Annotated in this window: 199 protein-coding genes and 5 pseudogenes (1 of these 204 cut by a window edge); 84 read left to right on the forward strand and 120 right to left on the reverse strand. The window is 63.8% G+C overall.

Annotated features, from left to right (window positions below):
• Positions 1-404: 404 nt before the first annotated feature.
• Positions 405-1,178 carry a hypothetical protein gene (locus ASF09_RS04610; protein ID WP_060525150.1) on the forward strand — a complete coding sequence of 258 codons (774 nt, stop codon included), beginning with the start codon at positions 405-407 and terminating at the stop codon, positions 1,176-1,178.
• 134 nt (positions 1,179-1,312) lie between these two features.
• Here ASF09_RS04610 and ASF09_RS04615 read toward each other — a convergent pair whose 3' ends face one another.
• A complete protein-coding gene (locus tag ASF09_RS04615) occupies positions 1,313-2,992 on the reverse strand; it encodes a recombinase family protein (RefSeq protein ID WP_060525151.1) in 1,680 nt (559 codons plus the stop codon).
• A gap of 3 nt (positions 2,993-2,995) precedes the next feature.
• Positions 2,996-3,142 (reverse strand): hypothetical protein, encoded by a 147-nt coding sequence (locus ASF09_RS20145; RefSeq protein ID WP_156359215.1) that lies wholly within the window; start codon positions 3,140-3,142, stop codon positions 2,996-2,998.
• Positions 3,143-3,212: 70 nt separating this feature from the next.
• Between ASF09_RS20145 and ASF09_RS04620 the strand changes: the two genes are divergently transcribed.
• Positions 3,213-3,794 carry a helix-turn-helix transcriptional regulator gene (locus ASF09_RS04620; RefSeq protein WP_162237229.1) on the forward strand — a complete coding sequence of 194 codons (582 nt, stop codon included), beginning with the start codon at positions 3,213-3,215 and terminating at the stop codon, positions 3,792-3,794.
• 863 nt (positions 3,795-4,657) lie between these two features.
• On the opposite strand, the gene ASF09_RS04625 is transcribed toward ASF09_RS04620, so the two are convergent.
• Together ASF09_RS04625 and ASF09_RS04630 are read right to left on the reverse strand one after the other, a co-directional pair.
• On the reverse strand, positions 4,658-4,972 hold the full coding sequence (locus ASF09_RS04625; protein ID WP_060525153.1) for a hypothetical protein: 315 nt from the start codon (positions 4,970-4,972) through the stop codon (positions 4,658-4,660).
• Between the two features lie 306 nt (positions 4,973-5,278).
• The gene (locus tag ASF09_RS04630) at positions 5,279-5,992 is read right to left on the reverse strand and encodes a GGDEF domain-containing protein (RefSeq protein ID WP_156359216.1); all 714 of its coding nucleotides are present in this window, start codon (positions 5,990-5,992) and stop codon (positions 5,279-5,281) included.
• A 923-nt stretch (positions 5,993-6,915) separates the two neighbouring features.
• On the opposite strand from ASF09_RS04630, the gene ASF09_RS04635 reads away from it, so the two are divergent.
• The 3 genes from ASF09_RS04635 to ASF09_RS04645 all read left to right on the forward strand — a co-directional run bounded on the left by ASF09_RS04635 (position 6,916) and on the right by ASF09_RS04645 (position 11,672).
• Positions 6,916-7,527: a hypothetical protein gene (locus tag ASF09_RS04635; RefSeq protein WP_060525155.1), complete on the forward strand. Its 612-nt coding sequence runs from the start codon at positions 6,916-6,918 to the stop codon at positions 7,525-7,527.
• Entirely contained in the window at positions 7,524-8,945 is a 1,422-nt protein-coding gene (locus ASF09_RS04640; RefSeq protein ID WP_060525156.1) for a hypothetical protein, read from the forward strand. The genes ASF09_RS04635 and ASF09_RS04640 overlap by 4 nt, the downstream gene beginning before the upstream one ends.
• A 705-nt stretch (positions 8,946-9,650) precedes the next feature.
• Entirely contained in the window at positions 9,651-11,672 is a 2,022-nt protein-coding gene (locus ASF09_RS04645) for a putative bifunctional diguanylate cyclase/phosphodiesterase (protein ID WP_082444080.1), read from the forward strand.
• 177 nt (positions 11,673-11,849) lie between these two features.
• On the opposite strand, the gene ASF09_RS04650 is transcribed toward ASF09_RS04645, so the two are convergent.
• The 10 genes from ASF09_RS04650 to ASF09_RS04695 all read right to left on the reverse strand — a co-directional run bounded on the left by ASF09_RS04650 (position 11,850) and on the right by ASF09_RS04695 (position 23,535).
• Positions 11,850-13,397 carry a GMC family oxidoreductase gene (locus ASF09_RS04650; protein WP_235529619.1) on the reverse strand — a complete coding sequence of 516 codons (1,548 nt, stop codon included), beginning with the start codon at positions 13,395-13,397 and terminating at the stop codon, positions 11,850-11,852.
• Positions 13,394-14,737: an alpha/beta hydrolase gene (locus tag ASF09_RS04655; protein ID WP_200912520.1), complete on the reverse strand. Its 1,344-nt coding sequence runs from the start codon at positions 14,735-14,737 to the stop codon at positions 13,394-13,396. The genes ASF09_RS04650 and ASF09_RS04655 overlap by 4 nt, the downstream gene beginning before the upstream one ends.
• Positions 14,722-16,233 carry an FAD-dependent oxidoreductase gene (locus ASF09_RS04660; protein WP_060525157.1) on the reverse strand — a complete coding sequence of 504 codons (1,512 nt, stop codon included), beginning with the start codon at positions 16,231-16,233 and terminating at the stop codon, positions 14,722-14,724. The genes ASF09_RS04655 and ASF09_RS04660 overlap by 16 nt, the downstream gene beginning before the upstream one ends.
• 347 nt (positions 16,234-16,580) lie before the next feature.
• Complete coding sequence (locus ASF09_RS04665) at positions 16,581-17,456, reverse strand: SDR family oxidoreductase (protein ID WP_056476130.1); 876 nt, start codon at positions 17,454-17,456, stop codon at positions 16,581-16,583.
• Between the two features lie 90 nt (positions 17,457-17,546).
• On the reverse strand, positions 17,547-18,428 hold the full coding sequence (locus tag ASF09_RS04670; protein ID WP_060525158.1) for an MBL fold metallo-hydrolase: 882 nt from the start codon (positions 18,426-18,428) through the stop codon (positions 17,547-17,549).
• Positions 18,429-18,565: 137 nt separating this feature from the next.
• Positions 18,566-18,916, reverse strand: coding sequence for a response regulator (locus tag ASF09_RS04675; protein ID WP_060525159.1), 351 nt, complete (start codon positions 18,914-18,916; stop codon positions 18,566-18,568).
• Between the two features lie 91 nt (positions 18,917-19,007).
• A complete protein-coding gene (locus ASF09_RS04680; protein WP_060525160.1) occupies positions 19,008-20,498 on the reverse strand; it encodes an HWE histidine kinase domain-containing protein in 1,491 nt (496 codons plus the stop codon).
• Between the two features lie 118 nt (positions 20,499-20,616).
• The gene (locus ASF09_RS04685) at positions 20,617-21,081 is read right to left on the reverse strand and encodes a response regulator (protein ID WP_060525161.1); all 465 of its coding nucleotides are present in this window, start codon (positions 21,079-21,081) and stop codon (positions 20,617-20,619) included.
• Positions 21,081-22,181, reverse strand: coding sequence for a histidine kinase dimerization/phosphoacceptor domain -containing protein (locus ASF09_RS04690; protein ID WP_060525162.1), 1,101 nt, complete (start codon positions 22,179-22,181; stop codon positions 21,081-21,083). The genes ASF09_RS04685 and ASF09_RS04690 overlap by 1 nt, the downstream gene beginning before the upstream one ends.
• 250 nt (positions 22,182-22,431) lie before the next feature.
• Positions 22,432-23,535 carry an aldo/keto reductase gene (locus ASF09_RS04695; RefSeq protein ID WP_060525163.1) on the reverse strand — a complete coding sequence of 368 codons (1,104 nt, stop codon included), beginning with the start codon at positions 23,533-23,535 and terminating at the stop codon, positions 22,432-22,434.
• 98 nt (positions 23,536-23,633) lie between these two features.
• Here ASF09_RS04695 and ASF09_RS04700 point away from each other — a divergent pair, with 98 nt between their 5' ends.
• A complete protein-coding gene (locus tag ASF09_RS04700; RefSeq protein ID WP_060525164.1) occupies positions 23,634-24,521 on the forward strand; it encodes a LysR family transcriptional regulator in 888 nt (295 codons plus the stop codon).
• Positions 24,522-24,664: 143 nt separating this feature from the next.
• Here the strand turns inward: ASF09_RS04700 and ASF09_RS04705 are convergent, their stop codons facing one another.
• Both ASF09_RS04705 and ASF09_RS04710 read right to left on the reverse strand, forming a co-directional pair.
• Positions 24,665-26,407: a class I SAM-dependent methyltransferase gene (locus tag ASF09_RS04705; RefSeq protein WP_060525165.1), complete on the reverse strand. Its 1,743-nt coding sequence runs from the start codon at positions 26,405-26,407 to the stop codon at positions 24,665-24,667.
• The gene (locus ASF09_RS04710) at positions 26,404-27,318 is read right to left on the reverse strand and encodes an HNH endonuclease (RefSeq protein WP_060525166.1); all 915 of its coding nucleotides are present in this window, start codon (positions 27,316-27,318) and stop codon (positions 26,404-26,406) included. The genes ASF09_RS04705 and ASF09_RS04710 overlap by 4 nt, the downstream gene beginning before the upstream one ends.
• A gap of 277 nt (positions 27,319-27,595) precedes the next feature.
• Here ASF09_RS04710 and ASF09_RS04715 point away from each other — a divergent pair, with 277 nt between their 5' ends.
• Positions 27,596-28,816, forward strand: a complete 1,221-nt coding sequence (locus tag ASF09_RS04715) for an MFS transporter (protein WP_060525167.1) — start codon at positions 27,596-27,598, stop codon at positions 28,814-28,816.
• On the opposite strand, the pseudogene ASF09_RS20875 reads toward ASF09_RS04715, so the two are convergent.
• From ASF09_RS20875 to ASF09_RS04725, 3 genes and pseudogenes are all read right to left on the reverse strand, one after another.
• Positions 28,813-29,274 (reverse strand): annotated as a pseudogene (locus tag ASF09_RS20875) (glycoside hydrolase family 16 protein); the annotation flags it as partial. The gene ASF09_RS04715 and the pseudogene ASF09_RS20875 overlap by 4 nt on opposite strands.
• A gap of 21 nt (positions 29,275-29,295) precedes the next feature.
• Positions 29,296-29,631: a glycoside hydrolase family 16 protein gene (locus tag ASF09_RS20880; RefSeq protein WP_235529621.1), complete on the reverse strand. Its 336-nt coding sequence runs from the start codon at positions 29,629-29,631 to the stop codon at positions 29,296-29,298.
• A gap of 16 nt (positions 29,632-29,647) precedes the next feature.
• Positions 29,648-31,402, reverse strand: coding sequence for a hypothetical protein (locus ASF09_RS04725; protein ID WP_060525168.1), 1,755 nt, complete (start codon positions 31,400-31,402; stop codon positions 29,648-29,650).
• 205 nt (positions 31,403-31,607) lie between these two features.
• Between ASF09_RS04725 and ASF09_RS04730 the strand changes: the two genes are divergently transcribed.
• A complete protein-coding gene (locus tag ASF09_RS04730) occupies positions 31,608-32,291 on the forward strand; it encodes a DUF6445 family protein (RefSeq protein ID WP_060525169.1) in 684 nt (227 codons plus the stop codon).
• Between the two features lie 58 nt (positions 32,292-32,349).
• Here the strand turns inward: ASF09_RS04730 and ASF09_RS04735 are convergent, their stop codons facing one another.
• On the reverse strand, positions 32,350-34,599 hold the full coding sequence (locus ASF09_RS04735) for a beta-glucosidase (protein ID WP_060525170.1): 2,250 nt from the start codon (positions 34,597-34,599) through the stop codon (positions 32,350-32,352).
• A 272-nt stretch (positions 34,600-34,871) separates the two neighbouring features.
• On the opposite strand from ASF09_RS04735, the gene ASF09_RS04740 reads away from it, so the two are divergent.
• The 10 genes from ASF09_RS04740 (at position 34,872) to ASF09_RS04780 (ending at position 46,556) form a co-directional block, all read left to right on the forward strand.
• Complete coding sequence (locus ASF09_RS04740) at positions 34,872-37,895, forward strand: TonB-dependent receptor (RefSeq protein ID WP_200912521.1); 3,024 nt, start codon at positions 34,872-34,874, stop codon at positions 37,893-37,895.
• A gap of 108 nt (positions 37,896-38,003) precedes the next feature.
• The gene (locus ASF09_RS20150) at positions 38,004-38,240 is read left to right on the forward strand and encodes a hypothetical protein (protein ID WP_156359217.1); all 237 of its coding nucleotides are present in this window, start codon (positions 38,004-38,006) and stop codon (positions 38,238-38,240) included.
• Positions 38,241-38,458: 218 nt separating this feature from the next.
• A complete protein-coding gene (locus tag ASF09_RS04745) occupies positions 38,459-39,181 on the forward strand; it encodes a SapC family protein (protein WP_060525172.1) in 723 nt (240 codons plus the stop codon).
• The gene (locus ASF09_RS04750; RefSeq protein WP_060525173.1) at positions 39,174-40,205 is read left to right on the forward strand and encodes a cupin-like domain-containing protein; all 1,032 of its coding nucleotides are present in this window, start codon (positions 39,174-39,176) and stop codon (positions 40,203-40,205) included. The genes ASF09_RS04745 and ASF09_RS04750 overlap by 8 nt, the downstream gene beginning before the upstream one ends.
• Positions 40,202-41,680 (forward strand): tryptophan halogenase family protein, encoded by a 1,479-nt coding sequence (locus ASF09_RS04755; RefSeq protein WP_060525174.1) that lies wholly within the window; start codon positions 40,202-40,204, stop codon positions 41,678-41,680. Before ASF09_RS04750 ends, ASF09_RS04755 begins: the two co-directional genes overlap by 4 nt.
• 4 nt (positions 41,681-41,684) lie before the next feature.
• A complete protein-coding gene (locus ASF09_RS04760; RefSeq protein WP_235529624.1) occupies positions 41,685-42,770 on the forward strand; it encodes a LacI family DNA-binding transcriptional regulator in 1,086 nt (361 codons plus the stop codon).
• Positions 42,771-43,157: 387 nt separating this feature from the next.
• Positions 43,158-43,625 carry a DcrB-related protein gene (locus ASF09_RS04765; RefSeq protein WP_060525176.1) on the forward strand — a complete coding sequence of 156 codons (468 nt, stop codon included), beginning with the start codon at positions 43,158-43,160 and terminating at the stop codon, positions 43,623-43,625.
• 2 nt (positions 43,626-43,627) lie between these two features.
• The gene (locus ASF09_RS04770) at positions 43,628-44,956 is read left to right on the forward strand and encodes a PAAR domain-containing protein (RefSeq protein ID WP_060525177.1); all 1,329 of its coding nucleotides are present in this window, start codon (positions 43,628-43,630) and stop codon (positions 44,954-44,956) included.
• A complete protein-coding gene (locus ASF09_RS04775) occupies positions 44,953-45,654 on the forward strand; it encodes a hypothetical protein (protein WP_060525178.1) in 702 nt (233 codons plus the stop codon). The genes ASF09_RS04770 and ASF09_RS04775 overlap by 4 nt, the downstream gene beginning before the upstream one ends.
• 194 nt (positions 45,655-45,848) lie before the next feature.
• Positions 45,849-46,556: a hypothetical protein gene (locus tag ASF09_RS04780; RefSeq protein WP_060525179.1), complete on the forward strand. Its 708-nt coding sequence runs from the start codon at positions 45,849-45,851 to the stop codon at positions 46,554-46,556.
• Positions 46,557-46,910: 354 nt separating this feature from the next.
• Here ASF09_RS04780 and ASF09_RS20155 read toward each other — a convergent pair whose 3' ends face one another.
• Positions 46,911-47,966 (reverse strand): hypothetical protein, encoded by a 1,056-nt coding sequence (locus tag ASF09_RS20155; protein WP_156359218.1) that lies wholly within the window; start codon positions 47,964-47,966, stop codon positions 46,911-46,913.
• Positions 47,967-48,221: 255 nt separating this feature from the next.
• Here ASF09_RS20155 and ASF09_RS20160 point away from each other — a divergent pair, with 255 nt between their 5' ends.
• Complete coding sequence (locus tag ASF09_RS20160; protein ID WP_156359219.1) at positions 48,222-49,079, forward strand: hypothetical protein; 858 nt, start codon at positions 48,222-48,224, stop codon at positions 49,077-49,079.
• 67 nt (positions 49,080-49,146) lie between these two features.
• On the opposite strand, the pseudogene ASF09_RS21190 reads toward ASF09_RS20160, so the two are convergent.
• Positions 49,147-49,545: pseudogene (locus tag ASF09_RS21190) on the reverse strand (GFA family protein).
• A 190-nt stretch (positions 49,546-49,735) separates the two neighbouring features.
• On the opposite strand from ASF09_RS21190, the gene ASF09_RS04800 reads away from it, so the two are divergent.
• From ASF09_RS04800 to ASF09_RS04815, 4 genes are all read left to right on the forward strand, one after another.
• Positions 49,736-50,017: a hypothetical protein gene (locus tag ASF09_RS04800; protein ID WP_156359220.1), complete on the forward strand. Its 282-nt coding sequence runs from the start codon at positions 49,736-49,738 to the stop codon at positions 50,015-50,017.
• 446 nt (positions 50,018-50,463) lie between these two features.
• Positions 50,464-51,474: a hypothetical protein gene (locus ASF09_RS04805; protein ID WP_060525184.1), complete on the forward strand. Its 1,011-nt coding sequence runs from the start codon at positions 50,464-50,466 to the stop codon at positions 51,472-51,474.
• On the forward strand, positions 51,471-52,196 hold the full coding sequence (locus tag ASF09_RS04810) for an ATP-binding cassette domain-containing protein (RefSeq protein ID WP_060525185.1): 726 nt from the start codon (positions 51,471-51,473) through the stop codon (positions 52,194-52,196). The genes ASF09_RS04805 and ASF09_RS04810 overlap by 4 nt, the downstream gene beginning before the upstream one ends.
• Positions 52,197-52,328: 132 nt before the next feature.
• Positions 52,329-52,658 carry a hypothetical protein gene (locus ASF09_RS04815; protein WP_156359221.1) on the forward strand — a complete coding sequence of 110 codons (330 nt, stop codon included), beginning with the start codon at positions 52,329-52,331 and terminating at the stop codon, positions 52,656-52,658.
• 744 nt (positions 52,659-53,402) lie between these two features.
• On the opposite strand, the gene ASF09_RS04820 is transcribed toward ASF09_RS04815, so the two are convergent.
• The 4 genes from ASF09_RS04820 to tatB all read right to left on the reverse strand — a co-directional run bounded on the left by ASF09_RS04820 (position 53,403) and on the right by tatB (position 57,299).
• Positions 53,403-54,296 (reverse strand): DUF5694 domain-containing protein, encoded by an 894-nt coding sequence (locus ASF09_RS04820; RefSeq protein ID WP_327196546.1) that lies wholly within the window; start codon positions 54,294-54,296, stop codon positions 53,403-53,405.
• A gap of 390 nt (positions 54,297-54,686) precedes the next feature.
• Positions 54,687-56,021, reverse strand: coding sequence for a M1 family aminopeptidase (locus ASF09_RS04825; RefSeq protein ID WP_235529625.1), 1,335 nt, complete (start codon positions 56,019-56,021; stop codon positions 54,687-54,689).
• 37 nt (positions 56,022-56,058) lie between these two features.
• Positions 56,059-56,835 (reverse strand): twin-arginine translocase subunit TatC, encoded by a 777-nt coding sequence (gene tatC, locus ASF09_RS04830; protein ID WP_235529628.1) that lies wholly within the window; start codon positions 56,833-56,835, stop codon positions 56,059-56,061.
• Positions 56,832-57,299, reverse strand: coding sequence for a Sec-independent protein translocase protein TatB (tatB, locus tag ASF09_RS04835; RefSeq protein WP_060525189.1), 468 nt, complete (start codon positions 57,297-57,299; stop codon positions 56,832-56,834). Before tatB ends, tatC begins: the two co-directional genes overlap by 4 nt.
• 582 nt (positions 57,300-57,881) lie before the next feature.
• Here tatB and ASF09_RS21195 point away from each other — a divergent pair.
• From ASF09_RS21195 to ASF09_RS20175, 12 genes are all read left to right on the forward strand, one after another.
• Entirely contained in the window at positions 57,882-58,703 is an 822-nt protein-coding gene (locus ASF09_RS21195) for a helix-turn-helix domain-containing protein (protein WP_162237230.1), read from the forward strand.
• 11 nt (positions 58,704-58,714) lie between these two features.
• Entirely contained in the window at positions 58,715-59,737 is a 1,023-nt protein-coding gene (locus tag ASF09_RS04845; protein ID WP_060525191.1) for a serine hydrolase domain-containing protein, read from the forward strand.
• Positions 59,738-59,940: 203 nt separating this feature from the next.
• Complete coding sequence (locus ASF09_RS04850) at positions 59,941-61,020, forward strand: AraC family transcriptional regulator (RefSeq protein WP_162237231.1); 1,080 nt, start codon at positions 59,941-59,943, stop codon at positions 61,018-61,020.
• A gap of 90 nt (positions 61,021-61,110) precedes the next feature.
• Complete coding sequence (locus ASF09_RS04855) at positions 61,111-62,544, forward strand: S41 family peptidase (RefSeq protein WP_060525193.1); 1,434 nt, start codon at positions 61,111-61,113, stop codon at positions 62,542-62,544.
• A gap of 271 nt (positions 62,545-62,815) precedes the next feature.
• Positions 62,816-63,319: a MucR family transcriptional regulator gene (locus ASF09_RS04860; RefSeq protein ID WP_060525194.1), complete on the forward strand. Its 504-nt coding sequence runs from the start codon at positions 62,816-62,818 to the stop codon at positions 63,317-63,319.
• Between the two features lie 469 nt (positions 63,320-63,788).
• Positions 63,789-64,364 carry a manganese efflux pump MntP gene (locus ASF09_RS04865; RefSeq protein ID WP_060525195.1) on the forward strand — a complete coding sequence of 192 codons (576 nt, stop codon included), beginning with the start codon at positions 63,789-63,791 and terminating at the stop codon, positions 64,362-64,364.
• Positions 64,365-64,389: 25 nt separating this feature from the next.
• Complete coding sequence (locus ASF09_RS04870; RefSeq protein WP_060525196.1) at positions 64,390-64,968, forward strand: cytochrome b; 579 nt, start codon at positions 64,390-64,392, stop codon at positions 64,966-64,968.
• Positions 64,965-65,873: a cation diffusion facilitator family transporter gene (locus ASF09_RS04875; RefSeq protein ID WP_235529630.1), complete on the forward strand. Its 909-nt coding sequence runs from the start codon at positions 64,965-64,967 to the stop codon at positions 65,871-65,873. Before ASF09_RS04870 ends, ASF09_RS04875 begins: the two co-directional genes overlap by 4 nt.
• Before the next feature lie 589 nt (positions 65,874-66,462).
• Positions 66,463-66,630 carry a hypothetical protein gene (locus tag ASF09_RS20170; protein WP_156359222.1) on the forward strand — a complete coding sequence of 56 codons (168 nt, stop codon included), beginning with the start codon at positions 66,463-66,465 and terminating at the stop codon, positions 66,628-66,630.
• 52 nt (positions 66,631-66,682) lie between these two features.
• The gene (locus tag ASF09_RS04880; protein WP_443024971.1) at positions 66,683-68,377 is read left to right on the forward strand and encodes an ABC transporter permease; all 1,695 of its coding nucleotides are present in this window, start codon (positions 66,683-66,685) and stop codon (positions 68,375-68,377) included.
• A 14-nt stretch (positions 68,378-68,391) separates the two neighbouring features.
• Positions 68,392-69,693: an ABC transporter ATP-binding protein gene (locus tag ASF09_RS04885; RefSeq protein ID WP_060525198.1), complete on the forward strand. Its 1,302-nt coding sequence runs from the start codon at positions 68,392-68,394 to the stop codon at positions 69,691-69,693.
• A 150-nt stretch (positions 69,694-69,843) separates the two neighbouring features.
• Positions 69,844-70,308 carry a hypothetical protein gene (locus ASF09_RS20175; protein WP_156359223.1) on the forward strand — a complete coding sequence of 155 codons (465 nt, stop codon included), beginning with the start codon at positions 69,844-69,846 and terminating at the stop codon, positions 70,306-70,308.
• A gap of 1,574 nt (positions 70,309-71,882) precedes the next feature.
• Here the strand turns inward: ASF09_RS20175 and ASF09_RS04890 are convergent.
• The 10 genes from ASF09_RS04890 to ASF09_RS04935 all read right to left on the reverse strand — a co-directional run bounded on the left by ASF09_RS04890 (position 71,883) and on the right by ASF09_RS04935 (position 80,145).
• The gene (locus ASF09_RS04890; protein WP_060525199.1) at positions 71,883-72,578 is read right to left on the reverse strand and encodes a YoaK family protein; all 696 of its coding nucleotides are present in this window, start codon (positions 72,576-72,578) and stop codon (positions 71,883-71,885) included.
• A 45-nt stretch (positions 72,579-72,623) separates the two neighbouring features.
• Positions 72,624-73,976, reverse strand: coding sequence for an alginate export family protein (locus ASF09_RS04895; protein ID WP_060525662.1), 1,353 nt, complete (start codon positions 73,974-73,976; stop codon positions 72,624-72,626).
• A gap of 1 nt (position 73,977) precedes the next feature.
• The gene (locus ASF09_RS04900) at positions 73,978-74,406 is read right to left on the reverse strand and encodes a DoxX family protein (protein WP_060525200.1); all 429 of its coding nucleotides are present in this window, start codon (positions 74,404-74,406) and stop codon (positions 73,978-73,980) included.
• The gene (locus ASF09_RS04905; RefSeq protein ID WP_060525201.1) at positions 74,403-75,302 is read right to left on the reverse strand and encodes a hypothetical protein; all 900 of its coding nucleotides are present in this window, start codon (positions 75,300-75,302) and stop codon (positions 74,403-74,405) included. The genes ASF09_RS04900 and ASF09_RS04905 overlap by 4 nt, the downstream gene beginning before the upstream one ends.
• A 20-nt stretch (positions 75,303-75,322) precedes the next feature.
• Positions 75,323-77,167: an amidohydrolase gene (locus tag ASF09_RS04910; RefSeq protein ID WP_060525663.1), complete on the reverse strand. Its 1,845-nt coding sequence runs from the start codon at positions 77,165-77,167 to the stop codon at positions 75,323-75,325.
• A gap of 77 nt (positions 77,168-77,244) precedes the next feature.
• On the reverse strand, positions 77,245-77,496 hold the full coding sequence (locus ASF09_RS04915) for a XapX domain-containing protein (RefSeq protein ID WP_060525202.1): 252 nt from the start codon (positions 77,494-77,496) through the stop codon (positions 77,245-77,247).
• 4 nt (positions 77,497-77,500) lie between these two features.
• The gene (locus tag ASF09_RS04920; protein ID WP_060525203.1) at positions 77,501-78,160 is read right to left on the reverse strand and encodes a hydrolase; all 660 of its coding nucleotides are present in this window, start codon (positions 78,158-78,160) and stop codon (positions 77,501-77,503) included.
• Between the two features lie 27 nt (positions 78,161-78,187).
• Complete coding sequence (locus tag ASF09_RS19655; RefSeq protein WP_082444085.1) at positions 78,188-78,718, reverse strand: helix-turn-helix domain-containing protein; 531 nt, start codon at positions 78,716-78,718, stop codon at positions 78,188-78,190.
• A gap of 117 nt (positions 78,719-78,835) precedes the next feature.
• Positions 78,836-79,438, reverse strand: coding sequence for a response regulator (locus ASF09_RS04930; protein ID WP_060525204.1), 603 nt, complete (start codon positions 79,436-79,438; stop codon positions 78,836-78,838).
• A 104-nt stretch (positions 79,439-79,542) separates the two neighbouring features.
• The gene (locus tag ASF09_RS04935) at positions 79,543-80,145 is read right to left on the reverse strand and encodes a M17 family peptidase N-terminal domain-containing protein (protein ID WP_060525205.1); all 603 of its coding nucleotides are present in this window, start codon (positions 80,143-80,145) and stop codon (positions 79,543-79,545) included.
• 142 nt (positions 80,146-80,287) lie between these two features.
• Here ASF09_RS04935 and ASF09_RS04940 point away from each other — a divergent pair, with 142 nt between their 5' ends.
• Entirely contained in the window at positions 80,288-83,374 is a 3,087-nt protein-coding gene (locus ASF09_RS04940) for a sensor histidine kinase (RefSeq protein WP_235529632.1), read from the forward strand.
• A gap of 46 nt (positions 83,375-83,420) precedes the next feature.
• On the opposite strand, the gene ASF09_RS04945 is transcribed toward ASF09_RS04940, so the two are convergent.
• Both ASF09_RS04945 and ASF09_RS04950 read right to left on the reverse strand, forming a co-directional pair.
• On the reverse strand, positions 83,421-84,263 hold the full coding sequence (locus ASF09_RS04945) for an alpha/beta fold hydrolase (protein ID WP_060525206.1): 843 nt from the start codon (positions 84,261-84,263) through the stop codon (positions 83,421-83,423).
• A gap of 166 nt (positions 84,264-84,429) precedes the next feature.
• A complete protein-coding gene (locus tag ASF09_RS04950; RefSeq protein WP_060525207.1) occupies positions 84,430-85,212 on the reverse strand; it encodes an alpha/beta fold hydrolase in 783 nt (260 codons plus the stop codon).
• 185 nt (positions 85,213-85,397) lie between these two features.
• Here ASF09_RS04950 and ASF09_RS04955 point away from each other — a divergent pair, with 185 nt between their 5' ends.
• Positions 85,398-85,994: a TMEM175 family protein gene (locus tag ASF09_RS04955; RefSeq protein ID WP_235529636.1), complete on the forward strand. Its 597-nt coding sequence runs from the start codon at positions 85,398-85,400 to the stop codon at positions 85,992-85,994.
• Between the two features lie 9 nt (positions 85,995-86,003).
• On the opposite strand, the gene ASF09_RS04960 is transcribed toward ASF09_RS04955, so the two are convergent.
• Positions 86,004-86,915 carry a LysR family transcriptional regulator gene (locus tag ASF09_RS04960; protein ID WP_060525209.1) on the reverse strand — a complete coding sequence of 304 codons (912 nt, stop codon included), beginning with the start codon at positions 86,913-86,915 and terminating at the stop codon, positions 86,004-86,006.
• 113 nt (positions 86,916-87,028) lie between these two features.
• On the opposite strand from ASF09_RS04960, the gene ASF09_RS04965 reads away from it, so the two are divergent.
• Complete coding sequence (locus ASF09_RS04965; RefSeq protein ID WP_060525210.1) at positions 87,029-87,805, forward strand: SDR family NAD(P)-dependent oxidoreductase; 777 nt, start codon at positions 87,029-87,031, stop codon at positions 87,803-87,805.
• A 284-nt stretch (positions 87,806-88,089) separates the two neighbouring features.
• On the opposite strand, the gene ASF09_RS04970 is transcribed toward ASF09_RS04965, so the two are convergent.
• Genes ASF09_RS04970 through ASF09_RS04980 form a run of 3 tightly spaced genes read right to left on the reverse strand, consistent with a single transcriptional unit; the run spans position 88,090 to position 89,583 of the window.
• Entirely contained in the window at positions 88,090-88,554 is a 465-nt protein-coding gene (locus ASF09_RS04970; RefSeq protein ID WP_056025067.1) for a nuclear transport factor 2 family protein, read from the reverse strand.
• Between the two features lie 13 nt (positions 88,555-88,567).
• Complete coding sequence (locus ASF09_RS04975) at positions 88,568-88,978, reverse strand: VOC family protein (protein WP_056025071.1); 411 nt, start codon at positions 88,976-88,978, stop codon at positions 88,568-88,570.
• Complete coding sequence (locus ASF09_RS04980) at positions 88,975-89,583, reverse strand: pyridoxamine 5'-phosphate oxidase family protein (protein WP_060525211.1); 609 nt, start codon at positions 89,581-89,583, stop codon at positions 88,975-88,977. Before ASF09_RS04980 ends, ASF09_RS04975 begins: the two co-directional genes overlap by 4 nt.
• 76 nt (positions 89,584-89,659) lie before the next feature.
• Here ASF09_RS04980 and ASF09_RS04985 point away from each other — a divergent pair, with 76 nt between their 5' ends.
• The 4 genes from ASF09_RS04985 (at position 89,660) to ASF09_RS05000 (ending at position 93,633) form a co-directional block, all read left to right on the forward strand.
• Positions 89,660-90,553, forward strand: coding sequence for a LysR family transcriptional regulator (locus ASF09_RS04985; protein ID WP_056025076.1), 894 nt, complete (start codon positions 89,660-89,662; stop codon positions 90,551-90,553).
• A 307-nt stretch (positions 90,554-90,860) separates the two neighbouring features.
• The gene (locus ASF09_RS04990; protein ID WP_056025079.1) at positions 90,861-91,949 is read left to right on the forward strand and encodes an NAD(P)H-dependent flavin oxidoreductase; all 1,089 of its coding nucleotides are present in this window, start codon (positions 90,861-90,863) and stop codon (positions 91,947-91,949) included.
• Between the two features lie 357 nt (positions 91,950-92,306).
• Positions 92,307-92,768 (forward strand): VOC family protein, encoded by a 462-nt coding sequence (locus ASF09_RS04995; protein WP_082441320.1) that lies wholly within the window; start codon positions 92,307-92,309, stop codon positions 92,766-92,768.
• Between the two features lie 667 nt (positions 92,769-93,435).
• A complete protein-coding gene (locus tag ASF09_RS05000) occupies positions 93,436-93,633 on the forward strand; it encodes a hypothetical protein (protein ID WP_060525212.1) in 198 nt (65 codons plus the stop codon).
• 91 nt (positions 93,634-93,724) lie between these two features.
• Here the strand turns inward: ASF09_RS05000 and ASF09_RS05005 are convergent, their stop codons facing one another.
• The 6 genes from ASF09_RS05005 to ASF09_RS05020 all read right to left on the reverse strand — a co-directional run bounded on the left by ASF09_RS05005 (position 93,725) and on the right by ASF09_RS05020 (position 99,015).
• Positions 93,725-94,132: a DUF1493 family protein gene (locus tag ASF09_RS05005; protein WP_156359224.1), complete on the reverse strand. Its 408-nt coding sequence runs from the start codon at positions 94,130-94,132 to the stop codon at positions 93,725-93,727.
• Positions 94,133-94,264: 132 nt separating this feature from the next.
• Entirely contained in the window at positions 94,265-94,702 is a 438-nt protein-coding gene (locus tag ASF09_RS20180; protein ID WP_156359225.1) for a hypothetical protein, read from the reverse strand.
• A gap of 1,002 nt (positions 94,703-95,704) precedes the next feature.
• Complete coding sequence (locus ASF09_RS20640) at positions 95,705-95,842, reverse strand: hypothetical protein (protein WP_200912522.1); 138 nt, start codon at positions 95,840-95,842, stop codon at positions 95,705-95,707.
• Positions 95,843-95,953: 111 nt separating this feature from the next.
• Positions 95,954-96,652: an OmpA family protein gene (locus ASF09_RS05010; RefSeq protein ID WP_200912523.1), complete on the reverse strand. Its 699-nt coding sequence runs from the start codon at positions 96,650-96,652 to the stop codon at positions 95,954-95,956.
• 23 nt (positions 96,653-96,675) lie between these two features.
• The gene (locus ASF09_RS05015; RefSeq protein ID WP_060525215.1) at positions 96,676-97,230 is read right to left on the reverse strand and encodes a hypothetical protein; all 555 of its coding nucleotides are present in this window, start codon (positions 97,228-97,230) and stop codon (positions 96,676-96,678) included.
• A 543-nt stretch (positions 97,231-97,773) separates the two neighbouring features.
• Entirely contained in the window at positions 97,774-99,015 is a 1,242-nt protein-coding gene (locus ASF09_RS05020) for an MFS transporter (protein ID WP_060525216.1), read from the reverse strand.
• Positions 99,016-99,029: 14 nt separating this feature from the next.
• On the opposite strand from ASF09_RS05020, the pseudogene ASF09_RS05025 reads away from it, so the two are divergent.
• A pseudogene (locus ASF09_RS05025) lies at positions 99,030-99,914 on the forward strand (chloride channel protein); the annotation flags it as partial.
• On the opposite strand, the gene cobA reads toward ASF09_RS05025, so the two are convergent.
• The 9 genes from cobA to ASF09_RS05070 all read right to left on the reverse strand — a co-directional run bounded on the left by cobA (position 99,859) and on the right by ASF09_RS05070 (position 114,453).
• On the reverse strand, positions 99,859-100,701 hold the full coding sequence (gene cobA / locus ASF09_RS05030) for a uroporphyrinogen-III C-methyltransferase (protein ID WP_082444089.1): 843 nt from the start codon (positions 100,699-100,701) through the stop codon (positions 99,859-99,861). The pseudogene ASF09_RS05025 and the gene cobA overlap by 56 nt on opposite strands.
• Positions 100,691-103,333 carry a nitrate reductase gene (locus ASF09_RS05035; RefSeq protein WP_060525217.1) on the reverse strand — a complete coding sequence of 881 codons (2,643 nt, stop codon included), beginning with the start codon at positions 103,331-103,333 and terminating at the stop codon, positions 100,691-100,693. Before ASF09_RS05035 ends, cobA begins: the two co-directional genes overlap by 11 nt.
• Positions 103,334-103,467: 134 nt before the next feature.
• On the reverse strand, positions 103,468-103,806 hold the full coding sequence (nirD, locus tag ASF09_RS05040) for a nitrite reductase small subunit NirD (RefSeq protein WP_175518279.1): 339 nt from the start codon (positions 103,804-103,806) through the stop codon (positions 103,468-103,470).
• Positions 103,803-106,304: a nitrite reductase large subunit NirB gene (nirB, locus tag ASF09_RS05045; protein WP_060525218.1), complete on the reverse strand. Its 2,502-nt coding sequence runs from the start codon at positions 106,302-106,304 to the stop codon at positions 103,803-103,805. The genes nirD and nirB overlap by 4 nt, the downstream gene beginning before the upstream one ends.
• Positions 106,305-106,342: 38 nt before the next feature.
• Positions 106,343-107,725 (reverse strand): MFS transporter, encoded by a 1,383-nt coding sequence (locus tag ASF09_RS05050; RefSeq protein WP_060525219.1) that lies wholly within the window; start codon positions 107,723-107,725, stop codon positions 106,343-106,345.
• Positions 107,726-108,108: 383 nt separating this feature from the next.
• A complete protein-coding gene (locus ASF09_RS05055; protein ID WP_060525220.1) occupies positions 108,109-109,323 on the reverse strand; it encodes a CmpA/NrtA family ABC transporter substrate-binding protein in 1,215 nt (404 codons plus the stop codon).
• Complete coding sequence (locus ASF09_RS05060; protein ID WP_060525221.1) at positions 109,323-109,901, reverse strand: ANTAR domain-containing response regulator; 579 nt, start codon at positions 109,899-109,901, stop codon at positions 109,323-109,325. Before ASF09_RS05060 ends, ASF09_RS05055 begins: the two co-directional genes overlap by 1 nt.
• A 449-nt stretch (positions 109,902-110,350) precedes the next feature.
• Complete coding sequence (locus tag ASF09_RS05065; protein WP_235529637.1) at positions 110,351-113,413, reverse strand: TonB-dependent receptor; 3,063 nt, start codon at positions 113,411-113,413, stop codon at positions 110,351-110,353.
• The gene (locus ASF09_RS05070; protein WP_056049811.1) at positions 113,410-114,453 is read right to left on the reverse strand and encodes a LacI family DNA-binding transcriptional regulator; all 1,044 of its coding nucleotides are present in this window, start codon (positions 114,451-114,453) and stop codon (positions 113,410-113,412) included. Before ASF09_RS05070 ends, ASF09_RS05065 begins: the two co-directional genes overlap by 4 nt.
• Positions 114,454-114,620: 167 nt before the next feature.
• Here ASF09_RS05070 and ASF09_RS05075 point away from each other — a divergent pair, with 167 nt between their 5' ends.
• Positions 114,621-116,915: a glycoside hydrolase family 3 N-terminal domain-containing protein gene (locus ASF09_RS05075; RefSeq protein WP_060525222.1), complete on the forward strand. Its 2,295-nt coding sequence runs from the start codon at positions 114,621-114,623 to the stop codon at positions 116,913-116,915.
• On the opposite strand, the gene ASF09_RS05080 is transcribed toward ASF09_RS05075, so the two are convergent.
• Together ASF09_RS05080 and ASF09_RS05085 are read right to left on the reverse strand one after the other, a co-directional pair.
• Positions 116,902-118,230 carry an MFS transporter gene (locus ASF09_RS05080; RefSeq protein ID WP_235529638.1) on the reverse strand — a complete coding sequence of 443 codons (1,329 nt, stop codon included), beginning with the start codon at positions 118,228-118,230 and terminating at the stop codon, positions 116,902-116,904. The genes ASF09_RS05075 and ASF09_RS05080 overlap by 14 nt on opposite strands.
• A 279-nt stretch (positions 118,231-118,509) precedes the next feature.
• Positions 118,510-118,929, reverse strand: a complete 420-nt coding sequence (locus tag ASF09_RS05085; RefSeq protein ID WP_156359226.1) for a hypothetical protein — start codon at positions 118,927-118,929, stop codon at positions 118,510-118,512.
• Between the two features lie 298 nt (positions 118,930-119,227).
• Between ASF09_RS05085 and ASF09_RS20190 the strand changes: the two genes are divergently transcribed.
• The 4 genes from ASF09_RS20190 to ASF09_RS05100 all read left to right on the forward strand — a co-directional run bounded on the left by ASF09_RS20190 (position 119,228) and on the right by ASF09_RS05100 (position 128,045).
• Entirely contained in the window at positions 119,228-119,437 is a 210-nt protein-coding gene (locus ASF09_RS20190; protein ID WP_147453101.1) for a hypothetical protein, read from the forward strand.
• A 124-nt stretch (positions 119,438-119,561) separates the two neighbouring features.
• Positions 119,562-121,661: a beta-galactosidase gene (locus ASF09_RS05090; RefSeq protein ID WP_235529639.1), complete on the forward strand. Its 2,100-nt coding sequence runs from the start codon at positions 119,562-119,564 to the stop codon at positions 121,659-121,661.
• Between the two features lie 39 nt (positions 121,662-121,700).
• Positions 121,701-124,367, forward strand: a complete 2,667-nt coding sequence (locus tag ASF09_RS05095; protein WP_082444090.1) for a glycoside hydrolase family 31 protein — start codon at positions 121,701-121,703, stop codon at positions 124,365-124,367.
• A gap of 396 nt (positions 124,368-124,763) precedes the next feature.
• Positions 124,764-128,045: a family 43 glycosylhydrolase gene (locus ASF09_RS05100; protein ID WP_060525226.1), complete on the forward strand. Its 3,282-nt coding sequence runs from the start codon at positions 124,764-124,766 to the stop codon at positions 128,043-128,045.
• 572 nt (positions 128,046-128,617) lie between these two features.
• On the opposite strand, the gene ASF09_RS05105 is transcribed toward ASF09_RS05100, so the two are convergent.
• Positions 128,618-129,088, reverse strand: a complete 471-nt coding sequence (locus ASF09_RS05105; RefSeq protein WP_060525227.1) for a group I truncated hemoglobin — start codon at positions 129,086-129,088, stop codon at positions 128,618-128,620.
• A 12-nt stretch (positions 129,089-129,100) separates the two neighbouring features.
• Positions 129,101-129,985 carry a DUF3034 family protein gene (locus tag ASF09_RS05110; RefSeq protein ID WP_156359227.1) on the reverse strand — a complete coding sequence of 295 codons (885 nt, stop codon included), beginning with the start codon at positions 129,983-129,985 and terminating at the stop codon, positions 129,101-129,103.
• Positions 129,986-130,123: 138 nt separating this feature from the next.
• Here ASF09_RS05110 and ASF09_RS05115 point away from each other — a divergent pair, with 138 nt between their 5' ends.
• Positions 130,124-130,723, forward strand: a complete 600-nt coding sequence (locus ASF09_RS05115) for a methylamine utilization protein (RefSeq protein ID WP_235529642.1) — start codon at positions 130,124-130,126, stop codon at positions 130,721-130,723.
• Positions 130,723-133,062, forward strand: coding sequence for a putative bifunctional diguanylate cyclase/phosphodiesterase (locus tag ASF09_RS05120; protein ID WP_082444092.1), 2,340 nt, complete (start codon positions 130,723-130,725; stop codon positions 133,060-133,062). Before ASF09_RS05115 ends, ASF09_RS05120 begins: the two co-directional genes overlap by 1 nt.
• Here the strand turns inward: ASF09_RS05120 and ASF09_RS05125 are convergent.
• The 5 genes from ASF09_RS05125 to ASF09_RS05145 all read right to left on the reverse strand — a co-directional run bounded on the left by ASF09_RS05125 (position 133,046) and on the right by ASF09_RS05145 (position 137,498).
• Positions 133,046-133,240 (reverse strand): hypothetical protein, encoded by a 195-nt coding sequence (locus tag ASF09_RS05125; RefSeq protein ID WP_060525228.1) that lies wholly within the window; start codon positions 133,238-133,240, stop codon positions 133,046-133,048. The genes ASF09_RS05120 and ASF09_RS05125 overlap by 17 nt on opposite strands.
• A 205-nt stretch (positions 133,241-133,445) precedes the next feature.
• On the reverse strand, positions 133,446-133,835 hold the full coding sequence (locus ASF09_RS05130; RefSeq protein WP_060525229.1) for a hypothetical protein: 390 nt from the start codon (positions 133,833-133,835) through the stop codon (positions 133,446-133,448).
• A 193-nt stretch (positions 133,836-134,028) separates the two neighbouring features.
• Positions 134,029-134,589 (reverse strand): hypothetical protein, encoded by a 561-nt coding sequence (locus tag ASF09_RS05135; RefSeq protein WP_060525230.1) that lies wholly within the window; start codon positions 134,587-134,589, stop codon positions 134,029-134,031.
• Between the two features lie 71 nt (positions 134,590-134,660).
• Positions 134,661-134,933 carry a PadR family transcriptional regulator gene (locus tag ASF09_RS05140; RefSeq protein ID WP_082444093.1) on the reverse strand — a complete coding sequence of 91 codons (273 nt, stop codon included), beginning with the start codon at positions 134,931-134,933 and terminating at the stop codon, positions 134,661-134,663.
• Between the two features lie 312 nt (positions 134,934-135,245).
• Positions 135,246-137,498 carry a TonB-dependent receptor gene (locus tag ASF09_RS05145; protein WP_060525232.1) on the reverse strand — a complete coding sequence of 751 codons (2,253 nt, stop codon included), beginning with the start codon at positions 137,496-137,498 and terminating at the stop codon, positions 135,246-135,248.
• Between the two features lie 470 nt (positions 137,499-137,968).
• Here ASF09_RS05145 and ASF09_RS05150 point away from each other — a divergent pair, with 470 nt between their 5' ends.
• From ASF09_RS05150 to ASF09_RS20895, 8 genes and pseudogenes are all read left to right on the forward strand, one after another.
• Complete coding sequence (locus tag ASF09_RS05150; protein WP_060525233.1) at positions 137,969-138,928, forward strand: aldo/keto reductase; 960 nt, start codon at positions 137,969-137,971, stop codon at positions 138,926-138,928.
• A gap of 47 nt (positions 138,929-138,975) precedes the next feature.
• Complete coding sequence (locus tag ASF09_RS05155) at positions 138,976-139,953, forward strand: TauD/TfdA dioxygenase family protein (RefSeq protein WP_060525234.1); 978 nt, start codon at positions 138,976-138,978, stop codon at positions 139,951-139,953.
• Positions 139,953-141,056, forward strand: coding sequence for an ABC transporter substrate-binding protein (locus tag ASF09_RS05160; RefSeq protein WP_060525235.1), 1,104 nt, complete (start codon positions 139,953-139,955; stop codon positions 141,054-141,056). The genes ASF09_RS05155 and ASF09_RS05160 overlap by 1 nt, the downstream gene beginning before the upstream one ends.
• Positions 141,057-141,064: 8 nt before the next feature.
• The gene (locus ASF09_RS05165; protein ID WP_082444095.1) at positions 141,065-141,967 is read left to right on the forward strand and encodes an ABC transporter permease; all 903 of its coding nucleotides are present in this window, start codon (positions 141,065-141,067) and stop codon (positions 141,965-141,967) included.
• A complete protein-coding gene (locus tag ASF09_RS05170; RefSeq protein ID WP_060525236.1) occupies positions 141,964-142,704 on the forward strand; it encodes an ABC transporter ATP-binding protein in 741 nt (246 codons plus the stop codon). The genes ASF09_RS05165 and ASF09_RS05170 overlap by 4 nt, the downstream gene beginning before the upstream one ends.
• Positions 142,701-144,086, forward strand: a complete 1,386-nt coding sequence (locus ASF09_RS05175) for an LLM class flavin-dependent oxidoreductase (protein WP_060525237.1) — start codon at positions 142,701-142,703, stop codon at positions 144,084-144,086. Before ASF09_RS05170 ends, ASF09_RS05175 begins: the two co-directional genes overlap by 4 nt.
• Positions 144,083-144,577: pseudogene (locus tag ASF09_RS20890) on the forward strand (nitroreductase family protein); the annotation flags it as partial. The gene ASF09_RS05175 and the pseudogene ASF09_RS20890, both read left to right, overlap by 4 nt.
• Positions 144,578-144,669: 92 nt before the next feature.
• A complete protein-coding gene (locus ASF09_RS20895; protein WP_235529741.1) occupies positions 144,670-144,897 on the forward strand; it encodes a hypothetical protein in 228 nt (75 codons plus the stop codon).
• A gap of 9 nt (positions 144,898-144,906) precedes the next feature.
• Here the strand turns inward: ASF09_RS20895 and ASF09_RS05185 are convergent, their stop codons facing one another.
• The 12 genes from ASF09_RS05185 to ASF09_RS05230 form a co-directional block, all read right to left on the reverse strand.
• Entirely contained in the window at positions 144,907-145,503 is a 597-nt protein-coding gene (locus ASF09_RS05185; RefSeq protein WP_060525238.1) for an alpha/beta hydrolase, read from the reverse strand.
• Positions 145,504-145,696: 193 nt separating this feature from the next.
• Complete coding sequence (locus ASF09_RS20900; RefSeq protein ID WP_235529643.1) at positions 145,697-145,831, reverse strand: dipeptidase; 135 nt, start codon at positions 145,829-145,831, stop codon at positions 145,697-145,699.
• 96 nt (positions 145,832-145,927) lie between these two features.
• Positions 145,928-148,243, reverse strand: coding sequence for a glycosyltransferase family 4 protein (locus ASF09_RS05190; protein ID WP_082444096.1), 2,316 nt, complete (start codon positions 148,241-148,243; stop codon positions 145,928-145,930).
• Positions 148,240-149,340, reverse strand: a complete 1,101-nt coding sequence (locus ASF09_RS20645) for a zinc-dependent alcohol dehydrogenase (protein WP_200912524.1) — start codon at positions 149,338-149,340, stop codon at positions 148,240-148,242. The genes ASF09_RS05190 and ASF09_RS20645 overlap by 4 nt, the downstream gene beginning before the upstream one ends.
• Positions 149,333-151,396 (reverse strand): glycosyltransferase, encoded by a 2,064-nt coding sequence (locus ASF09_RS20650; protein WP_200912525.1) that lies wholly within the window; start codon positions 151,394-151,396, stop codon positions 149,333-149,335. The genes ASF09_RS20645 and ASF09_RS20650 overlap by 8 nt, the downstream gene beginning before the upstream one ends.
• On the reverse strand, positions 151,393-153,594 hold the full coding sequence (gene glf / locus ASF09_RS05200; RefSeq protein WP_156359264.1) for a UDP-galactopyranose mutase: 2,202 nt from the start codon (positions 153,592-153,594) through the stop codon (positions 151,393-151,395). Before glf ends, ASF09_RS20650 begins: the two co-directional genes overlap by 4 nt.
• 198 nt (positions 153,595-153,792) lie before the next feature.
• On the reverse strand, positions 153,793-154,953 hold the full coding sequence (locus ASF09_RS05205; RefSeq protein WP_235529644.1) for a glycosyltransferase family 4 protein: 1,161 nt from the start codon (positions 154,951-154,953) through the stop codon (positions 153,793-153,795).
• 88 nt (positions 154,954-155,041) lie between these two features.
• Complete coding sequence (locus ASF09_RS05210; protein ID WP_060525240.1) at positions 155,042-155,827, reverse strand: SDR family NAD(P)-dependent oxidoreductase; 786 nt, start codon at positions 155,825-155,827, stop codon at positions 155,042-155,044.
• Positions 155,828-155,954: 127 nt separating this feature from the next.
• Entirely contained in the window at positions 155,955-157,133 is a 1,179-nt protein-coding gene (locus ASF09_RS05215; protein ID WP_060525241.1) for a zinc-dependent alcohol dehydrogenase, read from the reverse strand.
• Positions 157,133-157,711: an SRPBCC family protein gene (locus ASF09_RS05220; RefSeq protein WP_060525242.1), complete on the reverse strand. Its 579-nt coding sequence runs from the start codon at positions 157,709-157,711 to the stop codon at positions 157,133-157,135. Before ASF09_RS05220 ends, ASF09_RS05215 begins: the two co-directional genes overlap by 1 nt.
• A gap of 53 nt (positions 157,712-157,764) precedes the next feature.
• Positions 157,765-158,250 (reverse strand): DUF4142 domain-containing protein, encoded by a 486-nt coding sequence (locus ASF09_RS05225; RefSeq protein WP_082444097.1) that lies wholly within the window; start codon positions 158,248-158,250, stop codon positions 157,765-157,767.
• Positions 158,251-158,275: 25 nt separating this feature from the next.
• Positions 158,276-159,364, reverse strand: a complete 1,089-nt coding sequence (locus ASF09_RS05230) for an alpha/beta hydrolase (protein WP_060525243.1) — start codon at positions 159,362-159,364, stop codon at positions 158,276-158,278.
• A 235-nt stretch (positions 159,365-159,599) separates the two neighbouring features.
• Between ASF09_RS05230 and ASF09_RS05235 the strand changes: the two genes are divergently transcribed.
• From ASF09_RS05235 to ASF09_RS05250, 4 genes are read left to right on the forward strand one after another with little or no spacing between them, the layout of a single operon-like run.
• Positions 159,600-160,484, forward strand: a complete 885-nt coding sequence (locus ASF09_RS05235; RefSeq protein WP_060525244.1) for a ubiquinol oxidase subunit II — start codon at positions 159,600-159,602, stop codon at positions 160,482-160,484.
• Positions 160,481-162,580: a cbb3-type cytochrome c oxidase subunit I gene (locus ASF09_RS05240; protein ID WP_082444098.1), complete on the forward strand. Its 2,100-nt coding sequence runs from the start codon at positions 160,481-160,483 to the stop codon at positions 162,578-162,580. Before ASF09_RS05235 ends, ASF09_RS05240 begins: the two co-directional genes overlap by 4 nt.
• The gene (locus ASF09_RS05245; protein ID WP_060525245.1) at positions 162,577-163,203 is read left to right on the forward strand and encodes a cytochrome c oxidase subunit 3; all 627 of its coding nucleotides are present in this window, start codon (positions 162,577-162,579) and stop codon (positions 163,201-163,203) included. The genes ASF09_RS05240 and ASF09_RS05245 overlap by 4 nt, the downstream gene beginning before the upstream one ends.
• Positions 163,200-163,505: a cytochrome o ubiquinol oxidase subunit IV gene (locus ASF09_RS05250; protein WP_060525246.1), complete on the forward strand. Its 306-nt coding sequence runs from the start codon at positions 163,200-163,202 to the stop codon at positions 163,503-163,505. Before ASF09_RS05245 ends, ASF09_RS05250 begins: the two co-directional genes overlap by 4 nt.
• A 61-nt stretch (positions 163,506-163,566) precedes the next feature.
• Here ASF09_RS05250 and ASF09_RS05255 read toward each other — a convergent pair whose 3' ends face one another.
• The 5 genes from ASF09_RS05255 to ASF09_RS05275 all read right to left on the reverse strand — a co-directional run bounded on the left by ASF09_RS05255 (position 163,567) and on the right by ASF09_RS05275 (position 167,587).
• Positions 163,567-164,754: a DUF2252 family protein gene (locus ASF09_RS05255; RefSeq protein WP_060525247.1), complete on the reverse strand. Its 1,188-nt coding sequence runs from the start codon at positions 164,752-164,754 to the stop codon at positions 163,567-163,569.
• Positions 164,755-164,940: 186 nt separating this feature from the next.
• Entirely contained in the window at positions 164,941-165,234 is a 294-nt protein-coding gene (locus ASF09_RS05260; protein ID WP_060525248.1) for a hypothetical protein, read from the reverse strand.
• A gap of 54 nt (positions 165,235-165,288) precedes the next feature.
• On the reverse strand, positions 165,289-165,792 hold the full coding sequence (locus ASF09_RS05265) for a ferritin-like domain-containing protein (RefSeq protein WP_060525249.1): 504 nt from the start codon (positions 165,790-165,792) through the stop codon (positions 165,289-165,291).
• 84 nt (positions 165,793-165,876) lie between these two features.
• Positions 165,877-166,335, reverse strand: coding sequence for a hypothetical protein (locus ASF09_RS20655; protein ID WP_200912526.1), 459 nt, complete (start codon positions 166,333-166,335; stop codon positions 165,877-165,879).
• Positions 166,336-166,414: 79 nt separating this feature from the next.
• Positions 166,415-167,587 (reverse strand): zinc-dependent alcohol dehydrogenase, encoded by a 1,173-nt coding sequence (locus ASF09_RS05275; RefSeq protein ID WP_060525250.1) that lies wholly within the window; start codon positions 167,585-167,587, stop codon positions 166,415-166,417.
• Positions 167,588-167,650: 63 nt separating this feature from the next.
• On the opposite strand from ASF09_RS05275, the gene ASF09_RS20195 reads away from it, so the two are divergent.
• The 8 genes from ASF09_RS20195 to ASF09_RS05310 all read left to right on the forward strand — a co-directional run bounded on the left by ASF09_RS20195 (position 167,651) and on the right by ASF09_RS05310 (position 174,915).
• Positions 167,651-167,920 carry a hypothetical protein gene (locus tag ASF09_RS20195; protein ID WP_156359228.1) on the forward strand — a complete coding sequence of 90 codons (270 nt, stop codon included), beginning with the start codon at positions 167,651-167,653 and terminating at the stop codon, positions 167,918-167,920.
• A gap of 213 nt (positions 167,921-168,133) precedes the next feature.
• A complete protein-coding gene (locus tag ASF09_RS05280; RefSeq protein WP_060525251.1) occupies positions 168,134-168,799 on the forward strand; it encodes an HAD family hydrolase in 666 nt (221 codons plus the stop codon).
• A gap of 5 nt (positions 168,800-168,804) precedes the next feature.
• Positions 168,805-169,818 (forward strand): SDR family oxidoreductase, encoded by a 1,014-nt coding sequence (locus tag ASF09_RS05285; RefSeq protein ID WP_060525252.1) that lies wholly within the window; start codon positions 168,805-168,807, stop codon positions 169,816-169,818.
• Between the two features lie 259 nt (positions 169,819-170,077).
• The gene (locus ASF09_RS05290) at positions 170,078-170,917 is read left to right on the forward strand and encodes an RMD1 family protein (RefSeq protein WP_056049717.1); all 840 of its coding nucleotides are present in this window, start codon (positions 170,078-170,080) and stop codon (positions 170,915-170,917) included.
• Between the two features lie 203 nt (positions 170,918-171,120).
• Positions 171,121-171,576 carry a DUF4126 family protein gene (locus tag ASF09_RS05295; protein ID WP_200912527.1) on the forward strand — a complete coding sequence of 152 codons (456 nt, stop codon included), beginning with the start codon at positions 171,121-171,123 and terminating at the stop codon, positions 171,574-171,576.
• Complete coding sequence (locus ASF09_RS05300; protein WP_060525254.1) at positions 171,576-172,958, forward strand: FAD-containing oxidoreductase; 1,383 nt, start codon at positions 171,576-171,578, stop codon at positions 172,956-172,958. Before ASF09_RS05295 ends, ASF09_RS05300 begins: the two co-directional genes overlap by 1 nt.
• Positions 172,955-174,610, forward strand: coding sequence for an FAD-dependent oxidoreductase (locus ASF09_RS05305; RefSeq protein ID WP_060525255.1), 1,656 nt, complete (start codon positions 172,955-172,957; stop codon positions 174,608-174,610). Before ASF09_RS05300 ends, ASF09_RS05305 begins: the two co-directional genes overlap by 4 nt.
• Positions 174,610-174,915, forward strand: coding sequence for a UBP-type zinc finger domain-containing protein (locus ASF09_RS05310; protein ID WP_060525256.1), 306 nt, complete (start codon positions 174,610-174,612; stop codon positions 174,913-174,915). The genes ASF09_RS05305 and ASF09_RS05310 overlap by 1 nt, the downstream gene beginning before the upstream one ends.
• Here ASF09_RS05310 and ASF09_RS05315 read toward each other — a convergent pair.
• Both ASF09_RS05315 and ASF09_RS05320 read right to left on the reverse strand, forming a co-directional pair.
• Positions 174,906-176,128: pseudogene (locus ASF09_RS05315) on the reverse strand (MFS transporter). The gene ASF09_RS05310 and the pseudogene ASF09_RS05315 sit on opposite strands and share 10 nt — an antisense overlap.
• Before the next feature lie 10 nt (positions 176,129-176,138).
• Positions 176,139-177,173, reverse strand: a complete 1,035-nt coding sequence (locus ASF09_RS05320) for an aldo/keto reductase (protein ID WP_060525257.1) — start codon at positions 177,171-177,173, stop codon at positions 176,139-176,141.
• 87 nt (positions 177,174-177,260) lie between these two features.
• Between ASF09_RS05320 and ASF09_RS05325 the strand changes: the two genes are divergently transcribed.
• Positions 177,261-178,181, forward strand: coding sequence for a LysR family transcriptional regulator (locus tag ASF09_RS05325; protein WP_060525258.1), 921 nt, complete (start codon positions 177,261-177,263; stop codon positions 178,179-178,181).
• Positions 178,182-178,381: 200 nt separating this feature from the next.
• Here ASF09_RS05325 and ASF09_RS05330 read toward each other — a convergent pair whose 3' ends face one another.
• The 3 genes from ASF09_RS05330 to ASF09_RS05340 all read right to left on the reverse strand — a co-directional run bounded on the left by ASF09_RS05330 (position 178,382) and on the right by ASF09_RS05340 (position 180,391).
• Positions 178,382-178,954 carry a helix-turn-helix domain-containing protein gene (locus tag ASF09_RS05330; protein ID WP_060525259.1) on the reverse strand — a complete coding sequence of 191 codons (573 nt, stop codon included), beginning with the start codon at positions 178,952-178,954 and terminating at the stop codon, positions 178,382-178,384.
• A gap of 115 nt (positions 178,955-179,069) precedes the next feature.
• Positions 179,070-179,759 carry a response regulator transcription factor gene (locus tag ASF09_RS05335; RefSeq protein WP_082444147.1) on the reverse strand — a complete coding sequence of 230 codons (690 nt, stop codon included), beginning with the start codon at positions 179,757-179,759 and terminating at the stop codon, positions 179,070-179,072.
• Between the two features lie 17 nt (positions 179,760-179,776).
• On the reverse strand, positions 179,777-180,391 hold the full coding sequence (locus tag ASF09_RS05340) for a M17 family peptidase N-terminal domain-containing protein (protein WP_060525261.1): 615 nt from the start codon (positions 180,389-180,391) through the stop codon (positions 179,777-179,779).
• 289 nt (positions 180,392-180,680) lie between these two features.
• Between ASF09_RS05340 and ASF09_RS05345 the strand changes: the two genes are divergently transcribed.
• A complete protein-coding gene (locus ASF09_RS05345; RefSeq protein WP_235529646.1) occupies positions 180,681-183,605 on the forward strand; it encodes a sensor histidine kinase in 2,925 nt (974 codons plus the stop codon).
• Between the two features lie 44 nt (positions 183,606-183,649).
• On the opposite strand, the gene ASF09_RS05350 is transcribed toward ASF09_RS05345, so the two are convergent.
• Positions 183,650-184,492 (reverse strand): alpha/beta fold hydrolase, encoded by an 843-nt coding sequence (locus tag ASF09_RS05350; protein ID WP_060525262.1) that lies wholly within the window; start codon positions 184,490-184,492, stop codon positions 183,650-183,652.
• A gap of 179 nt (positions 184,493-184,671) precedes the next feature.
• Positions 184,672-185,454, reverse strand: coding sequence for an alpha/beta fold hydrolase (locus ASF09_RS05355; protein WP_060525263.1), 783 nt, complete (start codon positions 185,452-185,454; stop codon positions 184,672-184,674).
• A 179-nt stretch (positions 185,455-185,633) separates the two neighbouring features.
• Between ASF09_RS05355 and ASF09_RS05360 the strand changes: the two genes are divergently transcribed.
• Positions 185,634-186,236 carry a TMEM175 family protein gene (locus tag ASF09_RS05360; protein WP_235529649.1) on the forward strand — a complete coding sequence of 201 codons (603 nt, stop codon included), beginning with the start codon at positions 185,634-185,636 and terminating at the stop codon, positions 186,234-186,236.
• Between the two features lie 39 nt (positions 186,237-186,275).
• Here ASF09_RS05360 and ASF09_RS05365 read toward each other — a convergent pair whose 3' ends face one another.
• Positions 186,276-186,872 (reverse strand): TetR/AcrR family transcriptional regulator, encoded by a 597-nt coding sequence (locus ASF09_RS05365; protein ID WP_060525264.1) that lies wholly within the window; start codon positions 186,870-186,872, stop codon positions 186,276-186,278.
• A gap of 105 nt (positions 186,873-186,977) precedes the next feature.
• On the opposite strand from ASF09_RS05365, the gene ASF09_RS05370 reads away from it, so the two are divergent.
• The 4 genes from ASF09_RS05370 to ASF09_RS20570 all read left to right on the forward strand — a co-directional run bounded on the left by ASF09_RS05370 (position 186,978) and on the right by ASF09_RS20570 (position 190,528).
• On the forward strand, positions 186,978-188,180 hold the full coding sequence (locus ASF09_RS05370) for an MFS transporter (protein WP_235529651.1): 1,203 nt from the start codon (positions 186,978-186,980) through the stop codon (positions 188,178-188,180).
• A 34-nt stretch (positions 188,181-188,214) separates the two neighbouring features.
• On the forward strand, positions 188,215-189,228 hold the full coding sequence (locus tag ASF09_RS05375; RefSeq protein ID WP_060525266.1) for a zinc-dependent alcohol dehydrogenase family protein: 1,014 nt from the start codon (positions 188,215-188,217) through the stop codon (positions 189,226-189,228).
• 927 nt (positions 189,229-190,155) lie between these two features.
• Positions 190,156-190,296, forward strand: a complete 141-nt coding sequence (locus ASF09_RS20905) for a hypothetical protein (RefSeq protein ID WP_235529652.1) — start codon at positions 190,156-190,158, stop codon at positions 190,294-190,296.
• A gap of 7 nt (positions 190,297-190,303) precedes the next feature.
• A complete protein-coding gene (locus ASF09_RS20570; protein WP_060525269.1) occupies positions 190,304-190,528 on the forward strand; it encodes a hypothetical protein in 225 nt (74 codons plus the stop codon).
• A 132-nt stretch (positions 190,529-190,660) separates the two neighbouring features.
• Here ASF09_RS20570 and ASF09_RS05400 read toward each other — a convergent pair whose 3' ends face one another.
• The 4 genes from ASF09_RS05400 to ASF09_RS05415 form a co-directional block, all read right to left on the reverse strand.
• A complete protein-coding gene (locus ASF09_RS05400) occupies positions 190,661-192,166 on the reverse strand; it encodes a tryptophan halogenase family protein (protein WP_060525270.1) in 1,506 nt (501 codons plus the stop codon).
• A 9-nt stretch (positions 192,167-192,175) separates the two neighbouring features.
• Complete coding sequence (locus ASF09_RS05405; RefSeq protein ID WP_060525271.1) at positions 192,176-193,195, reverse strand: cupin-like domain-containing protein; 1,020 nt, start codon at positions 193,193-193,195, stop codon at positions 192,176-192,178.
• A 14-nt stretch (positions 193,196-193,209) separates the two neighbouring features.
• Complete coding sequence (locus tag ASF09_RS05410) at positions 193,210-193,929, reverse strand: SapC family protein (RefSeq protein WP_060525272.1); 720 nt, start codon at positions 193,927-193,929, stop codon at positions 193,210-193,212.
• 131 nt (positions 193,930-194,060) lie between these two features.
• Positions 194,061-197,255, reverse strand: coding sequence for a TonB-dependent receptor (locus ASF09_RS05415; RefSeq protein ID WP_082444100.1), 3,195 nt, complete (start codon positions 197,253-197,255; stop codon positions 194,061-194,063).
• A gap of 693 nt (positions 197,256-197,948) precedes the next feature.
• Between ASF09_RS05415 and ASF09_RS05420 the strand changes: the two genes are divergently transcribed.
• On the forward strand, positions 197,949-198,326 hold the full coding sequence (locus tag ASF09_RS05420; RefSeq protein WP_060525273.1) for a hypothetical protein: 378 nt from the start codon (positions 197,949-197,951) through the stop codon (positions 198,324-198,326).
• A gap of 44 nt (positions 198,327-198,370) precedes the next feature.
• Here ASF09_RS05420 and ASF09_RS05425 read toward each other — a convergent pair whose 3' ends face one another.
• On the reverse strand, positions 198,371-199,120 hold the full coding sequence (locus tag ASF09_RS05425; RefSeq protein WP_060525274.1) for a ferredoxin reductase: 750 nt from the start codon (positions 199,118-199,120) through the stop codon (positions 198,371-198,373).
• Positions 199,113-199,736 carry a sulfite oxidase-like oxidoreductase gene (locus tag ASF09_RS05430; RefSeq protein WP_235529653.1) on the reverse strand — a complete coding sequence of 208 codons (624 nt, stop codon included), beginning with the start codon at positions 199,734-199,736 and terminating at the stop codon, positions 199,113-199,115. Before ASF09_RS05430 ends, ASF09_RS05425 begins: the two co-directional genes overlap by 8 nt.
• A gap of 608 nt (positions 199,737-200,344) precedes the next feature.
• Here ASF09_RS05430 and ASF09_RS19665 point away from each other — a divergent pair.
• Together ASF09_RS19665 and ASF09_RS05435 are read left to right on the forward strand one after the other, a co-directional pair.
• Positions 200,345-200,488 carry a heme-binding protein gene (locus ASF09_RS19665; protein WP_235529658.1) on the forward strand — a complete coding sequence of 48 codons (144 nt, stop codon included), beginning with the start codon at positions 200,345-200,347 and terminating at the stop codon, positions 200,486-200,488.
• A 45-nt stretch (positions 200,489-200,533) separates the two neighbouring features.
• Positions 200,534-201,004 (forward strand): TlpA family protein disulfide reductase, encoded by a 471-nt coding sequence (locus tag ASF09_RS05435; protein ID WP_060525276.1) that lies wholly within the window; start codon positions 200,534-200,536, stop codon positions 201,002-201,004.
• A 63-nt stretch (positions 201,005-201,067) separates the two neighbouring features.
• On the opposite strand, the gene ASF09_RS05440 is transcribed toward ASF09_RS05435, so the two are convergent.
• The 11 genes from ASF09_RS05440 to ASF09_RS05490 form a co-directional block, all read right to left on the reverse strand.
• On the reverse strand, positions 201,068-201,358 hold the full coding sequence (locus ASF09_RS05440; protein WP_060525277.1) for a DUF2218 domain-containing protein: 291 nt from the start codon (positions 201,356-201,358) through the stop codon (positions 201,068-201,070).
• 82 nt (positions 201,359-201,440) lie between these two features.
• On the reverse strand, positions 201,441-201,878 hold the full coding sequence (locus ASF09_RS05445; protein WP_235529660.1) for a RidA family protein: 438 nt from the start codon (positions 201,876-201,878) through the stop codon (positions 201,441-201,443).
• 25 nt (positions 201,879-201,903) lie between these two features.
• The gene (locus ASF09_RS05450) at positions 201,904-202,353 is read right to left on the reverse strand and encodes a hypothetical protein (RefSeq protein WP_060525278.1); all 450 of its coding nucleotides are present in this window, start codon (positions 202,351-202,353) and stop codon (positions 201,904-201,906) included.
• Between the two features lie 61 nt (positions 202,354-202,414).
• Positions 202,415-202,987, reverse strand: coding sequence for a hypothetical protein (locus ASF09_RS05455; protein WP_060525279.1), 573 nt, complete (start codon positions 202,985-202,987; stop codon positions 202,415-202,417).
• Positions 202,984-203,952 (reverse strand): magnesium and cobalt transport protein CorA, encoded by a 969-nt coding sequence (locus ASF09_RS05460; RefSeq protein ID WP_060525280.1) that lies wholly within the window; start codon positions 203,950-203,952, stop codon positions 202,984-202,986. Before ASF09_RS05460 ends, ASF09_RS05455 begins: the two co-directional genes overlap by 4 nt.
• Positions 203,949-204,653 (reverse strand): glutathione S-transferase N-terminal domain-containing protein, encoded by a 705-nt coding sequence (locus ASF09_RS05465; protein WP_060525281.1) that lies wholly within the window; start codon positions 204,651-204,653, stop codon positions 203,949-203,951. The genes ASF09_RS05460 and ASF09_RS05465 overlap by 4 nt, the downstream gene beginning before the upstream one ends.
• Before the next feature lie 68 nt (positions 204,654-204,721).
• Positions 204,722-205,261, reverse strand: a complete 540-nt coding sequence (gene msrA, locus ASF09_RS05470) for a peptide-methionine (S)-S-oxide reductase MsrA (protein ID WP_060525282.1) — start codon at positions 205,259-205,261, stop codon at positions 204,722-204,724.
• A gap of 1 nt (position 205,262) precedes the next feature.
• Positions 205,263-205,706 (reverse strand): peptide-methionine (R)-S-oxide reductase MsrB, encoded by a 444-nt coding sequence (msrB, locus tag ASF09_RS05475; protein ID WP_060525283.1) that lies wholly within the window; start codon positions 205,704-205,706, stop codon positions 205,263-205,265.
• Between the two features lie 149 nt (positions 205,707-205,855).
• On the reverse strand, positions 205,856-206,698 hold the full coding sequence (locus ASF09_RS05480; protein WP_235529662.1) for a LysR family transcriptional regulator: 843 nt from the start codon (positions 206,696-206,698) through the stop codon (positions 205,856-205,858).
• 202 nt (positions 206,699-206,900) lie between these two features.
• Positions 206,901-207,746 carry an NmrA family NAD(P)-binding protein gene (locus ASF09_RS05485; RefSeq protein WP_060525285.1) on the reverse strand — a complete coding sequence of 282 codons (846 nt, stop codon included), beginning with the start codon at positions 207,744-207,746 and terminating at the stop codon, positions 206,901-206,903.
• Positions 207,739-208,194 (reverse strand): nuclear transport factor 2 family protein, encoded by a 456-nt coding sequence (locus ASF09_RS05490; protein WP_235529664.1) that lies wholly within the window; start codon positions 208,192-208,194, stop codon positions 207,739-207,741. The genes ASF09_RS05485 and ASF09_RS05490 overlap by 8 nt, the downstream gene beginning before the upstream one ends.
• A 57-nt stretch (positions 208,195-208,251) precedes the next feature.
• Here ASF09_RS05490 and ASF09_RS05495 point away from each other — a divergent pair, with 57 nt between their 5' ends.
• A complete protein-coding gene (locus tag ASF09_RS05495; RefSeq protein WP_060525286.1) occupies positions 208,252-208,887 on the forward strand; it encodes a TetR/AcrR family transcriptional regulator in 636 nt (211 codons plus the stop codon).
• Positions 208,888-208,934: 47 nt separating this feature from the next.
• Here ASF09_RS05495 and ASF09_RS05500 read toward each other — a convergent pair whose 3' ends face one another.
• On the reverse strand, positions 208,935-209,429 hold the full coding sequence (locus ASF09_RS05500; protein WP_156359231.1) for a MarR family winged helix-turn-helix transcriptional regulator: 495 nt from the start codon (positions 209,427-209,429) through the stop codon (positions 208,935-208,937).
• 85 nt (positions 209,430-209,514) lie between these two features.
• On the opposite strand from ASF09_RS05500, the gene ASF09_RS05505 reads away from it, so the two are divergent.
• Positions 209,515-210,276 (forward strand): peroxiredoxin-like family protein, encoded by a 762-nt coding sequence (locus ASF09_RS05505; RefSeq protein WP_082444101.1) that lies wholly within the window; start codon positions 209,515-209,517, stop codon positions 210,274-210,276.
• 67 nt (positions 210,277-210,343) lie between these two features.
• On the opposite strand, the gene ASF09_RS05510 is transcribed toward ASF09_RS05505, so the two are convergent.
• The 8 genes from ASF09_RS05510 to ASF09_RS05540 form a co-directional block, all read right to left on the reverse strand.
• Complete coding sequence (locus tag ASF09_RS05510) at positions 210,344-211,219, reverse strand: LysR family transcriptional regulator (protein ID WP_162237232.1); 876 nt, start codon at positions 211,217-211,219, stop codon at positions 210,344-210,346.
• Between the two features lie 138 nt (positions 211,220-211,357).
• Positions 211,358-211,846 (reverse strand): YkgB family protein, encoded by a 489-nt coding sequence (locus tag ASF09_RS05515; RefSeq protein WP_060525290.1) that lies wholly within the window; start codon positions 211,844-211,846, stop codon positions 211,358-211,360.
• A 70-nt stretch (positions 211,847-211,916) separates the two neighbouring features.
• Positions 211,917-212,909, reverse strand: coding sequence for an MBL fold metallo-hydrolase (locus tag ASF09_RS05520; protein WP_060525291.1), 993 nt, complete (start codon positions 212,907-212,909; stop codon positions 211,917-211,919).
• On the reverse strand, positions 212,906-213,103 hold the full coding sequence (locus tag ASF09_RS20200) for a hypothetical protein (RefSeq protein WP_156359232.1): 198 nt from the start codon (positions 213,101-213,103) through the stop codon (positions 212,906-212,908). Before ASF09_RS20200 ends, ASF09_RS05520 begins: the two co-directional genes overlap by 4 nt.
• A 208-nt stretch (positions 213,104-213,311) precedes the next feature.
• Entirely contained in the window at positions 213,312-215,009 is a 1,698-nt protein-coding gene (locus ASF09_RS05525; RefSeq protein ID WP_060525292.1) for an alpha-L-fucosidase, read from the reverse strand.
• A gap of 34 nt (positions 215,010-215,043) precedes the next feature.
• Positions 215,044-216,204, reverse strand: coding sequence for an acyltransferase family protein (locus tag ASF09_RS05530; RefSeq protein WP_060525293.1), 1,161 nt, complete (start codon positions 216,202-216,204; stop codon positions 215,044-215,046).
• On the reverse strand, positions 216,201-218,477 hold the full coding sequence (locus tag ASF09_RS05535; protein ID WP_060525294.1) for an alpha-N-acetylglucosaminidase: 2,277 nt from the start codon (positions 218,475-218,477) through the stop codon (positions 216,201-216,203). Before ASF09_RS05535 ends, ASF09_RS05530 begins: the two co-directional genes overlap by 4 nt.
• Before the next feature lie 33 nt (positions 218,478-218,510).
• Positions 218,511-221,336 carry a TonB-dependent receptor gene (locus tag ASF09_RS05540; RefSeq protein WP_060525295.1) on the reverse strand — a complete coding sequence of 942 codons (2,826 nt, stop codon included), beginning with the start codon at positions 221,334-221,336 and terminating at the stop codon, positions 218,511-218,513.
• Positions 221,337-222,283: 947 nt separating this feature from the next.
• Here ASF09_RS05540 and nagA point away from each other — a divergent pair.
• A complete protein-coding gene (gene nagA, locus ASF09_RS05545; RefSeq protein WP_060525678.1) occupies positions 222,284-223,438 on the forward strand; it encodes an N-acetylglucosamine-6-phosphate deacetylase in 1,155 nt (384 codons plus the stop codon).
• Positions 223,439-223,494: 56 nt separating this feature from the next.
• Here the strand turns inward: nagA and ASF09_RS05550 are convergent, their stop codons facing one another.
• Together ASF09_RS05550 and galA are read right to left on the reverse strand one after the other, a co-directional pair.
• Positions 223,495-224,256 carry a GntR family transcriptional regulator gene (locus tag ASF09_RS05550; RefSeq protein ID WP_060525296.1) on the reverse strand — a complete coding sequence of 254 codons (762 nt, stop codon included), beginning with the start codon at positions 224,254-224,256 and terminating at the stop codon, positions 223,495-223,497.
• Positions 224,257-224,334: 78 nt separating this feature from the next.
• Entirely contained in the window at positions 224,335-227,223 is a 2,889-nt protein-coding gene (gene galA / locus ASF09_RS05555) for a beta-galactosidase GalA (protein WP_060525297.1), read from the reverse strand.
• A 328-nt stretch (positions 227,224-227,551) separates the two neighbouring features.
• On the opposite strand from galA, the gene ASF09_RS05560 reads away from it, so the two are divergent.
• The gene (locus ASF09_RS05560) at positions 227,552-229,681 is read left to right on the forward strand and encodes a TonB-dependent siderophore receptor (RefSeq protein ID WP_060525298.1); all 2,130 of its coding nucleotides are present in this window, start codon (positions 227,552-227,554) and stop codon (positions 229,679-229,681) included.
• A 21-nt stretch (positions 229,682-229,702) separates the two neighbouring features.
• On the opposite strand, the gene ASF09_RS05565 is transcribed toward ASF09_RS05560, so the two are convergent.
• A protein-coding gene (locus tag ASF09_RS05565; protein WP_060525299.1) for a glycoside hydrolase family 32 protein crosses the window boundary here: on the reverse strand, positions 229,703-230,686 show its 3' portion. Its footprint extends 663 nt past the window's final position; only the last 984 of its 1,647 coding nucleotides appear in the window; its start codon lies beyond the right edge, outside the window; it ends in the stop codon at positions 229,703-229,705.

Below are 230,686 nucleotides of genomic sequence, written 5' to 3' on the forward strand. Positions count from 1 at the left end.
GACAACCAGAACAACGCCATCTACCGCCTCCATCGTCACACACTCTGTGAATCAGGAAGCTCCATTCAGATCAATAGACTGATTGGGTTTGAGCCCTAGAGTTTCGTCCTGTCGTGTCGACTCACGTGCCGGAATTCCCGTCGCCAAATTGGATGTGCGGTCGAGCTATTAGCGCTTGCCATTGCGTCGTCATCAGTATGGGTGAACGATCCGTTTGGGACTACTTCATTTTCTCGCTGCCTCTTTGCATCATGCTGGCGGGAGGTGGGATACTCCTATCCCGCTCTGAGCACGTCCGCTAACGCCCAGTTGCAGTCGTTCGCGGTTGTGCACGACCTTCCTAAAACCGGTCGCTACAGCTATCGCAATGAAGGGATTGTGCCCCCCTTTTGGACAAACCCCGGATGCGGAAAAATATTCTGCACTTTGGCCGCAACAAGCCCGATGGTCGCATCGGTTTTGTTTACGTGCCCTACAGCGAAACTGGACCCATGAGCCGAGCGCAGCCGGGACAGATAGTGCGTGTCGAGGGGCGTGGGCCACCATGGATCGTCGTTGATGAAGTGCCCGCGTCGATCATCCTCGCAAAGTGGCCAGGTACCCTTTGGAGAGCTAAGATCGTCGAAGCCGCAACGGTTGACGACCAGCGCAGTAGGGGGGGACCTCCGCTGCCTTATGCGCGGTACACCCGTCGTATATCCGTCGAGATTCTCGAAAGGGAAGACCTGTCGGCGCTCTTCGGCGAGCATGGACAAGCGGTTCTGATGGTTTTGGACCGTGCGGCCGCCCTGACACGTGACCAAGCCATTCGATTGCCATCTGCCCGACATCCAGATGCGCCGGACGCGTATGACCGAACCTTTCGCCGCTGGGGCAACGCCGAAGGGATTTGCGAAGGCTATGACGAGAATCTCGATGGCACGTTGAAAATCGGTTCGATGCCCGCTGGATCACCAATCAACGAAGGATTGAGTCTGATCCATCTCACCGTCTTCCACAGGGCAAAGACCGTCGATGGGGCAAACGCCACATCCATCGACAAAGAAGGGGATGAGGACCTTGTTGAGCCTTGGGCTGGCGCAGGGGCCATGCTCTTGGACGCGGGACTTGCACTCGGTGCGCCAAACTTTGTCACAGCTGAAGATCGAGACATTCTCCTCGCTGGATGGCCAGCGTAAAAACGTCGGCCGCTTTAGACTTTGAGTTCCGAAAAGCAGCCGGACCGTTCTCCTTCCCAACCCGGTCGTTCCCGCTACGCGGTCGCTGGCGGGGAGGCGCATTGGGCGACCACATTAGTTGGGCGATCAACAGCCTACGCCTTCGCAACGATTAATGTATGATGTTGGCCAGATCCTGTCCCCGCAACCACCGATATAGAACTACAATCGCCGCCCTCACGGGCGGCGTTGTCGTTTGTGGCGAAGGCCAACAAGTCGGATACCCTCGCCACCACTTCCGCCTCCGGACCGCCCGGCTCGTCGGGAAAGATTGTCACGCTCTCGATGAGCGTCGAAAGCACCGCCGCTGCCTCGGTCCGGATCGACGCGTCGTCCAGTGATTGACGGAGCGAGGCGACCTTGCTCCGAAACTGCTCGACGAGTACCGGATGCGGCAAGAGGATCGCGGTAGGCTTGCTATCATTTCGAGCGCCTGCGCGCGTCTCCAGTCGCACCTTCTCGGCCTCGCGCTCGGCGATCATCGCCCGCAGCGCCGGGCTGGCGAGGCCGGCCAGCAGGTTCTGGTACAAATTATCGAGTTCGGTGGTGACCTGCTTCAAGCGCTGTTGCGCAGCGTCATGCTGGCCCGTGTCTTGGCGTGTCAGTTGCTGCAGTTCACGCTCGAACTCTTCTATGAACACGCGCACATTCTCGTCGGTCAGCAGATGCTCCTGGAGGATCGCCAGCGTCGCGGTCTCCAGTGGACCTTTGCGTACCGACACGCGGTTTCCGCACGTGCCGCGCTCCTTCTGCCCCGCGCAGCGGTAATAGTCCTTGCCGCTGATCGTGTAATTCGCACCGCAGCAGCTGCAGCGGATAAGGCCGGAGAGCAGATGCCGCGCGCGGTTCTGGCCGGCCGGCGAGGCTGCCTGTGGCGCACGCTTGCGGCGCTCGATCTCGGCGTGCGCCGCGTCGAACAGCGCGTCGTCAACGATGCGTAGCTCTGGCACCGCCACCTCGACCCATTCCCCACGATCGCGGAGCCGGTAGCGGCGTTCGCGCTTCTCGCTGTCCGGGTTCTTCCGCCATTGCCGGCGGCCCCAAACCAGCCGACCCGCGTAGAGCGGGTTGTTAAGGATGCCGACCAGCTTGGCTGGGTCACCGCGGATCGTCGAGGCGTTCCACTGCCCGCCACGCGGGCCGGGCACCCCTTCCTCGTTCAGGCGTGTAGCGATCTGAATGGAGGACAGCCCTGCGGCAAACCACGCGAAGATACGGCGGACCACCGCCGCCTGGCCTTGCTCGATCTCCAGCAACCCGCGCTGGGCCTCGCCCTTAGCATCGAGTCGGACCATGCGCTTGTAGCCATAGGCTCGACCTCCCGCGAAGCGCCCCGCGAGTACCGCGGCCTCCATGCCGCGTAGCGTCTTGTCAACCAGATGCTTGAGGAAGATCGAGCCGAGTAGGCCAGCGACGGCAAATTTGATCTCGTCGACATGTCCTTCGCTCACGGTGTGCAGTTGGACCCGGTGGTAGGCGAGCTTCTTGCCCAGCCAGGCCACGTCCTCGGCATCGCGCGCCAGCCGGTCGAGCGCCTCGCACACGATGATGTCGATCTCGCCCGCTTCCACCGCGCGCAGCAGCTGCCGGAGCCCGGGACGGTCACGCCGGTACCCCGACAATTCCGGGTCGAGCCACGTCGCTGTCACCGTGCCGCCAAGATAGCCGACCAGCGGCGCGCAGGACGCGACCTGATCGGCACTCGACGACGCCGACTGCATGGCGGTCGAGTGCCTGCCATAAAGTGCGATGCGGCGGTGCGTGGTCGTGAGCATGGCTTATTGTTTCACAGCTTTTGCCGCACGGGAATCCTGCATGCGCGCATGATGTTCGGCCGCTGCCTGTCGTGCCAGCAGGCGTACAAGCTCGGCGAACGCGTCTTGCGCATCGACAGGTTGTGCCAATATGATCCGGGCGACGGTCATGGCGACGTTTTGGGACGGCCGTCACGGCGCGTGCACGAAATTTACATACAGTCGCCATCATTGGTCTTTCATGAAGACGGAACGTCCCCCCGCCCGGATGCGACTGCCAGAAGGCTTCAGCCACCTGCGCGCCGACCTGGGGCAGATCCTCAAGGATCATCGTATGGGCGTTAAGGGCGTCGTGGGGCCGATCAGCCAGGACGCACTTGCCCTCAGCGTCGGGATTACGCGCGTGGCTTTGTCGCGGATCGAAAACGGACACACCTGGCCGCAGGGCTCCACGCTCGACCGGATCATGGAGCAGCTGGAGCTTGATTGGCCGCAGGTGGCGATCGCCGGTGACAGTGGCCGTCCAGCGCTCTTGTTCGACGGTAGCCTTCAAGGCACGCGTATGTATCAGCTTTGTCAGCGCCTGCGCGTAGAACGTAAATCGCTCGGCTGGTCCTTAGCCGAGCTTTCGCGGCGATCCGGCGTGTCCGCTTCCCAGCTTTCGCGCATCGAGCGAGCGCAGGGCGGAAGGTCAGGTGTCTTCACATGGCACCCGGGTGATCTCAACGTGCGGCCCGGGCACCGTCGCGTCGTCTTCGGTAATCCTGTGCTTGCCGACCTCGCCGCTGGCAGATTTGATTATGGGCCTGACCGAGAAAGCTGAGGCGCGTCAAGGCGTAGGTTTGTAACGGCGCGCGACTAACGTTATCAGGCGATGCGGAACGTCTGCATTTCTGGTGGATAGCGGCCCGGCCGCTTTCGGGCGGCGAATGTTGCAAGCAGCCGTTCGTTCATTTGATAGGGCAGGGGCCGAATTGGCCGATCTTGGTGGACTTTCGGGTCGCGGTCGGAGATAAAACGGACGTTTGTTCATGCGGCAGGGCGCGGGGGCGTGAACGCCCGTGTTGGACCGAAGCCGAGTTCGCCGCTTTCGGGGGGCTATCGGCGTAAGCTAACGTTCGTTCGGTTGAGCCAAAGTCGCTGTTCATGCCAATAGCCGTCGCAGCGTTCGGCTATCCTTCTCACGAGCTAATACCCTTGGCTAAAGGCGAGCGCTTAGGGTCTCATCCCCCCCCCCGGCCGGAACTGACCCGTTGTAACCAGATGTTTAGGGTGAGCGGCTATCCCCGGACTATGGCCGATCGATCATCAAAACCCGAATATCCGTCGTGGCGGGCAGAGGACGGACGTAAGGCCGTCCGGATAGCCGTAGATTGGTCGGCAACTGTCACAGCAGACAAGTTTGATACCCAAGCCGTGCGGATCAGTGACTGCACGCAATTGGGTTGTCGGATTGAGACCCGCTTGGCGGTTTCGGTTGGCACGTTCGTGGACGTTGCCATCCCGAATTTCGCCGATGTACCGGGCTGGGTTGCTTGGAGCAGTCCGGAAGCTATCGGAATTGACTTCTGCCATCCCCTCCCAAATCGCGTTCTCGAGTATATCGTAGAACGAAATGAGGCGATCTGACGGACAGGAAACGCCTGGCTTAGGCAAGAAAGGGGCCACAAAAGCCCCATCAGGCGATCAACCCCACCGCCCTCTCTTGGTCAGCGGCACCGATGGACTGACGTGGGCCCGCGGGACTTCGTCCATACTCAGGATAGGAGCGGGCAGATCCTCACGCGTAGCGTAGAGCCGACGCAGAATTATCGCGAGGTCCTCCTCCGTCAGCCCTGATGCGGGATCGATCACCAGTCCTTCAGGCATCGGCTCGACCCAAGCAGCGAGGCGATTGCACGCCGCGCCGAGTTCAGGATCTGCGCAATCATCAAAATCTGCCATGCCATGAGCATATTCCGGCTCCGCTGATTCGAGCAAGCTGAGCATGAACCAGCTCATCCCCCTTCATTGTCGGCATAGACTTGCAGAACGAGCTCGAAGCTCGCCAGCGCCTGCCGTGCCAGCGCTTCGACACGGTTCATAATTATTGCAGGGGTGTTGCGAGGATATCGTCGACTGCTAAGGCGACCCGGCGCCAATTCTCAGCTCCATCGCCCGAGGATAAAATATCTCCAAGGGATCTCAGCACATATCGTGCAGAATCGCTTCCATGAGTTGCGACGATTTCGCCTGCCTTCAGCCAAGCCTCGCGATCGGTCATATTTGCCCTCATCAAGAGCACCATTTCAGCTAAGAGCGCAGCAATTACGCCTCAACCTGTCCTAGCCCCTTTATCGTCGCTCGATACAATTTAGCCCGAGCCTGTATCAGAGCTGCAGCTTGGTCGGCGCCCTGTCCCACGACGATGCCGGCCGAGCCGGTCACCATTCCGATCCACTCCCCGCTTCCGCGCAATTTTAGGCGCCTGGTCGCGAATGCTGCAAGGACCTCCTCTGCAAGTAAGCGGGCGTTCGCCAGCGCGACATCGGTAACCACGATCATGAACTCGTTGCCGGTCCAACGGATGATCTCTTCGTTTTTCAAAACCTGCCGCAGGTTGGCGACGAATGCGCTTAGCACATTGTCACCTACAGGGTGACCGAAACGTTCGTTGATATTGCTGAGATCAGCGACGCTGAATATCATCATGACGTACGCACGATTCTGTTCGCCGAGCCGCGCAAAAAGAGGACGAGCCCCTTCGGAGGTCAATGCCTGCGTAGCTGTATCGCGTGTAGGATCTAAGCGTTGCTCGCTTAGCGATCCCAAATTGGCCTGTAGTTTAGCTACATCTCTGCGCAGATCGGCGAGTTCACGTTCAGCGTCGGTCAGTCGTGCCACTAGGGCGTTTGAATCTGGCCAGTCTTGGACCTCCACCGCCATGGCCGTGACGTCATCACTTAGGGATTTTGTCAGTAATTGCGCATCCGATGTCAATGATCCCAACTGGGTCGCATGGCTCTGGACAGCGTCTTCCATGCGCGCCGCGGTCCCGGATTGTATTGCTAAGAAGCACTGACTTAATTCGTTTAGAGACCTCGGCGTCAGCCTCAGTCCGCCATCCGTGTCAAGCGCTACAGCCCGCGCTAATGGCCCGTCTAGGTCGCTGACAACCTCTAGAGCGAACGCGTAGTTGGCCGTCGTGGGCTGAAGGTGGTGGGATTCCAGAAACGCCAAGGCAGCGTGTGCAGTACCAAATACATCTGACACTATTAATTACGCCTCTCTGTTGGCCATATCGACTTAACGCTGTATGATGCGGCATGTTGCATATTTGGCATCATAGATACGTTAAAACAACTGACCTGGATAAAGAGGAGCCAGAGGTCGGTTAGGAAGTCTGCGAGTGACCTTGAGCTCTTGATTGTCGAAATAGCTCCGCTAGGCTCTGAAAGCTCTGGGCCGAGGAGTATACGATGGGAAAGTTTATGATGCTGCCGGTGGCAACCATATTAATGGCTTCGGGTGCGGCGGCTCATCAAACTGCGCCTACCACGCCCCCTTCTGTCGTGGCAGCTGCCAAGCCGGTGACTGCGGAAAAGCCGATCTGTCGATGTGAAGAGACTACCGGATCGCGCTTTTTCTAAAAGGGTCTGCCATACCAAGGCGGAGTGGAACGCGATGGCCGCAGATGGTGTCGCAGCCCTGGAGGCAAGTCGGCGTCCACACTAATGAGTTGGTGAGGTCCGTATCGATGCCTGGGGCCCCCATCCTCAATCACTATAAAAGGGGCATTCAAAGGGGTATGATTGTAGCGGTAGAACAGCTTCTCAACCGTGCAATGATGTTTTTTAGCCGGTGCTACAGGCGCTCGTTGGCGCGAAACGGGGGGAATGGAAACCGGCCGGCCCTGCTGCAGCGATGTTGCTGGCAAATTCTGGCTGCAACCCTAACGTCCGCCGATGCTCATTCTCTACGCCCTGATGCTCGCCGCGATGCTCCAGCAGACCGCCGCGGAGACCGACCCGGCTGATGTCTCCGAGATCGATGCCGTTAGCTGCCGCCTGGACGTTCCCGGTTACATGCGCTTCGCCATGGCGATCGATGGCGAGGAGCAGCTCGCGCGGACGCGGGGATGGAAGAAGATCGCCTCGCCCAATTCGTTCATCGCCGAATATGACCTGCCGAAGCCGATTACCGTCGCGGGGTCATACAGCACGCGCCGGATCGCCTTTACCGGCGATGCCATCCTCGCGGTGCTCGACGTCGCGGACCCCGCCATCGTGGCGCGTGCCGAAAAGATCGACAACAGCATGTCGGCTCAGCCGATGATCGACGCGATGGTCGCCTCGGGTAAGGTGACCCGCGCCCAGGCGGAAGCCAAGTTCCCCTTTCGCAAGTTCCTGGGCGAGCGGATCATGACCGACGTCACCGAACCCGCGGGCAAGGACGGCTATGGCAGCCACATGGTAGTCGCCCGAACGATCTCCAACGTCACCACGCACCCCGGCAAGACACTCTACGGCTGCGCATATCGGTTCGATATGCTGGACAAGGATGGGACATCGCTGTGAGACGGAATTGGTACCGCGCGATCGTCGTCTCGCTGGCACTGGTCGCGCCGCTGCCGGCGTATGCGCAACCCTCCGGCATGGACAGCTTCATCGGCACGCTGTCGATCGAGCGAGGCGAGGTCATCCTCACCCGGTGCGATCTGGCGGCGTCGCGCTACCTGCTGCGCGACGTGCCGGGAGCTCAGGTGGTCGCCCGCTATCGCAAGGATGGTCGGCGCGCGTCTGCCGATGTGATGGGCAGCTATAGCAAGGAGGGTGATCGTAACGTCCTGACCGTTGCCGAGTTTCTTGACTATCAACCGGGCAAGTCGTGTCACCTGAGCGACGCACTGGATGCGCTCACTCCTGCCGATGCCCCCTCGACGCAGGGCACGCCTGCCGACGCGCGTGCCAACGGCGGCCACGCTACACCTGCCGTGCTCGTTGGCCATTATTACCTCATGGGTGTGATGGAGACCGGATCCGAGCTGTTGCTGCGGCCAGACGGCCAATTCGACTGGGCGTTGAGTTACGGTGCGCTGGACCAGGAGGCGCAGGGCATGTGGCACGTCGAGCGCGACGAGGTCGTGCTCGTGGCGTCCGCACCAAGCGCGCAGAAGCCGCTCTTCTCCTACTTGTCCACCGCGCCGTGGGATGAGGAGACCGAAAACGAACGTCGGCGGTACCAGCGCAGCGAGATCGAGGCCACGATCCGCGCCCGCTGCCCGATCTTCCCCGAACCATTTGTTTCCGCGACGCCTCTGACGACCGCCGACAATGCCCCCGCGCCGTCCACGACAATCCTTCAACAGCGCGCCGCCACGGCATTGCGCGCTGCGAACGTTGCCAGGACGAATGCGGAGCTCCTGGCTGCTCGACTGATGTCAGATGGTCCGTCGACCGGGGCAGAGCCAGCTGCCCCGCAGGTGCGACAGGCATTGTCCGATTGGCAGGATGCGCGCGCGCTGGCGATCGAGGCCGCACGTGCGGCAGGCTTGCCGGAACCCACGCTAGCCGATCCGACGCTGCCCGCGGCGTGCACCATGTCGCCAGCCGACGCGGCCGAAAGCGGTACCGCGCGAACCTCCCCGGGCGTGGCGATCAGGATCTTCGATCCCGCGTCGGACCAGCCCGCGCGCAACCTCCCCGTCACGCTGCACTTTGCGAATGGCACTAAGGAGAAGCTGGTCACCGGCAGGAGCGGCTTTGCGTTCGCCCCGCGCGGCGCAACGAAGGCCGTCAGCCTTACCATTCACACCGAGGCGCCGATTGCGAGTGACATGACGATCACCTTCGCACCGCTGCAACACGGGATCGTCCGGATCGGCTTTGATCGGCAGCAACTAATGGCGCGGCCGTTCGACACGTTGCGCCTGCGCATCGCGGGTACCGCGCTGTTTATCGAGGGCGCCAAGGGACGGTACGAGCGCCAGCCGTAGAGCAAAATGGCGATGAATTGACCCGCGCCTAGCTCGGTTCGTGCTGAGCCTGTCGAAGTACCGTTTTCCTATGCTGCTGCGGCGAAGAGAAGGGCATGGCTTCGACAGCATAGGCGCGAACGGCTCATCGTAATATCATCATGCTCTAAGCGGTTCTCCGACCACGTTGCATTACCGTCATCGCCCTTCGGGCGCCCGCTTTGCGGCGGGCCGCTTTCAACACAGTACAGCGTTGCTCGTCGATGCTTCAGCATCGCGCCCTCCTCCCGCCTCGTACCGTGCCGAAATCGCCTCCGTGCCAGTGATCCAACCTGATCGGAAATCGCTCTAACTGTTGAATTGACAACCGAACGACCGTGACACCGGGAACAGTCGGCTTTCGACCGGTCCCATCCTAAAAGCGCCTGGTATCAAAGCTCCGATGTCGGCCACTGCGGATCACATGAGCGAACGACCGGTTTCGGGAAGGCGTCGGTGCCAACTACATAACGAGGATTGGACGTATTTAACTTCAAAAAAGTACCCATCGGGGCGGAGGTCAGATCAATTAACGTTCGTTATTTCGGGGAGATCTGAAATGATCGGCCAGTTCCATTTTGCGTCAAACTGCGAAGGCTACCTGGCGGAAAAAGCTTCGGTCCGCGTTCGTTCTCAACATTTTATGAACCCTTTGTTGCTAATGAAGGTCGTTAAGGGACCGAAAAAATGTTCGAGTGGCTACCTGAATTCAGATTGCGCCGAATGCCGGCGTCGGACACGTTTCTTCTTGAGCAATATGCCGCGTTGCGCCGCCAGATTCCCTTAATGTACGGGCTGATGTTCATCAACGTCCTGTTTCTCGGCATAGAGTCTTTTCGTGACGTACCATTCGGGATGAGTTTTGGTATACCGATCCTGTTATCGGTTGCGATTGCTGCGCGCGCGCTTCTCTGGGTCCGACGCAGATCGATTATCGCGCAACCTGACCAGATTCGGCGCTATCTTCGCGGCACTATCATCACGGCTACACTTTTGAGCCTAGTTTTCGGAACGTGGGGGTCGTTGCTGTTTTCTGAAGCTGAACCCATCCGCAGCGTATCAATTTCGCTCTACGTGTTTGTAGGAGCGATTAGTTGTTGCTTCTGTCTGCAAGCACTTCCGAGTGCCGGCTATATGGTCTTGCTGTTCGGCGTGATGCCTGTCACGACTCGTCTGTTTATAGCGTCGGATTGGTCGCTGTTCAGTGTTGGCGCAAATTTCCTGATCGTCGCCATACTGATATTGCGGACATTGGCTACGAACCACGCAGGCTTCAGGCAAGTGCTACAGTCTCGCGCTGACATGCTGGTCGAGCAACAGCGCGCGCAAGCCGCAGAGCTTGCGGCGCAGAAAATGGCCTACGAAGATGTGCTGACTGGCCTAGCAAACAGGCGTGCGCTTACCGAGCATCTTGATGGATTTCTCTATCACAGTGCGCCGCGGAGTCAGATGTATCTTTTCATGATCGATCTGGACTTGTTCAAGGGCGTGAACGATGCGTACGGGCATGGTGCTGGAGACCAACTTTTAGTTGCAGTTGCGACGCGGCTTCGCATGCTCGTGATCCCTACCGGTAATGTCTACCGACTTGGTGGCGACGAGTTTGCCGTCACGTTCCAGCTTGATGGTGACGGCATCGGTCCCGCGAACGTCATGGCGGATAAGCTCGTCCGTGAAATGGCTGCATCGTTTCCGATCGACCGGTTCTTCCACCATATCAGCGCTAGCATCGGGATCTCCTGTTTCCCTACCGATGCCGCGAGCCGTGAAGCGTTGATGCAGCACGCGGACATCGCCTTGTATGAGGCAAAATCGGGTGGTCGTTCGCAACATCGCTTTTACAAGCCGGTCATGGGAGAGGCGCTGGTGGCTCGCGCTGTGCTTGAGCGTGAGATCCGCGTGGATTTTGGTACAGAGGCCTTCCGTCCATATTATCAACCGATCGTAGATCTGGCGTCTGGCAATATCGTTGGTTTCGAAATGCTTGCTCGGTGGAACCGCGCCGACGGCATTATGGTTGAGCCCGGTCGCTTCATCCCGATTATTGAGGAGTGCGGGCTGATCGATGAGCTCATGTTGCAACTCCTCGAACGGGCGTGCCTTGACGCCAATAAATGGCCGTCCGAACTGACTATCGCGATAAACCTATCACCGATCCAGTTTCGCGACCCGTGGCTGTCGGAAAAGATATTGGCAGTGCTAACACGGCAGGGCTTCCCGGCGCGCCGTATTTGCCTCGAAATCACCGAAAACGCCCTCATTTCTGATCCTGCTTCGGCCCAGCGGATCATCGAGTCGTTGAAGAACCAGGGAATTTCTCTTGCTCTGGACGACTTCGGCACCGGGTTTTCGTCTATTCAGCATCTCCGGATGCTGCCTTTCGACAAACTTAAGATCGACCGTTCGTTCGTTTCCAACGTCGATACCGATAGCGCCGCTCACCGTATGGTTTCGGCGATCATTCGGTTGGCAGAAAGCTTAGAACTACGTGTGGTCGCTGAAGGCGTCGAAAACGCCTCCGTGCGTGATATCCTGCGCGAGCTCGGCTGCCAGGAAGCGCAAGGGTACCTGTTAGGCATGCCGTTGAGTGCAAGCGAGACCGATGAAATACTCAATCACAGGAGGGGCTTGGCCTTAGCGATATCTGACAAGCGCGAGTTTAGTAAGCACGCCTTACGAGGGCCCAAATTAACATGGATAGATGTTTGAAGCCGGTAGGCGGAGCGCTTTTTAACAGTCGATGATGGATCACGGCATGCGCGAAGCAGGTTGCCGGCTCCCGCTGGTGCCGCCCCCCGTTTTGTCAATATGAACGACCGGCAAAAGTTGGGACGACTGGCGAGCGCGTTGAACGACCGATTGTGGGTCCTGCCGTACTCGCCATCCTCAACCGCTCCCGAGTATCCGATCCGCGGTACGCAGGCTCAGCGCCATGATCGTCAGCGCGGGGTTGGCGCCGAGTGAGCTCGGGAAGACCGAATTGTCACAGATCCACAGATTGTCGATCGCGAAGCTGCGGCCCCACGGATTGACGACCGCGGTATCGCCGCTCTCGCCCATCCGGCAGGTGCCGATGGTATGCGCGGCGCGCGGCAGGGTGACGATGTCGTGGGCGCCCGCCGCCTGCCAGATCGCGGTCATCGTCGCGATCGCGTGTTTGTCGATCGCCTGCTCGTTGGCGCCATAGCCGAACGTCACCCGCGCCTTGGGGATGCCGAACGCGTCGGTTTCGTCAGCAAGCACCAGTCGGTTGTCGTCGCTTGGCAGGCATTCGCCGTTGATACCGATGCCGGCCAAATGGAGGTATTTGTCCATCACGTCGACCAGCTCCTGGCCCCAGCGCCCGCCGCCGCGCGCGAACGACGTCGCCAGCGTGACGGGCTGAACGCCGAGGCTCTGCATAAGGTAGCCGCCCGCGAAATCGGCACCGTCTGGGCGCAGCATGTCCTCACTGATCAGCGACGAGGGATAGCCGCGGTTGCAGCGCATCTCGGCATCGAATCGACCCCAGACCTGCGTCGCGACATGCGCCATGAAGTTGCGGCCGACCTGACCGCTCGCATTCCCGATCCCCATGTGGAGCAGCAGGCGCGGGGTCTCGACGCCGCCTGCGCTGAGCACGACCGCGGCGCACCGCTGACGGTGCTCCTGCCGGCCGTTGCGGTAGACTACCGCGACGATCCGGCCGGCGGCGTCGCGCTCGACCCCGGTCATCCGGCAGCCGGGGCGGATCTCGGCGCCGGCGGCGACCGCGAGCGGGAGATAGGTGGTATCCATCGACGCCTTCGCGCCGTTGCGGCACCCCTGATGGCAAGCGCCGCAATTGACGCAGGCCTGACGCAACCCGCCGCCTTCCTGCCGCCAGTCGCGCGAGACCAGCGCAGCGGGGGCGTCGGTCGCGGTGATGCCTACCGCGGCGCACCCCGCCGCCATCGCATCGGCGGGCGCATTGCGCTTGACCGCGGGCAGTTGATAGCGGCGGGCCGCGTCCCACGGGTAATCGGCGGGGCCCGAAACGCCAATGAACGCCTCGACCTGTTCGATGTAGCGGATCAGCTCGGCGTGCTCGATCGGCCAGTCTTCTCCTTGGCCGGTCAGCGTCTTTAGGCGCAGATCGCGCGGATCGGGACGAGGGCAGAACGCGCCCCAGTGCAGCGTCGACCCGCCAACGCCGGTGCCGCTGTTGTTGCCGCCGAACGCCTGCGGCATTGCGCCGTCGCTCAGCCGCTCGTCGATCCAGTAGATGTCGCTCGCCGCGAGTTCATCCGGCGTGTGCCGTTGGGGTTCGCCGTTGGGGCCGGCTTCGAGCGCGACCACCTTCAGCCCGGCCTTGGCGAGGCGGGCCAGCAACGGTGCGCCGCCGGCACCGGTGCCGATCACCACGACATCGACGACATCGGTCTCGGCATAGGCGCGCATCTGGTCAAGGTTCATCGTGCGGGCTCCCAGCCTTCGCGTTCGTCGGCGGCGGTCAGCGCATAGCCCTGCTTGCGGACGCCATCGCCACCAATGGCAAAGCCGTCATAGCCGACCCGCGCCATCGTTGCCGGATGCGCGAGCCACAACCGCACGGCGTCGGCGCGAACGTCCTCGAACCACAAGGTCATTTGCTCGGGGGTAAGCGGGGTCTTGGCGGACCAGTCGGCGGCTTCGATCGTGTGGAGCAGGGCGTCGCGGTCTTCACCAGCGAGTTTGGCGAAAGCCCCGTTCGCAAGTGTGTCGAGCGTGTCGAGCCCTGCGCGATAGGCGTCGGCGTCGACGGGAAGCGCGGCGAACCGCCAGCCATCGCCTTCGCCGCCCGCGAGTTGCGTGTCGATCCGCGCGGCGAGGTCGATGCCGTGCTGCGGGATCACGCGGTCGACGAGCGCGCGCAGGGTTTCGAGTTGCTTCGCCGACACGATCTTGGGTTGATAGTCGGGGTCGTCTGCGATCGCGCGTTCGGCCAGCGTCGCGCGGGTGCGCGCGCTCACGCGGTCGGAGGCGATCAGGCGTTCATAGTCGGCGGGGATGCTCGCTGCACCGACGGCGTGCGCGTGATCGCGGATCAGGTGGGCGACGCTGTCCGGCTGTTCGAACGGGAGAAGATGCGCGGCGCCGGCGATGCTCTGGAACCGGGCGTGGGTATAATGCGGCACGTTGAGCTTGCGCTGGTTCGCCTCGCCCAGATCGCCGTCTTCGGCGCCGGCGATGATCACGGCAGGGGTGTTGAGCGTGCCGACCTGATCCGACCAGTCCTCGCGATAGCCCTGTTCGAGCCATGCTCGCCATGCCTGGGGATTGGCGCGCTGAACGTCGGCGACGGCGGCGTCATAGACAGCAGGCGGCAGCGGGGCGGCGATGTTCTGGTCGACGAAGTCGCGGGCGTCTTCGATACCGACTGGGCCCTGCTTCACCCAGTCGATCATCGTCGTGCGGCGTTCGTCGTCGATCGGCTCGGGCGAGGGGGGCGACGCGGCCATAAGCACTACGCCGGCCAGCCCGGAGAGGCGTCCCGCTTCTGATCGCTGCGCGAGAATCGTCGCGATCTTGCCGCCCATGCTGTGGCCGACGAGCATCCATCGGTCCGCGTTTTCCGCGCGGATCTGTTCGGCGATGGTGTCGGCCATCTCCTCCACCGTGAACCCGGTCGCGTCGGACGCATCGCCGAAGCCGTTCAGGTCGAGCGGTCGGCAGTCGAACGCGCCGAGTCGCGCGATCACCGCGTCCCACGACCGGGCGCTGCCGCCCAGCGCATGCAGGAAGAACAGCGTCGGGCGCATCACGCCGCGTCCCATGCGGCCTCCTTTTTGAGCGCGATCTCGTCGTGGTTGCCGCAGGTCATCACGGCCTGCTCCTTGCCGTCCTCCTTCAGGAAGACTGCGAAGTCGCCAGCGGCCACATCGCCTTCGATGCGGCGGTCGTCGGGTTTGGCTACGTGACCAACATAATGGAGGCTGGTGTCATACTGCCCGGTCCAGAAGAACGGTGTGTCGCCATAGCCGCCGGTGACTGCGCCGAGCAGCGAGCGCGCCAGCCATTGGCCCTGCCGTTGCGCATGGACCCAGTGCTCGACGCGGATCGGGTGGCCGAGCCTTGGGTCGGCATAGCTCGCGATATCGCCGATCGCGTAGATACCGTCGGCCGAGGTCCGTAACTGCGCATCGACCGAGACGCCGCCGCCAGCGTCCTTTTCTGCGATCTTCAGCCCTGCCGCCTTGGCGAGGTCGATCCGTGGTTCGACACCGACGCCGACCACGAGCAAGTCGCCTTCGATAGCCGTGCCATCGTCGAGCATCGCGGTGTGGCCGTCGTACTGCGCGAGTTCGCAGTCGAGGTGGAAGGTCACGCCCTTCTCCTCGTGGAGCGCCTGCACGAACTTACCGACTTCCGGCCCTGCGACCTTGGCGAGCGGTACGCTGTCCCTGGCGATCACCGTCACCGAAAGCCCGGCTTGGGTAAGCGATGCGGCGGCCTCGAGCCCGATGAAGCTCGCGCCCAGCACGATCGCGCGCTTCGCGTCCTTTGCCGCGGCTTTGACTGCGTCAGCGTCGGCAAGCGTGCGCAGCACGAACACGTTATCCGCGGCCTTCACGGTGTCCGGCGTGACCGGCGTCGCGCCGGTGGCGAGGATGAGAACGTCGTAGGGGACGCGGTCTTGGTCGGCGGTGACGACAGCGTGACCTTCTACGTCGATCGACGCGACAGCAACGCCGGTCCGGACGTTCGGCGCAGGACCGCGACCCAGGCCGGGTTCGGGGAGTGCGGTATCGTCCCGCTCGGCATCGCCTGCGAGATAGTCCTTCGAAACCGCGGTCCGGTCATAGGGCGCATCGGCGTCGTCGGACAGGATCGTGACGTCGCCGCCGAGACCCGAGCGTGCGAGCATGTCGGCGCAGGCGTGCCCCGCCGCACCGCCGCCGACGATGACGACCTTGCCGATCGACCGGGTCGACGGGGTGGCCCGCGTCTGCTCCTCCTTGCCGGTAATGGTGACGACGCCGTCCTTCTCGACCACGGTGAACGTGTCGAGCGGCGCGAACGCAGGGGCGGCGACAGCCTCGCCGTCACTGAGCGAAAAGCGCGCGTGGTGCCACGGGCAGCGCACTGTCCCGTCGATCACGAGGCCGGTTTCCAGCGGTGCGCCCTGATGGGTGCATTTGCCAGCGAACGCGCAGACCTTGCCGCGATGCCGGACCAGAATAACGTCCTCGCTGCCGAATGATCCCGCGACCGGTTTGTCGTCGTGCAGGTCCGCTGCGGGCATGCCCTTGCCGAGATCGATCGTTGCCATGTTCCAAATCTCCCAAATTCCGGAGTGAACGATGCAAATCGACATCCGGTGCCGTGGAAATTCGTTCTCGGTGAGCAGCTTCGACTGCAAAAGTGCTTTGCATCAACGATTACCAAGCTCGCCAAGTAAGATGATTCGCGCTCGGAAACCGTCTGCTACAACAATCGTGCTTAGAACCGCTTCTGGGCCTGCTAGCTGGGGCAAGCGGATCACCGACCCCTCTGCTCTGGTAATAGCGGCTGACGCTGGCCCAATCGTGGCGTCCTGAAAGCCTTGGTGCACCATAGATCCTATGGCCACCTCAGCTGACTGCGGACGTGCAGCCGGCTGAGGTTTAGCCATCAGAATCAGGAAATTGGAACCCCGCCGGTCACGGCCACGACATTACCGGACATGTAGCTCCCCTCCGCCGACGCGAGCATCACATAGGCGGAAGCGAGTTCGCCTGGCTGTCCAGCGCGGCCGAGCGGCGTGTTCTGGCCGAGCGTTTCCAGTTCCTCCGGTGACTTGGCGATCGGCTGGATTGGCGTCCAGATCGGGCCTGGCGCCACCGCGTTTACGCGAATGCCTTCGCCGGATAGAAGGTTGGACAGGCCCACCGTCAGGCTAGAGATAGCGCCCTTGGTTGCTGCGTAGACAATCATGTTCTTGCCAGCGACCTTTGCCTGTTCGCTGGTCGTGTTGATGATCGCCGAACCCGGCTTCATGTGCGGCGCTGCTGCCTTGGCCAAACGGATCATGGCAAAGACGTTAGCGGCGAACGCGGCCTGCATCTCGTCGTCGTCGATGCTATCAAGGCCCTCGTTCATTGTCTGAGCGGCAGCGTTGTTGACGAGCACATCGATGCCACCGAGTTCCGCGATCGTACGCTCAACCAGGGTTATGCAGTGATCCCGGTCGCGAAGATCGCCCGGAAGCAAAACACAACGTTGCCCCGCCTTTTCTACCCACGTCAGTGTCTCTTCGGCGTCGGCTTGCTCGTCGGCAAGGTAGGAGATCGCAACGTCGGCTCCCTCACGGGCATAAGCAATCGCCACTGCCCGGCCGATACCGGAGTCCCCTCCGGTTATCAGCGCCACCTTGCCCTTCAGCAGGCCCTTGCCGACGTAGCTCTCCTCGCCGTGATCGGGTTTGGTTCGCATCCTCGCCGTCAAACCGGGTCTTGGCTGCCGCGGCTCATCAGGAAAACTTGTCGGCTGGCTGGTACGCGGATCGTCGGTCATAGCGGTTCCTGCTAGTGGCTATCAGCAGCAAACGGCTCAGGAGGAATAACGTGCCGGGCGGCCGCACGTGACGACGGCATCCCGTCGGTGTCAGCGTTTCACCGGTTGCCAGCGATAAGCAGTGCCGGCCTTGACGATCTGGCCGAGCCCTGGGAACGGAAAATGCGGGCTGAACACATGTTCGCCGCTCGCTGCCAACTTGGCCAGCTCGGCCGTCCGCCGCTGGCGCCCCTGCTCGCCGTCGGTGTCGTAGCCGATGATCCATTCGGGCCTGGCGAGAGACACGATAGCGCTATGAGCAGTGTCGCCCATGTCGAGTAGCTTCTGGCTGTCTGACGTGATTTCGTAGCCGCTATGGCCGGGCGTGTGCCCCGCCAGCGGGACCGCGCGGATACCCGGGATCACGGCCGCGCCAGGATCAAACGGCATGACCTTCGGCGTGATCGTCGCGACTAGCGCGGCATTGTCGGGCTGGCTCTGCATGAACGCCCATTCGGCGCGCGTCATACGGATCGTCGCGTTGGGAAACGCCAGTTTGCCGTCGGCGCTCGACAGGCCGCCGACATGATCGCCGTGCGAATGCGTGATGAGGACGTCAGTAATGTCCGCCGGCGATACTTTGGCGAGCGCCAGGCTCTGCATCAGGACGCCACCAACCTTGGGGCCCAGGCCAGTGTCGATAAGGACCATACGTCCCGGCATGCGGACAAGCAGCGCATCGACACCGAGCGATAGCGCGTCGGTTGGCGCGCCTGCTTTCCGCAATATATCCGCGACAGCTGCCGGGCCTTCCTTCTTGCCGAACACGCTGCCGTCGTTCGGAACGCGGTTGATCATGTCCCGCAAGGCCACAGTACGCATCGAGCCGATGCTGAACGGCACCGCCGCAGGCGCGATCGGCACTGGCTTTGCCAGCACCGTCGCCCCCAAGAATACGGCAACTCCGAGCGCGGCTATCGAACGAAGGGTCATCTACATTCCCATGATGATTGTTGGATATCGTAAGGAACGTGGCGGGTTCAGTGACTTGAGACAACTTGATGAAGTACCCGGTCTTACCGGTAAGGCCGATGGGGCTACTGCTTCACTGACCGTCGGCGATTGCTGTCTCAGGCGGGCGCCAGGCTTTGGAACGCCGCGATAAGAGCCTGTTCGTTGATTGGCTTGTCGAGAACAACCATCGATGGCCAACTTACGTGGCATGCCTCGCGCGTGCCAGTCACGAAGATCACGGGCGTCGGCCCATGCTCCAAGATGATGGCTTCCACCGCGGCAGGGCCGGTACCGGCTGAGAGATTGACGTCGGACATTATGATCGAAGGAGGCCGCAATCTGGCGGCATCGATTGCCTCCTCTTGAGAGGCAGCCTGATCGAAGGATGTGCCGCCAGCCCGTTCGATCAGCTGGATGATGTGATCGGCGATGAGGAAATCATCCTCGATGACGAGCACATGGCACATATGACAAATCCCGATAAGCTGAGCTTTTAACCATTGTGCTCACGCAATGGGCCCGCCACGGCGTTAATAAATGTCAGACAAGGTTGAAAGCCTAGATCGGCGCTTCGATCACGAAGCGAATACCCTCAGGCAGATATTGGATCTCCGCCTTGCCGCGGATGTGGCGTGACAAGACGCGCTCAATCATTCGCGTACCAAATCCAATACGTGTTGGCGTTGCAACGATAGGACCATCCTGCTCCGTCCAGGAGAAGGTAAGCCGGCGTTCCGTTGCATTGCCGTTTAGGTCCCAGCGTATGGTCACCTGGCCCTCCGGTACCGAAAGGGCGCCATATTTGATCGCATTGGTCGCCAGCTCGTGCAGCGCCATCGACAACGCAAGTGTCACTTCCGGGGTCAGCCGTATCGTCGGGCCGACAGCGGAAAAACGTCGACCGTTGCTGTCCATGAACGGCGCGAGCACCCGCTCGACGATCTCACCGATCGCCGCGCCTTCGATCTCGTCCTTGAGCAGCAGTTCGTGGGCAGACGCTAGGCTGGCGATGCGGCCCGATACCGCATCCCGAGCCTCAGCGAGGGACGCAGCATCGCGTAGCGTCTGACTGACAACGGCACTGACTGTCGCAAGCGTGTTTTTCACGCGGTGTGTCAGTTCATGGGCCAGAACCGAACGTTGCTCCTCGGCGAATTTGCGCGCTGAAACATTGCTCGAAAAGCCCGAAACCGCCAACGGAGTGCCATCCGCACGGCGCTGCAGCGAGCCTTGGGAATGGATCCAGCGTTGCTCGCCTTCAGGCGTCAATATACGGTATTCGACGTTATACCGCGTGCCATGCTCGACAGCGCTGTTCAGCGAGTTCGTGAGGAGGTCTCGATCCTCTGGATGGACGCATGCCAACATACTTTCTATCGACAACTTTTCGCCGACAGGCCGGCCAAAGTTCGTCAGGCAACTTGGCGAGTAGCTGAGCCGCCATTCTGGCAGGTCGATGGTCCAAGTGCCCAGTCCGCCAGCATCGAGCGCAAGTGCCAGGCGGGCCTCTCGTTCGGCTAGCGCAACTTCGCGCTTCGCAAGCTCGGCACTCAGCGTGTCGCGGTCGCGTTCCAACTGCAACAGCCCGTGCCGCTCGATCGTGACATCGAGCTGGGATGCCACGAAGTAGCGTAGGCTGCCGGTCGCGTCATGCACGGGCGCGACCATGAGGCGGTTCCAGAACGGCGTGCCATCACGACGGTGATTCAGGAGGTCGATATCGATCGGCTTACGGAGAGCAATTGCGTCCTTCATGCGTTGGACGTCGGCCTGATCGGTCAACGGTCCCTGCATGAAACGGCAGTTCCGGCCAACGACCTCGACTGCCGAGAACCCCGTCAGAGCCTCGAACGCACGATTGACGTAAACCAGCGGGTTGTCCGGTAGCGTTGGATCGCTGACGACCATCGGCGTAATGCAGTGATCGAACGCCGCAACGAAGGGGTCATGTTCGTTGAGGCGGGACGCAAAGGCGTCGACAGCCTCGCGTACGACACCTGAGGCATCGTACGGTCGAATAGGCGAAGGTGGGAGTGGCTGACGGTCCAAAGCGGGAACGTCCTAGCGGTAAGACGTTGATGGATCAACGTAATCGAATTTATGTATAACTTCTGTCATCTGTCATCCCACTTCGTGAGGCCGTGGATTGTCGCTTATCACCCGGAAATCAGGGACTGGTCTGGGACCACTCTGCGGCAAACGCGGGCGCAGCAATGAAGCTCGCTGGCTGCGGGGATACGGGCGGTGGATCGCAGACACCCTCTTCGATGTAGCGCATTGCGGACATCAGACCATTCCGGGAGAAGGGCTTGGGTATGACGCCATGGCCACCGGCAAAGTCGGCTGGGATCTTGAGCGGGTTTGCAGTGACGAAGACGACTATCGCGCCCGCCCATCGCTTCCTGATCAACGCGCAGACATCTAGGCCGCTGGTGCCTTTCGCAAGCTGTATGTCAACAAAAGCCAGGTCCGGATGGAGATCGCTTGCCAGGTCTTCAACTTCGTAGAGAGACGCGGCCTCGCCGACGACACGGTGACCGGCGTCTTCGATCATCGCTTCAATATCCATCGCCAAAAGAGCTTCGTCCTCGACGATCAGCACATTCAACGGCGGTTGGGCACGTGCATTCATTAATCGTCCACCGGGAATGAGAGAGATACACGAACACCGGGGGCGGCGTCAGACCACACGACGTCGGCCCTGACTTGCTTGGCGAGGCGGGAAATAAGCATTTTGCCAATGCCGTCCGGCTGAACGTCATTGCTGGCAATCCCATGCCCATCATCGGTGATTTCGATCAGGGCATTATTGCCTTCTAGGGCGGTGCGGACGGAAATCGTACCGGCTCGCTCGTCGGCAAATGCATGCTTGGTGGCGTTGGTCGCTATTTCGTTGAGGATCAACCCAAGCGATGCCGCCTTACTGGACGGCACCTCTATTTGCGAAATTTTCGAAACAAGCTTGATGTCGTCGCGTCGGCTGGCACCAACGACGTCGCTGATTAGATTTTCGGTAAACGCCCCGACATCGAACCGGGTGACGTCGTCCGACTGATAAAGACGGCGATGCACTGTCGCCAGCGCATCAACCCGTTCGAGCATGGTTTCAAGTTTTGATGAAACGGCCGGGTCTGATATGCTACGCGCCTGCAAACGCAGAAGCGAACCGATCATCGTAAGATTGTTCTTTACGCGATGGTCGACTTCGTGAAGCAGCAGAGTTTTCGCATCTAGCGCGGCCTCGAGGTCTGACGTGCGCGCCTCGACCTCCTGTTCGACCAATAACTTTTGCTTTGAAATTATAGTCTGCGCTTTGACACGGTCAGTAACATCAAGCTGGGAGGCGAAGAAGAATACAACCTTGCCGGCGTCATTGCGTACAGGGCTCAGGTACAACGCGTTCCAGAACGCAGATCCATCCTTTCGATAGTTTAGAAGGTCCACGGCAATGTCGGTCTGGGCGTCGATTGCCTGACGCACCTTAGTCACTTGCTCTCGGTCAGTGTCGGGCCCCTGCAGGAAGCGGCAGTTACGGCCGATGATTTCACTTCGGTCATAACCCGACAGCGTTTGAAAGGCTTCGTTACAGAAGACGATCGGGTTATCGGTCTGCGCGGGGTCCGTAATGACCATAGGCATTCGGGTAGCCCGAACAGCCGCGGCAAAAGGGTCCGCTCGTCCGTGCTCGTAATCGAGTGCTTCCGTCAGATGCCAATCGTCCCGCTGCTTCATCACGCCTCCGTGGAGCGTGCCGACCAGCCGAACTCCGTGCCGGGACTAAATCGTTTTGATCGTTTTCCGTTCCGCTGAGAGATCGAGTTCGTCTCACTCAGGCATGACCATTGGGCGGCATGGCTTGCGCGTACAAAGCCTCTTTGAGATCGAAAATCTGCGCCCCGTCTGCAGGCTGGAAGCTGAACGAATGGCAGACATGGGGAAAGCGGAAATGGCTCGTGAGTGTCCGCCTGTGGGTCAGCCTGACTTAGCTACGAACATCGGCACCCCCGAACACGACCTGATTTCGCACTGTCGGCTCGAACAGGCCGTAAAGGAATGGCTGGTTGCCGCTGCTCGCATCGTCGAGCGCGGCGCGCTGCTCCGGCGGCAGATGCAGATCGAGCGCCGCAACGTTGTCAGTGACCTGTTCGGCTCGGCTCACGCCCATCAAGGTGGATGCGACGCCAGGTCGGCCGACTACCCACGCCAGGGCAACACGCGCGGGCGTCTCACCAAGCTCTCCGGCGACGCGCTTGAGCACGTCGAGAATTCGCCAGTTCCGGTCGGTGAACAGCGTGTCCCCAAACGGGTTGTCGCCGTCGAGCCGCTTGTCATCCTGGGGCCGCGTCGTTGCCGTCGTATCGCCGCGATTGGGGACGCCACCCTGCCGCCGCGGCGCTGCCTCAACCGCGGCGCGATCATATTTCCCGGTCAGCAGCCCGTAGGCGAGGGGGCTCCACGGCACGAACCCCAACCCGGCCGATAGCGCGAGCGGGACATGCTCGTTCTCCACGCTACGCTCGACCAACGAATAGAAATACTGGAGCCCGATCGGCCCTGCATGTCCCTGCATCCGTGCCAGCGTCGCGAGCTCGGCGACATACCAGGCCGGCGTGTTGGACATGCCCCAATAGCGGATCTTGCCCGCCGCGATGAGGGCGGTCATCGTCCGCAGCACTTCCTCGGCCGGGGTAATCCCGTCCCACACATGCACCCAGTAGAGATCGATGAAATCCGTCCGAAGGCGGCGCAGAGAACCGTCGACCGCGGCCAGGATGTGCCGGGCGCCGTTGCCACCGGCATGAAAGCCGCGCCCGGTCGCAAAGCCGGATTTGGTCGCGATCACGGTCCGGTCGCGGAGAGAGCGTTCGGCAACGAAGGCGCCGACCATTTCCTCTGATCGTCCACCGGCATAGACGTCGGCCGTATCGATGAAATTGCCCCCGAGTTCGGTGTAGCGATCGAACACCGCGCGGCTGCCGGCTTCGTCCAGCCCCCAGCGCGGCGTGCCGAAGGTCATGGTCCCGAGCGTCAGAGGGCTGACGAGGAGACCGGAGCGGCCAAGCGAGCGATAGGTTTCGAGGGTCATCAAAAAGCGTCCTGCACTGTGTCCAGTCCAAGATGGACGCAAAGACGCCGGAGGATTAGACGGGCTGTGGCGCATGGGTCGCTGAAGGATATTCAGCAATGGATCGCGATCTTTGGTCCGGACTCGCGGTGTTCGCAGCGATCGTTGAGGCGGGCAGCTTCGCGCGGGCGGCAACGCGTCTCGGCCTGTCGGCATCCGCGCTGAGCCATGCGATGCGATCGCTCGAAACGAAGATCGGCGTCCGCCTGCTCGACCGGACGACCCGCTCGCTCGCGCCGACTCCGGCGGGCGAAGCCCTGCTACTCCGTCTGAAACCAGCGATCGAGTCGGTGGAAACCGCGTTGGGCGACCTGGACGGCGATCGCGGGAAGCCGGTCGGGCGCATCCGCGTCAGTGCGCATCGTCCTGCCGCGCTTTATGCGATCTTGCCCCGCCTTGCCGATTTTGCGCGCACCTATCCTGCGGTGGCTGTCGAGCTTGTCGTCGAGGACGGCCTCGTCGATATCGTCGCCGATCGGTTCGACTGCGGTGTGCGGCATGCGATGACGCTGCAGGCGGACATGATCTCGGTCCCCATCAGCGGTCCTGTTCCCCTCGTCTATGTCGCCTCGCCGATCTACCTCGCCGATCGCGTCCCGCCCGCCGCGCCGGACGATCTCGAGGCGCACCGTTGCCTGTGTTACCGGCACACCTCGTCGGGGATCGTGCACCGCTGGGAATTCGAACGCGACGGGCGTGCGTTCGAGCGCACCATCCTTGGAGACTTCGTCACGAACGACGTCGACGTGATGCGCGACGCCGCGGTGGCCGGGCTCGGTATCGCTTGTCTGCCGATACCGCACGCGGAGCGGCAACTGGCCCATGGGACGCTCGTCGAGGTGCTTGCCGGTTGGGCGCCGACCCTGCCGCCAAACCACCTCTATTATCCAAGCCGGCGTCAGCCGACTGTTGCGTTCCGAGCCTTTGTCGACGCGATGCGCGTCTAGTCCCGGCGTCGGGCGAGGCTGTCATGAGCGCCGATCGTATCTACGGTCGGTAAGGCCGCCCTATAACAGCCGCATCGACTATGAATGAACGTCTGGAATTCGGAAGCCGGAAGACGGGCTCGAATGTCGCTTTTTGGGTCGAGTCAGGTCAATGCGTTCGCAGGTGTCCACTGCGGCACCTGCTGGTCCTGCCATAGTCGCAGGCGTCGCCAGTCCAGCGCATCGTAGACAGCTGTGGTCCCTACAGCATCGTTTAGTGGCAGTGCCGCAGCGGCCTCACGCAGAAAACGAGGTCGAAGCGCGTCATCCTCCAGATAGGCTGCCTCCCACCAGCCGATGATGCGATCTCGCGCATTTGCCATTGCAGCGGCCGATGGTAGGCGGTCGCGCTTCTCGTGCTGATTAACTCGGGTGTGCGCCGGCATCAGGTTCCACAGATCCCCGCATGGCCAAACCGACCATGGCAGGCAGTGGTCGATGTCGAAGCTGTTCGGCTTGAGGGGGCGTCCCGTCCAGACGCACTCGATCGACTGCCCGCGACCGAGCAGCCGCTGGACCACGTCGCGACCAAGAGCGGTGGTGCGAACCGGCTCTACCCACGCCAGGGCGGCTTCTGCAGCGCCGGGCGCGACCGCCAGACCCATACGGTCGGCATAGACGCGGATGAGGCGGGACCATTCAGCGACCAGCATGGGTTCGATCCAGGACCCAAACCGCGACATAGCCCGCCACAGGTGGCCCGGCACCTCGATCAAACCCCAGCCGCGCAGTGTCTCAAGGTCGAGCACGGTTGCGGATGCACCGCCCCGCCGCCCGCGGCTGACGCCGAACACCTGCATGTCACTGTTGGGATAGCGGGTGAAGGTTGCCGGCATCTTGGCGATTGTGTGAGCAGCCCGGGACAGCGCGGAAGCGATGGCGTTGGCCTGCTCGCGGGCGAAGACGGCACCAACCCGTAGCTCGACGGGTGCCGTGCCGAGCGCGAGCAGTGCTTCAAACCCGTCCTTGGCAAAGCCCAGTCGCTCGATGCCGACATTACCCGGCATCTGCGGGAGCTTCGCCCGAACCAGGGGCAGGTACATTCTTAGCCAGTTTAGCGCGACCAAGCCCAGCGGCACTTCGACTGCATCGCGGCCATCGGGTGCTGGCGTAGCTGCGGCAGACGCATACTCGGCGATGCGTGCCACGGCGCGGAGCAGCGCCAGCTTGTAGGTGGACGACTTCTCGTCGGACAGGACGATCCCGCGCACCAGTGGGAGCGCGCCGGTGCCGTCATCGGGCATGCGGAGCGCTATAACGTCCCATGTCACACCGGCGCGTCCGCCCTGATCGCTGGAGGCCGCAACCCGTAACACCTCCAGCCCGTACGCCCGGGCCAGTCCCTCGATCTCGGCGGTTGAGGTCGGATGCATCTGCATAACGGACGGGGCGGGACCATGGCGCAGCGTCATCACCAGAATGCCGCCCGGCTTCAACAGCGTGGCGAGTTTGCGGAAGGCACGGGGCCGATCGGCGGGCGCGACGTGCTGCCAGACGGCTGACAGCAGCACGAGATCGTAGGCAAGCCCAAGCCCATGGACATGGTCGAGTGAGGGCAGGGTATCGTTCACCCACCTTACGCCGTAGTTCCTATGCTTCTCGGCTGCGATCCGGCGCATGCCTGCAGCAGGCTCGGCCGCCACAACCTCGTAGCCGCGTGAGGTCAGCCAGGCCGCGTCACGTCCTGTGCCGGCGCCAACGTCGAGCGCCAGCTTGCTGTCGCTGCCGTCCGGAATGACCGGCAAAACCTGAGCCAGCATATGCTCGGATGATACCGCCTCATACCGCTCGGCTAGCATGTCGGCTTGGCCGTCATAGGCAGCAACGACGTCTAAATAACTGTTCAAGCGTCGAGACCCGCGAAACGGGCACGGTGCCGGGCGACATAGTCGGGGCGCGGGTGGAGCCGTGGATCGACCGGCAGGCGAACGCGCTCGCCCGGTTGTGGGAACAGCCGAATGAGCTCGGACGGCACCTTGTTGTGCGACACCAGCAGCCGGCACTCATCGTCGAGGCTGATGAGGTGACGGTCGAACAACCAGTGCGCGGTCGCGGACAGAGCAATGCCGTTCTGCACGACGTCCGGCCCGCCATCGGCCACGCTCCAGATATGCGCGGCCTGAGCTTCCGCCTTTCCACCGCCATTGACCATACGCAGCCCCGTCACGGCGCAACGGTTGTCACATGCGTCGATCACATGGCCGCGGAAGGCGGCGCTGCGCACCTTGCGGTTGACCAGTAGCTGCGCCACGCGCCGCTCGTCGGGCGGTGAGGCCAGCAATGCGGCCGTGGAGGCGTCGATGTGGCGGGGATCGAGTTCAAGCCGGATCGCGTGTTCGGGCGATAGCGTGTCGACCAACCCGGCGTTCACGATGGCAGCAAAGTCAGCATCATCAATGGCGCGAACCGATCGACCGCGTAGCGTGCGACCAGCGATGGCGGGGTTATCCAGCTCGCGCAGCATACGCTCAAGAAACCGGCCGTCCGGATCGCGATATGGCACGGGACGATCGAACTCGATGAAGTCGCTGATGCGGGCGTAGAAGAGCGTGCGGTCGGCGGGATCGGGATCGATGCTGTGCATTAGGCCGGCCGCCACATAGGCCTTGCGCCCACCCGCCGAGCCAGTTTCGCGGTAAATGATCCAATCACCGACGCATGCCTCGGCTGCGCGCAGGTAGATGCGTGGGAAATGGTACCGCTCCGCGATCATGTCGTCGTAGCGCGATGCACCGCTGATTTCGAACACACCCTTCATGCCAGGATCGTGACGCGGTTCTCGGGTTGGAGCAACCTTGCTAACAACGTTCAACGGTCAGCAGTCAGCGATCGTGGAACTTGCTGCTGCTGAACGAACGGCCGCTTTCGGGGAGTCCAGATGCGGCTTCGAACGTCCGGTTCTGGGTCCTTGGCGACGCGCGTCCGGCAGATTTCCGCCCACTAGCGTAGTATAATATTGGAATCGCTTCGTTCATTGCAACGCAGATGATTACAGCCAATTGCTTGCCCAGATGTCGATATCCTAGAGCTTAACGATGCCCCGCCGATCCGCTTTTCTAAATACGGCTCACACCACCGATCGCCGTTCGACGGGCTTCCTGCTGACCTTAGCGTTAGCCTATATCGGTGGTGTCGTCGGTTACCTGCCGTTACTGACGCTGTTGCTGCCCATGGAGGTCGACGCAGTCGGGGGGGTGGGGCGACTCGGAGTCCTCGCTGCGATCGTTGTCTCAGGTGGGTTAGCGGCCAGCCTTTCCAACATCGCGTTCGGCTGGCTTAGCGATCGATCGGTGACACGCGGCGGCGGGCGGAGGACGTGGCTTGGCACCGGGGTTGCTGCTACGGCGCTGTCCTACGTTGCGATCTTTATGGCGACGTCCTCCACAGGCCTGATCCTGGCCGTTGCGGTCTTCCAGATTGCGGTGAACGCGCTCCTCGCGCCGTTGCTGGCGATCATGGCAGACGAAGTGCCCGATGCGCAGAAGGGCGTGGCGGGAGGATTGCTGGCGATGGCGAACCCGGTCGCATCGGCACTTGCAGCGGCGCTGATGGCGACCGCCGTGCTCAGCGACGCCGGGCGGTTGGCGATGGTTCCGGTTGTGATGGTCGCCTGTACGATCCCTCTGCTCCTAACGCGCGCTCAGCCCGTGACGAGGTATGATACGACGGCGCCGACCAGGGCTGTCATCCACCGCGATCTTGCCCTGGCGTGGATCGCGCGCCTGTTAGTCCAGGTTGCCGGCAGCGCATTGTTCGTCTATCTCTTCTACTACCTTGAAAGCGTAGCACCGACCGTCGCGCCGACGGCGATCGCGTCGCGGATGGGGGCGGTAATGATCGTCGCGTACACCGTGCCGCTGCCGCTTGCTGTACTGGCCGGTCGGTTGGTGGATCGTTCGGGTCGTACCAAAACGTTCTTGTTCGTTGCCGCGATCGTGGCCGCGGTCGGACTAGTGGGGATGGCAGCCGCCTACGACTTCACTAGCGGTGCGTTCTGTTTCTGTGTCTACACTACAGGCGCTGCAGTCTTCCTCGCGCTTCATGCGTCGTTCGCCATGCAGCTGCTGCCAGACCCTCGTCACCGCGGGCGCGATCTGGGGGTTCTGAACCTTACCAACACATTGCCGGGGTTGCTCGGGCCAGCGCTGACTTGGTCGCTCGCGACCCCGAGGGACTTTCATGCGGTCCTGCTCGTCCTAGCCGCGCTGACGCTGTGCGGCGGGCTGATCATCCTCGCGACACGCGGCCGACGCTAGCGGGGACGCCAGTAGCGGACGTAATCCACCGTCATCCGCTGCGGAAAGGAGCCATCCTCGATCCCCTTCTGGCCACCCCAGTCGCCGCCGACTGCGAGGTTCAGGATCACGTCGTAGGGACGCGTGAACGGCCATGCCGCCTTGCCGCCGGGCTGGTCGTTGGCGACGCGCATGATCGCATGGCCATCGACGCCGATCGTGATTACACCGGCGCGCCAATCGAGTTGATAGCGATGATAGGCGGTGCATGCCGTCGCGATCCGCGTCTGTGCGCCGCGCTGCGTACCCTTGACGTGATTGAAGGCGCCACTGTGGACCGTTGCGTGAACGATGCCGGCATCCCAGCCGACCATCTCCACCACGTCGATCTCGCCTTCGTCCGGCCATGTGCCGCCGGACGGGAGCAGCCAAATTGCCGGCCAGCTGCCTCGACCGCAGGGCAGTTTCGCGCGGACCTCGTAAAAGCCATAGCCACGTGGTTAGCGCGAGACGAGCTTGGCCGACGTATAGCCCTGACCACCCCAATCGGCGAACTGCGCCTTGTTCAGCGTCTCGCGGCGTGCCTCGATCACCAGCGCGCCGCGCTCGATCCGGGCGTTCTCGGCGCGGTCCTTGGCGTAATATTGACGCTCGTGATTGTACCAGCCTTCGGCATTACGCGAGACGTCGAAGCGCCATTTGGTCTGGTCGATCGCCTTGCCGTCGAACTCGTCGGCGAAGCTCGGCTTGCCTTTGGGCGTGGGCATCGGTCCGCTCACGCTGTAATTGGTCGCACCCAAAGTGGCAGCTTGCGCCGCTAATATCAGCAGGATCATCGATTGCTCCGAGTGCTCATGGATAGCGGACGAACGTCTGGCGGACGGCACCCGTTCGCGCTGCAGCGCCTGCGTCGTTGACCAGATGCGCGATCGTCCCCTGGCCGGTGCCGAGCGAGATGGTTGTGATGCTTGCGAAGCGAACGCCCGGTCGGCGTGGTGCCTCGATCGCGCTCTCCAGTACGATCGTCGGATCGGCGGTGAAGTTGGCGTAGATCCCCAGCCCGGTCGCGTCATGCGCCGTGACGGTATCGACGACCTTGTACGCGGCCCAGCCTCGCGTCGTGCCCGCCATATACGCGCGCTGGCTGGGCGGATCGTAGGGGAGCTCGCACTGGTAGAAATTGGTCCGGCCGCGCTCGCCGTTCCACGTCACCTGGTATTTCTGAAAATGCTCGACGAACAGACCGTGGAGGGTGACGTCGTCGCCATTGACGACCAGGCCCTGGTCGGCGGTGCTCTCGGTCCAGCCGACATGGACGCGGCCGGTCTCGCGATCGCCGTGGTCGGCGCGCCAGATCCAGAGATGATCGCCGATCACATTGTGGCTGTTAATTTCCAGGCAGGTCTGCACCTTGCCGACGGTCGCGCCGCCGACACGGAAGAACAGGTCGGCGATCAGGGTTGGGTTGCGGCTGTGATCGCGCCTAGCGCCGCGCGGGCCGACCTGGACGAGGGTCGGCGTTTCGATCGGTCCGGCGTCGATCAGCAGTCCGGCGATTGCGACACCCGGAACATCCGCGACGACGATCGCGGCCGAGCCGTTTTCTGCAAGTAGCGTCGCCAGCCCTAGGCCCAATACGACCGTGCCGGCATGGTCGATCCGCAGGGGGGCGCGTATACGGTAGATGCCGGGAGTGAGCAGAAGGTGCTTACCCGCCGCCAGTGCCCCGTTGATCGTGGTGATCGGCGTATCGGGGTGGGCGATGAGGAACCGTGACAGTGGAATCGACGACCCCGCAGCTGCATCCTTGGTCCAGCTCGTGTCCTGGGAATCGCGGCGGACGGCGGGAACGAAGACCGCCCAGCTGCCTGTCGGCGTGACGTGCAGGAAGGGTTTCTCGCGGACCACCGATACGGAGGGCAGGCTGGTGTAGGGCGGCTCGGGGAAGCTCGTCGCCGGGGCGCCCTCGACGCCGGCGAACATCATGTTCCAGTTCGATCCGTGCCACCGGCCGATATGACTGTTGCGGGTGAACCATTGCTGCTGCGTGCCGGACCGCACCGTCCCGTCGATCCGGCAATCCGCCATGAACCCGCCACTGGACCAGCCGCCATCGTCGAGCGCCAAGTCACCTTGCAGGTGGACGCGGCGATAGGGTGCGGCCTGCGACACCGCCCAGCGATCAGCGCCGTCGGCTGGCCGTACCGCCAGATTCTCGACGCCGCGCCAGAAATTGACGAGCGCCATGCCCTTCGCCCAATCGGCTTCGGCATGGACATGCCCGTCGATGACGACGTCGCCCGGCAGGCGCCCGAGCCCGGCGACCTGGGTGAAGAAACCGACGTTCACATCAGCTGCGTAACGGCCCGGCCTGAACAGGATCGCGTGGCGCGCATCGGTGAAGTGGGCGCGCTCCTGCGCGGCGAAGATGGCGTCGAGCCGTGCCTGGACTTGGTCGCGGGGCATCGAAGAATCGACGACGAAGACGTTGGGGCCGAAGTCCGGCGGGGCGGCGACTTTCGCGGCGGCAGCGTTCGGTAACGCTGCGGCGAGGCCCGTAACTGCCAGTCCTTCCAAAACGGATCGGCGCGTCGGATCAGGCTTCAAGCTCGGCCTCCCTTCCTTTTGCCCCGACCCTGTCGCCGCATCGCGCGGCCCGTTTCGGTAGCGACGAACGGACTAGGCCAAGCATCGGTGCACCTCAATGCCCTCATTCGACTGCGGCCTCTCGCGGTGCGCATCGGCTTGGTGAAGAACGGCCGCGCGCGCTACACGGCGCAGGTACGGGGACTTCGCTTGCAGGACAAACACGATGATCGAACCGGTATTCACGTTGCACTGCGTCGGACGCGAGGCGCAGCCGGTGGTGGTGATCGACGGGTTCGCAGTCGACCCCGATGCGTTGCGTACCGCTGCGCTGCGGGTGCCGTTCGAGCCTGCCGCGCACCATTATCCGGGGATCCGGGGTGCGCTTCCCAAAACCTATGTCGACCGGCAGTCCGCGGTGCTGGCGAAGATCCTCGGGCCGATGTTCGGACGGACGGGCGCGGTGGACGTGATCGATGCGAGCTTCTCGATCGTGACCACGCCCCCCGGCGACCTCAATGTCCGCCAGCGCCTGCCGCATTGCGATGCGTTCGGTGCGGACAGGATCGCGCTGGTCCATTACCTGTCGCTGGACGACGGCGACGGCACCGCATTCTTCCGCCATCGATCGACCGGGTTCGAGACCGTGGACGAGGACCGCGCCCCCATCTTCTTCGGACAGCTCGAAGCCGAGATGCGCCTGGGGAGTGTACCGCCGCCTGCCTATGTCTTCGACGACACGCCGTTGTTCGAGCGAACGTTGACGGTGGAGGCGCGTTACAACCGCGCGCTCGTCTATCCGAGCTATCTGTTGCACAGCGGCGCGATCAGGCCGGATGCCGTACTCTCGGCCGATCCCGCCAGAGGGCGGCTGACGGTCACCGCGTTCCTGTCGGTCGGCGGGGCGTAGCGTCCGGTCGCCCCGCACCGATTCCCGCGTCACCGGCGCGACGCGGAGGGAGAGATCGTCAAGGCTTCATCGTCGCAGCCCTGACCGTCGCGGTCGATACGATGCTGCGGTCGCTCGCGTTGCGAGCGAGGGCCACGCGGTACCGACCGCCGGCGACGCGCCAGCCAGGCAGCTTGGTGTCGTAGTCCGCGAGGATGCGCGGTTCGGCGACGAGCGTCACATGGGTCGATTGGCCGGGTTTCAGCGTCACCCGCCGGAACCCGGCAAGCCGCATCGGCGCGTTTGAGCCTTCGCGCGTCACGTACATCTGCGGCACGTCGGCACCCGCAATGCGGCCGGTGTTGACGACATCAAAGCTGATGCTGAGCGTGGCGCCTCCGGTGACGACCGGGTTGCGGTAGGCGAAGCCGGTGTAGCTGAGGCCGTGACCGAACGGGAACAGCGGCTTGGCACGGGTCTTCTCGTACCAGCGATAGCCGACGTCGGCGCCCTCAACATAGTCCGCCGGAAAGCTCGGCAGCTGATGCTCGCTGGCATGGCCTGGATCGGCGGCGGCCTGTGCCTCGGCTGTACTCAGCCTGTCCAGCCCGACCGGCGCGGATCGAGGCGCCTGCGACGTGGCGGCCGGGAAGGTGATCGGCAACCGGCCGGAGGGATTGACGCGTCCGGTCAGGATGTTGGCGATCGCCGGTCCGCCGCGCTGGCCGGGATACCAGGCCTGCACGACCGCGGATACCGCCGACAGCCATGGCATCAATACCGGGCCACCCGTTTCCATCACGGCCACGGTCCTAGGCTGTGCCGCCGCGACCGCCGCGATCAGATCGTCCTGATGCTCGGGCAGCGAGAGGTCGGCGACGTCCTGCGCCTCGGTGGTCCACTGCGTCGCGAAGATGATCGCGATGTCCGCGGCCCTGGCGGCGGCGGCCGCAGCAGCTGGATCACGACCGTCGATCCAGGTGACCTTTGCCTGCGGCATCGCGGCGCGGATCGCCAAAAGTGGCGAGGACGCGTGCCATGTGACGCGCGCGAACGACATCGCGGCGCCGCTCGTCAGGGGAATCTCGACGGGAGCGCCACCGACCGACCGCACCTGGCTCGAACCGCCGCCCGACAATACGCCGACATCGGCACGTCCACCGATCAGCACGACGCGCTTGGCGGTACGGGCGAGCGGCAAGACATTGCCCTCGTTCTTAAGCAGCACGATGCCGGCTTCAGCCGCACGCTGCGCAACCTCGGCATGCGCCGCATACGGGATAGCCTGTGCCACGCCCGCCGGCGCGTCATAGGCGCCGGTCTCGATCAGCCCGGTCAGGTAGCGCGTCACCATGTCGTCGAGGCGTGCCATGGGTACGCGGCCTGCCTGGACATCGGCCTTGAGCGCATCGGCGAAGTAGATCTGGCGGTCCAGCTCCTGGCCCGATTCCTGATCGAGCCCGGCATTGGCGGCCTTTGCGGTCGAATGCACCGCCCCCCAATCGCTCATCACCCAACCGCGATAGCCCCAGTCGCGCTTCAGCACGTCGTTCAGCAGGTGCGCGTTCTCGCACGCCCAGTCGCCGTTTACCTTGTTGTAGGCGCACATGACCGAGCCCGGCTTGCCGGTCTCGATCGCGATCTCGAACGCCAGCAGGTCGCTCATCCGCAGCGCCGCCTCGCCGATCCGCGCGTCGACCACGGTCCGCCCGGTCTCCTGCGAGTTGAGCGCGAAATGCTTGACCGTCGAGACGATCCGGTTCGACTGGACACCGGCAATGTGCGCGCCCGCCATCGTGCCGGACAGCAACGGATCCTCGCCGAGATATTCGAAGTTACGCCCGTTCCAGGGATCGCGCGTCAGGTTGACGCCGCCCGCAAGCAGCACGTCGAAGCGCTTGGCACGGGCCTCGGCGCCGATCATCGCGCCGCCTGCGCGGGCGATCGCCGGATCGAACGTCGCCGCGGTGGCGAGACTGGAGGGCAGGGCGGTCGCCACATCGCCCTTGCGCTGCTCGATCTGGTTGGCGACGCCGAGCGAGGCATCACTCTCGCGGATCAGCGGAATGCCGAGACGTGGAATGCCGTCTATATGACCCGCCGACGGGATCAGTTCGTTCGGCGTCTTGCCCTTTGCTAGCGGCGGGAAAAGGCCGTGAACGAGCGCCATCTTCTCGTCGAGCGTCATTTTCGCGACGATCGCGACAGCGCGCTGCCGTGCGTCCCGGACGGTGGCCCGCGGGGCTGCATCGGGGGCGGATGTGGCCCGTGCGAATGCCGTACTGCCTATGCCGCATAGAAGTGTTGCGCCGAGCAACATGCCGCCCATCGTTTTTGCCATTTCGGATCCTCCCTGATGTCCAGTCGCGTCAAGACCCCGGTTCATACCGGTCGCTGACGCCTGCGTGGCCAAACAGCACATCTGGAGAACGTTCACAACCTTGCGATCCCAGCGTGTTGCAGGCTTGACAAGATTTCGACTTTGGAAGAGGGGAACGTTCTCAAACAAGACGGCGCGGGGGAAACTGCGCCGACACAGGGAGGATGATGATGGGGCGCTCCAGCACCCGTTTGGCTACGCGACTCGCTCTTGGCGGCTCAATGCTCGCGCTCATGGGCTTTCCGATGATCGCCGCAGCGCAGGATACGTCTTCGACCATGGGTAATACCGGTCCGTCGACGATCCACGACAGTCCTGCGACCACCGACGCGACGAAAACGCAGAGCACGGGCGTAGCTGATGGTACCGATGCGAGCGGTGGCGAGATCGTCGTTACCGGTATCCGCGCGAGCCTTCGCAAGTCGATCGATCTGAAGCGCGATGCGCAGGGTATCGTCGATGCGATCTCGGCCGAGGATATCGGCAAGTTCCCCGATACCAACCTTGCCGAATCGCTGCAGCGCATCACCGGCGTGTCGATCGACCGTTCGAACGGCGAAGGGCAGTTCGTCACCGTCCGTGGCTTCGGTCCCGAGTACAACCTTGTTACGCTGAACGGTCGCCAACTCGCGACCTCGATCATCGGCGACGGTAACAGCGCGCCGGTGTCGCGCTCGTTCGACTTCGCCAATCTCGCCTCCGAGGGCGTCGCAGCGCTCGAAGTTTATAAATCGGGTCGCGCGAGCGTGCCTTCGGGCGGCATCGGTTCAACCATCAACATCCGTACACCGCGACCGTTCGACAAGATGGGCCTGCGCGGCTCGCTGTCAGCGCGCGGCGTGATGGACACTTCGCAAAACGGCAAGAACGACATCACGCCGGAAGTGTCGGGGATCATCTCGGACACGTTCGCCGACAACCGGATTGGTGTTCTGCTGCTCGGGTCATTCCAGGAACGTCACTTCAGCGCGAACCAAGCCAATATTGGTTTCCGAGACGGCTATCTTGGATCGGAAAACAACTGGGGTTCGCTCGCCCAGCCTGGCGATCCGCGCGCGGCCAACATCACCAACCGGCCGGATGCGACCGACGTCTACCAAGTGCCGCAGAACGGCGGCTACGACGTCGTCAACGGCAAGCGTCAGCGTATTAACGGCCAAGCGGTGCTGCAGTTCAAGCCGACCGACTCGCTTACCGCTACGGTCGACTATACCTACTCACGCAACACCATCGACATCCGCGATAACAGCGTGGGCATCTGGTACAATCACAACGACACTTCGAGCGCTTGGACCGACGGTCCCGTCGCCGGTCCTGTCTTTTATACGGAGCGGTTCGGCGCAGGCGAAACCAAGGATCTCGCCTATTCGGCTTCGCAGACCTCGGCGCGCAGCGAGAACAAGGCACTAGGCGGCAATCTCACCTGGAAAGCACCGGGTGGCGTCACCATGGTGCTCGACGTCAATCATTCGACCGCGACATCGAAGCCTAACAATCCGTACGGCAACAGCAATTCGGTTGGCACCGCCGTGTTCGGTATCCAGAATCAGACAATCAACTTCGAACACGAGTTGCCCGTCATCTCGTTCAACAATTATGCCGGGATTGATCCGCTCAACGCGGCAAACATAGTCCCGACCGGCAACGCATTCCGCAATTCCTACTTCCGCGACGAGATCAACCAGGTCCAAGTCAAGGGACATTACGACCATGACGGCGGTTTCCTCGACAGCCTCGACTGGGGCGTTCAATATACCGACAACAAGGTGCGCTCAGCGTACAGCGTGCTGCAGAACGATACCTGGGGCGGCACTGGTGGTGACAGCGCGGCGCAGCGTGCGGCGGCCGCAGCGTTGCTGCCAGATAGCCTGTTCAATCTCACCAGTATCCCGGACAAGTTCAAGGGACTTAGCGGCGCCAACGACCCGAACATCATCAAGTCGTTCTACACATTCGACCTTCCAAGCGTCGTCAAGTTGCTCGACCAGGCGTACAACATCTGCGGCGGCAACGGCCAGTGCCTGATCCCGTACACGACGGACTCGCGAGTGCGCGAAAAGACTATTGCGCCGTATTTCCAGTTCAATGGTAAGTTCGAGGTGGCGTCGGTGCCGGGCCACATCATCGGTGGCATCCGTTACGAGACGACCAACGTCACCGCGTCCGCGCTCGTGCCAACCCCGTCCGGCGCCCGCCAGAACTCGCAGAACGAGTTCAACATCCTTTTCTCGGGCACTGGGTTCACGTCATTCCGAGGGCAATACCAGAACTGGCTTCCTTCGGTCGACTTCGACATCGAACCGCTGGAAAGCGTGAAGCTGCGTGCATCATATAGCCACACGATCACACGTGCGGACTATGGGAGCCTCCAGGGTGGCCAGCGACTCGACACGCTGTTTCGCGTGGGCGGTGGCACCGGATCGGTCGGCAACCCGAACCTAATCCCGTACAAGTCGAAGAACATCGATCTGTCGGCGGAATGGTATTACGGCAACGAGAGCTACATCTCGGTCGGCTATTTCCACAAGAACGTCGCGAACTACATCGGCAACACGGTCGTTAACACCAACATTGCCGGCATCACCTCGCCGACGACGACGTTCAACGGCGTGACGCAGAACGGCCCGCGCTATCAGGCGGCGCTCAATGCATTGGGTGCGAACGCGACCTTTGCACAGATCCGCGATTATATCGGCACCAACTTCCCAGGTGGCGTCGTCAACGGCACGATCATTGCGCAGCCCAACGACCCGTCCGTGAATTTCGTCATCCAGACGCCGTTCAACAGCGACCAGACCGCCAATGTCGACGGCTTCGAGTTCGCGATCCAGCATAATTTCTGGCAGACGGGCTTCGGGACAATCCTCAACTATACTATCGTCAACGGCAACCGGAACTATGACAACCGACTGCCGGCGAGCGTTTCGCAGTTCGCGATCACGGGGCTTTCAGACAGCGCCAACGCGGTACTGTTCTATGACAAAAACGGCCTTCAGGCGCGGGTCGCCTACAACTATCGCAAGGGGTATCTTGCGGGTGCCGGCGTGAACCCGACGTATATCAATACCTACGGACAATTCGACGTCAGCGCGAGCTATGCGATCACCAAGAACATCGGGATTTTCGTGGAGGGCATCAATGTCAACAGCGAGGATCGCGGCGGTCATCTGCGTTCGGACAACAACATCACGTTCGTGACGAAGCAGGACCCGCGCTACTCGGCGGGCGCGCGGATCACCTTCTAGGATCCGTGAGGAAGGCCATTCTCGCGTTCGAGGATGGCCTTTCGCGCATTCGACCGGCAAAGAGACGTCGAACACAGCCCGGCAAGGGCATCGGATAGGACGGGCCATGTGGATACGGCCATCTCTCATGTCGTTGTTGGCGGCGGTGGTACCGCGGGCTGGCTTAATGCCTGGCAGATCGCCGTAGCCGCACGGCCGGCGGCGGCGCTTTCGATCACGGTGACCGTGGTGGATTTGCTCAACGAATCGACGGTCGGCGTGGGCAACCCGGTATACGTTGCCCGTGACGCTGGATCGCATCGGCTTAGACATCGGCGAGGCCGAATTCTTGCTCGTCTGCACTGATTTTTTCTATGGCGTACGAAATGTTCCGGTCGCGAGTTAACTATATATTCTGTACGGCATGGGCGGGCACCTTCCCGAGGCGGAACCTTTGAAGCCGGGTACGTCGCTGGGATCGCGCAGCCTACGCGCGGTCGGACCAGCCCGCTTCCTAAGTTCAACGCGTATCTCGACGCTTGCCGGATGACCTATCGACCGACCGCTCTGGAGCAGCTTTCCTGATGGCCAACCACGTTATCCTCACCAGCGAGGAGCACCGTACGCTACGCATTTCCACGGCGCGCAGCGCTCAGCTGGGCGATGCGGTAATGTCGTCGCTTGTCGTGCCGAACGAATTTCGCCGAGTGCAGAACGACTATCCGATCCTGTTTCGGCTCACCCCGCAGCGCGATCGGTTCCAGGCGTTGGCGATGTTTGGGTTCGAACCGGGCGAGAATCTGTTCCTCGACGGCAATCGCTGGGACGCGCCCTATCGCCCCCTTGCGATGCAGATCCAGCCCTTCCTGATCGGTCACCCTGCCGTCGAAGGCGGTGACAAGCAGATCCATATCGATCTCGACAGTCCACGCGTCGCGACCGACTGTGAGAGCGTGCGCGTGTTCGACGACCTCGGGCGTCCGACACCGTACCTGGAAGCGGTCGCCGAGCAGATGGGCGAACTTGACGCTGGCTGGCAGCAGACCGATGGCTTCTTTGCAGCGCTGACCCGCTATGATCTGCTTGAACCGCTAACGCTTGAGATCACTCTGGACGACGGCTCGACCAACCGGCTGGTTGGCTATCACGGCATCGCGGAGGAACGTCTTCACCAACTCGACGCGGGCGTGCTTGCCGCGTTGCATGCAGACGGTCACCTGCTGCCGGTGTTCATGGCGATGGCCTCTCTTGCGAACGTGACCAAACTGATCGCGCGTAAGAACCAGCAGGTCGCAGCGCATGGCTGAGGCCGATCCTAACATCTTTGCAGAGCTCACGCAGGTGCCGGAGATCAAAGTCGTGAATCCGGCTGATCTTGACGCACGGCTGCGGGATGCGACGACGCCGTTCGTCGTCCGCGGGCTGGTCAAGGACTGGCCGCTCGTCGCAGCAGGCTGCCGATCTTCGCGCGACGCCCGCGCGTATCTGCTGCAGCATCACCGCGATCTCGCCTTCACTGTCTCGGTCGGCGAGCAGGGCAGCGACGGGCGGCTGTTCTACGATGCAGCGATGGCGATGAACTTTCGCACGCTGCGCGCATCGTTGCCCGACATCTTTCAGCGGATTGAATCGATCGAGGGGCAGGCGGGTGCACCACCGGTTTATCTTGCGTCGATCGACATGCACCAGTTCTTCGCCGGGCTGTACGAAGCGAACCACGTCGATCTCTGCGACCGGACCTGCCTCGCAAGCATCTGGATCGGCACTAAGACGCGGATCGCGGCGCATAACGACCTGCCCAACAATCTCGCCTGTGTGGCGGCGGGGCGGCGGCGATTCACATTGTTCCCGCGAGAACAGTTCCGCAACTTGTATCTGGGGCCAATCGATAACACGCCGGCCGGACGCGCGATCAGCATGGTCGATTTTCACGCGCCCGATCTGGAGCGCCATCCGCGTTTCCCCGATGCTTTGGCGCACGCGCAGGTCACCGAATTGGAGGCGGGCGATGCACTCTACATACCCGCAATGTGGTGGCACCATGTCGAGGGGCTGGCGGACTTCAATATCCTGGTGAATTACTGGTGGCGCGAGACGCCGCGCTGGTTGGGCTCGCCACAGCATGCGCTCAACCATGCGCTGCTTGCGATCCGCGACCTGCCCGAGGACGAGAAGGCGCATTGGCGCGATCTGTTCGACTATTACGTGTTCGCCAACACCGACGGCGTGACCGCCCATATCCCTAAGGAGGGTCGCAGCGTTCTGGCCCCGCTTGATCCGGAAAGCGCAGGGCGCCTCCGTGCGTTCTTACTCAGGAATCTCAGCCAATGACCATCACACCACGTCGGATCGTCGTTGCGGGAGGCGGCACCGCAGGCTGGATGGCCGCCGCCGCGATCGCACGGACAATGGGCGGCACGGCGGCGGTGACGCTTATCGAATCCGATGCGATCGGCACCGTCGGCGTCGGCGAGTCCACCATCCCGCCGCTCGTCACCTATAATCGGTTGCTTGGGATCGGCGAGGCCGACTTCATGCGAGCGACGCAGGCGACGTTCAAGCTCGGCATCCTGTTCGACGGCTGGAAGAACGGCAGCGATCGCTATTTCCACTCGTTCGGAACCACGGGTAAGGACCATTGGTCCGCGGGCTTCCAGCATTTCTGGCTGAACGGTCGGACGCGCGGCCATGACCAGTCCTACGACGCCTATTGTCTGGAACTTGCCGCGGCAATGGACGGCAAGTTCGCGCACCTGCCTGACGAGGGCATGAACTATGCGTATCAGCTCGATTCGACGCTCTACGGGAAGTTCCTGCGGGGGATGGCTGAGGCTGACGGCACGACCCGCATCGAGGGGCGTATCGCGCGTGTCGAACTCAATGCTGAAAGCGGCGACGTGGCGGCGCTTCATCTCGAGTCCGGAGCCGTCGTCGAGGGCGATCTGTTCCTCGACTGCACGGGCTTCCGCGCGCTGCTGATCGAGCAGGCGCTGCATGCCGGTTTCGACGACTGGACGCACTGGCTGCCCTGCGACTCCGCCATCGCGGTGCAGACCGAGAACGTCCGCCCGCCGGTGCCCTACACGCGCGCAATGGCGCATGATGCGGGCTGGCAATGGCGTATCCCGCTCCAGCACCGCACCGGCAACGGTATCGTCTGGTGTAGCCGCTATCTGGACCGCGACGCGGCACTCGAACGGCTCCTCGGCAACCTTGAGGGCGAGGTGCTGACCGAGCCCAATCACATCCGCTTCGTGACCGGTGCACGGCGTCGGCAGTGGCATCGCAACGTGATCGCGATCGGCCTCTCGGGCGGGTTCATGGAGCCGCTCGAGTCGACGAGCATTCACCTTATCCAGCGTGCGATCCTGCGGTTGATCCGGATGATGCCGCAGGGGGCGATCTCGCCGCGCGACGTCGCCGAGTTCAACGACCAGCAGTTCGCCGACATGGAGCAGATCCGCGATTTCCTGATCCTGCACTACAAGGCGACCGACCGGCGCGGCTCGCCATTCTGGCGGCAGTGTGCGGCGATGCCGATCCCCGACAGCCTGGCGCAGAAGATCGAGCTGTTCCGCGAAACCGGCCGCGTGTTCCGCCGCAACGAGGAACTGTTCGCGGAAAACAGCTGGGTTCAGGTAATGATGGGGCAGGGCATCGTTCCGCGCGCGCATCATCCGATCGCTGACAAGCTGGGCGACGAGGAACTGACCCGCTTCCTATCGACGCTGAGGGAAAATGTCTTGCGGACCGTTGCGGGATTGCCCCGCCACGCCGACTATGTCGCGCACTACTGTGGCGGCTGACGGCGTGGCACGTCGACGACAGGCCGTGACGATCCGTCACGTCGCGGCGGATGCAGGCGTGTCGCTGCAGACCGTCAGTCGCGTGATCAACCGGGAGACGGGTGTCCGGCCTAAGATGATCGCGCGGGTGCAAGCGGCTATCGACCGCCTTGGCTATGTACCGTCGATTGCAGCACAACGAATGCGCGGGTCACGCTCCTACCTGATCGTCGCTCTCAACGACCGGGAGCGGACGATCGCGGACTGGCAAGCACGTCAGGGAACCGACTGGATCGACCAGATGCTGCTCGGCAGCATGCTGACCTGCGCCGAACACGGCTATCGGATGATCGTCGAACTGGTCGATACCCACAGCGACCATGTCGTCCGCGAACTGATGGCGGCGATCGCCGCACTCCAGCCTGACGGCGTGCTGCTCACCCCGCCGCATTCGGAAAACCCGTTGATCATCCGGCTGCTCGAGGCGCAGCATATCAGCTTCGCGCGGATCGGCTCGGTGCATGAGGGTGCGGGCTTTGCGCTGACAATGGATGACGAGCGCGCCGCTCGCCTCGCAACCGAGCATCTGCTTGAGTTGGGCCACCAGCGGATCGGTTTTATCGCGGGTCCGACCGACTATGCGTTAAGCGACTGGCGCGTGACCGGTTGGCGGGAGGCGATGGCGACGGCGGGGCTCGACGTCGAAGGCCTGCTCGCGCGTGGCGATTTCGGTTACGCGTCGGGACGTGCGGCGGCGATCGCGCTGTTCGATACGGCCGATCCACCGACCTCGATCATCGCCAGCAACGACCAAATGGCGCTTGCCACGCTAGAAACCTGCCGCGAGCGGGGAATTGCTATCCCAGACGATCTGTCGCTCGTCAGTTTCGACAACACGCCGATCGTGCGATTTACGCACCCGCCACTGACCGCAATCGATCAGCCGATTGCGGAAGTGGCCGCACGAGCGGTGGAGCTAATAATAGCGGACATTACCGGTGCGGCGGTACCGGAACAACCGATCGTTATTCCAGCGAAACTCGTGCTTCGCCAATCGACCGCTCGATGCCAATCAGCATCTGAAGCTAATGAACCCCTGATCGAATATTGAGATGAACGAACGGCCGGTTTTGAGATGGCTGACGACGGCTTTAAGCGGCCGTAATTGGGTCCTCAGGACATCGCTGCTCGCTGTCGCAAATGTGCATCGTATCCGCTTCTTTTCAGAACGGACATTTGCGACAGTCCGATGATCGCATTTTGGTCAGCCGTCGGCACGGTCACAGCTGTCGCGAAACTTAGGACATGCGCGACAAGGCCATGGCGGCTCACCCCAAATCGACATTCAGAATCATTGTACCGCTCCTAAGGAAACAGCCGATCGTTCAGCCGTGCTATGCTATTGCGTTTGAGCAAAATCGCGCAGGAGCCTTGGGGTATCGGGTTGTGTCCGACGTGGTGATCCGCAACAAGAGCGGTAGTCGAAAGGGAGTGGCGGATGGCGGACGATGCGGTTTACGACGTCAACGAGGGGACGTTGCCGCTCGACGTCCCAGGAACTTGGGAAGATCAGACGATCCACGTGCTGCGCCTTCCGGGCGACGGTCGGGCGACGGCGAGTCTGGTCATTACACGCGAGATCCTACCGGTAGGCATGGAGGTAGGTGGCTACATGCAGTCGGAGATCGTCCGGTTGCAGGCCACATTGCCAGGTTTTGAGCTGCACGGTCGAGTGCCGGTAGCGTGGGTAGACGTGACCGGAGAGGCGCTGCTCACGCGCTGGCAATCGTCAGAAGGGCAGATGGACCAAATTCTTACATGTCGGCGAACGCATGGGCGGCGGTTACTGATATTCACGGCGACACATCCCACACCGTTTCCGACGCCAGCCTATGACGCGCTGATGGCAGCGATTGCGGGGTTCGTACCGCGCGAGCGGCTGGCACCAGAAGCTACTGCCCGCTAGCAATGAGCGACGAACCGACCCCGCCAGCCGCCCGGCTCCATGACCCGGTGGCGCACAGCCATGCGTTAGGCGGGTTTGTAGCAGGTGCACTGGTCGGGCTGGCAGCGGCGGCGGGCGTCGCGATCGTCGTCGGCATGGCGGCAACCGCGATCGCAGCGGAGGTCGCGACGGCAGGGTTGGCGACGCCGCTGGTTGCAGGCGTAGCCGTGACGGTCGGCGAGTTCGCGATCAACGCGGTGGTCGGCGGCAAGCTCATGGGGCTAGCAGAGGATGCGGGCGAGGCGCTGGGTTCGTCGTCGATGGGCGCGCCTTCGGGCGAGATCAGCCAAGGCTCACCGAATGTCTTCATCAACGGACTACCCGCCGCGCGGGCGACCGATCTCGAAAGCTGCGACGCGGGTAAGATCGCGCAAGGGTCGGCCACGGTGTTCATCAACGGTCTGCACGCAGCGCGCATGGGCGACAAGGTGTCGTGCGGCGCAGTGATTGTCGGCGGATCGGGCACCGTGTTCATCGGTGGCGGCACGGTCACGGTGTTGCCGATCCAGTCTGAGGTGCCCGAATGGGCCCGATGGGCGGCGGTGGTGGTCGGGATACTGCCCGCGCTTGGCGGCGCAGCACGTGCGATCGGGCCGGCGCTTGCCGAAGTCGAGGCAACCGGATTGGTTCGCGCGGCGCAGACTGGCGTCAAGGCGCTCGGACGGCAGATGGAGGCGCGGGCGGGGGGGGCAAGGCCATCACGTCCCTTCCAGAACGAGCCGATGGTCCCGCCCAAGGCTCAGGTGAAAACTTCCGATTTCGAAGCGAAGCGGCCAGGCGGATTGGATATGAACAATCTTTCGCCCGCTGACGATATGGCTCAACGTCGTCTCGCACGGGGCGGGTGGGATGGCGACACGCAGAAACAGGTTTTGAACTCCGGCGACGGCTTCGGCGCGGTCGACGGCAGGTCGGGGGACAACATGTACGGCTTCAGCTCCAAGGGTTTCGACAAGACGGCCGACAGCCCCTATTGGATGGACGAGTCGACCTATCGCTACATGCAATCGCGTTATCAGGATCCCGCGACGGGTACGTTCAATAGCGCCGGCATCAAGAACGAGCTGGCGCTGCCGTGCTACAATCGGGCCGATGCGGTTTACCGCGGCCAGTTGACGCAGGATCAGACGATGGTCGCATCGACGATCAATCCTGCCACCGAAAGCGTTACTTACATTGGCAGGGATGGCGTGGAACTGACCAAGTTCGAGCGGACGATGGCGGGGGGCGGCATCCAGATCGCGCCTGCCAAAGGTTCAGTCGGCAATATCGAGGAGTATTTTGGACCATGATCGAGATCACACCGGCCATCATGGGACCTGGCATAGAGGAAGAATATGCCGACGCATTGGCGGCGATCGGGGACCTGCGCCGCGCACTGGGCGACCGGCCGCTGACCAACGACACGCCCGACGGGCGCGTGCTGCTGGAAGTCGCGTGGATCGAACAGGAGATCGGCCGTCGGCGGTTACCGATCCCGGTCGAAGCGAGCTACGCTGGAACGATCTACTATCTGGTCGGCTCGCACGAGCTTTTGCATGTTCCGGGGGTTCTGAACCCCGCTGGGATCACGGACGCTCTGGGTCGTCTTTATCGAGTGTTGCAAGGTATCGGCCTAGTCAAACCGCGCCATGTGCCGGTGCTGATCGCGATGATCGACGACCTGTGTGCCGATGCCGACACCGTTCGCGACCGGCTTAACGCCCAGGAACAAGAAGTGATCGACGATATCAGGGCGCAAGGCGTGCTGCTGAAGCGCGGCGAATGGCCCCCGCACCGGCGGCCACAAGATCAGTTTTTCCGTTATGACACGCCCAATCTTGACAGCCTGGTTATGAATTTCGGTAATCGCGTTCGCGGGATCTCCTTTCCGCTCTTTGATGGGTGGCGCCCTTATCCCGCGAAGAAGCCACCGCTGGCCGCACCCGTTCCGGGGCTTTCGCAGAAGGCACCGCCCTTGCCGCCGGAACTAGAAGGCAAACTTCCTTAAAGTCCGCGGTTGCCGGATCAACCAAATGGCAGCGCCAGCGCCGAACGCGCTGAACGAGGCGGCCATTAAAGGCGTGAGGGAGATTTTTCGGCTATTGCCTAGCCGACCGTGGCAAAGCCGATCGAAGTCTCGATGATCGGAGCACATCGCGCTCTCAAAGGTTCAGTCGGCAATATATTGGAGTATTTTGGACCATGATCGAGATCACGCCGGCCATCATGGGACCTGGCATCGAGGAAGAATATGCCGACGCATTGGCAGCGATCGCGGACCTGCGTCGCGCGCTGGGCGACCGGCAGCTGACCAACGACACGCCCGACGGGCGCGTGCTGCTTGAAGTCGGGTGGATCGAACAGGAGATCCGTCGCCAGCGGTTACCGATCCCGGTCGATGCGAGCTACGCCGGAACGATCTACTATCTGGTCGGCTCGAACGAGCTTCTGCATGTATCGGGTGTTCTGGACCCTGCTGGGATCAAGAACGCCCTGGGTCGTCTTTATCGAGTGTTGCAAGGTATCGGCCTAGTCAAACCGCGCCATGTGCCGGTGCTGATCGCGATGATCGACGATCTGTGTGGTGATGCCGACAAGGTTCGCGACCGGCTTAACGCCGAAGAACGAGAAGTGATCGACGACATCAGGGCACAAGGCGTACTGCTGAAGCGTGGCGAATGGCCCCCGTATCGGCAACCACAGGATCGCTTTTTCCGATACGAGGCACCGAACCTCAACTCTCTTGACCTGAACTTTGGCAACCGCGCAGCTGGTATCTCTGCATCGTTATTCGATGGCTGGCGCCCTTATCCCTCCAAGAAGCCACCGCTGGCCGCACCCGTTCCAGGCCTTTACAGAAGGCACCGCCCTTGCCGGCGGAACTTGACGGCAGACTTCCCTAAGCTTTGAGATAGCCGGTTCGACCGAGCGGCCTTCCCTACCCAGTCGAGCGCGTCAGCCAGTTATGCAATTACATCTGTCCAGATCCGCATCTTCACTAAGCTGTTGATGCGACCAATTAGGCGCTGCCCGCCAGAAACAGCCGGACCGCTTTACGCCCACGTTCGGCCATCCGGCTGTCGCAAAAGTGGGGACATTAGAAACGTCCGAAACTCAGGAGATTTGCGACAGGAACGGAGGCCTTCGGCGGGTCAACCGCCTATCTGCGCCGGTATCCAACCAGCCAATCGGAGCAATATCGAAACATGAACGAGCGTCCGGTTTCAAGCGGCGCCACGCGCTGCGTGAACGTCCACTTGTGGGTCAATCTGCATGGCTCCCACCGACGGCGATAACTCCATCCTGATATGCGGGCCGTGCCCTAATCGCGATCGTACCGCGATCGGCATCATAAAGAACGTCATAGGCAAAATACGTGAGGAGACCCGATCGGATCCGCATGCCTTCCACTCGCGGATCGGCGACGGCATTGAACCTTGATGCCTGCATCCTGCGGCCCACGGTGAAACGGACGCCCATTGCCTCCGTATCAGCGCTGCCACCGAAAGTTAGCCGAGCAGCCGTGCCCTCGGTCCAGCCGTTATCGGCATGGTGGTTGACGAGTTCGATTCCCGGGGCGCCGCTATCGATCAATGTCGGCGCGCAGACGGGCTTTCCGTCGTTGCGCTGTAAACACGCACGCACTGCGTCATTCGATCGCGTTCGACGCGCGTCCGCCAAAAGAAGTGGCGTAAAACCGACGATCTGTTGCTCGCTCGGATTGAGGATTAGTCTCCCGATAGGCGTCTCGCCTGGCCTGGGTAGTTCGACGATCCACCGGTGGGCGCCAATCTCTCGAAATGGGTTTGGCAAGTCGGCGCTTGCCAAACCAACACCGAGTATGGCGCGAAACCCCTCGCCGGCGAGGCCATTGCCCTGAATACCGAACTGGCGGCGATCGACGTGTGAAGCAGGGCAATCGGGACGAGCAGCACTGCATCCGATTGCATGAATATCTTGCCAGCGAGCGCTTTCGTGGAGGTCACCGACCGAAACTTCTGTGCGGACCACGGGGCCCTCAAGGGTGGTGCCGACGCCATAGCCGTATCTTTGTACCGGTCCAACTTCCTTCGTGGTGGCAGAATCTATAACGCCTGGGAGTACGCGCAGCCCAACCGAGCCGGTATCGAGACCGGCGTCGATCGGATGCCCATCGACTTTGATCGTTATCGCGTAGCGTCGCGTCCCGTCAGACAGATCGACCTCGCGGATGGGAACCTGAACGGGAGCCGATTGGGTTTGGGCACCGCCCGGAAGAGCTGCAACCTGGGTGCCGACTGCAAGGCAAATCATGACGAGCGATGTTTTATGTCGAATCATGGGGCGATCCTTTGCGCTGTATCGTCCTTCTATCAGCAATCACGACGTAAGCGATCGTGCCGGCAGCGGCAGAGCTAAGGTGTGCGGCTCCCCGTACGTGAGCATCGGGGGCGTGAATCAGACTGCATGAATGAGCGTATAGACAGGGATAGCCGGGGAGGGCGCCGAACGAACGTATCTGGTTGTGCCGGGCAAAAAGTGCGTGATACCGTTGTTGCGCCTCCTGATATGAATGCTCGATCGACGAGGGAGGCTATGCTGGAGATGATCCCGTCATCGTTTACCAACGAAGTGGCGACACGTAACAACAGGAGTCGAGCCATGGTCAAAACGTGTGCCACGGCCGCCTTCCTGTTTGGTTTGGCCACCGCGAGCGGTGCGGACGGCGCCGACCGATCAATAGCTACTGTCGCGCTTTCCGGCCCTTTTGCCACGCAGACGCCGTGGCGCTTGACGGTGACGCAAAGCGGGCATGCCGGTGTATCCGGCACCGGAGATCCCGAACCTGGCGTGGTTATGCCGTGCCTCTGGCATGCGGGTTCTTTGACCTGCGATCCCGCCCTAAACGTTCGCCTTGACCCCAATAAGCAGATGAGTGACTTCGACCAACCGCATTACCTGCGTATGGCGCGCGTCGCGTATCGACAGGCGGGCGATCGGGAGCCGCTGCTGATTGTCGTTCTGGCCAGCATTCACGCGGGTAACGGTGGTCAACTCGTCGGCACCCAGGCTCTTGCCTATCACCGAGATACCGACCGTTTCGTTCGTCTGTTTACGCATAGCACCGGCACCAACAACAATCAGGAGGTACGCTTCATCCAAGCGGGGCTGCTGCGCGGCGCCTTCGTCACAGTCGAGCCGACCACCGACGCGCCTTTCGGCTACTGGGTCACAGTCGCACGATCGAGCGACCCGACTGCGCCGTACCGTACCGTGCTGCGCTATCGCAGCGCGACAGGCTATAACGACGGCAACGCGCTGCCGGTGATCGATTCAGAAATGCCGCAAATACTGCAGCGCCTTTCGTTGTGGCGACCCGGGCAGCCGCTGCCGCTACCAGCGTCTGGCTGCTCGAAACCGACGCTCAAGAACGGCGCGTTGTGGTGTATGTAATCATCAGTCGCCGAACAGCACTTCCAGCCTGCTCACTTTCTCGATCAACGATCGAAAAACGGGAAAGCTATCCTCTACCCTTTGGTAAGTGCTGCACATCGCCGGGCACCACGATCCAATGGTGCATCGTCTGCTCCCATACCGATCGAACGGGTGATCGCAGAGCAGCATCGGGGATCGTCCCGACCGCGACGCCTATCAAATCTGGGTGCTTGCCGGCGCGCGCATAGACGGTAGAACCGCATGTCGCGCAGAAGAACGTCTCGAACGTATTACCCTCACTGGTGGGCCGCTCTTAGCATCACGCGTCTCCAACGATGGTCAGTTGATCAGCGGGATAGAAGGCCATCAACCCTCAACGCGATCCGGTGCGCCGTTGGCAGGCGATGCAATGACATGGCACCACGACGGAGTTGGGGCCGGGAAGTTCAACCTTTAGCTGACCGCACTGGCACTCTGCTTTCATGAACGTCTCCGTCGAAAGACGATAGAAGCATTCAGCTTTCCCCACAAACAAGCTCTGGCGCCGTTTGACCGGTTTCCTTCCGGGACCGAAAACTTTAAAACGGCCATTCCGCTTCCGCCCGTTACCGCCGATTGGGAAATGCCCTGCATTGCTTGATAGTGAACGTTCGTTTTGCCGATTGGATGACTTTATGAAACAGTATTTCAATGAGCGTTGGTTCAAGATTACCTCGCCCAATCCTTTCGTCACTTTTGTCGTTGTCGGTCGAGATCAGCTCGGCTGGAAGATGGATGTCCACGGTTCAAGTGATCAAGCATGGCCAAATGGCGACACTTACCAAGATACTTTTGACGAGCTTGTTCCGTTCCTCGCCGGATATGTCGATGCTTCGAGTCTATGGTCGGACTTTGATACGGGCGAGACGCTGCACGTGTGGGACGCGCTATTGGGCGTGAACGGCCGAATCAAATAGCTGCTATGAGGCCGATCGTCGGCCTGTCATTCGAGGTATGAAGCGTGCGGTCAGCGCGCCTACCAGTATTGCACCGAGAATGATGCAATCGTGCCGATTTAACGGCCATGCACTCCAACCAAAGGCAAACGCCATACTGAGCCCCATCAGGCTGCCGATGGCAATATGAATGGTCCGTCGGTTTGACGCGCGCATCGTTGTCCTCCTTGCCGAGGGCGATCAATGCCTATGGCGAGGATCGACATACTCCGAATGATCTGACGTGCTTTACTGGTCATTTTTAGCAAGCGATGATTTTTGGAACCGCCGGGATGTATAGCCGGCATTCTAGCCGATTCGGAAGTATACAGTATTGAGAGGGCACACCTTAGCCACCTCGCACAACCGGCTTACGGAGTTCGACCCGCTAACATTCGACCCGAAAGGCGAAAAGCGAAGTGAGTTTGATGGCTGACGAACGACCAGGGCCAGGCGCACGCCTGTTCCGCTACGATCAGCGTATCGCAACCAACGCAACGCGAGCTACTTTTTCGGGTTGGCACGACCGTGTGATCGCGGCGACGATGCTGTTGTTCGCTTTGGCGGCTGCGCGGTCATGGCTCTTGGATCACGCGTGGCGGGTCGCGGCGTGGGCCGCTTTAGGGTTCGGCGTGCTGATCGGCCTGACAGCCGGCCGTCAAATCACGACGCGGCTTGCGTTTCACACCTACGACGGACCTTTGGCGGCTGATGCGTTGTGTCCAGCGACCCGCAACTGTTACCTGATCGCATGGCATGCGATCGGCCTGACTCTACTGGTAATCACAACGGTAATCGCCCGCCCGACCCTGTTGATCGCCAGTCTGCCCGGGTACCTGATCGGTGCGCTAGTAGCGCACGGAACGGCCGGCGTCTCCCTAGCCGGCCTTGTCGCAGGCCAGGCCGGTTGCGCACGGACGCTCCGATCATGGGTCCAGCGACCGCGTGTCGGGATCGTCGCTGCCGCCACATTGCTTCTGTTTCTCGCGTTTACGGCTCGATACCTTCGGGATGACGCCCTGATGGTGGTCGCCGGTATCGAGGCCGCCATATTGGCGTTGGCGCTGACCATCGTCGATGTCGGCAGCGTCCGTTTCCAGACGATCGCAGGGTGGGGCGCATGGCGCATCATCGGTCGGCAGGCGCGCGGCGCGATGCTCTTCGTCGGTATAGCGGCACCAATCTGCGTCTTGGCATTCGGACCCGCCCTCGCTGCCTTAGTCGCGACAGTCTCCCTCGGGGCGCTGCTGCTGATGGCACTGCGAATCCTGGCCTATCGCATCCACGGCAAGGGCTTTGCCGATTTTATCGTTTCCATCCTGACGGGACTGCTCGTTCTTACGGCGTTCGCCATGCCCATCGTCCTGCCATTCGTCGGCATCGCCATCTTATGGCAGTTGCAGCGCCGCGCGGCGGCAAAGACTTGGTTGCTCGCATGACTCCGATCATCGATCTTACTGCCGTATCGGTCGACCGCGCGGGCGAGCGCGTCATCCACAACGTTGACCTCAAGATCACTGCGGGATCTTGGTTCGGCCTGATCGGGGCAAACGGATCGGGCAAGACCAGCCTGCTCCGGGCACTGGCAGGGCGATTGCCTTTCGCCAGCGGATCATGCCGCATCGATGGCGAGGAGCTGATCGCGGATCGACCGGCCCGTGCGACCTACTTCGGTTTTTCGCCCCCAGCGGACATGTTACCCGACTCTTTGCGCGGACGCGAGGTGCTGGAACTGGTCGGCGGAGACATCGAGACGGTCTGGTCTCGCTTAGGCCCACTGCACACAGCACTTGGATTGGACGCCTTGCTCGACCGTTGGATCGGCGATTGCTCAGCAGGTATGCGGCAGCGGATGGCGATCGCCCTAGCGTTCGCGCAAGGGCATACGCGGGTGATACTGGACGAGCCGTTCAACTGGCTCGATCCTGTTGCCGACTTCGATCTCCGCCAATCGTTGCGCGCGATGGTCGACAACGGACTGACGCTGATGACCGCCCTTCACGACCTCGGAACACTCGCGGTCGCCTGCGACGCCGGCATCATGCTTGCCAGTGGCAACGTGGCAATGGAACTCGACAGCCGCTTGCTCAAAATTGCCGCTCAAAATCCACAGGCGTTCGAACGTCAGACAATCGACCGGTTGAGGTCAGCAGCGCTATAGCCCGCCAGCGCGACCAACCGCACTCACCCAATTCATCGCCAGCGCATCAATTCTTGTTTCTCGATTTTGGTTGGAAGGAACCTGTTCGAAACGCCCGATAGCGGACATATTTGAGGCGTGTTACATCGATGCATGACCAACGATGAGGCACCCGTCAGCACAAACGGTTCATTGCGACTTGAAGGTTTAGGCTGCGCGGGAGCTATCGCTGTCGCCAACATATTACCGATGAGTCTCATTGCTTACACGTTTGCGATGATGACATACTCGAACGCTGAGCAGGAACGCTGGTATCGCGGTGGCTCGCTAGCGTTTCTAATTTTTGGCGCGATCTTCCCAATGTGTTGGTTGATACTGATGAGGCGGGGGTATTGGGGCAACGTCAAAGCTATTATTGCCTGGATGCTTTTCGCCATGCTAGCGTTCATTGGTTATGTGCTCATGTCCGGCGGTGGCATTTAACGATAACTCTTTTCCGATCGGGGGTGGCCGGCTGTCCCGTTCAACGTTCCTAATCGGGAAAGCTGCGCAAAGCCGTTATGCGGGAAAGCGGCGCTTCCGCCGTCGCCGCACTTTCTGCCGTTCGTCGCGCTTAATGGCATTGCCATTAGCGGCCGTTTCGTGAGTTTTGCATCATGAACATTCGATCGGGTGATAAACCGAAAGCACCACCTCTTTTATAAATGACCATGTTCGAAGCTTTCTATCGGGATCATGAACATATGACCGCTTTCGAGCCGCGCTGAGGGAACAATAAACAGCCAAGATTGGGCGTTCTGGTACAATCCCCAATTCTTGCGAGGGATCGCATTTCGGGAACGCGGGCGTCAAATTTCGTGCGCCTCGGTATGATAGGACCGCCCGAATTTTAGTGCGGGCCAATGGCCATATTTCTGAAGCGATAACAGTCTCTATTATCGCCCACCATTTTAACGTCCGTCACCCGCTCGGCTGGGTCGGTCGTCACCAACAATGTGCAGGGATGTTGGTCATCGGTAGATTTCCACGTGTATCTGTTTCCTCCTGTAAAGGGCTCTTTATAATCGGGTTGGCCGTAGCGCTGCTCTAGGCTTGCTAGCGGTTTTCCTTTCAAAGATAAGTTACGGGCCATATTGCCGGCCAAACATCCGGTCAGGCCTAAGGAACATGCCGCCACAATGATTACACGATTCATAAATCGTCTCCGGTAAAATCAACCGCGTCTATTTATCTCAAAACGTTTTCAGCATCCGCCAAGCGAACATCGTGCATCTGATTTAGGTATGCTTCATAATAGCCCTTGTGTGACGCGCCGACGATGGCGAGCATCCGGGTGCCTGGGTAACGCCCCAGCACGTCACGAATGTTTGCAACCATGCGAAGATTCCGCGTTTCCCAATAACCGACATAGTTTCGGCCGAATTGCTGCGGTGATGGCTCCACGAGCGCGGCACCAAAATCTGCGTGGAAGGCGAGCATTGGCAAGGTCGGAGCGTTTAGCGCACGGTACATCTTCAATACGCCGTCTGGCTTGGCCAGCCCCGCATCAAGCCGGGCATCTACGATTTGCCGTTCGTGGGCAGAGGGGTTGTTCCACGCCTTGGCAATCGCGTCACCGTACGCCTTCCGCTCAGCCGGATCGGGACCATCTGCGGTATCGGCCGAATGATCGTCTACACTCCAAACGCGTTCCAGCCCCAAGCGCGCAGCTAGTACGGCGCCGATCAAGGTAGACTCGTTCCGCGCGCTACCGAACTTCGTCAGCGCGGTGACCAGATCATCGTTCAGACCATCGCCAGCGTGACGCTCTGCCTGTGGCAGCCGCAACCACTGGACCAGCGCCGAGTTGCGTTCTCCAGCGGCCATGAAGATGGCGGCGAGATGCCGACGATCTGTCGCCTTCGGCGAAGCTGGCCAAGCGGCGAGAAGCCGTTCCGCTTCTGCGTTGGCTGCGGGCACATCCAATCCCGTCGCTCGGCCTGCTACGGTCGGATCGGCACAATAAGTCTGCACGGTTTCCGCATAACGGGAGGGGTTGCGACGAAGGGCATCACATTGGAGGCCGGACATATCCTCCGTCGCAATAGCGGTGGGGTGCCATGTCGCCAGCCGATCGAGCAACGGAACAAGCATAGGGGGCTTGAAGTCCGCGGACGCCCCGGACAGGTGGGTCGAGCCTAAGACTAGCACGTCGTTAGGATGAATCGCAGGCGGCCCCTTCAAGGTTTCGGGTCGAAATGCGGGTTGGTAGCCCTGCCCTTGAGCGGGTGAGATAGCTGCCAGAAACGCAATGCCAACGGCCAAAACAATACGCATACGACCTCCGAAACCAGTATGTCGGCCGGTGTATCGAGCACCTACGACCGAGCGATCCTTTCAATTCCATCACGCTCATGCCGGATGGTGTTATGCCGTGATAATACACTGCCACGCATCTGTCTAGCTGGACCGCGGAGGGACCGTGGCCGCCTTTCTCGCAAACGATGCTATTTCGAGAATGACTGCGAGGCCTTAGCGGTTAAGCGAAGCTGCCGGATCATCACCGAACACCCATTCGACGAACAGCGGATACAAGTCCCGACCGCTCGCCGTCTCCATCGCCCGCTCCAAATCAATGCTGGTGACCGTGCCGCCCGCATGGTCACGGGTGTAGCGACGGAGGCCCGACCAGAACGCGGCATCGCCGAGCGTGATCCGCAGCTGCGCCATGAATAGCGCGCCCTTGCTGTAGTGGATCGCGCGCCTGACGCCCAATGTCGGGTAGCTGCCATTCCAAGCCAGCGGCTTGTCGAAGCCGGTCGCCTGCACCTTTTTGAGCCGGCTCCTCGCTACATTGAGTTCGGCGTCGTAGGCAACGCGGCCGTAGCGGTGCTCCTTCCACGCGGCCGTCATGAAGGTCGTGATACCCTCGTTCAGCCAGAAGTCCTTGAGCGTCTCGCACGTGATGAGATTGCCCCACCATTGATGGGTAAGTTCGTGCACGATGGCCCAATCCTCCGACGGATCATTTGACTTCGTCGGCAACGCATTGGTGCCGAGGACGGAGTATGTCGCTGCCTCCTGCGCCTCCTCGCCTTCGACCAGAAGCTGGCTGTAGTCGGCGACGGGAAGCGGCACTCCGGCCTTGGTGGAGAGAAAGGCGACCATCTCTCGTGTCCTTGCCAAGCGTTGTTTCAGCTCGCCCGCGTCGGCAATATCGCTCAGGTAGGTAAGCCTTTTTGATCCGGCCCGTTCGCTGACCCGCGTGAAACGACCGACTGCAAAGCCGTAAAGATAGGCCGAGTAGGGCCGGGACGCTTTCCAGCTATGGATCTCGCTGCCGACCGGTCCCGTTCGCCGCGCGATCATGCTACCGACCGACAGGCTGGTCATCCCGGCCGGGACACGCAGATCGAGCGAGAAGGCCGCCTTCTCGCCAAACTTGTTCTGGGAACAGACCATCCAGTCGCACGCGAAATAGCTGGTGTAGAGCGTTGTCGCCGAGCCGGCGAACCCACGTGCGGGGCGTCCATGATAGGACAATTGCAGCTTCACGGTGCGTCCGCGCCGAAGCGGCCGGGGCAGGTCAAAGCCGAGCACATCGTCTTCCACGGTGTGAGCGAGCGTCACGCCATCGAGAGCCGCACTGTCGATGGCGAGAGCGTTGGCGGAGAAGTTCAAGCGCCGGACGCCATCCATCGTTGCTCGCAGCGTGATCGCCTCTTGCCCTGCGACGGTCCTGTTCTGGATGTCAGGGGTAAGCGCTAGCCTGTAGCTTGCCACTTCGAATCCATCGCCAGGCCTGTTGGCGGCGAGCGCAGGGTTGCACAGCACCCCCAGAGGCGTCCCGGCTAACAACGGCACCATCAACATTCCGCGGATCACTGACGCCTCTTATCGGCTATTATCCGTTTGCGGCGCGCTGTCCGGCACGTGCACGACGATGTTCGATGAGACGAATACCGATGATCGCTGCCTCGTAGAGAACAGCTAGAGTGATCGCGATCAGCAACAGCGATCCGGCATCGGGCGGAGATATTACGAGTGTGATCGCGAACGCGCCAACGATCGCGTAGCGCCGAGCGCTGATTAGCTGTCTACGGTTCACGATTTCGGCATGTTCCAGCAGCATGATTAATACCGGCACCAGGAACGCGAGACCGAAAGCGAACAGGAAGCGCGTGGCAAAAATGAAGTATTTGCCAATTTCCGGGAGCGGCACTTGCTGCACATCACCACTTACACTCGGTAAGGCGATAAGCAAATGCAGCATCATTGGGATAGCTAGGAAATAAGCCGTCGCTACCCCAATAAGAAATAACGTTGGCGTAGCCAAGGAGAAGGGGAGAAGCGCCCTGCGTTCCTTACGGCGCTCCTGTGAGCCAACGAGATACCACGATTGGATAGCGAAAATCGGGAGCAAGACCATCACCGCCGAGAAGAATGCAACCTTGTCCCGCACAAAGAAGGCATCGAACACCTGTGGGTAGCTGATCGACTTTTGGCCGGCGCGCATCAGCGGCTGGATAAGAAACGAAAATATGTCATCCGCAAAATACCGGCACACAAAGAAGGCGACTGGAAACGCCGCGATGCAGACTAGCACCATTCGGCCGGGCTCCAGCAGAGGACCGAGCGGCGGGACGCGCGAATTGTTAGGTTGGTTGACTGTCTCGCTCACGACGGTGCCTTGCTATTGCTCGCGAAGTTCCCCGCGTCGGTGTCAGTGGAAGGCGCCGGAGCGACCTGCGGCTTTTCAACCATCACCGGCTGGTGCTGAACAGCGTCGTCATTCGCTAGATCGGCATCACGGAACGTTGCCTGTTCCGGTGCGTGATAAGCGCCTGTTGCGTTATCGGTCACCTCGGGGGCGTTACCCGGCGAAGACGTCTCGGGTGACGGCACGGCGGGCGAGTGTTCACGCATGATACGGGCATTCTCCGCCGCCCACTTTTTTTCCATTTCTGCCAACTCGGACTCGCGCACCATTTCATCAAAACCGGCGCGGAATTGTCGGCCGACCCCTCGGGCGCGTCCGACCCAGTACCCTACAACACGCATCGCTTTAGGGAGATCTTTAGGACCAATCACGATCAGCGCGACGAAGGCGATCATGAGCAATTCGGAGGAGTCGATGCCGAACATCTAACTTTGAGCCAATGCGGTTGATCCCAAAGAGAAAACTAATAGAGCCAATCGTCCGGGTTATCTACCGCATGTTGCTTCGAGGCTAAATCCGCTGGATCAAGCCGCCCAACGGTTTTCGATCCAAGCTGTCTGCTCCCCTTCCCGAAAGGGATCGAATTTCGAGAACGTTCGGGTTTGAGAGGAGAGCGGCCATTTGAGCGACCTTCGGCTGCCGCTACCAGAGGATATGATCGGTAATCACGCCGAACCTGACCAGAAAGCCCAGCGCCGCGCCTATCATCAGTAGGATCACGTACACGGCAATGGCTCGCGTCCGGCTTCGACGGTCCGTCTGGTAGCTCATTTTCGATCGCCTCTTAGCTGACCCTGCTGCCAACGTGAACGATACAACAAACGTCCGCAATCGGGCGTTCTTGTCCGATCCGACTTTCTCCCGAGGGATCGAGATTTGGGAACGCCGGAAGTTTCCCGGAGGTGTCCCGCTCGCAGAAATGAGAAGCAACGCGTGCCGATCGGCGTTGGCTGGCGCGATAGTCAAGGTTGGTGCAAACGCCACCTATGGTTCTCAGGCGGGGAAGAATGGATTTCTGGGGCAGCGGCCCAGAGGGTCGGCAGGCCGGGGGCTTCAGCTTCCATGCCCTGACCGCAAACGCACCCGAGGAGGAAGTTCGGCGACACAGTCATGATGAAGCGCATTTCGTCTTGGTGCTCGCTGGCGGCTACATGTCATCAGCAAACGATGCCCCGCTGGTGTCTGATACGCCGGTTCTGATCTACAATCCGCCCGGCACAACACATCAGGACCGGTTCCACGGCGGCAGGGGCCGCTTCCTCGCCATATCAGGCGGGACAGGTTCCGAGGCTGCGGCGCTCTGCTTGCGCGATCCCTATGCGTATCGACTTGCCCATGACATTGCGCACCAGATCGATACGGCGACGTCGTTCAGGCTGGAAGCCTGCACCCTGCAACTTCATGGCCTTGTGCTGCCGCTCTCGTCTGACGAGCCGCGAAAGGCGGACCATCCTCCGTGCTGGCTCGGCCGTGCGGTCGAGATGATATTCACCAGCGACGATCCTGATATTTCCGTTGCCAAGGTCGCATCGGATGCCAGGGTTCATCCTGTCCATCTTGCCCGCGTGTTCCAACGCTTTCTCCGGTGTTCGCCCGGTGAATATCTGCGCGGCCACCGGTTGGAACGAGCGGCAGCGATGCTCGGAAAGGGTGTCGCTTCGCTTGCTGATGTCGCGCAATCGGCCGGCTTTGTCGATCAGGCTCATCTGGCCCGAAACTTTCGGAGCCGCCTCGACACCACTCCGACACAGTGGCGTAACTCACGGCATGTTGCGCGGATACAAGACACGGACGCCGCCTTACGGCAGGAACCGGGTTCGTCCCTCTAGGAACCCGGTCGATGGTATCAGTCAAAGCTTTCACTATCGCGGTATGCGCTGTCGTATTGTCCGCTGCGGCCCCTGCGCCGCCTATCGATCCCGCCATAGCCAAAGCTCTTGCCGCCTTCGAGCATGACGAACACCCCGATCTGCGTGGGATCGTCGTACTTCGCGACGGGCGCGTGGTCGCGGAGCGCTATTACAATGGCGAAAAGGCGAGCACCCTTCACGACATCCGTTCGGCCGGGAAGAGCATCACCGCCTTGCTCGTCGGCATAGCGATCGACCGGGGCAAGATTCAAGGAGTGGCCGATACTGTTGCCACCTATTGGCCCGAGGCCAAGGGCAGCGCGATAGGAGACGTGACCATCACGGATGTCCTGACGATGCGTTCAGGGCTGGCCGCGTTCGATGAGGATGTCGCATCGCCGGGCAACGAGGACAAGCTCGATGCAGCTCCTGATCCACTGGTATTCTTGCGTTCTATCCCCCGCGCCGATCCACCCGGGTCGCGATATCGCTACAACTCAGTCACCGCCTATACCGCCGGGGTCGTCGTCGCGAAGGCAGCCGGGCAATCAATGGCTGATTTCGCACGGGCTTCGCTGTTCTTGCCGCTGGGTATCCGTCGCTGGGAGTGGGCGTCGGATGCCGCTGGCTACACCAAAGGCCAAGGCAACCTGTCTTTGACGACACGTGATTTCGCGACGATCGGGGAGATGGTGCGGGGGGAAGGCCTGTATCGGGGCCGCCGCATCGTCAGCGCGGAATGGATACGGAACGCGCTTGCTCCGAAAGTCGGCATTGCCGACAGCGATCCTTACGCTGAGGGCTATGGCTATTTCTGGTATTCGAAGGTTCAGCAGATCAATGGCAAACCGGTCCCGGTTTCCTTCGCGTCGGGCAACGGCGGTAACAAGATCTATGTGATTCCGAGCCACCATATGGTCGTTGCTGTCACGTCCAGCGCTTACGGCCGTGGCTACGGCCAGCGGCGATCGGAAGCGATCCTGAAGGCCATCCTTGCAACGGACCGCCCGTAGCAAGCTGCCTACGCCCGGCCGAGTTGATTTGGCGAATCCGTTCCGCGCTTCCCGAAAAGGATCGGCAAAAGAGAAAATGTCGGCGTTCTCGCAACCTGCCCAGCCTCGTATTTCGCGAACCCTGACGCCTGCGCCTATCCACCTCGATCACCCATTGACGTTGTCGGTGGGGCGGGGCTCATGGTCATATGAGCATCGGTCCCATGTCCCTCATCCTCGGTCTGTTCGAGGCACAAATGCTTGTGCTGGCGGCTGCCATCATCGGGCAGGGCGGGATGGCGCGACGCTCTCTCGGAGCGTTGCTGATCGTCCTGTGCGGCGTGCTGACGCCGTTCACTATCGGCTATGCAGGTTTCTACGATCGATGGCCGTGGCTTTCGTTCGCGCCTTTCGCCGTTCCTCTGGCGATGGGGCCATTGCTCTACGCGCACCTGAACGCCCTGATCTTCGATCGCCCGATACCCCGTTGGCACGCCGCGTTACCGGTGGCTCAGTTCGCTTATCAGGCTGTCGCTTTCTGCCTGCCGCTTGATCTGCGCGGCGCGTTCGACCGACAGGTGCAACGCCCCTGGCTTGATCCAATCCTGGCGGCGCTGCTGCTCGCGTCGATGGTCGGATATGCCGTTGCAGCCCTGCGTGAGCTGCGCCGGCATCAAGGCTGGCTCGTGGCGCGCCGATCCGACCTCGCCGCGGCAAGGCGCGTGCGGGCCGTGCTGATCGCCTACGCCGCGATCGTGACGGTGCGGACGGGATACCTGATCGCTGAGGCGTTGATCGCGCCGCTCTCTTACTTCGATATGTTCGGTTTCTACGTCGTGCTGGCAGTCGTCGGCAATTACTTGGCGATCGAGGGCTGGCGGCAGGCCGACGCCCGACCGCAGCCGATCGTGGAACCGATCGAGCGCGACTGGCGGCCGATCGCGGCCGGGTGGATGGACCGGATCGAAGCGCATGGATGGTGGCGCGATCCGGACCTCGATCTTGCCGAGCTGGCCCGCAAGGTGGGGACCAACACCGCCTATCTGTCCCGCGGCCTCAACGAGGGGCTGGGGCTGGGGTTCGCCGAAGCGATCAACGGGCTGCGCGTCGAGCATGTCGCCGCCCGCCTGCGGAACGGCACCGATGGCGATATCCTGACGCTCGCGATCGATGCCGGCTTCGGATCGAAGGCGACCTTCAACCGCGTCTTCAAGGAGCGGTTCGGCGTCACGCCTTCGACCTATCGTCGCGTCTCAACCGACAAAATTGACGCGGAACGCCCGGATTTGCAGCGCACCACCTGACCGGCATCGGCATTGGATCGGGGCACATCCGCTCGGAGCAAGACCATGATACATCTCGATCGCCGGCACCTTCTCACGGGAGCGTCGGGCTTGGTCGCAACCGCCTTTCTGTCCGCTCCCGCCAAGGCGAGCGATACGCTGCTGTCACCTGCGGCGATGCGATCAGATATCGCCATCCTGTGCGACGCCTATGCCAGCCTGCATCCCGGCCTCTATCGCTATCTGACCCAGGCGAACTTCCAGCGCGAGCGCCAGCGCCTCGATCGCTTCGCCGCGACGCCCCATACGCTGGGAGACTTCTACCTGGCGCTGTCGGCTTTCACGGCCAGCATCCGGTGCGGTCACAGCTTTCCCAACCCCGCCAACCAGACTCCGGCCGTCGCGTCGGCGCTGTTCGACAAGCCTGATCGCTTACCGTTCGCCTTCAAATGGCTGGACCGGCGCATGATCGTCACCGCCGATCTCGGCAGCGGCCATCATCTGCCGATCGGAAGCGAGGTCATCGCGATCGATGGTATCAGCGCACACGACATGCTGGCGAAGATGCTCCCCTATGCCCGCACGGACGGCAGCAACGATGCGCGCAAAGTGGCCGACCTCGGCATACCCGGCGATGCCGATCAGCCGACATTCGACGTGCTACGGGCGCTGCTGTTCCCATCGTCCGCCCCCTCGGCCCGTGTCGTGGTGCGGATCGCCGGCAGAGCCGAGACGATCGCTTGCCCCTTAATGACGGCCGCAGCGCGCAACGGGGCGTTGCGCCATCCCTCCAAGGATTCCCCCTATGGCTGGACGTTCGAGGTGCGCGGCCAGGTCGGCATCCTGACCATGCCGACCTGGGCGGTTTTCCATGAGAAATGGGATTGGCAGGGCTTCATCGAAGCCAGTCTGGACACCACGGTCGATCGCCAGCTCTCGGGCATCGTCATCGACGTGCGTGACAATGGGGGAGGGCTTGATTGCGGGGCGGCGATCATCGCCCGCCTGATCGATGCGCCGCTGCCCGCCGACAGCTATTCCCGCCATGTACGCTACCGCAAGATACCCGATCGGCTGGCCCCTTACCTCAAGACCTGGGATCCCAGTTTCAAGGATTGGGGAGCGTCGGCGATTGGTCCCGACGCGGCCGGCTTCTACACTCTGACCCGTCCCGGCGACGCCTCCGACACCGACACTATCCAGCCCAAGGGTCGCCGGTTCGCCGGCAGGGTCGCCGTTCTAGTTGGCCCGAAGAACGCTTCGGCCACCTTCGGCTTCGCAGGCCTCATGCAGCGTCAGCGGTTGGGAACGCTGGTTGGCGAGCAGACCGGTGGCAACCGCCGTGGCATTAACGGCGGTGCCTTTTTCTTCATCGGGTTGCCGGCATCAGGCGTCGAGGTCGATCTGCCCCTGATCGCCTATTGGCCTGAGACGCAGCAGCCGGATGCTGGAATCATGCCCGATATCACCGTGTCGGCCCGGATTGCCGACATTCAAGTTGAACGGGATACCGCGCTGACGCGGGCGATCGTCGTGGTAAGTTGAACGATCAGCCTTCTCGATTGGGATGGCTTATTGAGAAGAAATTGCGCTTACGGGTTAACCTTTTCGCCCAACGGACAATGCTTGAGTCCGTTCAGCGCGGCGAGCCATTTCGTCCCATCGTTCAGCAGATCGAAGCGCTCGATCCCGAACATTAGGTAATACGGTGGTACTTGCCTCTAGGCGTTCCGCGGCCGCACGCTCCCTTAACAATTTTGCGTCGTCCGCCATGGTGTCTTTAGTATACAGGTTCGCCAGCTACATGGAGCCCCTTATGTCTGATGATACCTACCAGCCCAACGCTGTCGAACTCGCTACCGAGTTGACGATCGCCTGGCTGAGCAACCCAAATACCCGCACGTCTGCCGATGACGTTCCAGCATTTCTTTCGCAGATGCACGCTAGCGTTCAGTCGCTTGTTGGCGGTTCGCAGACATCGGAATCTCCTGTCGAAGAGCCCAAAGAATATGTCGGTGCGGTAACTGCCCGAAAGTCTCTTGCCAGCCCCGATCACATCATCAGCATGATCGATGGCAAATCGTACAAGACGCTGCGGCGTCACCTCGCGACCAACGGCATGACGCCAGCGGAGTACCGCGAGCGCTATAACCTGAAGGCTGATTATCCGATGGTTGCAGCAACATATTCGGAAAGCCGTCGCGCGATGGCGAAAAAGATCGGCCTTGGTCGCAAACCGGGTCAGGCAAACGCTGCCAAGGCGTTGGCTCCAAAACCAGCGCCGCGTAAGCGCAAGGCTGACGACGCCGCAGCCGAATAAGGTTGGGGCTGGCCTCCGAAGGTGGAGGCCGGCCACTCCGCTGCCAGATCCCATTCCCAATCAACGATGGTGTTTCGGGAATAGCGATACGTTCTCGAATTCCATGTTTTGCCGAAAACGAGAATGCGGACTGAGGCGATTTTGGCAATTTGCCGAAAGGCTAGACGGCATATCAGGCGGAGTCTCAGTCGCTCACTCCACAAAGTGACCTGCTCGATCAATGCGACCAAATCGATCGCATTTAGAGTATTGCCTGTACCCTGCCTCCCAGATATTGGGGCCTCACTCTTGGGGAGTAGCTACCCGCTGTATGCGGGGCCATCGTCAACATCCTTGGATCGCTCCCATGAGCAATCCGTGGCGATGGCAGCAGGTCGAATTACCTGCCCAGCGAGACCAACGATGCACCGCCTCTCCCGTGGCCAGAGGTGAATCGCATCGTTAGGTCGACGGCCCTGGGACGATTTCAATGACTGGTCTGCTTACACTTGGCGCCCTCGGTGCCAGCCTGTCCGTGGATGCCTTCGCTGCGGCGGTGGGCAAGGGTGCCGCCAGCAAACGCAATCGCTGGAGGGACGCCCTGCGCGTCGGCGCAATCTTTGGATTTTTCGAAGCGGTCACCCCGGCAATCGGCTGGGCAATCGGTCTAGCCCTCAGCACCTGGATCGCAGCCGTCGATCACTGGATCGCGTTCTTCCTGCTGTTGGGCGTCGGAGGTCACATGATCCATGCGGCGACGAAGGCATCCAGTGGAGACGCTAGCGCCGCGCCGCGTGCGGACGCGAACAGCCTGGTCCGGCTGATCGTCACGGCGCTGGCTACGAGTATCGATGCCACTGCGGTTGGTGTCAGTCTGGCCGTCATGCAGGTCAACATCCTCACGGCCTGTCTGGTCATTGGCGGCGTCACGACCGTCGTCGCCACTCTGGGTGTCATGCTGGGCAGGCACGCCGGCAGCTACATCGGCCGCTACGCCGAGATACTTGGTGGCGTAGCGTTGATTGTGATTGGCGGCTCGATCCTGTTCCAGCATCTGACTGCCTAACCACACACGATCGGGGAGTGCTGCCATGACCGACACGCACAACGGCATTACGCGCTACAACAACGGCGCTATCGCGTTCCACTGGATCATCGCCGCACTGGTCGTTGCGCAGATCTATGTCGGCTGGACCTTTGCAGATATGGAACGCGGCGATCTGCGGACCGAATGGTTCAACTGGCATAAGACGCTCGGCTTCGCGATCCTGTTGCTGAGCATCGGTCGTCTAGGGTGGCGCATAGCCAATCCTCCGCCACCTCTGCCCGCTGAGACGCCGCGGTCGGAAGTGGTGCTGGCGCGGATCAACCACATTTTGTTCTATGTGATCCTGATCGGCCTGCCGCTCACCGGCTGGATGTATCTCTCGACCGGCAAGCCGTCCCTGACCAGCGCGACCACGCCGCTCATCGGCGGCCTCGCATGGCCCTTCATTCCTGGGCTTCCCCGCGCGGCGCATGGCAGTTTCGAGCAGGCGCACATTGTTCTGGTCTGGCTGACCTATGCCTTGTTGATCCTGCACGTCGGCGCGGCGCTCAAGCATCAGTTTATTGATCGAAGCCGCATAGCCGGCCGTATGCCGCCCTTCGGCGTCAGGAAATCACGGTGAGCGAACAGACCGCGAAACCGACCAACATCCTCAAGCTGGCGGCCGGTAGCATCGCTGTCAGCCTGGTGGTCCTCGGCCTCAAATATCTTGCCTATGCCCTCACGGGAAGCGTCGCGCTCTATTCAGACGCGATCGAGAGCATCATCAATGTCGTAACCGCCATTGCCGCGTTCTTCGCGATCCGGATCAGCCTGCGCCCGGCGGATGCCGACCATCCCTATGGGCATTCCAAGGCTGAGTATTTCTCGGCCGTCCTTGAAGGCGTGCTGATCCTCGTCGCCTCGCTTGCCATTCTGCGCGAGGCCTATGGTGCGTTCCTCAATCCGCATGCCCTTCAGGCTCCAGCGCTCGGCCTTGCCGTTAGCGCTGCGGCGACAGCGTTGAACGGGGCATGGAGCTGGCTTCTGATCACAACGGGGCGCAAGCGCCGTTCGCCAGCGCTGATTGCAGACGGCAAGCATTTGTTGACGGACGTCGTTACGTCCGGCGGGGTGATCGTCGGCGTTCTGCTGGTCGCACTGACCGGCTGGGAAATCCTCGATCCGATCCTTGCCGCACTCGTCGCGCTCAATATCCTCTGGTCGGGATGGAGCCTTATCAAGGAGAGCATCGGGGGCTTGATGGACACGGCCCTTCCAACAGATGAACTTGCCGCGGTTCAGGCGACGATCAACGCGAACATGGCAGGCGCGCTTGAAGCGCATGATCTGCGCTCGCGCCACGCTGGCCGGATGACGTTCATCGACTTTCACCTGGTGGTCGATGGCGCCATGACCGTCGATACCTCACACGCTATCTGCGACCGTATCGAGGCGGCCCTGAAGGCCGATCATCCCGACAGCATCATCTCGATCCACGTTGAGCCCGAGGCCAAGCGCAAGCATGGCGCGATGGCGATTGCCTGAGCAATGCACGCGCTCGGAATCCTCCTGCTGACAGTGTCGGGACTGACACCCGCCCTCCTGGTCGGATGGCTTGATCCCAAGTCCCGTCGACGTCGTGTTCGGGCTAATCGCGCGAATGCTGAAAAAGTCGCCGGTGGCAACGCATTTGAGAGACGTTCGCGCTTGAGCACAACCGATCCAGGTGTATGGGCGACAAGGTCGGCCAGAAACCCGGACCGACTCCGAAAACAGGATGAGAATGCCTCGATCTAGTCCCTCAGCCGGCGACGCAGACTGTAGAAGCTTCGGCTTTCTGCGTCTTCAATCGTCAAGCCTGGGTCCGATTGGGTCGCTATCGGCAGCAACGACGCTGACCTGACGCGATCTCCATCGGGCTCGTACACATACCCGATGGAGGTCTTATGACCGCACCAATGCCGTGCGCCTTTGAGCGTGCCGAACGACTGAACGAAGTTGTCGCCGCGTTCCCACTTCAAAGCGGGCGTGTGATCCGCTCATTTGCACTAGCCTGTCCCTCGAAACGATGCAGCCCATCCGCCGACTACGCGGCCGCGTAGCGGCTCGATCACTGACGTTTCGGGAATACCACATGACGATTGCACTGATTGCTGCGGCCTTTGGCTGCACCCTGATTGCCGCGCCTGTCCGTCACAGGATCGATGTAACCATCTACGCTCAGCAGATTACTGATCCCGGATACGATCGCGATCGTGGCGCTGCCAACGTGCTCGCAATGCTCCTGCGAGGAGCTGGTTGAGATGGACCGGCTCGCATTTCTTGGGTTCTCGCCGCGCCGCCTCAAGGTCGGCATGGGCTGGTCCGATCTAGCCGTGTTCGCGATCCTCCTCGCTGTTGCGGTTGGCGCCGTGTCGGGAGTGCGCGACGCCGTCGAGCCGCTCGCTCGTCTGCGTGTCGAGCCGATCGTGCTCGACCCTTGGGCACTGCCGCAATACGCACTGCTGACGACGTTGCGGCTGTTCGCGGCACTGGCCGCATCGTTTGTTTTCACGATCGTAGCAGCGACCGCCGCGGCCAAAAGCCGGCGCGCTGAACTCGTCATCATCCCAGCACTCGATATCCTCCAATCGGTCCCAGTGCTGGGCTTCATGACCTTCACCGTCACCGCCTTCATGGGCCTGTTCCCTGGAAGCCGGGTGGGCGTCGAATGTGCGGCGATCTTTGCGATCTTCACCAGCCAGGCCTGGAACATGGCGTTCAGCCTCTACCAATCGCTGCGCCAGGTGCCCGGTGATCTGGACGAGGTGGCACGAGGCTTCGGGCTATCGCCACTGCGCAAACTACTGCGCGTCGAGCTGCCCTTCGCAGCGCCCGGACTCATCTGGAACGCGATGATGTCGATGTCGGGCGGCTGGTTCTTTGTCGTCGCCTCCGAAGCTATCAGCGTCGGACACACGCAAATCATGCTGCCGGGCATCGGTTCTTGGTTGGCGGTTGCGATCGATCGTCGCGATCTCGGCGCCGTCGCTATGGCGGTAGCGGCGATGGCTGTAGTGATCCTGTTATACGATCAGCTCGTTTTCCGTCCGGTCATTGCCTGGGCCGATCGGTTCCGTGTCGAGCAGACGGCTAGTAGCAATCCGCCGAAATCCTGGGTGTTCGATCTGTTTCGACGCGCCCGGCTACTGCCATCGTTGACGGCACCGCTGCGCGCTGCGGCAGCGCTTGTCTACGTAGTCGAACCAGCACCCCGTCCAATGATCCAGCGCCGACAATTTGCGCCAACGGTCGGCGCAGAGCGTTCGGTTACACTCCGCATCTGGACGATCCTGGTGGTGATCGCGGCGCTGGCTGCGGCAGCCTATGCCGTACGGTTTCTCGGGGCTACGCTGACGCTGGACGACGCCTGGACAGCGTTGCGTTTCGGCTTGCTGACGTTGTTGCGGGTCATCGTCCTTATCGCGGTCGCAAGCTTGATCTGGGTGCCGATCGGAGTCTGGATCGGCCTGCGCCCCGTCTGGACCGCCCGCGTCCAGCCGGTCGCACAATTCCTGGCGGCGTTCCCCGCCAACGTCCTGTTTCCGATCGCTGTCGTCGCAATCGTCCACTTCCACGCCAACCCCGATATCTGGCTATCACCGCTGATGGTGCTCGGTACGCAGTGGTACATCCTGTTCAACGTCATCGCGGGTGCCAGCGCGATCCCCAATGATCTACGCGAGGCGCATTCCATGTTCGGCGTCCGCGGATGGCTGTGGTGGCGACGCCTGATCCTGCCGGGCATATTCCCGTATTACATCACCGGCGCGCTGACCGCTTCGGGTGGATCGTGGAACGCCAGCATCGTCGCCGAGGCCGTGTCCTGGGGCAGTACGCATCTACGTGCGCGGGGGCTCGGCAGCTATATCGCGGACGCGACCGCGGCCGGGGACGGGCCGAAAGTCCTGTTGGGGATCATGGTCATGTCGGTGTTTGTCATCGCCATCAACCGCCTGCTGTTCCGCCCACTTTACAAGATTTCCGAACGCCGCCTGCGGCTGTCATGAGGGAACCATCGGCCATGATCATCACCAACAAACCAATCGTCGTCACCATCGAACGGCTGAGCCACAGCTATGGCGGTGCCGAAGGTGGCCCTCCGATCCTCCAGGATGTGGCGCTCGACGTGCGCGAAGGCGAGGTCGTCGGGCTTCTCGGTCGATCCGGTTCGGGCAAGTCCACGCTGCTGCGCTCGATCGCGGGGCTGGTCGAGCCGAGTGAGGGCGAACTGACATTCGTGCCGGATGCCAACGGCAAGCCGCGATCGGTGTCGATGGTGTTCCAGTCGTTCGCGCTGATGCCGTGGCTGACAGTCCTGCAGAACGTGGAGCTTGGCCTCGAGGCGCAGCGTGTGCCGGCGGAGGAGCGCCGTCGGCGCGCTATCGCCGCCATCGACCTGATCGGTCTGGACGGGTTTGAGAACGCCTTTCCCAAGGAGCTGTCAGGCGGAATGCGCCAGCGCGTCGGCCTGGCGCGAGCGCTGGTGGTGGAGCCGTCACTGCTGCTGATGGACGAACCGTTCTCGGCGCTGGACGTGCTGACGGCGGAAACGCTGCGCACCGATCTGCTCGATCTGTGGGGAGAGGACAAGCTCGGCATCGCCTCGATCCTGATCGTGACGCATAATATTGAAGAGGCCGTGCTGATGTGCGACCGCATCCTCGTCCTGTCCTCTAATCCAGGGCGGATCGCGGCTGAGTTCCGCGTCGATCTGCCACAGCCGCGCGACCGTCTCGATCCGCATTTCCGTGACCTGGTCGAACAGATCTATGCCCGGATGACCCAGCGCGCGCCTGCCTCCGTGACGAACCCGGAATCCCTGGTTGAGCACGGGATGGACCGGCCATTGCCCGACGTGTCGGTGAACAGCTTGGCCGGGCTCATCGAGGAGGTCGAGGCGGCACCCTTCTCTGGCCGGGCACCGCTGTCGGCTTTGGCGGATACGTTGCAGCTTGAAATCGACGACCTGTTCCCGATCATCGAAACGTTGCAACTCTTGCAGTTCATTGATGTGAACGATGGCGACGCCGTACTAACCAAACGGGGGGCAGCCTTCGCTCAGGAAACGGTCGACCAGCGCAAAGCCAACTTCCGTCGCACGCTCGAAACGCATGTCCGGCTAGCCAGTCATATTCGCAAGGTGCTGGATGAGCGCCGTTCGCACCAAGCCCCTGCCAGACGGTTCCGCGACGAACTGGAAGACCACATGTCTCCCGATTTCGCAGCGACCACGCTGCGCGCTGTCACGGAATGGGGCCGCTATGCCGAGCTATTCGCGTTCGACGATGACGAGGATCAGTTTACTCTAGAAGACCCCGCCTGACCCACACGGTTTCCCACAAAGGAACGTCGATCGAGAAGGCCGGCGCGTTCTCAAAAGGATCCCTTTTGAGAAGGGCAAGAACGCCCAAAACCAGCCACTTAAGCCGTTGCGAGGCTTGCCCGATAACAGCCGTTCCGACAGGTTAATTACATGAAGGTTCTGCTCCCCCTGGCGTTGCTGACTATCGGTGCATCGCCCGTCGACCATCCCCGCACTTATCTACTGTCAATCGGACGAATCCCGCTCATGGATACGGAAAGCATTAGCGCTTTCGCGATTAAGACGTGGGGCGTTCAATTTCGATCGATCTGCCGCATCCCAAGCGGCTGGCGAATCAAAGCCGGGAGCAGCGCCACCCCGAGTGGTGGCCTCAAAGGCAATGGAAGCCAGGGATCCACGTGGTTCAATAAGGGCAGTCCCAGCGACCTTCGCGCATTTGTGCTCGTCACCCTCTCGGCGCCGGTGCAACGTGCGGACATTGGGCCTTCTGGCAGCGGTATTCCTGCTACGTTCAAGGGCGCCGCAACGATCAGCACGGACGACGGCGATGTTCAGCGCACGCTCTCGTACCGAAACGTCACTCTGGCACCAGCAAACCGCTGCCCGAACAGCTGACTTCTGTTTCCGCCCATCAACGGACACTCGATTGCGTGAGGCATGCGCCCTTCGGCTTCATCCGCGAGTAGACCACCTCATCCGCCTGTCGAGAGAACGCATAGAACTTACCACTAAATTCGCTTAGGTGCCGAAGGTATCGTGGTTCGCTGTAATGCTCAGGTAGCAGTGGAAGCGACGTTCCATAGGGGGATGCCACGAACGCAAACTGGCCGCCTGTCGTTCGATTTAGGATAATCTTCGCTTTCGTATAAATCGAGTACCCTTGCTTCTCCGCTCTCACTTCATAACCTGTCGGACTAATACCAGAGTTATCGAATGAAATCGATTTTGCATCGATAAGTAGGCGGGGGGCTACTTTGCTCGCGTAGCAGCCATATACGTAGCGAGGTTCAATGGGCTCTGGCCGATAACACAGCTTCAAAAGGAGTAACATCGCCAGCACAGGAGTGAATATTATAGCCCACCCGATTAGCTTATCCCGCATACTAATCGTTGCGAAAAAGTCGTAATCTCGCCCTTCTGGCTTTTGCATCGTTGTCCACTTTTCGTAACCCGCTCGCGCAAGGTCGCACAACTCCGGGGCAGCGAATACCCTTCCCGATCGGTGCAAAAATCAAAGTTTTGCATCATGACACTGGTCAGCTCACGCCCAGAGAGATCCTTACAGGCGATGATACGCGCTATATCATGCGCTGATGCGACCGGTCCCAACCACCTTCAATCACGTCTCACTGAAGCAACCTTTGCCCTGGCTCGTGGCTGGCGGGCTGTTCCTGTTTGCGGTGCTATTCATCGTACCTAGACACGTCCCTGCTAATGATCCTGCCCCATCGCGGCTCGCTTTTAATGGCTCCACGTCAAAGTCCATTGAATGGGTCGAGATGTGCTTGGGAAAGGATTGGGGCAGCCGCTTGCCACTGCGTCACCGGGAGGTACCAAAGGCACCGAAGCCGATCGTGCGACTGGATAATCCTGTCCGCCACTTCGTGATTGACGTTATCGATGAGGGTTCGGGGCGTGTCATAAAGGGCTACTCGCGCAAGGGAGAGCCATTTAGCAAACGAGAGCATGAGGCGTTGGATGGCTGTCTGACCGGCGGCGCCTTCGCTCTAGGCGATCCGCGGAATAGGGACGGTAGCTTACCACCGCTTCCGCGACGTGATGCGAAACTCACGGATTTGGCATCAGCCCGAAATGGGCAGGAAACCGAGGGCCCCGGCGATTCAAAAGACTGATGCATCTGGCACCCGCTCATAGGTCGTTTTTCTGGGGTGTGGCCTCCAAAGCGGAATGTCCGCTTTCCTTCCCTTGCAAGCCGTCGCGGCAATGGATCGTCCGCCAAGCACTACCGCTCAGTCCGATGAACGAACGGCTAAAGCTGGGAGGCGGGAAAGGACACCTGAATGTCTGGATGTGGGTCAATCAAGGCCAGTGTGATCTGGGGGCGTGATGTATAAACCTCGTCGTCATCTGCATTCGTGATGCGCGTGCGAGATTGGCACTGCTCGAACGCGTCCAGCAGTGAAGCGCCTATCACACCATTTGCAAAATGCTGCTTCGACATAACGTCATCAGGTCGAAGATACTGCTTCCAGACGATAGGCGAAGGCCAGCGTTCCGAACAACACGACGGCCCCGGCGAGGGCGAGTGGCGCGTAGAGACCGACATGCACTAGCAGTCCCGCGCCCAGCGCCGCGCCGGCAAAGATCGCGATGACGGCGCCCACGCGTCGCCTCCAGTTCGTGCCCGTTCCACCGGCGGCGCGTGAGTCTGCGCTGAGCCCCGTCAGCGTCAAGGTGAGCACCGTCGTCGTAAGATCCGCCACCTTGAGTTGCCGGATCGTGGCGTTGCGATAGCCCATCGCGATGCCTGTGAGGCCGATGATCAGGTAGAGCCGCGCCTCAGGCGATTGGGTGGCCACGTCGAACCCCACCGCCGATATCGCGGCGGCCCAGAGCAGCGCCGTTTCCACGACGGCCGATGTCAGGAGCCAGCGTCGTTCCGATCCTCCTGCATGGACCTTGCCGGTCCGTCCCCCGACGAGCGCGCCGATCATGAAGCTTGCCAGCGCTGCCACGAAGGGCAGGATCTTGAATCCCGGCGCGCCCGATGCCGCAAAGCCCAAGAACACGATGTTCCCGGTCATGTTGGCCGTGAAGACCTTGCCGAGACCGAGCACGCTGGCCGCGTCGACGAGGCCGGTCGTGACGGAAAGCAGGAGTAGCAGCGGGACGCGGGGGTCGTAGGGTGTAGCGGTGGTGGCCATGTCGATCTCCAGGATCCGTGTTCGTGCGAGGAAGATGAGGTTTGGTCAGAACCGGAAATTGCTCTCGAGGCCGAGCATGCCGATCGTCCGGCCGGAGCCCGTGTCTTCGAGGAAGCGCCCGGCGTCGAAGACGGATAGGGATGTCGAGAGTTCGAGTTCCGGCGTTGCCTGCCAGGCCAAGGTCGCCTCGATCTCCTTGCCGATGAAGCGTGCCCTGGACGTGCCCGGCGCGCGCAGGAGATTGCCGGGAACGTCGTAGACGCCGTCGGCACGCGCGTATCGCCAGTAGGCCATGCCGCTGATGCTGGCGGAGACGTCCGGCGTTACGGTCATCGCCACACGCGGGTTCACGCTGACGATGTTCGACGGGCCGACTGGCGACAGCTCGCCGAAATATTTGCCTTTTGGAAACATGGCATTGAATGTGCCGAGCGTGCGGTCGCCGCTGCGGCGGTCACCGCTGACGATATTGAACCGCATGACGGCATCCGGTGCAAATGGGGCGTTGGGGAAGGTTCTTCCGACTTCTGTACCGAGCGTCCATGCACCGATCCTATTGCCGGCGAAGCGGCCGAACTGCGCGACGCCCTCGATATTCCAGTGCCAGTCGCCGGCGGTTCCGAACGACCGCGCGCCGACGCTGTGACGCAGTTCGCGCCCGGTGCGTCCGCCGAACGCGGCGAGGGCATTGCGGTAACCGAGATAATAGATGTCGAGACCGGGAAGCGTGGCGTAGGCGCTCCAGAGCGACTTGCTGTGGGAGCGCGTGTCGTCGAACGACTTCGGACCTGGCTGTACCGGACGCACCGCCAGCAAGCTGACGGTTGCCGCCCCGATCCGAACGATGCCCCGCGCGCCGTCGAAAGCCAGCGGTACGTTCGGGCCGTAACGCGTGCCGACGAGGCGTTCGGTGCCGAGCGAGAGCATCTGCCGGCCGCCGCGCAATGTCACCGGGCCAATCTCGACATCCGCAAAGCCCTGGAGCAGGTCCACACGCGTCTGATCGACAGGGCTGGCGGAGGGCGCGATGCCTGCCGCATAGGCGACGATCGGCTGGACGAACGCGCGCGCTTTTCCGATATGCAGGTCGGCGTAGGGGACGACGCGCGCCCAGAGGTATCCGTCGTCGGGCGCGTAAGCGTCGCCCCAAAGATTATCGTGGTACTTCTCGTTGCGCAGGCGGAATTCGACTCCGGTGGTCAGATAGGCGTCGTCCGCGATCGGGATGTATTTGAACGGGCCCGTCCAATGGTCCTTCCGTTCGGCTGGATCTACGAGCTTCGTCCAATCCTCGTCGTAGCGCGTGATGGTCAGCGTCGGCGGCTGCCACGCCTCGGTCTGCGCTGCCGCCGGGGCAGCCGACGCCAACCCCAGCAGCAGGAGGCACCGGCGGGAGATTTCAGGCACGTCTCGCGTCCAGCTCCGTGACCATGGCTGCGAGGACGAACCCGCCGATCAGGCCGAGATGCTCGAAGAAGGTGTTGGTGGCCATGAAACGTTCCTGGCCGGCAGGCATCGCCCAGAACGCGTTGGCGGTGATGGCGGCGAACAGCGTGAAGACGCCAAGCATGCCTGCGCCGAGCCAGACGAGCCGACCCGACAGGATCAGCAGTGGGCCGACGATTTCGATCGCGATCGTCAGCGCCGCCCATACGGCGGGCGGGTGCATGCCGAAATGCGCCTGTTCGGCGACCGCGGCGGTCCAGTCGCTCGCCTTCACGATTCCGCCGAGCAGATACGCCCCGACGAGCGCAAGGCGGGCAAGGAATCCCGTCCAGCGCCAGTCGAGAATGGCCTCGACCAAACGCGGTGCGCGCGCCGCGGTCATCGTGCGATCGGCGAATGGATCTCAGCGATGTAGCCGCCGGGGAAGCGAACGATCGCCGATTGCCGGTCGCCCTCGGTATGTGGCTCGACCAGCGTTTCGACGCCGAGCGCTTTTGCCTTGGCCAGCGTGGCTTGAAGGCTGCCCACCTCATAGCCGGTCACGTCGCGGCCATAGGGCCATGGGAGCTGGTTGTCGGATACCATTACGGTCGTCTTGCCGTAACCGGATGCGACGCGGATACGGCGATAGTGCGTGCCGGGCCTGCCGATGTCGCTGCCATCCGCCGCCTTGTCGTCGGCAACGACCTTGCCGTGGGCGAAGCCGGCCCAGCTCTTCACGAAGGCGTCCGCGGCATCGGGCGTCAGGTAGACGCGGTTTTCGGGAACGGTGGTCAGCGCCGGATAGTTCGGCTTGGCGGTGTGCCAGTAGATCTGCATGCCGACTCCGCCCGGCCATTGGACGACAGCATCGCGCCCGATGGGATCGGGGAACGTCGTTATGGTGCGGGTCGCGCCGTGCTTGACCGCCGACGCGACGGCCGCGTCGATGTCGGTGACGAGATAGCCGTTGCGCTCGCTGCCGAACGGGAACGGGATTGGCGTGGTGAAGCCGAATACCGAGATCGATCCGGCGGGGGTCAGGACGAGTTGGGAGAGGGTCTTGCTGGTCGTCGGCGTGACCTGGAATGCACCCTTTTTCGTGGCTGTGCCGCCGAACGTCGCGGTCAGGCTGGCGACGAAGCGGTCGAAGTCCTCCGGCGCGACGTAGACATGGGTCGTGTCGTATTGCGGGCCGACCGAATAGTCGGCGGATGTCGGCGCTTCGCGGGCGAGGCCGGGCGCGGAGGGCGACAGGCCGAGCAGGGCTACGGCGATGAGTAGGTTCGTTCGTGTCATTCTCAGTCTCCCCATCATGATCAGACCGCCCAGCAGCCACAGCCGAACGCACCCCAGAAACTCTGGACGTCCGCCACGGGGACGTCGCGGCCGAGTGCTGCGGCATGGTCGTGGCCGTGGACCGAGCATCCGCTCGCGCAGCCGCACGCAGCGGCAAGTTTCACCGAGGCTTCAGGCGTGCGGTGGTAGCCGCCGAACGTCGCGACCGGGGACCAGTCGGGCATTGGCTTCGGCAGCGAGGGCGCAAGCGGGGCGTAGTCGCCTTCGCCGAACACCACTTTGCCGCCGAGCAATGTCAGGACGGAGCGCAGATGCGGGATGTCGGTCTCGGGAACGGTCAGGTAATCGTCCGACAGTACCGCGAGATCAGCGAGCTGCCCGACCTTGATCCGGCCCTTCTTGCCGACCTCGTTCGAGAACCAGGTGTTCTCGTGCGTCCACATCGCCAGCGCTTTCTCGCGGCTGACGCGGTTGGCACCGGGATAGAGACCGAGACCGCCGACGGTCCTGCCGGTCACCAGCCAGTTGAGTGACACCCAAGGATTGTAGCTGGCCACCCGCGTCGCGTCGGTGCCGGCGCCGACATGGATCCCGGCGGCGAGCATCTTCGCGATCGGCGGCGTCCGCTCGGCGGCCTTGGCACCGTAGCGTTCGACGAAATACTCGCCCTGGTACGCCATGCGGTGCTGGACCGCGATGCCACCGCCGAGCGCTGCGATCCGGTCGATGTTACGGTCGGTGATCGTCTCGGCGTGGTCGAAGAACCAGTTGATCCCGTCGAACGGAATGTCCTTCGCGACCTTCTCGTACACGTCGAGCGCGCGGCCGATCGTCTGGTCGTAAGTCGCGTGAAGGCGCCACGGCCATTTATGCTCGGCGAGCAGGCGGATGACGGGTTCGAGGTCGTCTTCCATGCTGGCCGGCATATCTGGGCGCTCGACGCGAAAATCCTCGAAGTCGGCGGCGGAATAGACCAGCATCTCGCCGGCGCCGTTGTGCCGGTACGTGTCGTCGCCTTGGCCCGGCGTGACCTGCTTCACCCAGCCCTGGAAGTCGGCGAGTTCCTCTTTCGGCTTCTGCGTGAAGAGGTTGTAGCTGATGCGCAGCGTCAACTGGTCGTCGGCGTGCAGCTTCTCGATGATCGCATAGTCGTCGGGATAGTTCTGGAAGCCGCCCCCGGCATCGATGACCCCGGTGACGCCGAGCGAGTTCATTTCGCGCATGAAGTGGCGGGTGGAGTTGAGCTGATACTCCGGCGGGAGCTTCGGTCCCTTGGCGAGCGTCGAATAGAGGATCGTCGCATTGGGCTGCGCGAGCAGCAGCCCGGTCGGGTTGCCCGCCGCATCGCGGACGATCTCGCCGCCCGGCGGGTTGGGCGTGGCCTTGCGGTAGCCGACCACGCGCAAGGCTGCGGCGTTGAGGAGCGCGCGGTCGTAGAGGTGGAGGATGAACACCGGCGTATCGGGCGCGACGGCGTTCAGTTCGGCGATCGTCGGCAGGCGCTTCTCGGCGAACTGGTGCTCGGTGAAGCCGCCGACGACGCGCACCCATTGCGGGGCGGGGGTGTTGTCGACCTGTCGCTTGAGCATCGCCATCGCGTCGGCGAGGCTCGGTACGCCATCCCAGCGGAGTTCGAGGTTATAGTTCAGCCCGCCGCGGATGATGTGCACGTGGCTGTCGATCAGCCCGGGAATGACCCGCCGTCCGCCCGCGTCGATCACGGTCGCTTGCGGCGCGGCGGCGCGAACCTCCTGCTCGGAGCCGACCACGAGGAACGTGCCGTCGCGGATCGCGATCGCCTGCGCTTCGGGGTTCTCGCGGTCGAGCGTCGTCACTTTCGCGTTGACGAGGATCAGGTCGGACATGGTCGGTCTCCGGTTTCCGGCTAGCAGCGGGGCCAGCGTCGCCGCCGCCCCGCCGAGGATGGTCGTGCGGCGGTCAATCACGCCGCATCGTCGTGGCGATGGCCGGGCAGCATCCCGAACACATGGTCGGTACACGCCGCCCGGATCGCCGCGGCCTTGTCGCGGCTCGCCCACAGGCTTTTCGCGAGCGGCACCGCCTGCTCGCCGAGCAATATCCCGGCGAGCCCGATCAGCGCGATCGTCGGCGGGGCCGGCGACCGCACCTTCAGCAACGCATAGATCACGCCGACGAACAGGCCGGCAGCGAGCGAGATCAGGTACGGCCGCACCGGATCAGTGCCCGCCTTCGGACGCGCCGAACATCGTCTTGGCGTAGGTGATCCCGAGCCCGTAGGCGCCGGCGAATTTCCGCGCGACGCCGGTGACCGCATCGTAGGTTTCGGTCCGCGCCCAGTCGCGCTGCAGTTCGAGAAGATACTGAACCGAGGTCATCGGCACCGCGCCAAGCTGGATCATCCGCTGCACCGCGCGCTCATGCGCCTCGACCGAAACGTCGCCGCAAGCGTCGCTGATAAAAAACGCCTCGAAGCCCTGGTCGATCGCCGATGCGACCGGTCCGACGATGCAGACGCCCGTCCAAAGCCCGGCGAACACGATCCGCGTCTTGCCGATCCGGTTGACCTCGTCGATCACCGCGGCGTCCTCCCAGGTGTTCATTGAGGTGCGGTCGAGCAGCGGCTCGCCGGGGAACGCGTCGGTGATCTCGCTGAACATCGGCCCCGAAAAGCTGTCGACCGCGACCGTCGTCAGGATCGTCGGCACGTCGAACACCGCTGCGGCATGGCTGATGAGGGCAGCATTGTTGCGCAGCAATTCGGTCGCGATCGACTTGGTGGCAAACGCCATCTGCGACTGGAAATCGATCATTACCAGCGTGTGATCGGTCGGCGAAATCAAGGACGCGCCGGGCGTGGCGGTGGCAGTAATGGTCATGATAGTCTCCCGTTGGAAAAAGGTCGGTCAGCGCGCCTGCCAGGTGCGGCGCCAGATCAGCGGGGTCGCACCGACCACGCGGCGGAACAGCCGGGTCAGGTGCGCCTGGTCGGTGAGCCCGCAGGCGTAGGCGATGTGGCTGAGCGTATCGTCGGTCTGCAGCATCAGCGTCTGCGCGCGGCGGACGCGCTGGCGGATCAGGAAGGCGTGCGGCGTCTCGCCCGTCGACACCTTGAACGCACGGCAGAAATGCCCGGTACTGAGCCGCGCGACCTCGGCGAGTGCGTCGACCCCGATCGTCGCGCCGAGATACGCATCGATATGTTGGACAACGTTGCGCAATTGCCACGCCGCTAGCCCACCTTTGACGGGCTTGGCCTTCAACGGCGAGCCGCTGGTGCCATCGTCGGCAAACATCGCCGCGAGCCGCTCCAGATAATGCCGCGCAACCTGCGGATTGTGATCGAGCGTGCTGACCGCATTCGCGACCAGGCTGGCGGCCACCGTCGGCACGAACCCGCGTGGCAGTGCGGGCGCGGGAGGAAGAATATGCAGCATCGCCTGGGTCTCCGTCGCAGTCTGTACGAAGGAGCATAGGGGATGCGGATCGATCGCCTGCGCCCCGGCCGGGGTGGCGTGCGCCCCCTCTTTAGAGGCAGGTGATGTCGCCTCGGATCAGAGCGCGATGATCCCGCGCTTGGCGGCGATCGTCACTGCGTGCGTGCGATCCGAGGCGCCGAGTTTCGCGAAGATCAGCTTCATATGGCCCTTTACCGTCTCCTCCGAGACGGCCAGCTTGGCGGCGATCTGCTTGTTCGAATTGCCCGACGCCGCCAGCGACAGCACGCCGATCTCGCGCTCGGTCAGCGCATCCTCGATCACGTGGAAGGCGATGCTCGACGCCACCTGCGCATTCAGGTGCTTGCCGCCGGCATAGACCGAGCGGATCGTGTCGAGCAGTTCCTTGCGCAGCGTGTTCTTCAGCAGATAGCCGGCCGCCCCCGCGCGGAGCGCGCGCAACGCCTGCGCATCGCCCGAATAGGTGGTCAGCACGACGATCCGCGCGTGCGGCCAGTTGCTGCGCATCGCCGCGATCGTATCGACGCCGCCGATCCCCGGCATCTGTAGATCCATGAGGACGATGTCGGGGAGGTGCGTCGGGTAGAGCGCGAGCGCCTGTTCGCCGGACTCGGCCTCCGCGACCACCGCCAGATCCTCCTGCGTTTCGATCACAGCCTTCACCCCTTCGCGCAGGAACGGATGATCGTCGACGATCATGATCCGGATCCGGGGGGAGGGCGGCAATGCGGGCTCTCGGGCTGGCGGGTAGGTGAGTGGCGACCCTGCGCCGCGACTGGCGGACATGGCAAGCGGCCGCTGCGTCAAGGCACGGCGAGCCGGTCGAAGCTGGCACGAAAGACCTCGGCCATTGTCTCGAACCGCCCGGCGCCGACGCAGAACACCCAGCGTGACAGCATCCGGGCGGGGGCGTCGGACAGTGCGTCGAACAGCCCGGCGAGCATCGCGTCGGGCGTGCCGGCCAGACTGTCCGGATCGAGGCCGCTGTCGAGCAGGCTCGGCGCGAACGCCGCCGACACCGCCTCAATGCGGATCGTTTCTCGCGCCGCGGTCGACACCGCCTGCCGCATCGTCGCGGGCGTCCATGCCGCAGGATCGCCGAGTCCGATCGCGAGCACGGTGGTCGCGTGGATCGGTCGTGCGGGGGCCGACAAGGTCAGCACGTTGCCCGTTTCTGCGCGAAAAATGCCGTCGGCGCGCAACCGGGTGATCGCGCCGCCCAGGGCCGTGTCGAGATTGCCCAGTCCGCCGCCCGGGCGCGTCCGGCCGATCTCGTGCGCGAAGACGCCCGCGCTGGCGACCATTACCTCGACGCTCACCGCATCGCGCGGCGCAACGTCGATGCGGACACCGCGCCAGGTGCCGATCGTCGCCGCGTCGTCGGTCCGACCGTCTATCGGCGGCATCCTGTTCTCCCGTCGATCCGGTGCGGACCTATGTCATTGATATCACGAGCTCGGCGCAGGATCGTGGACAGGGCTGACCCAATTTGGACAATCGTGACATTTGCGCCCACGCGTCTCAGCCAGCAGCGCGACCAAATATCGTATGACCCGACGTAATGCGATCGAGCCTTGCATTTGTTCGTTGCGCGAGCGCAACGTCGATCATCATCAGCTCTGCTTGGGTATCGTCCGCTTGATCGCGCAAACCAGTCTTCTACGCCTTGAGCGCGGCAGAGCGATCGCCCGTGACCTGTTGCGCGTCCTGTTCGGTATCCTGTGCTGTTTCATGGTGATCGGCCGCGCCGCCGCACTCGAGCCAACGCGGGGCATCGCGCAGATGCGCCATTCGCGCTGGACGCTGGGCGACGGTGCCCCCGGCAACATTCGTGCGATCGTGCAGGGACGCGATGGCTATCTGTGGCTCGGGACCGCGACGGGGCTGTACCGGTTCGACGGCATCGTTTTCGAGCGGGTCGTCCCCGTCGACCAGGATCGCTATCGCTCGCCGCAGGTCACCGCACTGCTCGCGGCGCGCAATGGCGACATCTGGGTAGGGTACGACTTTGGCGGTATCTCCGTCGTTCGCGGCGGCGTGCTGAAGGATGCGAACCCCTGGGCACCGAACGGCGGCGTGAACAGCATCGTCGAGGGGCAGGACGGCGCAATCTGGGTTGCGGGCGATTCGATGGGGAAGCTGGTTCTCAGTCGGCTGTTCGCGGGCAAATGGACGGCGTTCGGCGCCGGGCGCGGTGTCCCCGACAGCGAGACGGGCGATATCCTGAGTACGCCGGGAGGCATCTACCTGTCGCTCATGCCGCGGATGCTTCGCCTCAAACCGGGGAGCGATCGCTTCGAGGATACCGGGATAGCGATCACGGGCGCGACGTCGCTCGCGCAGGACCGTCACGGCATCGTTTGGCGGCGCACCGGTACGCAGATACTGCCGCTCGATCGCACCGCGCGCGCGTATCGGACCGGCACCGCCACCACCCCCTATGTCGTCGAGCGCATGATCTTCGACCATGACGGCAATCTTTGGATCGCAGGTCAGGATTCGGGGCTCGGTCGACTGTCCGCGGCCGCGTTTCAGCCCGCTTCGGCAACCGGCCGGGTCGAGCTGTTCACCGAAAAGCAGGGCCTGACCGCTGCCTTGACGACCGCGCTTCTCGAGGATCGCGAGGGCAATATCTGGGTCGGGACGGAATCCGGGCTCGACCGGTTCGCGCCTAGCAACATCGCTCAGCCTGCGCAGACCGAGGCGATCGTGTCCGGCTTCGCGGGCAGCGCGTCCTCGCGCAATCTGTTTGTTGCAGGGCTTTCCGGCATATACCGGATCGGTCGCTCCGGGGTGCCCGTGCTCGTCTTTCCGCAACCCGACATCGGCGTGTTGTGCGGCGACGATCGGCGGCTGTTGGTGGTCGGCATGCAGGGGAAATACCTGCTCGATCTGGATCCCGCGGGTAGCCTCGCCAAGGTGACGCCGGTCCTCGGGCCGATGTCGATCACCTGCACGATGGATAAGGCGGGCGTCTTCTGGGCCGGTTTCGAACAGATCTACCGCCTGGTCGGACGCCAGTTGCAACCGGTCGCCAAGCCAAGCGGTACGCCCGCCGGATCGATCCACCGCGTCCGGTCGGACGGGGCGGGGGGCGTCCTGTTCGGACGGATCGGGCAAGGCGTGTCCCGCCTGCGCGATGGTGTCGAAACGCTGCTGTGGCGCAGCAAGGATCAGGTGACGGGCAGGACCGCGACATGGGTGCCGACCGATCGCGGACTTCTCATCGTCGGTGATCAGGGTCTCGCGCGGTACGATGGAAAGCGTCTCCAGTCGCTGCGCGACCGGACCTATCCGTTTCTCGCCGGACTGACCGGGCTGCTCCAGACGGGGGACGGATCGACCTGGACGATCGGCGCGGATGGCATCGTCCGGATGCCGACGTCGTCTGTGGAGGCCGCGTTCGCGCATCCCGGTGCGCCGATCCCCTTCGAGCGTTTCGGGTATCAGGAAGATTTCCGGGCGCGCTCGAACATGGTCGAGGCGAACGATGTCGCGCAGGATGCCGCGGGGCGGCTGTGGTTCGCGACCAACAAGGGGCTGGCGATGATCGACCCGCGGCATCTGTCGCGAAACCGATTGCCGCCGACCGTGCAGATCCGCTCGCTCGATGCCGGTGGGGCGGCGCAGACCCCCCGTGATCAGGCGATCGCGTTTCCCGCCGGTACCGATCATGTCCGGATCGCCTACACCGCGCTCAGTCTCACCAATGCGACCGCGAACCGGTTCCGCTACCGGATCGAGGGGATCGACCGCGACTGGATCGACGCCGGCACTGCGCGCGAGGCGCTGTATACCAACCTCGGTCCGGGCACATACCGGTTCCAGGTCATCGCCGCCAACAACGACGGCGTCTGGAACCGCGAGGGCGCCACGCTGACGTTCACGATCGCGCCGCGGTTCTACCAGACCTATGCGTTCATGGTGGTGTGCATCGTGGGTGCACTGATCCTGATATGGCTGCTCTATCGCCGCCGCGTCCGCGCGATCGCCGACCGCACGCGTGGCCGCTTCGAGGTCCAGCTGGCGGAGCGCGAGCGGATCGCCCGCGAACTCCACGATACGTTGCTGCAAGGGTTTCAGGGGCTGATGCTGCGCTTCCAGTCGGTGGTCGAACTGCTGCCGCGTGGCGACCGCGCCCGCACGAGCCTCGAAACCGTGCTGGAGCGAGCCGACGACGTGCTGCTCGACGGCCGCGACCGGGTCCGCTCCCTGCGCGAAACCATGGAGCCGGTGGCGCTGCCCGCTTTGCTGTCCGCAATCGCCGAGGACGTCGTCCTACCGCCGCTGACGTGGAATGTGGAGGTTGTCGGCATCCAGCAACCCGTCTGCGCGCCGGTCGCGGACGAGGTCGCGCAGATCGTCCGCGAAGCGCTCGCCAACGCAGTGCGTCATGCACGCGCGAGCCGGCTGGTCGTCGCGATCCGATCGACCTCCGACAAGCTCATCGTCAGCGTGTCGGACGACGGTATCGGCCTCCCGCCCGACGTTCGCGAGGCGGGGCATCGACCCGGCCATTATGGCCTGATCGGCATGCGCGAGCGCGCCGTCGCGCTAGGCGGGACCCTGGCGATGCACGCCGAAACCGGCACCGAGATCAAAGTGACGATCCCGGCGCGCGTCGCCTATCGCTGAGCGAGAGAGCGACGACCGCCACCCTCCCGCCAGAGTCATCGTGCGATCACCCCTTCACGAATGCGAGCAGGTCCGGATTGATGACGTCGGCGTGCGTCGTCAGCATGCCGTGCGGATACCCCTTGTAGATCTTCAGCGTGGCGTTCTTCAGCAGCTTGGCCTGCAGCACCGCCGCGTTTTCGTACGGCACGATCTGGTCGTCATCGCCCTGCAGGACGAGCGTCGGCACGGTGATCGCCTTCAAATCCGCAGTCTGGTCGGTCTCGGAGAACGCCTTGATCCCGTCGTAATGCGCGAGCGCACCGCCCATCATGCCCTGGCGCCACCAATTGTCGACGATTCCCTGCGAGAGCTTTTCGGTCGGGCGGTTAAAGCCGTAGAACGGCCCCGAGGCCAGATCGAGATAGAATTGTGCGCGGTTGTCGGCGAGCGCCTTGCGCAGGCCATCGAACACCGACATCGGCAAGCCGCCCGGATTGCTCGCGGTCTTGAGCATCATCGGCGGCACCGCGCTGATCAGCACCATCTTGGCGACGCGGCCCTGTGGCTGGCCGAATTTCGCGACATAGCGCGCGACTTCGCCGCCGCCAGTCGAGTGGCCGATATGTACCGCATTCCTGAGGTCGAGATGCTCTGCCATGGCGGAGGCATCGGCGGCATAATGATCCATGTCGTTGCCGGTATCGGCCTGCGACGATCGGCCATGCCCGCGGCGATCATGCGCGACGACGCGGTAGCCCTCGGCGAGGAAGTACAGCATCTGCGTGTCCCAGTCGTCCGACGACAGCGGCCAGCCATGATGGAACACGATCGGCTGCGCGGCCTTCGGACCCCAGTCCTTGTAGAAGATGTCGATGCCGTCCTTGGTCTTGATGAAACCGCTGCTCATTCTCGGTACTCCGTCTGGGTTGGGAAGGGGGGAGGCGAACACCGTCGCCGGGAGCAAGCTCGCCGCCGCTGCGGTTGCGGCGGCGATGACGACGGCTCGCCGGGAAAGTTCGTGCATCATGTCTGGCATCGGAATGTCCTGATCGTTTCCGGGTATGGCATCGCGGCTATTGCGCGGCGGCGGCCTCTTCGATGAGCGCGGCGACGGCCTTCGGATTTGACGTCATCACGACATGCGAAGCGCCGGCGATGACGACGGTCTTCCTCGACCCCGCGCGCTTGGCCATGTACGCCTGCACGGCGGGCGGAATGTTCAGGTCGGCGCTGCCGTAGATGAACCAGGACGGGATCGTCTTCCACGACGGCGTCACCGCCTTCTCGTTGAGCGCCGCCTCGGCGACCGGGCGCTGCGTCGCGGCCATCAGCGCGGCTTGCGCGGCGGGGACGTCCGCGGCGAACTGGTGCGCGAACTTGTCGCGCTGGATGTAGAGATCCTTGGTCCCGTCGGGCAGCACGACCGGCGTCGCCAGCGCGGCGCCCAGCGTGGCACCGGGAAACTTGCCGGTCAGTTCGATCGCGCTCTCGCCGGTATCGGGTGCGAACGCTGCAACATAGACCAGCGCCTTGACGTTGCCCGCTTGCGCCGCCGCTTCGGTGATGACGGGCCCGCCATAGGAATGCCCGACAAGCACCACCGGCGTCGTCACCGCGTTCACCACACCCGCGACCGACGCAGCATCGCTCGCCACGCCGCGCAACGGGTTCGACGCGGCGATCACGGTATAGCCGTCCGCGCGCAGCCGCTCGATCACGCCGTTCCACGACCCGGACTCCGCAAACGCGCCGTGCACGAGCACGATCGTCGGTCGCGGCGTCTGCTGGGCGTCCGCGCTGGCCAAAGGAGCGAGCATCGTCGTGACCGTCGCAAGGCAAGCGATCCAGATTTTCATGTGCGTAGCTCCCAAAAGGCAGGCGTCCGCTCGTCAATGCGCGCCGACCCTGCGCTATTATTGTCGAACCGAAACGAAATTTGCGGATAACCGACATATTCCGTCGCGGGCGACCACCGCCGCCGGGACTTCCGGAAATTGCGCGGCTACGCTTCCCCGACAATCATCATCGGCACGGAGCAAACATGAGCGGACGTCGAATGGGGCCGGGACGGCTGGAGGCGTTCACCGACGGCGTCGTCGCGATCATCATCACGATCATGGTGCTGGAACTGAAGGTCCCCGAAACCGGCGATCTCCACGGTCTGGTGGGTGCCGCGCCGCTCCTGCTCGCCTATCTGCTGAGCTTCGTGAACGTCGGGCTCTACTGGAACAATCACCACCACATGTTCCACGCGGTCGATCGGATCGACGGGCGGGTGTTGTGGGCGAACCTGTTCCTGCTGTTCTGGCTCAGCCTGGTGCCTTTCGTGATCCGCTGGCTCGACGAAAGCCAGTTCGCGGCCGGCGCCACCGCCGCCTACGGGATCGTCCTCGGGCTGGCCGCGATCGGCTATACGCTGACCGAGCGCGCGATCATCGCCTGCAACGGAAAGACCTCCGCGGTCGCCCGCGCGATCGGCTCGGACTGGAAGGGCTGGGGCAGCATTGCGCTCTATACGCTGGCGGTGCCGCTGGCGTTCGTCAGCCGCTGGATCGCGATCGGGCTGTACGTATCCGTCATCGCGCTGTGGCTGATTCCGGACCGCCGGATCATCCGCGTGCTCGACGCCGCCGACTGACGCGCACGCTCAGCCGCCTGAGGCCTGTACGAACGCGCGCAGGCGGGGAACCGCGAAATCGAGGAAGGCGCGCACCCGGCGTGGCAGTTCGCGCGCGCCGACCGACAGCGCGTGGACGCTTTCGCTGTCGCCGGCAGACGGGCCTGGAAGAACTTCGACCAGGCGACCCGCGGCCAGGTCGGCGCGGACATGGAAGTCGGCGAGCCGCGCCAGACCGACGCCGGCGATCGCCATGCGGCGGACCGTCTCGCCGTTGTTGGCGATCAGCGATCCCCTGACGGCGCGCTCGACGATCCGTCCCCCGTCCGCGATCGGCCACGACGTGATCGTCCGGCGGAAGTTGAAGCCCAAACAGTCGTGGTCGGCAAGATCCGCGAAATCGACCGGAACGCCGCGGCGTGCGAGATAGTCCGGCGATGCGACGATGACACGGCGTGCAGTCCCGAGCTTGTGTGCGGTCAGCGACGAGTCGGACAGCGTGCCGATCCGAAACGCGATGTCGGTCCGATCGAGATAGAGGTCGACGATATCGTCCGACAGCGACAGATCGACGACGATATTGGGGTAGAGCTGCCAGAACGCGGGCAGCAACGGCTCGATCGCGAGCGTACCGAACCCGACCGATGCCGTGATCCGCACCGTACCGCCGGGGCTAGCGGCCCCTTGCATCAACTGGCTGTCGAGGTCGTCCAGGTCCGCCAGCAGCATCTGGCTGCGCTCGTAGTAAAGCTGTCCCTCAGCGGTCAAAGACAGTCGCCGCGTCGATCGCTCGATCAGCCGCACCCCGATTCGCGCTTCGATCCGCGCGATCAGCTTGCTCACCGTCGACGGCGTCATCAGCAACGCCCGCGCAGCCTCGGAAAAGCTGCCGGTGTCCACCACTCGCAGGAAGACCTGCATCTCGCCCGCACGGTTATCCATCGGCCACCTGTGAAATTGCTTCACGGGTAAAGCGCCAAGCCGCGCGATTATCAAGCGCAGGCACCGGTCCTACCTGGAGTTTGACGGATATTGAACCAATCGAGGACATTCGCATGGACCTGAAACTTCGCGGCAAGAGCGCCCTCGTCACCGGATCGACCGCTGGCATCGGACTTGAGATCGCCCGCCAGCTCGCCGCCGAGGGTGCGGACGTCATCATCTGCGGTCGTGACCAGGCCAAGCTCGATGCCGCTGCCGCCGATATCGGTGCCGCGCGCGCCATTCTCGCCGATGCGGCGACGGCCGAGGGCGCAGCGGCGCTCGTCGCAGCAGTGCCGGCGGTCGACATCCTCGTGAACAACCTCGGCATCTACGAATCCAAACCATTCGCCGACATCACCGACGACGACTGGCGCCGCTTTTTCGAGGTCAACGTGTTGTCCGGCGCGCGGCTCGCACGGGCCTATTTCCCCGGCATGCTCGCGCGCGACTGGGGGCGGATCATCTTCATCTCGAGCGAATCCGCCGTGCTGATCCCGCCCGATATGATCCACTACGGCACGACCAAGACCGCCCAGCTTGCCATCTCGCGCGGGCTCGCGGCGCTGACCAAAGGCACCAACGTCACGGTCAATACGGTGATGCCGGGCACCACGCGGTCCGAGGGTATCGTGAGCTTCCTCAAGAGCGTGGCAAGCGATGCCTCGCAATCGGACGCCGAGATCGAACGCGAATTCTTCAGCCGGGACCGCCCGACCTCGCTGATCCAGCGGATGATCGAGCCGGAAGAGGTCGCTAGCATGGTCGCCTATGTCGCAAGCCCGGTGGCTGCGGCAACCAACGGTGCCGCGTTGCGCGTTGATGGCGGGATCACGCCAACGATTGTGTAGCGAAGACCTGACCCATCGAACTTGATTCAGCGCGCATCAGAGCGGTTTCTTGTTTGCAGAATATGAACGAATGGCACAAGTTGGGCGCTAGCTAAGTAGGTGCGAACGTCCGGGTTTGGGTCCTCCCAGCAACTGAGCGGTCGATGACAGCATTATTCAGCGTCAGCGGCTTCCTGACAGGCGCCGCCTTCCAGTTTTCTGTCGGGCTCTCAGTGTCGGGAACCCACCCACACTCTGGCCGACGGCGCATCAACCAAGACCGGTAGGAAAACAACGGCTTGAAGCTACAGCCCAAGTTCCTCCAGCCCCGGATGATCCTCGGGCCGTGGCCCGAGCGGCCAGTGGAACAGTCGCCCCTTTTCGGAAATCGGAACGTCGTTAATGCTCGCCATCCGGCGCGCCATCAGGCCATCGAGCGTGAATTTCCAATTCTCATTGCCGTAGGAGCGATGCCACGCGCCGGCATCGTCATGCCACTCATAGGCGAAGCGCACGGCAATTCGATCGCCGTCATGCGCCCACAGGCCCTTGATAAGCCGATACTCGTGCTCGCGACGCCACTTTGCGGTTAGGAAGGTGACGATAGAATCCCGCCCCCGAAGGAAATCAGACCGGTTTCGCCACTGGCTGTCCTCGGTATAGGCGAGCGCGACCCGCGCTGGATCGCGGCTGTTCCAGCCGTCCTCGGCGGCGCGGACCTTTAGCGACGCAGTCTCATGGGTGAAGGGAGGGAGGGGCAGTCGTGGCATCGAACGGATCCTTTCAGTCAAAGGGCGTGGCAAACTCCAGACGGATCCCGCCCGGAATGAGGATCAGGAAGTGGCGCGCCGTTGATCCGGGACGGATGGCGCCCGGCGCTGCGTCGACCACGACTTCTGGATGCGCCGTCACGGCGGCCCACGCCGCTGCCAGTGCAGCATCGTCGGCGACCGAGAGCGAGAGATGATGGAGACCGATATTGGCGCGCCGGTCAAAGGCGCGGGCCGTCACGGGGTCGGCCGCGCGCCACAAGGTCAGCAGGATTGTGCCGTCCGATACGAAGATAGCAGGATAGTCGGGCACGCCGCCTACTTCATCGAATCCGAGCGTGTCGCAGAAGAAGGCGCGTGCCTGATCGAGGTTGGGCACGGTTAGCCCGACATGGTGGACGCCGCGTGTGAGTTTGCTGGTCATGATGCTGCCCGTTCAAGTTGAGCGATGTGGGCTCGAAGCACCGCAATCTCGTCAATGAGCGGCTGGGAAGTGCGGCGCACTTCCGCCTCGGTGAAACGCGGCGTGATATGCTGCGGGCAGTTCCAGTCGAACCCGACGACATCGATCAGAAAGCCACGCTCCGGCTCGGCCGCGAAGCCGGACGGCATGAGCGCTGCGATGACGGCGGGGTCTTTGCTCACGTGGGCATGGCCGATGATCTTGAGGCGCCGGCGGTTCGGATAGTCCATTAAGAACAGCGCAACCCGGTCGTCGGCCGCAATATGCGCGACGGAGAGATATTGTCGATTGCCGCGAAAGTCGGCGAACCCGAAACAATTGCCCCCGAGGTGTCGGACGAAGCCGGTTGCCCCGCCGCGATGCTGGACATAGGGCCAGCCATTTTCGGACGTGCTCGCCAGGTAAAAGCTGTCGCGGGCGGCGATGAACGCAAGTTCTTTGGCCGTAATCCGGTCGACCGTCTCCGCGCCGGCTTCCATGCGTGCGTAGGACGCTCGCGACCCCGCTGCTTCTTGCAGCGCGCGAGCGCGTGGTCCGAAAAGGGTGTGGAGATATGCCTGCGCCATGGCCACGAGGATGGCGAGTTGCCCGCGATGTGATAATTCGCAATTACTGATACGGACTATTGCGATACGGGGAATAATGGACCGCTTCGAGAGCCTTTCCGTCTTTGTCGCGGTGGCAGAGCAGCGCGGCTTCGCGGCTGCGGCGCGCGTCCTCAATCTGTCGCCTCCTGCCGTGACCCGTGCGGTCGCGGCGCTGGAGCGGCATCTGGGCGTGACGCTGTTCCACCGCTCGACGCGAGCGGTGTCCCTGACGGACGACGGGGCAAGCCTGCTCGATCGGGCGCGGCGCATACTCGCGGACATTCGCGAGGCGGAGCAGATCGCCATGGGCGGTCGCTCGGTTCCCCGGGGGCAGCTCTACGTAACTGCGCCGGTCATATTCGGGCGGCTGCATGTGTTGCCGGTCATCAGCGCGCTGCTGGCCAGCCACACCGGCCTCAACGCGCGCATGATGCTGCTCGATCGTAATGTCCGCATCGTCGAGGAGGGTGTCGATGTGGCGGTGCGGATCGGGACGCTGGCGGACAGCACGCTGCGCACCGTGACGATCGGTTCGGTCCGTCAGACCATCGTGGCAAGCCCGGGCTATCTTGCCGAACATGGCTTGCCCATCGATCATGGCGACCTGGCCCAGCATCGGTGTATCATGGGTAGCGGTGTGCGCGCCGGCACCCGATGGTCGTTTGGCGCGCGCGGCGAGAGGCTGTTGGAAATCGTCCCCCGCCTGACCGTCAACGGCATCGATGCGATCCTCGCTGCTGCGGAAGCAGGCGTCGGCCTTGCCAATGTACTGAGTTACCAGTCGGCCGCGCATATCGCGAGCGGGCGACTCATTGAGGTTTTGGCCGATCATGCTCCGTCCGCCATGCCGGTAAGCCTGCTCTATGATCCCGGTCGAGCCGCTATGCCCGCGGTCAGGGTGTTCATCGATGCGATGCGGGAACAGGGGCGGCGGGGCGTGTGGTCCTGACCGGGACCGCCGGACAAGCTATTTCGCGGCGAAGGCTCGGCAGATTTCCATTTCAGCATTCCTCCCGGTGAAGGCTCAAACGCAGGCCGGCGGCGTTCCGGCGGCGTTCGCCCATTGATCGCGGCGTCGCCGGCGCCTGAACGAACTGCAAATGTGTGGATGGGCGAGAGCGGTTCGGCAATGTCGCTTTCTGGGTCGGAGCGGTTGAAGGGCAGACGATCCGCACCTAGCCCACCTGGCGCCATTCACTTAATGCGCTGGCGTAGTCATAAGCGGACAATTGTTCATAACCGGATCCGGCGTAGGTATGTCTCTCATCGATCGGTTTGAACTCTCGGTGCCCTTGATCCAGGCGCCGATGGCAGGCGTCGCCACACCTTCGCTGGCGGCAGCGGTATCCGAGGCGGGAGCCTTGGGATCGATCGGAGTAGGCGCGACCGACGCCGCCGGCGCACGGGCGATGATCGAGGAGGTGCGCAGCAGCACGACCCGCGCGTTCAACGTCAACGTCTTCGTCCACGCTGGCCCAAAGGCCGATCTGTCGCGGGAAGCGCAATGGCTGGATTGGCTTGCCCCGCTGTTCGCCGAGTACGGCGCACAACCCCCGACGGCACTCATGACCATCTACAAGAGCTTCGCAGATGATCCCGACATGGTGGCGGTACTGCTCGACCTCGCGCCGCCAGTGGTTAGCTTCCACTTCGGGTTGCCGTCCGCCGACGTGCTCTCGGCGTTGCGAGCGCGTGGTATCTATCTCATGGCGACCGCAACCAGCCTCAACGAAGCACACGCGATCGAGGCCGCCGGGATCGATGCGGTGGTCGCGCAAGGGATCGAGGCTGGCGGGCATCGGGGTGTCTTCGACCCCATCGCGCCTGACGACGCGCTCGGCGTATTCGCGCTGACCCGGCTCCTGGTGCGCAAGAACAACCTACCAATCATCGCTGCTGGCGGGATAATGGACGGCGCCGGCATCGCCGCGGCGCTCGACCTGGGCGCATCGGCAGCGCAACTGGGAACTGCCTTTGTCGCGTGCCCGGAGTCGGCCGCAGACGATGCATACCGGGCGGCCCTCACCGGTGAGGGCGCTTACCACACCGTCCTCACTTCGCTAATTTCTGGTCGACCCGCGCGTGCGCTGGCCAACCGGTTCACGGCTCTGAGTCAGTCGGTCGATGAACGCCGACCGCCTGATTATCCTATCGCCTATGATGCGGGAAAGGCCTTGCACGCGGCTGCCAAGGCGCAAGGCGAGCACGGTTTCGGAGCGCAATGGGCGGGGCAAGGTGCGCCGCTTTCTCGTGCCATGCCGGCAGCAGCCTTGGTCAGGGTGCTGCGAGAGGAATTTGAATTGCGACGGATTAGAGGCTCGGTTGAGCGTTGCGACGTTCCTTGATCGGACTGGCCGTTTCCCCACTAGAAGCCGTATAAGCAGACCTTTCAGCGTACTGAAAGCCTCAAATCATGATGAACCAGCGCCCGAAGTTAAGAAGCAAGGTAAGGGGCGCGGGCGTCCTTTTGTTGGTCTCCGCGGCCGCTGGTCGCCTGATCGCTGCATGATCACGCTCGTCTGCTCCCAAGGTCTTTCGCATCCTGGAACTCGCTGCTTTAAAAGGCTCAAAGCCTTTCCGTTTCTCCGTGTCCACCAGCCCATGTTGGGAAAGTGTATGCGGGAAAGGGTTTAGGGAAAGCGGTTTACGATGGTGAACGGTCGCGTGGTAAGCACGGGCGGCATACCAGTGAGAGGGCAGTAATGACGGACGCCACAAACGTAATTGCCGTGGACCACACAGGCTTCGCTGTGTCTTCTTTGGACGAAGCCGTTCGGTTCTGGACGGGAGCGCTCGGTTTCACACTTGAGCGGCAATCGGAGATGGGGGGCGACTTCCTTCATCAGGTGACAGGTGTCGATGATCCGAAAGTGAGAACGGCAATCGTCAAGGCACAAGACGGCTACGTGGTCGAACTGTTGGAATATTCAAACGGGCTCCAGAACGGGACGGTGCCCAGCGGCGCGGGATCGATCGGAGCGGCCCACCTGGCTCTGACCGTAAAGGACATTCATGTCGCCATTGCCCGTGTCGAGGCAGCAGGATGGAAGGCGAAAGGTAATCCGCTGCCGATCCCAGGTGGTCCACGGAAGGGAACGTTGGTGGCCTACGTTTCAGGCCCCGATCATATCACGATAGAGCTTATGCAGCCGACAGCCCGTTAATGGGCCGGCAAAAGCTTTGCCGCCTCATCATCCTTTGAAAGCTGGCGAGTCAGCGTGCAGGGCCGAGGCTCAGCACCTTCTCTGCTGCAATACTGAATGGATGGCAGAAGTTGGGGAGCCAGAAAGAGGCCGCGAATGACCGCAAGTGGGTCTTTGCAGACTCGCGCTGCCGGACAGTTTCGCCCACTAGCGGACATTGGGGACCTCGCGCGACGCTCCGGATTGCGACCTTTCGTTCAGGTGCTAAGCTGCGGGTGTTCCTGACACGGCGGACGTAAGTGAATGATCGTATGTGGTGGAAACTGACGGTATTGGTGATCGTTACGGCCGGACTCATATTTTGCATCATCCCGGTCCGTACGCACGCCGCTCTATTTGATCCGACCAATCCACGGCCTGTGCCAAGGTGGACCCTGTGGTCGACGATTTCGAATATGTATCTGACTACCGGCACCGCCGCCTTGATATGCGCGATCATGGTCGTCGCAGCCTATCTCGCATTCAGAGTCGTTCGTAGCGCCTAAACAGCAACAATCGGTGTCCGCTTACCACCCTTCGCCGCCGAAAGGGGCCCGTCCGCTAACTTTTCCCATTCAGACATTCCCGGCATTGGAATCCAAAAAAGAAGTTAGCTACTTTCCGTTGCAGGAAGCGCTAATGCACGACGATGGACGATCAGCACATGATGTATGCGATCATGGCCGTGGTGATGGCGTGCGGAATGGCGTTTTCGGTCTTTACTGGTCGCATCCGATATCGCGGATGGTCACTTATCGATCGGGATCTGGCGCCAACAACTTTCTGGACCCACATCGGAGCATGGGGCATCGTTGCCGTTGGCCTCGTGCTTAGCGCCATGTTTTAGGTGGTCTCGCGAGGCCGATTTCCAAAATCGCATCTTTTCTGAGAAAGGCTGCAGCGTCAGCCGACGTCCGCTAATGTCATCTGCCTTCCCACTAACGGACATTCCCCGGATCAGCGGGCCAGCGGCCCGCCTCAACAATTTGAGCCAATCCTCTGACGGTAAGCGGCCTCAGCTCTCTAGCGAACCAACGCGAAAGAAGCCTTGAATTAACCACCAAAAGAAGGAGGGCAAGCAGTACCGCTACGAGCTTCGGCCAGTGCCAGACCGCCGAAATGATCCCGGCGACGGCACCAAATATAATAATCGCAGGAATACCGAAGAGGATCGCGTGTGGACTCGCGCCATCCGTGTTGAAAAACTCACTCCATTGACCTTCAAGCGCGCCGAAGTCGGTGCCGAACCGCTTATGCAGCTCTTCGAATAATTCGGCTGCGTCGTCGCCGTCCACGCCAAGGTCATGCACGATGCGCGCGTCTCGCGTCACCTTGCGGGCTGGCACACCGTGTCCGTCTACGAGAAGATGGTGCACAGCCGCTGTCGGATTGTCATCTATGACCACATTCTACCTCTCGGGCGAGAGTCCGCAATCCTTCCCATTCCGGCCGTTCCGCTTTCGCCCATTAGCGGACATCTAGCAGTGCTCATTTGAGACCACCCAATCACGCAAAGCTACGGCATCGTAATAGGCGTTGTGCGGAACTTCGCTTCGGCTCTCTGATGCAAAATCACTGGTGCCGAGTATCTCAAATCGGACGGCACACCCTACTAGCCGTCCGCCGCGCCCATTGGTGAGGAGTGCGACAGCGTGACCAATATCCTCGGGCCAATCTGCGATGAGCACTGGGTCGGTGTCAGCCGCGAGGTAGGAACTGAACATATGCGCAACCTCGGCGAGTGGCCTCTGCTTTGTAAGCAGGACCGGCAAGACGTTGGCGGTGACCCACGGATTGGGTTCAGGACATTCAACGGCCTCATAGAAAGGCGCGACCTCATCGCCCTCCGGCACGGCAGCGATTGCGACCAATCCGCCTCCAAAACCGTTGAACTCAGCATCAAGGAAATAGCGCACCCGCTACTTTCACCAGAACATATTGCTGGCGTCCACAGATTATGTCCGCTTGCCTTCCCATTCCGGACATTCGCAGACGGCGGATACACCCTCCGCCGCAGCCTATCATACCCCGCAGAAATCCGCGGTTTATAACCATGGTATGGCACGATGTACCCCAGCGATACCCCGGCCGGCCTGAGCTATATACCATCTGGATCGGTGATAGATGTCTCAGCGCTCGTCCGCTTCCGCCCAATTGTCGCCGTTCGTGAACATTTATAGTGAGCTTGGAAACGGACATTAAAAATGCTCTCATGCTTTCATGAACAGGGCATCCAAGGTCATCCTCGCCTCACTTGCGATCGTAGGCACATTTGCGATTGGTTTTGAGACGGGTGAATGGCGTGCGCTTGAGCGTGAGAGGCGGTTGCCTAGTTGGAACGGGTCAATCGCACAGGCACAGGATGCCGCTCAGCGGTGGGCGACGAAGGTGCACGAGACGCCATCAATGGCAATGTTGAACCGATACCCCCGTTATATTTCTTTCCCCAAAAAAACTTGCATTCAGTTGAGGTTGAAGGGCGGCGTCGGAGGAGTTCCGATTTACTGTTACCGGGGGAATACGATCCAGTTATTGGAAGAATATAGCGATGTAGAGTGAACACGAATGTCGGCTTACCGCCCGATTTTCGCTAAAGCGGCCCGTCCGCTTTCCTTCCCGTTCCGGTCGTTCCGCGGCGGAGGTACCCTCCGCGGCAGCTAATCAAACCTCGCGCAAATCGGTGGTTTCCGCGCTGCGTGTGGGGCAATATACCCCAACGATACCCCCTGTGGAGATTTCGGGAAACCGGACAGACCTGACTGCTGTCAGCGCCATCGGGCGCGGCAGCTATCTCGCTAAGGGTTCCCTTCTGGGACAGGCGGGGGCGAAATGATCGGCCTTTTTTCCAACAGCCCCGCCGTTTGACGGATAGTCGATCCAAATACTCGAGTGGACCGCCTTCGCAGATAGCGCGTGATTCACCCGCGTCCCTTAATGAACATCACGATCAGAACGAGACAGAACATCGCCATCGCGACCAAGCGAGCGATCCACGGAACGATCAACCAACCACCGATCGCGCCGACTGCCTTACCAGCGACGCCGCTGTCGATCATGCGACGTGATCGTGGCGAACCGGCTACCGGATAGCCGCATCGAGGACAGGCGGGTGCGATATCCGATACGCTTTGCCGGCATTCTGGGCATGGTATCAGCGCCATGTCGATCTACTCCTGCGTCGCGGCCTTTGGGGCGGCAGGCTGGATGACGATTTCCACACGGCGGTTACGCTGACGGCCGTCCGGATTGTCACTGCCGTCGGCATTTGCATTGTCCGCCACAGGTCGTCGCTTGCCCAGCCCAGCCACAGTCGAACCTCGACCGCTATTTTTTTTGAGCCATGTCGCCACCGCCTGCGCCCGGCGCAACGAGAGTGGGTCGTTATACGCATCACTGCCCTTGCCATCGGTATGCCCGTTCACTTTCACAGGCGCGGTCGGATAGCTGCCCAGCAGCTCGGCCGCTTTGCGCAACGACTGTTCGGCATCAGCGCGCAGGATGGCCTTGTCGAAATCGAAGAGGATATCGGCCGGTAGGTCGATCACGATCGACTGATCAGCGGCTTGGCGCGCATTCAGTTCGGAAAGCAGATTTTCCGTAAGAGCAATGCGATCAGGTGCAACTTCAGTGGTTCGAAACACGGAGGAACGCTCATTCGCCGCCGCAAAGCTGCTTTCCGGCCCTGCGGTGCCGCCAGTGCTATCTGTGCCAGCGAGCGTCATGTGGCTTTCAGGTGCGTCCACGACAAGACGAAAGCTGCTCGCCTCATCCTTCAGGCTGCGCGGTGCCGGCCGGGTATTGCACCCGGCCAGCGTCAGGCCGAAGCACGCGACGGATAAGGAGACCGCTATCCACCTGGTGGTCACGTGCTTTCCTATGCCGGATCGCGTCACCGCGGCGTACCATCCAGCGGAATAGTCATCGTCAAGCCCGGCGAGATGATGCTGTTGCCATCGTTATTGTCGTTCACCACCAGCTTGATCGACTTCGTGTCGGGCGCCACAGCGCCCAGGAACACGAGCTTACCGTCCATCGTCTGGCCGCGCGTGATACGTAGCGACTGGTTGTCTTGTGGAGGCTTCAGCATCAGGCGATCGCCATTGGCAGCTAGCAAATAGGTGCCATTTCCGGCCAATTCGAGACTGTTTGTGATCGTACCGCCATAGGATGCGCTGACATCGAGGGTCGTGGCATCGGTACCGAGTTCTACACTTTTCACCCTAAGCGTGACACCGACCGGGGCGACGCCCTGCACGTTGACGGCGATTGTCCGCGGGTCGGCAGGGATACTGGAGACCGGCAGGGCTGCGGCGGTGGCATTTGTGCTGGCAGGTTGCGGGGCGGCAGTCTCGCTGGTGTGCGGCTGCGACGGCGAAGAGGGAGAACATGCGCCAGCCAGCACTGTCAGCGACGCGACCCAGAACGTCATACCGATCTTGTGCATGCATCCAACTCCTTGTTGATTTCCGACAACCCGAGAAAACCGTTTTGGTTCCGTAACGACTTCGCGAATTGGGGGCTGGACGGTGGTATAAGGTCTGCCGTTCAATGCCCGAGTCCGGTAGACCATATGCGCTCATCCGACGCCAAAACCCGATTGGTCGATAAGAAGATAGCCGCTTAAGCCGATCAACTGAAATCGAACTGTCCAGCATGACCATTTTCACGAGAACGCAGCAACGCCGCGCAATGTCGGCAAGCGCATCAGCCGTCCCCAAAGCGGTCCGTCCGCTTACCTTCCAATCACGACATTCGCGAGCGGATAGCCGGGCTTCAAAAATCGGTCTTATCGCAAAGCTGAACCAGCGTTCGGAGTTGGGAAGCTAGGGAAGGGGCGTGAGCGTCCGATTGTGGTATCCGTGGCTGACCTTATTCGTTTTAAATTTGGTAGTTCGAAGAGGCTGATTACAAATAGGGCGGCTTGGCACGAAGATGGTCAGACGCCGTCATTTGCTTCACGCGACGATTTGCAAATCCAGATCGCCGGCTAGATGACGTCGACGTCTCGTCCTTTGGTTTCGCGACCCAGCCACGCCACGAGTACGAGAGAAGCGGCCGTCGGTACCAGAACTAGACCCGCTACGGTCGCCAGCGGCGGGACCGCGCCTGCGATCGCGAGCCCTTGTGCGCCCAGGCCACCGGCTTTGGAACAGGCCGCGACCCATCCCGTGGCGCGCCCACGAACGCGCGCCGGGAAGCTCTCGGCGACGTAGGGCAGCAAGATGGCGATGATCGCGTTGACGCCTACGATCAGCGCGGCGACCGGCAGAACGGGACTGACGGCGCCGGATTGCCGCTCGACCCATAATACACCGACGAGTCCCAAGGCGAGCATCGCGATGGCTGCGACGAGCGCACCCTTGCTGCTCCAGCGGCTGTAGAGCAGCGCCGCGACGAAGATCGTCGGGACCGCGATCAGCGACGCCTTGGCGAGCAGTCCGCTGGCCACGCCGACGCTATAACCGCGAGCGACGAGGTCGGCGGGCAGCCACAGCAACAGACCGAAATTCGCGCAGCCCCAGGCCAGCGCGGCGATGCTGAAGGCGACGAGCGCCCCGGCGTTGCGCAAAGTCGGCCGTGCCGCAACGTCCGCCCCATCATTCGACAGCGCGTCCTGCCTCGTCACGCGCCCGCCACCGAAGCGCGCGAGCACCATCTCCGCCTCGTGCGTGCGCCCCTGAACAACCAGGAACCGTGGCGATTCCGGTATCAGCCGCCCAAGAAGGATCAGCAGCAGTCCGGTCGGCAGATTGGCCAGCCACAGGATCCGCCAGCCGAAGATCGGTTGGAGGAGCGCCGACAGGCTGCTGGCCGCGAAATAACCTCCCGCCGCGCCCAGGCCGCCGATGAGCACGAGGCTCCAACCGCGGTGTCGGTTCGGCATCATTTCCGCGAGCAGCGCATAGGTGACCGGCAGCATCCCGCCGGCGGCCGCGCCCATCATGAAACACATCGCGATGTTCCAGGCGAGGCTCGGCATCGCGCCGCAGATCGACGTGCCGACGAACATCACCGCCGAGAGCAGGATCGACGCCTTGCGCCCGTATATGTCCGCGACGAAGCCCCACAGGATCGATCCCGCGACCGTCCCCGATAGCGCCGCAAGCGGCACCAGCGAGGCGGTGGCACGCGACACGCCATATTCGCTTGTCATGCCCGACAGGGTGAAGCCAAGCGCGGCAGGCTTCATGACGTCGATCACCAGCGCCACGATCAGTGCGCCCATCATAACCCAGTGCGACGGGCGCAACGGTGCACGCGCATGTCCTGGGCGCCGGCTATCCCAATATCCAGGCGTCGCTCGATGGATCGCTTGCGGTGCGTGTCATCCTCGCGCTTCTGGTCGTGAAAGCGGTCGTCTGGGTGGTGGCATTGGGATCGGGAACGTCTGGCGGCATCCTCGCGCCGCTGTTGATCCTGGGCGGAGCGGCGGGCGCGCTGATTGGTCAGTTCTTGCCCGGCGGACCCGGATTCTGGGCGATGATCGGGATGGCCGGGATTATGAGCGGGGCGATGCGCGCGCCGATCACCGGTGCGCTGTTTGCCACGGAACTGACGCGGCATTTCGATGCCTTGCCGCTGACCATCGCAGCGGCAGCCGCCGCTTATGCGGTCAGCGTCTTGCTGATGCGGCGATCGATCCTGACCGAGAAGATCGCACGCCGCGGCCGGCATATCCTGCAGGAGTACAGCGTCGATCCGCTCGACCTGATGCAGACGGAGCAGTTGATGTCACGCGCGCCTGCGACGTTGCCGGGTTCGATGACGACCGCAGACGCGGCGACCTTTTTCGCGGATCGCGCCGAGCATCGGAGCTATCCGGTCGTCGACGATACGGGTCGCGTGCTTGGCTTGGTGTCGCGGACCGACGCGTTGCGCTGGCGGACTATGCAACCGGGCACCGACGTATCGCTGACCGAGACCTTGTCGGACGCGTCGTTGCTCGTCGCGTATCCCGATACGCCGATCGGAGTCGTCGCCGACATGATGATCGAATCCGGCATTGGACGCGTGCCGATCGTCGCGCGTGATACGCGACAGGTCGTCGGCATCCTCTCGCGTCAGGATCTGCTCAAGGCTCGCCGCATGCAGCGTCAGTCGGAAACCGGACGGGCTGGTTCGCGCTAGCAGCCCGAACTCCGAGTTGCGCGTTTGCGCCGTCGTTTGCACCGCATGCTATCGACGATACCGCGATCGCCTCGCCGATCAGCAGCAGCGCCGGATCATGATCGCTGATCGTCTCGACCAGGAACGCGAGCGCCGACAATCGGCCGCGCAGGATGCGCTCGGTGGGGAGCGAGACGTTGACCGCGACCATGACCGGCGTATCGGGCGCGCGCCCGGTCGCGATCAGGTTGCGCGCGACTTCGCCGGCGGCAGCGCGACCCATATAGACGGCGAGCGTGGCATCGGGCGCGGCGAGTGCGGTCCAGTCGAGATCGAGCGCTTCGCCGGCGCGGGCGTGCGCGGTGACGAACGTCAGCTTCCGCGCGAGACCGCGTAACGTCAGCGAGGCGCCACCCGAGGCCGCTGCGGCGCTCGCGGCGGTGATGCCGGGGCAGATCCGCACCGTGATGCCTTGCGCGGCGAGGTGGTCGAGCTCCTCGGTCGAGCGACCGAAGATCGACGGATCGCCGCCCTTGAGCCGGACGACGCGCTTGCCCGCGAGCGCTGCCCTGGCGAGCAGGACGTTGATCGAGACCTGATCCTTCGAATGCCGGCCCGATCGCTTGCCGACACTTACCCGCTCGATGCCGTCAGGAATGAGTGCAAGGACGCCCGGGCCGACCAGTGCGTCGTAGAACACGATGTCGGCGGCGACGATCAGCTGCTCGGCCTTACGCGTGAGAAGGTCGGGATCGCCGGGGCCGGCACCGACCAGCCAGACCGAACCGGGCGAGAAATCATGCGACATTTGCTGATCCTTGCGTGACGAGGAGTTTGGCGAGGGCAGGGCGGCACGATCCGCAATTCGTGCCGGCTTTCAGCGCAGCCCCGATCGCAGGGACGTCGGCGAGATGCTGGTCGGCGATCGCGGCGAGGATGGTCTTCAGCCCGACGTCGAAGCACGCGCAGACGATCGGCCCGCGGTCGACCTGAACGCCCGGCGCGCGGCCCGCGAGCAGGGTGGGCGCGGCGATGGCCTCGCTCAGTTGCGCGACGAGCCAGTCGCGGGGCGGGAGCATGCCGTCCCGGGTAACGAACAGGACGGCGGCGAGCCTGCCGCCCTCCAATATCGCGATCCGGCGTGAGCCCCGAGCCGCATCGACCGCCTCGATCCGCTCTCCCTTCGGTAGCAGCGCGTCGAGTGCGGCAGGGTCGCAGGTGCCCGCCATGTCCCATGCGGTTCCACACGGCACCGCGACGCGCGTTGCCCACAGACAATCCGGTCGGCTTGCCAGTTCGCCGCGGACGACGACGAAGCCACGCCATTCGGTCGCGACGGGCTCGATCCGAACGGGCGTGGATTTGAAGCCCGGCTGACCCGAGACAGGGTCGGCGAGCGGGCGAGGGAGGAGCCCTGCACGGCCACCGGTCGCGGTACGGTCCGTCCAGTGAATCGGCACGAACAGTTCGCCGATCCGCTGCGTCGCAACGACGCTCGCGCGGAAGACGCTGTCGCCCTGCGGCGTCGTCACGCGCGCCAAGCCGCCATCGACGATCCCCAGTCGCACCGCGTCGTCGGGGTGGACCTCGACCAGTGGCTCCTCGCGGTGGCGCGCGAGCTTGGGCGACAGGCCGGTACGGGTCATCGTATGCCACTGGTCGCGGTAGCGCCCGGTGTTGAGCGTCATCGGCCATTGCGTAAGCGGGGCAGGAACCGGCTTTTGCGCCACTGGTACGAGGCGGGCACGGCCATCGGGAGTCGAGAACCGGCCGTCCGCGAAGGGTGCGCCGCCCCAACGGAACGGCGTCATCGCATCGTATTCCGCATTGCCCTTAGCGGCATGACCGGGAAGCGCGAACAGCCGCGTGCCGTCATTCTCATACGCCGATAACCGGCAATGTTCGCGCCAGATCTCGGCCGGGCGGTCATAGGAAAACGCCGTCTTCCAGCCCATTCGCCGCCCGACCTCGGAGACGATCCACCAGTCGGGTTTCGCCTCGCCCGGCGCGGCCATGAACGCACGCTGGCGGCTGATCGTGCGGTCGGAATTGGTGACGGTGCCGTCCTTCTCGCCCCAGGCGGCGGCAGGCAGGCGGACGTGTGCGTGGACCGAGGTGTCGGTCGTCTCGATCACGTCGGAGACGACGACGAACGGGCAGGCGGCCAACGCCTCGCGCACGCGGCCGGCGTCGGGCATCGATACCGCGGGGTTGGTCGCCATCACCCATAGCGCCTTGATCCGGCCGTTGCCGAGTTCGCGGAACAGGTCGACCGCCTTCAACCCCGGCTTGGTCGCCATGTTGGGCGCGGCCCAAAACCGCCCGACACGGGCGACGTTCTCGGGCGCGAAATCCATGTGCGCGGCGAGTGACGACGCGAGCCCACCGACCTCGCGCCCGCCCATCGCATTGGGCTGGCCGGTGATCGAGAAGGGGGCTGCACCCTGCTTGCCGATGCGGCCGGTGGCGAGGTGCAGGTTGGTGATCGCGTTAACCTGATCGGTGCCCGACAGTGACTGGTTCACGCCCTGGCTGAACATCGTCACGGTGCGCGGTGTCGCGGCGAACAGTTCGAAGAAGCGCCGGAGGTCCTGCGGCGGAACGTCGCAGATGCGCGCGACCGACCACAGGTCGCTGCCCTCGTCGAACTGGTCCCAGAACGCATCGGGCGTCGCGACGTGTGCGGCGAGATAGTCGTAGTCGACCACGCCCGCGTCACGGCACCACGCCAGCAAGCCATTCATCAGCGCGACGTCGGTGCCGGGCCGGATCGCGAGATGGAGGTCGGCCTCGTCTGCGGTCTCGGTCCGGCGGGGGTCGATCACGACGAGCTTGGCGCCGGCATCGCAGCGCGCGCGGATGCGTTGATAGACGATCGGATGGCACCAGGCGGTGTTCGATCCGACCAGCACGATCAGGTCGGCGGCGTCGAGATCGTCGTAGCTCGCGGGCACGATATCCTCGCCGAACGCGCGCATGTGGCCCGCGACGGCGCTCGCCATGCACAGTCGCGAATTGGTGTCGATGTTGGCCGAGCCGATGAAGCCCTTCATCAACTTGTTGGCGACGTAATAGTCCTCGGTGAGCAGTTGTCCGGAGACATAGAAGGCGACGCTGTTGGGGCCGTGCTGTGCGATCGTGTCGCGGAAGCGTTTCGCGACGAGGTCGAGCGCCTTGTCCCAGGATGCACGACGCTGGCCGATCATCGGGGTGAGGAGGCGGCCTTCGAGCCCGATCGTCTCGCCGAGATGGGTGCCCTTCGAGCAGAGCTTGCCGGTGTTGGCGGGGTGGTCGGGGTCGCCCTTGATCGTGACGCTGCGTTCGCGAGTCGGCGTCGCGAGAATGCCGCAGCCGACACCGCAATACGCGCAGGTCGTGCGGATATCCTCCCCGGCACGGGGAGGGGGACCATCCGAAGGATGGTGGAGGGGGGCTTCCACAGGCGTCCCCCTTCGTGGAGGCCCCCCTCCCACAGGCGTCCCCCTTCGTGGAGGCCCCCCTCCCGCAGGCGTCTCCCTTCGTGGAGGGCCCCCTCCACCGCCTGCGGCGGTCCCCCTCCCCGTGCCGGGGAGGATCACGCGGCTGCCTTCATCGTCGAGGTGCGACAGAGCAACACCCGGCCCCCCGACACCTTCACCGGGATCACCGGCGTACACCCCTTGTCCTCGCCCAGCGCCTCGCCTGTATCGAGCGCGATCCGCCAGTTGTGCAGCGGGCACGCCACCGCGCCGCCGTGGACGATCCCCTGCGACAGTCGCCCGCCCTTGTGCGGGCAGCGATCCGCCAGCGCGAAGACCTTGCCGTCGCCGGTACGGAACACCGCGATGTCGTCGCCGCCGGTGACCTGCACCGTGCGGCTGCCGCGGACCGGGATCTCGTCGACCCAGCCGATATCGAGCCATTCGCCGATCATGCCATTTCCCTCGTGCTGTCGATGGGCGTGAACCGCGCCATCGGCGCATGTTGTTCGCGGTGCTCGCCCGCCGCGCGCGCCGCCCACGGATCGTCCTGCGTAAACTGCTGCGAGAACAGGAACCGCGCCGCCAGCGCATCGCGACCCTCCGGGTCCTCGGCGATCCGTTCGCGGATATACTCGACGCCGATCCGCTCGATCCACGGCGCGGTGCGCTCGAGATAGCGCGCTTCCTCGCGGTACAATTGGATGAACGCGGCGCAGTAATGCATCGCCTCTTCCTCGGTCGCGACCTTGCACAGGAAGTCGGTCGCGCGGACCTTGATCCCGCCATTGCCACCGACCGAAAGCTCGTAGCCGCTGTCGACGCAGACCACGCCGAAATCCTTGATCGTCGCCTCGGCGCAGTTGCGCGGGCAGCCGCTGACCGCGATCTTGAACTTGTGCGGCATCCAACTGCCCCAGGTCATCCGCTCGACCTTGACGCCGAGCCCTGTCGAATCCTGCGTTCCGAACCGGCACCAGTCCGACCCGACGCAGGTCTTCACGGTCCGCAAGCTCTTGCCGTACGCATGCCCGCTGACCATCCCGGCGGCGTTGAGATCCGCCCAGACCGCGGGCAGATCCTCCTTCTTGATCCCGAAGATGTCGAGCCGCTGACCGCCCGTCACCTTGACCATCGGCGCATCGTATTTCTCGACGACGTCGGCGATCGCGCGCAGCTCGCGTGGGTTGGTGAGCCCACCCCACATCCGCGGCACGACCGAATAGGTGCCGTCCTTCTGGATGTTCGCGTGCACGCGCTCGTTGACGTAGCGGCTCTGCTGGTCGTCCTTATAGTCGCCCGGCAACGCGCAGAGCAGGTAGTAATTGAGCGCTGGCCGGCACGACGAACACCCGTCCGGCGTCGACCAGCTCATCTTCTGCATGACTTCGGGGATCGAGCGCATGCCTTGCGCGACGATCTCGCGGCGGACGTCGTCGTGGCCGAAGCTGGTGCATTTGCACATCGTCTTCACCGAACGTTCGCCCGAATATTCGTCACCCAAGGTAACTGCGAGCAGCGTCTCGACCAGCCCGGTACACGATCCGCACGATGCCGACGCCTTGCAGGTCGCGCGGACCGCGTCGAGCGTCGCGTTGCCGGCGCCGATGCACGCCACGACCTTGCCCTTGGTGACGCCGTTGCAGCCGCAGATCTCCGCATCGTCGGAGAGCGCCGCAACGGCCGCCTTAGGGTCCGCAGTGCCTCCTCCCGAGGCGAAGGACTGGCCGAAGATCAGCATGTCGCGGATCGGCGCGATGTCTTCCGCCCGCTTGAGCAGGTCGAAATACCAGCCGCCATCGGTCGTGTCGCCGTACAGCACCGCACCGACGATCCGGTCGTCCTTGACCACGACGCGCTTGTAGATGCCGCGCGACGCATCGCGCAGGACGATGTCCTCCGCGCCTGCACCACCGGAGAAATCGCCCGCCGAGAACACGTCGAGCCCGGCGACCTTCAGCTTGGTCGAGGTCACCGATCCGCGATAGCCGCTGTGACTGTCGGTCAGCCCGTCGGCCAATGCGCGGCACATGTCCCACAGCGGCGCGACGAGGCCGTAGACGTTGCCGTCATGCTCGACGCATTCGCCTACCGCCAGGATCGACGGGTCGCTGGTGACCATGTGGTCGTCGACCTTGATCCCGCGGCCGATCTCCAGCCCTGCGTCACGCGCGAGGGCGACGGAGGGGCGGATGCCGACCGCCATGACGACGAGGCTGGCGGGGATCAGCGTGCCGTCCTTGAGCAGTACGCCCTCGACGTGAGTATCGCCGATGATCTCCGCCGTGTTCGCTTCGGTGAGAATAACTTGGCCGCGCGATTCCAGCGCCGACTTCAGCAACCACCCTGCCGCTTCGTCGAGCTGACGCTCCATCAGCGTCGGCATCAGGTGGATCACCGTGACCTTCATCCCGCGCAACGTGAGCCCGTGTGCGGCCTCCAGCCCGAGCAGCCCGCCGCCGATGACCACCGCCGCGCCGCCCTTGCCCGCAGCCTCCAGCATGTGGTCGACGTCCGCCATGTCGCGGAACGAGATCACGCCGGGCAGGTCCTTGCCGGGGACGGGGATGATGAACGGATCGGAGCCGGTCGCGATCAGCAGCCGGTCGTACGACACCGACAACCCGGAGCGCGCGGTGACGGTCTTAGCCACGCGGTCGATCGCCTGGACCGGATCGCTGGTCACGAGTTCGATCGTGTTGGTCGCGTACCAAGCGTGATCGTTGATGACGATCTGCTCGAACGTCTTCTCGCCCGCCAGCACTGGCGACAGCATGATGCGGTTGTAGTTCACGTGCGGCTCGGCACCGAAGATCGTCACGCGGTACCGGGTCGGATCGCGCGCGATCAGTTCCTCGACCGCGCGACAGCCGGCCATGCCGTTGCCGATCACGACGAGATGCTCGCGCCGCTTGGAAAAGGGGGTGTCGGGGCAGGGGGTTTGGTGTTCCATCAGATCGTCCAGTCGGGTTGGAGCCGGGGAAGGGAGGGTCATGCGGGGAGCGCGCCGTTGACCGAGCGGTCGCTGGTGCGGCGTGCGTCGAGCGCCGCGTCGAGCAGCGCGCGCTCGTCCGATTTGTGCGTGGCGGAGAAGCGGACGGCGAGCGCGCATACTGCCGTGCCCGCGACGACGTAGCCGAGCACGATGAGGCATTGCTGCGGGGTGGCCGAGGCCTTGTTGAGGAACCCCGCCGCGACCGCGCCGATGTTGCCGCCCGCGCCGATCAGCCCGGCGACGCCGCCCAGCGCCTTGCGGTCGATGAACGGCACCAGCGCATAGGTCGCGCCGCACGCCATGTGCGTGAACAGCCCGAACATCGTCATCGCCAGGATCGCGAGCGTGACGCTGCCGGCATGACCGAACAGCACCAGCCCGACGCCTTCGCCGAGCATCAGCGCGAACAACAGCAGCGCGCGGCCATCGAGGCCCTTCACGAGCGCGATCCGGTCGCTGGCAATCCCTCCGAGCGCACGGGCGAACAGCGCGAGGCCACCAAAGATCCCCGCCGCCAAGCCTGCATTGGTCAGCGACAGCCCGAACCGGTCGACGTAATAACTCGCCGCGATGTTGTGGATGAAAATCTCGACGCCGAAGCACGCGCCGTACGTCGCGGCGAGCATCCAAGTACGGTAATTGGCGGCGGCGCGGCGAAAGATCGCCATGCCCGTCGCCTTGCCGCCGTCGAGCTCGATTCCCGCCGCGCGGAGGTCGACGATGTCGCCCTGCGGCGTATCCTGCGTGTAGCGCGCATAGACGAACGCCATCGCGAGCATAGCGACACCGGGCACGAACATCGCCGCGCGCCAGCCGAACGCGTGCTCGACGCCAAGACCGACGAGCGCCGCGACGACCAGCGGCATCAGGCTCTGCGCCGCGCCGCCGCCGGCATTGCCCCAGCCACCGACGGTCGCGTTGGCTGTGCCGACGACGTTGGGCGCGAACATCACGCTCGTATGATATTGCGTTATCACGAACGACGCCCCGATCGCACCGATCGCGAGGCGGAAGAACAGGAACGTCTCGTAGGTCTGCGCGAACGCCAGTCCGAATACCGGAATCGCACCGATCAGCAGCAGCCACGTATAGGCGCGGCGCGGGCCGAACCGGTCGCAGAGCGGTCCTACCACCAGCCGCACCAGGATCGTCACCGCGACCGCAGCGATGTTGATGTTGGCGATCTGATCCTTGCTCAGCCCTAACTCGGCCTTGATCAGCGGCATCAACGGCGCGGCGGCGAACCACGCGAAGAAGCACACGAAGAACGCGAGCCACGTGACGTGGAACGCGCGCATCTGCGGCGTGGCGGCACTGAACAGGTCGATCCTGGTGGCTTTCGGCGCGGCGGTGTCGATACCTGGTGATGCGAACAACATGGTCGGCCCTCCATCTGCGGCGGACAAAGAAAAAGCCGCCCCGACGGCGACCTTGCGGACGCATCGGAGCGGCTTCGTTGCCTATGGACGATCGGTGGATCGTCCTACGCGGTCGGGTCCCGTCGTTGGAACCGGTCTCGCGATGATTTCGTGTCCGACTCCCTTGCCGGACGCCGCAAAGATGACCGAAGTGGCCGTATCGCGCAAGCGTCATTTCGCGGGTGCAGCAGATTGGGGTTTGGCCGGGCGATTGGCCGCTAAAACACCCCTCCCTGAAAGGGAGGGGCAGGGGGTGGGTCGGCTTCCGCATGTCCGAACCGAAGGGGCTCAAGCCGGCCGACCCACCCCCAACCCCTCCCTTCCAGGGAGGGGCGAAGGCATGCTTAGGGCAACCCGGCCAGATACCCCTCTATGTCGTCCGGATCGAACGCGCGCCGATCGAAGAACGCATCGCGCCCCAGGATCAACCGCCCCTGCGTCGACCCCGCGCCGATGCTGTTCGCGCCGATCGCCCCCTCCAGCTTCGAACTTGCATTGGGCAACGGCGCGCTCGAGCCCGCCAGTGCCGCGCGGTAAATGTCCGGTCGGAACACGCCTTGCGCGATATCCGCCTCCTCGGCCGAGAACGGCGTGCCGTCCCACCGCACCATCTGCGAATACAGCCACGCCGCCTGACTGCGCCACGGGAAGTTCGCCGCCTCGCGGTACTGGAACATGAAATCGGGAACGTGGATCGGCACCGCGTCCTTCACCAGCCGCACCCGGTCGCCGATCGCCCGCGACACCGCATCGACCGGGGCATCGAGATAGTCCGCGCGAGCAAGTATCGCCGCGTTCGCCTCAAGCGTGTCCGGATCGACGAACTGCGCGGCGGCGGCATGCAGCGCCCGGATCAGCCGGTGGACGACGTCGCCGCGCTCGACCAGCGTCTCCGCACGCATCGCCAGCACCTTTTCGACGCCACGCTGCCAGACCTGCGCCGTTACCAGCGTGATCCTCCCGACCCCGCGATCGACCGCGACGCCGTTCCAGGGCTCACCAACGCAGATCCCGTCGACCTCGCCCGCCGCCAACGCATCGGCAGCGAAGGTCGGACTGGTCGTGACGATCTCGACGTCGGTATCCGGCCGGATGCCGACCGCTGCGAGCCAGTAGCGCAGCATGTAATTATGGCTAGAGTAGCGATGCACCACGCCGAACCGCAGCCGCCGCCCCGTCGCGGCACGCTCGGTTGCGACCGCCTTCAGTCGCGCACCCAGCACGACCGGATCGCCGAGCGCATCGCCGTCCATCACCTGCGCCGCGAGCGGCAGCGACAGCGTGATCGCATTGCCGTTGAGCCCCAGCACAAATGGCACCGCCATCGGTACCGCTGGCCGCCCACGCCCCAGCGCCGTCGCGATCGCGAGCGGCGCGACCATGTGCGCGGCATCGGTATGTCCGTACAGCAGCCGATCGCGCACCGTCGCCCAGGTCATGTCGCGGACGAGCTCGATCTCCAGTCCCTCGGCCTCGGCGAACCCACGTTCGCGCGCGAGGATCGGCAGCGCCGCATCGACGAGCGGGAGGAAACCGATGCGGACCCGGTCGAGCGCCATCACAAATCTCCCATGAGCGCATCGCTGGTGATGATCGCGTCGGCGATCTCGGCGATCCTGCGGTTGGATCGCATCGCCTGCGCGCGAAGCAGGCCGTACGCGGTCGGCTCGTCGATCCCGCGGCGTTTCATCAGGATCGCCTTGGCGCGGTCGACGGTGGTGCGATCGGCCAGCGCGCTCCGTGCCTCGTGCAACTCTGCCTGCAATCGCGCGAACGCCTGGAACCGGCGGATCGCGAGGTCGATGACCGGCTTGATCCGCTGCTTGGCCAGCCCGTCGACGATATACGCCGAGACGCCCGCATCGACCGCGGCGGCGGTGGATTCCGCATCGCTCTGGTCGACGAACATCGCGATCGGGCGGGCCAGTGCGCGCGATACCGCGAAGAATTCCTCAAGCACGTCGCGGCTCGGGTTTTCGAGGTTGATCAACACCACTTCGGGCGCCGCCTTCTCAAGCGCGGCGACCATTCCCAACGTGCCGTCGATCACGACGATATCGTCGAGCCCCGCCTCGCGCAGGCCGTCCGAAATGATCGCCGCCCGTGTCGTGCTCGTGTCGATGATCGCGATCCGCATCGGGTGGTCTTATGCTGCACCGATCCTGATGGCGAGGGCACATATATTTAGGTTGGCACAGTAGGCGAAGAGAGCGGGTACGGCCTGAGACCGATCGCTGGGCCAAACAGCCAAACTGGTACTGAAGAATCTACGCCTGAACGTATTTCTAAGCTACTGAAATGATAGCCAATCGCCGTTAATATAGGGCGAAAGTTGGAACGCCGCTAATTACCCGTAAACGACTGCTTATGGGTCGACGCCCCCCGCCCGCGCGGCGATGGTCACTCGAAAGTGAGTGGCTTCAGCGTTGAGCGATTGCGATCAGCGCAAGTGCCTATATCATCGAATGATACCGTCGGCATCGGGACCGGCGTCTTCAGCCTGACATCGATCATGACGTCCTCCGATAGCGAGATTTCGCCCAGAAACGTGGAGGGTCGCGGACAGGCCGCGACCCTCCAAAGGGGTCAGAACGAGAAGCCCGCCGACAGCTTGACCGTGCGCGGTGGGTTGCCGCCGATGCTGTACGACGACCGCTGACCAAAGGCTGGATCGCTCGCATTGCTGTTGAAGTCGACATAGTTGCGATCGTTCATCACGTTCAGGATATCGACGCGCATGCGGATCCGCGCCTGATCGCTGACGAAGCCGATCGGCACATATTTCGTGAACGCGAAATCCAGCTGTCGGCGGCCCCAGATATCGCCGAGGCTATCCACCTGGCGCCCGACAAGGATGCGCCCGAACGGATCCGCATTGTCGATGAAGCCCTTTACAAATGCAGGCGATTCGATCTGGAACTTGCTCGAGAAGGTCACGCCGATCGGTGTGTCGACGCTGCTCGCGATCACGAGCCGGTGCCGTGGCACGGCCGACGAGCGCAGCGTGGGGTAATCCGAGATCTGCGCGTAATCGAGCGAATAGGTCTCGCCGAACTTCCGGTTCTCGTCTGCCCGGGTGTAGGTGTAGGTGGCGTCGATGCTCCACGGCGAGGATGCCGAATAGACCTTGGTCAGCTTGAAATAGGCAGCGTCCGAGTTGGTCTTCAGGCCATTGCTGCCGAGAATGATCGAGCCATAACCGTTTGGCGTGAAGGTCGTGGGTGACTGCGGTATGTCGGTCGCCGAGGTCGGATCGTTGAAGAAGAACGAGCCATCCGTCCTGCGATTGCCGAGCAGGAAGACGAACCCGTCCTTGCTTTCGATGTGGGTGACGCCGACCTCGAGCTCGACCGGCGAGAAGCGACCGCGCACGCCCAGGCTGAACTGGTCCGAATAGGGCACTTTGAGATCGTTGTTCATGAAGCGGAACTCGCTGCCGCCGCCGGTCGCGGCGCCGAGCAACTGCTGACGTCCGGCGTCGGTCAGGTAGATCGGATTCCACGCGATGCAGGTCTGGCTGGGTGTGCAGGGATTGACCGAGTCATTGCCGATGAAGTTGAAGCTGCGGACCTGGAACCGGCCCTGGCTGACCTCCTGCTGCAGGAAGTCGAACTGATTGCGGTCGTACGACCGGCCATAGCCACCGAACATCGAGAAGCGACCCGCCTCGTCGAAGCGATAGGTGAAGCCGAGACGCGGCTGCCACGCGCCCTTGAACGCCTTCCGCTTGCTGCCGTCCGTGATGAAGTCGTTGATGTCGTAATCGGCGTTTCTAAGGTTCGGATAGTTGCCGGGCGACACCGCCGCCACGTTGACCGCCGGCGTCACGTAATCGAGATAGGCGGGCGTCCGCTCGTAATCCCAGCGCAGGCCGAGGTTCAGCGTAAGGTGGCTGGTGACGTCCCAATCGTCCTGCGCGTAGAAGCCGAGCTGGAAGTTGTTCGATCTGACCGTCGCGTTACCCGACGCATCCGTCGTCGCACCGAACTGGAGCCGGTAGGGCAGCGTGTCGTTGAAGGCGACGCCGGGAATCGCATTGACGTCATAGGTGTATAGCGGGTTGGTCAAGTTCTGCTCGAGCGAGTTGAGCTTCACCCATTTGGCCTTGCCGCCCACCTTGATCGTGTGGCCCTTGAAGCCGGTGAACGTGAAATCATCCTGCAGGGTCCAGCCCTTCTGGCCCTTCGACTGGAAGTTGCTGCCCGCGCCGAACCGCAGGATGTCATTCCGCTGGACGGACGTCCCGAACCGTTCGGTCGACTGGAAGAACTGCGTTATGCCATCGGTCGAGGGCGTCGGTGAGAAGACCGCATTCTCATAGGACACACGCACATCGTTGATCCACTGATCGCCGGTATGCTGCCAGCGAAGCAGCCCGCGCTTATCTTCGACCTTGTTCAGCGTTGCGGTGCTCGCCGCGTCGATCCCGGTGATATTCTGAAGCCCGGATTCCTTGCGGTACTTGCCGGACAGTTCGATCAGGTCGTTGTCGGTCGGCACGATGTCGATCTTGCCGAAATACAGGTCTTCCTTGAACTGCTGCGCAAACGTTCCGAAATTATCGCGATACTGCTCCGGGACGGACGAAATCGGGAAGTTGTTGTTGGGGCGAACATCGTACGGGCTGGAGATGCGCTTGCCTTCGTAGGTCCCGAAGAAGTGCATCTTGTCCTTGATGATCGGGCCACCCAATGCGGCGCCGAACTGTTTGTTGCTGGTGTCGGTCTTGGGGATATAGGTCGGGAATATCTCGCTCGGCCGGCGATCACGCAGGTCCTGGTTGGTGAAGTCGAAAAACGCTTCGCCGTGGAATTCGTTGGTTCCAGACTTCGTGCCCGCGGTGATCGCGACCGAGCTCACCTGGTCGAACTCGGCCTTGTAGTTGGACGACAGCACCTGATACTCGCCGATCGCGAGCTGCGGGAAGGGATTGCCCGAGCTGGTGTCCTGGCCGGTGATGCCGTTCTTGAGGACGTAATCCTTCTGGCTGACGCCGTCGATGAAGACGTTGACCGTGCGGCTGTCCTGCGCGCCGCCCTGGATGCGCGACGAGCCGCTCGAATCCTCGATGAAGCGGACGCCGGGGGCGAGATCGGCGAACGCGAGGAAGTTGCGGTTGTTCTGCGGCAATTGCTCGATCAGGCGCGACGAGATGACGCTACCGACCTGGCCGCCCGACAGCGATCGGATGCGGTTGCCGGTGACGATGATCTCGCCGCCGGATCCTGCCGCCGCGGTATCGGTGCCGGCTTCGGGGGGCGTGGCGGGCGCGGCACCTTGGGTTGCGGGAGCAGCCGGGGTGGGCGCGGTGGCCAGATCGAGGTCCAGGCCGGCGGTCTGGCCGACGCGGAGCGTGAACGCGTCCGAATTGCGCGTGCCGTTGCGCTGCTTGATCTCGAGCCGGTAGGTGCCGGCGCGCAGCGACGCGAAGTTATACGCGCCTGCTGCGTCGGCGGGCACGACCCGGCGGATGCCGGTAGAGATCTCGACCGCGGCGACTTCGATCACCGGATTGTCGGCCGGCGCCGTGAGTGTGCCGCGCAACGACGCCTGGCCGACCTGTGCCGACGCGGGCGCGGGCGCGAACAGCAGCCCGCTGGACAGCGCCGTCAGCGATACCACCGCCGCACGCAACATCATCTTGTTCATCGTAGTTCCCCTTTTCCCGATTGTTCGGGTGTCTTGTTGTGGACATTGAAAAGCATTGGACCGGTCGACTCGCGGACGACCACGACGGGCACGCGGTGCTCGATCAGGCCGTCGTCTTCGCCCGCGATCGCCTTCACCAGCCGCGCGACGGCACCGGCCCCGAAACTGGCGATGTCGATGCTGGCGCTGGTCAGCGACGGCGAGATGAGGCGGGTCAGCGGAACGTCGTCGAAGCCGCAGATCGCGACCTGGTCGGGGACCGCGACGCCGGCGCGCTTCAGCGCCATCATCGCGCCGATCGCCATCATGTCGTTGCCGGCGAAGATCGCGTCGAATTCTGTGCAGTCGTCGAGCAGCGTCGCCACCGCGCTAGCCCCGGCGGGCTCCCGGAAATCTCCCGGGAGGACGTGCAGCCCGAGTCCGGCGCGGGCGCAGGCATCGCGCGCGCCGCGCAACCGCTCCTCGGCGTCGATGTTGCCCTCCGGGCCGGCGATGTGGACCAGCCGCCGCCGGCCGCCCGCGATCAGATGCTCGACCAGCGCCGTCGCGCCCGCGACATTGTCGATGCGCAGCTCCGAACGGCCGACTTGGCCGGGCGCGCAATTGACCAGAATAGCCGGCATGCCCTGCGGCAGGTGCGCGAGCAACTCGCCGGCTGATACCTGCGGCGCCATGACCACCAGCCCGTCGACCCGGCCACGCATCGCGTGCAACGCCGCGACGCCGCGCTGCGCGTCGCCGTGCATGACCATCATCATGAGGTAGAGACCGAGCTCCGACGCCTCGCGGTCCATGCCGCGCAACAGTTCGGAGAAGAATTCGCCATGCAGGTCGGGGACCACGACGCCGATCATCCCCGACCGCGCCGAACTCAGATGTCGGGCCGCGGCGTGAGGAACGTAGCCGAGTCGCGTGGCGACGCTTTCGATGTGCGCGCGGACTTCCGGACGGACGTTGCTGTGCCCGTTCAGCGCCCGCGACACGGTCGCCACCGACACCGCAGCTTCGCGGGCAATATCACGGACGGTGGCGTACGGCATGAAGCGTCAGGGTCCCCTCTGGCACCGGTCTTACGTGTTGCGACCGGCATCTTGTTCTTGATGTAACCGGTTACATGATCCAGAAACATGGATCAAGAACCTTGCGACGATTGCCGTTCCGACACGCCGGGACGGGATTGCAGCAGGCATAGGCAAGGGATGAGCGAATGACGGCAACAACGATTTCGCGACGTGCGATTCTGATGGGTGCAGGTGCGGTGGCAGCCTGGGCTGCGAGCCCAGCGCGCGCCCTGTTGCAGCAGACGAAGGCGGGTACGGCGGCGCTGCCCACCTCCGTCGAAGCGCTGATCGGGCGCATGACCGTGATGGAAAAGGCGGGGCAGTTGACGCTGATGGCCGCGGCTTGGGCGGGGGGCGCGGCGACGTCGCTCAATCCGGCCGGCGGCGCGGCGAGCTTCGACGGGCAATTGGCGGATGTCCGGGCCGGCAAGCTTGGGGGTGTGTTCAACGGCAATGGCGCGGTCATGGCCAAGCGGATGCAGACGGTCGCGATGCGCGAATCGCGGTTGAAGATCCCGCTGATCTTTGCCGCCGACGTGATCCACGGTCTGCGTACGGTGTTCCCGGTGCCGCTGGCCGAAGCGGCAAGCTTCGATCCCGAGCTGGCACGGCGGACCGCGCGAGCGGCAGGTGCCGAAGCCGCGGCGGCGGGAATCGACTGGACGTTCGCACCGATGGTCGACATCGCCCGCGACGCACGCTGGGGGCGCGGTGTCGAGGGATCGGGTGAGGACGTGCTGCTTGGCCGGATGATGGCGGCCGCGCGCGTTCGTGGTTTCCAAGGCGAGCGTGGGTTGGCCGCGGCCGATGCGGTCGCCGCCTGTGCCAAGCATTTCGCCGCCTATGGAGCGGCCGAAGCGGGGCTTGATTACAGCACGGTCGACATCTCCGAGCGGACGCTGCGCGAGACCTATTTCCCGCCGTTCGAGTCCGCCTTCGGGGCCGGCGCACCGACCGTGATGGCATCGTTCAACGAGATCAACGGCATCCCGGCGACCGCGAACGACTGGTTGCTGACCGATGTGTTGCGCCGCGAATGGGGGTTCGGCGGGCTGGTCGTCTCCGACTATACCGGCGACGAGGAACTGATCGCGCATGGTTTCGCCGCCGATGCGCGCGAGGCGACCAAGCTTGCCTTCATGGCCGGCGTCGACATGAGCATGCAGAGCGGTTTCTATATCGAGCATCTGCCCGATCTGGTCGCTGCGGGCGAGGTGCCGATGGCGCGGCTCGACGAGGCGGTGCGCCGCGTGCTGGCGCTGAAGGTGCAGCTTGGTCTGTTCGACGATCCGTTCCGCCGTATCGACCCGCGTCGCGAGCGGACGCGTATCCGCACGCGCGAGACGCTGGCGCTGGCGCGGGAGGCGGGCGCCAAATCGATCGTGATGCTCAAGAACGACGGCGGCCTGCTGCCGTTGCCGCGACAGGGTAAGGGAATCGCGCTGATCGGTCCGTTCGCGGCGGGGCAGCACGACCTGATCGGGCCGTGGAACGTGTACGGCACCGACGCCGAGGCGGTCGACCTCGCGACCGGCGTTCGCGCCACGGTCGCCGATCCGTCGCGCGTCAGCGTCACGCTCGGATCGGGTGTCGATGCGCCGCTGGCCGGTGGGATCGCTGCGGCGGTTGCCGCGGCGCGCGCGGCCGATGTGGTGGTGCTGGCGATCGGTGAGAGCCAGCGGATGTCGGGCGAGGCGCAGTCGCGCGTCGACATCGTCATGCCGCCCGCGCAGATCGCGCTGGTCGAGGCGGTCGCGGCGACCGGCAAGCCGATCGTCGTGTTGCTCCGCACCGGCCGCGCCCTGGTGCTGAGCGGCGCGGTGCTGGCCGCGCCCGCGATCCTCGTGACCTGGTTTCTCGGGTCGCAGGACGGCCTGGCGATCGCGGACGTGCTGTTCGGCAAGACCGGGCCCTCGGCGCGTTTGCCCGTCTCGTTCCCGCACGCGACGGGGCAGGAGCCGTATCATTACGACCACAAGAGCACGGGGCGTCCGAACCCGCCCGGACCGCTGCTCGAATACAAGGCGCATTACCGCGAGTTCGCCAACGAAGCGCTATTCCCGTTCGGTCACGGGCTGACATACGGCACGGTTGAATATGCGAGGCTGGATCTCGGCACCGGACAGATCGCCGGGGACGGGGCACTGACGGTCCGCGCGACGATCGCCAATTCGGGCACGCGGGCCGCCGAGGAAACGGTGCAGCTCTACATCCACGATCTCGCCGCGAGCATCACGCGGCCGGTCCGCGAATTGAAGGCGTTCCGGAAGATCATGCTCGAGCCCGGCGAGCGACAGATCGTCTCGTTCACGCTGCGCAAGGCGGACCTTCTGTTCGTCGGGAGGGACCTGAAACCCACGGTCGAGCCCGCCCGCTTCCGTATCTGGATCGCACCGTCCGCGCAGGCCGAGGGGGTGTCGGGCGAGTTTACGCTCGTTTGAGGCTGGCCATCGTATCGCGGCGAAGCGGGATGGCGAGGACCGCCGCCAGCATCGCCGCGATCAGCAGCGCAGGGCCGGCCAGCATCAGCCAGCGGATCGCGTACAGGCTGGCCGGGCCCTGGACGGCACCGGCGACGAAGTCGTTTGCCTGATAGATCAGGCCGATCGCGAAGCCCGTGCCCGCCAGCGCGATCTTCTGCATCAGCGCGTAGGTGCCGAACGCGAGCGCCTCGACCCGCTTGCCGCTCTGCGCTTCGCCCCAATCGATGGTATCGGGCAGCAACGTCCAGGCGGCGAGCGCGAAGCCGACGAACGCCGCCTGCATCGCCAGCAGGAATGCCGCCGTCGCCGTGCTGCCGGGCGAACCGGTTAGCGCGAACACCGCTGGCACGATCAGCGCGAGGACCCCGGCGCCCAACCATGCGGTGCGTGCGCCGCGGGTACGCGCGAGCGCCGTCCAGAGCGGTACCGCGACGAGGCTGCTGACCGCCATCGCCGCCAGTGCGCGAGGACCGCCCGGCGCGTCCTGCAGAACGTAGCGGAAGAAATAGAGCACCGACTGGCTGGTCAGCGCGGTCGCGGCCCCGCCGGCGGCCGACGCGACGTTGAGCACGACGAAGGCCCGGTTGCGCGCCAGTACCGCCAGTCCGGACCAGATCGCGAGCCGCTCTGCCGGTGCGGCACTCGGCGTCGGCTCGGGCACGCGCCACGCCATGATCGCGAGCAGCGGCACCGCGACGACGGCGAGGATGGCGGAGGCCACGCCGTAGCTTCCGGTTCTCGCCACCAGCCAGGGCAGCAGCAGCGCGACGAGGGCTCCCGCTGCCGAGCCGAACCCCATGCGCAGCCCGGCGACCAGCGAGCGATCCCGACTGGTCTGCGCCACGCGTGTCGTCCACGCCGCATAGGGGATGTTGGTGAACGCGTAGACCGTGCGGAACATCATCTGCGTCGCCAGCGCGAAGGCGGCGGCACCGGTCGGCACCGAGAACATCGCGACGAACGTCAGCCCGAGCGGCAGCGCACCCCATCCGACCAGCCGACGATACGAAAGCCGCATCCGCTCCGCTGCCGCCCCGGCAAGGAAATCGGCGGCCCCGTCCCAGATCGCGCCGATCATGAACACCAGCCCGGCGGTCGCGGGCGGCAACGCCAGCGCATCGATATAGTAGAAGAGCAGGTACAGGCTGATCGCCTGCCAATAGAGGTTGAACGCGAAATCGCCGGCGCTGAAGATCACCAGCGTGCCGTTCGGGCCTGCCCTATCGCCGCGCTCGGCGCGCATCGCAGATTTTCGGGTGGATATTCGGATCATAGGCTGCGGGGTCGTGGTACTGTTTTGACCACGAGTTTCGTGGCGGAGCGTGACTTGCTCGAGAACGTCGTAGACGCCCCGCAAGATGTCTACCAGCAGTTCGACCGCGCGGTGGCCAATCCTGCATCTGGGTTGGGCGATCGTCGTGAGCGGCGGCTGGAATGGCGCGCGGCCTCTTCGGCGCCGCGGAGGACTCTGGCGCTATATGTCCGGAGTAATCACATCCGACGTAATCATTTATGTCACAGACCAGCGCCATGGGGCTGTGAACGCCGCCCGCTACGTGACAGGGCTGGGCCGAGTCCAGTCGGGGATGCCGGCACCGCAGCCCCAAAAGTGGGTGGGTACGGGTTTGCCTCCGAGCTGTGACGGGAATGGCCAGTTTATGAGCGCCTGGGCGGTGACCGAGCATCGACGGCCTGGCATGCAGTTGATCCGGGTCCGGGCGATAAGACCGGCGTCGCTTTCCCACGAATACAGCGTCGCCTCGCCGCGAAGCTCAAACTCTTCGAAGTTCCAGTCCCCGCGACATCGTTTGACGAAGCTCGCAATCATGCGTTCGCGCCCGAGTTCCGGCCACGGCGTCGAGGCGGCCGCGCTCGCTAGCGAGGCGCTGGGGACGTAGCGAGGGGTTAGGTAGCCAATGATTATCAAAGGCGCGAGCAGAGGAAGGCCAAACATCCCGGCGAAGAAAGACATCCTGCCCATCCTTCACACACAACGAGCAGGAGCTTGGCAATCACTTAACGCGGAACGGATCGACTGCTAATACGCCTTTCTCCTTGTTGGCAGGAATGTCGGCTGACCTCTCCCTTCACGACATTCATGACGCACGAACAGGCGCCAAAAGCGGCCAGCGCGGCAATGAACGAGTGTTTGAAGTCGGGAAGCAGGGAAGGGCGCGCGAATGGCCGACAATGGATATGTGGCGAAACGCGGCGTTTCCGATGCCATCCCGCATTGACGGCATCCCGTCTCTAAGACCATCGCGTCGTCCATGACCAAAAGCAAGGGCCGCACCGGCGCACATGCGCGCGCCAATATCCAACCTGCTCCGACAGCCACCGAGCTCGATGCAGCCAAGCGAGAGGCTGCGCAGATCGAAGGGCGGCTTGCCGGCCTGGCTTCGGGGCACCCATCGGTGAAAATCTGGAAGGCCCGTCTTCGTTCGGCCCAAGCAGTGATCGCTCGCGCTCCACGCGATTGAAATACGGGCGGCTCGCCGATCGCGACTGATCGCCGCTCCGTATCGACCGCTTGCGCTCGCCTGCTGAGCCGGCGAGGATCGCGCCGATAGCGTGCAAACGATACGGCGTGGGGAGGACTTGGCGATGAAAGGCAGGAACATGCAGCGGTTCGCGAAAGCACTCGCATTGGCCACGGTGGCGTTGCCGACGGTTGCGCAGGCGCAGGTGCCCGATACCATCCTTTACGGCGTCGCCTATTACGACGAGTACACCCCGGTCGACCGCGTCGATGAAGACGCGCGGATGATGAAGGCGGCGGGGATCAGTGTCGTCCGCATCGCGGAGTCGACCTGGGGCACGCTGGAACCGCAGCCCGGGGTGTTCGATTTCAGCCATGTCGATCGCATGCTCGCCGCGATGCACAAGCAAGGCATCAAGGTGATCGTCGGAACCCCGACCTATGCGATACCGACATGGCTCGCACGCCAGCATCCCAATGTGCTCGTTGTTCGCCCCGACGGCGTACGCGCGCAATACGGCACCCGGCAGAACATGGACATCACCGATCCCGACTACCGGGCGGCGGCCGAGCGGGTGATCGTGGCGCTGGTGGACCATGTGAAGGATCATCCCGCGGTGATCGGCTATCAACTCGACAACGAGACCAAGCCTTATGACACCAGCGGTCCTGCGGTGCAGGCGGGGTTTGTGCGGTCGATCAGGACGAAATGGCCGAGCCTCGATGCCCTGAACCAGGCATGGGGGCTGAATTACTGGTCGAACCGGATCAACCGGTGGGAGGACTTCCCGTCGACCACCGGCTCGATCAATGCCAGCATGTCCAACGCCTTCGCCGCCTATCAGCGCAGCCTCGTCACCGATTTCCTAGCATGGCAGGCCAAGCTCGTGCGCGCCCATGCCCGGCCCGGCCAGTTCATGACGCAGAACTTCGACCTGGGCTGGCGTGATGGCTCCTATGGCATCCAGCCGGAAGTCGACCACTGGAAGGCGGCAAGGTCGCTCGATATCGCCGGCATCGACATCTATCATCCAACGCAGGACAAGCTTACCGGCGCGGAGATCGCCTTTGGTGGCGACGAAGCCCGCTCGATCCGCAACGGACAGAATTATCTGGTGCTGGAAACCGAGGCGCAGGGTTTCCCGCAATGGACGCCCTATCCGGGCCAGCTTCGCCTGCAGGCGTTCAGCCATCTCGCGTCGGGCGCACAAATGGTCGAATACTGGCACTGGGCGACCACCGCCAACGCGGTCGAGACCTATTGGCGCGGGCTGCTGTCGCAGGACTACAAGCCCAATGCGGAGTATGCGGCGGCAAAGGTGATCGGTGCCGAGATCGCGCGGCTCGGTCCTAAGCTGGCAGGCATGACGAAGCGCAATCAGGTCGCCGTCTATGTCAGCAACGCCGCCCAAACCGCGTTCAATTCGTTCAAGCCGACGGGCATCGAGTACAATCAGGTAATGCGCCCCTTCTACGATGCGCTCTACCGGATGAATGTCGAGGCCGACATCGTGTCGCCCGACAGCACGCGGAAGCTCGATGACTACAAGCTCATCGTCGTGCCGGCGCTTTACGCGGCGAGCGACGCCGAGATCACGCGGCTGAACGACTATGCCAAGCGCGGCGGGCATCTGCTCTACACGTTCAAGAGCGGGTTCTCGGACGAAAACACGAAGGTCCGCTATGCTTCACAGCCGGGTGCGATCGCCGAAGCTGCTGGCGTCACCTACCAGGAGTTCACGATCCCCGTGGGGGTCACGTTGGCGGGCAATCCGTTCAGCGTTTCGGATGCTGACAACGCGCCGCGCTGGTGGATGGAGATGTTGAAGCCCACCACCGCCGAGGTCGTGGCGCGCTATCAGCATCCGTCATGGCCGGCCGCCGCCGCGATGACCCGCAACCACTGGGGCAAAGGCGAGGTCAGCTATGTCGGGTTCATGCCGAGCGACGCGCTGGCCGAGAAGATCGTCGCCGCCGAGGTCGCGCGCGCAGGTGTCGTGCCATCGGTCGCGGGCGTGCGGTTCCCGCTGATCGTGCGCGGCGGCATTCTGAAGAACGGTCACACCGTTCGTTACGTGCTCAACTACTCGGCCGTGCCACAGCAGATGGCGGCCCCGGCTGCGGGCACTGAACTGTTGCAGGGGCGCAAGGTGAAGCGTGGCGGACCGATCGAGCTTGCCGCGTGGGACGTGGCCATCATCGAGGAAGATGGACGATCCGATTGACAGCCGCGCCGTGCGGAAACAAAGCAAAGGGGAGCTTGCGTGACCGATCAGAAAACACCGCGTAGCGCCGCCATCACCCGGCGCGCGCTGTTGGGAAGCGGCGCGGGGGCGGCGATCGTGTCGAGCGGCCTGCTACACGCCGCGACCAGAAGTGCTTCCACCGATTTCGTGATCCGCACCGGCGACCTGTCGATTGCCGTCAGGGCGCTGAGCGATCGTGCGTTCCGCGTCCGTGTTGCACCCGTGGGAGCGCCTCCGGCCGCGCCAGGCGAAATGCTGGCGCCCATCGCGAAGCCGCCGATCCTCAAGAGGACACGGGAGGGCCGCCGAACGCGGCTGACGCTCCCGCAGGCAAAATGCGTATGGGATGAAGCGACCGGATGCCTGTCATTCCATGACGGCGCCGGCAACCTGCTCCTCAGCGAAACCTCTGGATCGCGCCATGTCGCGCAATCGACGATCGGAAACGAGCCGACCCTGGCCGTAGCGCAAGGCTTCGTCAGCCCGGCCGACGAACGCCTCTTCGGCACGGGCTGCTTTCAGGACGGCCATCTCGATATTCGGGGCCTGCCGCGACGCCTGACGCAGGTGAACACGCAGATCAGTCAGCCGTTCGTGCTGTCGAGCAAAGGCTATGGTCTGCTGTGGCATAATCCCGGGATGGCGGAGCTGAACCAGCCGGACCGGCCTATCGTGCTAACCCGGCAGGCGGCAGCGGGCGACGCGCGCATGGCCGATGTCACCACATCCACCGGTAATGCCCGCGTCGAGCGCCGCGATGCCGTGTTCACGGGCAAGTTCACGGCCCCGCAGGGCGCGCGCTATGCGTTCCTGCTCGATCTCGGTCGCAGGATGTCGTCGCGCCATTATGTCGAGATCGACGGCAAGCCCATGACGGATCACACCAATCTATGGCTGCCGCCGACCGCCAGCTTCATCGGCGAGCTCGCCGCCGGAGAGCACAGCGTGCTGGTGCGGGCGGGTGACGAGGACATGCCGGTGCTCCACTTCGCACCGGTCGAAGATCGCACGACCTGGTCGTCGCCCGTATCCGAAGGGATCGATTATGTCGTGATCGCCGGGCCGAACGCGGCGGACGTCATGGCCGGCTATCACGCGTTGCTGGGGCCGCAGCCGATGATGCCGCTATGGGCGCTCGGCTACATCCATTGCCGCGAGCGGTTTCACTCGTCGGACGAGATCATGGCGACGGCACGCAAATTTCGCGCGCGAAAACTTCCTTGCGACATGATGGTGCAGGATTGGCAATATTGGGGACAATACGGCTGGAACGCCATGCGTTTCGACGAGGAGCATTATCCCGACCCCGCAGGCCTCGTTCGCGATCTGCATGCGACGGACATGCGCCTGATGCTGTCGGTCTGGTCCAAGGTCGGCAAGGAAACGGCGCTGGGCAAGGACGTGGCAGCGAAGGGTTTCTACATTCCGGGCACCGAATGGATCGATTTCTTCAATCCCGTCGCCGCGCGCTTTTATGCCCGGCAGCAGAACCAGAGGCTTGCCTCGCTCGGTATCGACGCGTGGTGGCAGGACGCCACCGAACCCGAGAATGACGATCTCGTCGGACGGCCAATCTATGCGGCACCGGGCAGGACCCAGCCGGGCGAAAAGCGTCGTAATCTCTATCCGTTGCAGGTCAGCCGAACGGTGTATGAGGAACAGCGGCGGGCCTATCCGGACAAGCGGGTGATGATCCTTACCCGATCGGCCGCACCGGGCCAGCAACGCTATGGTGCGGCGACATGGTCGGGCGACATCGGCCACGATTGGGAGACGTTGAAACGGCAGATCCCGGCCGGACTCAATATGGCGGCGGCGGGCCAAGCCTGGTGGACCGTCGATGCAGGCGGCTTCTTTCGGCCGGGCAAAGGGCAATATACCGACCCTGCCTATCAGGAACGGTTCCTCCGCTGGTTCCAGTTCGCGACGTTCCTGCCGTTGACGCGCGTCCACGGCTACATGACCGATACCGAGTTCTGGCGATATGGCGAGACGGTGGAGCGCATCGCCCGCTTGTACCTCGAACTCCGCTATCGCTTGCTGCCCTACACCTATGCTCTGGCAGCCGAAGCGTCGGCGACTGGCCTGCCCCTCATCCGACCGCTGGTGTTCGACTTTCCACACGACCCGAAGGCGCTCGATCAGGTTCATGCGTACATGTTCGGCAGCGCGATTCATGTCGCGCCAGTGCTGGCGGCCGGCGTGAAGACCTGGGACGTCTACTTGCCGGTTTCGGAGGGCGGCTGGCACGATTTCTGGACAGGCGAGCATCGTGAGGGTGGGCAGACGCACACCGTTCCGGTGACATTGGACCATATCCCCCTTCACGTGCGGGCGGGTAGCATCCTGCCACTGGGGCCGGCCGGCCAATCGACGGCCGGGCTGCTTGGCGGGGCGCTCGATCTTCTGGTGTATCCGGGTCGGGACGGCACCGCCTCGTTGTACGAGGATGACGGGCTTACCTATCGCTACGAGCAAGGCGCCGCGGCGCGGATGTCGCTGGAGTGGAAGCAGGCAACGGGTGTGCTCACCCTGGGTTCGCAGCGGGGCACGTATCCCGGCATGACGAATAGTCGGGTGATCCGCGCTCACCTGATGCGCCCTGGGAACTCTGCGCGGTCAGTAAGCCGGGGCGTGGCAGTCGATTATGCCGGGCGGGCTAAGCAAATTATCCTTGGAACTTAGGCTATCATGAGAACCGGTTTGTTTCACAGGGTCCGCCCCTTTCTATGGGGATCTGGTCGTCGCATCGACTGCTGATGGCTGGACAACCTCGCCGGGAACGGTTGTCGGTCGGGAGGCGCCGGCTGGTTAGAAGCACACGAGGCCCATGCTGCGCGCCCGGCCTTCCACAACTCGAGATATTCACTCAATTCAACCAAGCTTCTCTTGCCCAATGGGCAGAGAGCGAAACTCCTCACTTCGGCCTGTGGTGAAGCAGGGGAGGGGACGGGAACGTGCCACCCATGGCGAGGACGATGCTTTCCGATTAACCTTGCAGCCGGTTAAATGTCGGACATATTCTGGTTCGTAAGGGAATCTGCAAGCTCGCCGGCCCCGATGGTGATTGGGTGGACCCGAATGAAACAGGCACTTCGTTTCTTACTTCTCGTGATTGCGGGCGCTCCCCTGATCGGGGCTGCGCCCGCCACGCTGCCGCCGCTGTCGGCTTATGTCTTTGTCTACTTCACCGGCAATACGATCGACGGTGAGAAGCTGCGCTTCGCGATCTCCGATGGCAACAATGCCTTGCAGTGGAAGACGTTGAACGATGCCCAGCCGATCCTCGAATCGACCAAGGGCACGCGGGGCTTGCGCGATCCGTTCATCATGCGCTCGGCAGAGGGTGACCGTTTCTTCCTGCTGGCGACCGATCTCTCGACCGGCCGCACCGGCTGGGGCGGGGCGACCGACCACGGCAGCCGCCATCTGGAAATCTGGGAATCGACCGACCTGATCCATTGGGGCAAGCAGCGCCACGTTCGCGTTAACGCGCCTGCCGCGGGCATGACCTGGGCGCCCGAGGCTACCTATGATCCCACCATTGGCGCTTACGTCGTCCATTGGACGTCGACGCTCTACAAGGATGCCGCGCACAAGCGCGAGGACGGCAACGGGCCGCAGATCCTGACCGCAACCACCCGGGACTTCAGAACATTCACCGCCCCGAAGCCGTGGTTCAAGGCTGCCGATGTTCCGGGAGCGGTCAAGGCCAAGGGCATGATCGACGCGACCGTCATGAAAGTCGGCGATCAATATTATCGCTTCACGAAAGTCAGCGACGCCAGCGGGTGCAAGTCGAGCGATATCCTGGCTCAGGTCTCCCCATCGCTGCGCGCGTCCGGTGCCTCGGGCGCGTGGAAGATCGTCGACCGCTGCGTGGGACGGCGCTCCGGCACACCCGAGGTGGAGGGGCCGAGCGCGTTCGTCGCCAATCCGGGCGACACCAGCGGATTCAAATACTTCCTGTGGGTCGATGACTATGGCGGCGTCGGCTACATCCCGCTGGCGACGAATGACCTCGACGGCAAGATCGCCTGGACTTACCCGCGCGCCTTCAGCCTGCCGGCGTCGCTCCGGCACGGTACGGTCATGGCGATCACCGCGTCGGAACGTGACAGGCTCGTGGCGTACTGGAACCGCCCCGCGTCCGCGTCCGCGTCCGCGTCCGCGCCCGTCGCCGCGCACCTCGCCGATAGCTGGGTGGTTCCTCCCGTGCTGGCATCGGGTACGCGCTTGACTGTACCAGACGGCCATCTCGTCACATGGCGCGTCGACGGCCGCGTGCTGCCCGACGGTGTTCTCATCAACCGTGACGCGATGGCGCGCGTCGTCCATCTCGACGGAACCCTGAAGCGTCTGGACGGAACGACGCTCGCCAAGCACTTCACCGTCCGCCTGCTCGGCACCGCGTCGCGCCGCCTCAAGTCCTATGCGCGCGTGCCAACGACCGCGCACGACGCGAACCAGCCGACCGTGGCGCGGAGCGTTCACCTCGCGCTTACCGGCACTGACGGCAGCACCGTCCCTCTGAACGACGATTACGGCATCCTGTTCGCGCGCGGCAACTACGTTGGGGTGGATCGCGTTGCGTTACGCGGGGTCGCCGACCCGTCATTGTTCTACTTCGCCGACGGGGCGCTCGGCGTTATCGCGACGCGTGTCGACATGGCCGGCACGCCAGACCCCGATCCTACCGCGACGATCGTCTTCCGCAGCGGTTTGAAGCACCCGGGCGACTTCGTCGAATTGGGCTCGCTGGACCTGCACACCGCCGATGGCATCGCGAAGCCGCACGCGCGCTACGATTCCGCCGCCCGCCGCTACGTCCTGTCGTGGACCGATCGCTCCGGGCAACCGCGCTGGACGACAGCCGCCGATCTGACGCGCACGGAATGGCGCGACACGCCCTTCGAGCCCGACGGCCGTCGGCAGCAGATCGTCTCTGCCGGCAACGTCGGCGACGCCCGCAAAGGCCGCATCGTTACCTCCGATGACGATACGCTCCCGATCGATGCCACCCTAGCTACCGCGCTCACCCAACGCTTTGGCCGCACCGTCAACACCACCGCCGCGGTGGCGCCGCAGGTGATCGCCGCTCGCCAGGCCGCCGCGCTACGCGATGCACGTGTGACGCTCGGGTATTCGGACGGCTCCACTGCCACCCGCGCCGTCGACTGGGACGCCGCCGATCTCGCGCGCCTTACCCATCGAGGCCGCTACGTCGTCCACGGCACCGTCCGTCAGCGCACCTATCCGACAATCTTCGCCTATAATCGCGCCGACCCCGATATCTATCGCTGGGAGCGCAATGGCCAAGTCCGCTACCTCTTCGTCGCGACCGACGACACGAACAACGACAACGTCGGCTCCGCGCACCTGCCCATCCGGGTCGCCGGCACGATCGCCGACCTCGCCGACGACAATGGCGGCCGCGCGCGCGAGGTCGACTTGCTTAACCGCCGCACCCGCCGCGATCGCACCGCGGCGGGCCGCGTCATTGCCGGCTGCTATTGGGCGCCGGAGCTGCACGAGATTGGCGGCAAGCTCTCGATCCTGTTTGCGCCCTGCTTCAACCCGCGGGACACCACGGCGAACGAGGGCGGTGCATGGTTCACGGTCGAATCGCACATCATGCAACTGCGCGACGATGGCGACCCCGCCAACCCTGCCGACTGGTCGAGACCCGCGGCGATCCGCAAGGCCGACGGCGCACCGCTCGGCCGCGCCGAGATGCCGAGCAACATCAGTCTCGATATGTCCTATGTCGAAGTCGCTGGTCAGAGTTATTACATGTGGTCGCAACGCTATCTGCCGACCGCTGGCGCGCTAGGCGACCCGCTGACGTGGATCGCCAAGGTCGACCCTACGCATCCGACGCGCCTTGCCAGCCAGCCAGCCCCGATCATCGCGCCCGAGACCTCGGTCGAAGAGAACCTTGCCGAAGGCGCGTTCGCGCTCCAGCACGACGGACGACTGACGCTCGTCTATTCCAGTTCCGGGGTGAGTCCGACCTACGTGGTCGACGGCATCTCCGCGCCGCTCGACGCCGATCTGACGAGGGCCAGTTCGTGGCGCAAGTGGCCGGCCCCGCTCCAGAAAAGCACGCCGATGCCTGCAGGAGTCACCGATTATCGCCGCTACGAACAGGGGCCGGGCCACGGTGCCTTGACCACTGACGAGGACGGCAATGACCTCTACGTCTATCACAGTTGGGGCAATGGCGTCGGCGGTGACGGCCGAGACGCGCGCGTGCGCCGCACGCACTGGAGCGCGGACGGCCGACCGCTACTCGACATGACGGCCAACGAGGAAGTCGCGCCCGTCAACCGCCGCGTCACGATGAAGGTCACAATCCGCTAACGCTCGAGCGTGAATACAACGCGGCGATAACCCCGATGGCGAACCATCTCGCGGGGCGGAAAGTCGCTTGTCCGCTACCTTCCCACAACAGCGCTTCGACGAGTTTCGACAGGTCAAATCCGTTCTGAACATCTTCCTATAGCCCAGAATCCGCGAGTAGAAGTCGTGTGCGGCGTGAATATCGCGTACGCTGATATCAGATGTAGTGCGGCCGAAAGTAGGGTCGGATACGGAGGACGACACCATGGTCTCTTCCTTGGCGAGCAGGGGCGGCGGGGCGCATGCCGGGTTAGGATCGGTGTCCGTCCGCTGTTCGTGCAGATCGCATGGTATGCTTGTCAACGCATTGCGTTGTACCTGACCTTCTCGAAACGCGATCCTTTTTGGCAAAAAGCAGCAGCCCCCCAATGTCGGCTATTGCCACCCGCCTTATCGACAGCCGTCTTCCGCTTTCCTGTCCTTTCAAGCCGTCCAGACAACGGATCGGCCGTCGGGCGCTACCCTCCAGCCCGACGAACGAATGGCTGGAGATGGAGGCGGGAAAGGGCCCCGAACGTCAGTTTGTGGGTCTGCTAACGGGTGACCACGTACGGCTTCATAGCGGCAAGCTTGCCGAGGAACGCGTTTTGAGCTGGAAACGTGACACTCTCGCGACGCATCGCGGCCTGGAGGTTTTCAACCAGCGCGTTCATGTCCTTGGCCTGGATGCCGAGGTTCTTGTGCGCGGTCGCCATGTCGCGACCGGTATAGTGGCAGCCGCCGTTCAACAGAACGCAGAACTGCTCCTTCAGCGTGCGGCGGAGGCGGACCATGTCCTGCCCCTTGAAGATGTCGCCGATGCGCGGATCGGCCTGGCTCGTCGTCACCAGATCGTCGACGATCCGGCCGATGCCGGCCACGCCGTGAAACGCCTCGAGCATGGCAACGCCCTTGAACGGACTCCCGCCGGCATTGGCATCGCTCATCGCATAGGGCGCGACTGGGTCCTCGCCCGGCGGCGCGGGCGCGGTCTGCAGGAGGACGAGCAAGGCGAGCACGAGCATCAGAAACGTCCCCTAAAAGGCAGTTTGGAGCGATAGGAAGCCGCCGCGCTGGTGCTCGGCCGTCGCGATCGATCCCAGGTCGACATAGGCCGCGGTCGCGGTCAGGTTTTTGTTGATCGCATAGGCGGCATAGGCGGACTTCCAGTCACTCTCCTTGGCGAACCCGAGATTGTCGGGCTTCGACCGGTATTCGCCGCCGACGACCAAATGGCGCGAGATCTGATAGCCGAGCGTGCTCTCGACCTGGACCGTGCGAGGTGAGCCGTGATCGCCGCCGAACCCGAGCAGGCCGTTCTGGTTGGTCTTGGTGTAGCGAATCGTGGTGCCGAGCAGGATGCTCTGCCGCAGCAGGAGCTTGGTGGCAGCTACATAGATATCGGTACCGCTGGCGTGGCGTCCACCGACCGCGGCGACGATTTGCGGATCGAGATTGTGCTTGTACTGCACGCCGATCGCGATCTGCGGCAGGTAGGCGCTGCCATAGACGGCATCACCGGCAACACGCAGCTTGGCACCGAACACGTCCTGGTTGAGCGTATAACCGCGGCCGATACCGAGCTTTGCACCGACGTCGCGCGTGTCGAGATTCTGTCGGGCGTAGCTCAGTTCCAGTCGGTCGTGGACTCCGATGGCTGCGCCGTGGCTTTCCCAATGATAGTCCGGCAGCAGGATAACCGAGACATGCGCGGACCCGCCGATCCCGTCGACGGTCTCGTTGCCGGCGATCAGCGCCCAGGTGGAGATGCCGCCGCCCGAACTGCCCTCGATCGTGGTGACGCCGTTGGTCAGCATCAGCTTACCGCCTGCGCGACCCTCGCGCGCTGCGGCGGGAGACGCTGTCACGACGGTGATCGCCACCACGAAGTTGGCGATGCATCCGGCGACGGTCGATGGCATGCGAATCATCCGGTATCTCATCGAGACCATTGGTTAAATCTCGGTTTCCCTAGCCCGGTTTTCCACGCGGAGCCGGGGCGAAAAAGACATGAGCGGCATTTACGGGTTGGCAATCTTCCGACCGTTAGAAGTCGTGCTATGTCCGCATCCGTCCTCCGCCTGAGTTCGATGATCGTCGCGTTTGCGCTGCCCATGGCCGCGCATGCCGCCACGGTGGCGATCGATGTCCGTGGCTTCGACGGCAAGCCACTGCAGGGCGCGGTGGTCACGATCGAGACGCCCAAGGCGCCGGGTGTGACGGTGCGCGGGCCGTACATGATCGAACAGCGCGACATCGCGTTTCAGCCGCATGTGCTGATCGTCCCGGTCGGCGCGACGGTCGGCTTCCCCAATCGTGACCGGGTGCGTCACCACGTCTATTCGTTTTCGAAGACCAAGAAGTTCGACCTGAAACTCTATGGGCAGGAGGACGCCCGGACCGTCCTGTTCGACCGTCCGGGCGTGGTACCGCTCGGCTGCAACATCCATGACTCGATGAGCGGGTTCGTGTTCGTGACTGCCACCCCGTTTGCCGCGCTGACCGACCAGGCGGGGCATGTCAGCATCACCGGCGTGCCGGCAGGGACAGGTACGGTCCGCGTCTGGCACCCCTCGATCCGCGCGCCCGGCAGCACCGCCTCGCAGCCGATCGACGTCGCCGCCACCGGCTTTGCCACGACCTTCGTGCTGCACCGGTGATGGGTCTTCGCGCGCCGCGATTCCGCCATCTCCGGACCAAGCTGTCGGTGCTGTACGCGAGCCTGTTCGCGGTAACGATGGTGCTGCTCGCGATCGTCGCGCAGGCGATGATCTGGACGCACGCGCGCGAGTCCGTGCGCCAGGAACTTATCGCCAGCGGCAGCGTCTACGACCGGGTCTGGACGCTTAGGTCGCAGTCGCTGATCGCGTCGGCCGACCTGCTGTCGCGAGATTTCGGATTCCGCGCTGCGGTGGCCAGTGGGGATCGGCCGACGATCACATCCGCGCTCGCCAATATCAGCCACCGGGCCGAGGTTACCGCCGCGTTCGTGGTCGATCAGGACGGCCGGGTCACCGGCCCCTCGGGCGCGCTTGCGGCGACGGTCGCTCGGTTTCCCTTCGCGGTTCCGGGCGACCGGCGCGACGCGGTCGTGGTGGTGGCGGGGCAGGTATACCGACTGATCCTGTCGCCGGTGATGGCGCCGGCACAGGTCGGCTGGGTCGTCTTCGCGGTGCGTCTCGACGGCACGGAGATGCATGCGCTCGAACGGCTGTCCGCGATCCCGCTGATCGCGACGATCATGCGCAGCGACGACGCAGGCCGCTGGCATGCGGCGGACCGGTCGATCGGATCGGATGCCGACGTCGATCGCCTGGTCGGCGCATCGCAGTCGACCCGGACGCTCGCCATGTTAAATCTTTCGACCGGCCGCGCTTTCGCGATCGCCAAGCCGCTGGCCGGTCTGACGCGTCGACCGCAGGCGGCGATCCTGATCCGCTATCCGCTCAACGCCGCGCTGACTCCGTATCTGCCATTGCAGGCGGGCATCGCGCTCGCCGGGTTGGCCGGGCTGATCCTCGTCGTGCTGGGCAGCCGGCGGCTGGCGATGGGGATCGCCGGACCGATTGCGGCGCTGGACGCCGCAGCGCGCGCGCTGGAGGAGGGGAGCCGCGCGCATATCGTCGTGAAGGGGCGCGACGAGATCAGCAGGCTTGCCGCCAGCTTCGACCGGATGTCGGCCGGCATTCTCGAACGCGAGAACCGGATCACCCATCTCGCGTTCCACGATGTCCTCACCGGCCTGCCGAACCGCACCTTTTTTCGCCAGTCGCTCGACCAAGCAATCCTCCAGGTGGGGCGCACCGGCGGGGGGATCGCGGTGCTGTGTCTCGATCTCGATCGCTTCAAGAGCGTGAACGACACGCTCGGCCATCCGGTCGGCGATGCGTTGCTGAAGGCGATCGGCACGATGCTGAGCGAGGTCGCACCCGACGGGCTGGTCTCGCGGCTCGGCGGCGACGAATATGCGGTGATCCTGGCGGGCCAGTTCGATGCCGATCGGCCGCGCGTCCTTGCACAGAGCATCCTCGATATGATGCGCCAGCCGGTCGTGGCGGATGGCCACCAGATCGCGACCGCGGTCAGCATCGGCATCGCGATCGGCCCGATCGACGGCGAGGACGCCGATGCACTGCTCAAGAATGCGGATCTCGCGCTGTATCTTGCGAAAGAAGACGGTCGCGGCGTATTCCGGTTTTTCGAACCCGCGCTCGACGCCGCGGCACGCTGGCGTCGGCAGGTCGAACTCGACCTTCGCGAGGCGATCCAGGCAGGCCAGTTCGTGCTCAACTACCAGCCGGTGTTCGACCTGAAGGCGGACCGGATCGGCGGCTTCGAAGCGCTCGTGCGCTGGCATCATCCGGAACGCGGCATCGTTCCTCCGGCCGAATTCATCCCAATCGCCGAGGATACCGGGCTGATCATCGCGATCGGCGAATGGGTGATGCAGGAGGCCTGTCGACAGGCGATGCACTGGCCCGAGCATATCCGCGTCGCGGTCAACGTGTCGCCGTTGCAGTTCCGCAACAGCGGGTTGCAGGCGATCATTCTCCAGGCGCTCGCACATAGTGGCTTGGCACCCGATCGGCTCGAGATCGAGATCACGGAATCGGTCTTTCTCGACGGCGAGGGCCCGGTGATCGCGTTGCTGCACACGCTGCGCGCGATGGGCATCCGAGTCGCGCTCGACGATTTCGGCACCGGCTATTCGTCGCTCAGCTACCTGCGCAGCTTTCCGTTCGACAAGATCAAGATCGACCGCTCGTTCATCACCAGCATCGCCACCGATCCAAGCGCCGCGGCGATCGTCCGCGCGATCGTCGACCTGGCGACCGCGCTGAACATGGAAACGACCGCCGAGGGCGTCGAGGATACCGGGCAGCTCGACCTGCTGCGCGGTGAGGGCTGCGGTAACATTCAGGGCTATCTATTCAGTCGCCCGGTTGAGAGTAGCCGTATCGCCGGGCTGCTCGATAATAAATTCAGCCAGGCAGCCTAGCGGGTGGAAGAGTGAACATCGCGTCCGAGCGGTGCACGACAATGCTCGGGTAGACGCCAAATTCCTGCGGCAGATAGCCGAGCGTCCGGCGCAGCACGCACGACTCTTTGAGGACATCGATGCCCTCGAACGCAACGCTGCCGCACGTGGGCAATTGCAGGGTCGAGACGATCCTCATTAGCGTCGACTTGCCCGCCCCATCGGGCCGCAGCAGGCGGGGCAGGCGATCGAGCTCGAGTGCCGTTGGCGTAGACGTGGCTCAGGACCGTGATCGCAAGCATAGCCGTTTTCTTCAGGCAGGCGTTACGACATATGTAGATTTAACAGTCGAGTAACGCTGGCTCGGAGCCCATCATTCAAGCTGACGAACCGCTGCTTCGGGATTAGTTGCGAAGATGTGGCGTCAGCCTTTTGAAGACATAGGGCGTCAAACCCTCATGTAGTGTGAGCTTTGTCGCGGAAGGTAGCCTGTCGAGGCGCAGCTTGCGCACCGAGCGGGTTCCATCCACGTCGAGCCCTTGATCAGATACGACGCCGACGTCAAAGCGGGGCAGGATGTACGGCCCATCTGTATCTCTTGCGACAATGTAGGATATGGTCTGCTGATTGTTGAGCAGCATCTCGCCGTCGGCTAGCTTTACGGTGCCGCAGCAGTCGTTGGCGAACAGGCCGTTAGCACCGGCGTCAACGACAGGCGTACGCAGGAAGACGAGAAAAGCGATGAGCAAGACAGTGCCGGCGGCAACGACACCTATGGTGATAACACGCCGCATCTTCGCTACCCTTTCGCCGCGTCGGACGCTGTTTCCTCTCGGCCCGCAAACGCCCAGCCGGCGTTTCGTCGGGCTCCAGCGTTGAACTTCGCCTACCTCATCGTGGACGCAAGGCAACATATGTAGAATTACGAGTCAAGCGGGTTTGCAGATTTTCAGCCAGTCGTATGAAACAGTGAAGCGTGCATACCAGCTACCGAGCACGCATTTCGCGCGAGACGTCCGCAAAAACCCGAATGTGCCATCGCGAAATAGAAACCACCGCGGCCAATTCGATCGCCAGCTCCGCGACTTGCGCCCTCAATGGCGACAAATCGAGCATCAATACGCTCATGAACAGCGTCAACGTGATCATTGCCGCCCCGATCAGCGTGCCGCACTTCACGATGCGCGGCCAGTCCCCCTCCACGAGCAGCCACGCAAGACAAAGGTGCGCCATGCCGAGAAGAAGCCACGTGATCAGCAATATCGGGATGGCGCTGTTCTGAGACCAGATGAGGTAGAGATTCGGTCCGGCGCCGGCGCCTTGCAAGCCGAAAGGACTTTCTGCCGAGGGTAGGAAGCGGACCGCCTGCTGGAACTGCAGAGCTGCCATCGGGATGAGTAACCCCAGGGCGAGCGCGTAGTTCGCAAGGATCAGGCGTCCTTCGCTGTGCTTCCCGATCTCGCGCCACGCTGCGAACAGGCAGCCGAGAGCGAACAGGAATGGACGCCGATCTTCGACCGCGGCTTCGAACTCCGCTTCCATGGCCATCGCCCACGTTCGGCGATCCGGGCCGAGAGACCGACTGGCCAATGACAGCAAAGCCCGCGACACAGCTTGTGTCATGCGAAGGAGGTCTTGGCGAAGGTGATCGGACCGGCAGGTATCGCCGCCCGCGCAAATGCCACGCCAGCATTCGTTAAACGGTACGCATGGCGCGCAGGGCGGCCGGGGTGTTCTGGCTCGCGCCACTCGGCCTCGACGAGCCCTTGGTCGGTCATGCGGATCAGTAACGGGTACAGCGTTCCCGACAGGAGCCCGGTTTCTTTCATCAGATCGTAGCCGTGGCGCCACTGCTGAGTGCGCGCAGACAGCGCCTCCAACAGGAGGAGCATCTGCTTCGACGGTCGACGATTACGGCCCATGCTTCTACTCAACTTAAGTAGAGTTATCTGTCAACTGTGGAGCAGGCAGTATCGCCCCGCTATCCGCTTTTCGACTTGGTGCCCGCCTGCTGGTGGTCAGCGAGAGGCGAGTGGGCCTGTGGACCGGACGTCACGCAACGCCCAACTCCGGGACGGCCGATGTTGGGAGACGGGCAGCGCACTATAATCGAACGATAGTGGGTCTCCATCCTTCAGCCGACGGAGCGAACAATCGGTCTGCCACTACGGCGCGGAACGCCTCCGAACCAAGACTACTGCAAGTCAGAAGTTGACTCGCAGCGTAGCACCTGCGGTGCGCGGCGTACCCAATTGTCCGGCATAGGCGAACGGCGATGCACCAACGATCGCGGTCGTGCTCAGGTTCTGGAAATACTGTTTGTCGAACGCGTTGTTGATCCAGGCGGAGAGGTCGTAGCGTCCGTTGCCGAGCACCGCTCCGATCCGGAAGTTGGCCAGCGCGTAAGCTTCGATCCGGCTATAGGGTCCGGCATCGGCGGTACCGAACACGCTCGAGCGGTAGCTGATTTGCGCGAGCGCGTACGGGCGCGTGCCGTTTCCCAGATCGACGTGGTAATCCAGCGTGCCGTTGCCGATCCATCGGGGCGCCTGGAACAGCGGTCGGCCGGTCAGATCGCAGACGCCGCTCACGCCGACAGGGCAGGGTGCGTTTGCGTAACGCTTATAGACCGCGTCGTTGTACGATCCGTTGCCGCTGAGCGTCAGCGTGTCGGTGACGCGAAGCGAGGCGTCGAACTCGATACCGCGAGACCGAACGTCGCCGACGTTTGCCAGATACGAGCGGTTGCCGTTCGTCGGCACGATGTTCGCCTGCAGACCGGACAGGTCGGTCGAGAACGCGCTGAGATTGATCGTGACACGACGATCGAAGAACTGGCTCTTCAAACCGAGTTCCCAATTCTTCACCTTTTCGGGCGACAGGACCAGCGGCGTCCCTGCGGACACCGCGGAGTTCAGGTTCAGGCCCGATCCCTTATACCCGGTCGAATACGAGGCATAGGCCAGCACGTCGTCGGCCAGCTTGTACGATGCGCTCGCGAGGTAGGAGACATTGTCGTCCTTCACCGACACGTCGTAATGGAAGGGGATCGACGTCGCCGCATAGGGCGTGCCGACGATCGAGGTGTCCGACACCCCGGAGCGCTTGTCGCGCGTATAGCGGATGCCGCCCGTGACCGTCAGCCGATCCGTGATATCGAAGTTGGCCTGCCCGAACGCGGCGACACTGTCGACGCTGGTATCGACATCGTCGAGATATTGCGATCCCGGCGCGATCACCACGGCTGCCGCAGCCGGATTGGCGAGGCGCAGATAGGTCGTGTAGAACGCGCTCGCATCGGTACCGAACTGGTTGAGGATGAAGTGATCCTTCAACCGCTGGTGAAACAGGTAGGCACCGACCTGCCAGTTGAACCGCCCCGGCCGCGACGCGAGCCTGAATTCCTGTGAATATTGATCGTCCTTGGTCTGCGCGACGTTGACCTGGATGACGTCGAGCGGCGTGCCATCGCTGTCCTGCAAGGGATTGAAATGCCAATAGCGCCAGGCGGAAATCGATGTCGCGGTTGCAAAGCCGAGATCCCAGTCGACCTGCAGCGACACGCCTTTCTGGTCGGTCTTCATGTTCTGCGGCGAATTGTTCTGCGTGAAGTCGAGACTGCGTTGCGGCACATAGCCAAGCGACGCGAGCGCGCGGAGCGTCCGGCTTGTCGTTGCGCTGAGCGATGCTGGCAGCGTGAGCTTCGTGGCGCTGACACAGCACGTGTCGTCTTCCTGTGAATAATCACCCGACAGGCGGATCGTCAGGTTGCTCGCGGGGGTGGCGAGCAACTGGACCCGGCCGCCGCTGCGCCCGACGCTGTTGGCATCGATCCCGGTCTTGATGTTGTCGAGTACGCCGTTCCGGTGGGTGTTGAACCCGGTGACGCGGAACGCGAGCAGGCCGTCGATAACCGGGCCGGTCACGCTGATCCGCTCCTGATTGTAATCATAGGTGCCGCGCGAAACTTCGGCGGTGCCGCCGAACGTGAATTCGGGTTTGCGGGTCGTGATGTTGAGCACGCCGGCCGAGTTGTTGCGTCCGAACAACGTACCTTGCGGCCCTCGCAACACCTCGACGCGATCGACGTCGATCAGATCCGCCAACGCCATGCCGGGGCGCCCGAGATAGACGTTGTCGATATAGACGCCGACCGACGTATCCAGCCCGTCGGAGGCCGAAGACACGCCGATCCCGCGGATGCCGATCGAGCTGTTGCGCGGGTTCGAGTTGAACGCGGTGAGGCTGGGGGTCTGAGATTGGACATCGGTCATCGTATAGCTGCCGGTGCGTTCGAGCGCGGCCCCGGTCAGTACCGACAACGCGATGGGAACGTCCTGCGCGCGTTCCGCCTGGCGACGCGCCGTGACGAGGATGTCGTCCGTCGGTTCAGGCGGGGTCGCCGCCACGGCATCCTTTTTCGGTTCGTCCCGGGCGAACGCCGGTTGCGCCGCCATGAGCAACCCGATGGCCGACGACCGAAACGCAATACGCCGAGAGGATGATGCCATTCTCGCTGCCCCAATTCTGTGAAATGACGATGTCGCCGGATGGCTTCGGGCGGGCCGGCCATGCGTCCCCGCCGTCCATCGATCGACACCCCAACGGTCCAATCTAATTCATATCCAGTCAATGGGACTTGGCCCAATTTCGGAGGGACCGCGGCATAGTTTTTCTGCGAACAATGGCAGGCCGCTGGTCGCAGATGGCCGTTCGTTTATGGATTAATCACTCCTTAGAAGTCGCAAGATGCGGGCCATCCGGGTTTTAGAACCGGGTCCGCGCACACCCAAGAGACGCGAATTTCAATATCCTACCCGTGCAGTATGGATTCTACCGCCCAGCAAAGCTTTTCTACGTTCCGCGAAAGCAGCCCGAAGCGCACCCTTCGGACAGTTCACGAGCAATTGCGTCTCAGGAGGTGCCCATGCCCAATCTCGGAAAACTCGTCGTCAGCCGTCAGGGCTTTGGAGCGATGGGGCTGTCCAACACGTACGGTGAGGCGGACGATGCGGCCTCGATCGCCACGATCCACCGGGCGATCGACCTGGGCATCACGCTGTTCGATACCGCGACTGGCTACGGCGACGGCCATAACGAACGGCTGGTCGGCGAGGCGGTCCGGTCGCGCCGCGCCGACGTGGTTCTCGTCAGCAAGTTCGTCCATCGTCCGCAAGGTGGCGGTGCCGACATCGAACCGGTGCATCCGCGCGATGCGGTCGATGCCAGTCTCAAGCGGCTCGGCGTCGAGCGTATAGATCTCTATTATCTGCACCGCGTCGACCCGCTGATCGCGATCGAGGAGTCGATCGGCGAACTCGGGCGACTTGTCGACGCGGGCAAGATCGGCGCGGTCGGCGTTTCCGAGGCGACCGCCGACGGCATCCGCCGCGCGCATGCGACATACCCGCTGACCGCGTTACAGAGCGAGTATTCGCTGTGGACGCGCGATGTCGAGGTCGAGATCCTGCCGACGGTCCGCGAACTCGGCATCGGTTTCGTCGCCTATAGTCCGCTCGGGCGCGGCTTCCTGGCCGGTGCCGAAGTGTCCGATCCCGCCGACCGGCGTCATCTGCATCCCCGGTTCCAGCCCGAGGCGGTCGCCGCAAACGCGCAACGCCGCACGACGATCGAACAGGTCGCCAAGCGGCTCGGTGCCAGCATCGCGCAGGTCAGTCTGGCATGGGTGCTGTCGAAGGATGTCGTGCCGATCCCGGGTACGCGCCACGTCGAACACCTGGAATCGAACTGGGCCGCAAACGGTCTGGTGCTCGACGACCAGTCGATCGACGCGCTCGAAGAGGCCTTCCCCCGGGGAGCGACCGCCGGCGCGCGCTATCCGGCGGAGAGCCTGAAGCTCGTGCCGCCAGAACCCATCCCCGCCTGAGCCGCCGGGCTGATCCACCAGCTCGGTTTAATCGATTGGAGAGTATCATGAGCAACGTAGCTGCGCTTCGCCCCGAACAAGCCGTCGATCGCTTCGGTTACCGCCACATCGGCGTCACGCCCGTGACGCCGACGATCGGCGCGGAGATTTCGGGCGTCGACCTTCGCCAGCCGATCAATGCCGATGTCGCGGCCGATATCCAGAAGGCGTTGCACGACTGGCGGGTCGTGTTCTTCCGCGATCAGGACATCGACAACGACCAGTTAAAGGCGTTCGGCCGCGCATTCGGGCCTCTGACGCCGGCGCATCCGATCTCGGAAGGGCTGGAGGATCATCCGGAGATCTGGGAACGCAGCGTCGAGGAATATCGCGCACGGCGCAATCGCAACGATGTGGCTCCGCCAGGCCGCGAACCGCCGCGGGACTATAAGGGTTGGCATATCGACATCACCTTCGTCGCCAATCCGAACCGGTATTCGATCCTGCAAGGCGTCGAGATACCCCCGTTCGGCGGCGATACATTGTTCACCAATCTGGTCGCCGCCTATGAAGGCTTGTCCGCACCGATCCGCACGCTGATCAACGGACTTCAGGCCGTACACCGGACCAGCGGCTATGATGGCGCCGATGCCAAGCTGCGGCGCGACGGACGATCCGCCGGGCCGTTTGCCGCGCTGCACCCGCTCGTCCGCGTTCACCCGGAAACCGGCGAGAAGCTGCTGTTCCTCAATCCGGAGACGATCAGCCATATCGTCGGACTGAAGGAACCCGAGAGCAAGGCGCTGCTCGACCTGTTGTTCTACGAGGCGACGCGGCCCGAATATCAGGTACGGTTCCACTGGAAACCGAAGTCGCTGGTGGTGTGGGACAACCAGGCCGTCGCACATGCTGGACCGATCGATTATTCACATTTCGATCTGCCACGCGCGGTTCGAAGGATCACGGTCGCCGGCGATCTGACGCGCGGGCCGGACGGGTTCGTGTCGCAGCCGCTGGAAGGCGAACTGTTCAACGTGCTCGGCTGATGCCGCGCGCGGCCAGAAGCAAGCCCTGGGGCTTTATCGCGCTGGCCGCGTTCGTCGCGGTCACGATCGCGTTGCTGTTCGCGTTTGCCCCCAATCGTCGATCGGCAGCCGTGGCAGGAGGATTGCCTGAAACTGCGCCGCTGCCGGACTCGGTGACGAAGGCGACCGTGCTGGTGGTCGGCGATCCCGTGACGCAGTGGGTGTTCGAGCATCTCGGTTGGGAGGACAAGCTCCCCTTCACGCTGCAATGGGCGCAGATCACCGGCGGTCCCGATGTGACCGAGGCATTCCACGCAAAGGCGCTGGATGTCGGGCTTGGTGCGAACGTGCCACCGCTTCACGCCACCTGGGTAGGGCTGCCGGTCAGGATCGTGGCGTTCCGCGAGCGTCGCGATCCGGCGCGGCACCCGGCTTTCGTCCTCGCCATCGCACCGAAGGCCGGCATCCGCAGCCTTGCTGACCTGCGCGGTAAACGGATCGCGTTCAGTCCCAGCCAGGTGCAGGGCCAGATCGTTCTGCAGACGCTCAAGGCGCTCGGGTTGACCAAGGCCGATGTCACGTTGGTCGAACTGCCGTCGAGCATCGGCGGCGACGTCTACACCAGCGCGCTTGCGAGCAATCTGGTCGACGTCGCACCGATCGGCAGCGGGATCGTCGCCGATCGCTATCTCCGCAAGTTCGCGCGGGACGGGGCCAGGACACTGCCGCATCCGGATTTTCGGGACGATGCCGTGCTGGCCTATGTACCGCTGGATAGCCTGCGCAATCCCGGGAAGGCGGCTGCGCTGAAGCGTTTCGTCTATTGGTGGGGGCGTGCGCAGGCGTGGCAGCAGGCGCATCCCGATGCACTCGCCCGCGGCTATTATGTCGCGCACCAAGGGCTTTCGCTCGCCGATGCGAAGCTGATCCTCGCGGCGCAGGGGGAGGTCGTGATCCCCGGCCGCTGGGCCGAACCGATCGCGTATCAGCAGGGTGCGATCGACCTGCTGGCGCCGCAGATGGGCAAGCCCCGCTTCGATGCGCGGACGTTGTTCGATCCCCGCTTCGAAACCATCGCGGCAAACGGCTTTGCCGCCGAAGCCGCTGCCTCCTCCGGCCCATAGGAGTCGTCATGAACGCACCCTTTCCCCATGCTGCGATAACCACCGCGTATCTCGGCACCGTTGCTTCCGTATCGACCTTTAAGCTGGATGCCGTCGACGATACCTCGGCGGTGGCGCGCGATCATCGCGAGCGTACCCGCCGCTTGGGGCTCGATACCCCGCTCGCCTGGGGGTGGCTGCTCGGGCCGCTGCTCCTGCTGCTATACTGGTCGGTCTTCTCGATCACCGGTTTTCTCGACACCCGCATCCTGCCCGCGCCGTGGACGGCGCTCACGGCGGGCATCGAACTCGTGCGCGACGGTCGGCTGCAGACCAATTTGGCTGTGTCGGCATGGCGCGCGGCACAAGGGCTGGCGTTCGGCACGGTCGTTGGCGTGGTGCTGGCACTCGTCTCGGGGCTCAGTCTGCTTGGCGGGTACGTTATCGACGGTCTGGTTCAGCTCAAGCGCGGCATTCCCGTCCTCGCGCTGATCCCGTTCATGATCCTGTGGTTCGGCGTCGGCGAGGCGATGAAGGTCACCGTGATCGCCGTCACCGTGTTCGCGCCGATCTACATCCATACGCACAGCGCGTTGCGCGCCATCGATCTGAAACAGGTGGAACTCGCCGAAACGCTCGGGCTTCGTCGGTCGACGTTCATCCGGCACGTCGTCCTCCCGGGCGCGCTGCCCGGCATGCTGCTGGGGCTTCGGTTCGGCGTCACCGCGGCATGGCTTGCGCTCGTCGTCGTCGAGCAACTCAACGCGACCAGCGGCATCGGCTACATGATCACGCTGGCCCGTAATTACGCGCAGACCGACGTGATGCTGGTCGGCCTCGTCGTCTACGCGATCCTAGGACTGGGATCGGATGCCGTGGTGCGCGTGATCCAGCGCCGTGCATTGACCTGGCGCCGGACGCTCGGCGCATGAGCGTCGTGCGCATCCGCAACCTGACGCGCCGCTTCACGCAGAAAGGGGTGCTCGACGGCGTCGATCTCGATATCGCGCGCGGTGAATTCGTCGCGCTGCTCGGGCGCAGCGGTTCGGGCAAGAGCACGCTGCTGCGCGCGCTTGCCGGTCTCGACCACGAGGCGAATGGTGCGGGCGAGATCGTCGTTCCAGATCGTCTGTCGGTCGTGTTCCAGGATGCGCGGCTGCTGCCGTGGAAGCGGGTGCTGGACAATGTCGTGCTCGGTCTCGACGGCAAGGATTCGCGGGACTGGGGACGCGAGGCGCTTGCCGAAGTCGAGCTGACGGGGCGGGAACGATCCTGGCCCTATGAATTATCCGGCGGCGAACAGCAGCGCGTTGCACTTGCGCGATCGCTGGTCCGGCGTCCCGAACTTCTGTTGGCCGACGAACCGTTCGGTGCGCTCGATGCGCTGACCCGCATCCGGATGCACGTCCTGTTGCGGCGGCTGTCGGCGGCGCACAACCCCGCCGTGCTGCTCGTCACGCACGACGTCGACGAGGCGATCGAACTTGCCGACCGGGTCGTGGTGCTCGACGCGGGGCGCATCGTCGCGGACATCCGCGTCGCATTGCCGACAGATACCGCAGCCCGGCGTGAACGGTTCGCCGCGCTCCAGCACGACCTGCTCGCGCTGCTCGGCGTCGAGACCGATGGCCTTACCCAATATTCCACCCGGCAAAGGATGAGCGCATGAGCAATCACGATCGCAAGCTACGTCTCGGCGCGTTCCTCCAGGCGACGGGCCATCACGTCTCGGCATGGCTCCACCCCGATGCGCAGGCCGATGCGGGCCACAATCTGGAGCACTATAAACAGGTCGTGCAGACCGCCGAGCGCGGCAAGTTCGATATGGTCTTCGTCGCCGACAGTCCGGGCGGCTATGCGGACTTCACCGACGAGGCCACCTTCAAACAGAATGCCAAGGCCGCGCATTTCGAGCCGATCACGCTGTGGTCGGCGCTGTCGCAGGTCACCGAGCGGATCGGCTTCGTCGCGACGTCGACGACGACCTATGAGGATCCGTACACGACGGCGCGAAAGTTCGCGTCGCTCGACTGGATCTCGGGCGGCCGGGCGGGGTGGAACGTCGTCACCACCGGCGCCGACGTCTCGGCCAATTTCAGCAAGCCGGCGCACCTCGAACACGCCCGCCGCTACGACCGTGCCGAGGAGTATATCGATGTCGTGAAGGGGCTGTGGGACAGCTATGAGGACGACGCGTTCGTCCGCGACCGCGATGCCGGCGTGTACCTCGACACCGACAAATTCCACCTGCTCGCGCATGAAGGCGAGCATTTCCAGGTCCGCGGGCCGCTGAACATCGCACGCTCGCCGCAAGGCTATCCTGTCATCGTCCAGGCGGGGGCATCCGAACCGGGTCGCGAACTTGCGGCCCGGACCGCCGAAGTGATCTTTACCGCCAATCTGATCCTGGCGGACGCGCAGGAGTTCTATGCGGACATCAAAGCGCGCCTGCCGCGATATGGGCGGCGGGCGGAGGATCTGCTGGTGATGCCGGGGATATTCCCGGTCCTCGGCGGCACCGAAGCCGAAGCCGCGACGCGCTACGAGGCGTTGCAGTCGCTCGTCCATCCGTCGATCGCATGGGGCATATTGCGCCGCCATTATCAGGGGATCGACCTGTCGGGCTATGCGCTCGACGATATCGCACCGCCGCTGCCGAACGATACCAACGGCAGCAAGAGCCGGCTGAAACTCGTGTCCGACCTGATCGAACGCGACCGACCGACGCTCCGGCAGCTATACCGGCAGGTGTCCACGGCGCGCGGGCATCTCACCAGCGTCGGCACACCCGAGCAGATCGCCGACGTCATCCAGACATGGTTCGAGCAGGGCGCGGCGGACGGGTTCAACATCATGCCGCCGATCCTGCCGACGGGCCTCACCGATTTCGTCGATCAGGTCGTGCCGATCCTGCAGCGCCGCGGGTTGTTTCGCGCGGAGTATGAGGGTCAGACGTTGCGCGAGAACCTCGGTCTGCGGCGGCCGGAGAATGGCTTGAAGTCGCGGGCGCGGACCGCGGTATCGCCCGAGGCGATCGGCGCACACGCATGAGCTTGGACGAAGCGTTCCGCACCCGGTATCGCGACGAGGATGCTCCGGTGGCGATCGCGGACAACGCAACGCTCCGGACGCTGCTCGATCATCGGTCCGTCCGCGCATATCTGCCCGAGCCACTCGATGCGGGTATCATCGAGACGCTGGTCGCAGCGGCGCAGTCGGCACCGTCATCGTCCAACCTTCAGGTCTGGAGCGTCGTCGCGGTCCAGAATCCCGCCCGCAAGGCACGCCTTGCGGCTCTGGCGGGCAATCAGCAGCCTATCGTCGAAGCGCCGTTGCTGCTGGTCTGGCTGATCGATTTCGACCGACTGACGCAGATCGGGTGAGCGCGGGGTACGCAGCCGCAAGCGCTCGACTACCTGGAAAGCTTCGTGCTCGGAACGGTCGACACCGCGCTCGCCGCGCAGAATGCGGTGGTGGCACTGGAATCGCTTGGACTGGGCTCGGTCTACATCGGCGGTATTCGCAATCAGCCGTCGGCGGTTGCCGCGGAGCTCGACCTGCCACCACGGGTCTTCCCCCTGTTCGGCCTCGTGGTCGGCAAGCCCGATCCGTTGCGTCCCGCCGCGGTCAAAGATTGCCGCAAGCCTCGGTCCTGTTTCACGAGACTTATCAATGGACGTCGCGACAGGACGAAGCGGCGGCAGCGTATAATATCGCGCTGCGTGCGTTCCAGCGTGATCAGGGCATGCCGGAACGCGACTGGACCGACCTCGCGGGAGACCGGACGCGTAGCGCAGACGCGATGGCAGGGCGTGATATCCTGCGGGGCGTGCTTCGCGATCTGGGGTTCGCGTTACGCTGACAAGCGTCCCTACCGCGGGAGAATATCGGCAGGGAGCTCGCCAATCGAACTCTGGCGATCGTCCGAGGCGACGCCTTGCAGCAACGGTAGAAGATCGAGGAGGCGCACGGTCGCCTCGGTGTGCGCCGCCTGTCGATTGGTGGGATACGCTGCCGGCTCCGCGCCGGTCTCGATGACGTGGCTGCCCCAGCCGTCGGCGACGGCCAGCAGCCTGTCGATGAACGGATAGGATACGCTGGCGACGACCGATGGGAAGGGCAATCGAGTCGAAGGCCCTTGCCGCGCCGCCGCGGCAATGGCATCCTGGCCGAAGCCGATGTTCAGCGGCGACAGGAACAGCGCGCCCTGGACCGAGTGCAGATAGCTTCGCGGCGACAATTGCGCCCACCACGCCACGGCAAGGCAGGCGACCCCCTGTGCGAGGATGACGGCCGGTTCGCGGCGGCGCGCGAACACCGCATCGAGCTGTAACGCCCAGCGCCCGGCCTGGAATTTCGCCAGATCCAATTCCACCGTCGGCACCGACAAGGCCTTGGGAGCATCGCCCTTGACCGTGACGATCACGGCGTGTTGGGGATCGATCGAAGCCGGATACCACAGTGTCATAGCAGGGCTCCCAAGAGGACATCACGGTCGCGACCCACTTGCCGGGTGCGCCGACTCGAGATCGAACGTGATGTTAGCGAGGATATTCCTACTGCGACGATAGGCAATGGCGGTGCGTCGGTTTGCACGGAATGCGTGCCCGGTCGCCGTCGAGGCGGAGTGCATGAGGCTGTCGCCTGTCGGCCGACGGCGATCATGCGCCCGGCTTTCTCGCGTCGATCGCGGTTCGCGAGACACGCATCACATTGCCACTTCCGAGTTCGGCGACCTGGTCGGCGGTATAGTGGCGACGCTTGAATTCGGCGGTGACGGCCGGTTTCCCCAACATCGTTCCAGCCGACGACGCTACCTATTCTAACCGCTGTCGGGAGAACCGTCGGTATGTTTTGGCACATCAGGGTCCGCTCTTTGCTGCCAATCGACATCAAGTGCCATGCTGACAGTCTGTCCTGCCGTGACCGGACGTGCTGTCGTTCAGATACTTTCTTGACGGTATTTCGAGTAGCCAAGTCCGAACAACGTCTGCGAGGGCGGCATTTGCGATACGTTCGCTCACGAGCGACGAGCAGGCGAGCAGGCCGTTGGGGCAGTAGCGATCGTCGTCCCAGCCGGGGTGATCTAGGATCGGGTAGAGGCATACGCCCTCTACGGGCACGCCGAGCGACTGGGCGATCTTCACCTCGCGCAGGATCATGCAGAGCCAGGCGGGGCGGGCGCTGCCTTCGATGCCGGTTTCGGCGATGAAGATCGGGCGGCCGTAGCGCGCGTAGGCGTCGGCGAGGATCGCGTGGAGCGGGCGGCTGAGAGGGTGGTCGTACGACAATGGCGGGCCGCCGTGGATCCACTGGTTGTTGTGGTAGAAATTGACGCCGACGATATCGAGCAGCGCTGAGCGGCCGCCGATCTGCGGCCACGCCTTGCCCGCGATCATGTCCCAGGCTTGGTATTGTGCGAGGCGGTGGCCTTCTGCGGCGGGGGCGTCGTTCGGGCGGGCGGGGTCGGTGATGACGTTGATGACCGGGTCGGCGTGGACGAACCTTGCGGCGGGGTCGACCGCGAGGATCGCCTCCATCGCGGCGATCGACGCGCGGGCGAGTTGGACCTTGAGTTCGTAGCCCCGGCCGCGCGCGAACGGGTTGAGATAGGCCGCGTCGCCGCCGCCCCAGGCGAAGAACGAAATCTCGTTGACCGGGGCGTAGAAGCGGGTCCCGCCAAGGACAGCTGGGCCGATGTGGCGCGCGGCGGCGGCGGCGAAGGCGGCGAAGCGCGTGACGAAGTCGGGCGTCCAGATGTCGACGTCGTCGGGCCAGCCGTAATGGAGCAGGTCCCAGATGACTTCGGTTCCGATCGCCTGGGCCGCTTCCAACTGCCGGTCGAGGCTGGACCAGTCGTAGCGGCCAGGCTCGCGTTCGATCAGATGCCAGCGCAGGCCGTCGCGCACGGTGAGGATCCCGAGCTTGGCGAGTTCGCTGTAATCATGCGCGGCGAGAGTGTCGTGGTGGCTGGCGGCGATGACGTCGACGCGTTTGCGGTCGTGCGCGCGGCGGTGGGTGGAGGATTCGAAGCCGCCTTGCAGGAAACTGCGGAAGAGGTCGGTCGGGCGGGCGAGAGGTGGTCGGTCGGACAGGGCTTCGGCGAACAGGGCTTCCCAGCGGGGGACGACGGCGGCGACGGCATACTCGCTGTCGACCTTGGCACGGAGGGCGGTGCCGAGGCGGGTTCGGAGTGCCGGGTCTTCGAGCAGTCTGGTGATCGCCGCGGCAACTGCGGGCGGGTCTTCGTGGGGCACGAACAGGCCGCTGACCGCGTCGACGATCTGTTGTTCGGAGCCGTTGTCGCGCGTTGCTATGACGGGGAGGCGTGCGGCGCCAGCTTCGGCGATCACGTGCGGCATGCCTTCGCCGCGCGAGAGCCAGACGAAGATGTCGAGCGCGGCGAGCAGGTCCGGCACGTCGTCGCGGTCGCCGAGGAAGGTCAGGGCGGTGTCGAGGCCGAGTGCGTGCGCTCGGTTACGGAGTGCGGCGGCGTATTCGGGGATGAAGGCGTCGGGTCCGCCGATTACCACAAAGCGCGCGCGGGGGTGGCGGGCGTGGACGAGCGCGGCGGCTTCGATGAAGTCCTCGACTCGCTTCTTCGGGTCGAGCCGGCCTAGCCAGCCGATCAGCGGTACGTCTTCGGCGATCCCTAGCGTCGCACGGACCGGCGCGCGGCGGGCGGGGTCGAAGGCGCGCGTGTCGACCATCGATGGGATCTCGATCGCGTGGTGTTCGCGGCCGGGCATGCGGCTGGCGGCGGCGTCGCGGATCGACGCGCAGACGCCGACGTAGCGCGCGGTGAAATGCTTGGGGCCGGCGAGCGCTTCGGAGACTAGGCCGCCGTGCTCGATCAGCGGCGGGCGGAGGTGCATGCGTTCGAGCGCGGGATAGATGTCCGCGACGTTCTGGCACGAGACGACGACGTCGTAAGCAGGCAGCTTGCTCGCGAGGTAGGCGACGGTCTCGTCGAAACCGAGCGCGTAGGGCGTGCGGTCGACGGGGACGCCGATCGCTTCCAGTTGCGCGTGCGTCTGCTCGGGCATGCCGTCTTTCCGGAAGCAGGCGACGACCTCGATCCGGTAGCGCGTCGGATCGAGCGCCTGGGCGAGCAGGCGCACCTCCGTCTCCTCGCCGCCGACGACGAGCCAGGCGAAGACGAACAGGATGCGAATCGGGCGGGCGTCGGCAGTGAGTGCGGTGCTCAATCGCCGACCTTGAAGACGATCTGGAGGAATTCGGGGCGCTCGCCGACCAGCCGGGCGATGAAGGCGGGGGCGTCGTCATAGGGCACGACATGCGTGATGAGTTGCGCGCGAATCTCCGGGCCACGCGCGAGGAGCAGCTTCACCGTCTCGTTGGCGAGGCGGCGGCGGTCCCATTGGAAGCCGAGCCCGCGGGGGACGCGGTTGATCTGCGCGCAGCGGAGGTTGAGGCCGTTGTGGTGGAATTCCTCGCCGAGCCGGAGCCGGTCGGCGCCGCCCTGATAGAAAGCGAGATCGATCACCGTGCCTTGTGGCCTCAGCGCGCGCATCGCGGCGTGGAGGCTGGCGGCGTCGGCGCGAGTCTGGAACACGACGTCCGCGCCGCGATCGTCGCCGCCGTGGAGCCAGCGTGCCTTGGCGTAGGCCCAGGCCTGGTCCTCGGTCATCGCGGTGATGCCGAGGCATTCGGCGCGCAGGCGGCGGAAGGGGGACGGGTCGGCGATCACGACTTCGCTGGCGCCGGCGGCTTGCGCGAACAGGGCGGTCAGCATGCCGACGATGCCTGCGCCTATCACCAAGGCGGGGCGGCCGCGGATGCCGTCGCCGAGGTTGACGACGTTGGGTCCCAGTAATTCGACGTCTGCGTGAAGAATGCCGTTGGCGGCGATCGGACCCATCTGGCCGATATAGATGCCGAGGATCGGATCGAGCTCGGGTGGGAGCTTGGTCAGCATGTCGTTGAACGGGTCTGCGGTGTGGCCGGTCTTGTGGCCGAAAACGGTGCCGACGACGTCGCCGTTGGCGAAATCGTCGACCCGGCTGTCGCTGACGCGCGCGCATTCCATGTAGCCGAGGAACGGCACCGGATAGTGCGCGCTCGGCTCGCCGGGGACGAACACGCCGCGGCCTGCGTCCCAGCGCGAGTGGAGATACGGGTTGCTGTTCTTGACGAAGGTGAGTTCGGTACCGGCGGAGAACCCGGTGTAGAGCAGGTCGAGGCGGACCTGACCATCGCCCGGAGGTGCCTCGTCATAGCCGAAGAAATAGGCCTGGCCTGGACGTTCGACGCCGAGCGAGCGGACGTGGCGCCACTCAGACATGCGCCACCTCCCGCTCGCGGACGTCGATCGCGCGGCCTTCGACGGCGGAGCGTTCGATCGCCAGCGCGAGGCGGAGCGTTTCGAGCGCGGCGGGGTAGGGACAGCGGATCCGGTTTTCTCCGCCGCGGACCGCGTCAATGAAGTCGCGATCCTCGAGCACGACCGGATCGCTGCCGGTGCCGCGCACCGGGCGGCCGCGGCCGATATCGATCATCACGTCGCGGTCGGTCAGTTCGATCGCGAGGCCTTCGCCGAACAGATGCAGGCCGACGCGGTGGTTCCAGTTGAGCAGGCAGGTCGACGCGAAGTTGGCGATCGCTCCGCTCGCGAAGGTGACCATCGCGGTGCTGGTCGTCGCGACGTCGAGGCCGAGGAAGGCGGCGCGGTCGATGTGGCCCGACTGGCCGTAGACGCGGACGACGTCACCGACGAGATAGCGTGCGAGATCGACCAAGTGCGTCGTCTGTTCGAGCATCTGGCCGCCCGATGCGTCCTTCTTCCACCACCAGCGCGGCGGCGGGGTGGAGTCTAGCCAATAGCCGGACAAGAGGCGGGCGGGGGTCGCTGAGAGCAGCGCCTTCACCTCGTCCACCGTGTCGAGATAGCGCCAGTGATAGCCGACCGCGGTGACGAGGCCGAGCCGGTCGACGGCGGCTGCGACGTCCTCCGCGGTGCCGAGATCAAGCGCGATGGGCTTCTCGACGAAGAACGGCAGCGTGTGCTCGATCGCGAGGCGTTCGGGTTCGCCGTGCGCGAAGGGCGGCACGCAGATGTAGAGCGCGTCGAGGTCGACCGCGGCTAGCATCGCAGCGGCATCGTCGAACGCGCGCGCGCCGAAGCGGGCGGCGGCTTCGGTCGCGCGCGCCATGTCGACGTCGGCGACCGCGACGATCGCGACGTCGTCGAATTGCTCCAGCACGCCGAAATGGCGGTTGGCGATGCCGCCTGCGCCGATGAACCCGATCCGTGTCCGCTCCACGCCGTCTCCCTTTGTGTTTTGGTCTTGCACGGCGGCGTAGACCGCACGCGTGTCGGCGATCATGCGATCTGCCGAGAACATGTCTTGCTGGCGTTCGATCGACGCGCTGGCCATTGTTTTCAGGCTGTCGCGGTCGGCTAGCATCGTGATGACCGCATCGGCGAAGCTGGCCGGGACCGCGGCGGTCAGGCGACCGGTGACGCCGTCCTCGATCGCTTCGGCGTTGCCGGGTGCGACGGTGGCGACGACGGGAAGGCCGGCGGCCATTGCCTCGAGCGCGACCAGCGGCAGGCCCTCAAACGCGGAGGGGAGGACTAGCAGGTCGGCGAGCGCCATCAGGTCGGCGACATCGCTGCGCGTGCCGAGCATTCGGACGGTGCCGGCCAGCCCCTTGGCGGCGATGGCACGTGCGGTCTGGATGAGGAGGGGGCCTTCGCCGGCGAGCAGCACGATCACGTCCGGATGCGCCGCGCGGATCGCGGGCAACGCATCGAGCAGAAGCGCGTGGCCCTTTTGCTCGGCGAAGCGGGCGACCATCAGCAGGACGGGGGCATTGCCGACGCCCCATTCGTCGCGAAGGGCTCCGCGTGAGCGCGAGGGTTTGTGTGCGCCGACGCCGTTGTGGATCGTCGCGACGAGTGCCGGATCGACGCCGGCTGCGCGGTGGCTGTCGCCGACGGCGTCCGAGACGCAGATCAGGCGTGCGAGTGTTGCCGAGGTGTCGCGGTGCTCGTCGCGCTGGGCGGGGTCGGTGAGGAGGTAGGGGAGGTGTTCGGTGCGGATTACGGGGACGCCAACCGCGTGCGCAGCGCGGACTGCGGCGTGGCCTTCCCAGCCTATGCCGGCATGGACGTGGACGATATCGGGCGCGGCGCGGTCGAGCCAGCGGGCGAGATTTGCATCGTCGTCGAGCGCTTTCACCGCATAACCCCTGGCGGCTGCGTGTTCGAGCAGGCCGGTGCCGGGACGCGCGGCGACGACGATCTCGTCTCCGTCCAGTCCTTCGGCGAGCGTCAGCATGTGCGCGCCGACGCCGGACGGGGCGAGGCTGTCGGTCAGCAGGCAGATACGGGTCATTCGGCAGCCATCACGGGGGTTTCGAGGACGGCAGATTTCGCGACCATGCGGCGATAGGTGGCGAGCGCCTGCCCGACGACCTGATCCATATTGTAGTAGCGATACGTCGCGAGCCGGCCGACGAAGGTCACGCCTTCCTCCGCATCGGCGAGTGCCTCGTAGCGCTTGAACAATGCCTGGTTCTCGGGGCGGGGGATCGGGTAATAGGGGTCGCCCTCCGCGCTCGGGAATTCATAGCTGATGCTGGTCTTTGCATGGAGCTGGCCGGTGAGGTGCTTGTATTCGGTGATGCGGGTCTGCGGCACGGCTTCGTCGGGATAGTTGACGACCGCGACCGGCTGGAACTGCGCGACGTCGTGCGTCTCGTGCCGGAACTGGAGGCTGCGATAGGGCAGCTTGCCGAAGCGGAAGTCGAAATATTCGTCGATCGGGCCGGTGAAGACGATGTGGTCGACGTCGACCCGATCGATCACGTCGCGATATTCGACGCCGAGATCGAGCGTGATGCCCGGATGATCGAGCATCGCCTCGAACATCCGGGTGTAGCCGTTGGCGGGCATCGCCTGGAATTTATCGGTGAAATAGCGGTCGTCGGTCGAGGTGCGGGTCGGCACGCGCGCGGTGACGGCGCGGTCGAGGTCGGACGGGTCGAGACCCCATTGTTTCCGCGTGTAGCCGCGGAAGAACGTCTCGTAGAGATCGCGGCCAACCGCGGCGACGACGACGTCCTCGGACGTGCGGATGTCCTCGACCGATTCCGCGCGGCTGGCGAGGAAGGCGGTGGCTTCCGCGTCGTCCTTGAGCGACAGGCCGTAGAGTGCGTTGAGCGTGGTGCGGTTGATGGGCATCGGGACGAGCTTGTCGTCGACGTTCGCCAGCACCCGGTGTTCGTAGGTGCGCCACTCGGTGAAGCGCGAGAGATAGTCGAACACGTCGGCGGAATTGGTGTGGAAGATGTGCGGACCGTAGCGGTGGATCAGCACGCCGGCCGCGTCGTGTTCGTCATAGGCGTTGCCGCCGATGTGCGGGCGGCGGTCGACGACGAGGACGCGCTGGCCGCTGTCGTTGGCGAGCCGCTCGGCGAGAACCGCGCCGGCGAAGCCTGCGCCGACGATCAGCGTGTCGTAGCGTTCGCGTTTCGGCGCGGGGCGGAAGGTTCGTTTCGCGTGGAGGACGCGGTCGATCTCGGTGGCCATGGCGGTTTGCGTGCGGTCCCAGGATTGCGTGGCGAGCAGGCGGTCGGCTTCGTCGCGCCACACGCCCTCGCGGGGGAGGGCGAGTGCGGCCTCGCACGCAGCGACGAACGCGGGCAAGTCGGCGGCGATCGCGACGGCCGCTACGTCGCCGTAATGGCGGATCACGTCGACGATCGGGGTCGAGACGACGGGCAGGCCGCCGGCGAGATATTCGGGCGTCTTGGTCGGGCTGATGAAGCGGGTCGCGGCGTTGATCGCGAACGGCATCAGCGCGACGTTCCAGCCGGAGAGATAGGCGGGGAGTTCGTTGTAGCCGCGGCCGCCGAGCCAGTGGATGTTGGCGCGGCGTGGCAGGTGCGCGGGGTCGATCTTCACGACCGGGCCGATCATGATGAATGACCAGTCGGACCGTTTAGCGGCAACCGCGTCGAGCAATGCGAGGTCGATGCGTTCGTCGATGACGCCGAAAAAGCCGAGCTTCGGGCCGGGGATGTGGCGCTGGTCTTCGGGTTCGATGTTGCCGGTCCGCGCTTGTGCGAAGTGCGCGACGTCGACTGCCGAGGGGAAGGCGTGGACGTCGCGGTGACGGCCGCGCTTGGCTTCGTAGAGGCTGTAGCCGCCGGTGAAGACGAGGTCGGCGCGGGTGAGCAGCCGGGCTTCGCGGTCGAGCAGGGCGGGGTCGGCGAAGCGGAACGCGGACAGTTCGTCCATGCAGTCGTAGACGACTGCGGCGGCATCCAGATGCTCGGCGAATGGGAGCATCATTGGGGTGTAGAACCAGAGGACGGGCTTTGCGCGGATGCTCGTCGCGACCAGCATGTCGAGGAGTTGCCGCAAGCCCGCCTCGACCTGCTCGGCATTCCACCAGTGCGGCAGGCGCGGGCGCAGTGCGATCACGTTGTCGGCGGGAAACGGGTGATGTTCGAGAAACGGCAGCGGGTGATCGCAGGGGATGTGTTCTTCCCAGACGAACACGCTCTGGGCTTGCGCGAACCGCTTCATCAGATGCTGCGGGCGCTGCGTGACGAAATCCCAGCGCAGGTGCGAGAAGCAGATCAGCGGCGGCGGGGCGGCATCGTCGGACTTCGAGGGCGTGAGAATAGGTCCGATACCGTGCACGCTCTTCCAATCCGCAAATCCGCGGTTATCCGCGTTGTCGATCGAACCTAAGCCCACACCTCAAACCTGACTATGTAAATGTCATTGCTTTGCATCATGTATTTGCTGGATAATTGCCCTCAAACGCACGATGCTATGCTGCCAAGTCCAACGTTCCAACACGGCCTGGCGGGGCCGATATTCTTCGTAGGTTTCGCGCATTGTAAGAATTGCATCGGCAAACCCGTTCGTCGAAGCCGTCATGCCGGTCTCGGGCAGGATGAACTGCAATCCGCAGCGTAATTCCGCATTGGCGAGCACCGGCAGGCCGGCGAGCATGTATTCGGTGAGAATCGCAGGCGCGCCGTCGTCGATGCCGCAGACGACGCCGAACCTGGCGCGGTTCATCAGGCGATTGACCTCTTCGATAGGCACGCCCGGCGGTCCGACGAACTCGATCGAAAGGTTCTGATCGCAGGCGCGGTGGCGGAATGCGTCGGCATCCTCGCCGTATCCGAACACGCACAGCGCGCGGACGTCGCGCGGAAGCTGCGCGAGCGCGTCGAACAGGATGTCGTGGCGCTTGTACGGTTGCGCGGCGGCGACGTAGATCAGGTCGACGTCCTTGGGCGTGCCGAGCGGACGGAACTGGTCGACCGCGGCGAATTCGGGACCGACCGGCAGGATCGCGATGCGCATGCCGGGGTGGCGCGCCTCGACCTCGTCCGACTGCCACTGCGCGCCGGTCAGGACGAGATCGAAATGCTCGCTGACTTGCCGAGGTACGCGCAGCGATGGCGCGTCGATCGAATTGTAGAGGATGATGCTGTTCGCGCAGAGTTCGAGCAGGTGGGGCGCGACGCCCAAGCCTAACACGACGAGGATGTGCGGCGCGCCGAACGCCTCAACGAACGCATGCATTTGCGACGAGGCAAAGGGGGCATGCTCGCCGTCGATCCGGAAAGCGCGGCGCGCCAGAACGGCATTGTCCCTGCGGAATGGAGGCTCGTCCTCGCCGCGCCAATGATGCCAGATTTCGGCCTGATCGACGATGCCGGCAGCGACCAAAGCAAGTGGTAGCCGCTCCAGATATCCGCCCATCACCTCCGCGGGGGCAAGATCGCCGGTCCATGGCTGACTGACCGGGGCGACTGCGTGTGCCGGCAGCTTGGAGGATGACGGGTGGTCGTGCTCGGGATGCGGGCCATCGACCCAATCGCTGATGACGACGACCGATCGCCGAGCCGTCAACGGTGCCGCCATCTGTAATTTCCCCCTCATCGACGTGGTGCCCAGTCCTATCGAGACTGGGCACCACCGAGTATTGCAAGACCGTCTGACAAGCGGCCGATCAGTCCTTGGCGCTGCCGGGTTCGGCCATCTTCCGATGCTGTTCGGCGAGCACCGAGCCCGGGATGACGTTGGCGAGCACGCCCTGTACCTTCGTCATAAAGCCCGAGAAGACCGACGCCTTCCCGCTCATCAGCGCATCCCAGCCGTCCTTGGCGACGTCGGCCGGATCGCGCTTGTTCGGATCGGCGCCGACCGACGTGTCGTTCATGTCCGCGCGATCGAAGAATTCGGTATCGACCGGCCCCGGCATCAGCGTGGTCAGCGTGACGCCGTCCGCATCCTTGATCTCGTTGCGCAGTGCCTCGGTGAAGCTGTCGATGAACGCCTTCGAGCCGTTGTAGACCGCCTGGAACGCGCCAGGGATGTAACCTGCCACCGACCCGGTCACGAGCACCTTGCCGTCATTACGCGCTACCATCGCCGGCATCACCTTCTGCAGAAGGTACAGCGTGCCGGTGATGTTGGTGTTGATCACGTTGCGCCAGTCGTCGACCTTCTGGTCGAGGAAGCCGTGGCCAAGCCCGTGGCCGGCATTGGCGCACAATATGTCAACTTTCCGCCCGTTGGTCGCGGCGAGCAGCGCATCGACGCCCTCGATCGTCGACAGGTCCGCCTCGACCGCTGCGACGTCGGTGCCGAACTGCTTGAAGTCGGCGGCGGCGGACTGGATCAGCGCTTCGTTGGCGACGACGAGGATGTCGTAGCCGTCCTTCGCCGCGAGCGTGGCGAGTTCGAAACCGATGCCCGTCGAGGCACCGGTTATGATCGCGAATTTATCGGCCATGTCATGTTCCTTGTTCACCCCCCCCTGGAAGGGAGGGGCAGGGGTGGGTCGGTTCGGGGCGGGGGGCTGCGGTTTACTTACGAGCCAACCCACCCCCAGCCCCTCCCTTTCAGGGAGGGGAGCAAAGTCAGTTGAAGCCGGGCTTGAGCACGACCTTGGTCACTTCGTTCTGGTTGTTCTTGAACATGTCGTAGCCCTTTGGCGCGTCCTCCAGGTCCATCCGGTGCGAGATCAGGAAGGTCGTGTCGATCTTGCCTTCCATGATCGCATTGAGAAGCGCGGGCATGTAATGCTGGACGTGCGTCTGACCGGTCTTGAGCGTCAGCCCCTTCTCCATCAGCGCACCGAGCGGGAACTTGTCGATGAACCCGCCATAGACCGCCGGCATCGATACCCGCCCGCCCTTGCGACAGGCGATGATCGCCTGGCGGATCGAATGTGCGCGGTCGGTGCCGAGGAAGGTCGACGCCTTGATCTGGTCGATCACGTTGTCGACGAAGAAGCCGTGTGCCTCCAGGCCGACGCTATCGATCACCGCATCGGGACCGATCCCGCCGGTCATCACCATCAGCGCTTCGTAGACCGCGCTTTCCTCGTAGTTGATCGTCTCGGCGCCGAACTTCTTTGCCAACTCAAGGCGGTGTGGGAAATGATCGATCGCGATGACGCGTTCGGCGCCCATCAGGAATGCCGACTGCACCGCGAACAGCCCGACCGGACCGCAACCCCAGACCGCGACGGTGTCGCCCGGTTCGATCTGCGCATTCTCCGCTGCCATCCAGCCGGTCGGCAAGATGTCGGAGAGGAACAGCACCTTCTCGTCCTCGACACCGTCGGGGATCACGATCGGCCCGACGTCGCTGAACGGTACGCGGACATATTCCGCCTGGCCGCCCGCATAACCGCCGGTCATGTGGCTATAGCCGAACAGGCCGGCCATCGGCTGACCGTAGAGTTCCTGCGCGATATCCTGGTTATCGGCGGGGAGACCGTTGTCGCAGGCCGAATATTGATGCTTGCCGCAGTGATAGCAGCTGCCGCACGCGATCGTGAACGGGACGACGACCTTCTGGCCTTTCTTCAGCGTCGACTTCGCGCCGACCTCGACGACTTCGCCCATGAATTCGTGACCGAGAATGTCGCCTGCCTGCATCGTCGGGATGTAACCATCGTACAGATGCAGGTCGGAGCCGCAGATCGCGGTCGCGGTGACCTTGATGATGCAGTCGCGCGGATTGACGATCTCGGGGTCGTCGACGGTATCGACGCGGACGTCGTGCTTACCGTGCCATGCCAAAGCGCGCATCAGGCCATCTCCTCTTCGCGTTGCTTGCGGGTCATCGCGGCGGTCGCGATCTCGCCGGTTTCCATCAATTGTTTGAAGCGCCTCAGGTCGCGGCGTGCCTGGATGGCGGGTTCGCGCTGGAACATCTTGGCGATCAGCTTGCCGATCACGCCGCCCGGCGGATCATAGGCGATGGTCGCCGTGACGACCGTGCCGCGCGGGCCGGCATCGCGGAACTCGACCCGGCCGCTGTTCGCGACATCGGCGCCGGGCTCGGACGTCCAGGCGATGACGCTGTCCTGCGTCTCCTCAGTCACGACCGCATCCCATTCGACGGTCTTGCCGGCCGGCGCCTTCACCACCCAGTGCGACCGCGTGTCGCTCAGAATATCGATCCGTTCGACGTTCTCCATGAACGTCGGCAGGTTGGCGAAGTCGCGGAAATACGCGAAGACTTCGCCAACCGGCCGGTTGATCGTCACGGCACGCGCGACGATCGAGCCACCCTTTTCGTCGGGAATGCCGGACTCCGCGAGGGCATCGCCCTTTTTCCACGTACTCGGTGGAGCGTCGGTATGAACGGTTCTGTCGTCCGTCATGTCGGTTCATCCTGTCCTTGATATGGCGCGTGAGGGTGGCTCGTGTGCGCCGATTACATCGCCTTCAGCATCATGATGTGATGCTCGACGACCGGTACGATCGCTGCGGCCGTGGTCTTCAGCGCAGGCGCGGTGCCCTCCGTCGCGTACGCCTTCTGCACGGCCAGCGCCTGGCCATGCGCCGCCTTCTGCTGCGCGACATAGGCCGCGTCGCGCGCGGTGCCCTTCTCGGCACGGAGTTCGGTGACGAGTTCCTGCTGGAGCGGGGTGAGCTTGGGCGGCGCGACCTTGACGCGCGACTTCATTGCAGCGGCCTTCACGTCGGCGGTGCTCTTGGTGTGTTGCGTCACCATCGTCTGCGCAAAGTCGCGCAACGCCGGGTTCTGCGTCGTCTCGAGCACGACCTTGCTCGACGTGATCTCGTACAGATCGCTTGCGCCCGCCGTCATGACGTATTCGCTCGGGGTCATGACCTGCGCCATCGCGGGAGTCGCCAGAATTGCTGCGCCGAACGCGGCGGACATCATCAGAGTCTTCATGGTAATCTTCCTCTTTCGTGATCGGTTAGTTGCGGATGCCGAATGCTGCCTTGAGGCGGCCGATGGCGTATTGGTTGGTGTCGTAGGCACCGCGGACGACCGCCCCCATGCCGAACATCTCATGCGTGACGCCGGGGAAGGTGCGCTGTTCGACTTTGTCGCCCGCCGACTTCATCGCCGCCGCCAAAGTCTCGCCGTCCGAGCGCAGCGGATCGATCTGCGCGTTTACGATCGTGGTCGGAGGCAGGCCGCGCAGGTTCGCGCCGACAAGGTTCAGACGCGGGTCCTGCATGTCCGCCATCGACGACGTGTAGTAATTGCCGAACCACTTGAGCATCGCGGTGTTGAGCGGTTTGGCGTTTGCGGAATCCTTGCGCGACGGCAGGTCCATGCTGCTGTTCGCGATCGGATAAACCGACAGAATATGCACCGGCTTGGTCAAATTGTTATCGCGCGCATAGATCGCCGTAGCGACCGCGAGATTGCCGCCCGCGCTTTCGCCGGCGAGCGCGATCTTGCTGGTATCGCCACCCCAGGACTGCGCGTTCTGCAGGACCCAGCGATACGCGGCGAAGGCGTCGTCATGCTGTGCCGGGAACTTGAATTCCGGGGCATGGCGGTATTCGACTGACACGACGATCGCATTCAACTGCTTGGCGAGCAGGCGCGGCGCGGCGTCGTACGTGTTGACGTCGGCGATCACCCAGCCGCCACCGTGATAATAGACGACGACCGGCATCGGCGCGCCGGTCGCGGCAGCGGGTTTGTAGATGCGCGCGAACTGCATCGGATCGCTGCCATAGGGCAGGTCCTGCGTCGTGACCGCCGGATCGGGCGCGGTCGAGAGGCCCTTCTGGCGCATCACCGCATGCGCCGCATCGGCGGCCGATGGCTGGATCCGTGCCTTGACCGGAGTCAGCGTCTCGATCGGTTTGGCACCGAGCATCGGCAACTGATCGAGGACCGCTTGCATATCCGACGCCGCCACTGGTGGTTGCGTCGCGATGCGGGGCGGAGTGGGCGGCGGCGGTGCGTTGGTGGACGTGGTGGATTGCGCGATCGCCGCACCGGATGTCCCGATCAGCGCGGCCGCAACCAGAAGCTTCAACGTCATGATTATTTACCCTGTTTATGGTTGAAACCTCAACAGGAGCCTCGGCGGATCGTTCCGCGAATAAGGCCTTAGATTCATCCAACTTAATCGAAGTCAAACAACTAGTTGGCGGCGGCCTGCAACTTTGCCGTGGAGAGCCTTTAAGAGAAGGACGCGACCGCCGGTCGCTGCTACGGCGATGGGCTGCGCGATCATGTTGGCGCTAGGGCGGCGAGATGCTCAGGAGTTCGGACGAGTGAAACGAAAAAGGCGGCATCTGGCTTCACTCCCGGTCCTGCTGGCCTGTCTGGGCGGCTGCACGGCGCTGTCGCACGGGTTCCTCAATCCGCAGGGGCCGGTGGCCGGGCATGAGCGCGACCTGTTCTTCACCGTGTCGATCGTGCTGCTGTTCGTCGCCGGACCGGTGCTGCTGCTGACGCCGCTGTTCGCGTGGCATTACCGGCTGTCCAACCGTAGCGACGCGTACCGGCCGAAGTGGAATTTCTCATGGTGGGTGGAAGGCTTGATCTGGATTCCGCCCGCCGGGATCGTCATCGGACTCGCCGTACTGCTGTGGCACTGGACGCAGATCGACGATCCGTATCGGCGGTTGCCGGGCGTGGCGCCGGTCGAGGTGCAGGCGATCGCGCTCGATTGGAAATGGGTGTTCGTCTATCCCGACCTCGGCGTCGCGTCGGTCGATCGGCTCACCATTCCCGCCGGGCGTCCGGTGCACATCCGGCTGACCAGCGGCACGGTGATGCAGTCGATGTTGATCCCGCAGCTCGCCGGGCAGATCTATGCGATGGGCGGCATGACGACCGAGCTGAATATCCAGGCGCACCGGCCGGGACGGTTCCGCGGCGAGAACACGCAGTATAACGGTGCCGGCTTCCAGCAGCAGAAGTTCGAGGTCGTTGCGGTGTCGCCGGCGGAATACGATCGCTGGGCGGCGGCTGCACGAAGCGGCAAGCGCACGCTCGATGCGCAGACGTGGCGGCGGCTGTCCGCGCGGTCGATCATCACGCACCCCGTCGAGTTCGCGCATGTCACGCCGAACCTGTTCGACCACGTCGTCGCCGCGACCGGCGGCATGACCCATTCTTCTCCGCCCCGTTCCTCGCAGAAAGCCGTTCGATGACCGTTTCCGTTCCCCTCTGGCCCGCCGTGCTCGGCCGGTTCGGCTGGCAGGACCTGCCGTTCGTGCGCGCTTGGGAGAACCCGACGATCAGCGAGATCATCGGCGCGTTCGCGGGTGCGCTGGTGGTGGTCGGCGCGGTCGTCGTCGCCGCGCTGCTGACGCGCTATGGCAAGTGGCGCTATCTATGGACCGAGTGGCTCACCAGCCTCGATCACAAGAAGATCGGCATCATGTATATCGTCGTCGCGTTCGTGATGCTGTCGCGCGCGCTGGTCGAGGCGGTGCTGATGCGGATGCAGCAGGCGGTCGCGATCGAGAACCCAGGCTTCCTGACGCCCGATCATTTCGGCCAGCTATTCTCGACGCACGGCTCGATCATGATCTTCTTCATGGCGATGCCGTTCCTGACGGGGATGATCAATTACGTCCTGCCGCTCCAGATCGGCGCGCGCGACATGGCGTTTCCCTGGGCCAATTCGATCGCGCTGTGGCTGACGATCGGCGCCGCAGGGCTGATGATGGCGAGCCTCGTCGTCGGTGAGTTCTCGACCGGTGGTTGGAGCGGCTACCCGCCCTATACCGAGCGCGCGTTCAGCCCCGGCGTGGGTGTCGACTACTGGATCTGGGCGGTTACATTGGGGTCGATCGGCTCGACGATGGCGGGGATCAACATCGCCTGCACGGTCTACAAGCTGCGCGCGCCCGGCATGCGGTTCATGCGGATGCAGATGTTCGCATGGACCAGCCTGTGCACGTCGATCCTGATGATCTTCGCGATGCCGCCGCTGACCGTCGCCACGCTGCTGCTCGCGCTCGACCGCTATCTGGGGTTCCATTTCTTTACCAACGACCTTGGCGGCAACATGATGAACTATGCCAACATGTTCTGGCTGTTCGGTCATCCCGAGGTCTACATCCTGATCCTGCCCGCGTTCGGCGTGTATTCGGAAGTCGTGTCGACCTTCTCGACCAAGGATCTGTACGGCTACACCTCGCTGGTGATCGCGACGATGGCGATCGCGGTGCTGAGCTTCACCGTGTGGGTCCATCATTTCTTCACGATGGGGCAGTCGGCCAACGTCAACGCGGCTTTCGGGATCGCGACGATGACGATCGGCGTGCCGACCGGCGTGAAGATCTACGACTGGATCTGGACGATGTTTCGCGGCGAGGTGCGCTTTACCGTGCCGATGCTATACGCGCTCGCGTTCATGATGACGTTCGTGCTGGGCGGTTTCACCGGCATCATCCTGGCGATGCCGCCGCTCGATTACCTCGTCCACAACACGCTGTTTCTGGTCGCGCATTTCCACAACATGCTGATCCCGGGGCTGCTCTACGGGATGCTCGCGGGCTATCATTACTGGTTTCCGAAGGCGTTTGGGTTTCGCCTCGACGAGCGCTGGGGAAGGATCGCGTTCACCTGCTGGGTTGTCGGCTTCTACCTCGCCTTCTTCCCGCTGTACGTACTCGGCGCAAGCGGGATGGCGCGGCGGACGCAGGCGATCTTCGAACCGTCGTTCCGGCCGTGGCTGTACGTCGCCGGCGTCGGCGCGTTCGTCCTGCTGGCGGCACTGACGTCGCTCGGCATCCAGTTGTGGGTGAGCATCCGCAACCGTGCCGCGACGCAGGTCGAAGCGGGCGACCCGTGGGATGGCCGCGGGCTCGAATGGTCGGTCAGCGCACCGCCGCCCGAGTATAATTTCGCGGTGCTGCCGCTGATCGACGGGCGCAACCCGTTCTACGATCACAAGCATGACGAGGGCCAGCCCGATCCCTACGCCTCACCAGCGGCTTACGGGGACATCGTCGTGCAGAAGGGCAGTGCGACCAGCGTCGTGATCGGGCTCGCCGCCGCGGTCGCCGCGTTCGGCCTGATCTGGGAGATCTGGGGACTGACCATCGTCGCGCTCCAGGTGATCGTCGCGGCGGTCGTGCTGCGCAGCTTCGGTCGCGACCAGCATCGCACGATCCCCGCTGCGGAGATTGCGCGCGATCATGAAGCCTGGCTCACGCGCGTCCGGGCGACGCCCGCGATTCCGCGCCAGTTGGAGACCGCCGCCGTCAATCGTGGCCTCGCGGAGATCGTGGCGTGAGCGAACCCGAACTGGCGCATGCCGGCCTCAACCTCGGCGACACCGGCGCGCTGACGCAGGACCAGGCGGAGAACGCGATCTTCGGCTTCTGGATATTCCTGATGAGCGACGCGGTGATCTTCGCACTGCTGTTCGCAACCTACGGCACGATGATCGCCAGCACCGTCGGCGGCCCGACACCCGCATCCGAATTCAAGCTGCTGCCCGCGTTCGTCGAGACGCTGCTGTTGCTGACGAGCAGCGCGACGTTCGGCCGCGCGACGATCGCGATGAAGTACGACGAACCGCGCCGCGTGCTGTTCGGCTGGCTCGGTGCGACGCTGGGTCTCGGCCTCGTCTTCCTCGTGCTCGAGGCGAACGACTTCGCGACAATGTTCGCGCACGGCGCCTATCCGATGCGCAGTGGCTTCCTGTCGTCGTTCTTCGCGCTGGTCGGGCTGCACGGACTCCACGTCGCGGTCGCGTGCTTCTGGCTGGTCGTGATGATCGCCCAGGTCTGCGCCTATGGCTTGGATGCGCGGGTTAGGATCAACCTGTTGCGGCTGGGGCTGTTCTGGCACCTGCTCGACATCGTCTGGATCGCGATCTTCTCGGTCGTCTATCTGCAAGGGAACATCAGATGAGCGACCGGACCCGCGAGCTGCGCACCTATGCGGTCGGCTACGGCCTGTCGTTCGCGCTGACGGTGGCGGCCTTCGCGATGGTCCGTTGGCCGTCGTTCGGCGCACGCGCGATCTTCGGCACCGTGCTGGCGCTGGGGCTCGTCCAGATGGCGGTGCAGTTCCGCTGTTTCCTCCACATCAGCCTGAAGCGTTCCTCGCGGCACGACCTGCAACTGATCCTCTTCTCCGCGCTGATCATCGCACTGATGGTGTCGGGAACGCTGGTGATCCTGTTCAACCTGCGTGGGCGGATGATGGGGTAAGCGCATCACCGGCCCGACTGCATCACGATCACGCTATGTCATGAATGAATAGCGGAAGACCTTACCCCTCCGCGCCGAAGCGGCGGCAGTGTTCGAGATAGCCCACTTCATGTGCTCCGGCCATCGCGACGATGGCTTGCCATAGCCATGACGGCGCATCGAGTTTCTCATCGCGGGCGGTCAGCGTGTCGCGCCATGCCAGTCGGGCGTCGTCGCTGAGTTGTCGGGCGTGCGCCTGGCCCACGACGAACGACAGATAGGACGCGGCGGCGACCGCTTCCTTGCGACTGAATTGTTCGACCTCGATCTTGAGGTCCTGCGGCGCCAGTTCGCGCAGGAAGACAGGCTTGCCCATCAGGTGCGCCGCGACCATTCGCTGACCCAGGTTCGGCGACAGCGCGGTAGCCCCGGCGAGCACCCGCTCGCCCGCATCGCGCGGCATCGTCGTCTCGCTCGTTACCGGTACGACGGAGGCCACGGCCTCCTTGATATCGACCAGCGCCAGCCGTTCATCCTTTGCCTTGCCGTGCGAGATGCCGATCAGCACCGCGAAACGAAGGTGGCCGAGCGAACTGCACCCCTTCCGCCAATAGGCAGCGTCGACCACCCGAAGTTTCCCGTCGCCGGCAACACCGGCCAGCTCCATGCATCGCGCGCGAACCGAATCCTCGCCGAACAGCGCGACGATCTCGCTCTTCTCCGCGCGCGAAAGCTTCCAGAAGCGTTTGTTGTGCGGAATGTTAGGCTCGACGTCCTCGAGACGGTCCTTCGCGAGATGGCGCCACCGTCTACCGATCGCCTCGCGCCTTACCGATCGGACGACGTCGGGTTCGCGCGGATCGTCATCGACGGTCGGTGTCAGCGCCCGGCAATACCCGTCGACCATCGCCTCGATCATCCGTGCCGTCGTGACGCCCGGCAGATCCGAACTGCGTGCCGCCGTTTCGAGCGATAGGCCAAGGCGGATGAGGTCGTAGGCGGGATTGGCGATGACGGTCTGGTCCAGATCGCGTATCTGGATGTCGACGCGATGATCGGCATCGGCCACCGGCCCGAGATTGCCAAGATGACAGTCGCCGCAAATCCAGATCGCCGGACCTTCCGGAATGCCGGCATCGACGGGAGACTCCTCAAGCCATTGATAGAACTGTGCAGTGTTTCCGCGGACATAGGCGTGGACCGACCGCGCCATCTTGAGGGCGCGGGTTCGTTCGAGCACGGCCGAGCGTTCGTCGGGAGCCACGGCCATGAGTTCGCTTTCTAGAGAGTAAAGAGGGATCGGCGCCTGCCTCACCGGCGGTCATCGTGACTACGAAGACCGGGGTCAGGTAACCGCCGAATTGGCCGGGTGATGAGAGGTGACGGTCAGCCACCGTCCTGACTGGCCGTCGCCGATAGCAATTCATCGCCCGGCATCGCAACACCCATCTGCACCTTACAGATCGGCGCTCTTCACCTCGGCTATCTCCGTGTTCGAAAGGCCTGGGGTTTCCTCCCGCAGAAACCGTAAAAGTTCGCTGATTTCCTCGGGGCCGAACTTGAGGTCGATGTCATCCATCTGGATGATGACCGATTTTTGCTCGTCCGCGGAAAGATCGGCGACGATATCCACGCACTTTTCCAGCGTTCCTTGTCCCACCGCTTCTGACGTCGCATCGCCGGACGGTTCCGCCGCATAGATCGTAGCCGGTTCGCTCAAAGGGTAGGTCGTCATCGTCGTCGCTTCCATCGTCTGCGTGGATCGGGTAGTAGCCCGCCGGATTGGTGCCAGCGGGCGATCATCTCATTCGTCTTCGGCGTCGATGTTGACGGTCGTCTCGGCGAGCTTCGTCATGTATTCGTCGCCACCGTAGATGTCCTTGGTGGCCGCGCTGAGCTTCTTGTGGTCGTCCTTGAGCCCCAGCGCCTTGGCGTACGCCGTCGCCGTGCCGAACCCCGCGATCCCGTAATGAGTCATCCGCTGATACTGCGCGATGATCATCACATCGAGCAGCGGACCCTTTTCGGGACCTTCTTCGAGCACATGCTTGGTGGCTTCGGCGACGAGGCCTTCCATGCCCTTGCAATGCTCCTTCGAGACCTTCTCGTCGTTCGACGCGATCAGGTCCTTGAGCAGGTCGGTATGCGTCTCGATATCCGCCTGCGACTTGGTCAGCATGTCTTTCAGCGATGCGTCGCTCGCCTTCGACGTGATCTTCTTCAAGACCTTCTTCATCTGGTCGTTCGCGGACCACAGATCCTTCAGCTCGTCGGTGTAGATTTCCTGGAGATCTTCGGGTGCAGACATGGGATCATCCTCGTGATTCCACCGAGCGGGATGCGCGGCGGCTGGTTTTGAATTGCGGGAAATGCAGACTTGGGCGCGGCGACCTCAGCCGGCGCCGGGCTGCTTCTGCTCGTCCTCATAGTCGGCATCGGTACCGATCTTGCCGCTGGCCTCGGCTTCGGCGATGCCCGACGTCTCGACGACCTCGATCGTGCGACCTTCGGCCGCGATCGCATGCGGCTCGCGGTCCGCATCAGGGTCGGCGGCAATCGTCGTGCCGTCACCGCCGCCCGAGCCTGCGACTCCGTTTCCGGCATTGCCGCCGTCTTCGCCTGCCTGGCCACCGCCGTGATAGGCGATGTCGGTTTGCCCGCCATGCGCCATGAAACCGGTGTTCGTATCGGTCTTGCCGGCATGCGGGTTGGGATAGGACCCGCCGCCGCTTTCGCCGCCCTCGCTGCGGCCGTGGACGTCATCGTTGCCGCGCGGCGAGTCCGAGACGCCGTCGGGTGCGCCCTTGCTAACAGGGTTGCCGGGCACGGGGGTCTGAACCTTGTCACTCATCGGTACGTCCTTCTGAATGTAGCGGGTCAAAACAATGGAGCCGGTCCACTCGACGGGAGCGGACCGGCTCGGGACGGAGTTAGGGCCGGAGCACGACCTTGATGACGCCGTCCTGCTTGTCGCGGAACTTCTGGTACATCTCCGGCGCATCCTCGAGGCTGGCCGGGTGCGTCACGACGAAGCTCGGGTCGATATCGCCTGCTTCGATCCGCGCGAGCAGCGGCTTGGTATAGGCTTGAACGTGAGTCTGACCGGTCTTGATCGTCAGACCCTTGTTCATCATCGCGCCGATCGGGATCTTGTCGCCCATCCCGACATAGACGCCGGGGATCGACACCGTGCCGCCCATCCGGCAGCTCATGATCGCCTCGCGCAGCACGTGCACGCGGTCGGTCGCGAGGAACGTCGCCGCCTTCACCTTGTCGATCACCGCATCCATCGCGCCATGACCCGAAGCCTCTGCGCCGACCGCGTCGATGCAGCTATCAGGGCCACGGCCCTTGGTGCGGAACTGGAGTTCGTCATAGACGCTGTCGACCTCGGCGAAGTTGATCGTCTCAGCCCCGCCGGCCTCGGCCATCGCGAGACGCTCGGGCACCTCGTCGATAGCGATCACGCGGCCCGCGCCCAGCATCAGCGCCGAACGGATCGCGAACTGGCCGACCGGGCCGCAGCCCCAGATCGCCACGGTATCGCCCGGCTCGATCTGCGCATTCTCGGCGGCCATGTAGCCGGTCGGGAAGATGTCGGATAGGAACAGCGCCTGCTCGTCGGTGACGCTGTCGGGCACCTTGATCGGGCCGATATCCGCCATCGGCACGCGCAGATACTCGGCCTGGCCACCGCAATAGCCGCCCAGCATGTGGCTGAACCCGAACAGTCCGGCAGGCGAATGACCCATCGCCTTGATCGCCATCTCGGCGTTCGGGTTGGTCCGCTCGCACGCCGAGAACAGCCCCTTGCGACAGAAGAAGCAATCGCCGCAACTGATCGTGAACGGCACGACGACGCGGTCGCCGATCTTCAGATTGGTGACTTCCGAGCCGATCGCGACGACGACGCCCATGTTCTCGTGGCCGAGAATGTCGCCTGCCTGCATCGTAGGCTGGTATCCGTCGAGCAGATGAAGATCGGACCCGCAGATCGCGCAGGCCGAGACCTTGATGATCGCATCGCGCGGATGCTTGATCTCGGGATCTGCAACAGTATCGACGCGTACGTCGCCTTTTCCATGCCAAACCAGTGCGCGCATCAGAAAGTCTCCGTGATAGAATTGTAGCCTAGTGCTCACGCACGACACGACATCGCATCAGACATGAATCGGCAATGGCGCAAACGCCGCCTGATCATCATCAACACTATGCACTGTCGCCACGATGTCTCGGCCGCGACGTTTCCGCGTCGTTGCCGTCAGCGTGAGCGTATCCTGGGGCGTATAGCGATCAACGTGGCGTCATCGTTCCTGCTTCACGCCAATATCCGCCATTTATATTTCATATTGATTGGTATCAGTATTGGTTCGCCTAAATCAAATTGTGCTGATAAGGCGAAAATCTCATACATCGTAATGACTTGGCAAGATTGATTGTTACGCGATGTCGTTGCGGCTGCGACATGGATGCTTTGGATCATCATCCTGATCGGAGATCGCATCGCCAAGTTTGCCCAAGCGTGGGTCAATTCGGAGCGTGAGCCGTTAGGACGCTATCGCACTCTGCCGAAGCCGTTGACCGCCACGCCTGCAATCGGGCTGCGGCGTTCCGGCTGGCGGGTGCACGAACCAGATTTGGGATGACCTATGCAGATCAAAGCCATTCTCTTCGATATCGACGGTACGCTGGTCGACACCAACGACATGCACGTCCTCGCCTGGGAGGAGGCATTCGCGACCGTCGACGCTTCGTTCGACTGCCAGGTGATCCACGACCAGATCGGGAAGGGGACGGACATGCTCGTGCCGACGCTGTTGCCTGATGCGGACGAGGAGCAGCAGGAAAAGCTCGGCGACACGCACGGTGCGATCTTCAAGGCGAAATACCTGGAGACCGCCAAGCCGTTCGCGCACGCGCACGACCTGCTGGTACACGCGCATGGCCTGGGGCAACGCGTCGTCCTGGCCTCGTCGGCCTCCGAGGCAGAACTCGACCATTACATAGACCTGCTCGGCGCACGCGACCTGATCGCCGCGACGACGAGCAGTGACGATGTCGAGAAGACCAAGCCCGCGCCCGACATCTTCGCAACCGCTCTGAATAAGCTGCCGGGGATCGATCCCACCAAGGTGATCGTCGTCGGCGACACGCCCTATGACATTGAGGCGGCGGCCAAGTGCGGGATCGCCGCGGTCGCGGTCCGTTCGGGCAAGTTCAAGGACGAGCAACTGCACGCAGCAGGCGCGATCGCGATCTACGACGACGTTGCGGCCTTGCTCGCCGGCTATGCAACCTCGCCGCTGGGACGCTGATCGACATGGGCCTTACACTTAAACCCCTCCGCGACCAGATCATCGTCGTCACAGGCGCAACCAGCGGCAACGGACTCGCGATCGTTGAGGAAGCCGTGCGCCGCGGTGCCGCGGTCGTCGCGACTGCGCGTAACAAGGCGGCACTGGAGGCACTCCGCGATCGCCTGTCGGCGAAAGGCGAACGTATCGCGATCTGCGTCGCGGACGTCAGCGACATGGCGGCGGTCGAGCGGGTTGCCGCTGTCGCGGTCGAGGCGTTCGGCGGGTTCGACAGCTGGGTCAACAACGCCGGTACAGGCACCTATGGCACACTGGAACAAGTGCCCGTTGCCGATCACCGCCGCGTGTTCGACGTCAATTATTTCGGCGTGCTGCATGGATCGCTGGTCGCCGCGCGGCATCTGCGCGGCCGCGGCGGGGCGATCATCAATGTGGGTTCGATCCTCAGCGACCGAGCGATCGTCGAGCAGGGGCCGTATTGCGCGACCAAGCATGCGGTGCAGGCGCTGACCGATACGTTGCGGATGGAACTGGAGCAGGAGGGGGCCGACATCTCGGTCACGCTGATCAAGCCGGGCGCGATCGACACGCCGTTCCCCGAGCATGCGCGCAACTTCATGGACCAGCCGCCGCGCCTGCCGCCGCCGCTCTATGCGCCTTCGGTCGTCGCCGACGCGGTGCTGTTCGCGTGCGAGACGCCGCGGCGGACGCTGTATGCCGGGGGCGGCGGCTTGCTGTCCTCGCTGCTTTCGCGCGCGGCGCCAAGATTGAGCGACAAGATCATGGAGTTGGTCGGCACCGTCGCGCAGCAGAAGCCCGAAGATCCCGGCGACCCCGCGCGGCGCGACAACCTCTACGCCCCGCGCGTCGATGCATTGCGCGGCAGCCAGGACGTCCACGCACGCAAATCGAGCACGGTATTGCAGGCACAGAAACTTCACCCCGCCATTCTGTTGCTCGGTGTCGTCGGAGCCGGGATCGCGGTTGCATTGAGCCGGCCGAAGGATACCAGCCGGTAACGCCAGATATCGAATGCACGGGGGCCGCGCGACTTCGATGCCGTGCTCGTCCTCACCGGCGGCAACGCGCTCGGTCTTCGAAGCGCATTTACGAAGCGTTGCACGAGCACGGCCTCCAACCCGACTGGATCATCGCCGCATCCTTGGCGGCGGGGGGATTGTCTCAAACCCTCAGTATGTCGGCTCCGTCGCTGTTTTTAGCGGTTATTGGCGGGTCGGCTTCGAACGGGTAGGACTCGCCCCATGATTGTGACGCGACATGGTTGATGGCGGATCGCTGCGAACGGTAAGCGTCGGGATCAGGGAAGTGCTGGGTGCTGCGTTGCCGGGCGAACCGAGCAGGGGCGACGTGCGGGCATTACTGCTCGGCACGCGGGTCGACACCCGCAATCTGCGAGACTTTGTCGAACCCGAAACTTTGGACCTCTCAGGCGTTGGGGCTGCATTCGTCTTCCGCTACGGCGTTCTCGTGTTGATCGGGGCATCGGCCGAGACCGAGCGCCGGCTTATCGCCCATCTTTCCGACCACATCATCGAGCCTCTCGCTACGCCGGAAACGGAAACCGCCTGGATCGAGATCTGCGCCGACCGCGAGGAGTCCGTGAGTGCCGACGGGCACATCCGGCTGAAAGAGGCGTCGCGTGAACGGCTGTTGCTGACCGCCACCGTGGTCGCCCGAAGCGTCGTCCTTGCGCGCGACGAAGGCCGCATCGCGGAAGCCTTCGATCGCGTCGAACCGCTGATCAACGAGCTGCGCATCCATGGTCGCGCGGTCATGCCGATCCGGCGGGTCATGCAGAGCATCGGCGATGTTCTCGCGGCGCAACATCGCGTGGTCGGCCGTGCGCAGATCATGGAGAAGCCTGACCTGCTCTGGGATCACCCCGAACTTGACCGGCTTTATGGGCGCCTCGAAGCCGAGTTCGAACTGGGCGACCGCGCGCGTGCAATGGAACGCAAGCTCGAAGTCATCGGCGACGCCGCCGAGTGGCTGCTCGACCTGGTGCAGGACAAGCGCTCGTTACGTCTCGAGCTTGCCGTGATCGGGTTGATCGCGTTCGAGGTCGTTCTCAATATCTACGAGCTATGGCGTCACTGAAGGCGTTTTGCACGGACGGGTGAATTTTCGGCGCTGCAAACGGTCTGCGGAGATCGTGGTGTGGGTCCCGTCTGAAAGCGTCGTCTGCCGGCGGTGTCGCCCGACATGACCGCGGTGGATCGGCGATGGCGTCGCGGCCGGAAAATCGTTACGGTCGTGGTACTATGGGCCGCCGGGATGCGCGGTGCCGAGGGAGACGTCTCATGATGCTCGCGGCCTTGGTAATCGGAATAGTGGCGGGATTGCGGGCGATGATGCCGCTTGCCGCCGTCGCATGGGCGGCCAAACTCGGGATTATCGATCTCGACGGTAGCGGGCTCGCGATTCTCGGGTGGCGCTTCACGGCCCCGGTGATGACGTTGCTCGCGATCGGTGAACTCATCACCGATCAGCTTCCGTCGACGCCCAGCCGCAAGGCCCCCGTGCAGTTCGGCGCGCGGCTCGTCACCGGCGGCGTAGCGGGCGCGGCGCTCGGGACGGCGACCGGCGCGGTCGTCATCGGAGCGATCCTCGGCGTGATCGGAGCGGTCATCGGCACGCTTGGAGGCGCGGCGGTTCGCGCCCGCCTCGCAGCCTCGTTCGGCAGCGACCGTCCGGCAGCGCTGATCGAGGACGTTATCGCGATCGGCGGTGCGCTGCTGGCGGTGGCGCTCGTCTGATGCGCAGTTTCGATGCGATCATCGTCGGGGCAGGGCAGGCTGGACCGCCGCTTGCCGGACGACTTACCGCGAAGGGCTGGCAGGTCGCCCTGATCGAGCGACATCTGGTTGGCGGAACCTGCGTCAATACCGGCTGCATGCCCACCAAGACACTCGTCGCCAGCGCGTATGCAGCCCACCTCGCCCGGCGGAGCGCGGATTTCGGGATACGGACGGGCATCGTCGAGGTCGACATGCCCGCCGTCGCAGCGCGGGCGGCACGCGTCGTCGAGGACGCCCGCGGTGGCAACGAACGATGGCTCTCGTCGATGGAGCGGCTGACGTTCCTGCGCGGCCACGCGCGATTCACCGGGCTCAAGACGATGATGGTCGGTGACGAGGCGATCACGGCGCCCCGCATCTTCCTCAACGTCGGCGGGCGGGCGGACGTCCCGGCGATGCCGGGTGCCGGCGATGTGCCGCATCTCGACAATACCGACATGGTCGCGCTCGACGTGGTCCCGCGGCATCTCGTCGTCGTCGGCGGCAGCTATGTCGGACTTGAATTCGCGCAGATGTACCGCCGTTTCGGCGCCCAGGTGACGATCGTGGAGCGTGGCGATCGATTGGTCTCGCATGAGGACATCGACGTGTCCGACGCGATCCGTGCCCTGCTCGAAGACGAAGGTATCGTGGTCCGCACGGGGGCGGACTGTATCGGGTTCTCCCGCCACGCAGAGGGCGTCGCGGTAGCCGTGTCGTGCAAAACGGGTGAGCCTTCGGTCGTCGGCAGCCACGTCCTGCTGGCGATCGGGCGTCGTCCCAACACCGACGATCTTGGTCTGGAACATGCCGGCGTCGCGACCGACGCGCGCGGCTTCATCACGGTCGACGATCGATTGGAGACCAACGTCGCGGGTATCTGGGCACTGGGCGATTGCAACGGTCGCGGCGCCTTCACGCATACCGCGTATAATGATTTCGAGATCGTCGCGGCAAACCTGCTGGATGGCGACGATCGCCGCGTATCCCAGCGTATCCCGGGCTACGCGCTCTACATCGATCCACCCCTAGGCCGCGTCGGCATGACGCAGGCGCAGGCAATCGCCTCCGGCCGGAAAGTGCTCGTCTCGAAGCGGGCGATGACGAGGGTCGGCCGGGCGGTGGAGAAGGGCGAGACTAAGGGATTCATGAAAATCGTCGCCGATGGGGAGACCCAGCGCATCCTCGGTGCGGCCATTCTCGGCACCGGAGGCGACGAGGCGATCCACGGCATCCTCGACATGATGAGCGCCGACCAGCCGATCTCGGCGCTGCGCTGGGCGGTGCCGATCCACCCGACGGTGTCCGAACTGATCCCGACGGTGCTGCTCGATCTCCAGCTACCAGAGGCCATGCCATGAGCGTCGTCGACGATCGCCGGCAGCAGATGTTTCCGACGCTCGACACCGCGCAGCTCGAGACCGCGAAGAGGTTCGCCAGTGGCCCACCGCGGACCTTTGCCGCGGACGAACCTGTCTACGCGATTGGGGAACTCGGCGCCCCCGCGTGGCTGATACTCGCCGGCGCGATCGATGTCGTCCGCCGCGACGGGTTGAGCCACGAGGCGCCGATCACGACACATGGTCCAGGCCAGCTGACGGGTGAAGTAAGCCAGCTTTCGGGCCGGCCATCGATCGCAGCGGGACGTGCAGGCGCCGAAGGCTGCACGGCGTTACCGTTCGATGCGGCGCATCTGCGCGCCTTGATGGTCGGGTCGGCGGACGTTGGCGAAGTCGTCATGCGCGCGCTGATCCTGCGAAGGGTCGGACTGATCGAGGAGGGCGGCGCAGGTTCGATCCTGATCGGTGTACCGGGTAGCGCCGACATCGTCCGTATCCAGGGGTTCCTGACACGTAGCGGCTACCCGAACCTCGTGCTCGATGCCTCTGCCGATGAGGAAGGGCGCGCCTTGGTCGAACGAACCGGGGTGCTACCAGGTGAACTGCCGCTGATGGTGTGCCCGAATGGCACCATCCTCAAGCGCCCGTCCAATGCAGAGGTGGCGACTTGCCTTGGCATGATCCCCGACCTCGACCCCGCGATGGTGTATGACGTTGCGATCGTCGGCGCAGGTCCTGCAGGATTGGCGGCGGCGGTCTACGCCGCGTCCGAAGGACTGTCGGTCCTCGTGGTGGACGAGCGGGCGATGGGCGGGCAGGCCGGCGCCTCCGCCCGGATCGAGAATTATCTCGGCTTTCCCGCCGGCATCTCGGGTCAGGCACTGGCCGGGCGGGCGTTCAACCAGGCGTTGAAGTTTGGCGCGGAAATGGTGATCCCGCTCGAGACGCTGCGCCTCGAATGCGACGCCGACCCTGCCGGGCGCGATCCGCTGACGCTCGAACTGTCGGGTGATCGGCGCGTCCGATCGCGGACCGTTATCATCGCGTCGGGTGCGCGTTATCGCCGTCCCGATATCCCCGATCTGGCTATGTTCGAGGGGCAGGGCATTTCCTATTGGGCCTCCCCGATCGAGGCGAAGCTCTGCGCGGGCGAGGAGGTGGCACTCGTGGGCGGCGGGAATTCGGCTGGACAGGCGGTGGTGTTTCTCGCCGCCCGCGTATCGCACCTTCACCTGATCGTCCGTCGGCCGATCGTCGAGACCATGTCGCGCTATCTGGTCGATCGGATCGCCGCGCTCGCCAATGTGACGCTCCATGTCGGCGTCGAGATCATCGGTCTGGAAGGCGATGCAGCACACGGTTTGTCTGCCGCGCGCTTTCGCAACCGAACGGACGGATCGATCAGCCGGTGTGCGATGCGGCACCTGTTCCTGTTCATCGGCGCTGATCCCAATGCCGGATGGCTGCACGGATGCGTCGCCACGGATGACAAGGGTTTCGTCGTGACCGGTGGCAATGGCCTGCCGTTGGAAACGAGCATGTCGAGCGTGTTCGCCATCGGCGACGTGCGTGCGGGCTCGACCAAGCGGGTTGCCGCCGCCGTCGGCGAGGGTGCTGCCGTCGTCGCGCAGATCCACACCAAGCTCGCCGAACGCAGCAAGGGAGAAACCTGATGGCCGAGACTTGCGAGCATACGGGAACGATCCGGGCCGTCACGCCCAGCGCCCGCGGGTGTGAGGAATGCCTCGCCATCGGAAGCCCGTGGGTGCATCTTCGTCTGTGTCGCGACTGTGGTCACGTCGGTTGCTGTGACGATTCACCACATCGCCATGCCACCGCGCATTTCCACGCGACGCAGCACCCGATCATCGAAGGCTATGATCCCCCCGAGGGCTGGGGCTGGTGCTACATCGACGAGATCGAGATCTCCCTGCCGAACCAGACCACCCAGATAGGGCCCATCCCGCGCTACGTCTGATCGACGACGATCGTTTCGGCAGTGGCGGCATTTTTCGGACAAGGCCGGTCAAGTGCCGCGGAACGCGTCCGCGATTGCAAGCGAACGCTGACGATCACGGCGACGAGCCCCAGCGCCGCCGACGCCGCGCCGGCCAGCGCGACCGCAGGGAACCCCAGCCCTGCCGCGATCACGCCGCCGCCCAGCGCCGCACCGATCGCATTGCCGAGGTTGAACGCGCCGATGTTCATCGCCGAGGCGAGGTTCGGCGCATCCGCCGCCGCGTGCATGACGCGGATCTGGAGCGGCGGGACCAGCGCGAAGCTCGCGATGCCCCACAGGAAGATCAGGATCGCAGCGGGAACCTTCAACGGCATGAACACCGCGAATGCGACCAGGATCACCGCCAGCGAGGCAAGCGTCACGATCAGCGTCCGATCGACCGAGCGATCGGCGAACCGCCCGCCGAGCCAGTTTCCGACCGTGAGGCCGACGCCGTACGTCACCAGCATTGCCGTGACGAAGCCAAGCGAGGCATGCGTCGCCTCACGCAGGATCGGCGTGATATAGGTGAAGACGGTGAACATCGCGCTTGCACCCACCACGGTCAGGCCGAGCGCGCCGAGCACCGGGCCCCGCGCCAGCACGCGCAGTTCGGCTCTAGCGTCGCTACCGCCGGTGCCGGCAAGCGCGGCAGCGTCAGGCGCAACGCCGCCATCGTCGCGACGCCGAGCGCGGCAATGCCCCAGAACGATGCGCGCCAGCCGAGATGCTCGCCCGCCAACGTCGCGAGCGGGACGCCGACGACATTGGCGATCGTCAGCCCCATGAACATCGCCGCGACCGCGCCGGCGCGCCGGTCCGCCGGCACCAGGCTGGCCGCGACGATCGAGCCGACACCGAAGAACGCGCCGTGGTTGAGCGAGGTCAGGATTCGCGCGACCATCAACATGCCGTAGCCGGTCGACACCGCCGCCAGCAGGTTGCCCGCGGTGAAGATGCCGGCAAGCACGATCAGCAATGTCCGCCGCGGCACTCCCCCGGTCGTCAGCGTCATCAGCGGCGCACCGATCACCACTCCCAGAGCGTAGGCGCTGATCAGCAACCCGGCGCTCGGGATCGACACGCCGAGATCATGGGCGATGACGGGCAGCAGGCCCATCGGCGCAAATTCGGTCACGCCGATGCCGAATGCACCGACGGACAGGGCGAGCACGGCGGGATTGAATTTCATCACGTGATCCTCAGACCAGCGCCGGGTTCAGGCGGGCGAAACCCTCCTGCTGGCGGTACGGGGTATGCGGGTAGGGCGGCAGCAATTCGCTCGCCGCGTCGAGCACAGCCACGTGATCGACCGACAAGGTCCAGCCGACCGCGCCGAGATTGTCGCGCAACTGCGCTTCGTTGCGCGCACCGATGATCACCGACGCGACGGTCGGGCGACGCAGCAGCCAGTTGATCGCGACCTGCGGCACGGTTTTGCCGGTGTCCGCGGCGACCGCTTCCAACGCGTCGATCACGCGGTAGAGATGCTCGGCCTCGACCGGCGGCGCGAACTGCTCCGTGTCGTGGAGGCGGCTGCCCGCGGGGATCGGCCGGTCGCGCCCGATCCTGCCGGTCAGTCGACCCCAGCCAAGCGGGCTCCACACCAGCGCACCGACGCCTTGGTCGGCGCCCATCGGCATCAGGTCGGCCTCGTAAGCGCGGCCGATCAGCGAATAATAGACCTGATGCGCGACCAGGCGCGGCCAGCCGTGCCGGTCTGCAATGCCCTGCGCCTTCGTCACCTGCCAGCCCGGATAGTTGGACACCCCGGCATAGCGGACCTTGCCCGCGGCGATCAGCGTATCGAGCGTTCCCATCAGTTCCTCGGTCGGGGTGGACGCATCGAACGCATGAAGCTGGAGCAGATCGACATGATCGGTGCCGAGCCGTCGCAGCGAGTCCTCGACCGCGCGGACGAGACGCGCGCGCGACGCGCCCCAGTCCTGCGGTCCGTCGCCCATCGGCAGCCCGGTCTTGGTCGATATCAGCACCTGCTCGCGCCGCCCCTTGATCGCCGCGCCGAGCACGGTTTCCGATGCGCCGTTCGAATAGACATCGGCGGTGTCGAACAACGTGACGCCCGCATCGAGGCAGACGTCGACCAATCGCCGCGCCTCGGTCTCGTCGCTGCGACCCCATGCGCCGAACAGCGGACCGGTGCCGCCGAACGTCCCGGTGCCAAAGCTGAGCACGGGCACGCGAAGCCCCGATGATCCCAATTGCCGATAATCCATGTGCGTGTTCCCGATTGCGCTGTAGACGCATAGATGGCCGGTAGCGCTCGCTTTGATTAGCTGCCGGAGCGGCGAAGGATCTGTGATATGGACGCAAAGGCCGACACTGCGATGGGCGTGGGAGCCGATCGCGCCCGATCGCTGGAGGTCTTCGCCGCGGTGATGCGCGCGGGCAGTTTTTCGGGTGCGGGCCGCGTGCTGGGATTGACGCCGTCCGCGGTTGCGCGGTCGATCGATCGGATCGAGGCACGGCTCGGCGTCAGGCTGCTCCTGCGCTCGACCCGTGCGCTGACGCCGACCGCGGAGGGACAGGCTTATTTCCAGAGCGCGCGCCGGATTCTCGCCGATCTCGACGACGCCGAACAGCAGATCGCCGACCAGGGCGCGCCCCGGGGTCGGTTGCGGGTCAGCGCGGCGCTCTCGCACGGGCGGTTGTGCGTCGTCCCGCTGCTCGGCGAATTCGTCCGCCGCTATCCGCACATCGTGCTCGATTTCGCGCTGAGCGATTCGATCGTCGATGTCGCGGCGGGGCAGGCGGACGTCGCGGTCCGGTTCGGCCCGTTGGCGGACAGCCTGCTCACCGCTCGCAAGCTGGGCGAAAGCGGCCGCGTGATCGTCGCGTCACCCGCCTATCTTGCCCGTTGCGGCATGCCGCCCACGCCCGAAGACCTGCGCGATCATAACTGCTTCAACTTCAATTTCCGGCGGATCAAGCCGGTCTGGCCGTTCCGGCGCGACGGCCGTGACATCACGCTGTCGGTAAAGGGCAATATCGAGGCCAATAACGGCGAGACGGTCGCCCAGCTCGCCGTCGCTGGGGTCGGGATCGCGCGTGTCGGCACGTTCAGCGTCGCCGACGATATTGCCGCGGGCCGGCTGGTCCCCCTGTTCGAGGACCTCAACCCTGGCGACGTCGAACTCATCCACGCGGTCTTCGTCGGCGGCGTCAACATGCCCGCCCGCGTCCGCGTGTTCGTCGATTTCCTCGCCGCGCGCCTAGCGGCATAGCGTGGGCAACGCTAACTCGTGCCGTCCGCCGCCTTGTCATGCGCAAAACCGTTTCAGATCTTTACGAATGCGTCCGCCGTGTCAGGCCTAAGGTAGACGCTATTTCGGGCACGGTTGCCAGCACGAGACAGGTTGGCTTGGCGGCGTGCCAGTATATCTGCACGTCTATCCGCCCGGCCTCACGTTCGCGTTGACGAGCATCAGGTCGGACATGATCGGTCTCCGGCTCGGTGATCTCGCTGAACATCAGCGTGCGAGCGTTGCCAGGTCTGTCGCCAGACGAGCGGGGTCACGCCGACGACGCGGCGGAACAGCCGTGTCAGATGCGCCTGATCGGTCAGCCCGCAGGCATAGGCGATCTGGCTGAGCGTCTCGTCGGTCCGCAGCATCAGCGTCTGCGCGCGACGCACGCGCTGACGGATCAGGAACGCGTGCGGGGTTTCGCCCGTCGTCACCTTGAAGGCGCGACAGAAATGCCCCGTGCTGAGTCGTGCCACTTCGGCCAGCGCATCGAGACCGACCGTCGATCCCAGCCACTGTTCGATATGCTGGACGACGCCGCGCAACTGCCATGCGGCGAGCCCGCCCTTGACCGACTTCCGGATCGGCTGCGGATCGTCCTCGACGAACATCGCCGCGAGCCGCTCGAGGTAATGCCGTGCGACGTGCGGATTGTGATCGAGCGTGCTGACCGCGTTTGCCAGCAAGCTCGCGGCCACGGACGGCGCGAACCCGTGGGGCAGGGCCGTGATCGTTGGGGCCGTGTGCAGCATCGCCTGTTCTCCCTCGCAACCCGTGCGGAAAACATAACGGATGTGTATCGATCGGCTGCGCCCCGCCTGGGGTGGCGATCGCCCCCTCTTTAGTGGGGCGCGGTGCAGCCCAGAATCAGAGTTCGATGATCCCGCGCTTGGCCGCGATCGTCACCGCGTGCGTGCGATCCGAGGCGCCGAGTTTCGAGAAGATCAGCTTCATGTGGCCCTTCACGGTTTCCGCCGTGACGGCCAGCCGAGCGGCGATCTGCTTGTTGGAATTGCCCGACGCGGCGAGCGACAACACGCCGATCTCGCGCTCGGTCAGCGCATCCTCGATGACGTGGAAGGCTATGCTCGACGCCACCTGCGCGTTGAGATGCTTGCCACCGCCGTGGACCGAGCGGATCGTGTCGAGCAGTTCCTTGCGCAGCGTGTTCTTGAGCAGATAGCCCGCAGCCCCGGCGCGCAACGCGCGCAACGCCTGCGCATCGCCCGAATAGGTCGTCAGCACGATGATACGCGCCAGCGGCCAGTGGCTGCGCATCGCGGCGATCGTGTCGACGCCGCCGATCCCCGGCATCTGCAGGTCCATCAGGACGATGTCGGGCAGATGCGTCGGGTACAGCGCGAGCGCCTGTTCGCCGGACTCGGCCTCCGCGACGAGCGCGAGATCAGCCTGCGTTTCGATCACGGCTCTTACCCCCTCGCGAAGGAAAGGATGATCGTCGACGATCATGATGCGGATCTGTGGCGATGACGGCACGGCGAACTCACGAGGTTGGGGACTGCGAAGCGGAAACCCTGCGCCGTGTCCGAGGGACATGACAAGTCGCTGATCCATCAGCGCGCGGCCAATCGGTCGAAGGTGTCGCGGAAGACCTCTGCCATTGCATCGAAACGTACTGCCCCGACATAGAACAGCCAGCGCGACAATGTCCCGCATCCATCGTCGGGTCGGTCGTCGGGCAGCGCATCGAACAACCCCTCCAGCATTGCCTGCGGTGTTCCAGACAGGCCGTCGGGGTTCAGCCCGCTATCGATAAGGCTTGGCGCGAAGGCAGCGGACTCGGCGTCGAGGCGGATCGTTTCGCGCGCTGCCGTCGCGACCGCCTGGCGCATCACGGCTGGCGTCCAAGCCGCCGGGTTGCCGAGACCGATCGCGAGGACGGTGGCCGCATGGATCGGTCGCGCCGGCGCCGACAGAGTCAGGACCTCGCCTGGCTCGGCACGAAATATACCGTCGGCGCGCAGCCGCGTGATCGCGCCGCCAAGTGCCACATCGAGGTTGCCCAAGCCACCGCCGGGCTTGTTCCGTCCGATCTCGTAAGAGAACACGCCTGCGATCGCCACCGCCACCTCCGCACTCACCGCATCGCGCGGCGCGACATCGATGCGAACGCGCCGCCATGTCCCGATCGTCACCGCGTCGTCCGCACGGCCATCCATCGGCGGCATCCTGTTCTCCCGTTGGTCCGATCCGGGACCTCTCCCATCGCATAGCATCGTGATACGCAAGGATCGTGGACCGGGCTGACAGAATTTGGATAATCATGACGTTCGCCGGCGCAATATTGGACATTGACGTTGGTGTATCGTGCAAACTCTTGCATTAGGTTGTTTCGTAAACGTAACGTAGATTATCGTCGCTGGGTTGGACATTGTCATATTATCTGCACGATCTCGGTATCTGCGCATGACAGGGCTCTGGGCATCCACCCGCCTTATCGTGGGGGCCGCCGGCCTTTTGACCCTGACGACTGGCGCATCGGCACTCGATCCCACGCGGACGATCGCCCAACTGCGCCATTCCCGCTGGACACTGGGCGACGGTGCACCCGGCAACATCCGCGCGATCGCTCAAGGCCGGGACGGCTATCTCTGGCTCGGCACCGCAACCGGCCTCTACCGGTTCGACGGACTCGTTTTCGAGCGGATCGTTCCCGTCGACGAGGATCCCTATCGCTCGCCGCAGATCACCGCGTTGCTGGCTGCCCGCAACGGAGACATCTGGGTCGGCTATGACTTTGGTGGTGTCGCGGTGTTCCGCGGCGGTATCCTCAAAGGCGCCAACCCGTCACCGCCCGTCGGCGGCGTCAATCGCATCGTCGAGGGGCGCGACGGCGCGATCTGGTTCGCGGTGGAATCGAAGGGTAAGTTGGTCCTCAGCCGATTGTCGGACGGGCGCTGGTCCCGGTTCGGGGCTCGGCAGGGCATACCGGACACCGCGATCGGCGATATCCTGAGTACGTCCAGGGGGATCTATGTGTCGGCGCGTCCCCGGATGCTGCTGCTCAAACCCGGCGGCACGCGGTTCATCGACGTCGGGATTCCGAGCGACACCTATGCCGCGCTCGCCGAAAGTCCGGGCGGTCGCCTTTGGCAATGGAATGGCGACCGGATCCGGCCGGTGACGGGCGGGGGCAGCTCGTTTCGATCGGGACCCGTCACGATGCCCTTCGTCTTCCCCAAGCCGGTGTTCGACCGTGATGGCAATCTCTGGCTGCTGGGGCAGGACACCGGGCTGGGGCGGCTGCCGGCCGGATCGCTCGATCGTCCCGAAAACCGCGATCCGATCCAGATGTTCACCGAGAAGCAGGGGCTGACGGCATCGCTGACGCTGTCGATGCTGGAGGACCGCGAGGGCAATATCTGGGTTGGTACCGAGTCCGGGCTCGACCGCTTCTCACCGAGCAATATCGTCCAGCCGGAGACGACCGAGGCCCTCGTATCGGGATTCGTCGGACCGACCGGCGGCGGGCCCGTCTTCGTCGCGGGGCTGTCCGGCGTGTACCGGATCGCCCGCGACGGCAAACCGTCCATGATTTTCCCAATGACGGATATCGGCGTTCTGTGCGGCGATAGTCGCCACGTGCTGGTCGTCAGCATGCGCGGCAAATGGCTGCTCGACATCGACCGATCGGGCAAGCTTGGCAAGGTAACGCCCATCCGCGGTCCGATATCGATGACCTGCGCGCTGGATACCAACGGCCAGTTCTGGACGGGGGCGGACCGGGTCTACCGTGTCGTCGGTGACCGTCTCCAGCCGGTCGGCGGCGCGGCGGGCACGGCTGGCTCCTCCGTACCTCGTATCCGTAGCGATGGCGCAGGCGGGGTCGTGTTCGCGCGTGTCTTCAAGGGGTTTGCGCGGCTCAAGGACGGCTCCGAGACTCGGCTGTGGCGGCGTGAGGATCACGTCGTCGGCTCCACCCGGACGATGGTGCCCAGCCGCCACGGCCTGCTGATCGTCGGCGACCAGGGACTGGCCCGCTATGACGGCCGCCGACTGGCATCGCTGACCGATCGGTCATACACGTTCCTCGTCGGGCTGACCGGCCTGATTCAGACCGCGGACGGGTCGACATGGGTGATCGGCACGACGGGGATCGTCCGGATGGCGACCGTCGCGCTCGATGCGGCGTTCGCGCATCCCGGCACGCCGCTCCCCTTCGAACGCTTCGGGTATCAGGAGGATTTCCGCGCGCGCTCGAACATGGTCGACGCAAACGATATCGCCGAGGACGCGGCGGGGCGATTGTGGTTCGCGACCAACAAGGGGCTGGCGATGATCGACCCACGCCACGTGTCGCGCAACCGTTTGCCGCCGACCGTGCAGATCCGTTCGCTCGATTCCGGTGGCGCCGAGCAGACGCCTGGAACGCGGGCGGTCGTGTTTCCCGCCGGCACCAATCATGTCAGGATCCGTTACACCGCGCTGAGCCTGACCAACGCGACCGCGAACCGCTTCCGGTACCGGATCGAGGGGATCGATCGCGACTGGGTCGACGCCGGTGAAGCCCGCGAGGCGCTGTATACCAATCTCGGCCCCGGCACGTATCGCTTCCGGGTCATCGCCGCCAACAACGACGGCGTCTGGAACCGCGACGGCGCGGTGCTTGCGTTCACGATCGCGCCGCGTTTCTATCAGACCTACGCGTTCGTCGCGCTCTGCATCACCGCCATCCTGGTCCTGGGGTGGCTGCTGTATCGGCGTCGGGTCCGCGCGATCGCCGACCGCACGCGCGGCCGGTTCGAGGTCCAGCTGGCGGAGCGCGAGCGCATTGCCCGCGAGCTTCACGACACGCTGTTGCAGGGATTTCAGGGGCTTATGCTGCGCTTTCAGTCGGTGGTCGAACTGCTGCCGCGCGGCGACCGTGCGCGGACCAGCCTCGAGGGCGTGCTGGAGCGGGCCGACGACGTACTGCTCGACGGCCGGGACCGGGTCCGGTTCCTGCGCGATAATATGGAACCGGTGGTGCTGCCTGCATTGCTGACCGCGATCACCGAAGACATCGTCGCGCCGCCGCTGACCTGGGACCTGGACGTCGAGGGCGTCCAGCGACCGGTCTGCGCACCGGTTGCCGATGAGATCGCGCAGATCGTCCGCGAAGCGCTCGCCAATGCGGTGCGTCATGCCAAGGCGGATCGCATCGGCGTCGCAATCCGATCGAGTTCCGACAAGCTCGTCATCACCGTAACGGACGACGGTCTCGGCCTTCCGTCCGACGTCCGCGAAAGCGGGCATAGACCCGGCCATTACGGCCTGATCGGCATGCGCGAACGTGCCGTCGCAATGGGTGGAACGCTTGCAATCCGGTCCGACCCCAAGTCCGACGCCAAGTCCGGTACCGAGATCAGCGTAACGATCCCGGCGCGGATCGCCTATCGATGAGCGGGAAGGCGACGATCGGCACCCTCCCGCCGATCGCGTAGCGCTCAGCTCTTCACGAACGCGAGCAAATCCGGGTTGATGACGTCGGCATGCGTCGTCAGCATCCCGTGTGGAAAGCCCTTGTAGATCTTGAGCGTCGCGTTCTGGAGCAGTTTGGCCTGGAGCACGGCGGCATTGGCGAACGGCACGATCTGGTCGTCGTCGCCCTGCAGCACGAGCGTCGGGACCGTGATCGCCTTGAGGTCAGCGGTCTGGTCGGTCTCAGAGAACGCCTTGATTCCCTCGTAATGCGCGAGCGCGCCGCCCATCATGCCCTGGCGCCACCAATTGTCGACCACTCCCTGCGACAGCTTTTCGGTCGGTCGGTTGAAGCCGTAGAATGGCCCCGACGCCAGATCGATGTAGAACTGCGCGCGGTTGTCGGCGAGCGCCTTGCGCAGGCCATCGAACACCGAGATCGGCAAACCGCCGGGATTGCCCGCGGTCTTGAGCATCAGCGGCGGTACCGAACTGACCAACACGGCCTTGGCGACGCGGCCCTGCGGCTGGCCGAACTTCGCTACATAGCGCGCGACTTCGCCGCCGCCCGTTGAGTGACCGATATGCACCGCCCGCTTCAGGTCGAGATGCTCGACCACCGCGGAGGCATCGGCGGCGTAATGATCCATGTCGTTGCCGGTATCGACCTGCGACGACCGGCCGTGTCCACGGCGATCATGCGCGACGACGCGGTAGCCCTCGGCAAAAAAGAACAGCATCTGCGTGTCCCAGTCATCCGACGATAGCGGCCAGCCGTGATGGAACACGATCGGCTGCGCCTCCTTCGGACCCCAGTCCTTGTAGAAGATGTCGGTGCCGTCCTTGGTCTTGATGAATCCGCTGCTCATTCTCGGAACTCCGTTCGGTAGAGGGGGAAGGGGTGAGGCGAAGGTCATCGTCGGCAGAAGCGTCGCCGCGACCGCGGATGCGGAGGCGATGACGACCGAGCGTCTCGACAACTCGCGAAGGGTTTCCGGCATGGGCGTGTCCTCTGGTCGCGGCAGAACGATGCCGCCGGTTCGCGAGCTCATGGCGCGGTCGCTGCGGCTTCGATCAACGCGGCAACAGCCTTCGGATTGGACGTCATCACGACATGCGATGCGCCTGGGACCACGACCGTCTTCCTGGCTTCGGCGCGCTTTGCCATGAAGGCATGCGCGGCGGGCGGAATGTTCAGATCGGCGCTGCCGTAGATGAACCATGACGCGATGGTCTTCCACGATGCCGTGAGCGCGCGCTCGTTGAGTGCAGCCTCGGCGACCGGGCGCTGCGTCGCCGCCATCAGCGCGGCCGGCGCTGCCGGAACATCCGCGGCGAACTGTTCCGCGAACTTGTCCTGCTCGATGTACAGATCCTTGGTGCCATCGGGCAGCACGACGGGCGGTGCGAGCGCCGCGCCGAGCGTGGCGCCGGGGAACTTGCCGGTCAGCGCGAACGCGCTCTCGCCGATGTCCGCGGCGAAGGCGGCGACATACACCAGTGCCTTCACGTTATGCGCATGCGCGGCCGCTTCGCCGATGACCGGTCCGCCATAGGAATGGCCAACGAGTACGACGGGGGTCTTCACGGCGTTGACGACGCCCGCAACCGACGCCGCGTCGCTCGCTACACCGCGCAACGGATTCGACGCGGCGATGACGGTATAGCCGTCGCGTCGAAGCAGTTCGATGACGCCGTTCCACGATCCGGACTCTGCAAACGCGCCGTGGACGAGGACGATGGTCGGGCGCTGGCCCGCTGGTTGCGCGTGTGCGCCGGCTAACGGCAAGAGCATCGCTGTGGCTGCCAAAACGGCGATCCAGTGCTTCATATCATTCCGCTCCCGAGACAAGTTTCCACACCTTCCATGCCCGGCCGCCTCGCAAGGTTCTTGGCAAATTCTGACGTGTTTTGCGCGGGGCCGACATATTGCGATCGCGGCACACTCGCGTCGCTGTGATCGTCCGCGGCGACCTGATACCGCTTTCGGAGTGGGAACAGGGAGTGCCTATGACCGAGCGTCGCATGGGACCGGAGCGGGTCGCCGCGTTCACCGATGGCGTCATCGCGATCATCATCACGATCATGGTGCTGGAACTCAAGGTTCCCGAAAGCGGTGATCTAGGGGCGCTCGCCGGAAGCGCTCCCATTCTGCTCGCCTATGCGCTGAGTTTCGTGAATGTCGGGCTGTACTGGAACAACCATCACCACATGTTCTCGGTCGTCGAACGGATCGATGGACGTGTCTTGTGGGCCAATCTGTTCCTGCTGTTCTGGCTCAGCCTGGTGCCGTTCGTGATCCGCTGGCTCGACGAAACGCAGTTCGCAGCAGGGGCCACCGCCGCCTACGGGATCGTGCTCGGACTGGCGGCAATCGGATATTCGCTCACCGAGCGCGCCATCATCGCCCGCAACGGCAAACAGTCGGCCGTTGCGCGAGCGATCGGCTCGGACTGGAAAGGCTGGGGTAGTATCGCGCTCTACGCCATAGCGGTGCCGCTAGCGTTCGCGAGCCGCTGGGCCGCGATCGCGCTATACTGTGCCGTCATCGGCTTGTGGCTTATCCCTGACCGCAGGATCATCCGAGCGTTCAACCTTCAGGGTCAGATATGACTTTTGCGGCCAACGAAATCCATTGCACAGGCCGTCGTGTCAATCCCGCCAAGCTGCCATCGCGTGCTTGATCCCGGCCCGGATCGCGCTCGCTGGCACCTCATCTCGAGCTTGGATCGAAATGCCCAGCAATAGACCATCGTACAGTGCGACCAACCCTGCGACATCCGTGGTTGGGCCGAGATCACCCGCGCCCACGCCGGCACTGATGCACCGGTGCAGCGCGTTTCGCGTCACGTCGCGTTCGGATCGGGTCAGCGCCCGGATTTGTGCGCTCAGCTCTGACGAGATCGTTGCCGACAGCGTGACCATGCAGCCCTGCGGATGCGCAAGATCGGTCTGCACGGCGACCGAGCCCAACAAAGCCTGTTCGAGCCGCGCGCGCGGCGGCAGTCGTTCGTCGTCGAGCGCGTCGACGATGCTGCCATGCCGGGCCAGATATCGTGCCAGCGTTTCACGATACAGCGCTTCCTTCGAGCCGAACGCCGCGTAGAAACTTGCCGACGAGATGTCGCCCATCGCGTGTCGTAACGTCAGCAGCGACGCGCCTTCATACCCGTGCTCCCAGAACAGGTGCATCGCGCTGTCCAGCGCCGCATCCCGGTCGAACCCACGCGGTCGTCCGCTCCTTGCCATAAGTCTCCACTCCTGACGTTGTGGATTAATCGATCCATTATTCGTTGACAAGCCGCGTTAGGTGGTCGACTGCACTGGATCATTCGATCCAGAAGTGAGTGTTTCGTGCGTTCAAACCCTATTCCGACCGACGTCGGCGCGAGCGAGACGCTGCCGATTTCAGCCTTGCTGGCGCTGGCAATGACAGGCTTCACGGCGATCCTGACCGAGACGCTGCCCGCCGGACTGTTACCGCACATGGCCGCGGGACTGGACGTATCGGAGTCGCTCGCCGGGCAGACGGTGACGGTCTATGCGGTCGGGTCGCTGCTCGCGGCGATCCCGCTGACGCTGTACACGCAAGGCTGGCGTCGCAAGCCGACGCTGCTGGTCGCGATTGTCGGGTTCCTCATCTTCAACTGCGTGACCGCGGTGTCGACCTCCTACGCGCTGACGCTGGTCGCGCGGTTCATGGGCGGAGTCGCGGCGGGGCTCGGCTGGGGGATCATCGCCGGCTATGCGCGGCGGATGGTCGTCGCGCCGTTGCGCGGCAAGGCGCTGGCGATCGCGATGGTCGGTACGCCGCTGGCACTGTCGATCGGCGTTCCCCTGGGGGCGATGCTGGGCACCACGCTCGGCTGGCGTATGGCGTTCGGGCTGATGTCGATCACGACTCTGATCCTGATCGGCTGGGTGCTGTGGCAGGTCCCGGATTTCCCCGGACAGCCGGCGGAACAGCGACTGTCGATCGCGCGCGTGTTCCGCACGCCCGGCGTACGCACCGTGCTCGTCACGCTGTTCGCGTGGATCACCGCGCACAACATCCTCTATACTTATATCGCGCCGGTCGCCGCGTTGTCGGGTGTGCAAGGCCGCCTCGACCTCGTCCTGCTCGGGTTTGGCGTTGCCGCGCTGGTCGGGATCTGGGTGACAGGCGTGTTGATCGACCGGGCGTTGCGGCCACTCGTGCTCGTCAGCCTGACGGTATTTGCGGCGGTGTCGTTGGCGTTCGGGCTGTTTGCGGCTAGCCCCGTCGCGACGATCGCGGCGACGATCCTATGGGGTCTGTCGTTCGGCGGCGCCGCGACGCAGCTCCAGACAGCGCTGGCCGATGCCGCGGGCGACGGCGTCGATCTGGCGAATGCGATGCTGACGACGACGTGGAACGGCGCGATTGCCGCCGGCGGGATGGTCGGCGGCGTGATGCTCGACCATCTTGGTGCAGGTTCGCTCGCCTGGGCCGTGCTGGCGCCGACGTTGCTGGCGCTCGTAATCGCGACGCGCGCGCGCCGCCACGCCTTCAAGCCCGGTCCACGGGCATTCGATTGATGCGCCGATCATGCGCCTAACTCAGGAGATTTCGATGAAAGCCTATCAGATCGGCGCGCAGGACGGCATCGACGCCCTCGTCGCGACCACCCGGCCCGAGCCCGTCGCTGGCCCCGGCGAAGCACTGGTCGCACCGCGTCTCGTCGGACTCATCAGTCGCGACGTGCAACTGTTGCGCGGCACCTATGGTCCCCGCCAGCCCGAGACTCGCATCCCGATGTCCGAAGGCGTCGGCGAGGTCGTCGCGATCGGGGAGGGCGTGACCGAAGTCGCAATCGGCGACCGCGTCGTCTGCGGCCATTTCGCAAGCTGGATCGACGGCGCGTTCCGATCGGACGTCTTCGCGCACGATATCGGCATCACGCACGACGGCTGGCTGGCCGAGCGCGTCGTCCTGCCCGCAGCGGCGCTCATCCGCGTGCCCGATGCATTGGCCGACGCAGACGTCGCCGGACTCGCGTCGGCGGCGCTGACGGCCTGGAACGCGTTGGTCGAGATCTGTCACGTAAAGGCTGGCGACACCGTCCTGTGCCTCGGCACCGGCAGCGTCTCGCTTGCCGCGCTGAAGATCGCCAAGGCACGCGGCGCGCGGGTTGCGATCACCTCGTCCCACGATGCGAAACTCGAGACTGCACGCGCGTTCGGCGCGGACATCACGATCAACTACCGAACGTCGCCCGATTGGGCGGCCGAGGTCATCGCGCAGACCGAGGGCAAGGGTGCCGACATCGTGATCGAAACCGGCGGCGTCGATACGCTGGGCCAGTCGGTCGCAGCGGCGGCGGCCAACGCGCGGATTATCGTTGTCGGCGTGTCGCCGGGCGAGGGGCCGGCGATCCCCGACTATCTGTCGCTCATCATCAAGAACGTGACGATCCGTGGCATCGCCAACGGCAGCCGCGCGATGTTCGTCGATCTGCTCAACGCGATGGTGGCAAACGGCATGACGACGGTCGTCGACCGGACTTTCGCGTTCGACGATGCGCCGGACGCTGTCCGCTACTTCGCCGCTGCCGGCCATTTCGGCAAGGTGATGATCGCGTTCTGACCGCGCCCGCCCGATGGCATGCGAATGCTGGCGAAAGCGTCCCCCTGTCCATTCGACCCCGCGCGCTCGTGCCGCGGATCGGCGGGCCGCAGCGTGTCACCGTGCGCGTTGGCGATATGATAGATGATCGCGCCGGATTCGAAGAGCAGCAGTCGCCTTCTCATAGGTTGGAATCTGACCGAAAGGCTGACGCCTCCGGTGCGACGCCTGCTCTTGCTCGTCCTACTCCAGGTAGATCACGTCATAGGATCGGCCGACCTCTTGGAGCGCCAGCGGACATAGAGGTCGCGGACCTGTCCCTTAGCAAAATCGGGAACTAGCCTCATGCGGCGATGGTGCGATGCCTCGGAAAACTCCCGTTGCGCTTCTGACCGGTTCATTGCAGCGACGGCGATAGTCGACTTAAACTGAACCGCGCCCCGTCGCTGACGCTATGGGTTCAAGCGGCGCTCATTGATCGCGCGCCGGGCAGAAATAACGCGATCGCCATACAGCATTGCCAAGGATCGATGGACGGCTTTGGAGCACATGTCCTTCGCCAGGGCCGACGCCTGCCGCTCGGCTTGTTCGCGCTTCTTGCTGTACTCGAGATCGTAATCTTGAACGTTAGGCATGGCAGGCACTCGGCACTGCGGGCGGAAGCTGATCCCAGCTCTCTATCGTCACCGTGCTCGCGGCAAGGGTGATGGCGATGCCGCAGCATACGCTTTTGCGGCTCGGGGAGATACCCCGTTCGTGCCGTCCGGCTCGTGGACTGTTCCGACTGGCGCGTAACAGGTCGAAGGCCATGTCGGTGAAGCCTGCGGCCCTTATGTCAGAGCTCAGCCCAAATGAGGTGTGTCAGCATGTCACGATCGACCAGCCCCTTGTTCGTGGATGCCGTGATCGATTGCATGGGCGAGGGTAGGGCGCCCACCCCCTGAGGAAATGATGATCGTCGCGCAGCGCATCTGGTCCGACGGCGCGGCTTACCGCTCTGCATTCTCGTGGAACAGCTTGTCGGTATCTTCGCCCGATCGCCTCTGCTCGATGCTGGCAGCCGGCCTCGCCTTGCACGGCTCGCGATGACCCGGCGATGGCCGCAGACGTCATCTTCCAGCGTGACCTGCACCGCCTCGTCGAGATCAACCGTCCCGCCGATCTGGCCACACGAATTGGCAAGATGGTTCTGCTTGTCGATCGCTGCGCCTTCAACCTACAGAAAGACGCCCTTTGCCTAGTTCGTGAGCAGAGCGGTCGCTTTGCGCAGCATCGCCGGGAGGCCGGGAACTGTGCAATCCCTTGGCCCAGTTGTCGCTAAAATTGATCGCGTTGACCTGGATCACCTGCTCGGGAAATGCATCAGGCTGGTCGCCGATAGGACGAGGCCAGGGTCTCTGGTCGCAAACACTGCCGCCGCGTTGATACGGTCGTACCCGCGCTTCGCGTTGACCTATCGGATGCCGGACGCAGCGGCGGTCGGTGTCGCGAGGTAGCGATCCAGGAACTGCTGGTGCGTGGGCATACCCGCGACCGCGTCCGCGATGGTGCTGCGGATGTTGGTCAATACGCTGGCGAGTTGCGAGCCACTCATGATGCTGCCCAGGCGGTGGTAGTCGCGCGGGGTCAGGCGCTGGCCGAGCATTACCTGCACCCAACTGGCGACGCGGAAGAGATCCTCACCGCCCTGATAGGCCTGCGCGCCTTCGGTGAACAGCGCGATGCGCTCTACGAGCGTGTCCGGGATGGGCATGTCCCGGCGCGCCGCCCAGAACGGCTCGGGACGTTCGTTGAGGTGATAATGGAGGATGATGAAGTCGCGGACGCGTTCCAGCTCGGCCTGCGCCTGATCGTTGAACCGCGTTACCAGCGAGGGTGCGATCCCGCCGAACGGGAAGGTCTGCATCAGCCGCATGAGGCCGGTCATGACCAGATGGATGCTGGTCGATTCGAGCGGCTCGACGAACCCGCCGGCAAGGCTGAGCGCGACGCAGTTGCCCATCCATACCTGTCGCCGACGACCGGTGCGGAACCGGATCAGCCGCGGCTCGGTAAGCGGCGCACCGCCAATGGTGCCGAGCAGCCGGGCATGCGCCTCGTCGTCGGACAGATGATCGCTGGCATAGACCAGTCCGTTGCCGACGCGGTGCTGCAGCGGAATGCGCCAGCGCCAGCCCGCGTCGTGCGCGATCGCGCGCGTGTACGGGTGCGCCGGGCCGGTCGCGGCAGACTGCACGGCCAGCGCGCTGTTGGTGGGCAGCCAGTGCGACCAGTCCTCGTAGCCCGCGCCGTAAGTGCCCTCGATCAGCAGCCCGCGAAAGCCGGTGCAGTCGAGGAACAGGTCGCCCTCGACGCGCTCGCCCGAATCGAGGACGAGCGCGCGAATGAAGCCCGTCTCGCCATCGCGATCGACGCTGGCGATCCGTCCCTCGATCCGTTTCAGCCCGTTCGCCTCGCTGCGCGCGCGCAGGAAGCGGGCATAAAGACCGGCGTCGAGATGATAGGCGTAGTTGATCTGGCCCTCGGAGGGGAGCGCGAACCGCTCCGCCTTGGCCGCCTGAAGCTCGAGGCAATAGTCGCCGATCTCGCTCGAATCGCCGGCGGCTTTGGCGGCAAGCCAGAAATGGTGAAAGTCGCCCATCCAGGTCGATTTGCCGATGTCGCCGAACGAATGGATGTAGCGATCGCCGTCGCGCGCCCAGTTCTCGAACGAAATGCCGAGCTTGAACGTCGCCTGCGTCGCGCGCATGAACTCGCGCTCGTCCAGTCCCAGGATCGTGTGGAACGCGCGCATCGTCGGGATCGTCGCCTCGCCGACGCCGATGGTGCCGATCTCTTCGGACTCGATCAGCGTGATGTCGAGCAACTGGCCCAATTGCCGCGTCAAGGCGGCGGCGGCGAGCCAGCCCGCGGTGCCACCGCCGGCAATGACCACTTTCCTGATGCGCTGCTCGACCATGATCGGTTCCTATCGGTTGATGCGCTGGAGGATCTTGGCGCGCAATCGCCGCGCCGACAGCGTATCGAGCGGTGCCAGTTCGCCTTGTGCGTGGTCGGGCAGGTGCGCGCGGGCCTGGTCCGCGGGGCCGAAGACATAATGATCGAACATCGCGCGCCACGCCTGCTTCTCGTGATCGGGCCGGTCGCGCAGCGACAACAGGCCGTGGAGCAGCGTGTTCATCGGCGTGTCCATGAACCGCGGCACCGCGTTCCACCAATAGTTGATCATCACGTTGAACGCGTCCAGCGCCTCGACATTATGCCACCACAAAGCCGGATAGAGCAGCAAATCGCCGGGCTCGAGTTCGGCGACCTCGGCCTGCGCCAGCGCTTCGGCAAAGCGCGGGTACCGGTCGAGATCGGGTGCGCGGAGATCGACCATGCTGACCACCTGTCCGGCCGGCGTCGGCTCCAACGGCCCGGGGTAGAGGTTGGCGACCTGCTCCGGCGGGAACAGCGTGAAGCGTCGTCGGCCGACCATGCAGCACGCCAGATTGTTCGACATGTCGTAATGCGTCGCGGCGGTAGTACGGTTGCCGATCCAGATGCTGACCAGCGGCGGGGTCTCGACGAGCTGCGGATCGCCGAACGGCAACGCCGCCTGCGCGCGAAGGCGGGGCAGATACAGATCGATGTCGGTCGAGCCGATATAGATGGCGGGCGCATCCGGATCGTCGAGGCTGGCGAGGATCTGGTCGAGATAGCCGGAAAGCGAACCGCTCTCCCGTCTGAAGTTCAGCCCGGTGCAATCGTCTGAATAGCCGAAGCGGCCGCCGATCGCGGGATCGCCCAGATACGCGGTGACGGGTCGACCACCGTCGAACTGCTTGAGCCACATCATCGCGGGCTCAGCGCCATCACGCCCGACGGCGACCAGCGGCAGATCGCGCGCGATCCCGCGCAGGATCACCGGGCGGCCGTCGGCGATCAAATCGGCAACGGGCACGCTGGCCGCGCTCGCCGCCTCGATCACACGCGTGCGGCGCATGAGACCTGCCACGCTCACCCGATCTGGCTCAGCAGCGGTTGCTTGCGGGCGATCAACTGCTGGATGTTGCCGAGCGACGCGGCGGCGAGGATGGCAAGACGCAGTACGCCCGATCGGTGCAGCCGTTCGAGCGGTTCCCCCGTCAGGGCCGCGAGATGTTCGATGTCGACGACCAGCACGTCGGGAATGGTATAGCGGCGCTCTTCGCTGACATCGACGGTGAGCGTTACCGACGTGAGAAGGCCAGCCTCGTCGAGCGCGGCATAGGCAGCCGGCGCAGTCTCGATGCCCTCGTACAGCAGGCGCAGCACGCTGGTGATATGATCGAGATACGGTGTGCTGCCGCCATGTTCGAGGAACAGCGGCAGGCCGGCATCATCGCCGACCCGTGGGTCGTCTAGATCGACATGCAGCATCGGCTCGCCGACGTCGTCACCGGAAGGCCTGACCACCCCGATCGAGAAGGGGCCGCGCTGATGATTGGCGGGCACATAACGGCTGGTCCAATAGTCGCCGGCGAGGAACAGGTTCTCGTCGCGGTCGAGCCCCAGCAGGGCATAGGCCTGCAATCCTTCGTCGCGACGGCGGAATATCATGGCGAATTCGCGCTGCACCTCCTCGAACTCGGCGGGGAATATCAGCGTCTGATTGGTGGCATCGCCGAATGCGGCGCCCGCCCGCGGGCTGATGCGCAAATCGGCATGGTCGATATTGTTGATCTGTACGGGGTTCATCCGCTCCGTCCTGTTGTTGCGTCAGGTCTATCAGCGCGATGGCGACGGACAAAGGAAAAGGCCACCGCACGGCTCGGCGGCGGCCTTTTCATACTGGTGCGGGAGTGGACCCAGATCCACTCCCGTTTTCCTCAGAACCGGTAGCGCGCGCCGAGGTAGAAGCGCGGCTTGAGTTCCTGGACATAGACCAGGTTCGTCTCGGTACGGGCATATTGCCGGAACGGCTCGCTGGTCAGATTGACGGCTTCGAGCGACACCGAGAAGGTCTTCGTGACGTCGTAGCTTATGCTGCCATCGAGCGTACCGAACGCCGCCGTGAACAGCGGGTTGCGATTGTCGCCCTGGTTCGTGGCCGCAAGATACTTGTCGCGCCAGTTGTACGAGACGCGGGCCGATATGCCGCCCTTGTCGTAGATCGCCGTCAGGTTGGCACTGTCGCCGAGCCCGGTGAGCGCGAAGATGTTGACGTTCGGGTCGCCGTAGGGATCCACGTTCACGTCACCGCTGACCTTGGTGTACGAAACCGCGAAACCGAAGCCGGATCGACCGAAGAAATTGGTCCAGGCGACTTCGAACCCGTGGATGTTGGCTTCCTTATTGTTGATCGGCTCGCTGATCGCGAAGTTGACGAGCGGATCGGCGGCATCGCCGACGAGATTAACCGCGAGCGCGAGATCGTTGTAGAACGTGCCACGGAACTTGCCCGTGGCGGCGTCGAAGCCGTTCTGGAACGCCGCCGTCGCCGCCGCCTTGTTGCCGGCAGCCTGCTGCAGCAGCGCAGTATAGGCGAACAGGTTTTCGTCGGTCGTGGCGATATTGTTCGACCGGAGATAGTCCAGCGCCGTGCCGGACCGTGAGCCCGGCGCACCCGAACCCGGATCGCGCAAGCCGAACAGGTTGCCGTTGGTCACCGTATTGCCGACGAAGTTGCGTACGTTCTTGTTGAAGAAGCCCGCCGAGATAAAGCTGGTCGGCTTGTAGTACCATTCGACCGACACATCGAAATTGTCCGAAACCAGCGGCAACAGCGCCGGATTCTGCCGGTTGGCCGGCGCCGATCCAGAGCCCAGCGCGGTTGGACGGGTAGGGGCGTTGGCCGTCACGGAAGCGAACAGGCTGCCATAATCCGCGCGGGCGAGTGTCCGGCTGAACGACGTGCGCGCGATCAGATTGTCGACCACCTCGATATTGAAGTCGAGCGACGGCAGCAGATTGTCGTACTTCGACTTGACGTTGACCGCGCCGCCAGCCGCACCGCCGAGGACGGCGAAGTCGTTATCCGACTGCCATTCCAACGCGCTCGGGATCGTCTGAAGCGCCAGAGAATTGACCCGGGTCCGTTCGTAGCGTGCGCCGATCAGGGCATTGGCCCGGCGCCCGCCGATCTCGCCATGCCACGCCATCTGACCGTAAACCGCCCAGGTCTTTTCCCCAACGGTGTTGTCCGACGACCCTATCAGCACCCGTTCACGCCCCGGGACATTCTGATAATATGGCGAGAAGACGTTGAGCAGATCGACCGCATCCCCCCGGAACGCTACCAACGCCGAGCCGGTCGAGTTTGGATTGTACTTGTCGAACTTGCACGTCAGGCAATAGGTGCTGACGAGGTCGCCCGCGAGCCTGTCGACGATACCGGTATCCGTGATGCCCCAGTCGCCGAGAAGTTGTTGCGTGTTGGAACTCGTCGAGTGGATCTTGGCATCGACATAGTTGGTGCCGAGCACGAACCGGCTCTCGTTGCCCAGGTCCCAGCCCAATTCTCCGTTGAACTGGTTGATCCTCGACTCCTGCTTCGAGAAGATCTCGCGCGCGATCTGGGTGCCGAGATCGCCGCTGTCGAGCAGGTTGTTGCAATTGCCGCCGCGGCCGCCGTTGGTCGCGTTGCAATCGTTGAGCGTTTCCGACTGCTGCGGGAAGCCGTTAGAGAAATCGACCTTATGCGTTGCGCGCACCGGCGCGCCGATCGAGATCGTCGTCGCCGACGTACCGTTCGCATTGTCCGGATTGGTGGTCGACTTCGAGTGGTTCGCGTCGAGCTTCAGCGACAGCACGTCGGTGAAGTTCCACTTCAGGTTGCCGCCGACCGAATAGAGCTCGGTTTTGGTCGCGAACCGCTGCTGCTCGTACCCCTTGTCGGCCTGCTTGGCCTCCGCCAGGATGATCGCGGACTGCATCTGCTTGTTGTCGTCGAACGTGATGTCGCTGAACGGACGCTGGAACCAGTTGGTCTGCTCGCTGCGCTCGTCGCTCAGCTTGTTGCGGGCATACAGGCCGTCGACGGTGATCTCCAACCGGTCGGTCGGCTTGAACTGGATGTTGGCCTGGCCGTTGAGGCGCTCGCGACGGTTCTCCGAGAACTGATAGCGGCTGTCGTTCGGGATCTGCACGTACGGCGTCGTGGGACGGTTCGTGATGTTGGTGGTCGGGGTTATGTACGTTGAGGTATTGAGGAAATTATTGAGCGGAACGATGTTCCAATAATTCGGATTGGACTGGACCGACGCCGATTCACGCAGCTGATAGCTGCCGAACAGGTTGATACCAAAGGTTTCGTTGGGATTCTTCCAGTTGATCAGGCCCGAAAGCTCAGGCGTGACCTTCTTGAGATTGGCCTCGGCCTTCTCGACCGAGCTGTCGTACAGCGCCTTGGCGCCGATCGACCCCGAGAAGCCGTCCTCGCGTGCGTCCAGCGGCCGGCGGGTGACGACGTTGATCGCCGCGCCGATGCCGCCCGACGGGATGTTGGCACGGCCGGTCTTGTAGACCTCCAGCGTGGCGACGCCTTCGGATGCCAGATTCTGGAAATCGAACGAGCGGCCGGTGCCGACCGCGAAGGCGTTGCCGGTGCTGGTATCGATGCTGGTCGACGCCAGCTGGCGACCGTTCAGCGTCACGAGGTTAAAGCCGCCGCTGAACCCGCGGACCGCGACCTGCGAGCCTTCGCCGTTGGCGCGGGTGATCGACACGCCGGTGATCCGCTGGAGCGACTCCGCCAGGTTGGTATCGGGGAACTTGCCGATATCCTCGGCCGAGATGGCGTCGACGACGCCCGCGGAATTCCGCTTGATGCCGATCGCGCGGTCCAGGCTGGCGCGGATGCCGGTGACGACGATCTCGTCGGTCGTGCCGTCTTCGAGCGTGCCAGCCGCGGGCGCCGCGTCGGGCACGGTCTGCGTGCCAGTCTGCTGCGCGTTGGTAGTCTGGGCACTCTGGTCCGCCGGAGCGGTAGCTGTCTGCGCGCCGGCAACGCTCGACGCCGCCATGCCTGCCACGACCGCGATAGTAGATACCGAATGCGCGAGCGCGCGCGGAAACTTGATCATAAACCCTCCCCTATTCCCGGCCGCCCTGTTCAGGCCGGAGTGCACACGGTCGTTGCCGCATATGATAGGGCTACCATTCGGAGAGGTGGTGTCAACGGTAGAGCGTTACTTATTTCGCGTGAAATAACCGGATCCGTTACACTATCATGTGCAATTCTAGTGGTTTAGTCGGCCCTTCTCCAAGGCGCTCTAGCAAATCGAATACGGTATTCTTTGGATGAAGCCTCTATATCCGCTAGTTGTGATATAATAGAGACTGTTGTTGTGCCGTATGGGTAAGTTGGGGAAGGACGTGATTCCTCAATTACGGACTAGCCTGACGCGCGGATGGGGCAGAAAATCTGTCGTTTTATCGATGTGCTTCAAATTGAACAGTTGAGGCTCGTGGGCAATGCTCAACTACAATGTTGCACTGCGGTAGTCGTTAACGTTGTGCTTGGAAGGAATGATGGTCGCATATGCGTGCTGAAGATTCGCAGTGCGGATCAGCACGGTGATAGCGATACATCAATAAAACGGCGGCATTGCGGGGTTAAACCGAAATCGCGAAGGTGGGGAGGCAGTATCCTGCGTACCCCTCAGCAGTCCGAACCGCGCATACAGCAGGTTTGCGTGTGTGCATTCCGGGTGGGCATCGTATCGCGGGAGACGTAGGCCTGTGCTCAATAAAAGAAGGTCGCGAAGGAGAGGCAGATGGTTCGCGTGTTGGTCATTGGGTATGCGCCTGACGCAGTCGATTTCACCGATCCGGCCATTCCGCCCGGCCCGACGGAAGCCCGTGTGGCGGAAGGTATCGGACGAGACGCGCAATCGATGCGAGATCGCGGTTGGGAAGCCGTGCATCTTCCGATCCGCGCGGATGGAAGCTTGCGTCACGACATTGCGGACTGTCTGGCACGCGAGACGTTCGATTGTATCGTGATCGGCGCCGGGGTCCGCATGACGACCAAGCATGTCGCCGCGTTCGAACAGGCTATCGATGCCGTTCGGCGAGGCGCGCCGCAAACCCCGATTGCATTCAACGCGAGCCCGGATAGTAGCGGCGAAGCGGCTGCCCGGTGGTTGGGCTAAGCCTCTTCTCGATGTGACGCAGGCCGTTGAACAGCTTGCTCAGCTCATGCTCCACCGTAGCGTTCGGTCTTGATCATGGCGGTATCGAGGCCGGCCAGCAGCGCGCCCTCCGTCGCGATGTTGACGAAGCCGTTGGACCCGCAGACGAAGACGTGTGTGGGTTTTCGGTCAAGCCGAGCCACGATCTCCTGGACCATGGCGCTGTCGATCCGTCGTCCGAAGTCCGATGCGCGGCGCGGGTCTTCGCGCGTGATCGCCAGTGCCAGGACGAATGCCGCGTCGCCGATCTCGGCGGCATGAAGCTCTTCCGAAAAGAGTACGTCTTCGGCTGTCCGCGCGGACAGGAGCAGCGCCGTCGGTACCGCCGGAGTCTGTGTGCGGCGCTGTCGGATCATGGCCATCAACGGCACCACGCCGGAGCCTGCGCCGATCAGCAATACTGCGTCCGCGGCAGGGGCTGGCCACAGGAAATGGCCGCCGAGTGGACCACGTAGCTCGATGGCGTCGCCGATCGTCGCGACGTCGTGAAAATATGACGAAACCTCGCCGTCCGGCAGGCGCTCGATCGCGAGCTCGATGATTGGGGAGGAGGCCGCCGCCGATGCGATCGAGTAGCTGCGCATCGCACGATAGCCGTCGGGCGCGGTCAGCCGGACGTCGACGTGCTGCCCCGCGATGGGCGCGAACGGTTTGCTCGCCCGCAGGAAGACGCTCTTGATACTCGGGGTCTGCTGGACGATCGCCTCGATCACGCACGACTGCCACGACACGGTTTGCGCGCCGCGCTCAATCATTGGTGTATCGCTGCTCGCGCCACGGATCGCCGTAGATGTGGTAGCCATGCCCCTCCCAAAAACCGGGCTCGTCGCGCGTCGTGAATTGCAGCGCATTCACCCATTTGGCGGACTTCCAGAAATAGAGATGCGGGACCAGCAGACGCGCCGGCCCTCCGTGGTCGCGCGGCAGCGGCTCGCCTGCATAGTTGAGGGCGACCATCGCCTTGCCGGAGAGAAGGTCTGCCAGCGGGACGTTGGTCGAATATTTATCGTAGCAATGCGCCAACACGAAATCGGTGGGTGGATCGAGCCCTGCGTCGGCGAGGATGTCTTCGATGAGGACGCCCTCCCAGGCGGTATCGAGCTTCGACCACGAGGTGACGCAGTGGATGTCTCGCGTCACCTTGGTCTTCGGCAGGGCATTGAATTCGCTCCAATTCCAGACTTTGACGGGCTTCGGACCGATCTTGACGGTGAATTTCCAGTCGGCAGGTTCAACGTGCGGCGTGGGCCCGGCTGACAGGACGGGGAAATCCTCGACGAGGTGCTGACCCGGCGGAATCCGGCTGGCCTTGTCGCCATCCAAGCCGCGACCGGTGAATCCTCTGGTGACCATGCGAATTCCTTTGCTCATGACGAAAGACGATCGGCGGCTTCATTCCGGAATGCCGTGTGCGATCCTTGCTCGCGTGGCTGCCGAACAGACCGATTGGCCGAAGTCCGAAAGACCGATCATCCGTCGGAATAATCTAACGCACTTCGACGCGCTCGCTTTATCATACGCTATCCATAGCGGCATGTGGATCGTGTTTTCCAATGCGCTATCACTATAGTTTCTATAGCTTTGCAATGGTGTTTCATGAACCTCTCGTTGATTTGAGGCCTAGGTCTGAAAAAAATGCCATAGTATCGCAGACGCTAACAATAGCTCGTGCTCCTCTAATCTCCGCTGAGCGACTACCCGTGCAAGCTATTGAAACGATGCGCGGTCGCTATTTTTAATTCATGAACCATGAATCTATAGTCCGTGACGGCAAAATGGAGATCCCGGCGTGGTCAGACAGTGCGAAGATTTGACTGACCGATATTTTAGGCCGCAGCAAATTGGAGCCGCCGATCGTCGACCATCCCCAGCCGCTTGCGCCGCACATTGCAGGGCTCGGCATCGGCCCGCCCAGGTTCGTCTTTCCGATCACGCATATGCGCTGATCCTAAATGGCGCCGCTGGCCTATCGCCCGCGGATGATCGCGGTCGGAGGCGGCTATCCGATCCTCGAGGAGGGCAAGTTGAGCGGCGGGATCGGCATCTCGGGCGGCACCTATGAGGAGGATCAGGATGCCTGCGTCGAGGCACTCGAGAAAATCGGGTTCGAGCTACCGGCGTGACAGTCGTCATAACGCAAGGAGCCACGGCTCGAACCGGAGGATAAGATGAGCATGACCGAACGCCAGGCGCCTGAATTGCGGGTACGGGAGTGGATTGGCGGGGATGGCGCAAGCATCGCGCCGGTTGCGCTGTCGGACCTCGGCACGGGGCCGAAGATCCTGTTTGCCTTCCAGCATTGGTGCCGCGGATGCCATGTGCACGGCTTTCCGACGCTCCAAAAACTGTATGGCGCATTGAGCCCGAAGGGGGTGGGGTTTGCGGTGATCCAGACCGTCTTCGAGGGCGCGGACGAGAACACATTCGATATGTTGCGCGTGAACCAGCTCAAATATGACCTTCCCCTCGCTTTCGGTCACGATGAACCACCGACCGGGCAGGCTCTGCCGACCTTCATGGAAGACTACCGCACGCGAGGAACACCCTGGTTCACGGTGATCGATGCGGGCGGCCATATCGTCTTCTCGGATTTCCATCTCGATGCGGACACGCTCATCGCGGACTTGAGTCAAGCATAGCTTATGCAGCGAGGGCTCATCCTGACTGCTAGATTTAGGCGGTTCTGACCGTGCCGCTTGCGATCAGGAAATCTCATGCCAGACGCAGCGCACGCCGGTATCGTGTTCAGCCACGCGATCTACGTGCTTGGCCACGGCCTCCTTTGCGGCATCGAAGGGACCAAGATCCGTGCCCACAAGTCGGAGCGACAAGCTATCGCCATCGGCTGTCATGATAAGCTGGCCGCCGGGAAGCTCGATCTCCGCAGTCAGCGCATCGTAGCGAACCGGATAGGTGTGCACCCACGCCTTGGCGATCTCGGTCAGATAGCGGCTGCTATCGATTGTGGCGATGCGTGCTTCGGCTTCGAACATGAAGGGCTCCCGTAGACAGTGTGCTTCGATGAAAATCGTGAAATTTCTTGAGATGTTCGCCGCGTCACAGATCCAAGGCGGATCACGCTATGATCGCCGTTACCCTGATTTCGATGCGCATGGTGGGAAGCCCCAGCGCCTCTACCCCCAATTGCGTCCAGATCGGCGCGCGGTCGGGCACGTAGTGGCGGAATAGCCTGGCCATCGTCTCGTTGATGACGGGAGGGAAGCCGCCGACGTGATAGGAATTGACGTGGACGACGTGCCGCCAGGTTGCCCCGGCTGTCGCAAGCGTCCGTTCGACGTTCTCGAACGCCTGCGCGATTTCTTCCTCGATCGATTCCGGAATGACGAGATCGTCGTTCCAGCCGCCTTGTCCGGAAATCTCCACGCGGTCGCCGATGCGCATCGCCTGGGAGTAATGCAGCGCGTCATGCAGGCGCGTCCCGTAGCCGGGGGTGATGAAGAACGACGGTGTCGTCATGAGCTTGCCTTCGATAGAATGAACGGCGTTCGGCACTGGCGCGTCGGTCGGTGGCCGGACCCTATTCCACGTCTTCCACAACGAGGTCGCGGCCGTTGAACTGCACGGTCTCCCCGGCTCGGGCACCTTCGATCGCTTCGAAGATCGGCGCCATCGTGGAAATGCCCATGATGTCACGACCCTGACAGGTGAACCTGCTGGTCGACACCGCGATCGCGAAGTAGCGGCCGGACAGCTTGACGACGGCGCCTTCCTCGACGGTCGACTTGGGGCCGAAATCGATCATCCGGAGCTTGTCGATCTTGTCGGCATAATCGTGCAGCGTGTCGTCGAGCGCTTCGGCGAGGTCGCTGGCGATTTCGGCCTGCGCCAGTTCATCGTTCTCGACCGGTTCGCTTTGATCGACCTTAGCGGTGAAGACATAGTCGAGGTAGTTTCCCCGGGCACTCTGCAGCGCTGCGGTCTCCAGCGAGAGCATCGTGTCTCGGATGTGAGCCTTGTTCCAGTCCATGATGACGTCCTTGCGTTACGGTGCTTTGGTAGTTCAGCGGCATTGTCATCCGGCGACGCTGCTATTCGTCGCTGATGACGTCCTCGCCCTGATAGGGGACGCGGATCAGCCGGGGATCCCGGATGATGCTCGTGACCTGCCAGACATAGTCCTGCTCGGCGGTGTCGAAGCCGAGAATGCTGAAACCGCCACCGAACGGACATGACGGGAAGTCCGGAAAACCCTCGCGCAGAACGTAGCGCTCGGGATCGCGGTGGAACTCGTCCTTGAAGACCTTGCGCAGTCCGTGCTTGGTCGGCGCGTCCCGGTCGCTGGCCGTCATCGTTTCCCGATCCGCGACGAGCCGCTCGGACAGGTCGCCGGGACAGATTTCGTGGAACACGTCGAACGCGTCGATCAACAGGCCACGGTGCCCGGTCGCCGGATCGGTGATCGCGTAGATGTTGGAGGCGTCTTCGCCGTCATCCCCGCTTTCGAGGCGCAGCGCCGCGTCGACGCGAATGGTGCAGGCTTCGATGGTCGATCCGAGTTCGAGATCGACGAGGTTGCTGTCCTTGACGCGGTACTCGTGGTCGTAGCCCTGGGCGACGAACGCCTGCACCGCTTCGAGGACGTCAGTCAGTTGGGATGTCATAGCCACTTGGCCTTCTTGAAGCGCATGAACAGCAGCAGGCAGAACACGGCGATCACGCCGAGCACGATGAAGTATCCGTAGGTCGCGTCCAGCTCCGGCATGTTCTTGAAGTTCATGCCGTATATGCCCGCGATCGCGGTCGGGACCGCGAGTATCGCCGCCCATGCCGCCAGTTGCCGGGTGATCACGCCCATCCGCTGCGCCTCCAAAAGGCTGCTCGCCTCGAAGACCGTGGACAGGACGTGGAGGAGGCCGTCGACCATCGACTGGACGCGGTGGAGATGGTCCGCGACATCGCTGAAATAGGGTGTAACGTCGGCGCTGATGCAGGGGAAATGGCCGCGAACTAGCTTTCCCACCAGTTCCCCCATGGCGCCGAGCGTGCGCTGGAACCGCGTGAGTTCGGACCTCAATTCGAAGATGCGGACGACATCCTCTCGCTCGAGGAAGTCGTCGAGCGACCGTCTCTCCATCGCCAGGACGTCGTCCTCGATCATCTCGAAGATCGGCAGATACTGGTCGACGATGCGGTGCAGGATGGCGTGCAGGACATAGTCGACACCCTTTCGGGACAAGGTGGTCGATCCCTCGAGTTGCGCGCGAAGGTTGCCCAGCGCGCCCGCGGTGCCGTGGCGTACGGTGATGAGATGATTGTGACCGGTGAAGATCGCCATCTTGCCGTAGATGATCCGGTCGCCCACCAGCGCCGCGGTTTGCGCGACGATGTAGAGTTCATCATTGTAGACTTCGAGCTTGGGCGGGCACAGTGGGTGCATCGCGTTGTCGATCGCCAACGGATGAAGGTTGTAGGTCGCCTGGAGCTTGCTGAGTTCGTCGTCGGTGGGCTCGCCGAGCGCGATCCAGCAGAAGCCCGTGCGATCCTCGCCCAATTCGATGCTTTCATCGAGCGCGATCGCCCGGACCCGTTTGCCTTCGTGGTAATAATAGGCGGCGATTACGCTCATGCCGGCTTCGCGGGGATATGCAGTCCGCGCTGCACCGCCGGTCGCGCGAGCGCGCGTTCGAGCCACGCGTGGACGTTCGAATACTCGTCCAGGCCGAGAATAGCCTCAGCAGCGTAGAACGCGCTTAGCGCATTCACCCAGCCGATCGTCGCGATGTCCGCGATCGAATAGTCGTCGACGATCCAGTCGCGGCCTTCCAACTGGCGATCCAGGACCCCGAGGAGGCGCTTGGTCTCGTCGACGAAGCGCTGTCGAGGCCGTTTGTCCTCGAAATCCTTACCGCCAAATCGCAGGAAGAACCCAAGCTGACCGAACATCGGGCCGATCGCCGACATCTGGAAGAAGACCCAGGCAAGCGTCTCGTACCGTCGGGCAGGGTCGACGGGCATGAACTGGCCCGTCTTCTCGGCGAGGTAGAGAAGGATCGCCCCGGATTCCCATAGCGCCAGGGGCTTACCGTCGGGCCCCGCCGGATCGATGATCGCCGGGATGCGGCCGTTGGGATTGAGCGCCACGAACGCAGGGTCCTTCGACTCGTTGTTCGAGATGTCTACGAAATGCGGCTCGTACGCCGCGCCGGTTTCCTCCAGCATGATCGAGACCTTGACGCCGTTGGGGGTGGGCGTGGCGTAGAGCTGGATGCGATCGGGATGCGACGCTGGCCAGCGCTGCGTGATCGGGAAGGACGAGAGGTCGGTCATAATCTGCGATCCTGGTGCTGCGGTCATGGAGGATTGCGGATCAGACCGGCGCCGAATGGTGGTGACGTCTATTCCGCGGCGATCCCGGTCGCGGGGTGCGCATCGTCAGCCGTGTGGCGCTTCGGAAGCACCCAGCCGGGACGCACAAAGTGGCAGGTGTAGCCGTTCGGCCGCGTCTCCAGATAATCCTGATGGTCCGGCTCGGCTTCCCAGAATGCGCCGACCGGCACGACCTCGGTGACCACCTTGCCATTCCACAGCCCGGAGGCATCAACGTCGGCGATCGTGTCCTCGGCAACGCGCTTCTGCGCGTCGTCGACGTAATAGATGCCCGACCGGTAGGAGAGCCCCATGTCGTTGCCCTGGCGGTTCTTGGTGGTGGGATCGTGGATCTGGAAGAAGAATTCGAGGATGGCCCGGTAGCTCGTCACCGCCGGGTCGAAGACGATCTCGATCCCCTCGGCATGCGTGCCGTGGTTGCGATAGGTGGCGTTCGGAATGTCGCCGCCGGTGTAGCCGACGCGGGTCGAGACGATGCCGGGCCGCTTGCGGATCAGATCCTGCATCCCCCAGAAGCACCCGCCCGCGAGAATGGCGCGCTCGTGCATATTAAGCCTCCTCTGCCTGATCGATATATTCGCCGTAGCCTTCGCTCTCCATCTCATCGCGCGGGATGAAGCGAAGCGACGCCGAGTTGATGCAATAGCGCAGGCCACCGCGGTCGGCGGGACCGTCCGGGAACACGTGGCCGAGATGGCTGTCGGCATGCACCGACCTGACCTCGGTCCGAACCGTCCCGTGCGTGGTGTCGCGGACCTCGTTCACGTTTGCGGGCACGATCGGCTTGGTGAAGCTGGGCCAGCCTGAGCCTGACTCGTATTTGTCGGTCGAGGCGAACAGCGGCTCGCCCGATACGACGTCGACGTAGATGCCGGGCTCCTTGTTGCCGTCATACTCTCCGGTGAAGGGCCGTTCGGTACCCGAGTGCTGCGTAACCCGGCGTTGCTCCGGGGTCAGCCGATCGACTGCGTCCTGCGATCTTTCAAACTTCATGATATCACTCAATACTTTTCAAGAGAAACGAAGGATCTGCGTTCAGAAAATAGTATTCTTCATCATGTAGTGTATCGCAGCAACTTCTGGGTTTATCCAATGCGCCGGGCGTATAGTTTCCATACCGCCGATACTGTCCATGCCGTGACTCAATTCCACGCGTACCGGGCTGCCATTTGTGCGATCTTGCGTATTTCGACTGGCGCGGTGGAACCGGAGACCGTCGCGATCACGACTTCGCGCTCCAGGGCGAACCCGTCGATCGGGCGCGTGACGAGGCCGTGCGCCGTGGCCGATCTCTCCGGAAGGATGCATATCGCGTCGCTGTCGGCGACGACCCGCTGCACCCAGTCTTCGCGATCGGATCGAAAGCGGGGCTGCACGAGCACGTCGCGCCGCGCGAAGTGATCGCGGATCTCGGCGCGAAACTCGCATTGCAGGCGATCGACGAACGGAAACCTGACCAGGTCTTCGCCGCGCACGATATCACCGGCAGCCAGGGGATGGTTCGCGGAACAGCCGAGGACGAAGCGTTCGCGGAACAGTGGATGCACGTTCAACTTGAACTCCGGTCGTGTTTCACGCGGCAGGATGCAGGCGTGGTATTTTCCCGAAAGCACCTCCGATGCGTCTTCGTTCGACTGTAGCGAGTGCAGCTTGATCTCGATCGACGGAACTTCCGCCAGCGCGCTTTCGAAAAACGCCGAGAACGCCTTTGGTCCAACCGTGGGCGCGACGCCGACGTCCAATACGCGGTGCCGTCCCATCGCCCAGTTCTCGGAGTGATCGCGGACGCTCCTTACCGCCGCCGCCATGCGCCTGAACTCCGCCTCGACGTCCTGACCAAGGCCGGTGAGGCGGCTGTTCTTCCCGTCGCGGTGGATCAGTTTCCCGCCGAGTTCCTCCTCCAGGCGATGGATCGCGCGGGTCAGACTGGGTTGCGACACGCTACTCAGCCGCGCTGCCGTCGTGAAATTGAGCGTCTCGGCCAAGTTGATGAAGTAGCGGACTTGATTGAGTTCCATAGCCTCGACCCCTCAGCCTGACCGCTTCTTCGTCCTCCGAGCGCGCCGTTGGTAAGAAGCCGGTATAAATATGCTTGAGGCATATAGTTACCGTCCGCAGGCATTGCTATATGCGCCATGCACATAATGCCAGCGTAGGCTCGCGATCGGGCCTCGCGGTCTTGGACAGTCAGCCGGTGGGGGGCTGATGAAAGGCCTTTCTATGAACCGTGAGAAAATCGGCGAGCGTGGTCGGATTTCGCCCCGTCACCTGCGCGACCTCCGTCGTGGTCCTGTCCTCCGCCCCGTGTGCGATCGCGTCATCCATGCGTGCGAGTGCATCCGCATAGTGCTCGGGAATGCCGAACCCGGTGAAGCGGCGAGCAAGCGCGTCCACCGACAACCGGCAATGGCGGACGGGACGCTGGGCCACCGCGGCGATCCGATCCGCAACCTCGTCGTAAGAAAGCGCTTCGGGACCGGTCAGTATCCTTTCTCCCGACCCGAAAATCGGATTGACCAGCGCTTCGACCGCGACCGCTGCGATGTCGGCGGCGTCGATGAACGGCGTGCGCCCATCCTGCGTCGCCGAATAGATGCAGCCTTCATGGACGATCGACGGCAGGTGCTGCGTGACGAAGTTCTGCATGAACCAGCTCGGGCGTAGCACCACCCAATGGGGCGCGTTGGCGTGGAGCCACGCATGAACCTCGCCCATCATCGGACCGCCCTCGGGCAGAGACGAGGCGCTCAACAGCACGAGCTGCGTTACGCCGCGTTCCACCGCCTGCTCCAGCAACGGGCGCATGACGGAGAGGTGATCGGTTCGGTCGGTCGGCGCGACGAGGTAGACCGCGTCCACGCCGTCGAGCGCGGCACGATGCGAGGCGGTATCGCTCCAGTCGAAGCGAACCTGTTCCGGCGAGTTTGTGTTGCGGGTCGCGATACGGGGTTCGACACCGCGGGCCGCAAGCTGTCGTGCGACCAGCGAGCCTGTCTTGCCCGTGCCGCCTGTGACCAGGACCCGGTCAACCATGATCGGTCACTCCTTCGGTGAGGTCAGCAATGGCGGCGCCACCGCGAAGTGCGCGCAGTACCACCAGCGGATTCCAGTAATCGCGATACTGGACGATCCGTCCGGCGTGCGTCCGGATCACCGATATATAGCGCTGGTCGTACGCCTCGCCGGTCGAAACGCCGTGTCCGAAGCCTTCGAACTCCACGATGGTCACGTCGGGGTCGGTCGTAGCGTAAACGGTCGGCTCTCCCATGCCGTCGGAAGCGATCATCTCGCCCAGGCTGTCGAGATGGCGTGCGATGGCCGCCTTGCCCTCCAACCGGGTCGTCAGGCCGGGGGGCGCGTAGGGAAATTCCATCACGCCGTCGTCGGCCATCATGTCGAGGAACGTGGCAGCATCCGCGGCGATGCGATCACCCAATGCCTTTCGCAGCATCGTCGAAAAGCTTTCCACACTGTCTGTCATGCGATAGCTCCAGATCGTCGGAACGGTAGCGTTCCACCGAGATATAAGGACCTGCCGATGGAACGCAACCGTTCCGACGAATCCCGGAAGACCGTTCGCGTTCCGAGCGGCGCAGCGATCATGCGCGGTGACGTGACCGAAGCGTTGACTCGCGTCTTCTTCGACGAATGGGCCCGGATGGGCTATGCGGGGCTGAGCCTGGAACGGGTGGCGCGGACCGCGGGCGTCGGCAAGGCTGCGCTCTACCGCCGCTGGCCGGACAAGGCGTCCATGGCCAGCGACCTGTTGTCGCGGGTCGGGCTGACGATCACCGACGTCGAGGAACGCGGCTCGCTCGAAGCGGATCTGGAAGCCGCGCTGTTCGCGCTGCGCCGCGTGCTGCGTCATCCCAAGGTGCGACGCATCCTGACCGATCTCCACGGCGAGATCGAGCGGACACCGGCACTCGGCGCGGCGATCCGCCCGTTCCAGCGCGCGCGACGCGAGCGGGTCGACGGGCTGATCGACCGGGCGATCGGACGTCGCGAAGTGTCACCGCTGGTGGACCGACAGATGGCGGCCGATCTTATTGCCGCCCCGCTATATTGGCGGCTTGCAGTCGTCGGTGGCCGATCGGATCGCGCCTACATCGAACGGCTTGCTCGGGTCACTGGTGCCGCAATCCGAGCAAGCGAGGCTCGACATGCTTCCTGATGGGGAGGGGCGATCGCTCAGCGTCGAGCGGTGCCGATGACAACCTCCTACGCGTCGTCCTTCGCCTCGCGGTCTACGCCTCGTTCGAACAATTCGGCATCGATGGGGCAGTTCGTGCAGCCTTCGTAGCAGCACAGGCGACAGATGCGGTAGGATTGGTCAAGGTTTTGCAGGCGATCGCGCAGAACGCGTTCGGCGATGTCGGACAGGATTTTCAGATCCTCCGCGGTCAGGATCGACAGGCCTTCGGCAATGACCTGATCGCGCGAGGCGAGGACCGCGTCGCTTGCGATCCTGCCGGCAGGCGTCAGATACAGCGAACGGGTGCGTCCGTCCGTCGAATGCTCGCGACGCTCGATCAGCCTTTCGGCTGCCAAACGATCGACCAGGCGTACGGTCCCCGCATGCGAAAGTCCTACCCCCACTGCCAGCATGCGGATCGAGAGACCGGGCTCGTGCGCGAGCAACGCCAGCGCCGAGGCGGCGGGGCCCGCTTCCGGCGCCTGCGATGCGCTGGCGCGAACGATGTCGTCGCTGATCATGAGGGCGAACGCCCCGAAGACGTTTCGATCGCGCACTGTGTCCATTCCAGCATCTTATGTGCGCGGAGCATAGACCGCAAGGTGCATGCCGGTCCTGTTCGACCTCGCGAGGGGACGCCAAAGCCGCGCGAGTCTCGGCCGCCGATATCGCTCGCGATTTGGTGCTGTGCCATCCGTGCGTTTCGACGCTATCCTGCATGGCATGGCCACCATTCGACTGCAGTCCTGCTCTGAAGCCGAAGCTGCGGTCGCGGAATTGGGCTTTGCGTCCGTCTACGAGGGGTTCATCGCACGATTGCAGAGCCTTCGCGTAGGGAAAGAGGCGCCTCGCGCGGGCGCGCAGTTCCCGGACCTTTCGCTTCCCGACCCATCGGGACGCTATCGTTCGATCCAGCAGTTGCAGGGTGGACGGCCGATCGTCGTCAGCTTCAATCGCGGATTATGGTGCCCGTTCTGCGTGCATGAACTGCAATCCTGGGCCGCCGCTTCGCCCGCGCTTGACGACGTGGGCGCAAGTCTGGTCGTCGTGACCGGCGAGACCGGCGAAGGTGCTTCTGCCGTACAGGGCATGATCGGACCACGCGCGACATTGCTGTGCGACGTCGACCACGGGGCGGCGCTGGCCTGCGGGTTGGCGTTCCCGGTGGGCGAGGATGTGAAGCGGCGGTATCTTGCGATCGGGCTCGATCTGGCGGCTATCTACGGCAGCGATGGGGGCTTTCTGCCGATCCCGGCAACGTTCGTCGTCGGCGAAGACGGCATCATCCGTTACGCACATGTCGATCCCGACTTTCGGCTGCGTCCCAAACCTCTGGACATCGTCGCGTTCCTTGCGGCGATGGGCTGAGCGGTGCGACGGCGTGAAGGGCAGGCCGTACGTCTCCCGGTAGGTCGGCATGGCCCAGCATTTCAGCTCAGGCGGCGGCCGCTGCCCAGCTACGTGCGCGTGAGGCGCGTACGAAGGCATCGGCAGCGATGCTGCGCTTACGTCCCGCCACCGCGCCCAGTACGACGTCGCGCCTGACCTCGACATCGGCAAATCTGAACGCGCACAAGCGCTCGTCGTCGCGAGGCCGCGGAATGAACGCGCTGCCGAGGCCCGAGATCACCAGCTGCTTCACCTGCGCCATATCGGTCGCGCTATGCCGCACGATCGGCACGAAGCCATGCGGGGCGGCGAGGGTCTTGAGCCGGGCGCACCCGTTGCCCTCATGGTCGATCCAGGACTCATCGCGCACCGACAGCAGCGACGGCATCGCGCCCCCGGCGAGCGGATGGCCGGCGCGCGTGACCATGTGATAGCTATGGTCGAACAGCGGCCAGACATCGAGGCGATCGGGCGCGTCGTCCGGCAGCTCGATCACGACCAGATCCAGCGTACCGTTCATCGCCGCTTCGATCAGTTCGCCCGGCGACCCGCTAGACAGCGACAGCTCGAAACCGGGGAGACAGCCGGCAAGCTCCTCCAGGATCCTGTCCAGCGTATCGGACTCGATCGCCGCATCGACGCCAAGCGCGAGCGGTACCACGCCCGCCCTCCCGATGCCCTTGGCGAAGGCCATCGTGGCCTGTGCCGCCTCGAACGTGCGGCTGAGATGCGGCAACATCTGACGTCCGAGACTGGTGAGGTGGGTGTGGCTGCGCTCGCGACGAAACAATTCTCCGCCGAACTCGTCCTCGAGCTTCTGGATCGCGCGGGTCAGCGACGGCTGAGACACGTTGGACTCTTCGGCCGCTCGGGTGAAGTTGAGCAGCCGCGCCATTGCGAGGAAGTACCGTACCTGGTGCATCTCCATAGGCTAGCGTACCATGCGCGCCGACCGGTGGCGACCCTGTCGCCAACCGAGCTGGCCTTCGCGGAAGAGGGCGCCACCAAGCTGCGGATAGATCAGGCGGTGTTTGCGCGCGCGTTCGCGCAAACACCGATGTTACGAGGGTAAGGGGGCGCCGTTGGTTCGGACCGAGGCAAGCAGCAGCACCAGGGATGCGGCCAGCAGGACGGCGTCCTTTAGCAGAAATTGTCCCGGTACGGCCGAAATGGCGGGAAAGCCGCCGGCAGCCGGCTCCGCGACACCGGGCGTGGTAAAGAGGAAGGTCAGCGTGATCAGATAGGTCGCGGCCGCCATCAGCGCGCCGAGTGCCGAGAGGATCGGACGAAATGCGCCGAGGATGAGAAAGACGGCGGTCGAGAGTTCGACGACGCCGACGACATAACTCTGCCCCTGCGTCCCGAACACGCCCAGCCAGTTCATGATCGGGCTGTGGCCGATGAACGGGGCGATACCCGAGGCTTCATACGCTGTGAACTTCATCGCGCCGAACCACAGGAACACGATGACGAGCGCCCATCTGAGCAACGCGAGCTCGCTTCGGTCGTGCTCGGGGACACGGAAGTCGTAACGGTCGACGATGCTCATCTGAAATTCCTGACGGTTCGTCGTGGCACGCTCGAAGGAGATTGCAGGCGCGGTGCAGCGACCCCGCGCGCTATTGGGCCGTATCGGAGGGCGGCGCTGCCCGGTTGGCATAGTCGATCGGGAACCACCGATAGCCCGCGCCGTAGCGGGCGATGTGGCCCACTCCCGGAAAGGCGAGGTGTGGCGCGGCAACAAGGGTCCGGCCGTCGGCGAACGCTGCGAACGCCCGTTGCCGCACCGCGCGCGCCTTGGGCTGGTTCTGGTCGAAGGTGACCGTCACGTCCGGCCGGGGAAACTGCACGGCGGCGGCGTGGATGGTGTCGCCGATGAAGACCAGCGTCGAGCCGCGGCTGCTCAGCGTGTAGAACGAAGCGCCCGGCGTGTGACCGGGGCGGAGCTCCGCGGTTAGGCCCGGGAAGATTTCGCCGGAACGGTCGAATGCGCGAACCTTGCCCGCATCGACATAGGGTTTCAGCATCGCCGTTCCCTGCTCGAAGTGGTGGATGTCATAGCCCGTCTTCGCCGCGTTGGCCGTGTCGAGGAAGAAGTCGAGGTCCGCCTTCCCGACGTGCACCGTGGCATTCTTGAACATGATCTTCCCGCCCCGCACGAGCCCGCCGCTATGGTCCGCGTGGATGTGCGAGAGCAGGATATCGGTGATCTGGTCCGGACCGATCCCGGCCAGCGCAAGTGCCTCGGGAAGCCTGCCGCCGTTCCCCGGACCGAAGAGGTCGCCTGCACCCGTGTCCACGAGAATCCTGCGGTTCCCCAGTTCGACGAGGAACGCGTTGATCGACACTTCCATCGGATTGGCGATGAAGCTGCGGGCAAGCATCGCGTCCACCTCGGCGTCCGAGGTTCCTCGCAGCAGCTTGGGCAGGTCGATAGGGACACTGCCGTCGGAGAGCGCCGTGACCTGCACATCGCCGATCGAGAACCGATAGACCGCGGGCGTCTGCCTCACGCCCCCGGGTATCGTCGTCTGCGCCGTTACGGCGGCGGTCGCCGAGGCGACGCAGAGCAGCGCGCCTGACAGGACGTTCGCAAAGAAGGGCCGCGTCATCGTCCAAGTTTCCAGATCGGGCGCTGGTAGAGTGCCGCGGCATCCGGACGCGACGCGACCGTCGAAGCCTTGAACAGGGCGTGGTCCTTTTCGCTCCGCGCCAGCCCGGCGACGGTCACCTCGATCTGCGTGAAGATGATGCCGGCGGAGGGCAGGGTCTCGCCCGCCATCGTATCTGTGGGGTGCAGCGGCATGGCGTGGACTCCGTTGTTCTCTTTCTCGAAGCTACCGGTCCGTCGCCTCCAGGGGAAATACCGCTGACGTATAGTTTCGATAGCCGGAGCGTCGGGCGCTGCCGTCGTGGGCGTGGTGCGGCACGAGAGCGCGCTGGGCGAAGTCTTCCCGTGTTTCGTCGAGCTTCGATACAGTGGGGCAGGACCGAAACGAGAGCCCGCTTCCTCCTCAGGTCGGCTGAGAAACCAGCGAACCCTCGGTCAAGCCGGTGCCCGACAGCACCAGCGCCACCCCGATCGCGTGGCGGCGCGCGGGCGGCAGCGTGACTTCCAGCGCTTGTCCGGTCCGGCGGAATGCCAGTGGCGTCGTGTCCCCGGCCAGTGTGATCCGCGCAACCGAACCGCGCCCGATAATGCTGCCGGTGGCGAACAGCGTGAGGCGGGCGATGCCATCGGCCGGCCAGCCCATCACCAGCGCGTGAACGTCGTCGCCGCTCCGGACATAGCGCACGTCGCGCCCGGTATAGGGCGATTTGGGGCCGTTTTCGGCGAACATGCCCGAAGCCGGTTTGGTCGGTCCCTCCGCGTGGATGCGCCACGGTCGCGTGCCATAGATCGCGGCGCCGTTCAGGTGCATCCACCCTGCGATCTCGGTGAGGATCGCCTCCTCCTTTTCGTCGATCGTGCCATCGCCGCGCATCGGCACGCTGAGCAGCAGGTTGCCGTTCTTGGAGACGACATCGCACAGCGTGTGGATGATCGTGGCGGCGCTCTTGTACCCGTCGCGCTCGTACAGCGCTCGATCGTAATGCCAGTTGCCGAGGCAGGTATCGGTCTGCCACGGATACGTCTCGATATGGTCCTTGCCGCCCCGTTCGACGTCTTCGACCAACCCCATCCGGCGTTCGGCGGGCATCATCTTGGCATTGATGACCGCCTCGAGCCGCCCGTCCGACCAGCCACGACTGGCGTTGTAGAAATGGGCGGCAATCTCCAGCCCGGTCTGGCCGAACGGCAGGCCGTAATCGTCGAAATAGATTAGGTCGGGCCGGTAGCGATCGAGCAAATCGCGGCATCGCAGCGCCCAGTTTCGCACGAACGCGGCCTGGGCGGCAGGCGCATCCTCCACCCAGAGCTCGTCGGTACGCGCGTGGATCGCCTCCGCCTCGGCGATGGTGCGGACGCCGTCGGGCAGCGGCATCGTCCGGCCGGTATAGAGCGCCTGCGGGTCCAGCCCCTGCCACCAGGTCCCGCGTCCGTCCGCGGTGGTCAGCCGGCTTGCGTCGTACCGCTGGCCGGCACGCGGGCCCTCGGGATCATAGCCATAGGCGGTCTGCAGCCAGTGCCAGGCATGGGCGCCATGATTGGACACGCCGAACCGCAGCCCGCGTGCGCGTGCGGCCCGCTCCCACGTGCCGATGATATCGCGCTTCGGGCCGACCCGGAGCGTGTTCCAGTCATGATGCGCCGAGGCGAAGGTGTCGACATTGTCGTGGTGCCCGGCGAGCGCGACGAAATACTTCGCACCGGCCGCCACGTACAGATCGAGCAACCGTTCGGGCTGCCACTTCTCGGCGTGCCATTTGCCGACGACCTCGAGATAGCCGACATCGCTGGGGTGGCCATATTTGGCGACGTGCGCCTTGTTCGCGCGCGAGCCTTGCAGGTACATGTTGCGCGCGTACCAGTCGCCTTCCTCGGGCACGCACTGCGCGCTCCAGTGCGCCCAGATCCCGAACTTCGCGTCGCGGTACCAATCGGGTGCGTGATACCCTTGCGTGAGCGAGTTCCAGTCCGCCGTGAACGGTGCCGCGGCGGCCGATGAGGCGACACGCGAACCGGCAGCCAGCGCTGGCCCGGCGATACCCCCGCCTGCCATCATGCCACCTGCCATCATGCCAAGTGCATCGCGACGATTGACGGTCATGCGGGAAACTCCAGTGGATGCGGTTGGCAGGCGGTCACGCCTTGAGGATCCAGCCCTTGCGGTCCATCCACCAGCCGACCGCCCAGCACAGCATCGTGTAGGCGACCGCGCAGAGCAGCGACCCGAATGCGCCGGGCGCGATGCGCTGGAAGATCGCGATACCGACCCATTCGTATAGTCCCCCGTATGCCCCGTCGTCCGGGCCGAGCGGGATCAGGTTGATCGCGGTGACGAACAGTTCGGAGAACAGGTAGACGGCTAGCGGATTGCGGCCGAGGATCGTGAAGAACCGCGTGCCCCGCTTGACGCCCGCAAGCTCGATCAGCGCGATGATCCCCGCCAGCGCGATGCAGTCGATGCCGATCGTCAGCAGCACGTAGGAGCTGGTCCAGAGCTTCTTGGCGAGCGGAAACCACGGCGACCAGGCCAGCCCGGCAATCACGAACGCGACGCCGAACAGCGCCATCGCGCGCACCGTCCGCGTCAGATAGGGGCCGCGCTGTACCGCGAGCCCGGCGAGATAGCCCGCCAGCACGTTGACGATCGCGGGCAGCGTACCGAGCAGTCCTTCGGGATCGAACCCGCCGTCCTTCTTGTAGAGATGCCCGGGGCCCAGCAGCCACAGGTCGAGCTGCGTGCCGACCGTGCCGAACTTGTCGTATGCCATGCCCGGCGCGGAAAGGAACACGAGGATCGCCCAATAGCCGAACAGCAGCACCACGCCGGCGATCACGATCGCCCGCACGTCGAGCCAGCGCACCAGCAGCCCGGCGGCGACGTAGCACAAGGCGAGGCGTTGCAGCACGCCGGGTACGCGCGTCACCGCAAACGGGATCGCTGCCCAGCCGTCGTCGGTGCGCGTCACGAACGGGAACCAGTACATCAGGAACCCGAGCACGAAGATGATCGCACCACGCTTGCACAGTCGCATGAGATACGGCGCGGTATCGATCCGTTTGCGCGTGGCGAAGCTCATCGCGTTGCCCATCGCGAACAGGAAGCTCGGGAAGATCGCGTCGGCGAGCGTAAAGCCGAACCATTTGGCGTGGACCAGCGTGGCGTAGGCAGGCGCGCCCGGCCCGGCGGTGTTGACCAGGATCATCAGGAAGATGGTCAGTCCGCGGAATACGTCGAGCGCGGTGAAGCGCCGCGGGTTGGCGATTGCGAGAGTGTCGGGGGCGAGGGTGTCGGTCATGGCTGTCCTGCGTCGGCGAGCAGGCGGCGTACGCCCGCGATCGGATCGGTCGGGCGGTGGCGCGGCCACGTACGGCGGTCCTTCAGCCACGCCTGTTCCCACGCGGTGATCTTCGTGGCGACGGCGGCCGTGTCGAGCGGCTGGTGCGCGAGCGCGGCGGTGCGTTGCGCGGCGAGGAACATCTGCCAGCGGGGCAGGTAATAGCCCGCGTACAGGCCCTGCCACGCGCGCGAGGCGTAGTCGGAAAGGTGACCGGCGCCACCCCAGACGGTGACGACCGCCTTGGCCTGCTCCTCGAACGCGTCCTTCTCCACCGGCGTATCGCCGTACGCGCGCGCATCCGCGATCCAGCTGCCGAGCGTCTCCTGCTGGTTGCCGATCAGCGCGTCGATCTCGTGCGCGAGGTTCGCGGCGGTAGCGGCATTGCGGTCTCCGGTCGGGACATCGCCTGAAGCGTAGGCGGCGACCGCAGCGCGCAGCTTCGCGTCGAGCCGCAGGGTTGCGTAGTGCCGGGTGAAGTCGACGAGATCGTAGGTCAGCAGCGGCGCGGGCTGGGCCGGTGCCGCCGCCAGCATTGCGGTGATGCCGTCGCGTAGCGCAACTTCGTCGCCGGGCGCTGCAGGGTAGTCGGCGGCGATCAGGGCAGGGCGCTTGAACAGCAGATGCGCGCCCGCCATCTCGCGCCACCAGCGCGGCGTCCAATAGCGGGTGGCGTAGACTCCGGACATCACCTTGCCCCAGCCGGCGAGGAGCGCAGGCGGCGCTGCACCGTAGCGTGCACGCGCGTAGTCGGCGATCCAGTCGGTTACCGGGCGTTTCGCGTTCTCTCCCCAGGCAAGGTCGTAGGCGTAGGAATAGACGACCGAATTGTTGTGCAACCCTTCCGGGAACATGCCGAACCCAGTGAGGTTGCCGCGCGTCGGGCTGGCGGACAGCGCCGCGAGATCGCTGCGGTAGAAGTTCAGATCGCCATAGACCGGGTTGCTGCCGCCGTAATTGTGGACATAGCCGTAGACCCAGCTCTTGCCGTCGAACGCGCCGCTGGTCTTCCAGATGCCGGGGTATCGATCGTTGCCGATATCGAGCACCAGCATCCGCTGGTTCGGCACGCGGCTGAGAAACGCGCGGATCGCGTCTGGCGTCCAGAACGCCTTGTCCGCGCCGAACAGCCAGCCTTGCATTACCCAGGTCGCGTTCGGCGCGGCGGCGGTGACGGACTGGAACAGCTTCTCGCCATACGCGGCCAACCGCGCGTCGCGTACTGCCACGGGTAGCGCGGCGGCACGCGTCGCAGCGGTGTTGGCGATGCTGTCGCCGTAGTGGGCGGCGCTCGCATCGCTGCCGTCTTCCGCGATCGGCGGCACCATTTCGTTGAAGGCGTCGGCGAGGTAATAATCGCCGGGGCCGTAGGTCTGCGTGTAAAGCTGCGTGAAGCGCCGCGCGAGGACCGCGAACAGCGGATCGGACGGGTCGAGCCAATAGGTGCCGGGGAACCCCTCCCACGCGCGCATCCGGTAGATCCGCGCCTTGGGATGCCGGTCGGCGAACGCCTTGGGGACATAGCCCGAGAACGCCGGCAGGATCGGCTTCATGCCCAGCGCGCGCATCCGGCCGAGAATGCGGAGTTGCAACTGATGCTTCTTCTCGATCCACCCGTCCGACAACGGCGCGCGATAGCCGGCGATGTTGCCCATCCGCTGCCATGGCAGGAACGGTGCGGCGGACAGGCCGCTGGCGATGGTGGCATCGTCGAGGCCCTGGTCGCGCCACAACGCGCGCCAGACAAATTCCTGCCCCTCCATCGCGAGCGGTGTGTCGATTCCGCGCGCCGCCATCCAGTCGATCTCGTCCGACCAGCGATCCCAGGCCCACCACGGCGTGGTGTAGCCGAACGTGCAGGTGTTGAGGTAGGTGCGCAGCGCGAAGGCGGAGGCGACCGGCCCGGTGTCGCCGGTGGGAAGGCCGGTAAGCGGCGCGATGCGGCGTCCCTCCCAACTGAGCGACACGCGGCCCTGCTGCTGGAGATACTGCGTCGCGCCGTGGACCAGCGCGATGGCGGAGGATCCCTCCACCGCCATGTGACCGTTGCGGACACGGACCCGGTAATAGGGCTTGGCGGCCGGCCGGATCGTCAGCGCGATGCCGGGGGCGGCAATACCGATCCGCTTGAGCGCGGCGCGCGCCTGATCGGCAGCGCGCGGTTGCGCATGGACGGCGCCGGCCGCCGTCAGCAGCAAGAGACCTGGAAGTGCGAGGATGGCTGGTCTCTTCACGGCTGGCGACGACTCGTTTTGTTCGGGTTTAGATCAGAACCGTGCGGTTGCGGACAGATAGAACGTCCGGCCGGTGCGGCTGGCGAGCTGGAACGTGTCCTCGTTGGTCTGATACGCGTCTTCGTGCGTGTCGTTGAGGTTGATGATGCCGCCGGTGAAGCTCAGGAACTTCGTCGGGGTGAAGCCGAGCGCCAGGTCCATCTGCGTGCGCGCGCGGACCGTGTGGATCTGGCCGCCATCGACGAAGAAGCTGGTCGACGCATCCTGCTTGTACGGACTGCGATGGTTCACCGAGAGCCGGACGCTGAACGTCTCGTTTTCCCAATAGGGCGTCAGGTTCCAGGTGAGTTTCGACAGGTCGCGCAGGTTGAAACCCGTCCCGAGCGCCGGCGAGTCGGCGTTGACCACGGTGACGTTGCCGGTCGCGCCAAAGCCCTGCAGCGGCAGGAAGCCGTCGAAGCTTTCCGATGCGGCGAGTTCGACGCCCTTGACGTGGATGACGCTGTTGTCGTTCAGCTTGCGGCTGAAATTATAGTCCGTGGTACCATCGGTCGATGCGCAGCCGCCGACCTGGCCGTTCAACGTCACGCCGTTGAACGATGTCGGGCAGTAGAACTGCGTGAACGTGCCATTCTTCACCGCCTTGTAGAAGCCCGCGATGCTGATCGAATTGCCGCGGCCGTGGTAATATTCGAGGCTGATGTCGGCCTGGTTTGCGGTCAGCGGTTTCAGGCGCGATTCGCCGTTCGACACGGACACGCTGGGACGGATCCCGGTGTTGTCGGTGACGAAGGTGTCCGCCATTTGGGTCTGGCTGTTCAACAGCGGCCGCACCAGCACCTTGGCAAGCGCGACGCGTGCCACGAGGCGGTTGCTCAGATCCAGCGCGAAGGATGCGCTCGGCAGGACGTTGCCATAATCCTGGATCACGTTCTGCGTGCCGAGCAGCGGAGAGCCGCTGTCGGTACCGGCGGTGACGTTGGACGTGACGTTCTGATGGGTGTGTTCGTAGCGAACGCCGACGTTGCCGCGGAGCGACTTGCCGAACAGCACCGCGTCCAGATTGGCCATCGCATAGACCGCGGGAATGTAGCGATCGACCCGGTAGCTGTTCGCCCAGTCGCGGACGTCCGGGACGGCGATCCCCTTCGCCGCGAGGATCGACTGCCAGAGCGGCGCATTGGTCTCGAGGAACGTGTTCGGGATGCCGATCTTGCCGTCGAGGAAGTTCGTGACGGGAATGCCGGTCGTGCTCAGGTTCGGGATGAACGCATATTCGGGATACAGATCCGGCCGCGTCACGTCGGCATCGCGGTCATGGCGATAGGCGTCGGTCTGGAAGCTCTCGTGATGATATTTCACGCCGAACACCAGCGACTTGACGCCGAACGCCCCGATATCCTTGGTGACGTCGAACTGGCCCGATACGTCCTTGGCCATCTGGATGTGCGTGGCACCATCGACGAACGCGAAATAGGTGCGGTTGGCGGGGTTGAACAGCGTGCCGTTCCAGACGCCGGGATCGGTCGCGAATTTGACGTTGTGCGGGTCGGAGATGTCGAGCGTACCCCCCGAGGCTACGTTTGCGCCGTCGATCGAGGCGAACTCGCGGAGATCGGCATCGCCCCGGGTATAGTGCGCGACGGCGTGGACGTTCCAGGTGTCGCCCGGCTGCCAGTTGACCGTGCCGGTATAGGCTTGCGTCTTGAGGTTGCGCGTCTCGGGCTGGTCGTTGTTGCCGACGCCGAAGTTGCTGATGGCGATCTTGTTGGCCACGCCGTTCGCGCTGTCGAGGACCGTGATCGTGCTTGGATTCGTGCTGTCCTTCGGATCCCAGCGACCGAATACCAGCTGCTGCGTGTCGTAGCGCGTGTCGTCCTTCGAATATTCGCCTTGCAGCAGCACCTCGAAGTTCGATTGGGGTTTCCACTGGATCGCACCGCTGGCCATCAGCTGCTTGGTGTCGCGATCGATCCGGCGCAGGCGGAAATTGCCGGGCACGAAGTTGTTGGGATCGACGACGCCGGGATTGTACCAGTTCTTGACGAAGGCATAGTCGCCACGGTCCGTCAGCTCCTGGTAGCTGACGTTCGCCATCACGCCCAGCGTGCCGCCGGCGAAGCTGTCGATATAGGCGCCGCTGATCTTCGGCGTGATCTTCTTGCCGCGATATTCGGAATTATAGCCCTTCACGCCGACGATGAAGCGCGGGCCCTTATAGGCCAGCGGCTTGACCGTATCGATGTTGACCGTGCCCGACAGGCCGCCGGTGTCCATGTCGGCGGTCGGCGACTTGACGACCTGGATCGCGCTGGCGAGATCGGTCTGGATGATGTCGTAGCGGAAGCCGTCCTTGAAGTCGGCGCTGGCGAAGGTCTGGCCGTTGATCGTCGTGCGGGCATATTGCGCGCCGAGGCCGCGGATGCTGATCGTCGAGCCACGGCCGTTGATGTTCGACATCTGCACGCCGGCGATGCGCTGGATCGCTTCGGTGACGTTCTGCGCCGGGAACTTGCCGATATCCTCGGCGGTGATGCCGTCCGAGATGCGGATGTCGTTGCGCTTCGCCTGTGCCGCCGACGCAAGGCTCTGGCGGAAGCCGGTTACGGTGATCTCGGCACCATCCGCACCATCGGTCTGGCCGCTGGTCGCGGACGGGGTTCCAGGCGCTGGTGCTAGAGTCTGAGGTGGCGTCTGGGGTGGTGTCTGAGCAGGCGGCGACGTCGGATCGCCAGACGGCGCGGTCTGTGCGCTGACCGGCGTGATCGCGGCAAGTGCTGCACAGCAACTCGTCGCGAGTAGCCACACCTTCGTGGAGGAGCCGGCGCCCTGTGTGCGGTTGCGTCTGCCGTGCGTCATGTAAATCCCCTCTGATGCGACAATGAAGCGCGGCACCCGGTTTTTTAACCGATGTGCAGCCCGAACCCTGCGTTATGTCGGAGTTTCACGGATAATTCGGTAACCTGTCAAGTACGATCTAGTACAAAAACATAACGTCTTCGCAGGCTACGAGGCATATTGGTATTGCTGGATCGGAAAAGCGTTGGTTGCCAATCGGATATGGCGAAAGAGGTGTGCGTCAGAACTGCGCTACACCTTTGCAATGACATAACATACCAGGGTCTTGCGCGCCGAAGACAGGTCGTTGCAAGCAGTGCCAGGCACTTCATATCCTCCTGATCGAATCGATAGCCACGGGGAAACATGGCTCTCTTGCATCCGTATGGTGCAAAAATCGCAATTTTCGACGCTGCCGTCGAAAGACATATGCAATACCATTGATACCGCTTCGAAGCATGCATAATGTGGCGCATGCGAAGCGATGCCGAAGGTCGTGACAACGATCTCGAAGGGTGCGTCGCGGCGGTATTTCTTGCCGACTAAGGGGTAGTGATGTTTGCAATTGATCGCTCGGGGAGCGACGGGTTGGTGGCCTCAAGATACCGCAAGGCGGATTCGGAAGTTGGGTCTTTCTCGACCTTGTCGCGAGGTCTTCTGCTGTGCTCGGATACCTTGCTGATCAAGCGTCATTGCGTCGAGTATTGCCGACTGGATCGAGATTTTGCGAACGAGCGCCAACCAAGGTCTCGCGATACTCAACGCGCCAGCGATAGCGCTCCCATGACTGACCGAAGCGGCGCAGACAGGTTATGCTCCGACAAATCGCCGAAGCAGGGACCTGCGACGGCGTGTCTGACAAGATGGGCGATGGTAGCGCTGTCTTACGGACCCGCGAGCGCGATCGCGGCATCGGGTAAATGCGAACGCGATCGTTCACCCGGCGTCAAACAGGGGTGCCGGTCGTGATGCGGACCATCGACGTTCGCGGTGGCCGAATCCTGATCGGCGGAGAAACACGCGATGACGCCCGGCTTACCATATCGGACGGCCGCCTGCGCGCGATCGAGCCGGCGGCGGTCGGCAGTGACGCGGCCGGCGATTACGCAGCGATCGATCTGGCAGGCGGCTGGCTGCTGCCGGGGTTCATCGACACGCAGGTGAACGGCGGCGGCGGGGTGTTGTTCAACAACGCGCTCGGGATCGAGGGTCTGGCACGGATTGCGGCGGCACACGCCCGGTTCGGCACCACCGCATTGCTGCCGACGCTGATCACCGACACCGCCGCGGCGATCGAGGCGGCGCTGGACGCGGTCGACGCGGCCATCGCGGCCGGCGTGCCCGGTATCGTCGGCGTGCATATCGAAGGGCCGTTCATCAACGGTACGCGCAAGGGGATCCACGATCCCGCGCTGATCCGCACGCTCGACCGGTCGATCATCGACATCCTGTGCCGACCGCGGCGTGGCGTCGTCATGATGACGCTCGCGCCGGAAGTCGTCGCGGTCGAGGATATCGCGCAACTCGCCGCGGCGGGGGTCATCCTGAGTGCCGGGCATACCGACGCGACCTACGACGAGGCGCTGGCGGGCTTTGCCGCCGGGGTCACCGGCGTGACGCACGTCTTCAACGCGATGTCGCCGCTGCTCCACCGCGCGCCGGGCATGGTGGGGGCTGCGTTGAGCGAGGCCGCGATCTGGTGCGGCATCATCGCCGACGGGGTGCATGTCGCGCCCGCCGCGCTCGACATCGCGTTCCGCAGCAAGGGGGCCGATCGCCTGATGCTGGTGACCGACGCGATGCCGAGCGTCGGTTCGGACGACGATTTCTTCCTGCTCAACGGCCGCCGGATGACGGTCGAGGGCGGGGTGTGCATGGGCGAGGACGGTACGCTGGCCGGCGCGCATCTCGACATGGCGCAGGCGGTGCGGACGATGTGCGCGGCGACCGGCGCCGACCTGCCGACCGTCAGCCGGATGGCGAGCGCGTCGCCGGCCGCGTTTCTTGGGATGGCGCAGGACCGCGGCACGCTGGCGGTCGGATTCCGCGCGGACTTCGTCGTGCTGGATGCGGCGCTGCAGCCGGTGCAGACGTGGATCGGCGGGATCAAGGTCGCCGGCTGAGCCGCGTCTGGCGGGTCGCGTCGGCGTTGTGCCCGATGCGATCCTACAGCCCAGCGTCAGCTATGGTGGAGTTCTGCGACGAGGTCGTAGGCGTCGCCGCGATAATAGGAATGCGTGACCTCGATCACGCGGCCATCGGCGGCGAAGGAACGCCGTTCGATCATAAGCCCCGGATCACGCTCCTCGATGCCGAGCAGCACGGCGTGCTCTTTGCCAAAGCAGATCGCGCGGACGCGTTGCAGCGCCCGTACGGGGCGGTTTCCGTTGGCGGCCAGGGCGCCGTACAGCGAGGACACGACATCATCGAGCCGCTTCAGGCCCCAGCTCGGCACCGTGGCATATTCGACCGCCATCGTCTCGTCGTCGGCGAATCGGATGCGCTGGAAACGAAAGACGTGCGACCCGGGCGACAGACCCAGCGCGAGCGCCTCCTCGGGGGTCACCGACCCTTCGGACCGATCGATCCACTCGCTGGACGGGCGCCGGCCGCGTGCCAGCATGTCTTCGGAGAAGGACGACAGCGCGGAGAAGTTCTTCTCGACGCGGCTGGCGTCCTGCACGCCCGGGCTTCGGGATACGAACGTGCCGGCCCCCCGCCGCCGTTCGAGCAGACCATCGGTGACCAGCGCCTCCAGCGCCTTGCGGATCGTCACGCGCGATAGCTGGAACTCGTCGCACAGTTCCCGTTCGCTCGGCAGCGCGGTGCCCGCCGCGAGCCGCCGGGTTTCGATTGCGGTGCGGATCAGGCCCTGCAACCATAGATAGCGCGGGCCGCTGCTCGTCGCGGCCGTAACGTCTAGAAGGTCGATGAACGCCATAGAGGCTTGGCGTAACACTTGCCGCCGCACATGTCATACATCCGTTGGACACTGTGCCGCGGATGGTTCCCACTCGCCCTACCAGACCGCCACGCTGCGGCTGAGGCCGGTCGCCTCGCCCGCATCGGCCTGCAGCAGCAGCGTCACGACGCGCTCCTGTTCGCCCGCCGGGAGAGGCGCGACCATCGCTGCTTCTGCCGGGTCGCTTTTGGTGGCGACGCGTTGGCCGTCGACCCATAGCTCGGCGCGGCCGATCACGCCGGCGAAATGCAGCGTACCACCGCGAACCGCGACGTGCCGGCGGGGCATGAATCGACCCTGGATCAGCGTGTAGGCACGCGCGGGCTGCGCTTCCTCGAGCCGTCCGGTGCGGACATAGCTCAGGCTGCGCCATTGCTGCGCCGGGTAGATCGTCCGCGCGTCGGGCGCCTGGGCGACGAACGGCGTGCGCCGCCATTCGCCGAGATGGTGAACCGACGGCGTCACCGCGACGGCGCGGGCCTGCGCGGCGACCAACGGAAACGCCACGCGCGCGGGGGGCAGCCCGGCGACGCGTGCGGTCAGTACCAGTTGCTTGGCGCCGGGAAGCGATCGCACCAGCACTTGCGCGAAACCGTTGAACAGCTTGCGGGCATTGCCCTGCTCCGGGTCGTGATCGTTGGGATTGCCGTTGCCGACGCCGATGATCTCGCCGCCCTCGACTGCGAAGGTGACGGTGTCGTTCGCGGTCGGCACGTGGAGGCCGTTCGCATCGATCAGGTCGACGCTGATCGGCTGCACGTCGGCACCGTCGCCGAGCATCATCGGGCGATCGGGAGTCAGCCGCAGCGTGGCGGGCGGGCCCGCGGTCGTAACGCTGGCGCGAACTACTTCGCGACCGCCGCGGTAGCCGATCGCTTCGAGCGTTCCCGGAGCGAACGGCACTTGCCATTCGAGCGTTTCGAACGGCTTGTACGTCTGGCGGCCGATCGGCTTGCCGTTGAGCGACAGTGCGACCGCCTCGACATTGGTCGGGACCATCACCTTGATCGGCTGGCCCTCGCGCCCGGCCCAGTTCCAGTGCGGGCCGATCGCCAGAACCGGCTCCGCGGTGATCCACTGCGCGCGTCGCAGATGATAGGCCATCTTGGCAAAGCCACACAGGTCGAGAATGCCGAACGAGCTCGATGCCGCCGGCCAGGGCAGCGGCGTCGGTTCGCCGTGATAGTCGAACCCGGTCCAGACGAAGGTCGCCGCGATGAAGGGGCGGCTGCCGATCATCCGCCAGCTCTCGTGATGCGTCAGGCCCCATTCGGGCGCTTCGGTATCGTAGGAGGTCAGCACGTTGCGCGCCGTGTCGCTCGTCCACTCGCCGCGCGTCATCACCGCGCTGGTATCCTCGGTGCTGAGCAGCGGGCGGTCGGGGTGGAGTTTGTGGTAGCGATCGTACCAGCCGTGCTTGTAGTTGAAGCCGACCACGTCGACCGCATCGGCACCGTTCAGCGGCGTGAACATGCCGTCGTTCATCGCGGCGGTGACGGGCCGGGTATCGTCCAGTGTCTTCACCGCGGCGGCAAGGCGGCGGACCATCTCATAGCCCTGTTCGCTGCCCTGCATCGGTTCTTCGTTGAGCACCGACCACAGGATGATGCTGGGCCGGTTGCGGTCGCGGCGCACCATCCATTCTAGCTGCGCCAGATACTCGGGGCTGGGATCGAAATGGCGGTTCTCGGCCATCACCAGCATGCCGAGCCGGTCGCACGCATCGAGCATCCCTGCATCGGCGGTGCCGTGCGTGAAGCGGATCGCGTTGGCGCCGATCTGCTTCAGGCGACGCACGCGCCACTCCATCAGCGCGGCGGGCACCGCGACGCCGACGCCGGCATGGTCCTGATGGATGCACACCCCCTTGATCTTGAGCGACGTCCCGTTGAGGTGGAAACCGGTTGCCGGATCGAACGCGGCGATGCGGAAACCGATCTCAGTACGGCGGCTGTCGATGGTCTTGCCGCCCTGCACCAGCCGCGTGTGCATCGTGTAGAGCGTCGGCGTCTCGGGGGACCACAGGTTTGGTCGCGCGACCGGCAGCAGCATCGTAGCGGTTGCCGTCGCCAGCGGGGCCGCGGTGGCGGTGGCACTCGACCGCGCCACGGTGCGACCGTTCGCGTCCTGCAACACCGCTTCGACCGTCGCCTGACCCGGCGTGGCACCGGCATTGCCGAGCGTTACCGTGACCGGTATCTGCCAGCCGCCATCCGCCTGCGCAATTGGCGTAGCATGCACGCCATCGGTCGCGATGTGCAGCGCGGGTCGAACCGCCAGCCAGCAATCGCGGTACAGTCCGGCGCCCTCATACCACCAGCCTTCCATGACATCGCCGTCGACGCGGACCGCGATGGTGTTGGGTTCGTCGCCGAAGCGGGCATAGGGCGTGAGATCGACGGTCTGCTGGACATAGCCGGACAGGCTGTGCGCGACCGGCACGCCGTTGAACCAGACGGTGGCGTTGTTGGCCATTCCGCCGAGCTGAAGTTCGAGATACTGGCCGTGCCAGTCTGCCGGTAGGACGACGTAGCGACGATACCAGCCGACGCCGCGACGGCGATACCCGAACGCGTCGTTCTGGTCGGATTCGACCGGGTGCGCGATCGCCCAGTCGTGCGGAAGCTGCACGGCGGTCCAGTCGGAATCATCATAGTCCAGACCGGCGGCGCCCTGCGCGTTGCCTGCCTTGGTCGCGGCATAGGTCTCGTCGTTGCCACGCACGGCGGGGACGGGGATGTCGCCTTCATGGAACAGCCAGCCATGGTTGAGCGCGATCAGGCTCGGATCGGCAGGTGCGTGCGGCGAGGGTAGATGTCCGAGCGGGATTGGCATGTCGGGCGATAGCGCTGTACCGGTCGGACCACGACGTTCTGCCAGAGAGGGTTGCGCCAGCGACGCGGCAAGCGCCGACGACGAAACGACGAAACTGCGACGGTCGAGCATCTGGCCTCCCTGAATACATCTGCAAGGCCAAAACAATACATCAACGCTTGACGCGCTCAACTGACAAATCCGCGGATGCCGATCTCAGCCTGTGCATCGCCCTTTGCCGATGCGCACGGTGCCTACGACGATCGGCAATTTGGCTGAGGCGGTTTGCTTCTCGGCTAGGTTCCTCTGCTTGGCTGTCGGTAAACCCCACTAAGGCCAATCTAGGTATCGGTCGGCGATGCGATCGATCCGTTACACATTGTTGCAATCCACTCGCATTAGCCATAAGCGGGCGAAATCGCTGCAGCGGAGACCCGCGGGCGAAACCAAGGGGTTGCCGATGCGTCAAAGTTACAACCGGAGCGCGTGTCGGAGCGTAGCCTATGCGAGCCTGAGCGCGATCGCGTTGAGTATCGGGATGGGCCTGCCGATGACGGCATACGCGCAGGATGCCGCCGACCGCGACGTGGCGAGCGGTAGCAGAAGCGACATCGTCGTCACCGCGCGGCAGGCGAGTGCCAGCATCCTGGGCAGCGACGTACCGATCAGGATCTATCCGCAGTCGGTGCGTGTGTTCGGCCAAAAGGAACTCGAGGCGCTCAACACCACACGGCTCGACGACGTGCTCGATCTTGCCGGCGGCGTGTCGCGCCAGAACGATTTCGGTGGACTATGGGACAAGTACGCGATCCGCGGGTTTGCTGGCGACGAGAACGCTGGTCCGGATATCATGATCAACCGCTTCAGCAGCAACCTCGGCTACAACGCGCCCATCGACACGGCGACGGTCGAGCGGATCGAGGTGCTGAAAGGGGCCGGCGCCGCGCTATCGGGCCGGGGCGAGCCTGGCGGATCGATCAATATCGTCACCAAGGCGCCACTCGATCACCTTCATGCGTCGGCCAGCGCCAGTTATGGAAGCTGGGATAGCGGGAGGCTGACGGGAGACGTCGGCGGTCCGATCGCCAAGGGGGTGTCCGTTCGGCTGATCGGCGTCGGCGAGGAACATGACAGCTTCCGTGACCATGTCGAAGGATCGCGCCGACTGATCGCGCCGTCGGTGTCATGGCAGGCGTCCGACGCGCTGCGCGTCCTCTACCAGGTCGAGTATATGCGCAACGAAGCCACGCTGGATCGCGGCGTGGTCGGCATAGCGGGCCATGCGCGGGCGATGGACCGGGACACGTTCCTGGGCGAACCGGCGGACGGACCGATCGTCCAGAAGATTCTGTGGCAACAGGCCACGGTCTTCGCGGACCTGGGCAGTGGTATCGGGCTCGAAATCGGCGGCAGCCAGCGTGACGGATCGCTACGCGGCTTCGGCACCATGGTCGATTTCGGCGCTCGCGGACTCCAGGCGAACGGCCGCACCGCCGGGCGCGACCGCCGCTATCATGATTTCACGTGGGACGACCTCACGCTGCGCGCGGAATTGACGGGATCGCTGCGCTTCCTGGGCCTGGACCATGACCTGCGTCTCGGCGTCGACAGGGTGCGCCACTTCATGGACTTTCGGCTCGATCGCGCGCGCGGCACGACTACCCGCCCGATCCTGGTTATCGACCTGTTCAACCCGGTCTATGGTCAGCCCTTGCCGGTACCGCCGGCCAACGTCAGCCGTACCGAATCCTTCCGTAGCGAAAGCGTGTATGCGCAGGATATCGTCCGCGCGGGCGACTTCACGCTGCTCCTCGGCGCGCGTTGGAACAGCTTTCGACAGACCGTGCGCAATCGGCTGACCGGCAATGCCGATCTCGATACGGTCGACCGCGGTGTGACGCCGCGCGCCGCTCTGTCATGGCAGGTCGGTAAGGGCCTGTCGCTCTACACGAGCTGGGGGCAATCCTTGCGGCTCAATCCATCCGACGGCATTTCCACCTTCGATGCGGAACGGAGCCGCTCGACCGAAGTGGGCGCCAAGTTCGCGGTCCTGCACGGCGTGGTGACGGGCCAGGCGGCAGTGTTCGACATGGAGAAGCGCAACGTCCTGAATCCGAACGCGACCGATCCGTTCGTGAAAAGCCAGATCGGGCGCCAGCGCTCGCGGGGCGCCGAAGCGGAAGCCACGGTGAACGTGACGGACGATCTCTATGCCACGGCCACGTACACCTATGTCGACGCGACCGTCCGGCAGGACGTGGACCGGACGCTGATCGGCACGCGCTTGTCGAACGTGCCCAAGAACGCGTGGGCACTGTTTGCCGTCAAACAGATCGGCGGGCTGTCGGTGGGTGGCGGTATCAGCCACTCGGGGAGCCGAGCCGGCGATCCGTTCGCCAGCGGGTATCGCCTGCCGGCCTACACCATCGCGCGCGCGAATTTGAGCTATGCCGTATCGGAGCACCTGACGATGCGCGTCGATATCGATAACATCTTCGACAAATATTATATCTCGAGCTCGTACGCCAACGTGTGGACGACGCCGGGGGCGCCGCGCAACGTGCGACTGACGATCACCTCACGCCTGTGAAGGTCGTCCGGCCGGATGACCTTAGAGCGCCGATAAAACGGGTTTCGATCGGCCGGGTTTATCGATAGGCCTGATCGCGACGTCCGACACGGTTACGTTGCCGCCGGTGCTCTTCAGGTGCAATCCGGTGGCATCGAGTGGCGCGGTGATGAGGGCGGACATCGTCGCCGTTCCGTCGGCGAGAAAAAGCTCCACCGAACCGGAGTCGATGAACAGGCTGATCTTCACGGCGCCTTTGGTGAAATCGCACGCGATACTTCGGGGCTGTCGCCAAACATCGACGTTCGGCTGATTGGGGCCACTATCGTTCCGCTCCAGGCAGATGATATTGTCATGTGTCTGGAATATGAATCTGGTCGCAAGGCGGTCATCGGCCCGAACCGATAGCACGACCTCGGCTGGCCAGATCGTGCCGACCCGGATGAGCGTGAGATCGATACGACACGCTGCGGTTTGCGCACCTGTCGGCCAGACATATTCCGACCCTTTGGCGATCGTTTGATCCTGTCCGGCAATGGCTTCGGCAAAGATCGTATCCTGCGCAGCGAGCGTGGTGCTGATCAGGCGCGGGACGTCGTCGACACGCTGAAGCCGTAGCTGGCGAACAAGGCTGAGTTGCCCGCGGTAATCGTGCGCGATCGGGATTTTCTTCACGTAATCCCAGTTGCTCATCCATGCGATCGCGTAAGCCACGGCTAGCGGATCAGCCGCCGCCGGATCGGTCCAGACGACCGCGGCATAGAAATCCGCACCGCCGTCGACCCATTGCCCCTCCAGGGACTCCGCGGTGAAACTCGTCCCGTCGAAATCACCGACCCAATAATAGGCGCCCACGGTAAAGCCGAGCTTGGTGCCGTTGCCGCCGACCAGCAATATCCATTTGTCTGCCGAGATTTCGCCGTTCGCGTCGTACAGATGCAGCTTGAACAGGTGCGAGCATTCCATGACGCGGCCGACGATCGTCGAGGCGAAGCCGCTGACATAGCGCCACTGCTTGAGGTTGGC

Origin of the sequence: Sphingomonas sp. Leaf242, from assembly GCF_001422045.1 — a bacterium.
Taxonomy (GTDB): Bacteria; Pseudomonadota; Alphaproteobacteria; order Sphingomonadales; family Sphingomonadaceae; genus Sphingomonas.

Bases quoted from the DNA above. Each gene is read 5' to 3' on its own strand.
- ASF09_RS05500 (WP_156359231.1), bottom strand. From the start codon at position 209,429: ATGATCAGCGACGACATCGTTCGCGCCAGCGCATCGCAGGCGCCGGAA.
- ASF09_RS04810 (WP_060525185.1), top strand. From the start codon at position 51,471: ATGACTCCGATCATCGATCTTACTGCCGTATCGGTCGACCGCGCGGGC.
- ASF09_RS05175 (WP_060525237.1), top strand. From the start codon at position 142,701: ATGAGCAATCACGATCGCAAGCTACGTCTCGGCGCGTTCCTCCAGGCG.
- ASF09_RS20905 (WP_235529652.1), top strand. From the start codon at position 190,156: ATGATGATCGTCGCGCAGCGCATCTGGTCCGACGGCGCGGCTTACCGC.
- ASF09_RS05510 (WP_162237232.1), bottom strand. From the start codon at position 211,219: ATGCACCAGGTACGGTACTTCCTCGCAATGGCGCGGCTGCTCAACTTC.
- ASF09_RS05320 (WP_060525257.1), bottom strand. From the start codon at position 177,173: ATGGATTATCGGCAATTGGGATCATCGGGGCTTCGCGTGCCCGTGCTC.
- galA (WP_060525297.1), bottom strand. From the start codon at position 227,223: ATGCTCGACCGTCGCAGTTTCGTCGTTTCGTCGTCGGCGCTTGCCGCG.
- ASF09_RS04610 (WP_060525150.1), top strand. From the start codon at position 405: ATGCGGAAAAATATTCTGCACTTTGGCCGCAACAAGCCCGATGGTCGC.
- ASF09_RS04850 (WP_162237231.1), top strand. From the start codon at position 59,941: ATGTCCCTCATCCTCGGTCTGTTCGAGGCACAAATGCTTGTGCTGGCG.
- ASF09_RS05310 (WP_060525256.1), top strand. From the start codon at position 174,610: ATGGCCGAGACTTGCGAGCATACGGGAACGATCCGGGCCGTCACGCCC.
- ASF09_RS04670 (WP_060525158.1), bottom strand. From the start codon at position 18,428: ATGACCCTTCGTTCGATAGCCGCGCTCGGAGTTGCCGTATTCTTGGGG.
- ASF09_RS04740 (WP_200912521.1), top strand. From the start codon at position 34,872: ATGCTCGCGCTCATGGGCTTTCCGATGATCGCCGCAGCGCAGGATACG.
- ASF09_RS05330 (WP_060525259.1), bottom strand. From the start codon at position 178,954: ATGCTGCACACGGCCCCAACGATCACGGCCCTGCCCCACGGGTTCGCG.
- ASF09_RS20145 (WP_156359215.1), bottom strand. From the start codon at position 3,142: ATGACCGTCGCCCGGATCATATTGGCACAACCTGTCGATGCGCAAGAC.
- ASF09_RS05145 (WP_060525232.1), bottom strand. From the start codon at position 137,498: ATGGCGGCGCAACCGGCGTTCGCCCGGGACGAACCGAAAAAGGATGCC.
- ASF09_RS05410 (WP_060525272.1), bottom strand. From the start codon at position 193,929: ATGAACCCCGTACAGATCAACAATATCGACCATGCCGATTTGCGCATC.
- ASF09_RS04620 (WP_162237229.1), top strand. From the start codon at position 3,213: ATGAAGACGGAACGTCCCCCCGCCCGGATGCGACTGCCAGAAGGCTTC.
- ASF09_RS04910 (WP_060525663.1), bottom strand. From the start codon at position 77,167: ATGTCCGACCTGATCCTCGTCAACGCGAAAGTGACGACGCTCGACCGC.
- ASF09_RS20900 (WP_235529643.1), bottom strand. From the start codon at position 145,831: ATGTTGGGGAAACCGGCCGTCACCGCCGAATTCAAGCGTCGCCACTAT.
- ASF09_RS05085 (WP_156359226.1), bottom strand. From the start codon at position 118,929: ATGTCTTTCTTCGCCGGGATGTTTGGCCTTCCTCTGCTCGCGCCTTTG.
- ASF09_RS04865 (WP_060525195.1), top strand. From the start codon at position 63,789: ATGACTGGTCTGCTTACACTTGGCGCCCTCGGTGCCAGCCTGTCCGTG.
- ASF09_RS05225 (WP_082444097.1), bottom strand. From the start codon at position 158,250: ATGAAGACTCTGATGATGTCCGCCGCGTTCGGCGCAGCAATTCTGGCG.
- ASF09_RS04965 (WP_060525210.1), top strand. From the start codon at position 87,029: ATGGACCTGAAACTTCGCGGCAAGAGCGCCCTCGTCACCGGATCGACC.
- ASF09_RS05460 (WP_060525280.1), bottom strand. From the start codon at position 203,952: ATGAGCGTAATCGCCGCCTATTATTACCACGAAGGCAAACGGGTCCGG.
- ASF09_RS04885 (WP_060525198.1), top strand. From the start codon at position 68,392: ATGATCATCACCAACAAACCAATCGTCGTCACCATCGAACGGCTGAGC.
- ASF09_RS04995 (WP_082441320.1), top strand. From the start codon at position 92,307: ATGACGGACGCCACAAACGTAATTGCCGTGGACCACACAGGCTTCGCT.
- ASF09_RS04765 (WP_060525176.1), top strand. From the start codon at position 43,158: ATGGCGGACGATGCGGTTTACGACGTCAACGAGGGGACGTTGCCGCTC.
- ASF09_RS19665 (WP_235529658.1), top strand. From the start codon at position 200,345: ATGATCGCGGTCGGAGGCGGCTATCCGATCCTCGAGGAGGGCAAGTTG.
- ASF09_RS05490 (WP_235529664.1), bottom strand. From the start codon at position 208,194: ATGACAGACAGTGTGGAAAGCTTTTCGACGATGCTGCGAAAGGCATTG.
- ASF09_RS04845 (WP_060525191.1), top strand. From the start codon at position 58,715: ATGGTATCAGTCAAAGCTTTCACTATCGCGGTATGCGCTGTCGTATTG.
- ASF09_RS05465 (WP_060525281.1), bottom strand. From the start codon at position 204,653: ATGACCGACCTCTCGTCCTTCCCGATCACGCAGCGCTGGCCAGCGTCG.
- ASF09_RS04650 (WP_235529619.1), bottom strand. From the start codon at position 13,397: ATGAACCTTGACCAGATGCGCGCCTATGCCGAGACCGATGTCGTCGAT.
- ASF09_RS04860 (WP_060525194.1), top strand. From the start codon at position 62,816: ATGTCTGATGATACCTACCAGCCCAACGCTGTCGAACTCGCTACCGAG.
- ASF09_RS04730 (WP_060525169.1), top strand. From the start codon at position 31,608: ATGATCGAACCGGTATTCACGTTGCACTGCGTCGGACGCGAGGCGCAG.
- ASF09_RS05375 (WP_060525266.1), top strand. From the start codon at position 188,215: ATGAAAGCCTATCAGATCGGCGCGCAGGACGGCATCGACGCCCTCGTC.
- ASF09_RS04665 (WP_056476130.1), bottom strand. From the start codon at position 17,456: ATGACCGACGATCCGCGTACCAGCCAGCCGACAAGTTTTCCTGATGAG.
- ASF09_RS05305 (WP_060525255.1), top strand. From the start codon at position 172,955: ATGAGCGTCGTCGACGATCGCCGGCAGCAGATGTTTCCGACGCTCGAC.
- ASF09_RS20880 (WP_235529621.1), bottom strand. From the start codon at position 29,631: ATGATCCTGCTGATATTAGCGGCGCAAGCTGCCACTTTGGGTGCGACC.
- ASF09_RS05400 (WP_060525270.1), bottom strand. From the start codon at position 192,166: ATGGTCGAGCAGCGCATCAGGAAAGTGGTCATTGCCGGCGGTGGCACC.
- ASF09_RS05300 (WP_060525254.1), top strand. From the start codon at position 171,576: ATGCGCAGTTTCGATGCGATCATCGTCGGGGCAGGGCAGGCTGGACCG.
- ASF09_RS04930 (WP_060525204.1), bottom strand. From the start codon at position 79,438: ATGATCGTCGACGATCATCCGTTCCTGCGCGAAGGGGTGAAGGCTGTG.
- ASF09_RS04870 (WP_060525196.1), top strand. From the start codon at position 64,390: ATGACCGACACGCACAACGGCATTACGCGCTACAACAACGGCGCTATC.
- ASF09_RS04805 (WP_060525184.1), top strand. From the start codon at position 50,464: ATGGCTGACGAACGACCAGGGCCAGGCGCACGCCTGTTCCGCTACGAT.
- ASF09_RS04625 (WP_060525153.1), bottom strand. From the start codon at position 4,972: ATGAGCTGGTTCATGCTCAGCTTGCTCGAATCAGCGGAGCCGGAATAT.
- ASF09_RS05185 (WP_060525238.1), bottom strand. From the start codon at position 145,503: ATGACACTGTGGTATCCGGCTTCGATCGATCCCCAACACGCCGTGATC.
- msrB (WP_060525283.1), bottom strand. From the start codon at position 205,706: ATGAAGTTTGAAAGATCGCAGGACGCAGTCGATCGGCTGACCCCGGAG.
- nagA (WP_060525678.1), top strand. From the start codon at position 222,284: ATGCGGACCATCGACGTTCGCGGTGGCCGAATCCTGATCGGCGGAGAA.
- ASF09_RS05350 (WP_060525262.1), bottom strand. From the start codon at position 184,492: ATGAGCAGCGGATTCATCAAGACCAAGGACGGCACCGACATCTTCTAC.
- ASF09_RS05295 (WP_200912527.1), top strand. From the start codon at position 171,121: ATGATGCTCGCGGCCTTGGTAATCGGAATAGTGGCGGGATTGCGGGCG.
- ASF09_RS04615 (WP_060525151.1), bottom strand. From the start codon at position 2,992: ATGCTCACGACCACGCACCGCCGCATCGCACTTTATGGCAGGCACTCG.
- ASF09_RS04950 (WP_060525207.1), bottom strand. From the start codon at position 85,212: ATGAAAATCTGGATCGCTTGCCTTGCGACGGTCACGACGATGCTCGCT.
- ASF09_RS05020 (WP_060525216.1), bottom strand. From the start codon at position 99,015: ATGATGGGCGCACTGATCGTGGCGCTGGTGATCGACGTCATGAAGCCT.
- ASF09_RS05335 (WP_082444147.1), bottom strand. From the start codon at position 179,759: ATGTCCCTCGGACACGGCGCAGGGTTTCCGCTTCGCAGTCCCCAACCT.
- ASF09_RS05455 (WP_060525279.1), bottom strand. From the start codon at position 202,987: ATGACATCCCAACTGACTGACGTCCTCGAAGCGGTGCAGGCGTTCGTC.
- ASF09_RS05075 (WP_060525222.1), top strand. From the start codon at position 114,621: ATGACGGCAACAACGATTTCGCGACGTGCGATTCTGATGGGTGCAGGT.
- ASF09_RS05340 (WP_060525261.1), bottom strand. From the start codon at position 180,391: ATGCCGCCGATGGATGGCCGTGCGGACGACGCGGTGACGATCGGGACA.
- ASF09_RS04970 (WP_056025067.1), bottom strand. From the start codon at position 88,554: ATGCCACGACTGCCCCTCCCTCCCTTCACCCATGAGACTGCGTCGCTA.
- ASF09_RS05140 (WP_082444093.1), bottom strand. From the start codon at position 134,933: ATGCTCCTCCTGTTGGAGGCGCTGTCTGCGCGCACTCAGCAGTGGCGC.
- ASF09_RS05110 (WP_156359227.1), bottom strand. From the start codon at position 129,985: ATGCCATCGACCGTCGCCGGATGCATCGCCAACTTCGTGGTGGCGATC.
- ASF09_RS05430 (WP_235529653.1), bottom strand. From the start codon at position 199,736: ATGAGCAAAGGAATTCGCATGGTCACCAGAGGATTCACCGGTCGCGGC.
- ASF09_RS05090 (WP_235529639.1), top strand. From the start codon at position 119,562: ATGAAAGGCAGGAACATGCAGCGGTTCGCGAAAGCACTCGCATTGGCC.
- ASF09_RS20170 (WP_156359222.1), top strand. From the start codon at position 66,463: ATGACGATTGCACTGATTGCTGCGGCCTTTGGCTGCACCCTGATTGCC.
- ASF09_RS04900 (WP_060525200.1), bottom strand. From the start codon at position 74,406: ATGACCGCGGCGCGCGCACCGCGTTTGGTCGAGGCCATTCTCGACTGG.
- ASF09_RS05520 (WP_060525291.1), bottom strand. From the start codon at position 212,909: ATGACGCGGCCCTTCTTTGCGAACGTCCTGTCAGGCGCGCTGCTCTGC.
- ASF09_RS05210 (WP_060525240.1), bottom strand. From the start codon at position 155,827: ATGGCCGATAAATTCGCGATCATAACCGGTGCCTCGACGGGCATCGGT.
- ASF09_RS04675 (WP_060525159.1), bottom strand. From the start codon at position 18,916: ATGTGCCATGTGCTCGTCATCGAGGATGATTTCCTCATCGCCGATCAC.
- ASF09_RS05070 (WP_056049811.1), bottom strand. From the start codon at position 114,453: ATGCCGTACGCCACCGTCCGTGATATTGCCCGCGAAGCTGCGGTGTCG.
- ASF09_RS21195 (WP_162237230.1), top strand. From the start codon at position 57,882: ATGGATTTCTGGGGCAGCGGCCCAGAGGGTCGGCAGGCCGGGGGCTTC.
- ASF09_RS20195 (WP_156359228.1), top strand. From the start codon at position 167,651: ATGAATCGGCAATGGCGCAAACGCCGCCTGATCATCATCAACACTATG.
- ASF09_RS20155 (WP_156359218.1), bottom strand. From the start codon at position 47,966: ATGATTCGACATAAAACATCGCTCGTCATGATTTGCCTTGCAGTCGGC.
- ASF09_RS04940 (WP_235529632.1), top strand. From the start codon at position 80,288: ATGACCCGACGTAATGCGATCGAGCCTTGCATTTGTTCGTTGCGCGAG.
- ASF09_RS04920 (WP_060525203.1), bottom strand. From the start codon at position 78,160: ATGACCATTACTGCCACCGCCACGCCCGGCGCGTCCTTGATTTCGCCG.
- msrA (WP_060525282.1), bottom strand. From the start codon at position 205,261: ATGCACGAGCGCGCCATTCTCGCGGGCGGGTGCTTCTGGGGGATGCAG.
- cobA (WP_082444089.1), bottom strand. From the start codon at position 100,701: ATGTCGCATGATTTCTCGCCCGGTTCGGTCTGGCTGGTCGGTGCCGGC.
- ASF09_RS05260 (WP_060525248.1), bottom strand. From the start codon at position 165,234: ATGGAAGCGACGACGATGACGACCTACCCTTTGAGCGAACCGGCTACG.
- ASF09_RS05120 (WP_082444092.1), top strand. From the start codon at position 130,723: ATGGGTCTTCGCGCGCCGCGATTCCGCCATCTCCGGACCAAGCTGTCG.
- ASF09_RS04685 (WP_060525161.1), bottom strand. From the start codon at position 21,081: ATGAATGCACGTGCCCAACCGCCGTTGAATGTGCTGATCGTCGAGGAC.
- ASF09_RS05105 (WP_060525227.1), bottom strand. From the start codon at position 129,088: ATGCTCGTGCTCGCCTTGCTCGTCCTCCTGCAGACCGCGCCCGCGCCG.
- ASF09_RS04800 (WP_156359220.1), top strand. From the start codon at position 49,736: ATGAAACAGTATTTCAATGAGCGTTGGTTCAAGATTACCTCGCCCAAT.
- ASF09_RS04690 (WP_060525162.1), bottom strand. From the start codon at position 22,181: ATGAAGCAGCGGGACGATTGGCATCTGACGGAAGCACTCGATTACGAG.
- ASF09_RS05050 (WP_060525219.1), bottom strand. From the start codon at position 107,725: ATGTTGTTCGCATCACCAGGTATCGACACCGCCGCGCCGAAAGCCACC.
- ASF09_RS04985 (WP_056025076.1), top strand. From the start codon at position 89,660: ATGGACCGCTTCGAGAGCCTTTCCGTCTTTGTCGCGGTGGCAGAGCAG.
- ASF09_RS05205 (WP_235529644.1), bottom strand. From the start codon at position 154,953: ATGGCGGCACCGTTGACGGCTCGGCGATCGGTCGTCGTCATCAGCGAT.
- ASF09_RS05440 (WP_060525277.1), bottom strand. From the start codon at position 201,358: ATGTTCGAAGCCGAAGCACGCATCGCCACAATCGATAGCAGCCGCTAT.
- ASF09_RS04775 (WP_060525178.1), top strand. From the start codon at position 44,953: ATGATCGAGATCACACCGGCCATCATGGGACCTGGCATAGAGGAAGAA.
- ASF09_RS05435 (WP_060525276.1), top strand. From the start codon at position 200,534: ATGAGCATGACCGAACGCCAGGCGCCTGAATTGCGGGTACGGGAGTGG.
- ASF09_RS05280 (WP_060525251.1), top strand. From the start codon at position 168,134: ATGCAGATCAAAGCCATTCTCTTCGATATCGACGGTACGCTGGTCGAC.
- ASF09_RS04710 (WP_060525166.1), bottom strand. From the start codon at position 27,318: ATGAAGGGTGTGTTCGAAATCAGCGGTGCATCGCGCTACGACGACATG.
- ASF09_RS05285 (WP_060525252.1), top strand. From the start codon at position 168,805: ATGGGCCTTACACTTAAACCCCTCCGCGACCAGATCATCGTCGTCACA.
- ASF09_RS04980 (WP_060525211.1), bottom strand. From the start codon at position 89,583: ATGGCGCAGGCATATCTCCACACCCTTTTCGGACCACGCGCTCGCGCG.
- ASF09_RS05275 (WP_060525250.1), bottom strand. From the start codon at position 167,587: ATGCGCGCACTGGTTTGGCATGGAAAAGGCGACGTACGCGTCGATACT.
- ASF09_RS05160 (WP_060525235.1), top strand. From the start codon at position 139,953: ATGCCGCGCGCGGCCAGAAGCAAGCCCTGGGGCTTTATCGCGCTGGCC.
- ASF09_RS05080 (WP_235529638.1), bottom strand. From the start codon at position 118,230: ATGATCCGAATATCCACCCGAAAATCTGCGATGCGCGCCGAGCGCGGC.
- ASF09_RS20175 (WP_156359223.1), top strand. From the start codon at position 69,844: ATGAAGGTTCTGCTCCCCCTGGCGTTGCTGACTATCGGTGCATCGCCC.
- ASF09_RS20160 (WP_156359219.1), top strand. From the start codon at position 48,222: ATGCTGGAGATGATCCCGTCATCGTTTACCAACGAAGTGGCGACACGT.
- ASF09_RS04695 (WP_060525163.1), bottom strand. From the start codon at position 23,535: ATGACCCTCGAAACCTATCGCTCGCTTGGCCGCTCCGGTCTCCTCGTC.
- ASF09_RS05325 (WP_060525258.1), top strand. From the start codon at position 177,261: ATGGACGCAAAGGCCGACACTGCGATGGGCGTGGGAGCCGATCGCGCC.
- ASF09_RS05560 (WP_060525298.1), top strand. From the start codon at position 227,552: ATGCGTCAAAGTTACAACCGGAGCGCGTGTCGGAGCGTAGCCTATGCG.
- ASF09_RS04735 (WP_060525170.1), bottom strand. From the start codon at position 34,599: ATGGGCGGCATGTTGCTCGGCGCAACACTTCTATGCGGCATAGGCAGT.
- ASF09_RS04990 (WP_056025079.1), top strand. From the start codon at position 90,861: ATGTCTCTCATCGATCGGTTTGAACTCTCGGTGCCCTTGATCCAGGCG.
- ASF09_RS05425 (WP_060525274.1), bottom strand. From the start codon at position 199,120: ATGATTGAGCGCGGCGCGCAAACCGTGTCGTGGCAGTCGTGCGTGATC.
- ASF09_RS05540 (WP_060525295.1), bottom strand. From the start codon at position 221,336: ATGACGCACGGCAGACGCAACCGCACACAGGGCGCCGGCTCCTCCACG.
- ASF09_RS05135 (WP_060525230.1), bottom strand. From the start codon at position 134,589: ATGGCCATGGAAGCGGAGTTCGAAGCCGCGGTCGAAGATCGGCGTCCA.
- ASF09_RS20200 (WP_156359232.1), bottom strand. From the start codon at position 213,103: ATGCCGCTGCACCCCACAGATACGATGGCGGGCGAGACCCTGCCCTCC.
- tatB (WP_060525189.1), bottom strand. From the start codon at position 57,299: ATGTTCGGCATCGACTCCTCCGAATTGCTCATGATCGCCTTCGTCGCG.
- ASF09_RS05485 (WP_060525285.1), bottom strand. From the start codon at position 207,746: ATGGTTGACCGGGTCCTGGTCACAGGCGGCACGGGCAAGACAGGCTCG.
- ASF09_RS20650 (WP_200912525.1), bottom strand. From the start codon at position 151,396: ATGACCCGTATCTGCCTGCTGACCGACAGCCTCGCCCCGTCCGGCGTC.
- ASF09_RS05230 (WP_060525243.1), bottom strand. From the start codon at position 159,364: ATGACGTTGAAGCTTCTGGTTGCGGCCGCGCTGATCGGGACATCCGGT.
- ASF09_RS05355 (WP_060525263.1), bottom strand. From the start codon at position 185,454: ATGAAGCACTGGATCGCCGTTTTGGCAGCCACAGCGATGCTCTTGCCG.
- ASF09_RS04745 (WP_060525172.1), top strand. From the start codon at position 38,459: ATGGCCAACCACGTTATCCTCACCAGCGAGGAGCACCGTACGCTACGC.
- ASF09_RS04655 (WP_200912520.1), bottom strand. From the start codon at position 14,737: ATGGGACGCGGCGTGATGCGCCCGACGCTGTTCTTCCTGCATGCGCTG.
- ASF09_RS05130 (WP_060525229.1), bottom strand. From the start codon at position 133,835: ATGCGGCGTGTTATCACCATAGGTGTCGTTGCCGCCGGCACTGTCTTG.
- ASF09_RS05215 (WP_060525241.1), bottom strand. From the start codon at position 157,133: ATGCGCGCTTTGGCATGGCACGGTAAGCACGACGTCCGCGTCGATACC.
- ASF09_RS05405 (WP_060525271.1), bottom strand. From the start codon at position 193,195: ATGCGCCGCACGCGTGTGATCGAGGCGGCGAGCGCGGCCAGCGTGCCC.
- ASF09_RS04825 (WP_235529625.1), bottom strand. From the start codon at position 56,021: ATGGTGCCGTTGTTAGCCGGGACGCCTCTGGGGGTGCTGTGCAACCCT.
- glf (WP_156359264.1), bottom strand. From the start codon at position 153,594: ATGAAGCGGTTCGCGCAAGCCCAGAGCGTGTTCGTCTGGGAAGAACAC.
- ASF09_RS05115 (WP_235529642.1), top strand. From the start codon at position 130,124: ATGTCCGCATCCGTCCTCCGCCTGAGTTCGATGATCGTCGCGTTTGCG.
- ASF09_RS05515 (WP_060525290.1), bottom strand. From the start codon at position 211,846: ATGAGCATCGTCGACCGTTACGACTTCCGTGTCCCCGAGCACGACCGA.
- ASF09_RS19655 (WP_082444085.1), bottom strand. From the start codon at position 78,718: ATGCTGCATATTCTTCCTCCCGCGCCCGCACTGCCACGCGGGTTCGTG.
- ASF09_RS05220 (WP_060525242.1), bottom strand. From the start codon at position 157,711: ATGACGGACGACAGAACCGTTCATACCGACGCTCCACCGAGTACGTGG.
- ASF09_RS05420 (WP_060525273.1), top strand. From the start codon at position 197,949: ATGGTTCGCGTGTTGGTCATTGGGTATGCGCCTGACGCAGTCGATTTC.
- ASF09_RS05525 (WP_060525292.1), bottom strand. From the start codon at position 215,009: ATGACCGTCAATCGTCGCGATGCACTTGGCATGATGGCAGGTGGCATG.
- ASF09_RS04780 (WP_060525179.1), top strand. From the start codon at position 45,849: ATGATCGAGATCACGCCGGCCATCATGGGACCTGGCATCGAGGAAGAA.
- ASF09_RS04945 (WP_060525206.1), bottom strand. From the start codon at position 84,263: ATGAGCAGCGGTTTCATCAAGACCAAGGACGGCATCGACATCTTCTAC.
- ASF09_RS04905 (WP_060525201.1), bottom strand. From the start codon at position 75,302: ATGACACGAACGAACCTACTCATCGCCGTAGCCCTGCTCGGCCTGTCG.
- ASF09_RS04955 (WP_235529636.1), top strand. From the start codon at position 85,398: ATGAGCGGACGTCGAATGGGGCCGGGACGGCTGGAGGCGTTCACCGAC.
- ASF09_RS05450 (WP_060525278.1), bottom strand. From the start codon at position 202,353: ATGGACTGGAACAAGGCTCACATCCGAGACACGATGCTCTCGCTGGAG.
- ASF09_RS04975 (WP_056025071.1), bottom strand. From the start codon at position 88,978: ATGACCAGCAAACTCACACGCGGCGTCCACCATGTCGGGCTAACCGTG.
- ASF09_RS05100 (WP_060525226.1), top strand. From the start codon at position 124,764: ATGAAACAGGCACTTCGTTTCTTACTTCTCGTGATTGCGGGCGCTCCC.
- ASF09_RS04770 (WP_060525177.1), top strand. From the start codon at position 43,628: ATGAGCGACGAACCGACCCCGCCAGCCGCCCGGCTCCATGACCCGGTG.
- ASF09_RS05000 (WP_060525212.1), top strand. From the start codon at position 93,436: ATGGACGATCAGCACATGATGTATGCGATCATGGCCGTGGTGATGGCG.
- ASF09_RS04960 (WP_060525209.1), bottom strand. From the start codon at position 86,915: ATGGATAACCGTGCGGGCGAGATGCAGGTCTTCCTGCGAGTGGTGGAC.
- ASF09_RS04880 (WP_443024971.1), top strand. From the start codon at position 66,683: ATGGGCTGGTCCGATCTAGCCGTGTTCGCGATCCTCCTCGCTGTTGCG.
- nirD (WP_175518279.1), bottom strand. From the start codon at position 103,806: ATGATCGGCGAATGGCTCGATATCGGCTGGGTCGACGAGATCCCGGTC.
- ASF09_RS05015 (WP_060525215.1), bottom strand. From the start codon at position 97,230: ATGCACAAGATCGGTATGACGTTCTGGGTCGCGTCGCTGACAGTGCTG.
- ASF09_RS04750 (WP_060525173.1), top strand. From the start codon at position 39,174: ATGGCTGAGGCCGATCCTAACATCTTTGCAGAGCTCACGCAGGTGCCG.
- ASF09_RS05125 (WP_060525228.1), bottom strand. From the start codon at position 133,240: ATGAGGATCGTCTCGACCCTGCAATTGCCCACGTGCGGCAGCGTTGCG.
- ASF09_RS04755 (WP_060525174.1), top strand. From the start codon at position 40,202: ATGACCATCACACCACGTCGGATCGTCGTTGCGGGAGGCGGCACCGCA.
- ASF09_RS05250 (WP_060525246.1), top strand. From the start codon at position 163,200: ATGAGCGACCGGACCCGCGAGCTGCGCACCTATGCGGTCGGCTACGGC.
- ASF09_RS05055 (WP_060525220.1), bottom strand. From the start codon at position 109,323: ATGGCGCTCGACCGGGTCCGCATCGGTTTCCTCCCGCTCGTCGATGCG.
- ASF09_RS20190 (WP_147453101.1), top strand. From the start codon at position 119,228: ATGACCAAAAGCAAGGGCCGCACCGGCGCACATGCGCGCGCCAATATC.
- ASF09_RS05155 (WP_060525234.1), top strand. From the start codon at position 138,976: ATGAGCAACGTAGCTGCGCTTCGCCCCGAACAAGCCGTCGATCGCTTC.
- ASF09_RS05290 (WP_056049717.1), top strand. From the start codon at position 170,078: ATGGTTGATGGCGGATCGCTGCGAACGGTAAGCGTCGGGATCAGGGAA.
- ASF09_RS05065 (WP_235529637.1), bottom strand. From the start codon at position 113,413: ATGAACAAGATGATGTTGCGTGCGGCGGTGGTATCGCTGACGGCGCTG.
- ASF09_RS05060 (WP_060525221.1), bottom strand. From the start codon at position 109,901: ATGCGGATCGCGATCATCGACACGAGCACGACACGGGCGGCGATCATT.
- ASF09_RS05265 (WP_060525249.1), bottom strand. From the start codon at position 165,792: ATGTCTGCACCCGAAGATCTCCAGGAAATCTACACCGACGAGCTGAAG.
- ASF09_RS04715 (WP_060525167.1), top strand. From the start codon at position 27,596: ATGCCCCGCCGATCCGCTTTTCTAAATACGGCTCACACCACCGATCGC.
- ASF09_RS05240 (WP_082444098.1), top strand. From the start codon at position 160,481: ATGACCGTTTCCGTTCCCCTCTGGCCCGCCGTGCTCGGCCGGTTCGGC.
- ASF09_RS05550 (WP_060525296.1), bottom strand. From the start codon at position 224,256: ATGGCGTTCATCGACCTTCTAGACGTTACGGCCGCGACGAGCAGCGGC.
- ASF09_RS04890 (WP_060525199.1), bottom strand. From the start codon at position 72,578: ATGGCCACCACCGCTACACCCTACGACCCCCGCGTCCCGCTGCTACTC.
- ASF09_RS20655 (WP_200912526.1), bottom strand. From the start codon at position 166,335: ATGAGTGACAAGGTTCAGACCCCCGTGCCCGGCAACCCTGTTAGCAAG.
- ASF09_RS04660 (WP_060525157.1), bottom strand. From the start codon at position 16,233: ATGGCAACGATCGATCTCGGCAAGGGCATGCCCGCAGCGGACCTGCAC.
- ASF09_RS05505 (WP_082444101.1), top strand. From the start codon at position 209,515: ATGCCGGTCCTGTTCGACCTCGCGAGGGGACGCCAAAGCCGCGCGAGT.
- ASF09_RS20640 (WP_200912522.1), bottom strand. From the start codon at position 95,842: ATGATCGACAGCGGCGTCGCTGGTAAGGCAGTCGGCGCGATCGGTGGT.
- ASF09_RS04635 (WP_060525155.1), top strand. From the start codon at position 6,916: ATGCTCATTCTCTACGCCCTGATGCTCGCCGCGATGCTCCAGCAGACC.
- ASF09_RS04630 (WP_156359216.1), bottom strand. From the start codon at position 5,992: ATGGAAGACGCTGTCCAGAGCCATGCGACCCAGTTGGGATCATTGACA.
- ASF09_RS05255 (WP_060525247.1), bottom strand. From the start codon at position 164,754: ATGGCCGTGGCTCCCGACGAACGCTCGGCCGTGCTCGAACGAACCCGC.
- ASF09_RS04645 (WP_082444080.1), top strand. From the start codon at position 9,651: ATGTTCGAGTGGCTACCTGAATTCAGATTGCGCCGAATGCCGGCGTCG.
- ASF09_RS05360 (WP_235529649.1), top strand. From the start codon at position 185,634: ATGACCGAGCGTCGCATGGGACCGGAGCGGGTCGCCGCGTTCACCGAT.
- ASF09_RS05495 (WP_060525286.1), top strand. From the start codon at position 208,252: ATGGAACGCAACCGTTCCGACGAATCCCGGAAGACCGTTCGCGTTCCG.
- ASF09_RS04815 (WP_156359221.1), top strand. From the start codon at position 52,329: ATGACCAACGATGAGGCACCCGTCAGCACAAACGGTTCATTGCGACTT.
- ASF09_RS05530 (WP_060525293.1), bottom strand. From the start codon at position 216,204: ATGACCGACACCCTCGCCCCCGACACTCTCGCAATCGCCAACCCGCGG.
- ASF09_RS04700 (WP_060525164.1), top strand. From the start codon at position 23,634: ATGGATCGCGATCTTTGGTCCGGACTCGCGGTGTTCGCAGCGATCGTT.
- ASF09_RS05150 (WP_060525233.1), top strand. From the start codon at position 137,969: ATGCCCAATCTCGGAAAACTCGTCGTCAGCCGTCAGGGCTTTGGAGCG.
- ASF09_RS05415 (WP_082444100.1), bottom strand. From the start codon at position 197,255: ATGATCAAGTTTCCGCGCGCGCTCGCGCATTCGGTATCTACTATCGCG.
- ASF09_RS04935 (WP_060525205.1), bottom strand. From the start codon at position 80,145: ATGCCGCCGATAGACGGTCGGACCGACGACGCGGCGACGATCGGCACC.
- ASF09_RS05165 (WP_082444095.1), top strand. From the start codon at position 141,065: ATGAACGCACCCTTTCCCCATGCTGCGATAACCACCGCGTATCTCGGC.
- ASF09_RS20570 (WP_060525269.1), top strand. From the start codon at position 190,304: ATGGCCGCAGACGTCATCTTCCAGCGTGACCTGCACCGCCTCGTCGAG.
- ASF09_RS05170 (WP_060525236.1), top strand. From the start codon at position 141,964: ATGAGCGTCGTGCGCATCCGCAACCTGACGCGCCGCTTCACGCAGAAA.
- ASF09_RS05365 (WP_060525264.1), bottom strand. From the start codon at position 186,872: ATGGCAAGGAGCGGACGACCGCGTGGGTTCGACCGGGATGCGGCGCTG.
- ASF09_RS20645 (WP_200912524.1), bottom strand. From the start codon at position 149,340: ATGTCTGAGTGGCGCCACGTCCGCTCGCTCGGCGTCGAACGTCCAGGC.
- nirB (WP_060525218.1), bottom strand. From the start codon at position 106,304: ATGGAACACCAAACCCCCTGCCCCGACACCCCCTTTTCCAAGCGGCGC.